General features: G+C 55.1%; 215 protein-coding genes, 7 tRNA genes and 1 pseudogene (2 of these 223 running past the window's edge). 142 read left to right on the top strand and 81 right to left on the bottom strand.

What is annotated here, in order from left to right; translation table 11 throughout:
• On the top strand, window positions 1–254 hold the 3' portion of the coding sequence (locus tag PAT9B_RS15065) for an RnfH family protein (RefSeq protein WP_013510140.1). 37 nt of this gene lie to the left of the window's left edge; the window shows 254 of its 291 coding nt (coding positions 38–291); its start codon lies beyond the left edge, outside the window; its stop codon occupies window positions 252–254.
• A 53-nt stretch (window positions 255–307) separates the two neighbouring features.
• Here PAT9B_RS15065 and bamE read toward each other — a convergent pair whose 3' ends face one another.
• The 3 genes from bamE to nadK form a co-directional block, all read right to left on the bottom strand.
• Window positions 308–655: an outer membrane protein assembly factor BamE gene (bamE, locus tag PAT9B_RS15060; protein ID WP_013510139.1), complete on the bottom strand. Its 348-nt coding sequence runs from the start codon at window positions 653–655 to the stop codon at window positions 308–310.
• A 188-nt stretch (window positions 656–843) separates the two neighbouring features.
• Window positions 844–2,505 carry a DNA repair protein RecN gene (gene recN, locus PAT9B_RS15055; protein WP_013510138.1) on the bottom strand — a complete coding sequence of 554 codons (1,662 nt, stop codon included), beginning with the start codon at window positions 2,503–2,505 and terminating at the stop codon, window positions 844–846.
• 85 nt (window positions 2,506–2,590) lie between these two features.
• Window positions 2,591–3,469 (bottom strand): NAD(+) kinase, encoded by an 879-nt coding sequence (gene nadK / locus PAT9B_RS15050; RefSeq protein ID WP_013510137.1) that lies wholly within the window; start codon window positions 3,467–3,469, stop codon window positions 2,591–2,593.
• 122 nt (window positions 3,470–3,591) lie between these two features.
• Here nadK and grpE point away from each other — a divergent pair, with 122 nt between their 5' ends.
• Window positions 3,592–4,170, top strand: a complete 579-nt coding sequence (gene grpE, locus PAT9B_RS15045; protein WP_013510136.1) for a nucleotide exchange factor GrpE — start codon at window positions 3,592–3,594, stop codon at window positions 4,168–4,170.
• Between the two features lie 45 nt (window positions 4,171–4,215).
• Here grpE and ung read toward each other — a convergent pair whose 3' ends face one another.
• On the bottom strand, window positions 4,216–4,893 hold the full coding sequence (gene ung, locus PAT9B_RS15040; protein ID WP_013510135.1) for a uracil-DNA glycosylase: 678 nt from the start codon (window positions 4,891–4,893) through the stop codon (window positions 4,216–4,218).
• A gap of 266 nt (window positions 4,894–5,159) precedes the next feature.
• Between ung and grcA the strand changes: the two genes are divergently transcribed.
• Window positions 5,160–5,543 (top strand): autonomous glycyl radical cofactor GrcA, encoded by a 384-nt coding sequence (gene grcA, locus PAT9B_RS15035; RefSeq protein WP_013510134.1) that lies wholly within the window; start codon window positions 5,160–5,162, stop codon window positions 5,541–5,543.
• A 207-nt stretch (window positions 5,544–5,750) separates the two neighbouring features.
• On the opposite strand, the gene srmB is transcribed toward grcA, so the two are convergent.
• The gene (gene srmB / locus PAT9B_RS15030; protein ID WP_013510133.1) at window positions 5,751–7,079 is read right to left on the bottom strand and encodes an ATP-dependent RNA helicase SrmB; all 1,329 of its coding nucleotides are present in this window, start codon (window positions 7,077–7,079) and stop codon (window positions 5,751–5,753) included.
• Window positions 7,080–7,236: 157 nt separating this feature from the next.
• Between srmB and PAT9B_RS15025 the strand changes: the two genes are divergently transcribed.
• A complete protein-coding gene (locus PAT9B_RS15025) occupies window positions 7,237–7,986 on the top strand; it encodes a tRNA1(Val) (adenine(37)-N6)-methyltransferase (protein ID WP_013510132.1) in 750 nt (249 codons plus the stop codon).
• Here the strand turns inward: PAT9B_RS15025 and nadB are convergent.
• Window positions 7,971–9,590, bottom strand: coding sequence for an L-aspartate oxidase (nadB, locus tag PAT9B_RS15020; RefSeq protein ID WP_013510131.1), 1,620 nt, complete (start codon window positions 9,588–9,590; stop codon window positions 7,971–7,973). The genes PAT9B_RS15025 and nadB overlap by 16 nt on opposite strands.
• A gap of 244 nt (window positions 9,591–9,834) precedes the next feature.
• Here nadB and PAT9B_RS30960 point away from each other — a divergent pair, with 244 nt between their 5' ends.
• The 12 genes from PAT9B_RS30960 to acpS all read left to right on the top strand — a co-directional run bounded on the left by PAT9B_RS30960 (window position 9,835) and on the right by acpS (window position 19,356).
• Window positions 9,835–10,005: a hypothetical protein gene (locus PAT9B_RS30960; protein WP_190274637.1), complete on the top strand. Its 171-nt coding sequence runs from the start codon at window positions 9,835–9,837 to the stop codon at window positions 10,003–10,005.
• Between the two features lie 29 nt (window positions 10,006–10,034).
• Window positions 10,035–10,613 (top strand): RNA polymerase sigma factor RpoE, encoded by a 579-nt coding sequence (gene rpoE / locus PAT9B_RS15015; RefSeq protein WP_013510130.1) that lies wholly within the window; start codon window positions 10,035–10,037, stop codon window positions 10,611–10,613.
• A gap of 27 nt (window positions 10,614–10,640) precedes the next feature.
• Window positions 10,641–11,297, top strand: coding sequence for an anti-sigma-E factor RseA (gene rseA, locus PAT9B_RS15010; protein WP_013510129.1), 657 nt, complete (start codon window positions 10,641–10,643; stop codon window positions 11,295–11,297).
• Window positions 11,297–12,253 (top strand): sigma-E factor regulatory protein RseB, encoded by a 957-nt coding sequence (gene rseB / locus PAT9B_RS15005; protein WP_013510128.1) that lies wholly within the window; start codon window positions 11,297–11,299, stop codon window positions 12,251–12,253. Before rseA ends, rseB begins: the two co-directional genes overlap by 1 nt.
• Entirely contained in the window at window positions 12,250–12,714 is a 465-nt protein-coding gene (gene rseC / locus PAT9B_RS15000; RefSeq protein WP_013510127.1) for a SoxR-reducing system protein RseC, read from the top strand. The genes rseB and rseC overlap by 4 nt, the downstream gene beginning before the upstream one ends.
• A gap of 217 nt (window positions 12,715–12,931) precedes the next feature.
• Window positions 12,932–14,731 (top strand): translation elongation factor 4, encoded by a 1,800-nt coding sequence (gene lepA, locus PAT9B_RS14995; RefSeq protein ID WP_013510126.1) that lies wholly within the window; start codon window positions 12,932–12,934, stop codon window positions 14,729–14,731.
• A 9-nt stretch (window positions 14,732–14,740) separates the two neighbouring features.
• On the top strand, window positions 14,741–15,712 hold the full coding sequence (lepB, locus tag PAT9B_RS14990) for a signal peptidase I (protein WP_013510125.1): 972 nt from the start codon (window positions 14,741–14,743) through the stop codon (window positions 15,710–15,712).
• 109 nt (window positions 15,713–15,821) lie between these two features.
• Window positions 15,822–16,502, top strand: a complete 681-nt coding sequence (gene rnc, locus PAT9B_RS14985) for a ribonuclease III (protein ID WP_013510124.1) — start codon at window positions 15,822–15,824, stop codon at window positions 16,500–16,502.
• 45 nt (window positions 16,503–16,547) lie between these two features.
• Complete coding sequence (gene era / locus PAT9B_RS14980) at window positions 16,548–17,453, top strand: GTPase Era (RefSeq protein WP_013510123.1); 906 nt, start codon at window positions 16,548–16,550, stop codon at window positions 17,451–17,453.
• A gap of 3 nt (window positions 17,454–17,456) precedes the next feature.
• Window positions 17,457–18,185 (top strand): DNA repair protein RecO, encoded by a 729-nt coding sequence (gene recO / locus PAT9B_RS14975; RefSeq protein ID WP_013510122.1) that lies wholly within the window; start codon window positions 17,457–17,459, stop codon window positions 18,183–18,185.
• 59 nt (window positions 18,186–18,244) lie between these two features.
• Window positions 18,245–18,976 (top strand): pyridoxine 5'-phosphate synthase, encoded by a 732-nt coding sequence (pdxJ, locus tag PAT9B_RS14970; protein WP_013510121.1) that lies wholly within the window; start codon window positions 18,245–18,247, stop codon window positions 18,974–18,976.
• Window positions 18,976–19,356: a holo-ACP synthase gene (acpS, locus tag PAT9B_RS14965; RefSeq protein ID WP_013510120.1), complete on the top strand. Its 381-nt coding sequence runs from the start codon at window positions 18,976–18,978 to the stop codon at window positions 19,354–19,356. Before pdxJ ends, acpS begins: the two co-directional genes overlap by 1 nt.
• Here the strand turns inward: acpS and PAT9B_RS14960 are convergent.
• Window positions 19,353–19,601, bottom strand: coding sequence for a YfhL family 4Fe-4S dicluster ferredoxin (locus PAT9B_RS14960; protein WP_013510119.1), 249 nt, complete (start codon window positions 19,599–19,601; stop codon window positions 19,353–19,355). The genes acpS and PAT9B_RS14960 overlap by 4 nt on opposite strands.
• Window positions 19,602–19,882: 281 nt before the next feature.
• Here PAT9B_RS14960 and PAT9B_RS14955 point away from each other — a divergent pair, with 281 nt between their 5' ends.
• A complete protein-coding gene (locus PAT9B_RS14955) occupies window positions 19,883–20,743 on the top strand; it encodes a glycosyltransferase family A protein (RefSeq protein ID WP_013510118.1) in 861 nt (286 codons plus the stop codon).
• A gap of 63 nt (window positions 20,744–20,806) precedes the next feature.
• On the opposite strand, the gene PAT9B_RS14950 is transcribed toward PAT9B_RS14955, so the two are convergent.
• Window positions 20,807–21,646: a MurR/RpiR family transcriptional regulator gene (locus PAT9B_RS14950; protein ID WP_013510117.1), complete on the bottom strand. Its 840-nt coding sequence runs from the start codon at window positions 21,644–21,646 to the stop codon at window positions 20,807–20,809.
• Between the two features lie 199 nt (window positions 21,647–21,845).
• On the opposite strand from PAT9B_RS14950, the gene yfhb reads away from it, so the two are divergent.
• Window positions 21,846–22,484, top strand: a complete 639-nt coding sequence (gene yfhb, locus PAT9B_RS14945) for a phosphatidylglycerophosphatase C (RefSeq protein WP_013510116.1) — start codon at window positions 21,846–21,848, stop codon at window positions 22,482–22,484.
• A gap of 52 nt (window positions 22,485–22,536) precedes the next feature.
• A complete protein-coding gene (gene tadA / locus PAT9B_RS14940; protein ID WP_013510115.1) occupies window positions 22,537–23,034 on the top strand; it encodes a tRNA adenosine(34) deaminase TadA in 498 nt (165 codons plus the stop codon).
• Here tadA and mltF read toward each other — a convergent pair.
• Window positions 23,031–24,491 carry a membrane-bound lytic murein transglycosylase MltF gene (gene mltF, locus PAT9B_RS14935; protein ID WP_013510114.1) on the bottom strand — a complete coding sequence of 487 codons (1,461 nt, stop codon included), beginning with the start codon at window positions 24,489–24,491 and terminating at the stop codon, window positions 23,031–23,033. The genes tadA and mltF overlap by 4 nt on opposite strands.
• A gap of 269 nt (window positions 24,492–24,760) precedes the next feature.
• Between mltF and purL the strand changes: the two genes are divergently transcribed.
• The gene (purL, locus tag PAT9B_RS14930; protein ID WP_013510113.1) at window positions 24,761–28,651 is read left to right on the top strand and encodes a phosphoribosylformylglycinamidine synthase; all 3,891 of its coding nucleotides are present in this window, start codon (window positions 24,761–24,763) and stop codon (window positions 28,649–28,651) included.
• 181 nt (window positions 28,652–28,832) lie between these two features.
• Here purL and PAT9B_RS14925 read toward each other — a convergent pair whose 3' ends face one another.
• Window positions 28,833–29,093: a hypothetical protein gene (locus PAT9B_RS14925; protein WP_150105792.1), complete on the bottom strand. Its 261-nt coding sequence runs from the start codon at window positions 29,091–29,093 to the stop codon at window positions 28,833–28,835.
• A gap of 133 nt (window positions 29,094–29,226) precedes the next feature.
• On the opposite strand from PAT9B_RS14925, the gene PAT9B_RS14920 reads away from it, so the two are divergent.
• The 4 genes from PAT9B_RS14920 (at window position 29,227) to glnB (ending at window position 33,074) form a co-directional block, all read left to right on the top strand.
• The gene (locus tag PAT9B_RS14920) at window positions 29,227–30,654 is read left to right on the top strand and encodes a HAMP domain-containing sensor histidine kinase (RefSeq protein ID WP_013510110.1); all 1,428 of its coding nucleotides are present in this window, start codon (window positions 29,227–29,229) and stop codon (window positions 30,652–30,654) included.
• A 3-nt stretch (window positions 30,655–30,657) separates the two neighbouring features.
• Window positions 30,658–31,326, top strand: a complete 669-nt coding sequence (gene qseG / locus PAT9B_RS14915; RefSeq protein WP_013510109.1) for a two-component system QseEF-associated lipoprotein QseG — start codon at window positions 30,658–30,660, stop codon at window positions 31,324–31,326.
• Window positions 31,323–32,657 (top strand): two-component system response regulator GlrR, encoded by a 1,335-nt coding sequence (gene glrR / locus PAT9B_RS14910; protein WP_013510108.1) that lies wholly within the window; start codon window positions 31,323–31,325, stop codon window positions 32,655–32,657. The genes qseG and glrR overlap by 4 nt, the downstream gene beginning before the upstream one ends.
• A gap of 78 nt (window positions 32,658–32,735) precedes the next feature.
• Window positions 32,736–33,074: a nitrogen regulatory protein P-II gene (gene glnB, locus PAT9B_RS14905; RefSeq protein WP_007886217.1), complete on the top strand. Its 339-nt coding sequence runs from the start codon at window positions 32,736–32,738 to the stop codon at window positions 33,072–33,074.
• 97 nt (window positions 33,075–33,171) lie between these two features.
• Here glnB and hmpA read toward each other — a convergent pair whose 3' ends face one another.
• The gene (hmpA, locus tag PAT9B_RS14900; protein ID WP_013510107.1) at window positions 33,172–34,356 is read right to left on the bottom strand and encodes an NO-inducible flavohemoprotein; all 1,185 of its coding nucleotides are present in this window, start codon (window positions 34,354–34,356) and stop codon (window positions 33,172–33,174) included.
• Window positions 34,357–34,693: 337 nt separating this feature from the next.
• Between hmpA and glyA the strand changes: the two genes are divergently transcribed.
• Window positions 34,694–35,947, top strand: coding sequence for a serine hydroxymethyltransferase (gene glyA, locus PAT9B_RS14895; RefSeq protein ID WP_013510106.1), 1,254 nt, complete (start codon window positions 34,694–34,696; stop codon window positions 35,945–35,947).
• 51 nt (window positions 35,948–35,998) lie between these two features.
• On the opposite strand, the gene PAT9B_RS14890 is transcribed toward glyA, so the two are convergent.
• The 5 genes from PAT9B_RS14890 to PAT9B_RS14870 form a co-directional block, all read right to left on the bottom strand.
• The gene (locus PAT9B_RS14890) at window positions 35,999–37,015 is read right to left on the bottom strand and encodes an ABC transporter ATP-binding protein (protein WP_013510105.1); all 1,017 of its coding nucleotides are present in this window, start codon (window positions 37,013–37,015) and stop codon (window positions 35,999–36,001) included.
• A 1-nt stretch (window position 37,016) separates the two neighbouring features.
• Window positions 37,017–38,012: an ABC transporter ATP-binding protein gene (locus PAT9B_RS14885; protein WP_013510104.1), complete on the bottom strand. Its 996-nt coding sequence runs from the start codon at window positions 38,010–38,012 to the stop codon at window positions 37,017–37,019.
• Window positions 38,013–38,030: 18 nt separating this feature from the next.
• Window positions 38,031–38,882, bottom strand: a complete 852-nt coding sequence (locus tag PAT9B_RS14880; protein ID WP_013510103.1) for an ABC transporter permease — start codon at window positions 38,880–38,882, stop codon at window positions 38,031–38,033.
• Window positions 38,879–39,817, bottom strand: coding sequence for an ABC transporter permease (locus PAT9B_RS14875; RefSeq protein WP_013510102.1), 939 nt, complete (start codon window positions 39,815–39,817; stop codon window positions 38,879–38,881). The genes PAT9B_RS14880 and PAT9B_RS14875 overlap by 4 nt, the downstream gene beginning before the upstream one ends.
• Window positions 39,818–39,908: 91 nt before the next feature.
• Complete coding sequence (locus PAT9B_RS14870; RefSeq protein WP_013510101.1) at window positions 39,909–41,501, bottom strand: ABC transporter substrate-binding protein; 1,593 nt, start codon at window positions 41,499–41,501, stop codon at window positions 39,909–39,911.
• 297 nt (window positions 41,502–41,798) lie between these two features.
• Between PAT9B_RS14870 and PAT9B_RS14865 the strand changes: the two genes are divergently transcribed.
• The 5 genes from PAT9B_RS14865 to PAT9B_RS14845 all read left to right on the top strand — a co-directional run bounded on the left by PAT9B_RS14865 (window position 41,799) and on the right by PAT9B_RS14845 (window position 46,574).
• Window positions 41,799–42,794 (top strand): GntR family transcriptional regulator, encoded by a 996-nt coding sequence (locus tag PAT9B_RS14865; RefSeq protein ID WP_013510100.1) that lies wholly within the window; start codon window positions 41,799–41,801, stop codon window positions 42,792–42,794.
• Window positions 42,781–43,476 (top strand): creatininase family protein, encoded by a 696-nt coding sequence (locus tag PAT9B_RS14860; RefSeq protein WP_013510099.1) that lies wholly within the window; start codon window positions 42,781–42,783, stop codon window positions 43,474–43,476. Before PAT9B_RS14865 ends, PAT9B_RS14860 begins: the two co-directional genes overlap by 14 nt.
• 32 nt (window positions 43,477–43,508) lie before the next feature.
• Window positions 43,509–44,588, top strand: coding sequence for a ketopantoate reductase family protein (locus PAT9B_RS14855; RefSeq protein ID WP_013510098.1), 1,080 nt, complete (start codon window positions 43,509–43,511; stop codon window positions 44,586–44,588).
• Window positions 44,588–45,352 carry an SDR family NAD(P)-dependent oxidoreductase gene (locus PAT9B_RS14850; RefSeq protein ID WP_013510097.1) on the top strand — a complete coding sequence of 255 codons (765 nt, stop codon included), beginning with the start codon at window positions 44,588–44,590 and terminating at the stop codon, window positions 45,350–45,352. The genes PAT9B_RS14855 and PAT9B_RS14850 overlap by 1 nt, the downstream gene beginning before the upstream one ends.
• 85 nt (window positions 45,353–45,437) lie before the next feature.
• On the top strand, window positions 45,438–46,574 hold the full coding sequence (locus tag PAT9B_RS14845; protein WP_013510096.1) for a 3-phenylpropionate MFS transporter: 1,137 nt from the start codon (window positions 45,438–45,440) through the stop codon (window positions 46,572–46,574).
• Here PAT9B_RS14845 and csiE read toward each other — a convergent pair.
• The gene (gene csiE, locus PAT9B_RS14840; protein ID WP_013510095.1) at window positions 46,571–47,839 is read right to left on the bottom strand and encodes a stationary phase inducible protein CsiE; all 1,269 of its coding nucleotides are present in this window, start codon (window positions 47,837–47,839) and stop codon (window positions 46,571–46,573) included. The two genes, PAT9B_RS14845 and csiE, sit on opposite strands and share 4 nt — an antisense overlap.
• Window positions 47,840–47,996: 157 nt before the next feature.
• Here csiE and PAT9B_RS14835 point away from each other — a divergent pair, with 157 nt between their 5' ends.
• Both PAT9B_RS14835 and PAT9B_RS14830 read left to right on the top strand, forming a co-directional pair.
• Entirely contained in the window at window positions 47,997–48,623 is a 627-nt protein-coding gene (locus tag PAT9B_RS14835) for a DUF1007 family protein (RefSeq protein ID WP_013510094.1), read from the top strand.
• Window positions 48,614–49,594: a nickel/cobalt transporter gene (locus tag PAT9B_RS14830; protein WP_013510093.1), complete on the top strand. Its 981-nt coding sequence runs from the start codon at window positions 48,614–48,616 to the stop codon at window positions 49,592–49,594. Before PAT9B_RS14835 ends, PAT9B_RS14830 begins: the two co-directional genes overlap by 10 nt.
• Before the next feature lie 36 nt (window positions 49,595–49,630).
• On the opposite strand, the gene suhB is transcribed toward PAT9B_RS14830, so the two are convergent.
• Window positions 49,631–50,434, bottom strand: coding sequence for an inositol-1-monophosphatase (gene suhB, locus PAT9B_RS14825; protein ID WP_013510092.1), 804 nt, complete (start codon window positions 50,432–50,434; stop codon window positions 49,631–49,633).
• A gap of 119 nt (window positions 50,435–50,553) precedes the next feature.
• On the opposite strand from suhB, the gene trmJ reads away from it, so the two are divergent.
• The 5 genes from trmJ (at window position 50,554) to sseB (ending at window position 55,369) form a co-directional block, all read left to right on the top strand.
• Complete coding sequence (gene trmJ / locus PAT9B_RS14820; RefSeq protein WP_013510091.1) at window positions 50,554–51,297, top strand: tRNA (cytosine(32)/uridine(32)-2'-O)-methyltransferase TrmJ; 744 nt, start codon at window positions 50,554–50,556, stop codon at window positions 51,295–51,297.
• Window positions 51,298–51,430: 133 nt separating this feature from the next.
• A complete protein-coding gene (gene iscR, locus PAT9B_RS14815; RefSeq protein ID WP_013510090.1) occupies window positions 51,431–51,928 on the top strand; it encodes a Fe-S cluster assembly transcriptional regulator IscR in 498 nt (165 codons plus the stop codon).
• An 89-nt stretch (window positions 51,929–52,017) separates the two neighbouring features.
• On the top strand, window positions 52,018–53,190 hold the full coding sequence (locus tag PAT9B_RS14810) for an IscS subfamily cysteine desulfurase (protein WP_013510089.1): 1,173 nt from the start codon (window positions 52,018–52,020) through the stop codon (window positions 53,188–53,190).
• Between the two features lie 69 nt (window positions 53,191–53,259).
• Complete coding sequence (gene pepB, locus PAT9B_RS14805; RefSeq protein WP_013510088.1) at window positions 53,260–54,546, top strand: aminopeptidase PepB; 1,287 nt, start codon at window positions 53,260–53,262, stop codon at window positions 54,544–54,546.
• Window positions 54,547–54,601: 55 nt separating this feature from the next.
• Window positions 54,602–55,369 carry an enhanced serine sensitivity protein SseB gene (sseB, locus tag PAT9B_RS14800; protein ID WP_013510087.1) on the top strand — a complete coding sequence of 256 codons (768 nt, stop codon included), beginning with the start codon at window positions 54,602–54,604 and terminating at the stop codon, window positions 55,367–55,369.
• 30 nt (window positions 55,370–55,399) lie between these two features.
• Here sseB and sseA read toward each other — a convergent pair whose 3' ends face one another.
• Complete coding sequence (gene sseA / locus PAT9B_RS14795; RefSeq protein WP_013510086.1) at window positions 55,400–56,242, bottom strand: 3-mercaptopyruvate sulfurtransferase; 843 nt, start codon at window positions 56,240–56,242, stop codon at window positions 55,400–55,402.
• A gap of 266 nt (window positions 56,243–56,508) precedes the next feature.
• Here sseA and ndk point away from each other — a divergent pair, with 266 nt between their 5' ends.
• The 11 genes from ndk to PAT9B_RS14740 all read left to right on the top strand — a co-directional run bounded on the left by ndk (window position 56,509) and on the right by PAT9B_RS14740 (window position 69,269).
• A complete protein-coding gene (gene ndk, locus PAT9B_RS14790) occupies window positions 56,509–56,940 on the top strand; it encodes a nucleoside-diphosphate kinase (RefSeq protein ID WP_013510085.1) in 432 nt (143 codons plus the stop codon).
• A gap of 169 nt (window positions 56,941–57,109) precedes the next feature.
• A complete protein-coding gene (locus PAT9B_RS14785) occupies window positions 57,110–58,279 on the top strand; it encodes a bifunctional tRNA (adenosine(37)-C2)-methyltransferase TrmG/ribosomal RNA large subunit methyltransferase RlmN (protein ID WP_013510084.1) in 1,170 nt (389 codons plus the stop codon).
• A 78-nt stretch (window positions 58,280–58,357) separates the two neighbouring features.
• Window positions 58,358–59,092: a type IV pilus biogenesis/stability protein PilW gene (gene pilW / locus PAT9B_RS14780; RefSeq protein WP_013510083.1), complete on the top strand. Its 735-nt coding sequence runs from the start codon at window positions 58,358–58,360 to the stop codon at window positions 59,090–59,092.
• On the top strand, window positions 59,082–60,122 hold the full coding sequence (gene rodZ / locus PAT9B_RS14775; RefSeq protein WP_013510082.1) for a cytoskeleton protein RodZ: 1,041 nt from the start codon (window positions 59,082–59,084) through the stop codon (window positions 60,120–60,122). The genes pilW and rodZ overlap by 11 nt, the downstream gene beginning before the upstream one ends.
• A gap of 38 nt (window positions 60,123–60,160) precedes the next feature.
• Window positions 60,161–61,282: a flavodoxin-dependent (E)-4-hydroxy-3-methylbut-2-enyl-diphosphate synthase gene (gene ispG / locus PAT9B_RS14770; RefSeq protein WP_013510081.1), complete on the top strand. Its 1,122-nt coding sequence runs from the start codon at window positions 60,161–60,163 to the stop codon at window positions 61,280–61,282.
• A gap of 103 nt (window positions 61,283–61,385) precedes the next feature.
• Window positions 61,386–62,660, top strand: a complete 1,275-nt coding sequence (gene hisS, locus PAT9B_RS14765; RefSeq protein WP_013510080.1) for a histidine--tRNA ligase — start codon at window positions 61,386–61,388, stop codon at window positions 62,658–62,660.
• 38 nt (window positions 62,661–62,698) lie between these two features.
• Window positions 62,699–63,316 (top strand): YfgM family protein, encoded by a 618-nt coding sequence (locus PAT9B_RS14760; protein ID WP_013510079.1) that lies wholly within the window; start codon window positions 62,699–62,701, stop codon window positions 63,314–63,316.
• 19 nt (window positions 63,317–63,335) lie between these two features.
• The gene (bamB, locus tag PAT9B_RS14755; RefSeq protein ID WP_013510078.1) at window positions 63,336–64,517 is read left to right on the top strand and encodes an outer membrane protein assembly factor BamB; all 1,182 of its coding nucleotides are present in this window, start codon (window positions 63,336–63,338) and stop codon (window positions 64,515–64,517) included.
• 155 nt (window positions 64,518–64,672) lie between these two features.
• Window positions 64,673–66,163 carry a ribosome biogenesis GTPase Der gene (gene der, locus PAT9B_RS14750; RefSeq protein ID WP_013510077.1) on the top strand — a complete coding sequence of 497 codons (1,491 nt, stop codon included), beginning with the start codon at window positions 64,673–64,675 and terminating at the stop codon, window positions 66,161–66,163.
• A 52-nt stretch (window positions 66,164–66,215) separates the two neighbouring features.
• On the top strand, window positions 66,216–66,443 hold the full coding sequence (locus PAT9B_RS14745) for a zinc ribbon domain-containing protein (protein WP_013510076.1): 228 nt from the start codon (window positions 66,216–66,218) through the stop codon (window positions 66,441–66,443).
• 396 nt (window positions 66,444–66,839) lie between these two features.
• Window positions 66,840–69,269 (top strand): glucose/quinate/shikimate family membrane-bound PQQ-dependent dehydrogenase, encoded by a 2,430-nt coding sequence (locus PAT9B_RS14740; protein ID WP_013510075.1) that lies wholly within the window; start codon window positions 66,840–66,842, stop codon window positions 69,267–69,269.
• 70 nt (window positions 69,270–69,339) lie between these two features.
• Here the strand turns inward: PAT9B_RS14740 and PAT9B_RS14735 are convergent, their stop codons facing one another.
• From PAT9B_RS14735 to xseA, 3 genes are read right to left on the bottom strand one after another with little or no spacing between them, the layout of a single operon-like run.
• Window positions 69,340–69,675, bottom strand: coding sequence for a protealysin inhibitor emfourin (locus PAT9B_RS14735; RefSeq protein WP_013510074.1), 336 nt, complete (start codon window positions 69,673–69,675; stop codon window positions 69,340–69,342).
• Window positions 69,672–70,685: a M4 family metallopeptidase gene (locus PAT9B_RS14730; protein ID WP_013510073.1), complete on the bottom strand. Its 1,014-nt coding sequence runs from the start codon at window positions 70,683–70,685 to the stop codon at window positions 69,672–69,674. Before PAT9B_RS14730 ends, PAT9B_RS14735 begins: the two co-directional genes overlap by 4 nt.
• Window positions 70,686–70,745: 60 nt before the next feature.
• Window positions 70,746–72,104 (bottom strand): exodeoxyribonuclease VII large subunit, encoded by a 1,359-nt coding sequence (gene xseA / locus PAT9B_RS14725; RefSeq protein ID WP_013510072.1) that lies wholly within the window; start codon window positions 72,102–72,104, stop codon window positions 70,746–70,748.
• Window positions 72,105–72,274: 170 nt separating this feature from the next.
• On the opposite strand from xseA, the gene guaB reads away from it, so the two are divergent.
• Window positions 72,275–73,741, top strand: coding sequence for an IMP dehydrogenase (gene guaB, locus PAT9B_RS14720; RefSeq protein ID WP_013510071.1), 1,467 nt, complete (start codon window positions 72,275–72,277; stop codon window positions 73,739–73,741).
• Window positions 73,742–73,813: 72 nt separating this feature from the next.
• The gene (guaA, locus tag PAT9B_RS14715) at window positions 73,814–75,394 is read left to right on the top strand and encodes a glutamine-hydrolyzing GMP synthase (protein ID WP_013510070.1); all 1,581 of its coding nucleotides are present in this window, start codon (window positions 73,814–73,816) and stop codon (window positions 75,392–75,394) included.
• 59 nt (window positions 75,395–75,453) lie between these two features.
• Here the strand turns inward: guaA and PAT9B_RS14710 are convergent, their stop codons facing one another.
• Both PAT9B_RS14710 and PAT9B_RS14705 read right to left on the bottom strand, forming a co-directional pair.
• Window positions 75,454–76,350: an oxidoreductase gene (locus tag PAT9B_RS14710; RefSeq protein ID WP_013510069.1), complete on the bottom strand. Its 897-nt coding sequence runs from the start codon at window positions 76,348–76,350 to the stop codon at window positions 75,454–75,456.
• Between the two features lie 71 nt (window positions 76,351–76,421).
• Window positions 76,422–77,321 carry a DMT family transporter gene (locus tag PAT9B_RS14705; protein WP_013510068.1) on the bottom strand — a complete coding sequence of 300 codons (900 nt, stop codon included), beginning with the start codon at window positions 77,319–77,321 and terminating at the stop codon, window positions 76,422–76,424.
• 112 nt (window positions 77,322–77,433) lie between these two features.
• Here PAT9B_RS14705 and gcvA point away from each other — a divergent pair, with 112 nt between their 5' ends.
• Both gcvA and PAT9B_RS14695 read left to right on the top strand, forming a co-directional pair.
• Complete coding sequence (gcvA, locus tag PAT9B_RS14700) at window positions 77,434–78,324, top strand: transcriptional regulator GcvA (protein WP_013510067.1); 891 nt, start codon at window positions 77,434–77,436, stop codon at window positions 78,322–78,324.
• A 178-nt stretch (window positions 78,325–78,502) separates the two neighbouring features.
• Window positions 78,503–79,285, top strand: a complete 783-nt coding sequence (locus PAT9B_RS14695) for a DUF3750 domain-containing protein (protein ID WP_013510065.1) — start codon at window positions 78,503–78,505, stop codon at window positions 79,283–79,285.
• A gap of 17 nt (window positions 79,286–79,302) precedes the next feature.
• Here PAT9B_RS14695 and PAT9B_RS14690 read toward each other — a convergent pair whose 3' ends face one another.
• From PAT9B_RS14690 to ppk1, 6 genes are all read right to left on the bottom strand, one after another.
• Window positions 79,303–79,482 carry a hypothetical protein gene (locus PAT9B_RS14690; protein ID WP_013510064.1) on the bottom strand — a complete coding sequence of 60 codons (180 nt, stop codon included), beginning with the start codon at window positions 79,480–79,482 and terminating at the stop codon, window positions 79,303–79,305.
• Window positions 79,483–79,559: 77 nt separating this feature from the next.
• Window positions 79,560–80,993, bottom strand: coding sequence for a magnesium transporter (gene mgtE / locus PAT9B_RS14685; protein WP_013510063.1), 1,434 nt, complete (start codon window positions 80,991–80,993; stop codon window positions 79,560–79,562).
• A 119-nt stretch (window positions 80,994–81,112) separates the two neighbouring features.
• Window positions 81,113–81,298 (bottom strand): YfgG family protein, encoded by a 186-nt coding sequence (locus PAT9B_RS14680; RefSeq protein ID WP_013510062.1) that lies wholly within the window; start codon window positions 81,296–81,298, stop codon window positions 81,113–81,115.
• Between the two features lie 155 nt (window positions 81,299–81,453).
• The gene (tehB, locus tag PAT9B_RS14675; protein WP_013510061.1) at window positions 81,454–82,053 is read right to left on the bottom strand and encodes a tellurite resistance methyltransferase TehB; all 600 of its coding nucleotides are present in this window, start codon (window positions 82,051–82,053) and stop codon (window positions 81,454–81,456) included.
• Window positions 82,054–82,065: 12 nt separating this feature from the next.
• The gene (ppx, locus tag PAT9B_RS14670) at window positions 82,066–83,589 is read right to left on the bottom strand and encodes an exopolyphosphatase (RefSeq protein WP_013510060.1); all 1,524 of its coding nucleotides are present in this window, start codon (window positions 83,587–83,589) and stop codon (window positions 82,066–82,068) included.
• Between the two features lie 5 nt (window positions 83,590–83,594).
• Window positions 83,595–85,655, bottom strand: coding sequence for a polyphosphate kinase 1 (gene ppk1 / locus PAT9B_RS14665; protein ID WP_013510059.1), 2,061 nt, complete (start codon window positions 85,653–85,655; stop codon window positions 83,595–83,597).
• A gap of 182 nt (window positions 85,656–85,837) precedes the next feature.
• Here ppk1 and PAT9B_RS14660 point away from each other — a divergent pair, with 182 nt between their 5' ends.
• The 7 genes and pseudogenes from PAT9B_RS14660 to PAT9B_RS14630 all read left to right on the top strand — a co-directional run bounded on the left by PAT9B_RS14660 (window position 85,838) and on the right by PAT9B_RS14630 (window position 94,938).
• Window positions 85,838–87,919 (top strand): ABC transporter permease subunit, encoded by a 2,082-nt coding sequence (locus PAT9B_RS14660; protein ID WP_013510058.1) that lies wholly within the window; start codon window positions 85,838–85,840, stop codon window positions 87,917–87,919.
• Window positions 87,916–89,514 (top strand): phosphate ABC transporter permease PstA, encoded by a 1,599-nt coding sequence (gene pstA, locus PAT9B_RS14655; protein WP_013510057.1) that lies wholly within the window; start codon window positions 87,916–87,918, stop codon window positions 89,512–89,514. The genes PAT9B_RS14660 and pstA overlap by 4 nt, the downstream gene beginning before the upstream one ends.
• A gap of 13 nt (window positions 89,515–89,527) precedes the next feature.
• The gene (gene pstB / locus PAT9B_RS14650; protein ID WP_013510056.1) at window positions 89,528–90,295 is read left to right on the top strand and encodes a phosphate ABC transporter ATP-binding protein PstB; all 768 of its coding nucleotides are present in this window, start codon (window positions 89,528–89,530) and stop codon (window positions 90,293–90,295) included.
• A gap of 127 nt (window positions 90,296–90,422) precedes the next feature.
• Complete coding sequence (locus tag PAT9B_RS14645; protein ID WP_013510055.1) at window positions 90,423–92,567, top strand: DUF3274 domain-containing protein; 2,145 nt, start codon at window positions 90,423–90,425, stop codon at window positions 92,565–92,567.
• Between the two features lie 2 nt (window positions 92,568–92,569).
• A complete protein-coding gene (locus PAT9B_RS14640; RefSeq protein ID WP_150105824.1) occupies window positions 92,570–93,316 on the top strand; it encodes a hypothetical protein in 747 nt (248 codons plus the stop codon).
• Between the two features lie 48 nt (window positions 93,317–93,364).
• Window positions 93,365–94,129 carry a hypothetical protein gene (locus tag PAT9B_RS14635; protein WP_013510053.1) on the top strand — a complete coding sequence of 255 codons (765 nt, stop codon included), beginning with the start codon at window positions 93,365–93,367 and terminating at the stop codon, window positions 94,127–94,129.
• Between the two features lie 48 nt (window positions 94,130–94,177).
• Window positions 94,178–94,938 (top strand): annotated as a pseudogene (locus PAT9B_RS14630) (hypothetical protein).
• Window positions 94,939–95,027: 89 nt separating this feature from the next.
• Here the strand turns inward: PAT9B_RS14630 and purN are convergent.
• Together purN and purM are read right to left on the bottom strand one after the other, a co-directional pair.
• Entirely contained in the window at window positions 95,028–95,666 is a 639-nt protein-coding gene (purN, locus tag PAT9B_RS14625; RefSeq protein WP_013510052.1) for a phosphoribosylglycinamide formyltransferase, read from the bottom strand.
• Complete coding sequence (purM, locus tag PAT9B_RS14620) at window positions 95,663–96,703, bottom strand: phosphoribosylformylglycinamidine cyclo-ligase (RefSeq protein WP_013510051.1); 1,041 nt, start codon at window positions 96,701–96,703, stop codon at window positions 95,663–95,665. The genes purN and purM overlap by 4 nt, the downstream gene beginning before the upstream one ends.
• A 241-nt stretch (window positions 96,704–96,944) precedes the next feature.
• Here purM and upp point away from each other — a divergent pair, with 241 nt between their 5' ends.
• The 3 genes from upp (at window position 96,945) to hda (ending at window position 99,721) form a co-directional block, all read left to right on the top strand.
• A complete protein-coding gene (gene upp / locus PAT9B_RS14615; protein WP_013510050.1) occupies window positions 96,945–97,571 on the top strand; it encodes a uracil phosphoribosyltransferase in 627 nt (208 codons plus the stop codon).
• Between the two features lie 71 nt (window positions 97,572–97,642).
• A complete protein-coding gene (gene uraA, locus PAT9B_RS14610; RefSeq protein WP_013510049.1) occupies window positions 97,643–98,926 on the top strand; it encodes a uracil permease in 1,284 nt (427 codons plus the stop codon).
• 87 nt (window positions 98,927–99,013) lie between these two features.
• Complete coding sequence (gene hda / locus PAT9B_RS14605; RefSeq protein WP_013510048.1) at window positions 99,014–99,721, top strand: DnaA inactivator Hda; 708 nt, start codon at window positions 99,014–99,016, stop codon at window positions 99,719–99,721.
• Here the strand turns inward: hda and arsC are convergent.
• On the bottom strand, window positions 99,718–100,065 hold the full coding sequence (gene arsC / locus PAT9B_RS14600; protein WP_013510047.1) for an arsenate reductase (glutaredoxin): 348 nt from the start codon (window positions 100,063–100,065) through the stop codon (window positions 99,718–99,720). The two genes, hda and arsC, sit on opposite strands and share 4 nt — an antisense overlap.
• A 2-nt stretch (window positions 100,066–100,067) precedes the next feature.
• Window positions 100,068–101,534 (bottom strand): M48 family metallopeptidase, encoded by a 1,467-nt coding sequence (locus tag PAT9B_RS14595; protein WP_013510046.1) that lies wholly within the window; start codon window positions 101,532–101,534, stop codon window positions 100,068–100,070.
• Between the two features lie 654 nt (window positions 101,535–102,188).
• Between PAT9B_RS14595 and PAT9B_RS14590 the strand changes: the two genes are divergently transcribed.
• The 10 genes from PAT9B_RS14590 (at window position 102,189) to PAT9B_RS14545 (ending at window position 112,017) form a co-directional block, all read left to right on the top strand.
• Window positions 102,189–102,794, top strand: coding sequence for a DsrE family protein (locus tag PAT9B_RS14590; RefSeq protein ID WP_013510045.1), 606 nt, complete (start codon window positions 102,189–102,191; stop codon window positions 102,792–102,794).
• Between the two features lie 33 nt (window positions 102,795–102,827).
• Window positions 102,828–103,436, top strand: a complete 609-nt coding sequence (locus PAT9B_RS14585) for a DsrE family protein (RefSeq protein ID WP_013510044.1) — start codon at window positions 102,828–102,830, stop codon at window positions 103,434–103,436.
• Between the two features lie 126 nt (window positions 103,437–103,562).
• Window positions 103,563–104,573 carry a LacI family DNA-binding transcriptional regulator gene (locus tag PAT9B_RS14580; RefSeq protein ID WP_013510043.1) on the top strand — a complete coding sequence of 337 codons (1,011 nt, stop codon included), beginning with the start codon at window positions 103,563–103,565 and terminating at the stop codon, window positions 104,571–104,573.
• The gene (locus tag PAT9B_RS14575; protein ID WP_013510042.1) at window positions 104,570–105,592 is read left to right on the top strand and encodes an ABC transporter substrate-binding protein; all 1,023 of its coding nucleotides are present in this window, start codon (window positions 104,570–104,572) and stop codon (window positions 105,590–105,592) included. Before PAT9B_RS14580 ends, PAT9B_RS14575 begins: the two co-directional genes overlap by 4 nt.
• Entirely contained in the window at window positions 105,592–106,458 is an 867-nt protein-coding gene (locus PAT9B_RS14570) for an ABC transporter permease (RefSeq protein WP_013510041.1), read from the top strand. Before PAT9B_RS14575 ends, PAT9B_RS14570 begins: the two co-directional genes overlap by 1 nt.
• Window positions 106,455–107,267 (top strand): ABC transporter permease, encoded by an 813-nt coding sequence (locus PAT9B_RS14565; RefSeq protein WP_013510040.1) that lies wholly within the window; start codon window positions 106,455–106,457, stop codon window positions 107,265–107,267. The genes PAT9B_RS14570 and PAT9B_RS14565 overlap by 4 nt, the downstream gene beginning before the upstream one ends.
• The gene (locus PAT9B_RS14560) at window positions 107,264–108,253 is read left to right on the top strand and encodes an ABC transporter ATP-binding protein (RefSeq protein WP_013510039.1); all 990 of its coding nucleotides are present in this window, start codon (window positions 107,264–107,266) and stop codon (window positions 108,251–108,253) included. Before PAT9B_RS14565 ends, PAT9B_RS14560 begins: the two co-directional genes overlap by 4 nt.
• Before the next feature lie 22 nt (window positions 108,254–108,275).
• Entirely contained in the window at window positions 108,276–109,094 is an 819-nt protein-coding gene (locus PAT9B_RS14555; RefSeq protein ID WP_083810330.1) for a phosphodiesterase, read from the top strand.
• Between the two features lie 168 nt (window positions 109,095–109,262).
• Entirely contained in the window at window positions 109,263–110,855 is a 1,593-nt protein-coding gene (locus PAT9B_RS14550) for a sensor domain-containing diguanylate cyclase (RefSeq protein WP_041525832.1), read from the top strand.
• A gap of 103 nt (window positions 110,856–110,958) precedes the next feature.
• Window positions 110,959–112,017 carry an AI-2E family transporter gene (locus PAT9B_RS14545; RefSeq protein WP_013510036.1) on the top strand — a complete coding sequence of 353 codons (1,059 nt, stop codon included), beginning with the start codon at window positions 110,959–110,961 and terminating at the stop codon, window positions 112,015–112,017.
• Window positions 112,018–112,048: 31 nt separating this feature from the next.
• On the opposite strand, the gene bcp is transcribed toward PAT9B_RS14545, so the two are convergent.
• Window positions 112,049–112,516 (bottom strand): thioredoxin-dependent thiol peroxidase, encoded by a 468-nt coding sequence (gene bcp, locus PAT9B_RS14540; protein ID WP_013510035.1) that lies wholly within the window; start codon window positions 112,514–112,516, stop codon window positions 112,049–112,051.
• Between the two features lie 145 nt (window positions 112,517–112,661).
• Window positions 112,662–113,216, bottom strand: coding sequence for a glycine cleavage system transcriptional repressor (locus PAT9B_RS14535; RefSeq protein ID WP_013510034.1), 555 nt, complete (start codon window positions 113,214–113,216; stop codon window positions 112,662–112,664).
• A gap of 143 nt (window positions 113,217–113,359) precedes the next feature.
• Between PAT9B_RS14535 and dapA the strand changes: the two genes are divergently transcribed.
• The 6 genes from dapA (at window position 113,360) to ypfH (ending at window position 119,925) form a co-directional block, all read left to right on the top strand.
• The gene (gene dapA, locus PAT9B_RS14530; RefSeq protein ID WP_013510033.1) at window positions 113,360–114,238 is read left to right on the top strand and encodes a 4-hydroxy-tetrahydrodipicolinate synthase; all 879 of its coding nucleotides are present in this window, start codon (window positions 113,360–113,362) and stop codon (window positions 114,236–114,238) included.
• Window positions 114,239–114,252: 14 nt separating this feature from the next.
• The gene (bamC, locus tag PAT9B_RS14525) at window positions 114,253–115,284 is read left to right on the top strand and encodes an outer membrane protein assembly factor BamC (RefSeq protein ID WP_013510032.1); all 1,032 of its coding nucleotides are present in this window, start codon (window positions 114,253–114,255) and stop codon (window positions 115,282–115,284) included.
• Between the two features lie 143 nt (window positions 115,285–115,427).
• A complete protein-coding gene (gene purC / locus PAT9B_RS14520; RefSeq protein WP_013510031.1) occupies window positions 115,428–116,141 on the top strand; it encodes a phosphoribosylaminoimidazolesuccinocarboxamide synthase in 714 nt (237 codons plus the stop codon).
• Window positions 116,142–116,328: 187 nt separating this feature from the next.
• Window positions 116,329–117,195, top strand: a complete 867-nt coding sequence (locus tag PAT9B_RS14515) for a neutral zinc metallopeptidase (protein WP_013510030.1) — start codon at window positions 116,329–116,331, stop codon at window positions 117,193–117,195.
• Window positions 117,192–119,153, top strand: coding sequence for a tRNA(Met) cytidine acetyltransferase TmcA (locus PAT9B_RS14510; RefSeq protein WP_013510029.1), 1,962 nt, complete (start codon window positions 117,192–117,194; stop codon window positions 119,151–119,153). The genes PAT9B_RS14515 and PAT9B_RS14510 overlap by 4 nt, the downstream gene beginning before the upstream one ends.
• Before the next feature lie 73 nt (window positions 119,154–119,226).
• Complete coding sequence (ypfH, locus tag PAT9B_RS14505; protein ID WP_013510028.1) at window positions 119,227–119,925, top strand: esterase; 699 nt, start codon at window positions 119,227–119,229, stop codon at window positions 119,923–119,925.
• A 96-nt stretch (window positions 119,926–120,021) separates the two neighbouring features.
• Here the strand turns inward: ypfH and PAT9B_RS14500 are convergent, their stop codons facing one another.
• From PAT9B_RS14500 to PAT9B_RS14490, 3 genes are read right to left on the bottom strand one after another with little or no spacing between them, the layout of a single operon-like run.
• On the bottom strand, window positions 120,022–120,210 hold the full coding sequence (locus PAT9B_RS14500) for a YpfN family protein (RefSeq protein ID WP_013510027.1): 189 nt from the start codon (window positions 120,208–120,210) through the stop codon (window positions 120,022–120,024).
• Window positions 120,211–120,233: 23 nt separating this feature from the next.
• The gene (gene dapE / locus PAT9B_RS14495) at window positions 120,234–121,361 is read right to left on the bottom strand and encodes a succinyl-diaminopimelate desuccinylase (protein ID WP_013510026.1); all 1,128 of its coding nucleotides are present in this window, start codon (window positions 121,359–121,361) and stop codon (window positions 120,234–120,236) included.
• Window position 121,362: 1 nt separating this feature from the next.
• Window positions 121,363–121,722 carry an ArsC family reductase gene (locus tag PAT9B_RS14490; protein WP_013510025.1) on the bottom strand — a complete coding sequence of 120 codons (360 nt, stop codon included), beginning with the start codon at window positions 121,720–121,722 and terminating at the stop codon, window positions 121,363–121,365.
• A 225-nt stretch (window positions 121,723–121,947) separates the two neighbouring features.
• Between PAT9B_RS14490 and katG the strand changes: the two genes are divergently transcribed.
• Both katG and ypfM read left to right on the top strand, forming a co-directional pair.
• Complete coding sequence (gene katG / locus PAT9B_RS14485; RefSeq protein ID WP_013510024.1) at window positions 121,948–124,113, top strand: catalase/peroxidase HPI; 2,166 nt, start codon at window positions 121,948–121,950, stop codon at window positions 124,111–124,113.
• A 377-nt stretch (window positions 124,114–124,490) separates the two neighbouring features.
• Window positions 124,491–124,550: a protein YpfM gene (gene ypfM, locus PAT9B_RS31460; RefSeq protein ID WP_139810981.1), complete on the top strand. Its 60-nt coding sequence runs from the start codon at window positions 124,491–124,493 to the stop codon at window positions 124,548–124,550.
• Window positions 124,551–124,650: 100 nt separating this feature from the next.
• Here ypfM and acrD read toward each other — a convergent pair whose 3' ends face one another.
• The 3 genes from acrD to narQ all read right to left on the bottom strand — a co-directional run bounded on the left by acrD (window position 124,651) and on the right by narQ (window position 130,315).
• Window positions 124,651–127,767: a multidrug efflux RND transporter permease AcrD gene (gene acrD, locus PAT9B_RS14480; RefSeq protein ID WP_013510023.1), complete on the bottom strand. Its 3,117-nt coding sequence runs from the start codon at window positions 127,765–127,767 to the stop codon at window positions 124,651–124,653.
• A gap of 195 nt (window positions 127,768–127,962) precedes the next feature.
• Window positions 127,963–128,595 carry a response regulator gene (locus PAT9B_RS14475; protein WP_013510022.1) on the bottom strand — a complete coding sequence of 211 codons (633 nt, stop codon included), beginning with the start codon at window positions 128,593–128,595 and terminating at the stop codon, window positions 127,963–127,965.
• 31 nt (window positions 128,596–128,626) lie between these two features.
• Window positions 128,627–130,315: a nitrate/nitrite two-component system sensor histidine kinase NarQ gene (narQ, locus tag PAT9B_RS14470; RefSeq protein ID WP_041525831.1), complete on the bottom strand. Its 1,689-nt coding sequence runs from the start codon at window positions 130,313–130,315 to the stop codon at window positions 128,627–128,629.
• A gap of 244 nt (window positions 130,316–130,559) precedes the next feature.
• Between narQ and PAT9B_RS14465 the strand changes: the two genes are divergently transcribed.
• The 8 genes from PAT9B_RS14465 (at window position 130,560) to nudK (ending at window position 137,808) form a co-directional block, all read left to right on the top strand.
• Entirely contained in the window at window positions 130,560–130,832 is a 273-nt protein-coding gene (locus PAT9B_RS14465; protein WP_013510020.1) for a YdgH/BhsA/McbA-like domain containing protein, read from the top strand.
• A gap of 273 nt (window positions 130,833–131,105) precedes the next feature.
• Window positions 131,106–132,608, top strand: a complete 1,503-nt coding sequence (gene ansP, locus PAT9B_RS14460) for an L-asparagine permease (protein ID WP_013510019.1) — start codon at window positions 131,106–131,108, stop codon at window positions 132,606–132,608.
• A gap of 219 nt (window positions 132,609–132,827) precedes the next feature.
• The gene (gene napF / locus PAT9B_RS29720; protein ID WP_013510018.1) at window positions 132,828–133,301 is read left to right on the top strand and encodes a ferredoxin-type protein NapF; all 474 of its coding nucleotides are present in this window, start codon (window positions 132,828–132,830) and stop codon (window positions 133,299–133,301) included.
• Window positions 133,288–133,572, top strand: coding sequence for a chaperone NapD (locus PAT9B_RS14450; protein ID WP_013510017.1), 285 nt, complete (start codon window positions 133,288–133,290; stop codon window positions 133,570–133,572). The genes napF and PAT9B_RS14450 overlap by 14 nt, the downstream gene beginning before the upstream one ends.
• Window positions 133,563–136,049 carry a nitrate reductase catalytic subunit NapA gene (gene napA / locus PAT9B_RS14445; RefSeq protein ID WP_013510016.1) on the top strand — a complete coding sequence of 829 codons (2,487 nt, stop codon included), beginning with the start codon at window positions 133,563–133,565 and terminating at the stop codon, window positions 136,047–136,049. The genes PAT9B_RS14450 and napA overlap by 10 nt, the downstream gene beginning before the upstream one ends.
• Before the next feature lie 11 nt (window positions 136,050–136,060).
• Window positions 136,061–136,492 carry a nitrate reductase cytochrome c-type subunit gene (gene napB, locus PAT9B_RS14440; protein ID WP_013510015.1) on the top strand — a complete coding sequence of 144 codons (432 nt, stop codon included), beginning with the start codon at window positions 136,061–136,063 and terminating at the stop codon, window positions 136,490–136,492.
• Window positions 136,489–137,073, top strand: a complete 585-nt coding sequence (gene napC / locus PAT9B_RS14435; RefSeq protein ID WP_013510014.1) for a cytochrome c-type protein NapC — start codon at window positions 136,489–136,491, stop codon at window positions 137,071–137,073. Before napB ends, napC begins: the two co-directional genes overlap by 4 nt.
• Window positions 137,074–137,229: 156 nt before the next feature.
• Window positions 137,230–137,808: a GDP-mannose pyrophosphatase NudK gene (gene nudK / locus PAT9B_RS14430; RefSeq protein WP_013510013.1), complete on the top strand. Its 579-nt coding sequence runs from the start codon at window positions 137,230–137,232 to the stop codon at window positions 137,806–137,808.
• Between the two features lie 68 nt (window positions 137,809–137,876).
• On the opposite strand, the gene PAT9B_RS14425 is transcribed toward nudK, so the two are convergent.
• Entirely contained in the window at window positions 137,877–142,730 is a 4,854-nt protein-coding gene (locus PAT9B_RS14425) for a hypothetical protein (protein ID WP_013510012.1), read from the bottom strand.
• A gap of 387 nt (window positions 142,731–143,117) precedes the next feature.
• Between PAT9B_RS14425 and PAT9B_RS14420 the strand changes: the two genes are divergently transcribed.
• Complete coding sequence (locus PAT9B_RS14420; protein WP_013510011.1) at window positions 143,118–144,191, top strand: DUF1176 domain-containing protein; 1,074 nt, start codon at window positions 143,118–143,120, stop codon at window positions 144,189–144,191.
• Here PAT9B_RS14420 and ampH read toward each other — a convergent pair.
• The 3 genes from ampH to tal all read right to left on the bottom strand — a co-directional run bounded on the left by ampH (window position 144,188) and on the right by tal (window position 148,523).
• A complete protein-coding gene (ampH, locus tag PAT9B_RS14415) occupies window positions 144,188–145,357 on the bottom strand; it encodes a D-alanyl-D-alanine-carboxypeptidase/endopeptidase AmpH (protein WP_013510010.1) in 1,170 nt (389 codons plus the stop codon). The two genes, PAT9B_RS14420 and ampH, sit on opposite strands and share 4 nt — an antisense overlap.
• 146 nt (window positions 145,358–145,503) lie before the next feature.
• A complete protein-coding gene (tkt, locus tag PAT9B_RS14410) occupies window positions 145,504–147,504 on the bottom strand; it encodes a transketolase (protein WP_013510009.1) in 2,001 nt (666 codons plus the stop codon).
• A gap of 68 nt (window positions 147,505–147,572) precedes the next feature.
• Window positions 147,573–148,523, bottom strand: coding sequence for a transaldolase (gene tal / locus PAT9B_RS14405; protein ID WP_013510008.1), 951 nt, complete (start codon window positions 148,521–148,523; stop codon window positions 147,573–147,575).
• 363 nt (window positions 148,524–148,886) lie between these two features.
• On the opposite strand from tal, the gene maeB reads away from it, so the two are divergent.
• Window positions 148,887–151,166, top strand: a complete 2,280-nt coding sequence (gene maeB, locus PAT9B_RS14400) for an NADP-dependent oxaloacetate-decarboxylating malate dehydrogenase (RefSeq protein WP_013510007.1) — start codon at window positions 148,887–148,889, stop codon at window positions 151,164–151,166.
• A 42-nt stretch (window positions 151,167–151,208) separates the two neighbouring features.
• Here maeB and hemF read toward each other — a convergent pair whose 3' ends face one another.
• Both hemF and amiA read right to left on the bottom strand, forming a co-directional pair.
• The gene (gene hemF / locus PAT9B_RS14395) at window positions 151,209–152,132 is read right to left on the bottom strand and encodes an oxygen-dependent coproporphyrinogen oxidase (protein WP_013510006.1); all 924 of its coding nucleotides are present in this window, start codon (window positions 152,130–152,132) and stop codon (window positions 151,209–151,211) included.
• A gap of 35 nt (window positions 152,133–152,167) precedes the next feature.
• Window positions 152,168–153,028, bottom strand: coding sequence for an N-acetylmuramoyl-L-alanine amidase AmiA (gene amiA / locus PAT9B_RS14390; RefSeq protein WP_013510005.1), 861 nt, complete (start codon window positions 153,026–153,028; stop codon window positions 152,168–152,170).
• Window positions 153,029–153,238: 210 nt separating this feature from the next.
• Between amiA and PAT9B_RS14385 the strand changes: the two genes are divergently transcribed.
• The 11 genes from PAT9B_RS14385 to PAT9B_RS14335 all read left to right on the top strand — a co-directional run bounded on the left by PAT9B_RS14385 (window position 153,239) and on the right by PAT9B_RS14335 (window position 162,980).
• Window positions 153,239–153,664, top strand: coding sequence for a GNAT family acetyltransferase (locus tag PAT9B_RS14385; RefSeq protein ID WP_013510004.1), 426 nt, complete (start codon window positions 153,239–153,241; stop codon window positions 153,662–153,664).
• Window positions 153,665–154,126, top strand: a complete 462-nt coding sequence (locus tag PAT9B_RS14380) for a DUF2919 domain-containing protein (RefSeq protein WP_013510003.1) — start codon at window positions 153,665–153,667, stop codon at window positions 154,124–154,126.
• Window positions 154,127–154,189: 63 nt separating this feature from the next.
• Complete coding sequence (locus PAT9B_RS14375; RefSeq protein WP_013510002.1) at window positions 154,190–154,804, top strand: RpoE-regulated lipoprotein; 615 nt, start codon at window positions 154,190–154,192, stop codon at window positions 154,802–154,804.
• A 100-nt stretch (window positions 154,805–154,904) separates the two neighbouring features.
• Complete coding sequence (locus tag PAT9B_RS14370) at window positions 154,905–155,801, top strand: Dyp-type peroxidase (protein ID WP_013510001.1); 897 nt, start codon at window positions 154,905–154,907, stop codon at window positions 155,799–155,801.
• 193 nt (window positions 155,802–155,994) lie between these two features.
• Window positions 155,995–157,011, top strand: a complete 1,017-nt coding sequence (locus PAT9B_RS14365) for a sulfate ABC transporter substrate-binding protein (protein ID WP_013510000.1) — start codon at window positions 155,995–155,997, stop codon at window positions 157,009–157,011.
• A complete protein-coding gene (gene cysT, locus PAT9B_RS14360) occupies window positions 157,011–157,844 on the top strand; it encodes a sulfate/thiosulfate ABC transporter permease CysT (RefSeq protein WP_013509999.1) in 834 nt (277 codons plus the stop codon). Before PAT9B_RS14365 ends, cysT begins: the two co-directional genes overlap by 1 nt.
• Window positions 157,844–158,716: a sulfate/thiosulfate ABC transporter permease CysW gene (cysW, locus tag PAT9B_RS14355; RefSeq protein ID WP_013509998.1), complete on the top strand. Its 873-nt coding sequence runs from the start codon at window positions 157,844–157,846 to the stop codon at window positions 158,714–158,716. Before cysT ends, cysW begins: the two co-directional genes overlap by 1 nt.
• Complete coding sequence (gene cysA / locus PAT9B_RS14350) at window positions 158,706–159,794, top strand: sulfate/thiosulfate ABC transporter ATP-binding protein CysA (protein ID WP_013509997.1); 1,089 nt, start codon at window positions 158,706–158,708, stop codon at window positions 159,792–159,794. The genes cysW and cysA overlap by 11 nt, the downstream gene beginning before the upstream one ends.
• Before the next feature lie 75 nt (window positions 159,795–159,869).
• The gene (gene cysM / locus PAT9B_RS14345) at window positions 159,870–160,751 is read left to right on the top strand and encodes a cysteine synthase CysM (protein ID WP_013509996.1); all 882 of its coding nucleotides are present in this window, start codon (window positions 159,870–159,872) and stop codon (window positions 160,749–160,751) included.
• Between the two features lie 178 nt (window positions 160,752–160,929).
• Window positions 160,930–161,610, top strand: coding sequence for a response regulator transcription factor (locus PAT9B_RS14340; RefSeq protein WP_013509995.1), 681 nt, complete (start codon window positions 160,930–160,932; stop codon window positions 161,608–161,610).
• Complete coding sequence (locus PAT9B_RS14335; protein WP_013509994.1) at window positions 161,607–162,980, top strand: ATP-binding protein; 1,374 nt, start codon at window positions 161,607–161,609, stop codon at window positions 162,978–162,980. The genes PAT9B_RS14340 and PAT9B_RS14335 overlap by 4 nt, the downstream gene beginning before the upstream one ends.
• A 59-nt stretch (window positions 162,981–163,039) precedes the next feature.
• Here PAT9B_RS14335 and crr read toward each other — a convergent pair whose 3' ends face one another.
• The 5 genes from crr to cysZ form a co-directional block, all read right to left on the bottom strand.
• Window positions 163,040–163,543: a PTS glucose transporter subunit IIA gene (crr, locus tag PAT9B_RS14330; protein WP_013509993.1), complete on the bottom strand. Its 504-nt coding sequence runs from the start codon at window positions 163,541–163,543 to the stop codon at window positions 163,040–163,042.
• A gap of 42 nt (window positions 163,544–163,585) precedes the next feature.
• Window positions 163,586–165,313 (bottom strand): phosphoenolpyruvate-protein phosphotransferase PtsI, encoded by a 1,728-nt coding sequence (gene ptsI / locus PAT9B_RS14325; RefSeq protein WP_013509992.1) that lies wholly within the window; start codon window positions 165,311–165,313, stop codon window positions 163,586–163,588.
• A gap of 157 nt (window positions 165,314–165,470) precedes the next feature.
• Complete coding sequence (ptsH, locus tag PAT9B_RS14320; protein ID WP_007889063.1) at window positions 165,471–165,728, bottom strand: phosphocarrier protein Hpr; 258 nt, start codon at window positions 165,726–165,728, stop codon at window positions 165,471–165,473.
• A gap of 390 nt (window positions 165,729–166,118) precedes the next feature.
• A complete protein-coding gene (gene cysK / locus PAT9B_RS14310) occupies window positions 166,119–167,090 on the bottom strand; it encodes a cysteine synthase A (protein ID WP_013509991.1) in 972 nt (323 codons plus the stop codon).
• 140 nt (window positions 167,091–167,230) lie between these two features.
• Complete coding sequence (cysZ, locus tag PAT9B_RS14305) at window positions 167,231–167,989, bottom strand: sulfate transporter CysZ (RefSeq protein ID WP_013509990.1); 759 nt, start codon at window positions 167,987–167,989, stop codon at window positions 167,231–167,233.
• 217 nt (window positions 167,990–168,206) lie between these two features.
• Between cysZ and zipA the strand changes: the two genes are divergently transcribed.
• The 3 genes from zipA to PAT9B_RS14290 all read left to right on the top strand — a co-directional run bounded on the left by zipA (window position 168,207) and on the right by PAT9B_RS14290 (window position 171,463).
• Window positions 168,207–169,154: a cell division protein ZipA gene (gene zipA / locus PAT9B_RS14300; protein WP_013509989.1), complete on the top strand. Its 948-nt coding sequence runs from the start codon at window positions 168,207–168,209 to the stop codon at window positions 169,152–169,154.
• A gap of 73 nt (window positions 169,155–169,227) precedes the next feature.
• Entirely contained in the window at window positions 169,228–171,246 is a 2,019-nt protein-coding gene (gene ligA / locus PAT9B_RS14295; protein WP_013509988.1) for an NAD-dependent DNA ligase LigA, read from the top strand.
• A 1-nt stretch (window position 171,247) separates the two neighbouring features.
• Complete coding sequence (locus PAT9B_RS14290) at window positions 171,248–171,463, top strand: DUF3820 family protein (protein ID WP_013509987.1); 216 nt, start codon at window positions 171,248–171,250, stop codon at window positions 171,461–171,463.
• A 59-nt stretch (window positions 171,464–171,522) separates the two neighbouring features.
• On the opposite strand, the gene PAT9B_RS14285 is transcribed toward PAT9B_RS14290, so the two are convergent.
• Complete coding sequence (locus PAT9B_RS14285; RefSeq protein WP_013509986.1) at window positions 171,523–172,515, bottom strand: bile acid:sodium symporter family protein; 993 nt, start codon at window positions 172,513–172,515, stop codon at window positions 171,523–171,525.
• Window positions 172,516–172,614: 99 nt separating this feature from the next.
• On the opposite strand from PAT9B_RS14285, the gene PAT9B_RS14280 reads away from it, so the two are divergent.
• Window positions 172,615–173,535, top strand: coding sequence for a LysR family transcriptional regulator (locus PAT9B_RS14280; RefSeq protein WP_013509985.1), 921 nt, complete (start codon window positions 172,615–172,617; stop codon window positions 173,533–173,535).
• Here the strand turns inward: PAT9B_RS14280 and PAT9B_RS14275 are convergent.
• The 5 genes from PAT9B_RS14275 to PAT9B_RS14255 form a co-directional block, all read right to left on the bottom strand.
• Window positions 173,532–173,885, bottom strand: a complete 354-nt coding sequence (locus PAT9B_RS14275; protein WP_013509984.1) for a FlxA-like family protein — start codon at window positions 173,883–173,885, stop codon at window positions 173,532–173,534. The genes PAT9B_RS14280 and PAT9B_RS14275 overlap by 4 nt on opposite strands.
• A gap of 137 nt (window positions 173,886–174,022) precedes the next feature.
• Window positions 174,023–174,098 (bottom strand) — tRNA-Lys (locus PAT9B_RS14270).
• Window positions 174,099–174,102: 4 nt separating this feature from the next.
• Window positions 174,103–174,178 (bottom strand) — tRNA-Val (locus PAT9B_RS14265).
• 41 nt (window positions 174,179–174,219) lie between these two features.
• A tRNA-Val gene (locus tag PAT9B_RS14260) sits at window positions 174,220–174,295 on the bottom strand.
• Window positions 174,296–174,333: 38 nt separating this feature from the next.
• Window positions 174,334–174,409: transfer RNA gene (locus PAT9B_RS14255), tRNA-Val, on the bottom strand.
• 273 nt (window positions 174,410–174,682) lie between these two features.
• Between PAT9B_RS14255 and gltX the strand changes: the two genes are divergently transcribed.
• Window positions 174,683–176,104, top strand: a complete 1,422-nt coding sequence (gene gltX / locus PAT9B_RS14250; protein ID WP_013509983.1) for a glutamate--tRNA ligase — start codon at window positions 174,683–174,685, stop codon at window positions 176,102–176,104.
• A gap of 47 nt (window positions 176,105–176,151) precedes the next feature.
• Here gltX and PAT9B_RS14245 read toward each other — a convergent pair whose 3' ends face one another.
• A complete protein-coding gene (locus PAT9B_RS14245) occupies window positions 176,152–176,505 on the bottom strand; it encodes a YfeC-like transcriptional regulator (protein WP_013509982.1) in 354 nt (117 codons plus the stop codon).
• A gap of 111 nt (window positions 176,506–176,616) precedes the next feature.
• Complete coding sequence (locus PAT9B_RS14240) at window positions 176,617–177,405, bottom strand: formate/nitrite transporter family protein (protein ID WP_013509981.1); 789 nt, start codon at window positions 177,403–177,405, stop codon at window positions 176,617–176,619.
• Window positions 177,406–177,735: 330 nt separating this feature from the next.
• Here PAT9B_RS14240 and PAT9B_RS14235 point away from each other — a divergent pair.
• A tRNA-Ala gene (locus PAT9B_RS14235) sits at window positions 177,736–177,811 on the top strand.
• A gap of 45 nt (window positions 177,812–177,856) precedes the next feature.
• A tRNA-Ala gene (locus PAT9B_RS14230) sits at window positions 177,857–177,932 on the top strand.
• 143 nt (window positions 177,933–178,075) lie between these two features.
• Here the strand turns inward: PAT9B_RS14230 and PAT9B_RS14225 are convergent.
• From PAT9B_RS14225 to PAT9B_RS14205, 5 genes are all read right to left on the bottom strand, one after another.
• Window positions 178,076–179,692 carry a rhodanese homology domain-containing protein gene (locus PAT9B_RS14225; RefSeq protein WP_013509980.1) on the bottom strand — a complete coding sequence of 539 codons (1,617 nt, stop codon included), beginning with the start codon at window positions 179,690–179,692 and terminating at the stop codon, window positions 178,076–178,078.
• Entirely contained in the window at window positions 179,685–180,275 is a 591-nt protein-coding gene (locus tag PAT9B_RS14220) for a cysteine dioxygenase (protein ID WP_013509979.1), read from the bottom strand. The genes PAT9B_RS14225 and PAT9B_RS14220 overlap by 8 nt, the downstream gene beginning before the upstream one ends.
• Window positions 180,272–181,252, bottom strand: a complete 981-nt coding sequence (locus tag PAT9B_RS14215; RefSeq protein WP_013509978.1) for an ABC transporter substrate-binding protein — start codon at window positions 181,250–181,252, stop codon at window positions 180,272–180,274. The genes PAT9B_RS14220 and PAT9B_RS14215 overlap by 4 nt, the downstream gene beginning before the upstream one ends.
• Window positions 181,252–182,340, bottom strand: a complete 1,089-nt coding sequence (locus PAT9B_RS14210) for an LLM class flavin-dependent oxidoreductase (protein WP_013509977.1) — start codon at window positions 182,338–182,340, stop codon at window positions 181,252–181,254. Before PAT9B_RS14210 ends, PAT9B_RS14215 begins: the two co-directional genes overlap by 1 nt.
• 192 nt (window positions 182,341–182,532) lie before the next feature.
• Window positions 182,533–183,723, bottom strand: a complete 1,191-nt coding sequence (locus PAT9B_RS14205; protein ID WP_013509976.1) for a NupC/NupG family nucleoside CNT transporter — start codon at window positions 183,721–183,723, stop codon at window positions 182,533–182,535.
• 372 nt (window positions 183,724–184,095) lie between these two features.
• Here PAT9B_RS14205 and PAT9B_RS14200 point away from each other — a divergent pair, with 372 nt between their 5' ends.
• Complete coding sequence (locus tag PAT9B_RS14200) at window positions 184,096–185,337, top strand: Nramp family divalent metal transporter (protein ID WP_013509975.1); 1,242 nt, start codon at window positions 184,096–184,098, stop codon at window positions 185,335–185,337.
• 34 nt (window positions 185,338–185,371) lie between these two features.
• Here the strand turns inward: PAT9B_RS14200 and PAT9B_RS14195 are convergent, their stop codons facing one another.
• Entirely contained in the window at window positions 185,372–185,707 is a 336-nt protein-coding gene (locus PAT9B_RS14195) for a DUF2502 domain-containing protein (protein WP_013509974.1), read from the bottom strand.
• A gap of 159 nt (window positions 185,708–185,866) precedes the next feature.
• Window positions 185,867–186,856 (bottom strand): L-glyceraldehyde 3-phosphate reductase, encoded by a 990-nt coding sequence (mgrA, locus tag PAT9B_RS14190; protein WP_013509973.1) that lies wholly within the window; start codon window positions 186,854–186,856, stop codon window positions 185,867–185,869.
• Between the two features lie 215 nt (window positions 186,857–187,071).
• Between mgrA and PAT9B_RS14185 the strand changes: the two genes are divergently transcribed.
• Together PAT9B_RS14185 and glk are read left to right on the top strand one after the other, a co-directional pair.
• Window positions 187,072–188,721: an alpha-keto acid decarboxylase family protein gene (locus PAT9B_RS14185; RefSeq protein WP_013509972.1), complete on the top strand. Its 1,650-nt coding sequence runs from the start codon at window positions 187,072–187,074 to the stop codon at window positions 188,719–188,721.
• A gap of 161 nt (window positions 188,722–188,882) precedes the next feature.
• Window positions 188,883–189,848, top strand: a complete 966-nt coding sequence (glk, locus tag PAT9B_RS14180) for a glucokinase (RefSeq protein ID WP_013509971.1) — start codon at window positions 188,883–188,885, stop codon at window positions 189,846–189,848.
• Window positions 189,849–189,883: 35 nt separating this feature from the next.
• Here glk and PAT9B_RS14175 read toward each other — a convergent pair whose 3' ends face one another.
• The gene (locus PAT9B_RS14175) at window positions 189,884–190,612 is read right to left on the bottom strand and encodes a LytTR family DNA-binding domain-containing protein (protein WP_013509970.1); all 729 of its coding nucleotides are present in this window, start codon (window positions 190,610–190,612) and stop codon (window positions 189,884–189,886) included.
• Window positions 190,609–192,300 carry a sensor histidine kinase gene (locus PAT9B_RS14170; RefSeq protein WP_041525827.1) on the bottom strand — a complete coding sequence of 564 codons (1,692 nt, stop codon included), beginning with the start codon at window positions 192,298–192,300 and terminating at the stop codon, window positions 190,609–190,611. Before PAT9B_RS14170 ends, PAT9B_RS14175 begins: the two co-directional genes overlap by 4 nt.
• Window positions 192,301–192,552: 252 nt before the next feature.
• Between PAT9B_RS14170 and PAT9B_RS14165 the strand changes: the two genes are divergently transcribed.
• Both PAT9B_RS14165 and alaC read left to right on the top strand, forming a co-directional pair.
• Window positions 192,553–193,077, top strand: a complete 525-nt coding sequence (locus PAT9B_RS14165; RefSeq protein WP_013509968.1) for a GNAT family N-acetyltransferase — start codon at window positions 192,553–192,555, stop codon at window positions 193,075–193,077.
• A gap of 118 nt (window positions 193,078–193,195) precedes the next feature.
• Window positions 193,196–194,428, top strand: a complete 1,233-nt coding sequence (alaC, locus tag PAT9B_RS14160; protein WP_013509967.1) for an alanine transaminase — start codon at window positions 193,196–193,198, stop codon at window positions 194,426–194,428.
• 45 nt (window positions 194,429–194,473) lie between these two features.
• On the opposite strand, the gene ypdK is transcribed toward alaC, so the two are convergent.
• The 3 genes from ypdK to PAT9B_RS14150 all read right to left on the bottom strand — a co-directional run bounded on the left by ypdK (window position 194,474) and on the right by PAT9B_RS14150 (window position 197,382).
• The gene (gene ypdK, locus PAT9B_RS30630) at window positions 194,474–194,545 is read right to left on the bottom strand and encodes a membrane protein YpdK (RefSeq protein WP_150105822.1); all 72 of its coding nucleotides are present in this window, start codon (window positions 194,543–194,545) and stop codon (window positions 194,474–194,476) included.
• A 201-nt stretch (window positions 194,546–194,746) separates the two neighbouring features.
• Window positions 194,747–195,775: an HlyD family secretion protein gene (locus tag PAT9B_RS14155; protein WP_013509966.1), complete on the bottom strand. Its 1,029-nt coding sequence runs from the start codon at window positions 195,773–195,775 to the stop codon at window positions 194,747–194,749.
• 5 nt (window positions 195,776–195,780) lie between these two features.
• Complete coding sequence (locus PAT9B_RS14150) at window positions 195,781–197,382, bottom strand: MFS transporter (protein ID WP_013509965.1); 1,602 nt, start codon at window positions 197,380–197,382, stop codon at window positions 195,781–195,783.
• Between the two features lie 147 nt (window positions 197,383–197,529).
• Here PAT9B_RS14150 and PAT9B_RS14145 point away from each other — a divergent pair, with 147 nt between their 5' ends.
• The 4 genes from PAT9B_RS14145 (at window position 197,530) to PAT9B_RS14130 (ending at window position 200,123) form a co-directional block, all read left to right on the top strand.
• The gene (locus PAT9B_RS14145; RefSeq protein ID WP_013509964.1) at window positions 197,530–198,315 is read left to right on the top strand and encodes an IclR family transcriptional regulator; all 786 of its coding nucleotides are present in this window, start codon (window positions 197,530–197,532) and stop codon (window positions 198,313–198,315) included.
• 6 nt (window positions 198,316–198,321) lie between these two features.
• Window positions 198,322–198,774, top strand: a complete 453-nt coding sequence (locus PAT9B_RS14140; protein ID WP_013509963.1) for a universal stress protein — start codon at window positions 198,322–198,324, stop codon at window positions 198,772–198,774.
• A gap of 10 nt (window positions 198,775–198,784) precedes the next feature.
• Window positions 198,785–199,588: a hypothetical protein gene (locus PAT9B_RS14135; protein ID WP_013509962.1), complete on the top strand. Its 804-nt coding sequence runs from the start codon at window positions 198,785–198,787 to the stop codon at window positions 199,586–199,588.
• A 253-nt stretch (window positions 199,589–199,841) separates the two neighbouring features.
• Window positions 199,842–200,123: a hypothetical protein gene (locus tag PAT9B_RS14130; protein ID WP_013509961.1), complete on the top strand. Its 282-nt coding sequence runs from the start codon at window positions 199,842–199,844 to the stop codon at window positions 200,121–200,123.
• A 69-nt stretch (window positions 200,124–200,192) separates the two neighbouring features.
• Here PAT9B_RS14130 and PAT9B_RS30955 read toward each other — a convergent pair whose 3' ends face one another.
• Window positions 200,193–200,360: a hypothetical protein gene (locus PAT9B_RS30955; RefSeq protein ID WP_013509960.1), complete on the bottom strand. Its 168-nt coding sequence runs from the start codon at window positions 200,358–200,360 to the stop codon at window positions 200,193–200,195.
• Between the two features lie 305 nt (window positions 200,361–200,665).
• Here PAT9B_RS30955 and PAT9B_RS14125 point away from each other — a divergent pair, with 305 nt between their 5' ends.
• Window positions 200,666–201,544, top strand: a complete 879-nt coding sequence (locus tag PAT9B_RS14125; protein ID WP_013509959.1) for an SMP-30/gluconolactonase/LRE family protein — start codon at window positions 200,666–200,668, stop codon at window positions 201,542–201,544.
• Between the two features lie 38 nt (window positions 201,545–201,582).
• Here the strand turns inward: PAT9B_RS14125 and PAT9B_RS14120 are convergent, their stop codons facing one another.
• Window positions 201,583–202,800, bottom strand: a complete 1,218-nt coding sequence (locus PAT9B_RS14120; protein WP_013509958.1) for an MFS transporter — start codon at window positions 202,798–202,800, stop codon at window positions 201,583–201,585.
• Between the two features lie 279 nt (window positions 202,801–203,079).
• On the opposite strand from PAT9B_RS14120, the gene PAT9B_RS14115 reads away from it, so the two are divergent.
• Window positions 203,080–203,319, top strand: coding sequence for a hypothetical protein (locus PAT9B_RS14115; protein ID WP_013509957.1), 240 nt, complete (start codon window positions 203,080–203,082; stop codon window positions 203,317–203,319).
• A 38-nt stretch (window positions 203,320–203,357) separates the two neighbouring features.
• Here the strand turns inward: PAT9B_RS14115 and PAT9B_RS14110 are convergent, their stop codons facing one another.
• Window positions 203,358–204,257, bottom strand: coding sequence for a DMT family transporter (locus tag PAT9B_RS14110; RefSeq protein WP_013509956.1), 900 nt, complete (start codon window positions 204,255–204,257; stop codon window positions 203,358–203,360).
• 180 nt (window positions 204,258–204,437) lie between these two features.
• Here PAT9B_RS14110 and PAT9B_RS14105 point away from each other — a divergent pair, with 180 nt between their 5' ends.
• Window positions 204,438–205,307 carry an AraC family transcriptional regulator gene (locus PAT9B_RS14105; protein ID WP_041525976.1) on the top strand — a complete coding sequence of 290 codons (870 nt, stop codon included), beginning with the start codon at window positions 204,438–204,440 and terminating at the stop codon, window positions 205,305–205,307.
• A 78-nt stretch (window positions 205,308–205,385) separates the two neighbouring features.
• Here PAT9B_RS14105 and PAT9B_RS14100 read toward each other — a convergent pair.
• Both PAT9B_RS14100 and PAT9B_RS14095 read right to left on the bottom strand, forming a co-directional pair.
• A tRNA-Arg gene (locus PAT9B_RS14100) sits at window positions 205,386–205,460 on the bottom strand.
• A gap of 74 nt (window positions 205,461–205,534) precedes the next feature.
• The gene (locus PAT9B_RS14095) at window positions 205,535–206,452 is read right to left on the bottom strand and encodes a formate/nitrite transporter family protein (RefSeq protein ID WP_013509954.1); all 918 of its coding nucleotides are present in this window, start codon (window positions 206,450–206,452) and stop codon (window positions 205,535–205,537) included.
• Window positions 206,453–206,696: 244 nt separating this feature from the next.
• On the opposite strand from PAT9B_RS14095, the gene ccmA reads away from it, so the two are divergent.
• From ccmA to mlaA, 10 genes are read left to right on the top strand one after another with little or no spacing between them, the layout of a single operon-like run.
• Window positions 206,697–207,311 (top strand): cytochrome c biogenesis heme-transporting ATPase CcmA, encoded by a 615-nt coding sequence (gene ccmA / locus PAT9B_RS14090; RefSeq protein ID WP_013509953.1) that lies wholly within the window; start codon window positions 206,697–206,699, stop codon window positions 207,309–207,311.
• Window positions 207,311–207,970 (top strand): heme exporter protein CcmB, encoded by a 660-nt coding sequence (gene ccmB, locus PAT9B_RS14085; RefSeq protein ID WP_036626878.1) that lies wholly within the window; start codon window positions 207,311–207,313, stop codon window positions 207,968–207,970. Before ccmA ends, ccmB begins: the two co-directional genes overlap by 1 nt.
• Before the next feature lie 55 nt (window positions 207,971–208,025).
• Window positions 208,026–208,766, top strand: a complete 741-nt coding sequence (locus PAT9B_RS14080; RefSeq protein ID WP_013509951.1) for a heme ABC transporter permease — start codon at window positions 208,026–208,028, stop codon at window positions 208,764–208,766.
• On the top strand, window positions 208,763–208,996 hold the full coding sequence (gene ccmD, locus PAT9B_RS14075; protein WP_013509950.1) for a heme exporter protein CcmD: 234 nt from the start codon (window positions 208,763–208,765) through the stop codon (window positions 208,994–208,996). The genes PAT9B_RS14080 and ccmD overlap by 4 nt, the downstream gene beginning before the upstream one ends.
• Complete coding sequence (gene ccmE / locus PAT9B_RS14070) at window positions 208,993–209,478, top strand: cytochrome c maturation protein CcmE (protein ID WP_013509949.1); 486 nt, start codon at window positions 208,993–208,995, stop codon at window positions 209,476–209,478. The genes ccmD and ccmE overlap by 4 nt, the downstream gene beginning before the upstream one ends.
• Window positions 209,475–211,433: a heme lyase CcmF/NrfE family subunit gene (locus tag PAT9B_RS14065; protein ID WP_013509948.1), complete on the top strand. Its 1,959-nt coding sequence runs from the start codon at window positions 209,475–209,477 to the stop codon at window positions 211,431–211,433. The genes ccmE and PAT9B_RS14065 overlap by 4 nt, the downstream gene beginning before the upstream one ends.
• On the top strand, window positions 211,430–211,987 hold the full coding sequence (locus PAT9B_RS14060) for a DsbE family thiol:disulfide interchange protein (RefSeq protein WP_013509947.1): 558 nt from the start codon (window positions 211,430–211,432) through the stop codon (window positions 211,985–211,987). Before PAT9B_RS14065 ends, PAT9B_RS14060 begins: the two co-directional genes overlap by 4 nt.
• Window positions 211,984–212,439: a cytochrome c-type biogenesis protein gene (locus PAT9B_RS14055; RefSeq protein WP_013509946.1), complete on the top strand. Its 456-nt coding sequence runs from the start codon at window positions 211,984–211,986 to the stop codon at window positions 212,437–212,439. Before PAT9B_RS14060 ends, PAT9B_RS14055 begins: the two co-directional genes overlap by 4 nt.
• On the top strand, window positions 212,439–213,650 hold the full coding sequence (gene ccmI / locus PAT9B_RS14050; RefSeq protein ID WP_013509945.1) for a c-type cytochrome biogenesis protein CcmI: 1,212 nt from the start codon (window positions 212,439–212,441) through the stop codon (window positions 213,648–213,650). The genes PAT9B_RS14055 and ccmI overlap by 1 nt, the downstream gene beginning before the upstream one ends.
• Window positions 213,651–213,690: 40 nt before the next feature.
• Complete coding sequence (gene mlaA / locus PAT9B_RS14045; protein ID WP_013509944.1) at window positions 213,691–214,458, top strand: phospholipid-binding lipoprotein MlaA; 768 nt, start codon at window positions 213,691–213,693, stop codon at window positions 214,456–214,458.
• A gap of 50 nt (window positions 214,459–214,508) precedes the next feature.
• Here mlaA and fadL read toward each other — a convergent pair whose 3' ends face one another.
• Window positions 214,509–215,789: a long-chain fatty acid transporter FadL gene (gene fadL, locus PAT9B_RS14040; protein WP_013509943.1), complete on the bottom strand. Its 1,281-nt coding sequence runs from the start codon at window positions 215,787–215,789 to the stop codon at window positions 214,509–214,511.
• A 356-nt stretch (window positions 215,790–216,145) separates the two neighbouring features.
• On the opposite strand from fadL, the gene PAT9B_RS14035 reads away from it, so the two are divergent.
• The 4 genes from PAT9B_RS14035 to sixA all read left to right on the top strand — a co-directional run bounded on the left by PAT9B_RS14035 (window position 216,146) and on the right by sixA (window position 220,729).
• Window positions 216,146–216,442 carry a YfcZ/YiiS family protein gene (locus PAT9B_RS14035; protein ID WP_013509942.1) on the top strand — a complete coding sequence of 99 codons (297 nt, stop codon included), beginning with the start codon at window positions 216,146–216,148 and terminating at the stop codon, window positions 216,440–216,442.
• Between the two features lie 169 nt (window positions 216,443–216,611).
• Window positions 216,612–217,922, top strand: a complete 1,311-nt coding sequence (fadI, locus tag PAT9B_RS14030) for an acetyl-CoA C-acyltransferase FadI (RefSeq protein WP_013509941.1) — start codon at window positions 216,612–216,614, stop codon at window positions 217,920–217,922.
• Window positions 217,922–220,051: a fatty acid oxidation complex subunit alpha FadJ gene (gene fadJ, locus PAT9B_RS14025; RefSeq protein ID WP_013509940.1), complete on the top strand. Its 2,130-nt coding sequence runs from the start codon at window positions 217,922–217,924 to the stop codon at window positions 220,049–220,051. Before fadI ends, fadJ begins: the two co-directional genes overlap by 1 nt.
• Window positions 220,052–220,246: 195 nt before the next feature.
• Complete coding sequence (gene sixA / locus PAT9B_RS14020; RefSeq protein ID WP_013509939.1) at window positions 220,247–220,729, top strand: phosphohistidine phosphatase SixA; 483 nt, start codon at window positions 220,247–220,249, stop codon at window positions 220,727–220,729.
• A 35-nt stretch (window positions 220,730–220,764) separates the two neighbouring features.
• Here the strand turns inward: sixA and smrB are convergent, their stop codons facing one another.
• Window positions 220,765–221,313, bottom strand: coding sequence for an endonuclease SmrB (gene smrB, locus PAT9B_RS14015; protein WP_013509938.1), 549 nt, complete (start codon window positions 221,311–221,313; stop codon window positions 220,765–220,767).
• Between the two features lie 159 nt (window positions 221,314–221,472).
• Between smrB and prmB the strand changes: the two genes are divergently transcribed.
• From prmB to PAT9B_RS13985, 6 genes are all read left to right on the top strand, one after another.
• Window positions 221,473–222,405 (top strand): 50S ribosomal protein L3 N(5)-glutamine methyltransferase, encoded by a 933-nt coding sequence (gene prmB, locus PAT9B_RS14010; protein WP_013509937.1) that lies wholly within the window; start codon window positions 221,473–221,475, stop codon window positions 222,403–222,405.
• Between the two features lie 27 nt (window positions 222,406–222,432).
• Window positions 222,433–223,518 (top strand): chorismate synthase, encoded by a 1,086-nt coding sequence (aroC, locus tag PAT9B_RS14005; RefSeq protein WP_013509936.1) that lies wholly within the window; start codon window positions 222,433–222,435, stop codon window positions 223,516–223,518.
• A 4-nt stretch (window positions 223,519–223,522) separates the two neighbouring features.
• Window positions 223,523–224,347: a penicillin-insensitive murein endopeptidase gene (mepA, locus tag PAT9B_RS14000; protein ID WP_013509935.1), complete on the top strand. Its 825-nt coding sequence runs from the start codon at window positions 223,523–223,525 to the stop codon at window positions 224,345–224,347.
• Between the two features lie 18 nt (window positions 224,348–224,365).
• Window positions 224,366–225,163, top strand: coding sequence for a sulfite exporter TauE/SafE family protein (locus PAT9B_RS13995; protein ID WP_013509934.1), 798 nt, complete (start codon window positions 224,366–224,368; stop codon window positions 225,161–225,163).
• Window positions 225,164–225,230: 67 nt separating this feature from the next.
• A complete protein-coding gene (locus PAT9B_RS13990) occupies window positions 225,231–225,776 on the top strand; it encodes an elongation factor P hydroxylase (RefSeq protein WP_013509933.1) in 546 nt (181 codons plus the stop codon).
• Window positions 225,777–225,798: 22 nt separating this feature from the next.
• Window positions 225,799–226,080: a YfcL family protein gene (locus PAT9B_RS13985; RefSeq protein ID WP_013509932.1), complete on the top strand. Its 282-nt coding sequence runs from the start codon at window positions 225,799–225,801 to the stop codon at window positions 226,078–226,080.
• A 14-nt stretch (window positions 226,081–226,094) separates the two neighbouring features.
• On the opposite strand, the gene mnmC is transcribed toward PAT9B_RS13985, so the two are convergent.
• A complete protein-coding gene (mnmC, locus tag PAT9B_RS13980; RefSeq protein ID WP_013509931.1) occupies window positions 226,095–228,107 on the bottom strand; it encodes a bifunctional tRNA (5-methylaminomethyl-2-thiouridine)(34)-methyltransferase MnmD/FAD-dependent 5-carboxymethylaminomethyl-2-thiouridine(34) oxidoreductase MnmC in 2,013 nt (670 codons plus the stop codon).
• A gap of 156 nt (window positions 228,108–228,263) precedes the next feature.
• Between mnmC and fabB the strand changes: the two genes are divergently transcribed.
• Together fabB and PAT9B_RS13970 are read left to right on the top strand one after the other, a co-directional pair.
• A complete protein-coding gene (fabB, locus tag PAT9B_RS13975) occupies window positions 228,264–229,484 on the top strand; it encodes a beta-ketoacyl-ACP synthase I (RefSeq protein WP_013509930.1) in 1,221 nt (406 codons plus the stop codon).
• A gap of 210 nt (window positions 229,485–229,694) precedes the next feature.
• Window positions 229,695–230,686: the 5' portion of an MFS transporter gene (locus PAT9B_RS13970; RefSeq protein WP_013509929.1), read on the top strand. Its footprint extends 190 nt past the window's final position; only the first 992 of its 1,182 coding nucleotides appear in the window; the start codon lies at window positions 229,695–229,697; its stop codon lies beyond the right edge, outside the window.

Raw genomic sequence — 230,686 nt, 5'->3', positions numbered from 1 at the left:
CTGAAAAACAGTATCTGCGCACCGTGACCCTTGAAGAAGGGGCAACGGTAGAGCAGGCGATTAAAGCCTCGGGGCTGTTGTCGCTGCGCAAAGATATCGATTTGAACACGAATAAAGTCGGCGTCTACAGTCGCCCGGTCAAGCTGGACGATGTATTACAGGATGGCGATCGGGTAGAAATCTATCGTCCGTTGATTGCCGACCCGAAAGAGATGCGACGCCAGCGGGCGGAACGCGCCGCTGAGAAGAAATAGCGGAAGCTCAGAAACAAAAAAGGCGCTCAGGCGCCTTTTTTGTTGCGGCTCACTCAGCCTTCATCGACCGTGAGACGCGGTTTATTATCAATGTTGGTCAGCACGCCATTGCTGTCGAATGTCAGCGTCAGCGTTTGCTGTCTCACGCGTTCATGGCCCGGCTCTTCACGGAAGATGTAATACCAGACATTGCTGCCAAAGGGATCACGCATCATCGGGGTCCCGAGGGTATACGCGACCTGCTGCTGCGTCATGCCAGTATGAATTTTAGCCACATCGTTGGCGACCAGATAATTCCCCTGATTGATATCCGGGCGGTACACAACGCGCTCAAGGGTGGAACATCCGGCGGTCATCATCAACATTACTACTGCCGCGGCAGTCAGCATTTTACAGCGCATCTATACATTCCTTTTCTGGGGCCAAACGCCTTTCACCAGGCTGTTTTTTTGCCATCAAATTCTGAACTCTGCCTGCGGCAGGCTTTATTACTCTGGCGACATAAGTTGCCGATGATAATAAACCTTTTCGCTATTTGAAACCTCTACAGAGCAAGCATATGACCACCGGGCCGGAAAAAAGTGCGGTATCAGGCTGCTAAAAGTTCTTTCGCGTTCGCCAGGGTATTGCGCGTGACTTCACTCCCCCCCAGCAGACGCGCCAGTTCTTGTAGACGCGCGCGCTTATCCAGAGGTTGCATATGCGTTTCGGTCATGGCGCCATCCGTTTCTTTGCTGACGAAGAAATGCTGATGACCGCAACCTGCAACCTGTGGCAGATGCGTGACACACATTACCTGGGTTGATTCACCCAATTGACGCAGCATCTGACCGACCACTGCGGCGGTAGGGCCGCTGATACCGACATCCACTTCGTCGAAAATCATCGCCGGGGTTTCCATTTTCTGTGCGGTAATCACCTGAATCGCCAGGGCGATACGCGACAATTCGCCCCCGGAGGCGACTTTACCCAGCGGTTGCAACGGCTGCCCGGGGTTAGTGGTAACGCGGAAATCAATACGGCTGGCACCCTCGGCAGTCAGTTGATCCGGGTTGAACTCCAGCACAATGGCAAATTCACCATGCGGCATCGCCAGTGTGCGCATACTTTGGGTAATTAAATGCGTCAACTCCCGGGCCGCACGCTCACGTTGTTGATGAAGCATCTCGGCACTCGCCAGCGCTTCCTGATGATGTACGCTGACGGCAGCCTGTAATGTTTCCTGGTCGCTTTCCTGCTGCGAGAGCAGCTCTGCTTCATCCAGCAGTTGCTGGTACAATACTGGCAGCGTTTCAGGCGTAACGTGGTGCTTTCGTGCCAGAGCAATCTGACGCGACAGGCGTTGCTCCAGCTCATGCAGGCGATTGGGATCGAGGTCAAGGCGGTCACAATAGTGGCGCAGTTCATCACTGGCTTCACTTAACTGAATCGCCGCTTCTTCCAACAGATTAAAGACGCCGCCGACCTTATCATCCAGCGCGACCAATTCACTCAGCATCTGACGTGCGCTGTACAACAGGCTTTGCATGTTGGTGTCATCGCTGTCGGCGAGGATTTGTAATGCCTGCTGACTGGTGGAGAGTAACTGTCCACTGTTGGCCAGACGTTTGTACTCTTCATCAATCTGCTCGTACTCCCCGGGTTGAGGGGCAAACTCATTCAGTTCTTTCAACTGGTACTGCAACAGCTCACGTCGTGCTTCACGCTCCTGCGATAACTGCTGATGCTGCGCCAGAGCACGACAGCTTTGGTGCCAGCGCTGATAATGGATACGCATCTGCGCCAGGACATCGTCATGTGCGGCGTAAGCGTCCAGCAGGTGCTTTTGGTGATCGGGTTTGAGCAACAACTGATGGGCATGCTGGCCGTGAATCTGGATCAGGAGCTGACCCAGCTCACGCAGTTGAGAAAGAGGAACTGATGTGCCATTGATAAAGCCACGTGACCGGCCATCGGCACTGATCACCCGGCGTAATAAACATTCGTTGCCGTCGTCGAGCTGGTTCTCAGTCAACCAGCGCTGAGCGGAAGGGGAGGCTTTCAGTTGAAAACGCGCGCAAATATCCGCGCGACTCGCCCCCTGGCGCACCATATCTGCTTCCGCGCGGCCCCCCAGACACAGGCCCAGAGCATCAATAGCAATGGATTTTCCTGCGCCGGTTTCCCCGGTGATCGCCGTCATACCACGATGAAAATCGATTTCCAGTTCACGAACGATAGCAAAATTACTGATGGTCAGTTGTGCCAGCATACATTCACCTGTATAGAAAAACAGATATGGTTTTTCATACAGTATAAACTGGTTTTTTATCCAGTAAAGTGGTGATGAATGATTTTCAGAACAATTTTTTTGACCAACCGAGTTTTGAGCTTAACGTATTAAAATAATTGTAATTTTTCGGATGAATAAGATTGAGATGATTAGCGCTACGGCGAATCAGCACGTCTTCGCCTTCCTGAATGGGTAGCGCAATTTGGCTGTCGCAACTGATCTCCAAATCACTGCGTAGTGAAGAGAAACGCAGACGAATAGTACTGCTGCTGTTGATCACCAAAGGGCGCGCCGACAAGGTATGCGGGAACATCGGCACCAGCACAATGGCTTCCAGTGACGGAGTAAGGATGGGGCCACCCGCAGAGAGCGAATAGGCTGTTGAACCCGTCGGGGTAGAAATGATCAAACCATCTGAACGCTGTGAAAAGGCAAAAACTTCATCGATATAAACCTCAAATTCAATCATATGTGCCACTTTTCCCGGATGCAGCACCACTTCATTGATGGCGCTGCCAATACGCGGGGAGCAATCTTCTTTGCATACCTGCGCTTCCAGTAAAAAACGACTTTCGATGAAGTAGTCACCCTGCAGGACATCATCCAGCTGTTGCTGCGCGTTATCGGGGTCGAGATCGGTCAGAAATCCGAGATTGCCACGGTTGATGCCAATCACTTTAATATCGTAACGCGCCAGCACGCGTGCGGCACCGAGCATATTGCCATCACCGCCCACCACAACGGCCAGATCGGCGCGTTGACCAATTTCCGCCAGTGAACCGGTCTGCACATCTTTCAGCGAAAGTTCACGCGCAATTTGCTGCTCGACAATCACGTCATAGCCTTTTGCTGTTAGCCAGCGCCAGAGCATTTCATGGGTGGTTAACGCAGTTGGATGGCGTGGATGGCCGACAATTCCAATGCAGTTAAAGTGTTTGTTCATTTGGGCTGGTGTTCCTCATAAGCCAAAACGGCCAGGCAATGTGAAGGGTTCCCTTGAAACCGTCAAACTGATCCCCATAATAAGCGAACAGCGAGATGAATGTGCAAAACGCGGAGAAATTCATGAGTAGTAAAGAACAGAACACCCCAAACGAGCAAGTCTCAGACGAAATTCAACAGGATCAACAGCACGTGGACGCAGAGACGGCAACTGAGGTGGATCCGCGTGATGAGCGTATCGCGCAACTGGAGGCTGAGTTAGCCCAGTCACAGTCAGGCGTGCGTGATGCACAGCTGCGTGCGCAGGCGGAAATTGAGAACATCCGCCGTCGTACTGAAATGGATGTGGAAAAGGCGCATAAGTTTGCGCTGGAAAAATTTGCCAACGAGCTGCTGCCGGTGATTGATAGCCTGGAGCGTGCGCTGGAAGTGGCTGACAAAGAGAATTCTGAGCTGGCCTCGATGATTGAAGGCATCGAACTGACACTGAAATCCCTGCTGGGTGCGGTGCGTAAGTTTGGTGTTGAGGTGGTGGGCGAGACCAATGTCCCGTTCAACCCGGATGTGCATCAGGCAATGTCGATGATGGAGTCCGAAGACGTTGCACCGAATCACGTGATGATGGTGATGCAGCGTGGTTACACGCTGAATGGTCGCCTGCTGCGCCCGGCCATGGTTGCTGTGGCAAAAGCGAAAAGCTGATTCGTCGCATAATAAAAACGGCCGCCTGATGCGGCCGTTTTTATTTCACGGTAGCACCGGCGTCCAGTCGATAGGCGCTTGCCCGGCCTGGCCCAGCAAGGCGTTGGCCTGTGAAAAATGTTTGCTACCGAAAAAGCCGCGGTGCGCGGAAAGCGGCGAAGGATGTGGTGCTTTCAACACGTGATGGCGCTGGCGATCGATGATGCTGCCTTTCTTCTGCGCATGGGATCCCCACAGCAGAAAAATCACCCCTTCACGATGCTGATTGATCGCACTGATCACGTTGTCGGTAAAGGTTTCCCAGCCAAAACGCGCATGCGAATGGGCCTGGCCCGCCTGCACCGTTAATACGGTGTTCAACAGCATTACCCCCTGCTTTGCCCAGCTCTCCAAAAATCCATGCTGTGGCCGCACAAACCCGGGAATATCCTGTTCCAGCTCCTTATACATATTCAGCAGCGAGGGCGGGATAGCGACGCCAGGCAGCACGGAAAAAGCCAGTCCATGAGCCTGGTTTGGGCCGTGATAAGGGTCCTGACCCAGGATCACCACTTTAATATCGCCCAGTTCGGTCAGACGAAAGGCATTGAAGACATCTTTTTGCGGCGGATAGACCGTGACGCCCGCCGCGCGCTCGTTGGCGACCGCTTTCAGCGTCTCCACAAAGTAAGGTTTCTCTTTCTCTTCAGCCAGCACATCGTGCCAGGTCAGCTTCTCGGTCATCATTGACTCCCTGCCAAAAAATTGCGCCTAGCTTAACGCGTCCTGGCGGCGAGCTGAAGGTCAAAAAAATTTGAGAATTTACAAAATAAATTTAATTGGGAAAATTATTTTAAATCAATTTATTAGAGTGGGTGGTCGCCAGTGTGCCCGGCTGAAATTGATGCAGGTCAAAACGGCTGGTTTGTTGCAGTGATATACCTGAGCATCACAAAATTTCGCTAACTACGCTGTTCGCCTGCGGCAGCGCCAGGCTCAGGAGGCCATCTATGATTACCGGTATTCAAATTACTAAAACCAACAATCCGCAGTTACTGAATTCATTCTGGCTGCTGGACGATGAGAAATCGGAAGCACGTTGTCTGTGTGCAAAAGGTGATTTTGCTGAAGATCAGGTCGTTGCCATCAGCGATCTCGGCGAAATTGCTTACCGCGAAATCCCGCTGGAGCAGAAACCTGAGGTGCGTATTGAAGGCGGCCAGCATCTGAACGTTAACGTGTTGCGTCGTGAAACGCTGGAAGATGCCGTGAAGCATCCGGAAAATTACCCACAGCTGACCATTCGCGTCTCCGGTTATGCGGTGCGTTTCAACGCACTGACCCCGGAACAACAACGTGACGTGATCACCCGTACTTTCACTGAAAGCCTGTAATTCGGCTTTTTGTATTACTGACGAAAAGACACACAGCAATTCAGGCCGCACCGGTGTATGCCGGGGCGGCCTTTTTGTGTTCATCAATGATCAAGATGGCTGGCTTTATCTCAGCTGACGGCAGAAAAGATCTGGAATGGCTTTTTTGGGCGGTAAGGGATAAAAAAATCGCCTCAAATGAGGCGACTTTATCGTCAGGGCGCTGATTTATTCCGCATTCTGTTCCGGTGTGCCGGAACCGCTTGCTTTGCGGCGTTTGCCAATGTTTTTGGTATCGCGGTGACGTTTCTTCACACGCGGTTTCTCAGCTTCTTTCTCTTTCTGCTCTTTACGCTTCGCAAGCACCTTTTTCGACGGTTTGCCTGTCACTTTAGCGCTGGGTGCGCGTGACTCCGGGCGCAACTCATCAATAGTGCGTGATTTCAACGGCTCATTAATGTAGCGGCTGATTTTGCCCAGCAGCACATGATCATGCGCTTCAACCAGTGACAGTGCGATGCCTTTGCGTCCGGCACGCGCGGTACGTCCGATACGGTGCAGATAGATATCCGCGGTACGCGGCATGTCGTAGTTGAACACGTGGCTGACATCTTCGATATCGATGCCGCGAGCCGCAACATCGGTTGCGACTAATACGTTAACGCGGCCATCATTCAGGCGTTTCAGAGCCTCGTTACGTTTGGCCTGCACCATTTCGCCTTCAAGATAGCTACAACGGATTCCGGCTTCGTGCAGCCAGGTGACCAGCTCATGCAGGCGCTCACGTTTGCGGACAAACACAATCGAGCGGGTGACTTCCGGCTGTTTCAGCAAATGTACCAACAGCTTGGTTTTATGCTCAAGATCGTCGGCACGGTAATACCACTGCTGGATTTTCTTACGCTCGCGCTGGCTGGGATCCGCTTCGACGGCAACCGGGTCGTTCAGCAGGCGCTCAGCGAAGTCTTTAATGTTGTCGCCTTCCAGCGTGGCAGAGAACAGCAGAGTCTGCTTACGCCAGCGGGTTTCGCCTGCGATGGTCTCGATATCCTGGGCAAATCCCATGTCGAGCATACGGTCGGCTTCATCGAGGATCAGGGTTTCAACCGCACGGCAATCAAAGTTTTCTTCTTTGATGTATTGCAGCAGGCGGCCAGTGGTCGCTACCACGATATCCTGATTTTCGCTGAATACCTCAGCGTGGTTCATGTAGGCAACGCCGCCAGTGATGGTGGCGATATCCAGATGCGTATGTTTCGCTAACTCACGCGCATGATCGGCAACCTGCATCGCCAGTTCACGCGTGGGTGTTAAAATTAAAATGCGCGGCGGGCCTGATTTTTTACGAGGAAAATCGATCAGGTGCTGCATAGCCGGCAGCAGATAGGCTGCGGTTTTCCCCGTTCCGGTCGGTGCTGAACCCAGTACGTCACGGCCCTCCAGCGCGGCAGGGATGGCCTCAGCCTGGATGGCTGTCGGGCGCGTGAAGCCTTTTTCCTGCAGGGCATCCAGCAGGCTTTCGTCGAGTTCGAGTTCGGAGAATGTGGTTACGGTCATGGTCTACCTCAGTTTGGGGCGCTGATTATAGACAGAACAAACATAATCTTCATCTGTTTGTGTGCCAATGTCGCCATGCCAGGAGATGTTTTCCCTGCTATGTCACGTTACACTGAAGCTCTGCCATTGGGCAGATTTTGTTGAGTGGTTGCAGAGAATGACAGAAACGACGCCGCATCCGCGGCCTCAGTTACAAAAAAATGGTTTTACCTTTAAGCGATTTTTTATTGCCCACGATCGCTGTGCCATGAAAGTCGGCACCGATGGTATTTTGTTGGGTGCGTGGGCACCGGTGGCGGGGGTGCGACGCGTACTGGATATCGGTAGCGGCAGCGGTTTGATTGCCCTGATGATTGCCCAGCGTACCGCGGATGAGGTGCAAATTGATGCGGTGGAGCTGGATGCTGACGCTGCACAGCAGGCGCAGGAGAATGTGCAGGCCTCCCCCTGGGCCGCGCGGGTAACCCTCCATCAGGCCGATATTGCCCAATGGGCGGATGCCTGCGAACAACGTTACTCATTGATTGTCAGCAATCCCCCTTATTTTGCCCCAGGCGTAGCATGCGCCACGCCGCAACGGGCTACCGCGCGATCTACGGATACGCTCGATCATCAGACCTTGCTGCGCTGTGCTGCGCAGTTAATTGAAGAAGAAGGCTTTTTTTGCGTGGTGCTGCCGGAGTCACTCGGCCAAAGCATGATTGAACAGGCACAGCAGGACGGCTGGCATCTGCGTTTTCGCTATGACGTTGCTGAATATGCCCACCGACCGCCCCATCGGGTGTTGTTGGGCTTCTCCCCCTCGGCCGGGGAACAACTGATGGAGCGGTTGGCCATCCGCGATGAAAGCACACAATACTCGGAGGATTGGTGCAGTCTGACGCGGGATTTCTACTTGTTCATGTAGTGGGGCGGTGCCAGAACGGTAGGTAGCGCTTCTGCCAGCAAGTTCGGGTAGTCCGGTGTGTAATGTAAACCGCGGCTCTCTTTGCGATCCAGTGCACAGCGCACCATCAGTTCAGCGACCTGCACCAGGTTGCGCAGTTCCAACAGATTGTTGGACAGGCGGAAATGCGCGTAGTACTCATCAATTTCCTGTTGCAGCAGGTTGATGCGGCGCAACGCGCGTTCCAGCCGTTTCGTGGTGCGCACAATGCCCATGTAATCCCACATAAACAGCCGCAGCTCATGCCAGTTATGTTGAATCACTACGCGTTCATCGGCATCGTCAACGCGGCTTTCATCCCACGCCGGCAACTGATCAACCTGTTGTATCGTCGGCAGACGACGCATCACATCTTCGGCGGCAGACCAGCCATACACCAGACACTCTAACAGGGAATTCGAAGCCATACGGTTAGCGCCGTGCAGGCCGGTATAGCTCACTTCACCAATGGCATACAGGCCATCGACATCGGTGCGCCCCTGTTGATCAACCATCACGCCGCCGCAGGTGTAGTGGGCAGCCGGAACGATCGGGATCGGCTCTTTGGTCAGATCAAGGCCAAACGTCAGCAACTTTTCATAGATCATCGGGAAGTGAGCGCGAACGAAACTGGCCGGTTGATGGCTGATGTCGAGATACATGCAATCGACGCCCAGACGTTTCATTTCGTGGTCAATGGCACGCGCGACGATATCGCGCGGTGCCAGTTCGGCGCGCGGATCAAAGTCCGGCATAAAGCGCGTCCCGTCTGGGCGCAGCAGCCATGCGCCTTCGCCGCGTAACGCTTCGGTGAGCAGGAAATTTTGTGCCTGCGGATGGAAAAGGCAGGTAGGGTGGAATTGATTGAACTCCAGATTCGCCACCCGGCAACCGGCACGCCATGCCATGGCAATGCCGTCCCCGGACGCGACATCCGGGTTAGTGGTATATTGATACACTTTGGCCGCGCCACCTGTGGCGAGGATCACCGCCCGTGCCCGACAGGTTTCAACCTGCTCGCGGTTACGGTTCCAGATCCATGCGCCCACCACGCGCCGTGGCCCCGGCACGCCAATTTTATCGGATAGAATCAGATCAACGGCGTTGGTACGCTCAAGAATGCGGATGTTGGGATGGCTAAGGGCCTGGCTGACCAGCGTGGTTTCCACCGCGCGGCCGGTTGCATCGGCGCTGTGCAAAATACGGCGATGGCTGTGGCCGCCTTCACGTGTCAGGTGGTAGCGGGTTTCGCCATCACCCTGCGGCTCTTTGTCGAACGCCACGCCATTATCAATCAGCCATTGCACGCAGTCGCGCGCATTGCTGGCGATGAAACGGACGGTGTCGCGATCGCATAACCCCGCTCCGGCAATCAGCGTATCCTCCACATGCGATTCAATGCTGTCGGTTTCATCAAACACCGCCGCAATGCCGCCTTGGGCATAAAACGTTGAACCTTCATTCACCTGGGCTTTGCTCAGGACCGTAACCTGAAAATGCGGTGCCAGGCGTAACGCCAGCGACAGGCCAGCAGCGCCGCTGCCGACGATAAGGACATCGCACTGATAATCGGGTAGGGAAGTCATAATGTTTAATTTACTAAACAAAAGGTCCCCCGAGCATAAGCCCGGATGCGGCAGCTGTGAAGTATTTTAAACAGATTTCGTCGATGAATTCAGCGATTCACGGCGATAATAGCGCGATTTCAGTAAGTTATGTCTGAAAATAACCTTTACGTGTTTTTTATACCAAACTTACTGAAAATTCAGGTAATAAAGATGAAAATCATGGCGTCATGGGTTACTCTGCCAGCGATTATCGGTGCCGAATATGACGCTGCCAGCGCGGCAAGTCGCTACACTGAAAGACAATCAACAACAAAAACGTCTGGGTTCCGGTACGGAAAATTTTCAGGTCGTGGTGAACTTCATGCCAGAATATGACTCTAAGCGCATGCTTGCTCAGAACAATGAGATGTGCTGGCAGTTCATTTACGCATAAAAAAAGAGTTTGGGGAGACATTACCTCGGATGAGCGAGCAGTTAACGGATCAGGTTCTCGTTGAACGGGTTCAGAAGGGAGATCAAAAGTCATTTAACTTACTGGTGGTTCGATACCAGCATAAAGTGGCGAGCCTGGTTTCACGGTATGTCCCATCGGGCGATGTGCCAGATGTGGTACAGGAGTCTTTTATCAAAGCGTATCGCGCACTGGAATCGTTCCGTGGCGACAGCGCGTTTTACACATGGCTGTACCGTATTGCGGTAAATACAGCAAAAAATTATCTGGTGGCTCAGGGGCGCCGTCCGCCGACCAGCGATGTTGACGCAATTGATGCGGAAAACTTCGAAAGTGCGGGGGCATTAAAAGAAATTTCGAACCCTGAGAACTTAATGTTGTCTGACGAACTGAAACAAATTGTTTTTCGTACCATTGAGGCGCTACCTGAGGATCTTCGTATGGCAATCACCCTCAGAGAACTTGATGGGTTAAGTTACGAAGAGATTGCCGCCATCATGGATTGCCCGGTCGGTACGGTACGTTCTCGTATCTTCCGTGCACGAGAGGCTATTGATAATAAAGTTCAACCGCTTATCCAACGTCAGTGATAACGGCTACTGGAAGGGTACCAAAGCATGCAGAAAGAAAAACTTTCCGCTTTAATGGATGGTGAAACTTTAGATAACGAGCTTTTGGCGTCGTTATCCAGGGATGCAAATCTGCAAAAAAGCTGGGAAAGCTACCATCTGATCCGCGACACCCTGCGGGGCGATGTGGGTGAAGTGCTGCATTTTGATATCTCCGCGCGCGTGGCGGCAGCCATCGAAAATGAGCCGGTACGTAAAGTGACTTCGCTGATCCCTGAAGCACAGCCCGAACCGGTGCGCTGGAAGAAAATGCCGTTCTGGCGCAAGTCCGGTTCCTGGACAGCGCAACTGGCGCAGGTTGGCGTAGCGGCCTGTGTCTCGCTGGCGGTGATTGTCGGTGTTCAACATTACAACCAGCCAGCAGGTAGCAGCGCAACAGAAGCGTCCGATTCGCCCGTGTTCAATACGCTGCCGATGATGGGCAAGGCTTCGCCGGTAAGTCTCGGTGTGCCGTCTGATGCGTTTGATACCAACAGTTCAAACCAGCAGGTGCAGGAACAGCGTCGTCGCATCAATGCGATGCTGCAAGATTATGAGCTGCAACGTCGTCTGCATGCTGATCAGGTTCAGTTTGAGAAGAACGATCCGCAACAGGCGCAAGCGAATGTTCCCGGTAATCAGTCGTTAGGAATTCAGCAGCAGTAATGAAGCAGCTTTGGTGTGCCGTTAGCCTGCTGGCAGGCAGCCTGCTTTATACATCTACCGCCCCGGCGCAGACCTCTGCGTCCGGGGCGTTGTTACAGCAGATGGAGCAGGCAAGCCAGTCCCTCAATTACGAATTCGCTTACATCAATGTCTCACGTCTGGGCATTGAATCTTTGCGTTATCGTCATGCGGTGATCGATAACCGTATCTTTGCTCAGTTATTGCAGATGGACGGTCCGCGTCGTGAAGTGATTCAGCGTGGCAACGATATCAGCTACTTCGAACCGGGTCTTGATCCGTTCTCGCTGCCCGGCAACCACATTATCGATGCGTTGCCGCCGCTGATGTTTGCCGACTTCACCCGCCTGAGCAATGCCTATGATTTCATTCCGGTGGGGCGTTCACGTATTGCCGATCAGCTGTGTGAAGTGGTTCGTATCGTCTCCCGTGACGGCTCGCGTTACAGCTATGTGGTGTGGCTGGATGTCGATACTAAATTGCCACTACGTATCGACTTGCTGGATCGCGACGGCGAAACGCTGGAGCAGTTCCGTGTCATCAGTTTTGCTGTTGATGAAGGCGTGCGTAATCTGATGCAGGGGCTGGAGAAAGCCAATCTGCCACCCACCCTGTCGTTACCGGCTGGCGATAAAGTTCAGCTCAACTGGCAGCCGACATGGCTTCCGGCGGGGATGACGTTGATCTCGCAGAGTCGCCGTGATATCCCGGCAATGAGCAAAACCGTTGAATCCCGTCTCTATAGCGATGGTCTGTTCAGTTTTGCGATAAATGTAACGCCCGCAGATAAAAGCAGTGTTGCGCAGACATTGCGCACTGGGCGTCGCACGGTGCAGACTGAAGTGCGCAATAATAACGAGATTACCGTGGTGGGTGAGATTCCACCGACCACAGCAAAACGTATTGCGGACAGCATTGATTCGGGATCAGCAAAATGATGAGAGAATGGGCCACCGTGGTGGCGTGGAAAGAGGGTATCGCGACGCTGCATACAGAAGCGAAAACCTCCTGTAACAGTTGCTCGGCGCGTAAAGGTTGCGGCAGCCATATGCTGAATAAGCTGGGGCCAAAAAATGCGCATGTGATGCAAATCGCCAGCCCGGAACCGTTGCAGCCTGGTCAGCGTATCGAGCTGGGCATTCGTGAAAGCAGTTTGTTGGGTTCAGCGTTGTTGGTTTATATGACGCCACTGTTTGGCCTGTTTCTGGTCGCGGGCCTGTTTCAAATGCTGTTCCACAGCGATCTGGCTTCCGCCTGTGGTGCGTTACTGGGCGGCGTGGGTGGCTTCATTGTGGCGAAGGGCGTTTCTGCGGTGTTCGGTGAACGCGAGGCTTTTCAGCCAGTGATTCTCAACGTTGCTTTGCCGCCTGATGCGATGCGGGTGGAAACTGAAGTTTGATTCTTGCCGGGCCGCGTCGAACGCGGTCTTTATCACGGCGTTTAGCCGCTGAAATCTGTTGCGATTCCCCGCAGTTCCATTCTTTAACGCAAGGCGTTAACAGTGTAATATGCGTCGTCATTAATGAGGCTGACAGGGTTCCAGGTAAAACTCCATTTCCTGAATGTGTCTGTGCTCAAGTATTCAACTGATATTATAAGTGAAGATATTCATATAAATGAAGCACATACGAAATTTCTCTATCATCGCTCATATCGACCACGGCAAATCGACGCTGTCAGACCGTTTGATCCAAATTTGTGGTGGCCTGAGCGATCGTGAGATGGCGGCGCAGGTTCTGGATTCGATGGATCTGGAGCGTGAACGCGGCATTACTATTAAAGCGCAGAGCGTAACGCTCGATTACAAAGCGCTGAACGGTGAAACTTACCAGCTCAATTTTATCGACACTCCCGGACACGTGGACTTCTCCTATGAAGTATCGCGCTCTCTGGCGGCCTGTGAAGGGGCGTTGCTGGTGGTCGATGCAGGTCAGGGCGTAGAAGCACAGACGCTGGCGAACTGCTATACCGCCATGGAAATGGATCTGGAAGTCGTACCGGTACTGAACAAGATCGACCTGCCTGCGGCTGATCCGGAACGTGTCGCGGAAGAGATTGAAGACATCGTCGGTATTGATGCGGTCGATGCCGTTCGTTGCTCCGCCAAGACCGGTGTCGGTGTCCCGGATGTGCTGGAGCGTCTGGTGCGTGACATTCCGCCGCCGGAAGGTGATCCGGAAGGGCCATTGCAGGCGCTGATCATCGACTCGTGGTTTGATAACTATCTCGGCGTGGTGTCGCTGATCCGTATTAAAAACGGTACGTTGCGCAAAGGCGATAAAGTTAAAGTGATGAGCACCGGTCAGGTGTACAACGCCGATCGCCTGGGGATTTTCACCCCTAAACAAGTTGATCGTACTGAGCTGAAATGCGGCGAGGTAGGCTGGCTGGTGTGCGCCATTAAAGATATTCTCGGCGCGCCCGTGGGCGATACCCTGACGCTGCAACGCAACCCGGCAGATAAAGCGCTGCCAGGCTTTAAAAAAGTGAAGCCGCAGGTGTATGCCGGTCTGTTCCCGGTCAGCTCTGATGATTATGAAGCCTTCCGCGATGCGCTGGGCAAACTGAGCCTGAACGATGCATCGTTGTTTTACGAGCCGGAAAGCTCCACTGCGCTGGGCTTCGGCTTCCGCTGTGGCTTCCTCGGCCTGCTGCATATGGAGATCATCCAGGAACGTCTGGAACGTGAATACGATCTCGATCTGATCACCACCGCACCGACCGTGGTGTATGAAGTGGAAACCACAGATGGCGAAGTAGTGTACGTTGACAGCCCGTCTAAGCTGCCGCCGCTGAATAATATTGAAGAACTGCGCGAACCGATCGCCGAGTGTCATATGCTGCTGCCGCAGGAGTTTCTCGGCAACGTCATTACGCTCTGTATTGAGAAGCGTGGTGTTCAGACAAATATGGTTTACCACGGCAACCAGGTTGCGCTGACTTACGAAATTCCGATGGCGGAAGTGGTTCTCGACTTCTTTGACCGTCTGAAATCGACGTCGCGTGGCTATGCTTCATTGGATTATAACTTCAAACGTTTCCAGGCCTCTGACATGGTGCGTGTCGACGTGCTGATCAACGCAGAACGTGTCGATGCGCTGGCGCTGATTACTCACCGTGATAACTCGCAATATCGTGGCCGCGAGCTGGTGGAAAAGATGAAAGATCTGATCCCCCGCCAGCAGTTCGATATCGCGATTCAGGCAGCAATTGGCAACCACATTATCGCTCGCTCAACGGTCAAACAGCTGCGTAAAAACGTTCTGGCGAAATGCTATGGCGGTGACGTTAGCCGTAAGAAAAAACTGTTGCAGAAGCAGAAGGAAGGTAAGAAGCGAATGAAGCAGGTCGGTAACGTTGAGCTGCCGCAGGAAGCATTCCTTGCCATTCTGCATGTCGGTAAAGACAGCAAATAAGGAACCTCAATGGCTAATATGTTCGCCCTGATTCTGGCGATCGCCACCCTGGTAACGGGTGTTATCTGGTGTATTGATCGTTTTAAATGGGCACCGGCGCGTCGCGCGAAACAGGCTGCTGCACAAGCGCAGGCTGGCAATACGCTGGACAGCAAAACGCTGGCGAAAGTCTCTGCACAACCGGGTTGGGTGGAAACCGCCGCCTCGGTTTTCCCGGTGCTGGCGGTGGTCTTTATCGTGCGTTCATTCGTTTACGAGCCGTTCCAGATCCCGTCGGGTTCGATGATGCCCACCTTGTTGATTGGTGATTTCATCCTCGTGGAAAAATTTGCCTACGGCCTGAAAGACCCGATTACGCAAACGACGCTGATCCCCACGGGGCATCCGCAGCGTGGCGATATCGCGGTATTCAAATACCCGAAAGATCCCAGCATGGATTACATCAAGCGGGTTATTGGTTTGCCGGGTGACAAAGTGGTTTATGATCCCTATAGCAAAACCCTGACGGTCAATCCGGGTTGTGGTAATGGCAAATGCGACACCGCGCTGCCGATCACCTATACCAATATTGAGCCAAGCAGCTTTATTCAGACCTTCAGCGGCTTTGATGGTAATGAAACCGGCAATGGTTTCTTCCAGGTCCCTCAGGGTGAAACCATGCGTGGTGGCTTACGCCTCGGTACACGTAAAGAAACGCTGGGCAGCGTGACGCACGATATTCTGCTGGTTAACGAAGCGCAGAGTCAGGCGAGCATGTACTACCAGCAGCCAGGCCAGCCTCAGTCGAGCTGGATTGTGCCGCAGGGGCAGTATTTCATGATGGGTGATAACCGTGATAACAGTGCCGACAGTCGCTACTGGGGCTTTGTGCCCGAGAGAAATCTGGTCGGTAAAGCGGTTGCTATCTGGATGAGCTTTGAGAAACAAGAAGGACAGTGGCCAACTGGCGTGCGCTTAAGTCGCATTGGCGGTATTCACTGATAAACGGTTGGCTCCCTGCGGGGAGCCACTGCACACGAAACGGAACGTGTTGGAACCTCAGCCCTGTTTCGTATGCAGAGTGACAGACGCACAGAAGAACTGGAATCGCATGAACCCCATCCTCATTAACAAGCTGCAGCGCAAACTGGGCTACACTTTTACTCATCCGGAATTGCTGCAACAGGCTCTGACTCACCGCAGTGCCAGCAGTAAACACAACGAGCGTCTCGAATTTCTTGGCGATTCAATTCTCAGCTATGTGATTGCCAATGCGCTTTATCACCGCTTTCCGCGGGTTGATGAAGGCGACATGAGTCGCATGCGTGCTACGCTAGTACGTGGTAACACGCTGGCTGAAATGGCGCGTGAATTCGACCTTGGCGAATGCTTACGTCTGGGGCCGGGTGAACTGAAAAGCGGCGGTTTCCGCCGCGAATCGATTCTTGCTGATACCGTGGAAGCGCTGATTGGCGGCATCTTCCTCGACAGCAATATTCAAAACGTCGAAAAGCTGATTCTCGACTGGTATCAAACGCGACTGGAACAAATCAGTCCGGGTGATAAACAAAAAGATCCGAAAACGCGCCTGCAGGAGTTTTTGCAGGGACGTCATCTGCCGCTGCCCTCGTATCTGGTGGTGCAGGTGCGTGGGGAAGCCCACGATCAGGAATTTACCATTCACTGTCAGGTGAGTGGCATGGCTGAACCGGTGGTGGGCGTAGGCTCCAGCCGCCGTAAAGCAGAACAGGCCGCCGCCGAACAGGCGCTGATTAAACTCGGCCTCGAATAGTCACATCGCAGCACCCTGACCGGTGCTGATTAAGTCAGGACTCGAATGAGCGAACACGAAACTTATTGCGGCTTTGTCGCGATTGTTGGCCGACCGAACGTCGGCAAATCCACCTTGCTGAACCAGTTACTGGGGCAGAAGGTGTCGATCACCTCACGCAAGCCGCAAACCACGCGTCACCGCATTATGGGTATCCATACTGAAGGGCCATATCAGGCTATCTACGTGGACACACCCGGACTGCACATGGAAGAGAAACGGGCGATTAACCGCCTGATGAACCGTGCTGCCAGCAGTTCCATCGGTGACGTTGAACTGGTTATTTTCGTGGTTGACGGCACGCGCTGGACGCCAGATGACGAAATGGTGCTGAACAAGCTGCGTGACGGCAAAGTGCCGGTGGTGCTGGCGGTAAACAAGGTGGATAACATCCAGGATAAAAGCATCCTGCTGCCGCATCTCCAGTTCCTTGGTCAGCAGATGAACTTCACGGATATCGTGCCGATCTCTGCGGAAACGGGTAAAAACGTCGATACTATCGCCGCGATCGTGCGTAAGCGCCTGCCTAAAGCGGAGCACCACTTCCCGGAAGAGTACATCACCGACCGTTCACAGCGCTTTATGGCTTCCGAGATCATCCGTGAAAAACTGATGCGTTTCCTCGGTGCCGAACTGCCGTATTCCGTCACCGTTGAGATTGAAAAGTTCGAGACTAATGAACGCGGTGGCTATGATATCAGTGGCCTGATTCTGGTCGAACGTGAAGGTCAGAAGAAAATGGTGATTGGCAACAAAGGTGCCAAAATCAAAACCATCGGTATCGAAGCGCGCAGAGATATGGAAGAGATGTTCGAGGCCAAAGTCCACCTTGAGCTGTGGGTGAAGGTCAAATCTGGCTGGGCGGATGACGAACGTGCGCTGCGCAGCTTGGGTTATGTAGACGACCTCTAATCGATGGAAGGCTGGCAACGCGCCTTTGTGCTGCATAGTCGCCCTTACAGCGAAACCAGCCTGCTGCTCGATCTGTTTAGCGAAAGCGAAGGGCGGGTGCGTGTCCTTGCCAAAGGTGCACGTTCGCGTCGTTCGCAACTCAAAGGTGCGTTACAACCTTTCACCCCCTTGCTGGTGCGCTGGGGCGGGCGTGGCGAAGTCAAAACGCTGCGCAACGCTGAAGCGGTCTCGCTGGCGCTCCCTCTGAGTGGTATCACGCTCTACTGCGGCCTGTACGTGAACGAATTGCTGTCACGGGTGCTGGAGCAGGAAATTCCGTTCTCTGATCTTTTCTTTGATTACCTGAATTGTATCCAGGCACTGGCCGCTGCTAGCGGGACACCGGAGCCAGCCTTGCGCCGTTTCGAACTGGCGTTACTTGGCCATCTGGGATACGGCGTCGATTTCCTGCACTGTGCAGGCAGCGGCGAAGAAGTGGATGACGGTATGACCTACAGCTATCGTGAAGAGAAAGGATTTATTGCCAGCCTGGTGGTGAATCAGCGGAGTTTTACCGGCCGCCAACTGCGGGCGCTTTGGGAACGTGATTTCCCTGATGCCGATAGCCTGCGTGCGGCCAAACGCTTTACCAGGATGGCGCTGAAGCCGTATCTGGGTGGCAAACCGCTCAAGAGTCAGGAACTCTTTCGCCAGTTCGTGCCGAAAAAGAAGCCGGATGCGACGCGCGAATGATGCCAGTCCTGCCGCCGCGCGGTACACTGCAAACACACTAAACCTAGTTAAGGATTGTCATGGCTGAGTTGCTGTTAGGGGTCAACATTGACCACATCGCCACTGTTCGTAACGCACGTGGCACGAATTATCCCGATCCGGTGCAGGCCGCATTTATTTCTGAACAAGCTGGCGCGGATGGCATTACCGTGCACCTGCGTGAAGACCGCCGCCATATCACCGATCGTGACGTGCGTATTCTGCGCGATACCATCCAGACGCGCATGAACCTGGAAATGGCGGTGACCGATGAGATGGTTGGCATTGCCTGTGACATCAAACCGCACTTTTGCTGTCTGGTGCCGGAAAAGCGCCAGGAAGTGACCACCGAAGGCGGCCTCGATGTGGCGGGTCAGCAGGATAAAATCAATGCTGCGGTGAAGCTGCTGAGCGAGGCGGGTATTCTGGTGTCATTGTTTATCGATGCCGATCATCGCCAGATCGAAGCGGCCGTGGCGAGCGGTGCACCTTACATTGAAATTCACACCGGTGCCTACGCAGAAGCGCCTGAAGGCCTGGCACGCGATGCGGAGCTGGAGCGTATTCGTAAAGCGGCAACCTTTGCGGCCAGCCTTGGCCTTAAAGTGAATGCGGGCCACGGTCTTACCTACCATAACGTGCTGCCGATTGCAGCGCTGCCGGAAATGCATGAGCTGAATATCGGCCACGCGATTATTGGTCGTGCGGTGATGAGTGGTCTGGCTGAAGCGGTAAAAGAGATGAAGCTGCTGCTGCGGGAAGCGCGCCGTTAATGGCTATTCTCGGGCTGGGCACCGATATTGTTGAGATCGAGCGTATTGCCGGGGTGATTGAGCGTTCCGGCGATCGCCTGGCGCGCCGTGTGTTAAGCGAAGCTGAGTGGCAACAATATCAGACGCACCAGCAGCCGGTGCGTTTTCTGGCGAAGCGCTTTGCGGTGAAAGAAGCGGCGGCAAAAGCGTTTGGCACCGGCATCCGTGGCGGGCTGGCGTTCAACCAGTTTGAAGTCTATAACGATGCGCTGGGCAAACCGGGGCTGCGTTTCTTCCAGCATGCCGCCGATATTGCCAGCCAGCTCGGGGTGCAACATGTGCATGTCACGCTGGCGGATGAACGTCATTACGCCTGTGCCACGGTGATTATCGAAAATTAGTGGTGTAGCACCACAAATTTCTCCCACAGCGCCTCGCGGCTTTCGGGGTGCTGAGGGTCGGGAATGATAGTGTTATCGATCGGGCACACGCTCAGACACGTCGGCACATCATAATGGCCGACACATTCGGTGCAGCGGTCACTATCAATCTGGTAGATGGCATCCCCGAGACTGATGGCCTGATTAGGGCACTCCGGTTCGCACATGTCACAGTTGATGCAACGCTGGGTAATCAGTAAAGCCATGATCGGTTCGGTGTCTGAGGCAAGGTGATTAAAATAAGGCGCGCACCTTACCACAATTCAGTTGCTACCCCAATCTGAAGTCCGGTTTTTCTTCATCCATCTTGCGCTAGCGCAAGACTCTGGCGTGAGGTGATTGAGTAGATTTCCGTGATGGCATCATGAGTTTTTTGGTTTTTCTTTCAGATTAATAATCTCAATTTTTTTTCAGCGTTACTCACGGGGAAACAGAACGGTGTTGAGTTAGTATTTGCGCTATCAAGGATGAGATAGATGGATTGAACATGGATGTTCCGGCTGAATTAATCAGGCAGCGTCATGCTGCTGATAAGTCCCATATTGATTTAAGTTATATTACCCACTTTTATTGTAATCAAGAATCGATTGATTCCGTTGTGTCGCTATTAACAGAGTATGCAACCTATCCCGATGAGTTGTTAGATCGGATTGAGTTTATTATTGTCGATGACGGTTCGCCCATAACTTACGCTATTCCTGAGCTAAATATTAATTTTACCTGGTTGCGTATTACGACGGATATTAAATGGAATCAGGGTGGGGCGCGTAATCTGGGAGTGACCTATGCCAAATCTGATAAAATCTTAATGTCGGATCTCGACCACGCATTTCCGGCTGCCACACTTACCTCGCTGGCGAACGCGGCAAGCCCCGGGCGGTGTTTCTACAAGCTGTACCGCAAGCGTGCCAATGGGCGCTACTATAAAGGCCATGCTAATCTTTTTTTTATGAGTCGCGCGCGTTTCCTGCGTTTTTATGGTTACGACGAAGAGTATTGTGGTCATTACGGCGCAGAAGATTATCGTTTTGTGAAATACCAAAAATATCAGGGTTCACAGCAGCGTTATATGCCAAAAAATGTTTGGTGTTATGAACGCGATCTGGATAGAGATAAAACCTACCACAGTTTAGAACGCGATTTATCAGTGAATACGCCCATTGACTTGCGTAAAAAACAGGAGTGTAGTTATTTCGGTAAGGAGTCTGGCCATAGTCGGCTATTTCTTAATTTTGACTGGATTAAAGTAAAAAGCCATAACCGACAGTCAATCCCGGCACCAAAAATAAGAAAATATTGGCGTCCCTTGTGGTGGTGGCGTTGGTTATGCGCGTATGCCGCACGATAGGAATAATTAAACACCCTACTTGCAGTGACGCGATTAATCGCGCCACTGCATATCCGGTAAGAACTACACCAGTTTTTTCACCAGTTCTTCGCTATGGCGAATATGGCTGGAGGCACGTTCCGGATCGTTCTGTACCAGTGCCATAAACAGCAGATCGGTCAACGCCAGCTGGGCGCTGGTCGAGGAAATCGCCGCACTGCGCGTACTTTGTTCCTCTGCAACGGTATACAGGCAATGGGTAGCGCACTGCTGCAAGGTATTGGGGGTGAACCCGGTAAATGCCAGCACATCAGCACCGGTCTGGGCTGCTTCCTGTGCGGCGAGATTGATTTCGCGCCGTTCGCCGGTATAAGAGATGGCGAGCAATACATCACCCGCGGCCATTGCCTGCACGCTGGCGAGTAGCGCATGCATATCCTGCTCGGCCACCGCGTTGATGCCAATCTTCATCAGTTTCCACGAGAAATCTTTTGCCACCAGACCGGATGCCCCAATGCCGACCAGCAGAATGCGGTTAGCATTTTTCAGTAACTGCAACGTCTGTAACAACATCTCTTCGCTGTTAATATCAAGCGTGGCGCGAATCGCCGATATTTTCTCGGCCAACAGTTTTTCACCCACCACCTTGAGGGGATCATCGCTGAGAATATGGTTGTGCACGGTGATGGCATCGCGATCGGCCAGCGACTCGCTCAGTGCCAGCTTCAATGCTGGAAAGCCTTTATAGCCCAACTTCTGGGCAAATTTGACCACGCTGGACTGGCTGACACCGGATTCTTCCGCCAGTTTTTGCGAACTCAGATGTCGCGCCCGGTCTGGCTGCGACAACAAAAAATCCGCCAGCCGACGCTCGTTAAGCGCCAGGCGCGGATAAAGCTGGCGAATCCGCAGCAATGAACTCATGTCCGATCCTTAATTCAGAACGTAATGCGTTTTTAGTCTGTTGTATGCGGCAGGGAATGTCGCATGACAGACTACCGACCAAGAGAATAAACTATTCAGCAGGCATTGTAGTCATTGGAATTAAAAATGACACTTTTCACCCCATCGCGGATGCTGGCTACACTGTAGGGCATCAACGGCAGAATCTCAGGAGAGTGGTTTGACAAAGGGTACGCAACGACGCGTGGTGTTTTTTGATCTCGACGGCACGCTGCATCAGCAGGATATGTTTGGTACGTTCATGCGCTATCTGCTGAAACATCAGCCGCTGAATCTGCTACTGGTGCTGCCATTGTTGCCGGTGATCGGCGTGGGATTGCTGTGGAAAGGTCGCGCCGCACGCTGGCCGATGAGTTTATTGCTGTGGGCGATCACCTTTGGTCACAGCGAAAAACGCCTGTTGCAGCGTGAAGCGGAGTTTGCCCAGTGGTTTCGTCAACGCGTCACTGCGTTTCCTGTGGTTCAGCAACGATTAAGCGACTATCTCAGCAGCGATGATGCGGATGTCTGGTTAATCACCGGTTCGCCGCAGTCACTGGTGGAGCAGGTCTATTTCGACTCCTCTTTTCTGCCGCGCGTGCAGTTAATCGCCAGCCAGATGAAGCCGGGCCGGGGAGGACGGGTGCTGGCGATGCGCTGCCTGGGGCATGAAAAAGTGGCGCAGCTGGAGGAAAAGATTGGCACGCCGCTGCAGCTGTATAGTGGCTACAGCGACAGCAAGCAGGACAACCCACTGTTGTTCTTTTGTCAGCATCGCTGGCGCGTCACCCCGCGCGGTGATTTGCAACAACTGGAATAACCTTTCGATTCCGTTATAATGCGCCGCCTTGACAGCCCGCAGGAGTAACCTGGTGAACCCACAGACAGATGAATACTGGATGCGTCACGCATTGCGTCTCGCACGGCTGGCGTGGGAGCAGGGTGAAGTGCCGGTCGGTGCGGTGCTGGTGCAGGGCGATACGGTGATTGGGGAAGGCTGGAACCGCCCAATTGGTCAACACGACCCCACGGCTCACGCGGAAATCATGGCACTACGCCAGGGCGGCAAAGTACTGGAAAACTATCGCCTGCTGGATACCACCCTGTATGTCACGCTGGAACCCTGTGTGATGTGCGCCGGGGCGATGGTGCACAGCCGCATTACGCGGCTGGTCTACGGGGCAAAAGATGAAAAAACCGGTGCAGCCGGTTCATTGCTGGATGTGATTGGTCATCCGGGAATGAATCACCAGATTCAGATCGATTCGGGGGTGCTGGCGGAGGAGTGCGCAGCGATGCTGAGTGATTTTTTCCGCATGCGCCGCGAGCAAAAGCGAGCGCTGCGCCAGGCGCAGCGTGATGCCGGTTAATTCATGGCAATTTTAGGTTCGACCGCCGGGTAACCGGCACCCAGTTCTGCTTCCAGCGCGGATTGCTGCGCCAGCCGCTTCTCCTGCTCCTGCAGGTAACCCTCCAGGCTAATCTGATACTTACGAATATTCTCGACGTAATTATAGGCTTCATGACCGCGTGCATAGCCATAGGTGGTCTGCGCGTAATAGCGTTTCTGGCTCAGCATCGGCAAGCGTAACTTTACATCGGCCCAACTGTCGGGATTGCCACCTTGTTTGGCGGTCAGCTTACGCGCATCGAGCATATGGGCGTAGCCCATGTTGTAAGCCGCCAGAGCAAACCAGATACGTTCATCATCCGGGATAGTGTCGGGGACTTTTTCTATCATCCGTTGCAGGTACTCGCTGCCACCACGAATGCTTTGCTCAGGGTCAAGGCGGTCGCCAACGTTGAGACTGTCGGCAGTGTTACGCGTCAGCATCATCATACCGCGTACCCCGGTGGGGGATGTTGCCTGTGGATTCCAGTGTGATTCCTGATAGGAGATGGCTGCCAGCAATCGCCAGTCGATGCTGGACGCATATTTTTCAAATAACGGCTTAATGTCCGGCAAGGTGTTGTCTATCGCGCGCAAGAAAGTGCGGGTATCGACATAATCAAAGGTGCCAACATGGCCGAGGTACTTCTCCTCCAGTCGCGCCATCGTGCCTTCTTCGCCCATCTGACTATAGAAGTCGAGCATCGCCGCGTTCAGGCTGTCATCCTGTTCATTGTGTGGCAGATACCAGGTCACCGGTTCTTCGTCGGTGATATCAAAGGCGACCGCCAGCTGTGGATGGATGCGTTGCAGCAGGCCGATGGTGACCGAATCCCCTACGGTGTAATCCAGCTTGCCATCCGCCACGGCTTCCAGCAGCGCTTTTTGTCCCTGATCGGCGGCAATGGACCAGTCGAGATCGGGATAGTGATCGGCTTTGGCGGAACGTAAAGTTGACAGGTACGCCGATCCGGACTGCACGACCAGCCGACCCTTCAGGTCACCGAGGTTCTTTGGCCGCGGCTTATCAATACGGTACACCAACTGCTGTGACACCGAGTAGTAACTCGGTCCGGTCTGATAACGGGCGATGCGATCGTTGTTGTAGATCAGGCCTGCCGCCAGCAAATCCGCTTTACCATCATCAAGATCGTCAAACAGGTCGCCGAGGTTCGGACGCACCGTCACCTCAAGTTTGACACCCAGATAATCGGCGAAGCGCTTCGCCAGCTCGTAGTCCATACCCGCTGGTGCATTATTGACGGTGTAGTAAGTCAGCGGGGAGTTAACGGTACTGATGCGCAGTACTCCCCGTGATTTGATCTGCGATATCGCGTCTTTGCCACCCCCGTACCAGGGGATCGACGGCCACAGTGCCAGCGCAAGTAGCACGGTGATCAGACCGATGAACAGATAGTTTAATTTCAGGCGTTTCAAATAGTTGTCTCTCGCTGGCTCTCAGGCCTCTGTCTTTATTAGGCAGTATTGATCTTCTTGGCACTCCCAGAGCGAAGGGCATTTTGCGCAACAAAGCGAGCTGGAGCAACTTATATAGCAAGATTTGCGCAATTTTCAGGCAAATACTAAGACTCATAAATTCTGCGCAAACGGTTTCGTAACCGGTGCTGTTTCTCTATAATACGCCCCGTTTTCCCTGTTGCGCCCAATGAAGCGTCGCCCGGCGCTTCGAAGACGAGAGATCTTTAATGATGGAAATTCTGCGTGGTTCGCCCGCCCTGTCGGCATTTCGTGTAAACAAACTGCTGACCCGCTTTCAGGACGCTCATCTGCCGGTGAGTGATATTTACGCCGAGTACGTCCATTTTGCCGATGTCAGCGCGCCGCTGAGTGCGGATGAAAAAGCCCGCCTGCAACGTCTGCTGAAATACGGTCCGTCTCTCGCCGAGCATGCGCCACAAGGGCGTCTGTTGCTGGTGACGCCGCGTCCTGGCACTATTTCTCCCTGGTCTTCCAAAGCGACCGACATCGCCCACAATTGTGATCTGCCGCAGGTACGTCGTCTGGAGCGCGGTATGGCGTTCTATGTACAGGCACCTGAACTGAACGATGCGCAGTGGCAAACCCTCGCCAGCCTGCTGCATGACCGCATGATGGAAACCGTGTTTGCCGACCTCAACGACGCGCAGCAGCTGTTTGCTCATCATGAGCCGCAACCGCTGAAAAGCGTTGATGTCCTCACTGGCGGCCGTCAGGCACTGGATCAGGCCAACCGCACGCTGGGGCTGGCACTGGCCGATGACGAAATCGACTACCTGCTGGATGCCTTCACCAAACTGGGCCGCAACCCGAACGACATTGAACTCTATATGTTCGCGCAGGCGAACTCTGAGCATTGCCGTCACAAAATTTTCAACGCCGACTGGATTATCGACGGCGAAAAACAGCCGAAATCGCTGTTTAAAATGATCAAAAACACCTTCGAACAAACGCCGGATCACGTGTTGTCTGCCTATAAAGACAACGCGGCGGTGATGGAAGGGTCTGAAGTTGGCCGCTACTACGCGGATGCGGAAAAAGGCGAATACGACTTCCATCAGGAACAAGCCCATATCCTGATGAAGGTGGAAACCCACAACCACCCGACGGCGATTTCACCGTGGCCGGGTGCTGCGACCGGTTCCGGTGGCGAAATTCGTGACGAAGGGGCAACCGGACGTGGTGCTAAACCCAAAGCGGGTCTGGTGGGCTTCTCGGTGTCCAACCTGCGTATTCCCGGCTTTGAACAGCCCTGGGAAGAAGATTTCGGTAAACCCGATCGTATCGTCACCGCGCTGGATATCATGACCGAAGGCCCGTTGGGCGGCGCAGCCTTTAACAACGAATTTGGTCGTCCGGCCCTGAACGGCTACTTCCGTACTTATGAAGAGCGCGTTAACAGCCACAACGGTGAAGAGCTGCGTGGTTACCACAAGCCGATCATGCTGGCGGGCGGCATTGGTAACATCCGTGCCGACCACGTACAGAAAGGTGAGATCGTTGTAGGTGCCAAGCTGATCGTGCTGGGTGGCCCGGCGATGAATATCGGTCTGGGTGGTGGCGCGGCATCGTCCATGGCTTCCGGTCAGTCTGATGCTGACCTCGACTTCGCTTCCGTTCAGCGTGATAACCCGGAAATGGAACGCCGTTGTCAGGAAGTGATCGACCGTTGCTGGCAGTTGGGTGAAGCTAACCCGATTCTGTTTATCCACGACGTCGGTGCGGGCGGACTGTCTAACGCCATGCCGGAACTGGTGAGCGACGGTGGCCGTGGTGGTCGCTTCAATCTGCGTGATGTGCTGAGCGACGAGCCGGGCATGAGCCCGCTGGAAGTGTGGTGTAACGAATCGCAGGAACGTTATGTACTGGCGGTTGCGCCGGACAAACTGCCGCTGTTTGACGAGTTGTGCAAACGCGAGCGCGCCCCTTATGCGGTCATTGGTGAAGCCACAGAAGAGCAGCATCTGAGCCTTGCCGACAGCCATTTTGACAATAAACCGATCGACATGCCGCTGGACGTACTGCTGGGCAAAACGCCGAAGATGACGCGTGACGTGGTACGTCAACAGGCGCAAGGTGAAGCGTTGCAGCGCGACGGCATCACCATTGCCGATGCGGTAAACCGGGTGCTGCACCTGCCGACCGTGGCAGAAAAAACCTTCCTGGTGACCATTGGCGACCGTACCGTGACCGGTATGGTGGCGCGTGACCAGATGGTTGGCCCGTGGCAGATCCCGGTTGCCAACTGCGCGGTGACCACCGCCAGCCTCGACAGCTATTACGGTGAAGCCTTCGCTATGGGCGAACGTGCACCGGTGGCGTTACTCGACTTTGCTGCTTCAGGCCGTCTGGCCGTCGGTGAAGCCCTGACCAACCTGGCGGCTACGGCGATTGGTTCGCTCAAGCGCGTGAAGCTGTCTGCCAACTGGATGTCAGCAGCCGGTCACCCGGGTGAAGATGCCGGTTTGTATGAAGCGGTGAAAGCGGTTGGCGAAGAACTTTGCCCGGCGCTGGGTATCACCATCCCGGTGGGTAAAGACTCCATGTCGATGAAAACCCGCTGGCAGCAGGGCAATGAGCAACGTGAGATGACTTCTCCGCTGTCGCTGGTGATCACGGCGTTTGCCCGTGTTGAAGATGTACGCCGTACCGTCACCCCGCAGCTCCAGGCGGGCCAGGACAACCTGCTGTTGCTGGTGGACCTGGGCAACGGTGCCAACACCCTCGGCGCAACCGCGCTGTCGCAGGTGTATCGTCAACTGGGTGATAAACCGGCCGATGTGCGTGATGCTCAGCAACTGGCTGGTTTCTTCAACGCCATTCAGGCGCTGGTGGCTGAGCAGAAACTGTTGGCCTACCATGACCGTTCCGACGGCGGTTTACTGGTGACGCTGGCTGAGATGGCGTTCACCGGCCACTGCGGTATCGAGGCGGATATCGCCGCACTGGGTAGCGATGCGCTGGCCGCACTGTTTACCGAAGAATTGGGTGCTGTGCTGCAAATCAACGCTGCCGATCGCGATGCGGTGCTGAAGACCTTCGCCGATCACGGTCTGGCGACCAACGTGCATGTGATTGGTCAGGCGTTGCCGGGCGACCGTTTTGTTATCCGTTCTGGCGAGCACGCGGTGTACAGCGAAAGCCGTACTACTCTGCGCACCTGGTGGGCAGAAACCACCTGGCAGATGCAGCGCCTGCGTGATAACCCGGCCTGTGCTGACCAGGAACACGAAGCGAAGAAAAACGACAACGATCCGGGCCTGAATGTCCATCTGACCTTCAAACCGGAAGAAGATGTCGCCGCGCCGATGATCGCCACAGGTGCGCGTCCACGCGTTGCCGTGCTGCGTGAGCAGGGCGTTAACTCACACGTTGAAATGGCTGCGGCGTTCCATCGTGCCGGTTTCACTGCGGTCGACGTACACATGAGCGACCTGCTGGCGGGGCGTCGCGGTCTGGAAGAGTTCCACGCGCTGGTCGCCTGTGGCGGCTTCTCATACGGTGACGTACTGGGCGCGGGTGAAGGCTGGGCGAAATCGATTCTGTTCAACAGCCGCGTGCGTGATGAGTTCGAAAACTTCTTCCACCGTCCGCAGACACTGGCGCTGGGCGTATGTAACGGCTGCCAGATGATGTCCAACCTGCGTGAGCTGGTGCCGGGCAGCGAACTGTGGCCACGCTTTGTCCGCAACCAGTCAGAACGTTTTGAAGCGCGTTTCAGCCTGGTGGAAGTGGCCGCCAGCCCGTCGTTGCTGCTGGACGGTATGGCCGGTTCGCGGATGCCAATCGCCGTGTCGCACGGTGAAGGTTTTGTTGAAGTGCGTGACGGTGCACATCTCGCCGCGCTGGAAAGCAAAGGTCTGGTGGCACTGCGCTTCGTCGACAACTTCGGTAAAGTGACGGAAACCTATCCGGCCAACCCGAACGGCTCGCCGAACGGTATCACTGCCGTGACCAACGAAAGCGGCCGCGTCACCATTATGATGCCGCACCCGGAACGTGTCTTCCGTACCGTCAGCAACTCCTGGCACCCGGCTGAGTGGGGCGAGGACAGCCCGTGGATGCGTATTTTCCGCAACGCGCGTAAGCAGTTGGGTTAATCGTTGTAGCGGCGCGAGATATCGCACCATGAAGGGCGTCCAGCAGGACGCCCTTTTTTATGGGGTGTCGGAAAACAGCGACACCGCTACGGTTAAATTGTCGCTAAAAGGTGACACGTAACCTGTTGATATTTCATGAAGTAATTTTCGCCTCTGAAACGCGTTGCTAATCAGCGACACTTTAATGGACCGGACGGTAAAAAATGTCCAGCAGAGTGCGCCGTTCATCGGGCATTCCTCTGATAATAAACGTTATTTTATTTTTGGCACGATACTTGCTATAATAATCACGTTGCTCATTCTCCTGCTTATGATTGCCCCGCATTGCGGTTGAGCTCATAAAAACTGAATGACGCACCAAACGGTGCCTGCCGTCCACCCAACCGATAATCGCTTGCTTTGCAACGTTATCAAGCATCGGACGTAACGTTGAGTTAGGCACCACCTTATTCCCGCGCGAGGCATTTCGCGTCGCGCATAACGGCAGGCATCGCGCCTGCCGTTTTCTTTTCTGTACTTTCTTCCGCTGTCAGACTCCGCTAGCATTCCTCAGTCAAATTTTAAGGAAATCTGTTGTGAAGAGATGGCGTCTGTTTCCCCGATCGTTGCGTCAGCTGGTGCTGATGGCGTTCCTGCTGGTGCTGCTGCCTTTGTTGGTGCTGGCATGGCAGGCCTGGGAAAGCCTGTCGGCGCTGAGTAATCAGGCGGCGGATACCAATCGCAACACCTTTACGGATGTGCGCCGCAGCGAAGCGATGGCACGGACGGCTATCGAACTGGAGCGTAGCTATCGCCAATATTGTGTATTGGGGGATGAGACGCTGGCTCATTTGTATCAGTCGCAACGCGTGCGCTACGACCAAATGCTCAGCAGTCACGCAGCCAGCCTGCCGGAGTTACCGGCGTTCAAAATCTTATCCGCGACGCTACCGCAACTGGAAACGCTGCAATGTTCCAATGGAAACCCGGCAACCGCGGCGGCGGCGGCGCTGGAGCGGTTCTCTGATACCAACGCCCAGATGGTCCAGGCCACGCGCGAAGTGGTATTTTCACGCGGACTTCAATTGCAGCGAGAAATTGCCGATCGCGGTCAGTTTTTTGGCTGGCAGGCGCTGATATTGTTCCTGATCAGTCTGGCATTGGTATTGCTGTTTACCGGAATGATCATCGGCCCGGTGAAACGTGTCGAACGCATGATTAACCGGCTGGGCGAAGGTAAAGCGCTGGGCGATAGCGTCAGCTTCCGTGGGCCGCGCGAAATCCGCTCCCTCGGGCAGCGCATTGTCTGGCTGAGTGAACGCCTGAGCTGGCTGGAGACCCAGCGACATGAATTTTTACGGCATCTTTCCCATGAGTTGAAAACGCCACTTGCCAGCCTGCGTGAGGGCACGGAGCTGCTGGCCGATCAGGTAGCAGGTCCACTCAATAGCGAGCAGCAGGAAGTGGTGGCGATTCTCGATACCAGCAGCCGCCATCTGCAACGGCTGATTGAGCAACTGCTGGATTACAACCGCAAGCTGGCGGATGGCCCGATGGCGCTCGATAGCGTCGCGTTGGATGCTATCGTCGATACGGTGGTGAAGTCGCATTCGCTGCCCGCGCATGCCCGGCACATGAAGACCCATGTTGATTTGCAGGTGAACCATTGCCTGGCGGAGGCCACCTTGTTGCAACGGGTGATCGATAACCTTTATTCGAACGCCGTGAACTACGGTAGCGAATCCGGTAACATCTGGCTGCAAAGCCAACAGAAGGGCAATGAGGTGTGGATTGAGGTGGCAAACACCGGCACACCGATTCCGGCTGAGGAGCAGGCGATGATTTTTGAGCCTTTTTATCAGGGCAGCCAGCAGCGTAAAGGGCCAGTTAAAGGCAGCGGGCTGGGTTTAAGCATCGCTAAAGATTGCCTGCGCAGGATGCAGGGTGATTTGCAATTGGTGACCCGCAAGGATGCGGATGTCTGTTTTCGTATTATTTTGACTACCACCGCCGGGAATGCCTGATCAATGAAATTATCCCTCAAAGATTTTCTTGCCGCTGGCCTGATGGTCTTCGGCCTGGCGGGTTGCCATGCACCCACCACCGACAGCGCCTTGCGTGATGACAGCACGCTGCCGGAACCACAGGTACGCTTACCGGACTATCTGGCCACCGATTGTGGCAATATCTGGCAAATCGATTATCTTGCCGCAATGAATAACCCGCTGTACTGGCAACGTGCAATTGATTGCGCCGAACGCCTCTCCCCGGCGGAAGCCAGAGTGGAAGCGCGCCGTTGGCCGGTACAAAGCTGGTCACGCGCCTTTAAACAAGGCATCTTGCTGGCGAACGGCAACGTCACGCCGCAGGAGCGTCGTGATTACGTCGAGGCGCTGGATAGTTACAGCACGGCGTTTCCGGCGGCGGTACGTCCGCTGATTCAACTGTGGCGTAGCAATCAGGCGGCTCAACTTGAACTGAGCGAGGCACGCGGACGCTATACGCGGCTACAAGAAAGCAGTGATGCCGAACTGGATAGCCTGCGTCAGCAGCAACGCACTTTGCGTAATTCGCTGAATGATACGCAGCACAAGCTGGAGCGTCTGACCGATATTGAACGCCAGCTCTCCTCGCGTAAGGCACCCGATAGCAGCGACAATGCGCACAGCAGCAGTACCAATGAGGAGCAGCCATGATGAAACAGGCGGCACGTTTATTGCTGGTGGATGATGATCCTGGCTTGCTAAAGCTGCTGGGGATGCGTTTAAGCAGTGAAGGCTATCAGGTGGCAACCGCGGCCAGTGGCCCGGAGGCGTTACGTCATCTGCAAAAAGAGAAGGTCGATCTGGTGATCAGCGACCTGCGGATGGATGAGATGGATGGTCTGGCGCTGTTCGGCGAAATTCAGAAGCGTCATACGGGCCTGCCGGTGATCATCCTGACAGCACACGGATCGATCCCGGAAGCGGTTTCTGCTACCCAGCAGGGGGTATTCAGCTTTCTCACCAAGCCGGTGGATCGCGATGCGCTGTATAAAGCGATTGACGAGGCACTGGCGCAACGTGCCCCGGCCAGTGATGACAGCTGGCGTGAAGCGGTCGTCACACGTAATCCACTGATGCTGCGGCTGCTGGAACAGGCACATATGGTGGCGCAATCGGATGTCAGCATTTTGATCAACGGTCAAAGCGGTACCGGTAAAGAGGTATTGGCGCAAGCCATCCATGCCGCCAGCCCGCGCGCCAGCAAACCCTTTATCGCCATTAACTGCGGTGCGCTACCGGAACAATTGCTGGAGTCAGAGCTATTCGGTCACGCCAAAGGCGCGTTTACCGGTGCGGTGAGTGCGCGTGAAGGGCTGTTTCAGGCGGCGGAAGGCGGTACGCTGTTCCTTGATGAAATCGGTGATATGCCGCAGGCGTTGCAGGTGAAACTGCTCCGGGTGTTGCAGGAACGCAAAGTGCGTCCGCTCGGCAGCAACAACGATATCAACATCAATGTGCGCATCATTTCGGCCACCCATCGTGATTTACCTAAAGCGATGGAGAAGAAGAGTTTTCGTGAAGATCTCTACTATCGCCTTAATGTGGTGAATCTGAAGATCCCGGCGCTGCACGAACGCGCGGAAGATATTCCGTTGCTGGCGAATCATCTGTTACGCCAGGCGGCCGATCGGCATAAACCCTTTGTGCGCAGTTTCTCCGTCGATGCCATGAAACGGTTGGTGGGCGCCAGCTGGCCGGGTAATGTGCGTCAGTTGGTCAACGTGATCGAGCAATGCGTGGCGTTAAGTACTTCGCCGGTGATTGGTGACGCGCTGGTGGAGCAGGCGCTGGCGGGGGAGAACACGGCGCTGCCGACCTTTGTCGAAGCGCGTAACCAGTTTGAGCTGAATTATCTGCGCAAGCTGTTACAAATGACCAAAGGAAATGTCACCAATGCGGCGCGTCTGGCTGGACGCAACCGCACAGAATTCTATAAGCTGCTGTCGCGCCATGAACTGGACGCCAGCGATTTTAAAGAGTAGCTTGCTGCGGCTGCGGCAGAAACACTTATACTATCTGTTATCCGTCCGGCCACGGAGGGAGTGAAAAAAGGATCTGTCATGAAAAAGATCGATGCAATTATCAAACCATTTAAACTCGATGATGTACGCGAGGCGTTAGCCGAAGTCGGCATCACCGGGATGACGGTCAGCGAAGTGAAAGGATTTGGTCGTCAGAAAGGCCATACCGAACTGTATCGCGGTGCCGAGTATATGGTCGACTTTCTGCCGAAAGTAAAAATTGAGATGGTGGTGGGTGACGATATCGTTGATACCTGCGTTGAGACCATCATGAAAACCGCGCAGACCGGCAAAATTGGCGACGGTAAAATCTTTGTCTTTGATGTCGCCCGTGTTGTACGTATCCGTACTGGCGAAGAGGATGAAGAGGCGATCTAATCGCCCTTTGAATGGCTGAAAAGCCCGCAACGTTCCGCGCTGCGGGCTTTTTTATTGTACCTGGCGTAGCGGCGCGATTTATCGCGCAATCCCTGATTTACAGCACCTTATGCGGACCAAATACTTCGTAATGAATGCGGTCAGCATCGATGCCAGCATCCAGCAACTGGCGAGCGACAAACTGCATAAACGCCAGTGGGCCGCACAGCCAGAACTGACGCTCAGCCTCGCCCAACGCGGCGGAAGCGCTGCCTAAATCCATCAACCCCTGCGCATCGTAGTGCCCTGCATCTGCGGCCGTGGGTTGGCGATACCAGACATGGCGGGTGAAATTCGGCAGGCGGCGACCCAGTGCGGTCACTTCTTCAGCAAACGCATGTTGTGTGCCATCTTCCGCCGCATGCAGCCAGTTAACCGCCGCCGGATGGGCCTGTGCGGCCAGCGAGGCTAACATCGCCAGCATCGGCGTCTGGCCGACCCCCGCCGAAATCAGCGTAACCGGTGTCGTTGGTGTTACTTGCAGGAAGAAGTCCCCAGCCGGTGCTGCGCACTGCACCACATCCCCCACTTTTGCCTGATCATGCAACCAACCGGAGACGCTGCCGCGGTCTTCACGTTTTACGGCTATGCGGTAGCACTGACCATTCGGCTGGTGCGTCAGCGAGTATTGACGATGTTGCAGATGCCCCGCGCTGTCCGGGCGCAGGCTGATCGCCAAATACTGGCCTGGCAGGAAATCTGCCACGGCCTCGCCATCAACGGGGGCCAGCTCGAAACTTTTGATCACGCTGCTTTGCTGGTGAATGGCACGGATGCGGAAATCGCGCGCGCCGCGCCACCCGCCAACCTTCGTCGCTGAAGCGCGATAAAGGGTTTCCTCGCGCTGGATAAACACCTCGGCCAACACCCCATAGGCTTTACCCCAGGCTTGTAATACTTCTTCGCCCGGGTCCAGCAACGCCTGCATGGTCGCCAGCAGATTTTCACCAACGATAGCGTACTGCTCCGGCTGAATATTCAGGCTGACATGTTTCTGGGCGATTTTTTCTACCGCTGGCAGTAGCACAGCAAGGTTCTCCAGATTGGCACCGTAAGCGCAGATCGCGTTGAACAACGCTTCACGCTGATTACCGCTGCGCTGGTTGTTCATGTTGAACACGTCTTTGAGTTCCGGGTGTTGCGTCAGCATACGCTGATAGAAATGCCCCGTGAGTTGCGGGCCAAGTTGAGCGATGGCGGGCAGGGTCGATTTAACCGTGGCGATGGTTTGCGCGTCGAGCATGGTGAATCCTCATAGCGATTTAAAAGATGTATTTTAAATGCATCTTATAATCGCGACGCAGCGGTTGTAAATCCCCCCGATCGTTGCGGGATCATTCACCTGCACTGGAATCTGTCTCGCAAACCTGAAATTTTTTCCGCTTCATGCTGAGGAAATATCCTGATTATCCGGCTTGCAAAAATGCGTAAAAAACCCGTTCCAGCGCCGTGCCAATCGTTTGCGTAAAAAGAAAGGATTGCGGCTACCGTCACCTGCCAAAACGGTTTACACTGTGGGCCTTCGCCCCTTCGCGGGGCTTAAACTGCCGTTAAAAAGTTAGCTGAGTCAGGAGATGCGGATGTTAAAGCGTGATATGAACATTGCCGATTATGATGCCGAGTTGTGGCAGGCGATGGAGCAAGAGAAAGTGCGTCAGGAAGAGCACATTGAACTGATTGCTTCTGAAAACTACACCAGCCCACGCGTTATGCAGGCGCAAGGTTCACAGCTCACCAATAAATACGCGGAAGGGTATCCGGGCAAGCGCTACTACGGCGGATGTGAATACGTTGATATCGTTGAGCAACTGGCGATCGACCGCGCGAAAGCGCTGTTTGGTGCAGATTACGCCAACGTGCAACCGCACTCTGGTTCTCAGGCTAACTTTGCGGTGTACACCGCGCTGCTGCAACCAGGCGATACCATTCTGGGTATGAACCTGGCGCACGGTGGTCACCTGACTCACGGTTCACCGGTTAACCTGTCCGGTAAACTGTATAACGTCGTGCCATACGGCATCGATGAAACCGGTAAAATTGACTACAACGAACTGGCTGAACTGGCGAAAACCCACAAGCCGAAAATGATCGTTGGTGGCTTCTCTGCCTACTCAGGCGTGGTTGACTGGGCAAAAATGCGTGAAATCGCTGACAGCGTTGACGCCTGGCTGTTCGTTGACATGGCACACGTTGCCGGTCTGATCGCCGCTGACGTCTACCCGAACCCGGTTCCGCATGCGCACATCGTGACCTCTACCACCCATAAAACCCTGGCGGGTCCGCGTGGCGGCCTGATCCTGGCGAAAAACGGTGACGAAGAGCTGTACAAAAAACTGAACTCCGCGGTATTCCCGGGTGGTCAGGGTGGCCCGCTGATGCACGTTATCGCCGGTAAAGCGGTCGCGTTCAAAGAAGCGATGGAGCCTGAGTTCAAAACTTACCAGCAACAAGTGGCTAAAAACGCCAAAGCGATGGTAGAAGTGCTGCTGGAACGCGGTTACAACATCGTTTCAGGTGGCACCTATAACCACCTGTTCCTGATTGACCTGGTGAGCAAGAACCTGACCGGTAAAGAAGCGGATGCCGCGCTTGGCCGTGCCAACATCACCGTCAACAAAAACAGCGTGCCGAACGATCCGAAAAGCCCGTTCGTGACCTCTGGTATCCGCATCGGTACCCCGGCGGTAACCCGTCGTGGCTTTAAAGAAGCGGAAGTCCGTGAACTGGCTGGCTGGATCGCTGATGTGTTGGACAACATCAACGACGAAGCAACCATCGAACGTACCAAACAGAAAGTGTTGGATATCTGTGCACGTCTGCCGGTTTATGCCTGATAAGGCCTGAGTTCGCAGCGTAAAAAAGGATGGCGTAAAGCCATCCTTTTTTTATGCCCCGGATTCAACCGGCACCAGATGGCAGGCCACACGTTGCCCCTCGGCTTTCAACGCCAGTACCGGCCGTTCTGCACGGCAGCGATCGGTGACATACGGGCAGCGGGTGTGAAAGCGGCAGCCCGTCGGGGGAGACAGCGGGCTGGGCAGTTCCCCCGTCAGGCTGACATTTTTCCCGCGATCGCGCGGATTCATACTTGGTGCGGCGCGCAGCAGGGCCTGGGTATAAGGATGCAATGGCGAAGTAAACAACCTTTCTGTCTCGGCAATTTCGACCACTTCACCCAGGTACATCACCGCCACACGGTGCGAAATATGCCTGACCAGTCGCAGATCATGGGCGACGAACAGCACGGTCAGGTTGAGTTTCTGCTGCAAATCCAGCAGCAGGTTAACGACCTGCGCCTGCACCGAGACATCCAGCGCTGACACCAACTCATCGGCAATCAGCACCGTTGGCTCTACCGCCAGGGCGCGGCTGATGCCAATACGTTGACGTTGGCCGCCAGAAAACTCATGCGGCAACTTATCGATAGCGTCGAGCGGGAGACGTACCAACGTCATCAGTTCTCGAATGCGTGCGGGAATCGCCTGTTTCGGGCACATGTTGTGCACCGAGAGTGCCTCGGTCAGCACCTGCCCGACGGTCATGCGTGGGTTCAGTGAGCTGTAGGGGTCCTGAAAAATCATCTGCACCTGGCGGTTAAAACTGCGTCGTGCTTTGCCATGCAGGGTGGCGATGTCTTTGCCATTGAAATAGATTTTTCCCTCATTGGTGGGCAGCAGCCCAACCATGGCGCGGGCCAGTGTCGATTTACCGCAGCCCGATTCACCCACCACGCCCAGCGTCTCGCCGGGCATCAGTTCCAGCCGGACCCCGTTCAGCGCCTGGACCACCTTGCGTGGCTTGCCCTGAATTTTATCGAAAATCGACTGGGCCACCGGAAAGTGCACCATGGCTTCCTCGACGCTGACAATCGGCAAACCTCGTTGCAGAGTGACTTCACTCATCTTAAACCCCCTCCGGCAACGTCAGGTTGGCGTGATGATGGCAGGCCACCTGGTGATGTGGATTCAGTGCCTCAGACACAGGCAGTTGCCTGAGACACACGTCAGTTTTATAACGACAGCGTGGGCTGAAACTACAGCCTGCTGGCAGATCGAGCAGGGAAGGGGGCGTCCCTTCGATTGACAACAGCGGCTGGCGTTCGCCGCCTGTCTGCGGCACCGAAGCGATCAACCCTTGTGTATAAGGGTGGCGCGGTTGACTGAAGATCTCTTCCACCGGCGCGGTTTCGACGATCCGTCCCGCATACATCACGGCGACGCGATCGCAGAGTTGAGCGACAACCCCCAGATCGTGGGTGACAAAGATAATCCCCATGTCGAGCTGATCGCGCAGGCTGAACAGCAGTTGCAGGATCTGCTCCTGAATGGTGACATCCAGCGCGGTGGTGGGTTCGTCGGCCAGCAACAGACGTGGATTGCCCGCCAGAGCAATGGCGATCATCACGCGCTGACGCATCCCGCCGGAAAACTGATGTGGATAATCGTCAAGGCGCAGCTCCGGGGCCGGAATCCCGACTTGATTTAATAGCTCAATGGCGCGCTGACGGCACTGTTTGCGGTTCAGATCGGTATGCGCGCGCAGGCTTTCCTCGATTTGCCGCCAGACAGTTAATACCGGGTTCAGCGCGATCATCGGTTCCTGAAAAATCATCGCAATTTCACCGCCACGGATGCTGCGCAGTTCAGCAGGGCGCAGGCTCGCAATCTCACGCCCCTGCCATTTGACCGAGCCGGAAATTTCCGCGCTCGACGGCATCAAATGCAGTAACGAGCGCAGCGTGACACTTTTGCCGGAACCGGATTCGCCAACCAACCCGAGAATTTCGCCCGGCTTCAGGCTGAAATTGACGTCCTGGATCGCCCGCAAGCTACCACGTGAGGTATGAATCAGGGTGTTGAGCTGATTCACCTCCAGCAAAGGGGATGTATCACTGGGCATAATTCGTTCTCATGTTTGCTAACGGCTGCCGGGGCGGAGCCAGTCGGCCAGCAGATCGCCAAACAGGCTAAATCCCAGTCCGGTCAGGACGATGGCGAGGCCAGGAAAAATAGTGATCCACCAGGCGGTGTCCATGAAATTCTTGCCGGAGGCAATCAGTACCCCCCATTCCGCCGTCGGGGGCTGCGCGCCCAGGCCGAGATAACCGAGGCTGGAGCCGAGCAGAATGGCGAGTGCCATATCTGTCATCCAGTACACCAGCGTGGTGGTGATAACGTTCGGCAGCACATGGCGAAAGATGATCCTTGGCGTGCTGTAACCCATGACTTTACCTGCGGCAACGTACTCAAGGCGCTTTTGAATACTGACTTCCCCGGCGATCAGCTTGGCGTAGAACACCCAATAAATAATGCCGACGGCGATGTACATGCTGTTCAGGCCCGGGCCGAGGATCGCGACAATGGCAATCACCAACACCAGCAGCGGAAAGGTGACCACCGCATCCACAATGCGCTGAAACAACATTTCGGCAACGCCACCAAAATACCCCACCAACAGTCCGACCAGGGTGCCAAACACCATCGGAAACAGCGTGGTGAAGAAAGCGATTTGCAGGTCGATACGGTACGCGAAGACCACACGTGAAAAGATGTCACGGCCAAAGTTATCGGTGCCAAAAAAGTGTTGCAGGCTCGGCCCTTTCAGGATGGCGCGATAATCAAATTTTAGCGGATCGGCGGTGGCGATCAGATGCGGGAAAAACGCCATCAACAGGCTGAGAATCAGGATGGTGCACCCCAGCAGCGACGGCCAGGGCAGATGCCTGCGCCATTTGCGCGTGAGGGAGCGCCGGGCAATCAATTCACTCATCGCGCTCTCCTCGGATCAATCATCACCTGCACGATATCGGTGAGCAGGAAAATCAGCGACACCAGCACCGATAGCACGATGACCAGACCCTGAATCATCGGGTAGTCGCGGCTGAAAATGCTATCCACCATCAGTCGCGCAATACCGGGCACGGCGAAAACGGTTTCGGTGATCACGGCGCTGCCGATGGTGGTGCCGATATTCAGGGCAAACAGGCTCAGCATCGGGATCAGTGAATTGCGTAATACATGTCGCAGTAACACCACGCGATGGCTCAGACCTTTAGCACGCGCAAAGGTGACATATTCCGCGTCCAGCACCGCGATGATGGAGTTGCGCAGGCTACCAATCAACACCGAGGTAATGCTCACCGCCAGCGTCATGGCCGGAAGAAACAGATGCCAGAGACGCTGTCCCCAGCTGTCGCCGTAACCTCCCACCGGGAACCAGTGCAACTGGGCAGCGAATACCGTCAGTAACACCAGTCCGATATAAAACGAAGGCATCGACAACGTGACCTGCGATGCGCCACGAATGGTGATATCAGTGGTGCTATTACGTTTGAGTGCCGAGATAAAGGCCAGCGGGATCGCCATCAGCAGCGAAAACAGCGCGGCCATCCCGGTCAGCAATAACGTGACGGGTAAACGTTCGGCAATCACCGTGGTGACCGGGGCATGCATCGCATAGGAGTTGCCGAGATTGCCGCTGGCCACCTGGCGCACAAAGTACAAAAACTGCACCGGCAGCGGTTGGCTCAATCCCAGCTCGTTATTGATGCGCGTCACGTCGGCGTCGGTTGCGCGATCGCCAATCATTGCGCTGGCAGGATCACCAGGCAGCAGACGCACGATGGTAAAAGTGACTATCAGGATCACCAGCAGCGTCGGGATAATCAGCAGAATGCGTTTAAAAATATAATTCAGCTCAGTCAACGCGTGCTCCCAAATCCAGCGTACTGGCGCTGTAGCCCACAGGGGTACAGCGCCAGATGCCTGGATTTCACTCGATGTTATGGACGGTGAATTACTTCTTCAGCCAGGTTTCGGTGAAGATGTTATTCCCCAGCGGGATCTGAACAAATCCTTCGACACTTTTCTTCAGCGCGACCGGATAGGAGCTTTCATACAGCGGAATCGTCGGGCCGGTGCTGTTGTAAATATCCTGGATGCGTTTGTATTGCTCGGCACGTTTCGCGGCATTGGTTTCCTGCTGCGAGGCTTCAAACAGCGTGTCTAACTCGTCACTCTTCCAGCCGGAATGCAGCGCCTGAATGTTCTTCGAATAGGCGTAGTAGGAGGTGATCTCGTTCGGGTCGGCGATGTCATCGGTCCACGGACCGATGCGGGTGCTGAAATTCCCCTTACGATAGTTGGCGTTCAGCGTGGCGTTATCCATCTGGTTAATGGTCAGCTTGACGCCAATCTGCGCCCACATCTGTTGCAGGCCAGTGGCGATACTCAGGCTGTCTTCATTGCCTGCCAGGATATTCATGCTGGTGCTAAATCCATCCGGGTAACCGGCTTCCTTCATCAGCGACTGCGCTTTCTCAACGTCTACCGGCCACAACGGCTTGGTGCCGGAGTTGAGCGGGGTGGAGGTTGACATAAACGAGGTCATCGGCTTGCCGAGTCCAAAGGTCACCAGTTGAATAATACCCTCTTTGTCGGTGGCGTAATTGAGCGCTGCACGCACTTTTGGATTCGCCAGTGGGTTCGGTTTGCCGTCGATCTCCGGGCGTGCGTTCACGCTGGCGACTTCCACGCGGGTGGAGGGGAACAGCGCCATATTCAACGCCGCATTGCCCTGCAACTCTTTAACGCGTGAGTAAGGGATAAACTCAGCACCGTCCAGCTCACCCGATTGCAGTTTCAGAATACGGGTCGCATCGTCGGGGATGATTTCAAATTTGATGCTGTCAAGGTAAGGCAGCGCTTTGCCGTCTGCGCCTTTCGCCCAGTAGTACGGGTTGCGTACCAACGTCATGGTGGCGTTATGCTGCCACGACTTAAGGATAAACGGACCGGAACCCACCGGATGCTCGGCAAACGCTGCGGCTTTATCGTGATCGGTCGCGCCGGGTTCCGCTTCAAACAGTTTCTCCGGCATGATCGCGGTGTTGAACACCGTCAGCGCGGTGAGAATGGCGGGATCGGTATGCGACAGATGAATGACGACCGTGTGCGGATCGCTGATGGTGACATTGGCGATAGCACTCACCAGAAATTGCCACACGCCATTGCCGGGCTTGGCGGCACGTTCCAGCGACCATTTCACGTCTTCGGCGGTGATCGGTGATCCATCGGAGAATTTGGTGTCGGGACGCAGAGTCAGCGTCAGGCTTTTCCCATCCTCTGACAGCTTCCAGGCGGTCGCCAGACCGGGTCGGATTCCTTTGCCGTCGTTAGTCGGCAGCAGCAGGGTGTCGTAGAGGTTAGAGAGGATCCAGATATCGTTATTGCTTTCGTTCAGGATAGGTTCGAGGAAATTACTGTCAGCATAGCGCCCATAAACCAGGGTTCCACCGCGCTGTACTACCTCTGCTGCCTGAGCCGCCAGGGCGTTAAGCGCACCGGCTGCCAGTAAGGCGATTAACGTTAATTTAGGCATAACTTTCATGACCTTGCCCCTCTGTTTGTAAGTCAGAAAAATGTTTGTCAGGCCCTCTTATGCCCCCCGAAAACGTGGGCGGACGGAGCCGGCAAAAATGGCGGTAATGATTGTGTTCTAGTTAACTGGTACGATAATTGATGTATTGCTCACAAACTGTCAATAATCAGCGCAAAAAAAATGCAAAAAATAAGAATTGGTTATAACAGTAAGTTATTTCTTCATGATTTTTTTGCCTGATGGCTTGAATTGATGTAAAAAACAGCATAATTGTATTATCAGACCAGTACACTGACCAGGCAGGTTATGGAATTCCACCTCGACCGTGACTCTTCAATCCCGCTGGGAGCGCAGTTGCGCGGGATTATCGAATACGCCATCACCTTTGGCGCGTTAAAACCCGGCGAGCAGCTACCCTCGGTGCGCGACATGGCCGAACAGGTCGGTGTCGCGCCGATGACTGTCGCGCAGGTGTATCGCGAACTTAAAGCGGCTGAGCTGGTGTACAGCAAGCCGGGCGCAGGCACCTTTATTGCCGATGCGGCGCTGGCGCTGGGATCTTCCGACGTGGCTCTTGACGAGCTGCATCAACATCTTGATGCGTTTATCAACAGCGGAATGTTGCTGGGCTTAACCGCAACGGATCTCGGTGCGTTGGTCAGCAGCCGTTTTGCTGAGCGGCAGCGAGAGTTGAAGAAGAAGACGGTGTTTTTTATTGGCAACTTTATCGATGCGGCACGCGATTATGCGCATTGCATCGCAGAAGCGTTGGGTGACATCGCCCGTGTCGAGGCGACAACCCTCACTGATATCAAAAACGACCTGTTACTCCGTCAGCGAGTTGCCAGCGCTGATCTGTTGTTGACCTTTGCCCATCGTCGGCGTGAGGTCAGCCAACTGATTCCGGGGCTACCGTTACTGAATATCAGTTTTATTCCGTCTGAAGCCACCCGCCGTGCGTTGGCTTCGCTCGATCCACTGACGCGCACGCTGGTGGTGTCGATTTTCCCGGAATTTACCGCCTTGATGGCCTCTGGCGTGGCGCGCTTTGCGCCCCATGTCACTCAGGTCACCGTGGTGCAAAGTGATGACCCGCAACTGGGTGAACGATTAAAAGAGACCGATGCGCTGGTGTACGCCACCGGCGTTCAGGAACTCACCGCCCAGTTGGCAGAACACCAGCGTTCTTTTGAGTACCGCCATGTTCCTGATGCAGGGGAGATTCAACGGGTGGTTGTGCCGTTGCTGCAACAGGATATTTTACACGCGTCCAACACCGGGGACCGTAATGAAAATCAGTGAAATGAACTGGCAACAGTTAGCCCACTATCTCACCACCGACGACCGGGTGATTGTGCCGCTCGGCAGCACCGAACAGCATGCGCTGCTCAGTCTGTCAGTGGACTCGATTCTGGCCGAGAGAGTCGCCACTGAGGCCGCAGAGCCTTATGGCATTCCGGTCTTCCCGGTGCTGCCGTTTGGTATGACGCCAGCGTTTAGCGACTATCCCGGCACCATCAGCCTGAGCATGCACACCTATGTATGCCTGCTAAATGACATACTTAATAACCTGAAACGCCAGGGTTTTCGCCGCATTTTGTTTATCAACGGCCACGGTGGTAATGCACCGGCGCAGAACATCATCAGTGAATGGATGGTGAATAATCCGGGGCTGACGGTCCAGTTGCATAACTGGTGGAATGCGCCGCAGACCTGGGAAAAAGTGATGTCTATCGATCCGGTCGCGTCACACGCGTCGTGGATGGAAAACTTCCCGTGGACACGTTTGCCCGGCGTGACCCAACCGGAGCAGCAAAAACCGCTGGTGGATTTGGTGGCGTTACGCAAACTGGACCCGACGCGTGCGAAAGCGTATCTCGGGGACGGTAACTACGGCGGCTATTATCAGCGCGCTGATGAGGAAATGCTCGCCATCTGGCAAACCGCGCTGGCGGAAATTCGCGAGATTATTGACGCGCTTTAGCCCGGTGATGCGCGACTTGCCCGGAGGTACGGATGTCAGTTGTCACTCAGCCAGAAGCCGATCTTTCCCTCGCAGCGCTGCCTCGACAGGAACCCCTGGTGATTTGGGGGGCAGGGGCGATTGGCGGCGCGATCGGTGCGGCATTTATCGCCGCCGGTCAGCCGGTCATTTTTGTCGATAACGTGGCGGAACATGTTGCCGCGATTAACCTTCAGGGGCTGCGTATTACTGGCCCCCTCGGTGAAACTGTGGTGCAGGCACCGGCGTTTTTACCTGAACAGCTTAGCGGCCACTATCGTTGTGTGCTGCTGGCGGTGAAGTCCCACCATACCGCGGGGGCGATCCAGCAGATTGCGCCACACCTCGCAGCCACCGGCTTTGTCGTGTCATTGCAAAACGGCCTCAACGAGCGGGTTATCGCCGAGGTCGTTGGCGTTGAACGTACCGTCGGCGCTTTCCTCAATTTTGGCGCAGACTTCCTTGAACCCGGTGTGATCCACCATGGTGGTCGCGGTGCGGTCGTGATTGGCGAGCTGGACGGTATCACCCGCCCACGCACTGAAACGCTTTATCAGTTGCTGTTGCACTTCGATCCTGCGGCGATCCTCACGCCCAACATTTGGGGATTTCTGTGGGCCAAGATGATCTATGGTGCGCTGTTGTTTGCCACCGCATTGACCAACGACAGCATTGCCGATGTCCTCGCGATGCCGCGTTACCGCCCGGTGCTGACGGCACTGGCACGAGAAATCGGCAGCGTGGCACAGGCACAAAACATCGTGCTGGAAGGGTTTGATGGTTTTGACCCATCGGCGTTTCTCCCCGACGCCAGCCCTGACCATACCCGCCAATCCTTTGATGATATGGTGGCGCATAACCGCCGTTCGGCGAAATCGCACTCCGGCATCTGGCGCGATCTGGCGGTGCGTAAGCGTCAGACTGAGATCGACGCGCAGATTGCCCCGGCTATCGCGATCGGTCTTGGCGTTAATGTAGCGATGCCATTGACCTCGCGGCTGGTGCAACTGATTCACCAGGTGGAGCAGGGCGAACTGCCGCAAAGCCTGACTACCCTGGCCTTACTCGAAGGTCACGAAACGGGAACCTCCTGATGCACAACCCTTTTGACTATGCACAACGAACGGTGTTGGTGACCGGTGCCGCGCAGGGATTTGGCCGCGCGATTTGTCTGGCCTTCGCCGCACGCGGCGCGCAGGTTATCGCTTGTGATATCCAGCAAACGCAGGTGGAGGAGACAGCCGCGTTATGTGGTGAGGGCGCACTGGCGTTTACCGTCGACATCAGTTCGCCCGAGGCGATAAATGCCTTATTTAGCACCCTGGCGTCGCGTCAGCTTCAGGTCGATACGCTGGTCAACAACGCGGGCGGCGTGGTCAGGCAGGTGGGGCAGCCGCTGGAAGATGTCACCTTCGCGCAGTGGCAGGCGATTGTCGATGTTAACCTCAACGGGGTGTTTTTAATGTCGCAGGCGGCGGTGGCCGGGATGAAAGCGCGGCAATTTGGTCGCATTATCAATATCTCCAGCCGTGCCGGGCTGGATGTCAGTCTTACCGGTATCCAGGCTTACGCCAGTGCCAAGGCCGGACAAATTGGCCTGACACGTCAATTGGCCCATGAGTTGGGACCGTGGAACATCACCGTCAATAACGTGGCCCCCGGATTTATTCGCAGCAATCCCTCTACCGAAAAACAGTGGGAGGCGATGGGCAGTGCTGGCCAGCAGCGCTTGATTGACAATATTGCATTGCGACGACTTGGCGTGGCCGAGGACATTGCCCACGCGGTACTGTATTTCGCGTCGGACTGGGCGAACTGGGTGACAGGACAAACCCTCAGCGTTGACGGCGGCAGATAATCCTTTTTTCTATTCCCTTTTACTCATGGCTCTGACAAAGTACCGCGCAAAATAATAACATGGATAATTACCCTGCGGAGTTTGTATGACCCTCGGATCGGCTAAATGGCTGGGCCTCAGTTACTTCACCTACTTTTTCTGTTACGGCATCTACTTACCCTTCTGGAGTGTGTGGCTCAAAGGCTTGGGGTTAGATGCGGAAAAAATCGGTCTGATGATCGGTTGCGGCATGGTGGCACGCTTTGTCGGCAGCCTGTTGATTGCTTCGCAAGTAAAAACCCCCTCCCATTTGATTCGCGCACTACGTCTGTTGGCGCTGCTGACCTGTCTGTTCGCGCTCGGCTTCTGGCTGGGCGGCCAGTGGCTGTGGCTGCTGTTGGTGATGATTGGTTTTAACCTGTTCTTTTCGCCGCTGGTGCCGCTGAGCGATGCGCTGGCGGCCACCTGGACGCAGCAAATCGGTCTTGCCTATGGTCCGGTGCGCTTATGGGGATCGCTGGCGTTTGTGATCAGCTCGGCGCTGACCGGGATGCTGGTGAGCGAGTTTTCGTCGCAGGCGATTCTGGTGCTGCTGTCGGTCGGGGTGCTGTCGATGTTGTCCGGCATGATGTTGCCGCCGAAAACGCAACCGCAGGGCGATGCACGTCAGGGGGCGAGTGGCGGCTGGTCTGTCTGGCGTAATCTGCTGCGCGAAAACGCCGTCTGGCGCTTTATGTTGTGCGTGACCCTGATGCAGGGCGCACATGCTGCCTATTACAGCTTCAGTGCTATCTGGTGGCAGGAATCCGGCTATTCAGCCCGCACCGTAGGCTATCTTTGGTCGCTCGGGGTGGTGGCGGAAATCATCGTGTTCGCGCTCAGCAACTGGCTATTCCGCCGCTGGACGGCACGCGACCTGTTGCTGCTTTCCTGCGTGTGCGCGCTGGTGCGCTGGACGCTACTCGGAGCCAGCACCGCATTACCGCTGCTGATTGTCGGGCAGATTCTGCACTGCGGCAGCTTCACCGTTTGCCATCTGGCGGCGATGCGCTTTATCGCGGCCCGTCAAGGCGCGGAGGTGATCCGTCTGCAATCGCTGTATTCGGCGCTGGCGATGGGCGGCGGGATCGCGGTGATGACCATGATTTGTGGCGTGCTGTTTACCCCTTTGCAGGGGCATCTGTTCTGGGTGATGGCGCTGGTGGCGCTGCCTGCCTTGTTCCTGCGCCCCCGGGCGGTTTAGGACTCCAGCAATTGCCGGATACGCTGCTGCTGATGTTCGCTCAGCGGCAGCTCCGCATGAATCATCGGCGGTGAGAAGAGCGGCAGCGAAGTCGCATAAGGGGTAATCACCAGCGCAATATCTCGCGGTGCGCCATCCTGACGAAATTGCACGATATCCTGATAGGTGATGTTAATGGGCAGCAACGTCAGTTCCCGGATCTGCTGCTCCAGCCGTTGCTCAAGGCCGGCATCGTCACCGGTCAGCAGCAGCACCTGTTTTTCCTGCAAGGCACTCTCCTGCATCAGCCAGGCACCGAACAGCACCGCCACCAGACTCACTTCCTCAGCACTAAAACGGGTCGCAAATTGCACGGCAAAGTCATCGAGCGCGGCGCGGGTCGTGCGCAGCAGGCGTGGATAGAGGCGTGCCACATCCAGCGCCACGCTGTTATCGATGCCGATGGCAAAATGACTGCGATCCAGCGCCTGCGCCAAGTGGGTGAACAGCTGCTGCTTCAACTCTTCCTGATTACTGATTTGGGTCAGCGCCAGCTTTTCAAAGCGGATGATTAACGCCTCCACCGCCTGCATCAGCACTTGCGCCTGAGGATGCTGCAATTGCGAGCCATCTGGTGCATGAATCAGGCTAAACAGCAGCGTCCAGAAATCCGTTTCGCTGGCATCAGGCACCAAGTGGCAACGCTTTTGCCAGTGATGAATCACATCATCGGCGGCGTCGCGCTCTGCCTTCTCTGCCAGCCAGGCACGCTGCGTATCATTGAACAGCGCCATCTGCCGTTGGCACAGGGCATATTTCATATAGATTTGCAGAAATAGCCGATCGCGCGGGCTAAAGTTCCGATTGAGGCGCAGGCTACAATGTTGAATCAGCGCCTGTAAGTTGGTTTCATCCCACAACGCTTTTTCGATTTTCAACACTTTCAGGCGCTGGCGTAGCACCGGGGCAAAGTGTTCGCAGACGAAATCCTGCGACAGGCGCAAAGCGCGTCGCAGCCAGTGGAGCAGGCATAAACGCCTGTCCAGCTCCGTTCCATGTACGCGAAAGCTGCCATCAACCATCTGGTGTAGTTCCAGTTGATGATAACGCTGTATCTCGTCACTGACATCCGCGATATCCTGTCGGGCGACAACAGGGTCCACGCCATTTAACTGGCAGAGCTTGTCAAGCGTCAGCGCGGGAGCGGGCAGAAACAGCAGCAACAGCAGATGGCAGCGACGTTGGGAACGGCTGAAGAGTGGTGCAGAGGAAGTTGCAGAACTCATCAATGGTCATTCCAGCAGGTCATTTTTGAGCTAAGAATAGCCAACTCCGTGTGGTAACCCTGCACTTTGTCGTGACTTTTATTCAGAGCTTTAAAGCGGGTCACAGTTTTTCTGGACCACTGGAATCTGCACCTTTTAATTGTTACTTTATAACGTTATGAAAATTGCGCTTTTTACCCTGATGCTGTTGGTCAGTCACGTGGCCTGGTCACATCCGCATAGTTTTATTGATATGAGAACTGAGCTTCTGACCGACAATGATCATCTCACCGGCTTTAAAATGGTGTGGACCATGGATGAAATCACTTCCGCCGACCTGCTGTACGATGCCGGTAAAGCCGCGCCGGGGAGTGTGGTGTGGAAAAAACTGGCCGCACAGGTGATGGCTAATGTGCTGGGTCAGCATTACTTCACCGAAGTGTGGCAGGGGAAAAATCGGGTGAAATTCCTCAATTTGCCGAAGGAATACCAGCTATCGCGCAACGGCAACAAAGCGGTGCTGGAGTTCATTCTGCCGTTGGGTGAACCGCAATCCCTGAGTCATACGCAGTACCGCATTCTCACCTTTGATCCGAGCTACTTTGTCGATATGTATTACGACAACGCGCAGGCATTGACCCTGCCGGACACGCTGAAAGCGCGTTGCCAGCTCGATTTACACACGCCAAAACCGGACGACTCGCTAAAACAGTACGCGTTGTCACTGGATAAAGCCGATGCGCCACCGGAAGATATGGATCTTGGGCAGCAATTCGCACAGACGGTAACGTTGACATGTCATTAATCTCCCTGCCTGCCGGTTCCCGCCGTTTATGGCCGCTCTGGTTGCTGGCGCTGATTTTGCTGCTGGCGGCGGGCATGTTGTGGCAATACTGGCCGCAAATCTTGCTACAAAGCGTGTTGTGGCAAAAGGTGTTGAATCGTGAGATGACGCAGTTGTTGCAGCAGGTCGCGCAACAGCCACAACAGGCGGGGGTGACCCTGATGCTATTCAGCCTCGCCTACGGCGTACTGCACGCCCTTGGCCCCGGTCATGGCAAAGTGGTGATCAGCACCTTCCTCGCGACCCATCCGGCGCGTTTAAAAACCAGTATGAAGCTGACACTGCTGGCGGCGTTGTTGCAGGGGGGTGTGGCGATCGGCCTGGTGACGGTGATGCTGGTGGTGTTACAAACCTCATCACGCACGATGCATCTGGGCAGCTACTGGCTGGAGAAGGGCAGTTACCTGCTGGTGATGGCGTTGGGGGTGTGGGTGGGATGGCGTGCAGTCCGCGCGCTGCGGGCGGCGTTAAAGCCCGTGGCAAAAATGCAGATCCATGCGATCCGCCCTCACCATCAGCATGATGAGCACTGCGGCTGCGGCCACGCCCATTTGCCAAGTGCTGCGCAGATGGAGCAGGCTGTCAGTGGCAAAACTCAGGCGCTGGTGGTGTTCTCGATGGGGCTGCGTCCCTGTTCGGGTGCCATTATGATGCTGCTGTTTGCGAAAGTGATTGATGTGTATGTCTGGGGCGTCGCCTCCGCCATTGCCATGGCGATGGGCACGGCGGTGACCGTGTCAGCGATGGGGTTGCTGGTGCAGCGTTCGCGTAAACTGGCGGAGAAACTGGGCAGCGCCAGCCCGACAACGCAAGGCGCGCAAGTGCTGATGCCATTGCTGGCAATCGTCGGTAGCGTGGTGTTAGTGGTGGTGGGGGCGTTGCTGTGGCAAAGCGCTCAACCCATGATGAGCAGTGGTCTGCGGCCATTTTAACATCGTGGCGCGCGAATCCGCGCCGCGACAGAAAAATTAGCGCTTCAGCGCTTCGCTCAGTTCGTCACGCATGGTGGACAGCAGAGCTTTAACAACGCGCGGGTTACCGGCAACGATGTTACCTGACATCAGGTAGCCATGGCCGCCGGTGAAGTCAGTCACCAGACCGCCCGCTTCGCGCACCAGCAGTTCACCGGCAGCGAAATCCCACGGTTTCAGACCGATTTCGAAGTAGCCATCCACACGACCCGCCGCCACATAAGCCAGATCCAGCGCCGCTGAACCGGTACGACGGAAGTCAGCGCACTGGGTAAACAGTTTGCCAACCACATTGATATAGGTCTGAGCATGCTGCTTCAGTTTGAACGGGAAGCCAGTTGCCAGAATGGTGCCATCCAGATCGCGAGCGGTGCTGCCACGCAGACGGTAGCCGTTCAGCTGCGCGCCCTGGCCGCGTACTGCGGTGAACAGTTCATTGCGCATTGGATCGTAAACCACCGCAACTTCAGTGCGGCCTTTAATGCGCACAGCGATAGAAACGGAGAAATGAGGGAGGCGTTTGATAAAGTTGGTGGTGCCATCCAGCGGATCGATTACCCATTGAATGTCCTGATCGTCGCCCGCCAGTTCACCGCTTTCTTCGGTGATGATGGTGTGTTGCGGGTATGACTTGCGAATCACTTCGACAATCAGACGTTCTGCGTCGCGGTCAACATTGGTGACGAAATCGTTGCTGCCTTTCTGGCTGGCTTCGACAGCGTCCGGGGTTTCATAATTTTTTGCAATTAAATTTCCGGCCTTGCGCGCAGCGCGCACGGCGATGTTGAGCATCGGATGCATCGGTATCTCTCGCTGGATGTTAAAGAACAGGGAAAACGGCGCGGAGTATAGCAGCGCATTCGGTAAATGTCCTGCTTTTATGTTAGCATCGCGCCATCATTTTCTTACCTGCTTCTATTATGCTGCAAAATATCCGAATTGTACTGGTGGAAACCTCCCACACCGGCAACATGGGCTCCGTCGCCCGTGCCATGAAAACCATGGGTTTAAGTAATCTCTATCTGGTTAATCCGTTGGTGAAACCCGACTCTCAGGCGATCTCCCTTGCCGCTGGAGCCAGCGATGTGATTGGCAATGCGCAGATCGTCGATACCCTCGATGAGGCGATTGCCGGCTGTAGCCTGGTGGTCGGCACCAGTGCGCGTTCACGTTCGCTGCCGTGGCCGATGTTGGATTCACGTGAATGCGGCATCAAAAGCGTGGAAGAGGGGCAGCAGGCACCGGTTGCGCTGGTGTTTGGCCGTGAGCGTGTGGGCCTGACCAACGAAGAGCTACAGAAGTGTCATTATCATGTCGCGATTCAGGCCAACCCGGAATACAGCTCGCTGAATCTGGCGATGGCGGTACAAATCATTGCTTACGAAGTGCGGATGGCCTGGCTGGATGCGCAGGAAAAGGCCACTCCACAACCGCAATTTGCTGAGTCGCCGTATCCGCTGGTTGATGATCTGGAACGTTTTTATCAGCACATGGAACAGATGATGCTGAACAGCGGCTTTATCCGCGAAGGCAATCCCGGCCAGGTGATGAGCAAGCTGCGTCGTCTGTACACCCGCGCGCGCCCGGAACGCGATGAGCTGAACATTCTGCGCGGTATGCTGGCGTCGTTTGAAAAACGTAAGGGCAGTGAGGGTAATAGTTGAGTAAATCGCTTGGTTAAATAGTTGAGCAAATTACTCGGTTAAATAGTTGACCAATTTACTCAGGAATGTCAGACTAGCGGCCATTCATCAGATACCCGCCGATAACCGACGGACGCTTACGAGGTTGTATGCTATGAGACTGACATCCAAAGGACGTTATGCCGTTACCGCTATGCTGGACGTTGCCCTGCACTCGCACGAGGGGCCGGTGCCGCTGGCTGACATTTCTGAGCGTCAGGGCATTTCGCTCTCCTATCTGGAGCAGTTATTCTCGCGTCTGCGTAAGCACGGTCTGGTTGCCAGCGTTCGTGGTCCGGGCGGCGGTTATCTGTTAGGTAAAGATGCTGGCGCGATTGCCGTTGGTGCGGTGATCACCGCCGTTGACGAATCCGTTGATGCCACCAAATGCCAGGGCAAAGAAGGTTGCCAGGGCGGCGAACGTTGCCTGACTCACGTCCTGTGGCGTGATCTGAGCGTGCGTATCAGCGAATTCCTCAACAACATCACGCTGGCGGAACTGGTCAACAATCAGGAAATTCTGGATGTCGCTGACCGTCAGAATGCCATCGACAATCGCCGCTTCCAGACTCACCGCGTGCAGGAAACCATCAACGTTAACCTGCGTGCCTGATCCGCTCTCTTTCGGCCTTTCCTGCTAAGGCAGGGAAGGCTGAATCATGCTATAACGTCGTATGATTTTTTATACGGAGCTTTAGCGCAATGAAATTACCGATCTACCTGGATTACGCAGCCACTACGCCTGCGGATCCGCGTGTTGCCACCAGAATGATGCAGTTTCTCACCCTGGATGGCACGTTCGGTAACCCCGCTTCCCGTTCTCACCGTTTTGGCTGGCAGGCTGAAGAAGCTGTTGATGTGGCACGCAATCAGGTTGCGGAGCTGGTCAATGCCGATCCGCGTGAAATCGTGTTTACGTCCGGTGCCACCGAGGCCGATAACCTCGCCATCAAAGGCGCGGCGCAGTGCCATCAGGCGCGCGGCAAACACATCATTACCAGCCAGACCGAACACAAAGCGGTGCTCGATAGCTGCCAGCAGCTGGAGCGCGAAGGCTTCGAGGTCACCTATCTGCAACCCGGTCCTGACGGTATCGTTACCCGCGAGATGTTGGCGGCGGCAGTGCGTGAAGACACGGTGCTGGTTTCGCAGATGCACGTCAACAACGAAACGGGCGTGATTCAGGATATCGCCGCACTCGGTGCCTTGTGCCGTGAACGTGACATTCTGTTCCATGTCGATGCGACGCAGAGTGTCGGTAAGCTGCCGATTGACGTCAGTGTGCTGCCGGTGGATTTGATGTCGTTCTCGGCACACAAAATTTATGGCCCGAAAGGCATTGGTGCGCTCTGGGTACGATGCAAACCGCGTTTGCAGATTGATGCGCAGATGCACGGTGGCGGTCATGAGCGCGGCATGCGCTCCGGCACTTTGCCGGTGCATCAGATCGTCGGCATGGGCGAAGCCTACCGCATTGCCCGTGAAGAGATGAGCAGTGAAGTTGCCCGTCTCGCTGCCCTGCGCCAGCGTCTGTGGCAGGGCATCAGCGCCTTGAGCGATGTCACGCTGAATGGTTCGCTGGAGCAGGGTGCGCCCAATATCCTCAATATCAGTTTTGCCCACGTTGAAGGTGAATCGTTGATTATGGCGCTGAAAGATCTGGCGCTCTCTTCCGGTTCCGCCTGTACTTCAGCCAGTCTCGAACCCTCTTACGTGCTACGCGCGATGGGCGTTGAGCAGGAGCTGGCACACAGCTCGCTGCGTTTTTCGCTCGGACGTTTTACCACCGCAGAGGAAATTGATTACGCCATCGAGCTGGTCAACAAAGCGGTAACCCGTCTGCGGGCGCTGATGCCTGCGGCAAATTCTCGCTAATTACTGGTTTAACAGCATCATTCCGCTGGTCTGGCGGAAGGTGATAACTCACGCATACGGAGCCACGCGATGACAACACAACCGATGACAATTACGCTCAGCTCCCAGGCCGCCGATGCGCGCTGGGGTGAAAAAGCGTTGCTGAGCAGCAATGACAGTGGCATGACGATTCATCTCACCGGTGCGGATGCGCTGCTGAGCATTCAACGCGCCGCACGCAAACTCGACGGTCAGGGCATTCGCCATGTTGCGTTAAGCGGCGAAGGCTGGGATCTGGAGAAAAGCTGGGCGTTCTGGCAGGGCTACCGTGGCCCGAAAGGATCGCGTCAGGTGGACTGGCCGACCCTGAGCGAACAGGATCAGCGCGAATTTGATCGCCGGCTGAAGATCGTTGACTGGGTACGCAACACCATCAACCTGCCGGCTGAAGATCTCAGCCCGGAACAGCTGGCACACGGCGCGATTGATCTGATTTCTGAAGTTGGCGGTGATGCCGTGAGTTATCGCATCACCAAGGGTGAAGATCTGCGCGAGCAGGGCTATCTCGGCATTCATACCGTTGGCCGTGGTTCTACCCGCGCACCGGTGCTGTTGGCGCTGGATTTCAATCCGGGCGGTGACGAGAACACCCCGGTGTACGCTTGCCTGGTAGGTAAAGGCATCACCTTTGATACCGGTGGCTACAGCCTGAAGCAAAGCAGCTTTATGGACTCGATGAAGTCCGATATGGGCGGTGCCGCCACCCTGACGGGGGCACTGGCGCTGGCGATCTCTCGTGGTCTGAATAAACGTGTGAAACTCTACCTGTGCTGCGCTGACAACATGGTGAGCGGCAACGCGTTCCGTCTTGGCGATATCATTCGCTATCGCAACGGCAAAACTGTTGAAGTGATGAACACCGATGCCGAAGGGCGTCTGGTGCTGGCCGATGGCCTGATCGATGCCAGCGAGCAGAACCCGGAATTGCTGATTGATGCCGCTACGCTGACCGGTGCTGCGAAAACCGCACTCGGCAACGATTACCACGCGCTGTTCACCTTTGATGATGTGCTGGCACAATCGCTGCTGGGTAGTGCAGCCAGTGAGAACGAAGCGTTCTGGCGTCTGCCGCTGGCAGAATTCCATCGCAGCCATCTGCCGTCAAACTTTGCCGATCTGAACAACATTGCCAGCCCGGCACACTCCGCCGGTGCCAGCAGCGCGGCGGCGTTCCTGTCACACTTCGTCAGCAAGTACCAGCAAGGCTGGCTGCATATCGACTGTTCAGCGACCTACCGTAAAAGCGCGGTGGATCAGTGGTCAGCAGGCGCAACCGGCCTTGGGGTTCGCACCATCGCCAATTTGCTGCTGAAATAATCCCGCTGACGGCAGGTATAATCCTGCCGTCTTTTTTTTTTGGAAAAACCAAACCATGAGTAACCGTCTTGAAGAGGTGCTGAAGCTGGCGGCCACTGAGCCTGCGCACCGCCCGGAGTTTTTTCAGCTGTTGCTGGACGCGGATGTCTGGGTGCCGGGCGAAAGTAGCGCGCAGCAATTTGACGCCACCACACCGGTTGATCTTCAGCACTGGGAAAAAGAAGGGGGCGGCAGCGTCATCCCTTTTTTCACATCTGAACAGGCGATGAGTGAAGCCATCAAAGATGAGCAGCCGTACCTGCGCCTGCCGGTACGCACCTTGTTCGAAATGACGCTGGGCGAAACCCTGTTCCTCAACCCCAAGCTGCCGACCGGGAAAGAGTTTTCACCGGGTGAAATTGCCCATTTGCTGGGCGAAGAGGGCAGTGCGCTGAGTCAGCAAACGGTGCTGGAGGGCGGCCAGTCATTGCTGCTCTCAGAAGTGGCTGCACCCCCGGCGCAGATGGTTGATTCGCTCACCCAGCTGTTTGCCAAATATAAGCAGGTACGTCGCGCGTATATTGCCAGCATTCGTGAGCAGGCCGGTGCGGAACCGAATCTGTTGATTGGTATCGAGGCGGACAGTGATATTGAAGCGATCATTCAGGCGGCGGGTAGTGTAGCGACCGATACGCTTACCGACGATGCGCCGATTGATCTGTGTGAAGTGGTGAGCGGCGAACATGGCGTCAGCCATTTCTTCACTGCCCACATTACGCCGTTTTACGAGCGTCGCTGGGGCAGTTTCCTGCGTGACTTTAAAGGCAGTCAGCGCATTATCTAAAAAAGCGCGGTCCGACGACCGCGCTTTTTATCATTTCTCAATCGGCAAATCGTCGCGGCTACCCCATTCTCCCCAGGAACCGTCGTACAGCGTGACATCCCGCACGCCAAGCGCTGTCAGCGCCAGAATCACCACGACTGCGGTCACACCTGAGCCGCAGCTGGCAATGATCGGCTGATCCAACTGCACGCCAGCCCGATCAAATTCCTCGCGTAGTTGCGCTGCCGGTTTCAGTGCGCCGTTCACCACCAGATTGTTCCACGGCACGTTGCGGCTGTTGGGGATATGTCCGCGCAACAGGCCGGGACGCGGTTCGTCCACTTCGGCATTGAAGCGATTGGCGGCACGGGCATCGATAATCTGCGCACCACCTTCATGGCTGATCAGCAACACATCGGTCAGACGTTTCACCTGGGTGCTGTCATATTTGGCGTCAAATTCCCCTTCCGCTAACACCACCGGACCGGTTGCCAGCGGGTAACCGGCTGCTTTCCAGCCCGCCAGTCCTCCTGCCAGGATCGAGACGTTGACGCAACCAAAAGCGCGTAACATCCACCAGGCGCGCGGTGCGGAGAACAGGTTGCCTTCATCGTAGACCACCAGGTGCTTATCCTGGCTGACGCCCAATTCTCGCATTGCCACCGCAAAGGCTTCGGCACGCGGCATCATGTGCGGGTAGGGGCTGGTGTGATCGGATAAGGCTTCGATATTGAAGAAAGGGGCGTCGGGCAGATGGCCCGCCAGATACTCCGCCTGGATATCACGCACCGCTTCCTGGCCGGGTGGCAGCATGCGCGCATCCAGCACCTGTAGAGTTTCCTCGGTGTAATGTTCTTTTAACCAGTCAGCAGACACAAACAGGGGAGCTGTCATAGCAACCTCTTCTCATCAATCGGGAAAGACTCAGTGTCCGGGAATGTGGACGCTATCTCAAGGGTTAGTAAGGAGAAAGTTGGGGATGAACATCCCGGTATGGCACATTTTTCAGCGGTCTGCCCCGACTAAAATCAATTATTTTCAATAATTCCTACGATCGGCAATAGGCAACGCCCGATGATGTCCCTATAATCGCCCCGTTTTCTTACCGGGCCGGTTCCCGGTTTCTTCAGAATGGCTATGCCGTAAAAACAGAGGTCAACATGGCAATCGAACGTACTTTCTCAATCGTTAAACCAAACGCTGTCGCTAAGAACGTAATTGGTGCTATCTACAACCGTTTTGAAAGCGCGGGCTTCAAAATCGTTGGCGCAAAAATGCTGCACCTGACCAAAGAACAGGCTGAAGGTTTCTACGCGGAGCACAAAGGCCGTCCGTTCTTCGACGGTCTGGTTGAATTCATGACCTCTGGTCCGGTTGTGGTTTCTGTACTGGAAGGTGAAAACGCCGTTCAGCGTCACCGTGACCTGATGGGTGCAACCAACCCGGACAACGCACTGGCTGGCACCCTGCGTGCTGACTACGCGGACAGCTTCACCGAGAACGCCACTCACGGTTCAGACTCTACCGAATCTGCTGCGCGTGAAATCGCCTACTTCTTCGCTGAAAACGAAGTCTGCCCGCGCACTCGCTAAGGTGGCATAAGATTTACACCTTTTAATCAGGTGTAAATCTGTTCCCCTGGCATCATGCCGCAGATGTAGTACAATTATGCGCCCTTGTTGAGCCTGCTCAGCAAGGGCGCTGTTTTTTTCCTATTCTTAACCAGAGCCATAACGTGTAACAACGAGGCCAGAGAACATTATGTCCGAACAGATTGTGACGCCGTCGTCCGCTTCCCCCGTGGTTGTTTCCCCGAAAAACGAAAAAATTAACCTGCTGGATCTCAATCGTCAGCAGATGCGCGAATTCTTTGTCTCGCTGGGTGAAAAACCGTTTCGCGCCGATCAGGTGATGAAGTGGATGTATCACTACTGCTGCGATGATTTCGAGCAGATGACCGATATCAACAAAGTGCTGCGCGGCAAGCTGATGCAGCTCACTGAGATCCGCGCCCCGGAAGTGGCGGAAGAGAAACGTTCCAGCGATGGCACCATTAAATGGGCGATTCGCGTGGGTGACCAACTGGTGGAAACCGTGTACATCCCGGAAGATGACCGCGCCACGCTGTGCGTCTCTTCACAGGTGGGTTGTGCACTGGAGTGCAAATTCTGTTCGACGGCGCAGCAAGGCTTTAACCGTAACCTGCGTGTATCAGAAATTATCGGTCAGGTGTGGCGTGCGGCGAAAATTATCGGTGCCGCGAAAGTGACCGGTCAGCGTCCTATCACCAACGTGGTAATGATGGGAATGGGCGAGCCGTTGCTGAACCTCAACAACGTGGTACCGGCGATGGAAATCATGCTGGATGACTTCGGTTTTGGCCTGTCCAAACGCCGCGTCACCCTGTCAACCTCGGGTGTGGTTCCGGCACTGGACAAGCTGGGCGATATGATTGACGTCGCGCTGGCTATTTCTCTGCACGCACCGAACGACAAGCTGCGCGATGACATCGTGCCGATTAACAAGAAATACAACATCGAAACGTTCCTCGCCGCCGTGAAACGTTACCTGGCGAAGTCAAATGCGAACCAGGGGCGCGTCACCATCGAGTACGTTCTGCTGGATCACGTCAATGACAGCACGGACGATGCTCATCAGTTGGCTGAGCTGCTGAAAGATACGCCGAGCAAAATCAACCTGATTCCGTGGAACCCCTTCCCGGGCGCGCCCTATGGCCGCAGCTCCAACAGCCGTGTCGATCGTTTCTCTAAGGTGTTGATGGAATACGGTTTCACCACCATCGTGCGTAAAACCCGTGGTGATGATATTGATGCCGCCTGTGGTCAGTTAGCCGGTGATGTGATCGACCGTACCAAACGTACTATGCGTAAAAAGATGGCGGGTGAAGCCATCTCTGTGAAGGCGCTCTGAAACTCAGCGCCTGGTAATTTGCACCAGGCGCAACTCATGTCAGTCTCTCCCGCCTGAATCACTCAGGGAGAAGCGACAATGAGTAAGGGATTACCGGCAGTGTTATTAGCAGGCTTTGTTGTAACCGGTTGTGTCAGTGAACCTGCGCGTCAGAACGCGGCAGATATCCGCCTGCAGTTGGGATTGCACTATCTGGCCGCGCAGGATTTTTCATCCGCGCAGCGTAATTTGCTGCGAGCACAACAAGCTGCACCACATGACTATCGTGTGCCTCTGGCGCTTGCACGTGTGGCTCAGGCGCAGCAAAATATCGCGCAAACGCGTTGGTACTACCAGCGTGCGCAGCAACTGGCTCCTGCCAACGGCTACGTCGCTAACAATTACGGTGCGTTTCTTTGCGGTTTGAGGCAGTATGACGAATCGCATCAACAGTTTAAGTTAGCGGCTGATGCGCAGGAACCCGACGCTCGTCACGATGCATTATTATTTTCGGGCTATTGTTACCTGCAAGCTGAAGATGATGCCGCCGCGCGAAAGCAATTAACGCTCGCGCTGGATGAAGCGCCGGAGCAGGGCAGTCAACTGCTGGCGGAGGCGGAAAAGCAATTTGATCGGCAAGCGTGGAACAAGGTTTCACTGCTCTTAGAGGTTTACCACCACAGGCTGCCTGCCAGTGCAGACAGTTTATGGTTACAGATACGTTTCGCCGCGCAACAGGGAAACGCTGCTGACGTTACACGTTATGGCGACCGGTTGGCGCGAAGTTTTCCACAATCGATACAGTACCAGCGTTATTTAGCTAATGAATACTGAAGCCACTCAAGAGAAATCTGCAGTACATTCCACAGGTGAACGCCTGCGACTGGCCCGTGAGCAGATGGGGCTGACCCAGCAAAACGTCGCGGAACGCCTGTGCCTGAAACTTTCCACCGTGCGTGATATTGAAGAGGACAAGTCGCCAGCCGATTTAGCCTCGACGTTCCTGCGCGGTTACATTCGATCCTATGCACGTCTGGTGCATGTGCCGGAAGACGATCTGCTGCCGATGATGGCGAAGCAGGCACCGGTACGTGCGGCCAAAATCGAGCCGATGCAGAGCTTCTCCTTGGGTAAACGCCGTAAGAAACGCGATGGCTGGCTGATGATCTTCACCTGGCTGGTGATCTTCGTCGTTATCGGGTTGACCGGTGCCTGGTGGTGGCAGAACCATAAAGCCTCCCAGGATGAGTTGGTCTCCATGGCTGACCAGAACGGCAGCAACAGTAGCGATAACAGCCAATCGATCCCGCTGGGCGATAACAGCAGCGACGCCAGCGCCGATGCCGACAGCAACGGTGCAGGTACGCCAGTGGATAATGGCGCGGGTGCCGTGGCGACGCCGGACAGTGCGACCAACACGCCAGCACAGGCCAGCAATGCGCCAGCGGCCACGTCTGCACCGGCTACAGCCACGCAAGGTAATGATAATGCAGTGGTTTCTCCCAGTCAGGCTCCGGTAGATACCACCCCGCCGCCCGCCACCTCTCCGGCACCGGCCAATAGCGTGGCTGGTCAGCTGCCAACCGGTGGCGCAGGCGTAAGCCAGGCTTCGAGCGATCCGAACGCACTGGTCATGAACTTCAGCGCCGACTGCTGGCTGGAAGTGACCGACGCGAGCGGTAAAAAACTGTTCAGCGGCCTGCAACGTAGCGGCGGTAAACTCAGCCTCGCCGGTCAGCCTCCGTATCGTCTGAAAATTGGGGCTCCTGCCGCTGTACAGGTGCAATATCAGAATCAGCCCGTTGATTTAAGTCGTTTTATCCGTAATAACCAGGTTGCTCGTCTGACTGTGGGTGCGCAATAACGCGCACCTCGCCTGCCGGGCAATTGTGGAGAGAGAATATGCATAACGAAGCACCCATTATCCGTCGCAAATCAACGCGGATTTACGTCGGCAAGGTGCCAGTCGGCGATGGTGCGCCTATTGCCGTTCAGTCGATGACCAACACCCGCACCACGGATGTTGAAGCGACGGTCAATCAGATCAAGGCGCTGGAGCGCGTGGGCGTTGATATCGTCCGTGTCTCGGTGCCCACGATGGATGCGGCGGAAGCCTTCAAACTGATTAAGCAACAGGTCAATGTGCCGCTGGTGGCGGATATTCACTTTGACTACCGTATTGCACTGAAAGTCGCCGAATACGGTGTCGATTGTCTGCGTATTAACCCCGGCAATATCGGCAACAACGAGCGTATTCGTCAGGTGGTGGACTGCGCGCGTCACTACAATATCCCGATCCGTATCGGGGTGAACGCCGGTTCTCTGGAAAAAGATTTGCAGGAAAAGTACGGCGAGCCAACGCCGCAGGCGCTGCTCGAATCGGCGATGCGTCATGTGGATCACCTCGATCGTCTCAACTTTGATCAGTTCAAGGTCAGCGTCAAAGCCTCGGATGTCTTCCTCGCGGTGGAATCTTATCGCCTGCTGGCGAAAGCCATCGACCAGCCGCTGCATCTCGGTATTACCGAAGCGGGCGGCGCACGTGCCGGGGCGGTGAAATCCGCCATTGGTTTAGGATTGCTGCTGTCTGAAGGTATCGGCGATACCCTGCGTATTTCGCTGGCGGCCGATCCGGTAGAAGAGGTTAAGGTCGGTTACGACATCCTCAAATCACTGCGTATTCGTTCGCGTGGCATTAACTTTATTGCCTGCCCGACCTGCTCACGTCAGGAATTTGACGTGATCGGCACGGTGAATGCGCTGGAAGAGCGTCTTGAGGACATCATCACGCCGATGGATGTATCGATCATTGGTTGTGTGGTGAATGGCCCTGGTGAAGCGACGGTCTCGACGTTGGGCGTGACCGGTGGCAACAAGAAAAGTGGTTTCTACGAAGATGGCGTGCGTCAGCGCGATCGTCTCGATAATCAGGACATGATCGACCAGCTGGAGGCGCGCATCCGCGCCAAAGCATCGATGCTGGACGAAAGCCGTCGCATCAACGTGCAGCAGCTGGAAAAATAAGGGAAGGTGCGCATCTGCGCACCGGTTTGTGATTGAACCTGTGCGGTTTCATCCTCATAAGGTATGATGCCGGACAGGTTTTTTTGTCTTAAGAGATTCTAACGTGGCGAAGAATATTCAAGCGATTCGCGGGATGAACGATTACCTGCCAGCTGACACAGCAATCTGGCAACGTATCGAAGGCACGCTCAAGCAGGTGCTGGCCAGCTATGGTTACAGTGAAATCCGCCTGCCGATCGTTGAGCAGACCCCGTTGTTCAGCCGCGCGATTGGTGAAGTCACCGACGTGGTTGAAAAAGAGATGTACACCTTTGAGGACCGCAATGGTGAAAGCCTGACGCTGCGTCCGGAAGGTACGGCGGGCTGTGTGCGCGCCGGTATTGAACACGGCTTGCTGTATAACCAAGAGCAGCGTCTGTGGTACATGGGACCGATGTTCCGTTACGAGCGTCCACAGAAAGGCCGTTATCGCCAGTTCCACCAGATGGGTGCAGAAGTGTTTGGTCTGCAAGGGCCGGACGTTGATGCAGAGCTGATTATGATGACCGCGCGCTGGTGGAAAGCGCTGGGTATCGCCGATCATGTCGAGCTGGAGCTGAACTCTATCGGTTCACTGGAAGCGCGTGCTAACTATCGTGACGCCCTGGTGGCCTTCCTTGAACAGCACAAAGACGTGCTGGACGAAGATTGCAAACGCCGCATGTACACCAATCCGCTGCGTGTACTCGACAGCAAGAACCCGGATGTCCAGCAGCTGTTGAATGATGCGCCGACGCTGGGTGACTTCCTCGATGAAGACTCACGCGCGCATTTCAGCGGCTTGTGTGCGTTGCTCGACGATGCCGGTATCCAATACCGCATCAATCAACGTCTGGTGCGTGGCCTCGACTATTACAACCGTACCGTGTTTGAGTGGGTAACCAGTGCACTGGGCTCACAAGGCACGGTATGCGGTGGTGGTCGCTATGATGGCCTGGTGGAGCAACTGGGCGGACGCCCGACGCCAGCCGTTGGTTTTGCCATGGGCATGGAGCGTTTGGTGTTGCTGGTTCAGGCAGTTAACCCAGAATTTGAACCGACGCGCATTGTTGATGTCTATGTTATCGCTTCGGGGCAGGGCGTGCAGTCCGCCGCGATGCAGCTGGCGGAAAAACTGCGTGATGCTGACCCACAATTGAAGCTGATGACTAACTTCGGTGGTGGTAACTTCAAGAAGCAGTTTGCCCGTGCAGATAAGTGGGGCGCGCGCATTGCGCTGGTGCTGGGTGAAGATGAAGTGGCAACCGGGCAGGTGGTGATTAAAGACCTGCGTACCGGTGATCAGCAGACGCTGGCCCAGAGTGAAGCCGCCGCGACGTTGCGCACGCTGTTGCAGTAAGCGTGCATCGCAACAGCCATTTTTAGGAGAAAGATTGCGTGGAAGTTTACAGCAACGAAAACGAACAGGTTGATGCGCTGCGTCGCTTTTTTGCCAACAATGGCAAGGCACTGGCGGTAGGCGTTATCATCGGTATCGCGGCATTAGGTGGCTGGCGTTTTTGGGCCAGTCATGAAGCCGGAAACGACAAAGCAGCCTCTGCGGAGTATCAGAAGCTGACCAGCGCCATGCAGGCTGATAAGCCGCAAACGCTGGAAGCGGTTGCCAGTTTTGCCAGTGAAAACAACAACACCTACGGTGCTCTGGCGTCTCTGGACCTGGCGAAGCAGTACGTTGAGACCAATCAGCTGGACAAAGCCATTGCTCTGTTACAGAGCGGGCTGAAAGATACTAAAGATGCCAATCTGCAGGCGGTCATTAACCTGCGTCTGGCACGCATTCAATTGCAACAAAATCAGGCCGATGCCGCACTTTCGACCCTCAACAATGTTAAGGGTGATGGCTGGACAGCTATCGTAGCGGACATTCGTGGTGAAGCGCTGCTGAGCAAAGGCGACAAGCAGGGCGCGCGTGATGCCTGGAGCAAAGGTGCGGAGTCGCAAGCTTCTCCGGCACTGAAGCAAATGTTGCAGATGAAGATGAATAACTTAAGTTAAGCCAGTCAAGAGAGCGCACATGGAATTACGTAAATACCTGCTGCCAGGGCTGATTTCAGTCACCCTGCTCAGCGGTTGCTCGCTGTTCAGCGGCGAAGAAGATGTAGTGAAAATGGCCCCGCTGCCGAAGGTAGAAAACCAGTTTACGCCGCAGACCGCGTGGAGCACCTCGGTGGGCGACGGTGTGGGTGATTTCTACTCTAATCTGCATCCGGCCTGGCAGGATGGCACTGTCTACGCGGCTGACCGCTTTGGCATTGTGAAAGCGCTCGATGCCAGCAACGGCAAAGAAAAATGGAAAGTGAATCTCTCTGAGAAGACCGGCTTCTTCTCGAAAAACATCTCTGCACTGCTGTCCGGTGGCGTGACTGCTAACGGCGATCACATCTTTATTGGTAGTGAACGCGGTCAGGTTTATGCGCTGAATACCAGCGATGGCAGCATTGCCTGGCAGACCAAGGTTGCGGGTGAAGCGTTATCGCGTCCGGTGGTCAGCGATGGTCTGGTACTGATTCATACCAGCAACGGTCAGTTGCAGGGGCTGGATCAGGCCACCGGTGCCATCAAGTGGAGCGTCAACCTTGATATGCCAGCCCTGTCGCTGCGTGGTGAATCTGCACCCGCGGTCGCCTTTGGCGGTGCGATTGTTGGCGGTGACAATGGTCGCGTCAGTGCAGTGATCATGAATCAGGGGCAGCTGATTTGGCAGCAGCGCATTTCGCAGCCAAGCGGGGCGACCGAGATTGATCGTCTGAACGACGTTGATACCACCCCGGTGATCGTCAATGGCGTGGTTTATGCACTGGCGTACAACGGTAACCTGACGGCGCTGGATCTGCGTTCTGGTCAGATTATCTGGAAACGCGAAATCGGTGGCGTGAAAGACCTGATTGTTGATGGTGGCCGTATTTACCTGGTTGACCAGAATGATCGCGTCGATGCCCTGAATGCGGATGGCGGTGTCGCGATCTGGCGTCAAAGTGAGTTGCTGCATCGCAACCTGACTTCTCCGGTGCTGTTTGACGGCTACCTGGTGGTCGGTGACAGCGAAGGCTACGTGCACTGGATCAACACGCTGGATGGTCGCTTTGTGGCCCAGCAGAAACTTGACAGCTCCGGCTTCCAGACCGAACCGGTAGTGGCAGGCGACAAGCTGCTGATCCAGTCGAAAGACGGTGAGGTTTACGCCATTTCCCGTTAAGGGCTTAGTCTGGTTGTAGGTTAAGACGGCTCCTGATTGTTCAGGGGCCGTTTCGTTTTATGGTATTCTTAGCGCCTTCAGCCTGAACCTGACGGCAAATGCCGTTATAATCACGCCATTCGGGCGATTAAATTTTAAAAACTGAGGCAAGTGTTATGGTACCTGTGGTCGCGCTGGTTGGGCGTCCCAATGTGGGAAAATCTACGCTGTTTAACCGCTTAACGCGCACCCGTGATGCGCTGGTGGCGGATTTTCCTGGACTGACTCGCGATCGCAAATATGGTCGCGCCGAAGTGGAAGGGCGCGAATTTATTGTTATTGATACCGGTGGTATCGATGGCACTGAAGAAGGCGTTGAAAACCGCATGGCGGAGCAATCGCTGCTGGCGATTGAAGAAGCGGATGTGGTGCTGTTCCTGGTGGATGCCCGCGCGGGTGTGATGCCAGCCGATCAGCAGATCGCCAATCATCTGCGTTCACGTCAGAAAGCGACTTTCCTGGTGGCGAACAAAACTGACGGTCTCGATCCCGAAGCGGCAGTGCTGGATTTCTACGCACTCGGCTTGGGGGAAATTCACGCTATTGCGGCTTCCCATGGTCGTGGTGTGACTTCGCTGCTGGAGACGGCATTGCTGCCGTGGATGGACGAAGTGGCCCCGCTGGAAGTCAGCGAAGAAGATGAGAACGAAGCCTATTGGGCGGCGTTAGCGGCAGAAGAAAACGGCGAGGAGCTGGAGGAAGAGGAAGAAGATGATTTCGACCCGACCACGCTGCCGATCAAACTGGCGATTGTTGGCCGTCCTAACGTAGGTAAGTCAACGCTTACTAACCGTATTCTGGGTGAAGACCGTGTGGTGGTGTATGACATGCCAGGCACCACGCGTGACAGCATCTACATCCCGATGGAACGTGACGATCGTGAATATATTCTGATCGACACCGCCGGTGTGCGTAAACGAGGCAAAATCACCGACACCGTAGAGAAATTCTCGGTGATCAAAACCTTGCAGGCGATTGAAGACGCCAACGTCGTGATGCTGGTGATTGATGCGCGTGCCGGGATTTCTGACCAGGATCTGTCGCTGTTGGGCTTTATCCTGAATAGTGGGCGCTCACTGGTGATTGTGGTCAACAAATGGGATGGCCTGTCGCAGGAAGTGAAAGATGAAGTGAAAGAGACGCTGGATTTCCGTCTCGGCTTTATCGACTTCGCGCGTGTGCACTTTATCTCGGCGCTGCACGGCAGCGGCGTGGGTAACCTGTTTGAGTCAGTGACGGAAGCTTACGATTGTTCCACCAAGCGTGTGAATACCTCGATGCTGACGCGCATCATGAACATGGCTGCTGAAGACCATCAGCCACCGTTGGTGCGTGGTCGCCGCGTGAAGCTCAAATATGCGCATGCCGGTGGTTATAACCCGCCGATTGTGGTGATTCACGGCAACCAGGTGAAAGACCTGCCGGATTCCTACAAGCGCTATCTGATGAACTATTTCCGTCGCTCATTGAACGTAATGGGTACGCCAATTCGTATCCAGTTCAAAGAGGGGGATAACCCTTATGCAGGCAAACGTAACCTGCTGACGCCAACGCAGCAGCGTAAACGTAAGCGTCTGATGGCGCACCTGAAAAAGAACAAGAAATAAGATGATGAGGGCCAAAGTGGCCCTCATTTTTTTTGTGTATCAGGAGAAGAAGATGAATGCTCATTGTCCCAACTGTCAGCAAGCCCTGACGCATGTAACAGAAGGTTTTGACTGCCCGCATTGTGGCAGCCATTTTGACCAGATCGCCATCTGCCCGGATTGCCATCAACCGTTGCAGGTGCTGAAAGCCTGTGGCGCAGTGGATTATTTTTGCCAGCACGGTGACGGATTGATTTCGAAAACGCGGGTGACGTTTATCCCCGATGTTGTCAAATCGTAGCGGCGCGATTTATTGCGCATTTTTTTCTGCGCAACGCACGAAATTGCGCGATAAATCGCGCCGCTACAAAAAGATGTTCGTTTCAGATTCATAAATTTTAATAAGTTACGACTGGATTTGTAGCAAAAATGCTATTGCCCAGTAACTCCTGCGTTATGGATGTTCACTTTTTAATGTACCAGGTGGTACAATCCTGCCGCCTTGTGGCGAGTCTCAATAGCGCTTCGCTGTGTCCTTCCTCACAAGACTGCATCTCGGGCGTCTCACCCGTACCAATAGTTCTAAAATAAAGACGTAAACGAAACGATTCCTGTCACAGGCAGGGCAGGGGATCTGTGACCGGACAACACCCAATATCCGGCACCTGCGCTTTATTTTTTCAGGAGAGTTTGTGTTATGGCAGAAAATTCCGCTCGCCCCTGTAAAGGGTTGAGCATCTGGTCTGTATTGTTAGGACTGGTCCTGTTGGCCGTTGGCCTGTTCTTCGTCATCGGTGGTGGTAAGCTGGTCTCCCTTGGCGGCAGCTGGTACTTCCTGATCAGCGGTATTGTTATGCTGCTGTCGGCGATTCAGTTCTTCCGTCGTAAATCCTCAGCAGTCACCCTGTTTATCCTGGTCTTTGTCGGCACCCTGATTTGGGCGCTGGTAGACGCGGGTTGGGTATTCTGGCCGCTGGTTTCTCGTCTGATGGTGCCTGCGGGCCTGATGTTCCTGGCCTTCGTAACCTGGCCTGCCCTGCGTAAAGCAGAAGGCAAAACCTCTCTGGCAAAACTGTCTTACGTCCTCTCTGCGGTGCTTGCCGTCGGTATGGTGGCGACGTTTGTCCAGATGTTCCAGCCGCACCCAACCGTGGCGTTTGAAGGCAAAGAGTTGCCGTTGATTCCGGTCGATAAAGCGAAGCAGCAGAAAGACTGGGACAACTACGGCAACACCCCGGGCGGTAACCGCTTTGTGGCGCTGGACCAGATCACCCGTGACAACGTGAAAGACCTGCAAGTGGCCTGGACGTTCCACACTGGTGATACCCCAATCAGCCCCGGCGGAAACGGTGCGGAAGATCAGGAAACTCCGTTGCAGGTGGGTAACACCCTGTACCTGTGTACGCCGCATAACAACGTGATCGCTGTTGCCGCCGATACCGGTAAGCAGATCTGGAAACGTGAAGTTAACGCCCAGTCTCAGGTATGGAACCGCTGCCGTGGTCTGGCGTACTTTGACGCGACCAAACCTCTGACGCAACCAACTCAGCCTGGCTCTACCCCGGTGACCCCGGTCACGCTGGCTGCCGGTGATACCTGTCAGCGTCGTATTCTGATGAACACCATCGATGCGCGCCTGATCGCTATCAACGCTGACAATGGCGAATTCTGTGAAGACTTTGGCAACCACGGTGTGGTGGATCTGAAAACCGGTCTCGGTAATGCGCCAGACCCGCAATATCAGCTGACCTCTGCGCCTGCTCTGGCAGGTACCACCGTCGTGGTGGGTGGCCGTGTTGCGGATAACGTGCAGACCGACATGCCGGGCGGCGTACTGCGTGGCTTCGACGTCATCACGGGCCAGATGCGCTGGGCGTTTGACCCAGGCAACGTGGACCCGAATGCTGTGCTGATGCCGGGCAAAGACTACACCCGTAGTACCCCGAACTCCTGGGCACCGATGTCCTACGATCCGGACATGAACACGGTGTTCCTGCCGATGGGTAGCTCGTCTGTTGACCTGTATGGTGCTGATCGTACCAAACTGGATCACACCTACGGAGCATCAATCCTCGCGCTGGATGCCACCACCGGTAAACAGAAGTGGGTTTATCAGACCGTGCATAACGATCTGTGGGACTTCGACCTGCCGATGCAGCCGAGCCTGGTTGACTTCCCGATGAAGGATGGTACCACTAAGCCTGCGGTCGTTATCGGTGCGAAAACCGGTATGATCTGGGTGCTGGACCGTCTGACCGGTAAGCCTTTGACCAAAGTTGAAGAGCTGCCGATGCCGCAGGGCCACATCCCGAACGAGCAGTACACCAAAACGCAGCCGCATTCGGTGGAAATGCCGAACATCGGCAACCAGACCCTGAAAGAGTCTGATATGTGGGGTGCTACGCCGTTCGACCAACTGATGTGCCGTATCAGCTTCAAATCGATGCGTTACAACGGTCTGTTCACTGTGCCGGATACGGATGTTTCCCTCAGCTTCCCGGGTTCACTGGGTGGTATGAACTGGGGCAGCATCTCGTTTGACCCGAACAACCAATACATGTTCGTCAACGATATGCGTCTGGGTCTGTGGGTGCAGATGATCCCGCAAGACACCAGCAAATCAGCCGCCAGCAATGGTGGTGAATCGGTGAACACCGGTATGGGCGCGGTGCCGCTGAAAGGCACGCCGTATGCTGTCAACAAAAACCGCTTTATGTCGCCGCTGGGTATCCCGTGCCAGGCTCCGCCGTTCGGTACCATGTCCGCGATTGATATGAAGACCCGTAAAATCGTCTGGCAGGTACCGGTAGGTACGGTGCAGGATACCGGTCCGTTCGGTATTAAGATGCACGCACAGATGCCAATTGGCATGCCGACGCTGGGTGGCTCTCTGGCAACGCAGGGTGGCCTGGTATTCTTCGCCGGTACTCAGGATTACTACCTGCGTGCGTTTGACAGCTCAACCGGTAAAGAAGTGTGGAAAGCCCGTCTGCCAGTGGGTAGCCAGGGTGGCCCGATCAGCTACGTGTCGCCGAAAACGGGCAAACAGTACATCCTGATCTCCGCAGGCGGTGCTCGTCAGTCTCCGGACCGTGGTGATTACGTGATCGCCTACGCTCTGCCGTAACCGTCACTGCCTCGGCCAGTGCCTGCTGGCCGGGTAAACGAAAAAAGGACCGACATCGCCGGTCCTTTTTTTATGCCTGCTCGCCATCGCGCCACAGGGCTTCCAGCTCAGGGGGCGCAACCTGTTCCGGAATCAGTATCACAATCGTTCCTGACTGCTGATGCGTGGCATAGCTGATTTGCAGGCGGAAGTAGCGCTGATCGCCGCGCCCGAGATTGGCGGCCTGATCTTCCGGTTCACCCAGCGGCATGGCCTGTTCAAGTACGGTACATACCCGCTGTTTTTGCGGTTCTGGCAACTGCGCCAGCGCAAAACGTCGCTCGCCACGCAAACGTGGCATAAATGCCAGCCCGCCCTCACGTGCCAGCTCAATAATCGCATCATCGGTGAGCGGAGGAATGTTCACGATACACCTACTTGCTGCCAGGCAGATTGAATCGCATCCGCCACGGAGCGATTAAAACGCTTGCTGGCATGCTGGATGGTGAAGCCGGCAAAGGTGCTGAAATTGGCATCCTGCGGCAGGCTGTGATCGCACAGCGTGTCGTACCATGCCTGACCTGCCAGTTCCCAGGCAAAGCCGCCCAGCGTTTTGGCTGCGAGATAAAATGCGCGGTTGGGGATGCCGGAATTGAGGTGCACGCCACCGTTATCATCGCGGGTTTCGATGTAATGGGCCATATCCGCGGGTTGCGGATCTTTACCCAGCATCGGATCGTTGTAGGCGGTGCCGGGCGCTGACATGGAGCGCAAGCCACGCCCGTTGATCCCTTTTGCCAGCAGCCCTTCGCCAATGATCCAGTCGGCCTGATCGGCAGTTTGTTGCCGGTTAAATTGTTTCACCAGCGATCCAAACACATCCGACATCGACTCATTCAGCGCGCCCGACTGTGAAAAGTAAACCAGCCCGGCTTCGCTCTCGGTTACGCCATGGGTCAGTTCATGCGCCACCACATCGATGGCGATGGTGAAGCGATTAAAGATCTCACCATCACCGTCGCCAAATACCATTTGCTGGCCGTTCCAGAAGGCGTTCTGGTAAGCCTTGCCGTAATGCACGGTACCGTCCAGCTTCAACCCTTTATTATCCAGTGAGTTGCGCTGATAGACTTGCCAGTAGAAATCGTAAGTGACGCCAAGGTAGTTCCAGGCTTCTTCTGCGGCCACATCACCGTTGCCGGGCTGGCCTTCCTGACGAATCAAGGTGCCGGGTAGATTCTGCGTCTGTTCGGCATCGTAAATGGCACGCACCACCTGACCTGGGGTAGCGGCGCTGTTGGGAGATGCGGTGTGCTGATGTTCGGCCATCAGATGCTGCACATGGGTCAGGGTACGGCGGGCATAATCCTGCTGAGGGCCGGAGCCATGCGCAATGATGTTGCGCAGGATGTAAGGAGGAATCACGCTGTAAGGCATACCAGACTCCCTGGCAGATGAATGTGCCAGAAAGTATAGGCCAACTGACAGCAGCGCGATTTATCGTGCGGATTTACGCGGGGTGAGAGCGGTCACTTCACTTTCCACCCAACCATCATCCAGCCGGGTGCGTAGCAGGTCGCCCTTACTCACTTGCTGCATTTTTTTCACCACATGGCCCTGAGTATCGGTGGTGACGCTAAAACCGCGCGCCAGCGTCGCCAACGGGCTGACCCCTTCCAGTTGGGCTGCCAGGGTACCAAAGCGCTGACGATGTTGATTCAGCTGATTCTGCATGCCTTGTTGCAACCGATATTGCCACTGCTGTAGCTGCTGCTGGGCACGCAAAATACGCGGCTGTGGCTGCTGCACGTTAAGGCGCTGTAGCAGGCGATCCTGCTGACGATTGGCGCTACGCAGACGTTGATCCATTGCCTCGTGCAATTTCTGCTGCAATTGCAGCAGAGCGGTGTGCTGACGCGCCAGCCGCAGTTGCGGGTGTTGCTGCTGTAGACGATGCAGGATGCGCGTGTAGCGACGTTGCTGTTGTGCCAGATAGTAATCCATCGCCATTTCCAGCCGCTGCTGCTGGGATTGCAGACGACGCAGCAACTCCAACTGATTACGGCTTACCAACTCGGCGGCAGCGGAGGGGGTGGGGGCGCGCAGGTCAGCGACAAAATCGGCGATGGTGACATCAGTTTCATGCCCGACCGCGCTGACAATCGGCAGGCGGCTGGCAAAAATGGCGCGAGCTACCCGTTCGTCGTTAAAACTCCATAAATCTTCCAGTGAACCGCCACCGCGTCCGACAATCAGCACATCACATTCATCACGCAAGTTGGCCAGTTCAATGGCGCGCACGATGGCGGCAGGCGCATCCACGCCCTGTACCGCCGTGGGGTAGATCACCACCGGCAGGGAAGGATCGCGACGATGCAATACGCGCAACACGTCGTGCAACGCTGCGCCAGTTGCCGAGGTAATGACCCCCACCTGGCGCGCCGGATCTGGCAAGGGTTGTTTAAATTGTTGGTCAAACAAGCCCTCTGCCGCCAGCCGGGTTTTCAGCTGCTCAAACTGCTGTTGCAACAGGCCTTCTCCGGCCGGGTGCATGCTTTCGATAATCAGCTGATAGTCGCCACGCGGTTCGTACAGCGTGATGCTGGCCCGTACCAACACCTGTTGTCCGTGCTGAGGCCGGAAGGCCACCCGGCGGTTGCTGTTGCGGAACATGGCACAACGTACCTGTGCTCCGTCATCCTTCAGGGTGAAGTACCAGTGACCGGATGCAGGTTGGGTAAAGTTGGAGATTTCAGCACTGAGCCACACCAGGCCCATTTCATTTTCCAGCAGTTGACGCACCGTGGTATTCAGGCGGCTGACAGTAAAAATATTGGCGGTTGGCGGTAGCGACATGTGATGGAGATCAAATATCAAATCAGAGGGTTAATTAACCGATACTACATGGCTGGTACAGGGGATCAAGAGTTTTTCTAAAAAAACACTGGAGGCAACCGATTTCGGCCTGTATAATGCCGCGGCAATATTTTATCTGTTCTCATTCACCCCCAGGTTGAGATATTGCCATGCTACGAATCGCTAAAGAAGCACTCACATTTGACGACGTTCTGCTCGTTCCTGCTCATTCTACCGTTCTGCCTAACACGGCCGATCTCAGCACCCAACTGACGAAAAACATTCGTCTTAACATTCCAATGCTTTCTGCTGCTATGGACACTGTGACCGAAGCCGGTTTGGCGATCGCGCTGGCACAGGAAGGTGGTCTGGGCTTTATCCACAAAAACATGTCAATTGAGCGCCAGGCGGATGAAGTTCGCAAGGTGAAGAAACATGAAAGCGGCGTGGTTACCGAGCCACAAACCGTGCTGCCGACCACCACCCTGGCGGAAGTGAAAGAACTGACCGAGCGTAACGGTTTTGCCGGTTACCCGGTGGTCAACGCCGACAACGAGCTGGTGGGCATCATCACCGGTCGTGACGTGCGTTTCGTGACCGACTTGAGCCAGCCGGTTTCTGCGGTGATGACACCGAAAGAGCGTCTGGTTACGGTGAAAGAGGGTGAAGCCCGTGACATCGTGTTGCAGAAAATGCACGAAAAACGCGTTGAGAAAGCACTGGTGGTTGACGATAGTTTCCACCTGCTGGGCATGATCACCGTTAAAGATTTCCAGAAAGCCGAACGTAAACCGAACGCCTGTAAAGATGCGCAGGGCCGTCTGCGTGTTGGTGCAGCAGTAGGTGCCGGTGCCGGTAACGAAGAGCGTGTTGACGCGCTGGTTGCGGCAGGCGTGGACGTACTGCTGATCGACTCCTCACACGGTCATTCTGAAGGCGTACTGCAACGTATCCGTGAAACCCGTGCGAAATACCCAGACCTCGAGATCATCGGCGGTAACGTCGCGACCGGTGCCGGTGCGCTGGCGCTGGCACAAGCGGGTGTGAGTGCGGTGAAAGTGGGTATCGGTCCTGGCTCTATCTGTACTACCCGTATCGTGACCGGCGTTGGTGTACCGCAGATCACAGCGGTTTCTGACGCAGTGGAAGCGCTGGAAGGCACTGGCATTCCGGTGATCGCCGATGGCGGTATCCGCTTCTCAGGTGACATCGCTAAAGCCATCGCGGCGGGTGCAGCAGCCGTAATGGTCGGTTCTATGCTGGCTGGTACCGAAGAATCGCCGGGTGAAATCGAGCTGTACCAGGGCCGTTCATTCAAATCTTACCGCGGTATGGGTTCACTGGGCGCGATGTCCAAAGGTTCTTCTGACCGTTACTTCCAGACCGATAACGCCGCCGACAAACTGGTGCCGGAAGGTATTGAAGGTCGCGTCGCCTACAAAGGCCGCCTGAAAGAGATCGTACATCAGCAGATGGGTGGCCTGCGCTCTTGTATGGGTCTGACCGGTTGCCCAACCATCGATGATCTGCGCACCAAGGCAGAATTTGTGCGCATCAGCGGCGCGGGCATTCAGGAAAGCCACGTCCATGACGTGACCATCACCAAAGAGTCGCCGAACTACCGCTTGGGTTCATAATCCCGTAAGATTTACCGCCCGGCTTTCGCCGGGCGCTTTTATTATTAAGTCCATCCCAATGGAAACGCCGCAATGACGACTGAAAATATTCATAAACATCGCATTTTGATCCTCGATTTTGGTTCTCAGTATACGCAACTGGTCGCGCGCCGCGTGCGTGAGCTGGGCGTCTACTGCGAACTCTGGGCGTGGGATGTCACCGAAGAGCAAATTCGTCAGTTCAACCCGAACGGCATCATTCTTTCTGGCGGCCCGGAAAGTACCACTGAACTGAACAGCCCGCGCGCGCCGGAATACGTCTTCAACGCGGGTGTGCCGGTGCTGGGCGTGTGCTACGGCATGCAGACCATGGCGATGCAACTCGGTGGTAAAGTTGAAGGCTCCACCGAACGTGAGTTTGGTTATGCGCAGGTTGAAGTGAAAACCCCGAGCGCGCTGATTCGTGACATCGAAGATGCCATCAGCGATGCCGGCAAACCGCTGCTGGACGTGTGGATGAGCCACGGTGACAAAGTGACCGCCATCCCGGCTGATTTCGTCACCGTCGCCAGCACCGAAACCTGTCCGTTTGCCATCATGGCGAACGAAGAGAAGCGTTTCTACGGCGTGCAGTTCCACCCGGAAGTGACGCACACCCGTCAGGGCCTGCGTATGCTGGAGCGCTTTGTGCGCGATATCTGCGGCTGTGAAGCGCTGTGGACCCCGGCAAAAATCATCGAGGATGCGGTTGAGCGTATTCGCGAGCAGGTTGGCGAAGACAAAGTGATCCTCGGCCTGTCTGGCGGCGTGGATTCTTCTGTTACCGCAATGCTGCTGCACCGCGCCATTGGCGACCGTCTGACCTGTGTGTTCGTCGACAACGGCCTGCTGCGTCTGAACGAAGCCGAGCAGGTGCTGGAGATGTTTGGTGACCATTTCGGTCTGAACATTGTCCACGTTGCGGCGGAAGCACGCTTCCTTGAAGCGCTGGCAGGTGAAAACGATCCAGAAGCCAAACGTAAAATCATCGGTCGCGTCTTTGTTGAAGTCTTCGACGAAGAAGCGGGCAAACTGACTGACGTGAAATGGCTGGCACAGGGCACCATCTATCCGGACGTGATCGAGTCTGCGGCTTCTGCCACCGGCAAAGCGCACGTGATCAAGTCGCACCATAACGTGGGTGGCCTGCCGAAAGAGATGAAGCTGGGCTTGGTTGAGCCGCTGAAAGAGCTGTTCAAAGACGAAGTGCGCAAAATCGGTCTGGAACTGGGCTTGCCATACGCCATGCTATACCGTCATCCGTTCCCGGGTCCGGGTCTTGGCGTGCGTGTGCTGGGCGAAGTGAAGAAAGAGTATTGTGACCTGCTGCGTCGCGCCGATGCCATCTTCATCGAAGAACTGCATAAAGCTGACCTGTACAACAAGGTCAGCCAGGCGTTCACCGTATTCCTGCCGGTTCGTTCGGTTGGCGTGATGGGCGATGGTCGTAAATACGATTGGGTGGTATCACTGCGTGCCGTCGAAACTATCGACTTTATGACCGCACATTGGGCGCACCTGCCGTATGACTTCCTGGGCCGTGTTTCCAACCGCATCATCAACGAAGTGAACGGTATTTCACGCGTGGTTTACGATATTTCTGGTAAGCCGCCGGCCACCATTGAGTGGGAATAATTCCTGCTTCAGTGGAATAAATACATTAAGCCCGCATCCGTGCGGGCTTTTTTGTTTTTTCAGCCCGGCCCATCACTGCCCGCTGCCAGCAGCGGCACCACAACATCGCTAATCGGGGTTGCAATACCGTGGGTACGGCCATAACGCTGTACCACGCCGTTGCGGATATCCCATTCCAGCGGGCGATCGGCCTGGCGATCGGCCAGAATCGAGGTGCCTAAATCCGCAGGGGCACGATGGAAGCCATCAACAATTTCCTGTGGCACGGCATCGCTCAGATTAGCCCCTTCGGCGCGAGCGACCGTCAGGCATTCGCGCAAATAGGCCAGTGCCAGTCCGGTAATATCAGGGCGTGAAAACATGCCCGCACGACGATTTGCCAGTACCATCAATCCGGCGACGGCGTTCTGGAGCAGCTTACGCCAGGCAATCGTTTTAAAATCGTCCGAGACATCCACCTGGCAACGCGTATCGCGTAACGCCGTCAGCACCAGGTCGGTTTGCGGCGTATCCGGTAGGGTCAGGCGCGGTTTGGCGCGCAGCCACACCGAGGCGTCCGGTTCACGTTGTGCAGGGAACCACACCACCGAAGGGAGAACCGTGGCACCTGAGACAAAGGGTGCCAGTTGGGCTTGCTGTTCAACACCGTTTTGTAGTGCGCAGACCACCGTCTGTTTATCGCACAGCGCAGTCAGCCAGGGGGCGGTGTCTGTAATCTGGGTGGTTTTGACTGCAACAAAAACCAAATCGAAAGGGGCGGGTACTTCCGCAGGGTTGGTGTACACGGGGCCGGGCACAATAATCTTGCCCTCGTCGTGACGCAGTTCCAGCCTGGCATGTGCCGTGCGACCAAAAATCATCGGTGTGCGGCCCACTTCATGCAGCGCAGCCGCAATGGTGGTGCCAATAGCGCCGGGGCCAATCAGCGCAACAGTGGGATTTGCGTTTTTCATCATGATTACCTTTTTATGAATTTTATGGTCGCCCATACTGCATGGTAATGATGACAGAATAACGTAGCAGGCTATTAATTCTCCAGCGTCTGCTTCTTGCCCGGTCCCACCACCATCCACACCGCGACACAAACCATCACCGCGCCCAGCACAAAGCCACTGGACAGCGTCTCATCCAGCACCAGATAACCCCACAGCACGGCAAAAGGCGGGATCAAAAAAGTGACGGTTAGCGAACGTAGCGGACCGATATCGGCGATCAGGCGGAAATACAGAATGTAAGCCAGCGCGGTACAGATCAGACCGACAGCAAGCACGCTGGCCCATACGGTCGGCTGCTGCCAGTTAATGTCTGGTTCATGCGCGACAGAAAAGGCAAAAAACGGCAGCAGAAATAACGTCGCGCCGATCTGGCTACCAAAGGCGACGGTCTTGGCATCCAGGCCACCGCGCTGGGAAATCCAGCGTCGCGTCAGGAAGCCAGCCAGTCCATAACAGCCGGTTGCCACCAGACAGGCTGCGACGCCCGCCAGCACGTTGCTGTCAGCATGGCTTTCGCCAAGCGTGGTGATAACGGTGATGCCAATCAGTCCCAGTATCACGCCGATCCATTTACGTACCGTCAGTTTTTCACTGAAAAACGTCACCCCAATGACTGCCCCCATTAATGGCGTCGTCGCATTCAGGATGGCGGAGTAACCCGCCGGGAGCCATTTCGCCGCCAGACAATACATAAAAAATGGCAGGCCGGAATTGATCACGCCGAGGATGAGGGCGGCGCGTAGTTTACCGGCGAAATCAAACGAGGAACGCAGAACCAGCAGTATCACCGCCAGTCCGATAAAACCAAACAGGACACGCAGGAAGGCGGTATTTATCGCCCCAAACTGCGGCGCGGCAATACGCATAAACAGAAAACTCGCCCCCCAGATTGCGGCCAGAAGAATCAGTCTTGTATAGTCCTGGATACGCATGTGATCACTCCATTAGCTGAACTTAATCGTAAATGTCACACTGCGACACTAATAAAGAGTTTTCAAACAACGATTTCTTCACGAATTTAGATTTTCTAATTTATGGAGACCTATGAAACTCCCACCACTTTACGCACTGATGTGCTTTGAATCGGCTGCCCGGCTGCTCAGTATGAAGAAAGCGGCAGAAGAGTTGTGTGTCACCCCCAGCGCGGTCAGCCAGCAGATTGCCAAACTGGAGGAAAGTATAAATGTCCGGCTGTTTCTTCGTGTGCCGCGCCGCCTGGAGCTGACCACCGAGGGACGGATTTATCTGCGTGCGATTCGTCCAGCCTTCAGCCAAATCAGTGAAGCAACGCAACGGCTGATGGATGAAGGCAAACGCAATAAAATTACGGTCAGCTGTACCAGCGGCTTTGCTATGCAGTGGCTGCTGCCGCGCCTGCCTGCTTTTGAACAGGCCAATCCCGGCGTGGAGGTCCAGATCAGCACCACCAATCGTAAGGTGGATCTGCTGGCTGAGGGGATTGATTTTGCGGTGCGCCACGGCACCGGCGACTATCCAGGGCTGGAGGTTGAGTGTCTGCTGCATGATCGACTGATACCGGTATGCAGTCCGCAGCTACTGGCAACGCCTCTGACACCGCCTGATATCCTGCGCTACACCCTGCTGCATGACGAACATCGTCTGGACTGGGGACTATGGTTCCACGCCCTGGGCTTCCACGATGCCGACACCGCTAAAGGGCCGGTATTTATTGATTCGAATGGTGCCGTTGAAGCGGCTCTGGCAGGAAGGGGTATCGCGCTTATCCGCCAATCGCTGGTCAGTGAGGAACTCGCTCAGAATTTGTTAATGAATCCGCTCAAGGTGGCGGTGACATCTCCCATCGCCTATTACCTGGTCTGGGACGAGTCAGCCGTGTTGCAGCGCATCAGCCGTCGCTTCCGTGACTGGTTGGTGGCGACCGCTGCGGCTGAAAAAAACCGCTACCCGGTCTGAACATCTCACATCTGTCGGAATTAAGAGATATGACCGATGATAATCGTCTGTTATTTACCTCTGAACGCCGCCCGTGCATGATGCGTTTTTTGAAACGCACCCCGAAAGTCACACCACGTTAAGCAGGCGCGCGCGCGACAGGTTATGGTAGATGCCTGTTTTCTCGCCGGATGTTGCCATGCTGACTGTCAAAGCGTTTTCCATTGGTGTTTTTATCATCGTTTTGTTGTCGCTATTTGCCAGTCTGGCGCAGGCCACGCATGGCGGCTCACTCTCCAACGAACGCGGTGGCTGGTGGTCAGCGCGGCGTGATTCCGCTGGCATTGCGCCCGATCCGCGTGTCTACGCTGCGCAAGCTATTGTACAGGTCTATGCCGCCCCCACTTATGGCTGGAAAGGGGCGGTGGCGGTACATCCGTGGATCATCTTTAAACGTGCCGGGGAGACGCATTACAACCGCTATGAGGTGATTAGCTGGGGCAGCGACGACAAAGTGCGGCACAACGCCAATCTGCCGGATGGTTACTGGTATGGTGCGCGTCCGAGATTGCTGGTTGATCATCGCGGGGCGGCGGCGCAGGCGATGATTCCGCAGATCGAAGCGGCAATTAAATCCTATCCCTGGCCGCAGACTTACCACGCCTGGCCCGGGCCGAACAGTAACACCTTTCTCGCCCATATTGGCCGTGAAGTCCCTGCGCTGGAACTGGATCTACCCGCCAACGCGGTGGGTAAAGATTATCGGCCGTTGTGGCGTCCAATCGGCTTGCCGCCATCCGGACGCGGCATTCAGGTGTCGGTGCTGGGGATTGCGGGTGTCACCCTTGGTGCAGAAGAGGGATTTGAACTCAATATTCTGGGGTTGAATATGGGGCTGGATTTCACCCCATTGCGTCTACGCTTACCCTTTATTGGCGGCATTGGCAGCGACAACGTGCAGCAGGATAATCCGCCGGGTTAATCGCCCGGCGCGTCCGCTCAACACACGCCGAAGTCACCGTCTTCGTGATAGAGATTGACGGTGTCGGCTTTAACCTCGATTTCCTGTTGGCTGGCATCATCGACCCGGGCGCACCACAAGGTATCGCCATCAACGCGCAGCACTAACATTTTCGGACCACCGGTTTTCGACTGCACAAAATCATCCACGTTAAACATCTTATTCTCCAGCGAGGTTAAGGTATCGGCTGATTCTAGCTGGCAGACAGCGGTCTTGCGCATTAGGTTGTGCGAAATTACGTGTGCAGCAAAAACAGGGTGGCGAGGCCAAGGAAAATAAAAAAACCGCCGGTATCGGTAATGGCGGTAATCAGCACGCTGGAACCGACTGCCGGGTCGCGCTTCAACTTGGTCATGACCAGCGGGATCAACACCCCCATCAACGCGGCCAGCAGCAGGTTCAACACCATTGCTAACATCATCACACCGCCCAGCGCCAAATTGTCGTACATCATCCAGGTCACTGCGCCCATGATGCCGCCCCAGAACACGCCGTTAAGCAGCGCAACACCTAACTCACGCAGAATCAGAAAGGAAAAGTTGCCCGGCTCCACCTGATGCAGGGCCAGCGCACGCACAATCATGGTGATGGTTTGATTACCGGTGTTGCCGCCAATGCCAGCGACAATCGGCATCAGGGTAGCCAACGCCACCAGCTGCGAAATGGTCGCTTCAAACAGGCCGATAACGCGGGAGGCGACGAATGCGGTACACAGGTTAATCGCCAGCCAGGCCCAACGTTTGCTCACCGCTTTGCGTACCGGTGCGAACACATCCTCTTCCTGGCTGATACCGCCCATTTTACGGATATTGCTCTCATTCTCTTCATTGACGAGGTCAATGACGTCTTCGACGATGACGCGGCCAATCAGTTTGCCTTTGGCATCAGTAACGGCAGCGGAAATCAGGTTATAACGTTCGAACGCGCCAGCGGCGTCTTCGGCTTTATCATTGAGCTGGAAGGTGGTCGGATGCGCATTCATCACTGCGTCTACCCGTGTTTCTGGCGGGTTGAGCAGAATGGTGGTGAGCGGCAGTTCCCCCAGCAACTGATTACGTTTATCGGTGATAAACAGCTTATCGGTGCCGTCTGGCATGGTCTGACGGCGGCGCAGAAAGCGCTGTACGGTGCCGAGTGTGACGTCGGCGCGTACCGTCAGAATGTTGAAATCCATAATGCGACCAACCCGATCGCGATCGAACTCCACCACGCTGAGTACGTGGGCGCGCTGGCTGGGATCAAGCGTGGTCAGCAGACGCCCCGTCAGATCACGTGGCAGGTAACGCGCCAGATAAGCCTGATCGTCAATATCCAGCGGCTGAATAGCGCGCAGGATTTCTCGGTCGGTCATGCTTTCCGTCAGACTGGCCCAGACCGTTTCAGACGCTTCTACCAATACCCGACCACGTTGTTCACAGGGAACTAAGCGCCACAGTGCCTGGCGTTCCTCCTGCGGCAATGCCTCAAGGATATCGGCCAAATCGGCGGCGTGCAGCATCTGCAAATCGCTTTCCAGCTGATGACGCCATGCGCTGACTTCCTTCAGTTTGCTGGCCGGCAGATCAACCGATTTATCCAGCAAGACGTCGACGAGGTCGTGTTGCGTAAGCAGCAGGTTAAGAATGCGATGGCGGGTTTCAGTCAGTTGTTGCGCGGGCGTGGCAGACATAACGCGTCCTTTGTGTCTGTAGATATCAGGTCGAAGTGTAGCGCGTTACGGGTAAACAGGACGTAACAGGCATCATCGTCACAAGGGACAATGTGCAGGCGCAGTGACTCGCTACTTCCTTAACGCGTGTCGTTACTGCTTTGTGTCACCGGGTCGGACGTAACTTTCTTCTGCTGATGATGCTCAATGGCACCCGGGATGGTGAAAATCAGACGGCCAACCAAAATAAAAAAACTGATCAGCAAAACAATGCGTGTCATCGAACCGGTTTTGGGACGTCTTCGTGCGGGGAAAGCGTTATTCACGCGGGGAGTTTCCTGTCGATACCCGTCTGGGCGATTGCAACATTTAGTCATACTTAGATCGGTAAATCAATCGCTGTGTGAAAAATGAGCAGAAAAGGTTAAACATCGGCGCTATGCGTAGCGGCGCGATTAATCGCGTCGCTACGCAGGGGAAGTTAGTAACTGGCTTTCTGCGCCAGCAGCGTGGCGAAACGGCAGCGGATGCGCTGGCCCTGTTCATCACGGCGATGCAGCTCACCGACATGCTCGTTGTATTTCACGATATGCCAGTTGCGATAGTAATGGCTCAGTTCCCCGGATTTGAAGGTGAAGGGGAAATCCAGCGGATTGGGATAATCGTCGGTGCTCATGGCCGCGACGATCAGGTTATAGCCATATTTCACTGTGCTGGCCTGCATATCCGCAATCAACTGCGGGATCGTCTGCGGTTGCAGGAACATCATCACCACCGTGGACAGCACCAGCTGATATTCGCCGTTGAAGCGTACCTGATTCAGGTCGCAGGCTTCCGCGCGAATATTTTGCAGCTGCTCCTCATGGATAATCTGCTGGAGTCGCGCCAGGCTTTGCGGATTGCTGTCCCAGCCGGTCACATCAAAACCGTGCTGATTGAGAAACAGGCTGTTGCGGCCTTGGCCGCAACCCAGATCCAGCGCGTTGCCCGGTGTTAATTTGGGCAACGCTTCCAGCACTTCTGAATGCGGCGGCGTCAGGCCATATTTTTCCGCGAAGTAATTGTCAGGACGAATGGTCATAGTAAACCGCGTTTACTCCTCTTGCAGAATCAGATTCCAGCCGGTCACTTCATTCCAGTAGCTCTGCTCGCGCTCCAGATCCAACTGCACCAAGGTGTTCTGGCTGAAGTATCCGGCCGGGAAGGTCAGCGTCCAGTGACCGTCATCGGTGGACAGCTTGAGCGAATCCGGACGCGTCGTGGCCTGGCGCTGATTATTCAGCAAGGTGCCGAGGCGCAGCAGGAAGACCAGCGGTAAGAATTGCTTCTTCTTAAACAACGTGAAGCGCGGCATCTCATCCATCTTCACCGCTTTACGGTGGAAGCGTACCAGCATTGCCAGCAGCATCTGTTGATCCTGGTTAAAACCCGGCATGTTGGTGTTTTGCAGGATATAGGCGGAGTGACGTTGCATGCCGCTATGGTTGATGGTCAGCCCGACCTCGTGCAGCATCGCCGCCCATTTCAGTAAGGCTGAAAGCTGCGGGTTAGCCAGTTTGGGGTTCTGATCCAGCCATTGCAGATAGAGCTGTTCGGTGGTTTCCAGCACGCGACGGGCCTGGTCGCTATCGATGGCGTAGTGATTTGCCAGGCTCTGGGCGGTGCGGCTGCGAATATCCTGGTGGCGGAAACGGCCTTCCATTTCGTACAGCACGCCTTCGCGTAGCGCACCATCAGACAGGCGCAACTCGCGAATCGCCAGCGCATCGAACACGCCACACAAAATGGCGAGACCCGGAACAAACACCACTTTGCGCTCTTCCGAAAGACCCGGCAGGCTTAGTGCGGCAAAAGATTTATGCTTGATCACCTCGCTGTACAGCTGGTCCAGCCGTTCCGGGGTAATCAGTTTCTCTTTCTCGCCCATCGCCAGCAGGACTTCACAGGCGGCCTTGATGGTGCCCGACGCGCCCAGCGCATACTGCCAGCCATGCAGGCGATATTGCCATGACAGCGTTTCCAGCTTCTGTGCTGCCGCCAGACGCGCGCGCCGGAAGTTTTCCGGCGAGATTTCACCTTTCGGGAAGTAAAGCTGCGCAAAACTGACGCAACCCATACGACGGCTTTCGACCAGCTGTGGTTCGAAATCTTCACCAATCACCAGCTCGGTCGATCCACCGCCAATATCGATCACCAGCTTGCGGCCTTTTTCCGGTTGAGTATGTTCCACGCCCATAAAAATCAGACGTGCTTCCTCATTACCGGAGATGACCTCTATCGGGTAGGGGATGACATCGGCCGCCCGTTGCAAAAACTCTTCCGCATTGATGGCCTGACGCAGCGTATGCGTCCCGACGATGGTCACATTGGCCGGACTGAATCCCTGTAGGCGCTCAGCAAACAACGCCAGGCAACTCAGCCCACGCTGGATTGCCTCTTCGCTCAGGCGATTCTGCGCGTCCAGCCCATCGGCCAGATGCACGCGTTGTTTGAGGCGTCCCAGCACCTGCATGGCACCATCGACCACGCGGGCAATCACCATATGGAAACTGTTGGAGCCAAGGTCGATGGCCGCAAACTCCTGAGGCTTCGGCGTACTCTTATGGGATATTGGCATAGGAATTATTCAGGTTGTTCCAGTTGCTTGATGTAATCGTAAATCGCCAGCTGCGAGCGCACTTTTCTGCGGTTGCCGCGCGGTACGTAACGGTTACTCAGTTCTTTGTCGACGATACGGGCTTTAACTGTATCGCTAAACAGGATGGCGATGATATCCAGTACGCGCTGTTTCAGACGCGGGTCCAGGATCGACACGGCCACTTCAATGCGGTAATCGATATTGCGTGTCATCCAGTCCGCTGAGGAAAGGAACACTTTTTTATCGCCGCCGTTTTCGAAAATATAGACGCGGTCGTGCTCAAGGTAGCGGTCAACGATGCTGATCACGCGAATATTTTCGCTGATACCGGGTAAATCGGGGATCAGCGAGCACATGCCGCGCACCAGCAGGTTCACTTTCACCCCCGCCGCTGAAGCAGCATACAACCGATCCACCAATCCGTTATCCACCAGGTTATTAATTTTCAGCGTAATGCTCGCTGCAATTCCCTGCTGCACATTGGCAATTTCGTTATCAATCAATTGATAAAGCATGCTGCGCGAATTTTGCGGCGAGACCATTAAATGGTCGAAACTCACCGGACGATAGGGGTTTTCAATAAAGTTAAACACCCGGCGTACTTCGTTGGTGATGCGAGCATCCGCTGTTAATAAAGAATAGTCGGTATAAATGCGCGCGGTCTTCTCGTTAAAGTTACCGGTGCCGATATGGGCGTAGCGCACAATCTCTTCCCCTTCGCGGCGCGAGATCAGGAACAGCTTGGCGTGAATTTTCAGACCGGGCGCAGAGAAGATAACGTGAACTCCGGCTTCGGTCAGACGCTTCGCCCAGTGGATGTTGGCTTCTTCATCGAAGCGTGCCTGCAACTCCACCACCACCGTGACTTTTTTGCCGTTGTAGGCCGCGTGGATCATCGCATCCATGATGCGTGAATTCTTGGCGACGCGGTAGATGTTGATTTTGATCGCCACCACGCTCGGGTCGAAGGACGCCTGGCGCAGCAATTCCAGCACGTGCTCAAACGTATGATAGGGATAGTAGAGCAGCACATCGCGGTTGCGAATCGCATCAAATCCATTGCGGAAGCCATCAAAACCGATATGGCGGATCTGGGGCAACGGGCGGTTTTCCAGGTTGCTTTTGCCCTCATTCGGGAAACCGATAAAATCTTTAAAGTTGTGGTAACGGCCACCCGGCACCACCGAATCATAGTTGGTGATGGAAAGCTTATGGCGCAGCATCTCCACCATCTCATCCGGCATATCACGCTGATAGACAAAACGCACCGGCTCGGCGTTCAGGCGCTGTTTCAGGCTGGAGGACATCAGTTCCAGCAGGCTGGATTCCATCTCCGTGACCAGATCGTACTCAGCATCACGCGTCATCTTCATTGAATAAGCGTTGAGCGCATCATAGTCGTAGAAGCCTTTAAAGATGTCATCGAGGCAATAACGCAGGATATTGTCGAGCAGGATCATCGGCTTGCGGCGACGCGGCGATTCAGCGGGCAGGTTGACGAAGCGTGGCACTTTATCGGATGGGATCTCCAGCAGTGCGTAGCGTTTATCGTCGCCACGAATAATTTCTACCGCCAGGTAGGTGTAATCGTCTTTCAGAAATTCGATTAAGTCGGTGTCGTGATTGACCAGAATTGGCGTGATGTGCTGACGCAACTGATGTTTAAAGTAATAACGCAGCCATACCTGCTGGTTGGGCGACAGTTGGCGTTCGTTGATCAGGAAGATCTGATTACGTGCCATTTCCAACAGCAGATCGTTGTACAGTGCATCAAATTCCTGGTCGGATTTCAGCACCCGTTGCTGGATCTTCTTCAACAGATGACGTGGTGTGCTGGGCGATCCTTGTTCTTCCCCAATTAGAATGCGGCGTTTTAAATCGGCAAAGCGAACTTTATAAAATTCATCAAGGTTGTTCGAATAGATCCCGAGGAAGCGCATACGTTCAATCAGCGGATTACTTTTGTCCGCTGCTTCCTGTAATACGCGTTCGTTGAACGATAACCAGCTTAATTCTTTTTCTATATACAGCTTTTCCTGACCCATTCTGACTCCGTGATGCTGTTGCTGGACGGGATGTCCGGCGAAAAGGCGCCATCGCGCTGTTTCGCTCAGTGTCCGTCACCATTATGGCGAGAGTATGGCAGGCTTGTCCAACGCCAACAGTTGTCTTATCAATCAGCTACGGGCAACATAGCGGCTTGTCTACGATCGTAACCCAGAGCTGCATGAGCATAACAAGCATTCCCGTCCATTTTAGCGATAGCCGCCGCCGTGCCGTTGACCGGTGGGTGAAGCGTATTGTCACCGCCTGTGGCGTGGGGATTCTGCTACTGATGTTACTGCTGTTCTTCTGGTTAATCTGGGTGGTACTACCTCTTTTTAGCACGCCAGGGATACAAACGGGGGCCAGCCAACAGCTGTGGGACAAAGCCCCGGTGCTGGCATTGGGCAGCGATGGGCAGCTCGGTTGGCGTATCAGCCGTAACGAAGCGCGTTTTATTCCGCTGGATGGACAACCTGCCGGGCCAGCACTGGCGTTGCAGGGGAAACCGGATGCGGTGGTGCCAAGCGCCGACCAGCACAGCCTGTTGCTGAATATGCAGGGTGATCTGTTGCTGATGCAGCCGGTGAACGGCGAATGGCGCTTGCCACTCGGCGACCGTCCATTGCATCTCCCCCAGGGAGCCGTGTCGCAGATGGCGCTGGCGACGCTGGCAGAAAACCAATGGCGAATTGCCGCGCAAACCGCTGCCGGGATCATCCTGCTCACGCTGGATAAATCAAACAGCGTGGGGCAGATTACCCTGCCGCAGCAGCAGGCAGATCAGTTACTTCTCTCGCCCGACGGCAGCCTGCTGTATACCAGCGAAGGCCGCTTGCTGCGCGTCTGGCAAATCACGGCTGACGGTGCGCAACTGCGCGAAACACAAACCCTGACGGAGAAACCGCAAAGCCTGCATCTGCTGGCTGGTGGCCGTACCTTATTGATTCAGGATACGCGCGGCGTCAACCAGTGGTTCGCCATTGCCGGGCCGCAGGGGCCGCGGTTACACGAAATACAGACCTTTAACAGCAGCGCGGGTGCCAGCCTGATTGTCACCGAGCCACAGCGCCGCGTATTTGCCACCCTGAATACCGCTGGCGAGGTCAGCCTGTTCGCCAGCAAACAGCAGGGACCGATTGTCACGCGCAAGCTGGCACCGGGCATTCAGGCGGCCGCTTTCTCCCCACGCGGCGATACGCTGCTGGTGGAGCGGGCGGGACAATGGCAACGCTTGCATCTTGACGATCCCTGGCCGGATTTCAGTTGGCGCAACCTGTGGCAAAAAATTTGGTACGAAAACTATCCGCAACCCGGCTGGGTGTGGCAATCCACGGCTGCCGGGGATAGTTATCAGGCGAAGTTTAGCCTGATGCCGCTGGTGATCGGCACATTGAAAGCGGCCAGTCTGGCGCTGCTGTTTGCCACACCGCTGGCACTGGCGGCGGCCATGTATACCGCGTGGTTTATGACGCCGGGTCTGCGCCGCTGGGTCAAACCGGGCATTGAGATGATGGGGGCGCTACCGAGTGTGGTCATCGGTTTGATTGCCGGGGTATGGCTGGCACCCCACATCAGCAATGCGTTGATTGGCGTGCTGTTGCTGCCACTGGTGCTGGCAGTAACCTTACTGTTGTGCGGCCTGTTCAGCCCGGGTTTGCCCGCACGCTGGCGTCAACCGGGTTATGAAGTTTTGCTATTGCTGCCGATATTACTGGTCGTCACCTTGTTGACGTTATGGCTGCCAACCCACTTCTGGCCGAATATCGGTGAACGTCTCGCCCATTATGAACAACGCAACCTGCTGGTGGCCGCGCTGGCGATGGGGTTTGCGCTGGTGCCGTTGATTTTTACCTTATCGGAGGACGCCCTGTTCAGCGTACCGGTTTCGCTGGGGCAAGGTTCGCTGGCATTGGGCGCGACGCCGTGGCAAACCCTGACACGCGTCGTGTTGCCGGGGGCATCAGCAGGTATTTTCGCCGCATTGATGATCGGTTTTGGCCGCGCGCTGGGCGAAACCATGATTGTCCTGATGGCGACGGGTAACACGCCGGTCAGCGAAGGTGGGTTATTTGCCGGGCTGCGCGCGCTGTCCGCCAATATCGCCATTGAGATGCCAGAGGCGGCAGCAGGCAGCGCCCATTATCGCATTCTGTTCCTGAGCGCGCTGATCCTGCTGATTTTCACCTTGATTATCAATACGGTGGCGGAGGTGATTCGTCAACGTCTGCGCCAGCGCTACAGCCAGCATGAGGGGCAGGGATGAGGGTCATGCGCCAAAATGATCGCTGGCGCTGGCTGACGGCCGGTGCCGTGGCTGTCTGCCTGTTGGCTTTTACCTTGCTGATTGGCCTGCTGGCCTGGCAGGGAATGCGCGCCTTCTGGCCCCAGCCAGTCGATCAATACCAGTTCCAGCCGCCTGAGGGGGAATCGGTTATGCTGCTGGGCGAAACCGTGCAACGCCAGCAACACGGCAGCGGCTGGCGTTATGTGGTGAAAACCGGCAACCGCGATTTTGCCCCTCCCGATTTCCGCGTGATTGATAGCCAGACACCCGCTAAAACCCGTCAGCCAGCGGATGTGATGGTATTGCAACGGCGCAGTGGCGGGAATGCTTACGGCTGGTTTATCGAGCTGCGTGAAGATAATGAAGTGCTGACAGCGCGCGATCGTGATGCGCTGCTGCAACAGCGGCTTGAAGCGGTGCATGACCAATTACGTCAGGCGAGTCGGATTCGCCGTATTGATATGGCGCGCCTCAATGCCCAGCTGGAAAACCTGCAACAACAGGCGGAAGAACAGCAACGAAAAGGGGAATTCAGCGCACTGCGCCAGTCCGAATTCGATGCCAATAGCGCCGCATTGCAACGGCGCTTTAACGCCCTGGCGAATCAACTGAGCCAGCTGCAAACCGCAAGCCAGCGCGATGTGCTGGTGTTGCGTGATGTTCAGGGGCAGGACCATGTGATTCCGCTGGCACAGGTTGTCGCGGCCTGGTATCCGAATAGCATGAGTGTCGGCCAGAAAGCGCAGCACTTCCTCAGCCAGCTGTGGCAATTTGTCAGCAATAATCCGGCGGCAGGCGAGAGTGAAAGTGGTGCACTCCCGGCGATTTTTGGCACCGTGCTGATGGTGCTGCTGATGTCGGTGATCGTCATGCCGCTCGGTGTGGTGGCTGCTCTCTGGTTACATGAATACGCCGGGCGCAACGCGCTTACCCGATTGGTGCGTATTGCGGTGGTCAATTTGGCGGGGGTGCCATCGATTGTCTATGGCGTGTTTGGCCTTGGCTTTTTTGTCTGGTTGATTGGCGGCACTATCGACCAATTGTTTTATTCACGTGCACTGCCCAATCCAACCTTTGGCACGCCGGGATTGTTATGGGCGTCGTTAACGCTGGCGTTGTTGACGCTGCCGGTGGTCATTGTCGCTACCGAAGAAGGATTATCGCGCATCCCGGATAGTCTGCGACAGGGGTCGCTGGCACTGGGGGCAACCCAGGCCGAAACCCTGTGGCGCGTGGTGTTGCCACTGGCGGTTCCGGCGATGCTCACGGGCTTGATCCTGGCGGTGGCGCGTGCTGCCGGGGAAACGGCCCCATTGATGCTGGTGGGGGTGGTGAAAATGGTACCGGAACTGCCGGTAGACGCGGTGTTCCCGTATCTGCATCTTGACCGCAAATTTATGCACCTCGGTTTTCAGATTTACGATCTGGCGTTTCAAAGCCCGAATATCGACGCCGACCGCCCGCTGGTTTATGCCACTGCCTTGTTGCTGGTGGCAATTATCCTGTCGCTCAATCTGCTGGCAATGGCGCTGCGCCACCGTCTGCGTGAGCGTTACCGGCTTATGACGCATTAAAAAGGTTCTTCACATGACGCCCGATTACGACATCGCCCTCAAGGTTAATCAGCTTTCGCTGTGGTATGGCGAACGCCAGGCGCTGAATAATATCGATCTGCAACTGCCAAAGAATCATATCACGGCGCTGATCGGCCCCTCTGGCTGTGGCAAATCGACGCTGCTGCGCTGTTTTAATCGCATGAACGATGTGATTGATCGTTGCCGCATGGAAGGGGAGATTTGGCTGGGGCAGCATGCCATTATGCAGCCGGAACAGGATCTGGCGGCACTGCGTCGGCGAGTGGGCATGGTGTTTCAGCGACCGAATCCGTTTCCCAAATCGATTTATGAAAACGTGGTGTATGGCTTGCGCCTGCAAGGGGTACGCGACCGCCGGATCCTGAACGAAGCTTGTGAGCGTGCGCTACGCGCGGCGGCATTGTGGAGTGAAGTCAAAGACCAACTGGGACAAAACGCGTTAACCCTGTCTACCGGTCAACAACAACGGTTGGTGATTGCGCGTGCGATCGCCATCGAACCGGAAGTGTTGCTGCTGGACGAACCCACCTCCGCACTTGATCCCATCTCCACGCTGGTGATTGAAGAGTTGATGACCACGCTAAAGCAGCATTTCACGCTGGTGCTGGTGACGCACAACATGCAGCAGGCGGCGCGCGTGTCGGATTACACCGCGTTTATGCATAACGGGCAGTTGGTAGAGTTTGACGAAACCGATCGTATCTTCACTTCACCGCAGGCGCGACGCACCGAAGATTACATCACCGGACGATTTGGCTAACCGGGTAATTTTGTGTGCTGTCGTCCAGATTGACAAAGATTTCCTCGCTTAATCACCGTTGTTGACTATCCTATCCCGCAACTAAATGGATATCACGCCTGACAGCGTGAGTTAGGGAAGCAGCACGATGAGCAAGGAAACTTACGCGAACAGTGCGTTTAACAACCCGGTACTCGGGACTTGTATTGGTGTGGATCGTGAGACCGGGGGGGCGATGATCACCCAGGATTTTGCGGCTGGCAGCCCGCTACCCTGCATCGTGATTCTGGTGCATGGCGTCAACGATATTGGTGAAGCCTACGAGACCCAGGAGCAGGGGATTGTCGCCGGGCTGAATACCCGGCTGGCCCGCACCGATATGTATATCAATGAGTGGGGGGAGATGTGCGGCTTAACCGACCTGAGCGGTGCCGCGCGGCGTATCACCCGCAGCGGTCGCTCGCCGGTGATCCCGTTTTACTGGGGATATCGGCCGGTGGATCGGGAAACCTATGACGCTGACCAGCAGCGTTATCGTGACGAGGTCAAAAAACTCGGGCTGGAAGCGGTGCTGCCGTATGACGCTTTTCAGGAGAATGATCCAAAACGCCTGAAAAAACTTAATCCGGAAATGCGCGGTTTCTGCAACGATAACTACGGTAACGTACTGAATCTCGCGGCGGCTAAAAATGGTGGCACCTTTGCCAATGCCACCACCTGTATCCCGGATATGTTCGGGCCGGGAGCCAACGGCGGCGCAATCTGGATGGCGGGAGTCTACAGCCGCAAGTTCAACGGCGGTGACTTTACCCACCCGATTTACGGCAATCCGCACCGGATTTATCAGTTCTTTGCGGCGCAGCGGCTGGCGGATTTGATTTTTGCGATCAGAGATAACCCTGATACCCGTTACGATACCATCAATATCGTGGCGCACAGTCAGGGCACCCTTATCACCATGCTGGCGAACATGATTCTCAGGCAGAAGGCACCTGACTATCCCGTTGCTGACTGCACCATCCTCTGCCACTCCCCGTATTCGCTGGAACCGCGTTTTCTGGAAAACCTGCTGCCGGGCCGTCAGCAGACCGCTAAAGCCCGTCAGGAAACGCTGCGCAACTTTTGCCGCCTGATGGCCACCAACCCCAAATATGATCCTGCCGGTCGCTACCAGCCAGATTTTGTGCAGGCGATGGTGAACGACGGCACCCTGGCGCGCAAACACCAGTGGTACAGCGACCCGCGCTACAGCCGCAACAATTATGGCCGGGTATATAACTATTTCTGCCCGGACGATGGCATTGTGTCGCTACAGAACGTGCAGGGGGTTGGCTGGCGCGGCATTCCCGATCAGGTTGCATCGGGGATGGAGAATCTTTACCAGCGGGCGTTTTGCCAGCACTACACCACCGGCGGCAACCCAACGCACCGGCCCTTTGAGAAGCCCGCCTGGCGGGAAGGGGACTTCCGTTATGACGGCCGGGCAACCAACGCCGCCTATCCGTACCACAGTGGCGTGACCCTCAATGCTGAAGCGCTGCCGCAGGTGTTTGAGCTGACCCTGATGGGCAGTAGTCATGACGGGGAGATGAAGTTTAAGACCGGGGTAGCAGGGGAAGATCGCTATATCGACTACTCCGCCCGTGCCCATGAGGGCGTGTGGCAGGTGAAGGAAACCCGGCCGCTGCTCCCGCTGTACGCTTATGGCATGCAGCCGGGGCATATTCTGACCGAAGCCGAACTGAGTGCGGTGAATGTTCATTACAAAACCCAATTCACCGGTGGCCGTATTATCGGTTCGCAGCAGCGGATGGAATATCTGCTGTTACGGAATAAAACCGACCAGGAAATTGATGAGATGGCGAAATATGGCGACCCGGTAAAACTCAGCCAGCATTCGGCCATTGTGATGGACCCGAACGTGCAGGAAAAAGCGGTGGCCTATGACCTGGCGATTGGTAACTGTATGGCGTTTGAAGATCCGGAGTTCTGGCTGCGGCTGCGGAAACTGGCCGACTGGCGGCATATGTATAATCCGGATGAGGATACAAATAGATATTATCAAACGGGTGAATTAAACGAAAAGAAGACCAAGGACTTCATGAACAAACCCGATGGCATCCTACCTAAAGGAGAGTTCGGTGTGGTAAACGAATACCACCCGGCTGTAAAAATTAAACCTGCCCGTCCACCAGAGTTTCATCATAAGGAAATCCCGTTACCGCAGTGGGATATGCCGGAACCTATGAATTATTTGGATCTCCCCTCAACGGGTCACAAAATGGTGTTTTAATGATGCTGAAATATGTAAACGGAATTACATCAATGGTGCTGATTATTGCTCTTTTTATGTTGAGTGGATGCCAGGGGTTCTCGTTAAAAACACGCCAGAAGCCGGTGCAGGTGGTATACCGTTTTGACGATCACCGCTGGCTGGAACTGAAAGGTTATAATTGTCAGGGAGAACTCTGGTTTGTGGACCGGGAAAGGGGAATTCGCAGTCAGCTCTGGTTTCAGTTTTACAGGATTTTTACTAAGCCCTATATCAATGCCTCAGAACGCTATATTGCAGTACCCAGTTGGGGTATGACAGGAGTAATGAGTATTTCAAAAGATTACGGGAGGACCTGGCAAACATCTTCCATAAATGGCGAAGAAGATAACGGTTTTAATGCACCAAACTACGACAATATTGAGTCCCTGACTGTGGTCAATGACCAGGGTTTTCTGCTAACCAAACAGGGCCGTATTTATATGTCTTCCCTGCCTTTCGATGATCCGCGTCTGCAACCTGGCGGGACAGGCATTGATTATGTTGTGGAGTTCAGGGGAAGGAAAATACCGCATCATATCGATGCTATACGTCCGGCTGAAGGCCTGGATACGTCATTGTGGGGGCGGGACTATATCGACCCACGCATTTTACATCGCTCGGTAAAACAGTATTACACCAACTTCCAGAACCTACCCGACCGTATTCCTGAAGTTAAAAATTATCAGGGCTGGACGCATATGAAGTGCGATCTGAATGCCGGACTCTGAATAGCATGAAGAGGAAAGCTCGTTACAGGAAATTAAAGGAATAAAAATATGACCAGGGATGTTTTCAGCCTGAAACGTTGGCGAGGATTTACTGCAGCGCTCACCTTATCTGTGGTTTTTATCATCACCGGATGTCACGGCCTGTTCGCTAAGCCACGACAGAAGCCGGTACAGGTGGTATACCGTTTTGACGATCACCGCTGGCTGGAACTGAAAGGTTATAATTGTCAGGGAGAACTCTGGTTTGTGGACCGGGAAAGGGGAATTCGCAGTCAGCTCTGGTTTCAGTTTTACAGGATTTTTACTAAGCCCTATATCAATGCCTCAGAACGCTATATTGCAGTACCCAGCTGGGGTATGACAGGAGTAATGAGTATTTCAAAAGATTATGGCAGGACTTGGCAAACCTCTTCCATAAAAGGTGAAGAAGACAATGGTTCAAATGCACCTGGCTATGAAAATATCCAGTCCCTGACCGTGGTTAATGACCAGGGCTTTCTGCTGACCAAACAGGGACGCATTTACATGTCCTCCCTGCCTTTCGATGATCCGCGTTTGCAACCTGGCGGGACAGGCATTGATTATGTTGTGGAGTTCAGGGGAAGGAAAATACCGCATCATATCGATGCTATACGTCCGGCTGCAGGCCTCGATACGTCATTGTGGGGGCGGGACTATATCGACCCACGCATTTTACATCGCTCGGTAAAACAGTATTACACCAACTTCCAGAACCTGCCCGACCGTATTCCTGAAGTTAAAAATTATCAGGGCTGGACGCATATGAAGTGCGATCTGAATGCCGGACTCTGAATAGCATGAAGAGGAAAGCTCGTTACAGGAAATTAAAGGAATAAAAATATGACCAGGGATGTTTTCAGCCTGAAACGTTGGCGAGGATTTACTGCAGCGCTCACCTTATCTGTGGTTTTTATCATCACCGGATGTCACGGCCTGTTCTCTAAGTCACGCCAGAAGCCGGTACAGGTGGTATACCGTTTTGACGATCACCGCTGGCTGGAATTAAAGGGATTTAATTGTGAGGGCGCATTGTGGTTCGTTGATCAGAAACGGGGTATTCGCAGTGAAATATGGTCTCAGTTTTACCGGATATTCACCAAACCCTATATCAATGCATCAGAGCGATATATAGCCGTTCCCAACTGGGGGGAATCGGGATTTGTTGTATCCAAAGACTACGGAAAAACCTGGCAAAATGCGTCAATTGAAGGCGAAGAAGATAATGGATCTAATTCTCCTAATTATGATGACATCGTTTCTGCAACGATTGTCAATGACCAGGGTTTTCTGCTGACCAAACAAGGTCGCATTTATATGTCGTCGCTGCCCTTTGATGATCCGCGTCTGCAACCTGGCGGGACAGGCATTGATTATGTTGTGGAGTTCAGGGGAAGGAAAATACCGCATCATATCGATGCTATACGTCCGGCTGAAGGCTGGATACGTCATTGTGGGGGCGGGACTATATCGACCCACGCATTTTACATCGCTCGGTAAAACAGCATTACACCAACTTCCAGAACCTACCCGACCGCGTACCCGAAGTAAAAAACTATCAAGGCTGGACGCATATGAAATGCGACCTGAATGCCGGGCTCTGAAAGTAGCGGCGCGATTTATCGCGCGGTTTTCACCGTACAAAAAAACAGCGCGATAAATCGCGCTGCTCCGGGATCGTGCAAGTATCACATCAATCGTGGGCATAGCCCTGCGGTGGCAGCGGTTGACCATCCAGCCAGGCTGAATTCTCGCGCATCTGCAAACGTCCTTCTACAAACCAGCTAATCACCAGCGGATAGATGGCATGTTCCTGATGCTGCACACGGGCAGTAATCTCTTCTTCCGTATCATCGGCAAACACCGGTACGCGCGCCTGCAAAATAATCGGTCCGCCATCCAGCTCATCGGTGACGAAATGCACCGAGGTGCCATGCTCTTCGTCGCCATTTTCCAATGCCTGACGATGAGTATGCAGGCCGGGATATTTCGGCAGCAGGGAAGGGTGGATGTTGACCAGACGATCGTGATAATGCGCGACAAATCCCTGGCTGAGGATACGCATATATCCCGCCAGTACTACCAGATCCGGGGCGTAAGCATCGATCTCCTGCATCAGCTGGCGATCAAAGGCTTCACGGTCAGCAAACTGACTGGCGGCCAGCGCATGCGTCGGAACACCGGCTTCCTGCGCACGGGTCAAACCCAGCGCTGCGGCTTTATTACTGAAAACGGCAGCGACGCTGCCGTTAATACGCCCGCTTGCGCAGGCGTCGAGGATGGACTGAAGATTGCTACCGTTACCGGAGATCAGTACAACCAGTTTTTTCATGGGTTGATGACCACACGCTCTTCAGAGTCAGAGGCTTTGATCACACCGATTTTCCACGCCTGCTCGCCTGCGTCGGTCATCAGCTGTACTGCTTTATCAGCTTCAGCGGCACTCAGCGCGATCACCATGCCCACACCACAGTTAAAGGTGCGATACATTTCGTGACGGCTGACATTACCGGCCTGCTGCAACCAGTTGAACACGGCCGGCCACTGCCAGCTGCTCTCTTCCAGCACCGCCTGGGTGTTGTCCGGCAGTACGCGCGGAATATTTTCCCAGAAGCCGCCACCGGTCAGGTGCGCAATCGCGTGCACATCGACCTGTTCGATCAGGCTAAGGATGTTTTTCACGTAAATGCGGGTCGGGGCCAGCAGGTGGTCAGCCAGCGGCTTACCTTCCAGCTGTTTGGTTTCCGGGTTGGTCTGGCTGACTTCGAGGATCTTACGTACCAGCGAGTAGCCGTTGGAGTGCGGGCCGCTGGAACCCAGCGCGATCAGCACATCGCCATCCTGCACTTTCGAGCCGTCGATGATCTCGGATTTTTCCACCACGCCAACGCAAAAGCCGGCCACGTCGTAATCTTCACCGTGATACATACCTGGCATCTCTGCGGTTTCACCGCCAACCAGCGCACAGCCTGATTGCAGACAGCCTTCAGCGATACCGGTGATCACCGAGGAAGCGGTGTCGACATCCAGTTTGCCCGTCGCATAGTAGTCGAGGAAGAACAGCGGCTCCGCGCCTTGTACCACCAGATCGTTCACGCACATCGCCACCAGATCGATACCGATGCTGTCATGGCGCTTCAGATCCATCGCCAGACGCAGCTTGGTGCCGACGCCGTCGGTGCCGGAGACCAGCACTGGCTCGCGGTATTTCTGCGGCAGCGCACAAAGCGCGCCAAAGCCGCCCAATCCACCCATCACTTCCGGGCGGCGGGTCTTTTTCACTACGCCTTTGATGCGGTCAACCAGAGCGTTACCAGCGTCAATATCAACACCGGCGTCTTTGTAGCTGAGAGAGGTCTTGTCGGTCACTGCGGAATCCCCACGCGAGTTGCGGTTGGTGGTTAAAATAAAGCGGCGTAATTCTACCAGCGCAGGCAAACGTTTGCGAGTCCCATCTCACGCCACCTTTGCACGGCACCGCTTTTTCGCTAATCCTTAATCTCAGATCGTGGAAGGCGTTGTATTGACCAATGACATATGGCGCAGCGGGAAAAAGGCGGTATAATCCCGCGATTTTTTTTTAGCTCAACTCAATTCCGGGAGAACAATCATGAAGATCGTGGAAGTCAAACACCCGCTGGTCAAACATAAACTGGGCCTGATGCGTGAGCATGATGTCAGCACTAAGCGCTTCCGCGAACTGGCGTCAGAAGTCGGCAGCCTGCTGACCTATGAAGCCACTGCCGACCTGGAAACCGAGCGCGTTACGATTGAAGGCTGGAATGGCCCGGTTGAAATCGAACAAATTAAAGGCAAAAAAATTACCGTCGTACCGATTCTGCGTGCGGGTCTGGGCATGATGGAAGGGGTGCTGGAGCACGTACCCAGCGCGCGTATCAGCGTAGTCGGCGTCTACCGTGATGAAGAGACGCTGGAGCCGGTACCGTACTTCCAGAAACTGGTCTCCAACATTGAAGAGCGCATGGCGCTGGTGGTTGACCCGATGCTGGCGACCGGTGGCTCGATGATCGCGACCATTGACCTGCTGAAAAAGGCCGGTTGTAACAGCATCAAGGTGCTGGTGTTGGTGGCGGCACCGGAAGGGATTGCCGCGCTGGAGAAAGCGCATCCGGATGTTGAACTCTATACCGCTTCAATCGACAAGGGCCTGAATGAGAAGGGATACATTATTCCTGGCCTCGGCGATGCCGGTGACAAGATTTTCGGAACCAAATAAATAAAGCAGCCGGCCAGAGAGTCGGCTTTTTTTTGGCAAAAATGCACTACACAACTCAAGGGGATCACTGAATGACTCGTCGCGCCATCGGCGTTAGCGAACGACCGCCGCTACTTAAAACCATTCCACTCAGTCTGCAACATCTGTTCGCCATGTTTGGCGCAACCGTGCTGGTGCCGATTCTGTTCCATATCAACCCGGCCACAGTGCTGCTGTTCAACGGTGTCGGTACACTGCTGTATCTCTTTATCTGTAAAGGGAAAATCCCGGCCTATCTCGGCTCCAGCTTCGCCTTTATTTCTCCGGTATTGCTGTTGCTGCCGCTGGGCTATGAAGTGGCGCTCGGTGGCTTTATCCTCTGCGGCTTCCTGTTTTGTGTCGTCGCGCTGATTGTGAAAAAAGCAGGCACCGGCTGGCTGGACGTGATGTTCCCCCCTGCGGCAATGGGGGCGATTGTTGCGGTGATCGGCCTTGAGCTGGCGGGCGTGGCGGCCAACATGGCTGGTCTGCTGCCTGCTGAAGGGACTGCACCTGATAGCACCACCATCTTTATTTCGATGGTAACGCTGGGTGTTACCGTGTTTGGTTCGGTGCTGTTCCGTGGCTTCTTCGCCATTATCCCGATCCTGATCGGTGTGCTGGTGGGTTACGCACTCTCTTCCTTTATGGGAATCGTTAACTGGTCGTCGGTTGCGAATGCGCCCTGGTTTGCCCTGCCGACTTTCTATACTCCGCGTTTTGAGTGGGCGGCGATGTTGACCATTCTGCCTGCGGCGCTGGTGGTGATTGCTGAGCACGTCGGCCACTTGGTAGTGACGGCGAATATCGTGAAAAAAGATCTGATCCGCGATCCGGGTCTGCATCGTTCTATGTTCGCCAACGGCCTTTCCACCATGATCTCCGGTTTCTTTGGGTCAACGCCAAACACCACTTACGGTGAAAACATCGGTGTTATGGCGATCACCCGCGTCTACAGTACCTGGGTGATCGGCGGGGCGGCAATCCTGGCGATTTTGCTCTCCTGCGTGGGCAAACTGGCCGCCGCGATTCAGGCCATTCCGGTGCCGGTCATGGGCGGTGTGTCGCTGCTGCTGTACGGGGTGATCGGGGCTTCCGGTATTCGTGTACTGATTGAATCCAAAGTGGATTACAACAAAGCGCAGAACCTGATCCTTACCTCAGTGATCCTGATCATCGGTGTGAGCGGTGCCAAGGTGCATATCGGTGCCGCCGAGCTGAAAGGCATGGCACTGGCAACCATCGTTGGTGTGGCGCTTAGCCTGATCTTCCGCGTAATCAGCCTGTTACGTCCTGAAGAAGTGGTGCTGGATGCTGAAGAACAGCGCCATTCCTAAGCGCGTTTGCCGGGCAGGGAAGCCCGGTTCATCTCTGGCAAGGATCGTGATAGACTTGCCGCGTTTTCTGCCCGTTCATACGCTGAGGTGCTTCTGAACACGCCGGCACAGCTTTCATTGCCACTTTACTTACCTGATGACGAAACCTTTGCCAGCTTTTGGCCAGGGGAAAACCCGTCCCTGTTAGCCGCACTTCAGGGTGCGTTGGTGCAGCAACACGGCAGCTATCTCTACTTCTGGTCCCGCGAAGGCGGTGGTCGCAGCCATCTGTTGCACGCGGCGTGCGCCGAGATGTCGGCTCGGGGTGAGGCGGTTGGCTATGTCCCGCTGGATAAACGCACTTGGTTCGTGCCGGAAGTGCTGGAAGGTATGGAACATCTGGCGCTGGTCTGCATCGATAATATCGAGTGTATCGCCGGGGAGGCGGAGTGGGAGATGGCGATTTTCGATCTCTACAATCGCATCCTGGAAATCGGTAAAACGCGTTTGCTGATCACTGGCGATCGTCCACCGCGTCAGCTCAATCTCGGACTGCCGGATCTGGCATCGCGCCTCGACTGGGGGCAGATCTACCGTTTACAGCCGTTGTCGGATGATGACAAATTGCAGGCGATGCAGCTGCGAGCCGGGATCCGTGGCTTTGAATTGCCGGAGGATGTCGGGCGCTTCCTGCTGAAACGCCTCGACCGCGAAATGCGGACTCTGTTTGACACGCTGGACCGGCTGGATCGCGCCTCCATCAGCGCACAACGCAAACTCACCATTCCTTTTGTCAAAGAAGCGCTGGGGCTTTAAATAATCTCCAGTACCGCTTCCGGCGGGCGGCCAAGACGCGCCTGTTCACCTTTAATCACAATCGGGCGTTCAATCAATTTGGGATGCTCGACCAGCGCCTGTATCAGCTGATCCTCGCTGAGACCGGGTTCGGCTAACTCCAGCGATTTATACAGATCCTCTTTGCGACGCATCAGTTCGCGTGCGCTCGTCATACCCAGTTTTTTCAACAACGCTTTGAGCGTGGGCGCGTCTGGTGGTGTTTCCAGATACAGCACCACTTCCGGCTGCACGCCTTGCTGTTGCAGCAGCGCCAGAGTTTCGCGGCTCTTGCTGCAACGTGGATTATGATAAATGGTCACCATGATTAAGATCCTTTTTGATACTGTTGGAAGCGTTTTTGCAGCTCACGGAATTGGTCGATGCGTGCATCATAACGAGCCTGTTTCAGGCTGCCGAGCGGCACCTGGGCGCTGGCGCTGCTCAGTGCTCTGATCGCCTGATCCATCTGACCATTCAGCGCCAGCCCTTCTGCGCGTGCCGATAATTCTTCATCTTGCAAGCCCTGGGCCGCCGATGCCTGTGCCAACAGATCCCAACCGTTCGGATCGTTCGGGTTTGACCAAGTGTAACGATGGAGAATGCGGCTGGCGTTGGCCGGTTGTTTGGCCTCAACGTAGGCATTGGCGAGGTTAATCTGGATCACCGGATTGCTGTTGCTGCCTTTGGCGCTGCTCAACAGATTGATGGCCTGCTGCGGCTGATTCAGGCCAATATCGATGTCGCTCATGATATCGAGAAACCAGAGGTTATCCGGCTGTTTGGCCAGCATCGGCGCGATAATTTTCTTCGCGTTTTCAAAGCTTTTTGCCTGCAAAAACTGCACGGCTTTGCCATATTGCGACGCCTGTTGCTCGCGGGCATTACCTTTAGCGTATTGATCGAGCAAGTCATCGGTCAGCTGATTTTGACCGGTGGAATACATGCCAAGGGCACGCACTTTTGCCATATAGAAATCCTGCGAAGACTGCACCACTACCGGGCGCATCTGGTTGGCGCGGTTACGCGCATCCGCCAGGCGGCTATCGGGCAGGGGGTGGGTCAGCAGAATTTCCGGGGGTTTGGATGAGAAGCGGCTCTGATCAGCCAGTTTTTGCAGGAAATTCGGCATCGCCTGGGGATCAAAGCCGGCGCGTTGCAACACCTGAATGCCGATGCGATCCGCTTCCTGTTCATTGCTTTGTGTAAAGCTGATCATGCCCTGCTGCGTACCGGCGAGGGTGCCCATCAAACCGGCCATACCCGCCTGCGGGTTCGCGATCGCCAACAGAATCGAACCGAGAGCGCCGACCCAGGTGAGCGGGGCATTGCGTTTCTGTTCTTCCATCGCACGTGCCAGGTGGCGCTGCGTCACGTGGGAAATTTCGTGCGCCATTACCGATGCCAGCTGGCTTTCGTTGTCGGTAAAACGGAACAGCGCCGAATGCAGCACCACATTGCCGCCAAAGAAAGCAAAGGCGTTCAGTTCATCATTCTGGATCAGGTAAAAATGAAACGGCGTCCGGACTGAATCGGCGTGGGCCACCAGTCGCTGTCCGAGTTGATTGATATATTGATTCAACAGCGGATCGTTGATCAGTGGTGCGCTGGCACGTAATTGCCGCACATAGAAATCGCCAATCTGCAATTCCTGATTAATCGACAGCGTGGCACCAGCGGTGGTGCCCATATCGGGTAGCGAGTCGCTCACGTCAGCTCTGGCACTCAGCGCAGGCGTGAGAAGCAGCGCAGGAATAAGGGCCGCCAGCGCTGATTTCTTCAACCGGTTAAACATGCCTTGATCCTGTAAAAAGTGTCCGAAAATTGGACCGTTAAGTGATGCAAATGTTCTGTCATCGCGTTCAGTTAACGCACATTCCGTCGCGGCGCGACACTGACCCTTTATCTTAACCACGCGCAGCTGACAAGCAAGCAGCGTAAGGGAAGGTGATGAATGCAAAATGTTGCTGTGACAGGTGGATAACAGTAGCAAAAATTTGAATAAGGCAACCTGAATATCTACAGGTTGTTTTCGGTTGGCTTAGATTAAAGATGCGTAAAGTTACTCAAAATAATTGAATGTGGCATGATTTTTTCCAGGTTTACTCTGAAAAACATCTGATGAAACGCCATACTGGCCCGATTTATCCATCGACGTTGTTTATCATGACGCAAAAGGTTAAACGCGGCACTGCATATTAAGATGGTCATATTTTAAGTCGGTGATTGTCATGACAATCGCGGTGCCTGGCAAAACTTCCGACCAGCCATTTTTCAACTCCTCGCGCTGACTCCATCAAGGTTGTTATTCAATTAGCGTTACTCATTATTTTTCCTGCAACTAAACCGCGCGTGGTCAGCGAATCCGCCTGCTTTAGGCGTTGTCCTGGTGTGGTATAGATAACGTACTTTGTTCAAACGGACTGTGAATGCTTGCCGGAGAGTCTCTATGCGTACTGTTGTCTCCTGGACCCTGATAGCGATTGTTGGGGGCTTTGTCGGAGCTGTCGTCAGTCGAAGCGATGATATCTATCAACGGGTGATGAACCACTTTTCTGCGCCCCCCGTCGACCCGGAAGGCTTCTGGAGCACCCCGGGTATTGAAGGGTACGGCAAGATCCATTACGAACCCGATGCGGCCTTTAAACCGGTGCCCGGATTGAGCAATAAAATCGTCTTTCAGCTCACCAAAAACGAAGGGGATATTGCCCGTCCTAACCTCGGCCTGGAGCGTGTGGCAAGGGTGGTGAACTTGTATATCGCCTCTGGCGTACCGGCCGATCAGCTGCACTTCGTGGTGTCGGTCACCGGGGATGCCACTCCGGCAATGCTGGATAACACGCATTTCAAACAATTTTATGGCACCGATAACCCCAATCTGCCGCTGATTGCGGAACTGAATAAACAGGGAATAAAGGTGTCGGTGTGCGATCAGTCGGTGGCGTTTCATCACTATCCCAATGACTGGATCGATAAATCGGTAATTCACGCGCTCTCCAGCCCGACGACGGTGTCGACGCTGCAAAATCAGGGTTATGCGTGGTTGCAAATGTAACAGGCATTTTGGTGATGGTTGAGGAGAAGTGAAATGCGTCCAGCGACATACATTGTTGTAGCAGCACTGGCCGGTTTTGTGGGCGGCAACGTGCTCCAGCTTCCCGAACTTGTCGATAAATTCAGCGACAAGTTTGCGGACAAGAAAACCGAACCGGCTGATTTCTGGAGCACGCCAGCGATCGCGGGTTACGGTAAGATCCACTTCGTCAACACGCCTGCATACAATCCAGGCAGCACGCCTGGATTGAGCAATAAAATCGTGTTCCAGATTAACCGCAGTGAAGGGGATATTCGCCAGCCGAACCTCGGACTGGAACGTGTCGCGCGTGTGACCAATCTTTATTACGCCGCCGGTGTGCCGCTGGAACAGCTGAACTTTGTTGTGTCGATCAATAGCGATGCGGTGCCTGCGGCACTGAACAACGAACAGTTCCGCAAAGCCTATGGCGTGGATAACCCCAACCTGAAGTTGATCAGTGAGTTGGAAAAAGCCGGGGTGAAGGTATCGATTTGCGATCAGTCGGTGGCTTTCCATCAGCTGGAGCGCGAATGGATTGACCCGATGGTGACACATACCCTCTCCAGCGGCACCACGGTGGCAACGCTGCAAAACGAAGGTTATGCCTTCCTGATGCTGTAAGGGTTCCCGGACGGCAGCTTCGGCTGCTGTCATGTTGTTGTCATCTCCCCGCGATGTGGCTGTCACAGTTCGCCGTTAAGTTAAGCGCCAATGAGATCGATCTCATTAGCAACCAACGAGGCGAACATGTCCGATTTAGTGAGTGTGGCAAAGCTGGCTGGCGTTTCGCGCGCAACAGCGGCACGTGCCTTCTCTGATCCCCATCTGCTGCGCCCGGATACCTTAAACAAGGTACTGGCCGCATCAGAACAATTGGGTTTTCGCCCGAACCATATTGCTCGTCAGCTTCGCACGCAAAACTCCACCACACTCGGCGTGTTACTGCCCTCGTTGTTGAACCCGATCTTTTCACAGCAGTTGCAGGCCATGGAACGCCAGGCGCGCCAGGCGGGATTTGGGCTGCTGGTGGCGACCAGTGATTATCAACCGGAGCGCGAAGCGGCGATTGTCGAACATATGCTGCGTCAGCGGGTGGCCGGGTTGGTATTAACCGTGGCGGATGCCGATAACAGCGCGGTGCTGCATACCTTGCATGAGGCGCAGATGCCGTTTGTGCTGGCGCATAATGTACCGCAACAGCACGACTGGCCAGCCGTGTGTGTCGATAACCGTGTCGCGATGCGTGAAGCGACCGATTACCTGCGCCGACTCGGGCATCAACACATCGGCATGATTGCCGGACCGATGTTGCAGTCCGATCGCGCCCGCCTGCGTTATCAGGGCTACTGCGATGCGCTGCAACAGGCCGCCCTGCCGGTAATTGAAATGCCCAGTCACACCCATTCTGATTTTGCCCTGCTGCAACCTTGGTTGCAGGGGCCATCCGCCTTGACTGCCGTCATCTGCACCAACGATTTGCTGGCCATCAGCCTGATTGGCGCAGCCCAGCGTGCCGGAGTACCCATCCCGCAACAGCTTTCGGTGATGGGTTTTGATGGCATCGATATCGGTGAACAGCTCGCGCCCTCGCTGGCGAGTGTCGCGCAACCCGGTGAAGGGCTGGGAACCTGCGCCATCGACATGCTTTTACAACAGGCCAGCCGCGGTACGCGCGTACTGGCTCACCAACTGCGGCCCGGCGAAAGCGTGGCCGCACCTTTTGCTTCTGACATTGCCAACACCAGGGAACCATCATGAAATTAAAGAAAAAAGTTAAAATCGTGGCCGGAGCACTGGCCCTGACGATCGGTTCGTTATTCAGCGGGCTGACCCAGGCGGCGGAGACGGCGATTTGCTACAACTGCCCGCCAGAATGGGCTGATTGGGGCACTCAGTTAAAGGCCATCGCGCAAGACACCGGCATTCAGGTGCCGCAGGACAACAAAAACTCGGGCCAGGCGCTGGCGCAAATGGTGGCGGAGCAGGGCAATCCGGTGGCAGATGTGGTTTATTACGGCGTCAGTTTTGGCATCCAGGCGGACAGCGCCGGGGTCATCACCGGCTACAAACCGCAGCACTGGGATGAAATCCCGGCCGGGATGAAAGATCCCAACGGGAAATGGGTGGCGCTGCATTCGGGCACCATGGGCTTTATGGTCAACGTTGATGCTCTGGGCGGCGCGCCAATTCCGCACTCCTGGAATGATCTGTTGAAGCCGGAATACAAAGGGATGATCGGCTATCTTGATCCCGCCAGCGCCTTCGTTGGCTATGTCGCGGCAGTGGCGGTTAACCAGGCGCTGGGCGGCAATATGCACGACTTCACGCCGGGTCTGAACTGGTTCAAGAAATTGCAGGCCAACCAACCGATTGTACCGAAGCAAACCGCGTATGCCCGTCTGATCTCCGGCGAGATCCCCATCCTGCTCGACTACGACTTCAACGCCTATCGCGCCAAATACAAAGATCACGCCAACGTGGCCTTTGTGATCCCGCAAGAGGGAACGGTGACGGTGCCTTACGTTATCAGCCTGGTGAAGAACGCGCCGCATGAGGCCAACGGCAAAAAAGTGATCGATTATGTGTTGTCCGACAAAGGGCAGGCGATCTGGGCCAATGCGTTCCTGCGTCCGGTTCGCACCTCCGCGATGTCGGCAGAAGCGAAAAAATACTTCCTGCCAGATAGTGATTACGCGCGCGCTAAAACCGTTGATTACCAGCAGATGGCCGATGCGCAGAAAGCGTTCTCTGCCCGTTACCTGAGCGAGATCCATTAATGTCGCTGTCCGACACCCTGGCGGCCTCGCGCCGCCAGACGCGCCAACTGCCGGGCAGCCGTTGGCTGTGGCTGACGCTGCCCGCGCTGTTGTTCTTCTGCGCCTTCTGGCTGCTGCCGTTTGCCCGGTTGCTGCAAATCGGTATGCAGGCGGATCGTACCACGCAACACAGTGGTTACTGGACGGTGATCAGTCAACCGCAGTACCTGCTGAGTTTGCTCAATACCGTGCTGTTGTCGCTGGCGGTGACGTTCGCCACGCTGCTCATTGCTGCGACTGTCGGTTGTTTTCTGGCACGCCAGCGTTTTACCGGGCGCGGCACTTTGCTGGCGCTGCTGACCTTTCCGCTGGCATTTCCCGGCGTGGTGGTCGGTTTTCTGGTGGTGATGCTGGCCGGACGACAAGGGTTACTGGCGCAGATCAGTATGAGTCTGGTGCACGAACGCTGGACGCTGGCCTATTCGCTGATCGGGCTGTTTATCGGCTACCTCTACTTCTCTCTGCCGCGCGCCATTGTCACCCTGGTGGCGGCCAGTGAAAAACTCGACCACTCACTGGAAGAGGCGGCCCGTTCGCTCGGTGCCAGTCAGTGGCGCATCACCTGGGATGTGATTGTTCCGGGGCTGCAACCGGCGCTGCTCTCCACGGGGGCGTTATGTTTCGCCACCAGCATGGGCGCGTTTGGCACCGCGTTTACCCTTGGCACCGATTTGGCGGTGCTACCGCTGACCATCTACGGCGAGTTCACCAACTATGCCAACTTCGCGACGGCGGCGGCCCTGTCCGTGGTGATGGGGGGCGTTGCCTGGCTGGCACTGATGCTTGCACGCCGTCTGGCGCAGCGCACTGAGAAGGAGGCGGCATGAATCGTCGTGGACTTTTTACCCTGCAACTGCTGATTACTGCTCTCACCGCGCTGTTTATGATCGTGCCGGTGGTGCTGTCGATGCTGGCCGGGGTGACCAACAACTATTTTATCGGCCTGCGCAGCGGTCTGACGCTGAAGTGGGTGGAGCAGGTGTGGCAGATGTATGCCGACACCTTTTGGCTGTCGTTGCTGATTGCCTTGTGCTGTCTGCTGGTGACGCTGGTGATCGGCGTACCGGCCGCATGGGGCTTGCTGAAAGCGCCAGGCCGCTGGGCGGCGCGTATTGAAGAGTGTCTGATGTTGCCGGTGGCGCTGCCGGGATTAGCCACGGCGCTGGGTATCATCCTGTTATATGGCCAGTTCTCCGGCCTGCGCGATAGCTGGTTATTTATCCTGATTGGCCATGTGCTGTTTACCCTGCCATTTATGATGCGTCCGGTGCTGGCGGTGATGCAGGCGGTGGATATGCCGCGTCTGGAAGAAGCCTCCGCCAGTCTCGGTGCCAGCCTTTGGCAGCGTTTCTTTAGCGTGGTGGTGCCCAACTGCCGTAACGGCATTCTTGCCGGTGCTTTTATGGTTATCACCCTGTCGGTGGGGGAGTTCAACATCACCTGGATGCTGCACACGCCGCTGACCAAAACGCTGCCGGTCGGTCTTGCTGACAGCTATGCCTCGATGCGGCTGGAAGTGGGTTCTGCCTACACCCTGATTTTTATCCTGATGATTCTGCCGCTGTTGCTGCTGCTGAACGCGCTCAACCAATGGCTCAACCGCGCAGTTGCGCGCCAACACAAGGCATCGACATGAATAACGCCCCAGTCACTGTTCGGCTTCACAATTGCTCGCGTCGTTTTCATCATCACCTGGCGCTGCACCCGCTGGACCTGACGGTTAATGCCGGGGAAACCCTGGTGCTGCTCGGCCCCTCGGGCTGCGGTAAAACCACCACGTTGCGTATCATCAGTGGGCTGGAACGCTGTGATGCCGGTGGTGAAGTGTGGTTTGACGGGCGCAACGTCACCGAGTTACCGATTGAGAAACGTAATGTTGGCATGGTGTTCCAGAACTACGCGCTGTTTCCCAATCTCAACGTGGCTGACAACGTCGCCTATGGCCTGAAAGTGCAGGGCGTACCGCGTGCCGAACGTGAGGCGCGGGTACAGGAGATGCTGGCGCTGGTGGATCTCAGCGCGTTGGCGCAGCGTAGCATCGACAAACTCTCCGGTGGACAGAAACAGCGTGTGGCCCTGGCGCGCGCGCTGGCAGCACGCCCTAAAGTCTTGTTGTTTGATGAGCCGCTGGCGGCACTGGATGCGCGCCTGCGCGACCGTTTACGGCTGGAGATTGGCGCATTGCTAAAACAGCTGGCGATCACTGCGGTGTACGTGACGCACGACCAGCAAGAAGCGATGGCACTCGGTGACCGCATTGCTGTGATGGAGCACGGGCGGTTGGTGCAAATCGATACGCCACAACGCATTTATCAACATCCGGCCTCAAAATTTGTCGCCGATTTTGTTGGTGCGATTAACTGCGTTGATGTGGATGCCCGCGGCAACCCGCAACGTTTCTGTCGCCCGGAAGATGTGCTGCTCGCCAGTGATCAACGCTATTCCCGACAGGGGTTTGTTGTTGCCAGTACCTTTCTCGGCGCGTCTCAGCGGCTGATGATTGATATCGGCCTTGCCGCACCGATCCAGGTGGATCGTCATGCGCGTGAAGCCTGGCATGCCGGACAACCGGTGAGCTGGTCGCTGGCGCAGGATGCCGCCCTCCATTTTTCTGCTTCCTGAGGAACGAAGATTGTCTGAAGCCATGACGCTGATTGCGCAAATCAGCGATTTACATATTAAGGCGCAGGGTCGCCTCTCCTATAAAAAAGTCGACACCCAGGCCGCGCTGTTGCGGGTGATTGAGACGCTCAACCGGTTGCAGCCGCGCCCGGATGTGGTGGTGATCACCGGTGATTTGGTCGATTTCGGCCTGGCGGAAGAGTATCAAACTCTGCGTCAGGCGCTGGCAGAGTTACAGCTGCCATACCTGCTCATGCCGGGTAACCATGATGATCGCCAGGCGTTGCGTGACGCGTTTCCTGAGCATCGCTATCTGCAACAGGGCGAAACCCTCCACTGGCAGCAGCACGTCAAAGGAGTAAATTTGCTGGCGTTGGATTCCAGCGTGCCGCAGCAGCCGTGGGGTTATGTCGATGAAGCGCAATTGCAGTGGCTGGATGAAAAACTTAAGCAGGCACCGCATACGCCCGCGTTGGTGATGCTGCATCATCCACCTTTTATGACCGGCATCGGCCATATGGACCGGCAGCCGCTGCGCAATCCTGAGGCGCTGGCAGCGGTGATCAGCCAGTATCCGCAGGTGGAACGGGTATTGAGTGGCCATTTGCATCGCTCCATTCAGGCGCGTTTTGCCGGTACGCTGGCCTGTACGGCACCGGGGGTGTCACATCAGGTCGCGTTTGATTTGTCGCAACATGGCCCGGCCAATTTTGTCCTCGAACCCCCCGGTTTTTTACTGCATCGCTGGCATCCGCAGCAGGGGATGACGACCCATTTGTGCGCGATTGGTGATTATCCCGGTCCGTTTCCTTTTTACGACATAAACGGATTAATTGACTAATTAGCACCAGATAAAAGCAAAAGAATGGCTGTGTCGGCAGGATGCTTAGTGCTCAAATTGGGTTGTGGGTGTACAATCTTCCGTTACCTCACCAGGGTAAGTACGTCCAACAATAACAAGACTGCCAGGCACACCAATGATGAACAGACTCCTGATGGCGGGTGCGCCATGTTAACGCGCATCTGGCCTAAAACTGATCTGCGCACGCTAATCATGCTGCTGGCGATCACCAGTATTGTTATCACGCTTGCTAATGCCCTGTATGCAACATGGCGCGTGCAACGCATGGTCCTGATCGAAAGCACCCTCGAAGCCAATCGCGCCTATGCCACCAAGCTGGCCTCCACCACCGAAGTCTTCTTTCAACTGGCTGAATCGCAGCTGCACTACAGCGCGACCCAACTGGGCAAAGATTTCGATAATAACGATCTGGCGCAGGAAGAGGTGAACCGCCTGCGCGAGCAGACCAGCAGCTTCAACTCGGTGGCGGTGGTGAATAGCGACGGTATTGTGAAAGCCATTTCACCGGAATCCCTGATGCTGAAGGGCATGCAGCTGACCAGCCAGGCATCCCGTGAAGCGCTGGCAAGGCGCCAGCCGATGGTGAGCAAACCGACGCTTTCGGCGGCCAATAACCTGATCGTCTTCGTCTCCTGGCCGATCTGGAGCAAAGAAGGACGTTATCTTGGCTATGTTGGCGGCACTATCTATCTGAAAAAGAAAAGTATTTTAAATGCCTTGTTGGGTGAGCAGTACTACCGCGATGGTACCCATGTTTACGTACTGGATCGCAACAACCAGGTGCTGTATCACCAGAACAGTCAGTTGATTGGCAAAAGCGTGCCAGGCATTATCAGCGATCGTCAGCGCGGGGAGCAGACCAATGGCTCCCTTGAAACTCGCGAAGAAGGGGTAGAGAAGCTGGCGGGTTACGCGATTGTCCCCACTACCGGTTGGATGGTGGTGGCACTGAAACCGACGGATGTGACGCTGGCACCGCTCTCCGGTTTGTTGCTGAAGGTGCTGAAAAATTCGGTGCCCTTTGCGCTGTTAACCTTGCTGGCCGCAATCATCCTTTCGCGTCTGATTGCTTTACCCTTGTGGCAGTTGGCGCGTAAGGCCAGCCAGATGGATACCCAAAGTGTCTCGGGTGAAATCAATGGTATCCGCGCCTGGTACTTTGAAGCCGCACAGGTTAAACGCGCGATGCTGACAGGCATCGGTCTGGTCCAGGATAAAATTGGCCGACTGAAATCCGAAGTCCAGACCGACCCCATGACGAATTTGCTCAACCGACGCGGTCTCGGCGCGGTGCTGGATTATTTCCACGCCATGCGCCAACCCTTTGCGGTGCTGGCGCTGGATATCGATCACTTCAAGCGGGTCAATGACAACTTTGGTCATGATGTGGGTGACGAGGTGATCAAAAAGGTGGCGCAGGCGCTGCGTAACAGTGCCCGCCAGACCGACGTGGTCTGCCGTAATGGCGGTGAAGAGTTTCTGATGTTGTTGCCAGGCACCCCCGCCGAAGAGGCCCGGCACCTTGCTGAGCGCTTGCGGAAAAATATTGCTGACAACTGGATCGATAAGGTGGGCAATATCACCATTTCGGTGGGCATCGCTTTGTGGCAGCCGGAAAAGGGCACGCAGGAGCAGAGCCTGAAGCAGGCCGATGCGGCCTTGTATCAGGCAAAAAATGCCGGACGAAATTGTGTGATGCAGGCCGGGCAGGATGCCCTGGTCAGCAGTATCACACGTTAAACAGATATTAAGGATTCGTAGCGGCGCGATTTATCGCGCAGATTTTTCCCGTATAGTGCACGGGTTTGCGCGATAAATCGCGCCGCTACGGGAAAGGAAAGGTATGCTGGCTCTGCTCATTCAATGGTACAGGCGTCGTTTTAGCGATCCCCAGGCAATTGGCCTGGTGGCGATTTTGCTGGCGGCGTTTCTTATCCTCTTCTTCTTTAGTGGCTTGCTGGCCCCGCTGCTGGTGGCGGTGGTGCTGGCCTACCTGCTGGAGTGGCCCACTGTCCGCTTAGAACGGGTGGGATGTAGCCGCACTTGGGCCTCCAGCATCGTGCTGGTGCTGTTCGGCGGTATTGTGCTGGTGATGGTGCTGATTGTCGCACCGGTGGCGTGGCAGCAGGGTATCAACCTCACCCGCGATCTCCCCAACATGCTCAACAAACTTTACCTGTTTGCCGCCGGGCTGCCGAAACGTTACCCGGCACTGGTGGATGCGGGCATCATTGATATCGTGGTCGAAAACCTGCGTAGCCGCCTGACCGGACTGGGCGAATCGCTGGTGAAATATTCACTGGCGTCGCTGGTCGGACTGATGACGTTGATGATTTATCTGGTGCTGGTGCCGCTAATGGTGTTTTTCCTGCTGAAGGATAAAGAGCAGATGCTGAATGCGGTGCGTCGCGTCTTGCCGCGCAACCGTGGCCTGGCGGGCGTGGTGTGGCAGGAGATGAACCAGCAAATCACCAACTATATTCGCGGCAAAGTGCTGGAAATGGTGGCGGTGGGCGTGGTGAGTTGGCTGGCGTTTCTGCTGCTCGGCCTGAACTACGCGCTGCTGCTGGCGGTGCTGGTTGGGGTATCGGTGCTGATCCCTTACATCGGCGCGATGCTGGTGACCATCCCGGTGATCGGTGTCGGTCTGTTCCAGTGGGGACTGGGCAGCGATTTCTGGACCATGTTTGTGGTGTATCTGGTGGTGCAGGGGCTGGATGGTAACATACTGGTGCCTATTCTGTTCTCGGAAGCCGTCAACCTGCATCCGCTGGTGATCATTCTGTCGGTGGTGATTTTCGGTGGGTTATGGGGCTTCTGGGGGGTGTTTTTCGCCATCCCGCTTGCCACCTTAATAAAAGCGGTGGTACGCGCTTGGCCGGAAGAGACCATCGTGAACTAAAAAAAACGGGTGCGTAACGCACCCGTTGCTATCAGGCTGACTGGAGATAGTCCAGCACGATGTCATGGTGGTTAGACGTCTTGAAGTCGTCGAACACCTTTTCCACCTTGCCATCACCATCAATCAGGAAACTGATACGGTGAATGCCGTCGTAGGTTTTGCCCATAAAGGATTTCTCCCCCCAGACACCAAACTGTTCGCATACCTGATGGTCTTCATCAGACAGCAGCGTAAAGTTAAGCAGCTCTTTTTCGGCAAAACGCGATAGTTTTTCCGGTTTGTCAGTGCTGATGCCCAGCACCTCCACGCCGACTTTTTTCAATTCATCCATGTTGTCGCGCAGGCCGCAGGCCTGTACGGTGCAGCCCGGCGTCATGGCTTTCGGGTAGAAATAGACCAGAACGCGCTGTCCCTGGAAGTCGGCCAAATTTACTTGTTCGCCATCCTGATCGGGCAAGCTAAATTTCGGTGCGGTATCACCGGCTTTCAGTGGATTCATCACAACTCTCCATTTTTTTCTTCATGCTGTGGGTAATACACCATCAGGACCAAAAGTGCCAGGTGGAGTTTACCGTCAGGGTTATTTCCGCACACTGTTTGCCCAATCTGGACAGAGTGTGTGACGAAATAACCCGGAGGTCGCATCAGTGTGGTACGGCATCATCCGCCACGCTATATAAACGAATCGTACCCTGGGCGTGCAGTTCCTGACACAGTTGATTAAACGCCGGTTCGATACGGGTATCTTCTGCGCTGTGCGCCGTCATCTGAATATACAGCGTAGGCGGTACGCCATCCTGCGCCGGTTGAATGCGCGAAACCAGCTCGGCGATATTCATTTGATGTTTGTCGAACAAATCGGTGAACCGCTCGATGATATGGGGAGAATCCGGGACTTCAACCTGAACCCAGACGGTAGCGGGCATCGGCGGCGTGACGCGTGCGTTGGTACGCTTCATCACGATCAACAACTCCAGCTCGGCCCCTTTCATCGGCAGGGTAGATTCAATCAGGGTAATGGCATTCCAGCTTCCGGAGAGCAGCATAATAAAGGTGAATTCATCACCCAACATCGCCAGACGGCTGTCTTCAATGTTGCAGCCGCAGCTGCTGACATGGCGGGTGATGGTATTCACGATACCCGGACGATCAACGCCCAATGCGGTGATCACCAGATGGTGAGGCTGTGGCTGCGACAAAATGACATTTCCTGTGTGTTCGCTAATAACCATAAGGTAAACATAAAAAAAACTGCTGACAAGCGCGGGAATGGCTTGGCTCGCTTGCTTTTCCCTCGGCGTAAAACGTACCATGAAGCACTTGTTTGTCGAGGGGATCGCCCATGTTCACCGGAAGTATTGTTGCGCTCGTTACGCCAATGAATGACAAAGGCAATGTCTGCCGCGCGAGTTTGAAAAAACTGATTGATTATCATGTCGCCAGCGGCACCGCGGCGATTGTTTCTGTTGGCACCACCGGCGAATCTGCCACCCTCAGCCATGAAGAGCATGGCGATGTGGTGATGATGACCCTCGAACTGGCCGATGGCCGTATTCCGGTGATTGCCGGAACCGGCGCGAATGCCACCGCTGAAGGGATCTCCCTCACCAAACGCTTTACCGGCACCGGTGTGGTGGGTTGCCTGACCGTGACCCCGTATTACAACCGTCCGACGCAGGAAGGGTTGTTCCAGCACTTCAAAGCGATTGCTGAAAGCACCGATCTGCCACAGATGCTGTATAACGTGCCTTCACGTACCGGCTGCGACATGCTGCCGGAAACCGTTGCTCGTCTGGCCGAAATCAAAAATATTATCGGAATCAAAGAGGCAACCGGGAACTTATCGCGGGTTAGTCAGATCCAAGAGCTGGTTGATGATGAATTCATTCTGGTGAGTGGCGATGACGGCACGGCGCTGGACTTCATGCAACTGGGCGGTAAAGGCGTTATTTCGGTCACGGCCAACATTGCGGCTCGTGAGATGGTTGAACTGTGCGCACTGGCGCAGCAGGGCAACTTCGCCGAAGCGCGTCGCCTGAATCAGCGTCTGATGCATCTGCACCAGACGCTTTTCTGTGAACCCAATCCTATCCCGGTGAAATGGGCCGCGAAACAGCTAGGATTAATCGCGGATGACACGCTGCGTTTGCCAATGACGCCGCTGACCGAAGCCGGTCAGAGCAAAACGGCGCAGGCATTGATCAAAGCGGGTCTGCGATAATTTAGGGAGAATCAATGAGTTATTCAGTTAAGCGCTCGACGCTGGCCACAGTGGTGGGTCTTTCCACCCTGATGCTGCTGTCAGCTTGTTCCAGCGATCAGCGTTATAAGCGCCAGGTCAGCGGTGATGAATCTTACCTGCAGGCGCCTGAACTGCATGATTTAAACGCCCCGGCGGGGATGATTCTGCCTTTGCAGAATGGTGATTACGATGTACCGCATGCCGTTGCCAAAGGCGCGGTGGGTAAAGAGCTGGATATCCGTCCTCCTGCCCAGCCGCTGGCTTTGATGAACGGGACGCGCGCGCAGTTCACCGGCAATACCGGCGTACTGGCGGTAGAAAGCAGCCGTGGTTCCATCTGGTCTCAGGTGGTCAACGTGGTGCAGTCGTACAAATTCCCGATCGCCCAGCGTGATGATGCTGCACAGCAGCTGACCACCGATTGGGTGCAGTGGAACCGTGCGGATGAAGACAATCAGTATCGTGGCCGTTACCAGATCAGCGTGCAGAACCAGGGCTATCAGCAGGTGTTGACGGTTCGTCTGTTGGAACTGCAACAACAAGGCAAAACGGTGACTTCTCCGGTCCAGACTCAGCGCTATACCGCGCAGATGCTGAACGACATCAGTACCGGTATGGATAAAATCGATACCGCTGCTCAGGATGCCGCAGCCGGACGTGGCGTGGGACAGATTGCCGTCCAGAGCGGCGCTGATGACACGGGCCTGCCGCTGTTGATTCTGCGTTCACCGTTCAACCTGACCTGGCAGCGTCTGCCAGCGGCGCTGAAACGTGCGGGCATGGAAGTGACCGACAGCAACCGCTCGCAGGGTAGCCTGAATGTGACCTACAAGCAGCCGGGTAGCGGCGCGTGGGATGACATTGGTGCCAAAGATCCGGGCTTACCGAACGGCGATTACAAATTGCAGGTCGGCGATCTCGATAACCGCAGCAGTCTGCAGTTCATTGATCCTAAAGGTCACGTGCTGACCCAGTCGCAGAATGATGCGCTGGTGGCGGTGATGCAGGGCGCACTGAACAAATAAATTGCCTCAGGCCGGAGAATATCCGGCCTTTTTTTTGAGATTTTGGCATAATAGCGCCCGGCGAGGTAAACGATTGCGTATTGCCGCCGTGCAGCGGGTAACCGCTGTTGAACACGGGTTCTTTCATGTTTGGAGTTAACAAGATGCAAAAGCGAGCTGAGTTGTATCGCGGTAAAGCGAAAACCGTATACAGCACCGACAATCCGGATCTGCTGGTACTTGAATTCCGCAACGATACGTCAGCAGGAGACGGTGCACGAATCGAGCAGTTTGATCGCAAAGGGATGGTGAACAACAAGTTCAACCATTTCATCATGACCAAATTGCAGGAAGCGGGCATTCCGACCCAGATGGAAGCGCTGCTGTCGGATAACGAAGCGCTGGTGAAAAAGCTGGAGATGGTGCCGGTGGAGTGCGTCGTGCGCAACCGCGCGGCAGGATCACTGGTAAAACGTCTGGGTGTGGAAGAGGGCATGCTGCTCAATCCACCGCTGTTTGATCTCTTCCTGAAAGATGACGCCAAACACGACCCGATGGTGAACGAATCTTACTGCGAAACCTTTGGTTGGGTGAGCAAAGAGAATCTGGCGCGCATGCGTGAGCTGACCTACAAAGCCAACGACGTGCTGAGCAAAATGTTTGATGATGCTGGTCTGATCCTGGTCGACTTCAAGCTGGAGTTTGGTCTGTTCAAAGGCGAAGTGGTGCTCGGCGATGAGTTCTCACCGGACGGCGCACGCCTGTGGGACAAAGAGACAATGGACAAAATGGACAAAGACCGTTTCCGCCAGAGTCTGGGTGGCCTGATCGAAGCCTATGAAGAAGTGGCACATCGCCTGGGTGTGAAACTGGATTAATCTGCACCATTCTGCCACATGTTGCACGCCTCCCTCTCCCATCTTGTGGGAGAGGGCTGGGGTGAGGGCATCCATCGACATCTATTCCCCCCACAGCATGATAAATCGCGCCGCTACGCGCTGGTGCTTCCTCCTGCCGCCATCTAAAATCATGCAAAGCCAATTTTGATCACATCAGGAGCATGCCATGCGCTGGCAGGGACGTCGCGAAAGCGACAATGTAGAAGACCGACGCGACCAGTCGCCAGGCTATGGCGGTGGCCGCCAGATCCGTCTGCCGCGGGGTAAAGGCGGCATCATCTTATTAATTATCGTCGCGGTAGCCGGTTATTACGGCTATGACCTGACGGCCTTACTCGAAGGGGGTGGCAACCTGACACCCACCACGCAGCAACAGCGCCAGGCCAAACCTGCACAGGATGAGGCGGCTAAATTTACCTCGGTGATCCTCGCCACCACCGAAGACACCTGGGACAAACTGTTTCAGCAGATGGGCAAACAATATGTGCCGCCCAAATTGGTGATGTATCGCGGTGCCACGCGCACCGGCTGCGGCACCGGTCAGTCGGTGATGGGGCCGTTCTACTGCCCGGCCGATCAAACCGTGTATATCGACTTATCATTTTACGATGACATGAAAACCAAACTCGGTGCAGGCGGTGATTTTGCCCAAGGCTACGTGATCGCGCATGAAGTCGGCCATCACGTGCAGAAATTGTTGGGTATCGAACCTAAAGTACGCCAGATGCAGCAGGGTGCCAGCCAGGCGCAGATCAATCAGCTATCGGTGAAGATGGAACTGCAAGCCGACTGTTTTGCCGGTGTCTGGGGCCATTACATGCAGCAGCAAAACATCCTCGAAGTGGGGGATTTGCAGGAAGCGCTGAATGCCGCTGAGGCGATCGGTGATGATCGCCTGCAACAAAAAAGCCAGGGGCGGGTGGTGCCAGATAGCTTTACCCATGGCACATCACAGCAACGTTATAGCTGGTTCAAACAGGGTTTCGATAGCGGCAACCCGGGGCAATGCAACACCTTTGCCAGCAAAGGATGAACCTGGTCGAAATCAGTACGGCGATGCAGCGGGCAGGCATTCGCCGTTTATGTGTGATCAGCGGCAGCCGCGCGTGGACGAGCCAGCAGGCTGCCGTATGGCGCAACACCTTAGTGGGTGACTGGCTCACCGTCAGCCAACAAACCGATCTCAGTGCCATGCCACACGCGCCCACCGCGTTACGCACCTTGTTGGGGCGGGAATTCCAGCATGCGATTTTTGATGCACGCGACGGGTTCCATGCCGAAGCCTTTGCCGCGTTGGCCGGCACCCTCAAAGCCGGTAGCTGGCTGTTATTGTTGACGCCTGCGTGGCAGCGCTGGGCCAACCAGCCTGATGCTGACAGCCTGCGCTGGGCGGATGTCGCCCAACCGATTGCCACGCCGCATTTCACCCGCCAACTGCAACAGGGATTACTGGATGATCCCCATGTGATGTTGCTGCGTGAAGATCATCCGGTGCGTGAACCGGTGGCGATCGCCTGGCCCGAGTGGCATTGCCAGGCACCGCAACAGCAGCAGCGTATCCTGCAACAATTGCTGACCATGCCCGCCGGGGTGGCGGTGATCACCGCCGCACGCGGGCGTGGTAAATCGGCGCTGGCGGGGATGCTGGCGCGGGAAAATCGTCACTGCCTTGTGACAGCCCCCGCGAAAGTCGCCACGGACGTACTGGCCCAGTTTGCCGGGGAACATTTGCAGTTTATCGCCCCGGATGCGTTACTGGCGTGCGATCCTCCCCCGCAGGCGGAGTGGCTGATTATCGATGAAGCGGCGGCAATTCCCGCGCCGCTGTTGGCACAACTGGTGGCGCGTTTTCCCCGTGTCTTACTGACGACCACGGTCCAGGGCTACGAAGGCACCGGACGCGGTTTTATGCTGCGCTTCTGCGCGGCGTTACCGAAAGTACACTATTTCGCGCTCGACGAGCCGCTGCGTTGGTCGCCACGCGACCCGTTAGAAGCCTGGCTGAGTCACGCCCTGTTATTTGAAGATGCTCAAGAGAGTGCGCCACCGCCGGAAATCGCTTTGTTTCCGGCCTCACCGTTACGCCATCCCGACGCTCTGGCCGCAGGCTACCGCCTGTTAGCCAGTGCCCACTATCGTACTTCGCCACTCGATCTGCGACGGATGCTGGATGCGCCAGGCCAGCATTTCTGGCTGGCGGGCGCGCAGGACAACGTCCAGGGGGCATTGTGGTTGGTAGAGGAGGGCGGGCTGGATCCTGCGCTGGCCTGGTCGGTATGGGCGGGGCGGCGTCGCCCACGCGGCAACCTGGTGGCACAATCGCTGGCTGCTCATGCCGGTTTCGTCGCGGCGGCGACCTTACGCTCCCTGCGTATCAGCCGTATCGCGGTGATGGCGGCGCAGCGACAGCGTGGTATTGGGACGGCATTGGTCGCAATGGCGCGCCAGCAAGCCAGCGGCTGCGACTATCTCTCGGTGAGTTTTGGCTATACCGCGCCATTGTGGCATTTCTGGCAGCGCTGCGGCTTCACCCTGGTACGTATCGGTTCGCAGCGTGAAGCCAGCAGTGGATGCTATGCGGCGATGGCGATGCTGGCCCTGACACCAGCCGGTGAGGCGTTGCAACAGCAGGCAGCCCGGCGGCTGGAGCGTGACTGGCCGTGGCTGCAACAGTTAATCGAACTGGATCTGCCGCTGGAGGGGGATGCCACATCGCCGCTTGATGATGAAGATCTGGCGCTGCTGGCCGGGTTTGCCTGGGCACAGCGTCCGTGGGAAGCCAGCTATGCCGCTTTACAGCGTCTGGTGCGGCAACATCCGCAGCCAATGTTGTCCGCCATACTTGTTCAAAAACAACCGCTGAGCCAGGCGGGAAGAGGGGGGCGCAAAGCGGTGCTGGCGCAGCTCCGTGCTGAAGTGGCTCAGGCGTTACGAGAACGGGATGCCACGCTGGCAGAGCACTGGCAACCACGGCTCGCGTCGTTGCAATAAATCCATTATCTCATTCAAATTTTCCCGATATCACTGTCCCGTCAGCGGCGTATAGTGATGGCAGGAGGATATTATGGCACTTCATTATGTGATTGTTCAGCAACCAGACACCGATCCCGCACAGCTTTTTCTGTTGTACCACGGTGTTAACGACAACCCGGACTCGATGGCGCAGATCGGTAGCTGGTTTGCGCGTGCCTTCCCGCAGGCGCAGGTAGTGGCGGTAGGCGCTCCCTTGCCCGGCAGCATTGCGCACGGGCGCAAATGGTTTGCCGAAATCCCGGCGCACGATCGTTCTGAACAGCAGGGCGTGAATGCGGCGATGCCGGAGTTTGTTGAATCGGTGCGCCACTGGCAGCAACAAACTGGTGTACGACCGGAGGCCACGGCGCTGATTGGTTTCTCGCAGGGCAGCACCATGGTGCTGGAGGGCGTGAAGGCGCAGCCGGATCTGGCCGGACGCGTGGTGGCGTTCAGTGGGCGTTACGCCACGTTACCGGAACGCGCCAGCACGCGCACCACTATCCATCTGATCCACGGTGAATACGATGATCAGATCCCGATGCACCATGCCGAGGAAGCGGCGCAGCGTTTAACCGCGCTGGGCGGTGACGTCACTCTGGATATTGTCGAGGATTTGCCGCATGCCATTGACGATCGCAGCATGGAACTGGCGTTGAATCATTTACGCTATACCGTGCCGCGTCGCTACTTTGACGAAGCGTTGAGCGGTGCGAAACCCGGCGATGATGATGTGGTGATGATGGTGTAACCAATAGCCCCGTAGCGGCGCGATTTATCGCGCGGTTTGGTGCGTGATGCGGGAAAAACTGCGCGATAAATCGCGCCGCTACGATAGTGCTTTATGTTATTTCTTTTTGGGCCAGTCGTCGTCATCGTCCCACTTATCGTTGAAGTCACGATGTGGTGGCAGATCCGGTTTGTTGTCCAGAAATTTTTTATGATCGATACGTTTCAGGTCTTTGTAAACGTTCATCAAAATACCGACCATCAGCAGGATCACCAGGATCCACCAATACTCTTTCAACCATTCCATTTGCCCACTCCTTATGCGTATTCTCAGGCGATCAGTTGTTCCATGATGCGCTGATACATGCGGCTCAGCATCTGCAAATCTGACGCCTTCACGCATTCATTGATTTTATGAATGGTGGCGTTCACCGGGCCGAGTTCTACCACCTGCGCGCCCATACGAGCGATAAAGCGTCCGTCGGAGGTACCGCCGGTGGTCAGCAACTGCGGCTTGATCTCATTATAGTGTGCTACCGCGTTCACCACGGCATCCACCAGCTTGCCACGTGAAGTCAGGAACGGCTGGCCGGAAAGATTCCACTCCAGCGTGTAGCGCAGTTGGTGGCGATCCAGCAGGGCGGCCACGCGCTCGCGGATCATCTGATCGGTCAGTTCGGTGCTGAAGCGGAAGTTGAACTGGACAAAAAATTCGCCGGGAATCACGTTGTTGCTGCCGGTGCCCGCTTTGACGTTGGCAATCTGCATGCTGGTGGGCGGGAAGAATTCATTGCCCTGATCCCACTCGGTAGCCACCAGTTCATTCAGCGCGGGCATGGCGCGATGCACCGGGTTGTCTGCGAGGTGTGGGTAAGCCACGTGACCCTGCACGCCGTGAATGGTCAGGTTAGCGGTGATGGAGCCGCGACGGCCATTTTTCACCACATCGCCGACCACTTCGGTACTGGATGGCTCACCCACCAGGCAGTAGTCCATGCGTTCATTACGCGCCATCAGGCGTTCGACCACCTTCACCGTGCCGTTGACGGCGCTGGCTTCTTCATCAGAAGTGATCAAAAAGGCCAACCGCCCTTGATGATTGGGATGGGCCGCGACAAAGCGTTCCGCCGCCACCACCATTGCCGCCAGTGAGCCTTTCATATCCGCAGCACCACGACCAAACAACATGCCATCACGGATGGTTGGCTCGAACGGTGGGTTAATCCAACGGTTGGCATCACCAGGTGGCACCACGTCGGTATGACCGGCAAATGCCAGGGTCTCACCCTGACCACGCGTTGCCCAGAAGTTAAGGGTATCGCCAATGTGCATCGGCTCCACCTGGAAGCCAATCGCCTCCAATCGGGCAATCAGCAGCGCCTGGCAACCCGCATCATCCGGACTGAGGGAAGGGCGGCGAATCAGCTGCTGAGCCAGCTCAATAACCGGACAGAACATGTTATGACTTCTCCTGGATAAACGCGTGATAAAGGGATTCATTAAAGCCAACCAGCAGATCGCCATTGGCTGCTGCCAGCACCGGGCGCTTGATGACGGCAGGTTGTGCCAGCATGATGGCTTTGGCGCTGTCAGCATTTTGCACTGCTGCGCGCTCTGCCTCGGGCAACTTACGCCAGGTGGTGCCGCGCGTATTGAGCAGCGGCTCATAGCCAAGCTTGTCAATAAACGACTGCAACAACGCATCGTCCACGCCATCTACCCGGTAATCATGGAAGCGATAATCAATGCCAGATGCCTCTAAATATCGGCGGGCTTTTTTAATGGTGTCACAATTTTTAATGCCGTAGAGCTGGAACATAGTATTTGACTACTCTTTTAGCGTGAAGATAGATTGCGTGCCAGGCCAGGGATTGTAACAAGGTTGCCAGACGGGATAACAGCGATCTCGTATCCTCGCTGGCAATTAAGCCCAGGCCCGCTATTGTATAAAGATAATAACTATCAAATCGTTTGATCTAAACGAGTATTACCTATCAATTGAGGTGTTTTAATCTAGTCGCAAATTAAAAAAGCGGAGAGCAACATGAGCAATTCAAACGAAACAAACCCGACAGCAGCTAAATGCCCCTTTCATCAGGGTGCAGACTTGCCTGCGGCGGGCGGTGGAACTAACAACCGTGACTGGTGGCCCAAGCAGTTACGTGTCGATTTACTGAATCAGCATTCCAATCGTTCGAATCCCCTCGGTGAAGACTTCAATTACCGCGAAGCCTTTAGCCAGCTTGACTATTTTGCCCTGAAAGCCGATCTGAAAGCGCTGCTCACCGACTCTCAGCCCTGGTGGCCTGCCGACTGGGGCAACTATGCCGGTTTGTTTATTCGTATGGCCTGGCATAGCGCGGGGACTTACCGCATGACTGATGGACGTGGCGGTTCTGGCCGCGGTCAGCAGCGCTTTTCGCCGCTGAACTCCTGGCCGGATAACGTCAGCCTGGATAAAGCCCGTCGCCTGTTGTGGCCGGTGAAACAGAAATACGGTCAGAAAATTTCCTGGGCAGACCTGTATATCCTTGCGGGTAACGTGGCGCTGGAAAACGCCGGGTTCCGCACCTTCGGTTTTGGTGCCGGACGTGAAGATGTGTGGGAACCGGATCTGGATGTGAACTGGGGTGATGAGAAAGCCTGGCTGGCCCACCGTGACCCGGAAGCGCTGGCAAAAAATCCGCTCTCTGCCACCGAAATGGGTCTGATTTACGTCAACCCGGAAGGTCCGAACGCCAGTGGCGATCCGGCCTCGGCGGCCCCGGCTATCCGTGCCACTTTTGGCAATATGGGCATGGACGATGAAGAAACCGTGGCGCTGATTGCCGGTGGTCATACGCTGGGTAAAACCCACGGTGCCGGTGCGGCCAGCCACGTTGGTGCAGAACCGGAAGCGGCTCCGCTGGAATCTCAGGGCTTTGGCTGGCAAAGCAGCTACAACAGCGGTGTTGGCGCGGACGCCATCACCTCGGGCCTCGAAGTGGTATGGACGCAAACCCCGACGCAGTGGAGCAACTACTTCTTTGAGAACCTGTTCAAATATGAATGGGTGAAAACTCACAGCCCGGCCGGGGCGATTCAGTACGAAGCGGTAGACGGACCGGAGATCATCCCTGACCCGTTTGATCCGGCGAAAAAACGTAAGCCGACCATGCTGGTAACCGACCTGACGCTGCGTTTTGATCCGGAATTCGAGAAGATCTCGCGCCGTTTCCTTAACAATCCGCAGGCGTTTAATGAAGCCTTTGCCCGCGCGTGGTTCAAACTGACCCACCGTGATATGGGGCCGATTGCACGTTACTTAGGCCCGGAAGTGCCGAAAGAAGCGCTGATTTGGCAAGATCCGCTGCCGAATCCGTCACACAATCCGACCGCAGCCGATATTGATCACCTGAAAACGGCGATTGCCGAAGCCGGTCTGACCGTAGGTGAGTTGGTTGCGGTGGCCTGGGCTTCTGCCTCGACCTTCCGTGGTGGCGATAAACGTGGTGGTGCCAATGGTGCACGCGTGGCCTTAGCGCCGCAAAATAGCTGGGAAGTGAATGCGGGTATCCAGCCTGCCTTGGCAAAACTGAAAGCCATTCAGCAGGCATCCGGTAAAGCTTCGCTGGCCGATGTGATTGTGCTGGCCGGTGTGGTTGGTGTTGAGCAGGCCGCGCAGGCAGCTAATGTGGCGGTTAAAGTGCCGTTCACCGCCGGGCGTGTCGATGCGACACAGGAACAGACGGATGTTGAGGCATTTGCACTGCTGGAACCTGGCTACGATGGTTTCCGTAACTATCAGCGTGCGGGTACCAGCCAGGAAGCGGAAACGCAGCTGATCGACAAAGCACAGCAACTGACCCTGACCGCACCGGAGATGACGGCGCTGGTAGGGGGCTTGCGTGTGCTGGGTGCCAACTTTGATGGCAGTGAACACGGCGTGTTTACCGCGAGTAAAGGCGTGTTGAGCAATGACTTCTTTGTCAATCTGCTCGACATGGGGACCGAATGGAAAGCGGTCGATCAGGCGAAAGGTCTGTATGAAGGGCGTGACCGCAGCAGCGGTGTCGCTAAATATAGCGCCACCCGCGCTGACCTGGTGTTCGGTTCAAACGCTATCCTGCGCGCGCTGGCGGAAGTGTATGGCAGCAGCGATGGTCGCGAGAAGTTTGTGCACGACTTCGTGGCCGCCTGGACCAAAGTGATGAACCTTGATCGTTTCTAAAGCATCCAGCGGACTTCCGGGGCTGCCCGGAAGTCTAATGTCGATTGGTTTTGCCACAGCGCGATTTATCGCGCTGTTTTTATTTACTCTTCCGCACACCCTGAATCAGGACCAGTAACCGCTTTCATTAACGTCCTGAATAATTCCCTTCTGCACCATAAGCATGATCAGAATTATCCTAACCAGAAAAATGTGCTACGCCTTGTCATCAGGAAATTTCTCCCGTTACGTTAGGGGTTTGCTGAAATGTGCGTCAGTACGCATTTTGAGCAAATTAACGCTTTTGTGTGCTTTTGCCGATACAGATAACAGGTGGAAACGTATTCACCTGTAGAAAAAAACGGCGTATTATCGCCAGCACAATAAGAGAGGGTATTATGGTTGACACTGAACTGGGGAACTGGAAAGAATTTATTGACGCGATGTTACGTAAGTAATACGTGAAGAGAAAAGCAGGGCAAATCCCCAACTTGCTGTAATTCTTACCAATACGTAAATAAGGCAGCCACAGGCTGCCTTATTTATTTCTGCTACATGCTAGTCATGCGGCTTCTCTTTTAGCGGGAAGCGGCGGCGTACCAGCACGAAGAACAACGGCACAAAGAAGATTGCCAGCACCGTCGCTGAGATCATCCCCCCCATCACGCCAGTCCCCACCGCATGCTGGCTCCCGGAACCGGCTCCGGCACTGATCGCCATCGGCAACACACCGAAGATAAACGCCAGCGATGTCATCAGGATCGGACGCAGACGCTGGCGTGAAGCTTCCAGCGTCGATTCAATCAACTCGCGTCCTTTGCTGTTGATCTCATTGGCAAATTCAACAATCAGAATGGCGTTCTTGGCCGACAGGCCAATTACCGTCAGTAGCCCGACCTGGAAATAGACGTCATTTTCCAGTCCACGTAACCAGGTGGCGAGCAACGCCCCCACCACGCCAAGCGGCACCACCAGCATCACCGAGAACGGGATCGACCAACTTTCATACAGCGCTGCCAAACTCAGGAACACCACCAGCAATGAGATGGCATACAGCGCCGGGGCCTGTGAACCGGAGAGACGTTCCTGATAAGAGGCGCCGGTCCACTGGAAGCCTATGCCCATAGGCAACTGACTGACCAGTTTCTCCATCGCATCCATGGCTGTCCCGCTGCTGACGCCATTTGCCGCTTCACCGACAATTTCCAGTGAGGAATAGCCGTTGTAACGCTCCAGTCGCGGTGAGCCAACTTCCCAGCGGCTGGTGGCGAAAGCGGAGAAGGGCACCATGGTACCGCTGGAATTACGCACGTACCATTTGTTGATGTCGTCGGGCAGCATGCGGTATTCCGGTGCGGCCTGCACATAGACTTTCTTCACGCGACCACGATCGATAAAGTCATTCACATAGGTCGAACCCCAGGCGGTGGTCAGGGTGTCATTGATGGTGTCCACCGAAACGCCCAAGGCCTGCGCTTTCCGCTGGTCAACGTCAATTTGCAACTGTGGGCTGTCATCCAGACCATTATGCCGCACGCGAGACAGCGCCGGATCGCGCGCTGCAGCATCCAGTAACTTATCGCGCATCGCCATCAATGCCGTATGGCCAATGCCACCATGGTCCTGGATTTCCAGGTCAAAACCGGATGAACTGCCGAGGCCGGTAATCGCCGGTGGACTGCTGGCGATGACCCGCGCTTCTCTGATTTTGTTGAAGGCTTTGGTTGCGCGATCGATGATGGCAAACGAGGTACGGTCGGAGCCGGGGCGATCCTCCCAATCCTTCAGGCGGATAAACATACGCGCCACGTTTTGCCCGTTACCGCCAGGACCTGCACCGATGGTGGAAAACACCGACAGGACGTTATCTTTCTCGGCGGTCATATAATACTCTTCCACCTTAGCCACCACGTTGGACGTTTGTTGCAGCGTGGCACCCGCCGGGAGTTGGACCTGCGTCAGAAACACACCGCGGTCTTCCTGCGGAAGAAACGATGTCGGCAGATGGATAAACATAAACGCCATCACGCCAATAATCGCCAGATAGAGCAACATCCAGCGACCACTTTTGACCAGAATACGCGCCACGCCGCGTTCATATCGTGCAGCATTGGCGTTGAAATGACGGTTGAACCAGCCGAAGAAGCCACGTCGGCCATGATGCTGGCCTTTTTCGAGCGGTTTTAGCAGGGTGGCACAGAGCGCAGGGGTCAGGATCAACGCCACCAGCACCGACAAAATCATCGCGGAGACGATGGTGATGGAGAACTGACGGTAGATCGCCCCGACGGTGCCGCCGAAGAATGCCATCGGCACAAACACCGCCGAAAGCACCAGCGCGATTCCGACCAGCGCCCCCTGAATCTGCCCCATGGATTTGCGGGTGGCGGCGCGGGGTGAAAGCCCTTCCTCGCTCATCAGACGTTCGACGTTTTCCACCACCACAATGGCGTCATCCACCAGCAAACCGATCGCCAGCACTGTGGCAAACATGGTCAGGGTGTTGATGCTGTAGCCACAGGCATAGAGCACGGCAAAGGTGCCAAGCAATACCACCGGCACCGCAATGGTGGGGATCAGCGTGGCGCGGAAGTTCTGCATGAACAGATACATTACCAGGAATACCAGCAGGATGGCTTCCAGCAACGTTTTCACCACGTCGGTAATGGAGGCTTTCACAAACGGCGTGGTTTCGTAGGCGACTTTGGCTTCCAGCCCGTGGGGAAAGTATTGCGACAACTCGGCAATACGGGCGCGCACCAGTTTATCGGTGTTCATCTCGTTGGCACCGGAGGCCAGTTTGATGCCAAGGCCGGATGCCGCCTGGCCATTGTAGCGGCTGAGATAGTCATATTTCTCTGCGCCCATCGCCACATCGGCGACATCGCCCACGGTCACAACCGAGCCATCGCTATTGGTTTTCAGCGTGATGGCCTTGAACTGCTCCGGAGTTTGCAGCATTGATTGGGCATTGACCGTCGCGTTCAGCGCCTGTTTCTCTACGGAGGGGAGTCCTCCCAATTGGCCGACGGCCACCTGGGCGTTCTGCGACTCAATGGCGCTGACGACATCATCGGTCGTCAGCGCATAGGCGTTCAGTTTGTTGGGATCGAGCCAGATACGCATGGAATATTGCGAACCGTAGGCATCGACTTCACCTACACCATCAATACGGCTGAGCGGATCTTCAATGTTACTGGCGACATAATCTGAAATATCCTGTTTGTCCATACTTCCGTCGGTAGAAACAAACGCAATCATCAGGATATTACTGTCACCGGTTTTATTGACGGTTACCCCCTGGGACTGTACCGCTGACGGCAGTTGGCGTAATGCGGTCTGTAACTGATTCTGGACCTGCTGGCGCGCTTCGTCCGGATCGGTGCCTGCGGTGAAGGTGAGGGTGATTTGTGCCTGACCGGTATTGCTGCTGTTCGAGGACATGTACATCAGGTTATCGATGCCGGTCATGTTCTGCTCGATCACCTGGGTAACGGTATTTTCCAGCGTTTCTGCTGAGGCACCGGGATAGTTAGCGGTAATGCGCACGTTGGGCGGCGCGAGGTCGGGGTATTGCTCAATCGGCAGCGAGATAATCGCCAGCGTGCCGCACAGGCAAAGCAAAATCGCCAGAACCCAGGCAAAAATGGGGCGGTCGATAAAAAAATTCGACATGGAACCGACACTCCTCAGCTGCGTGTTTTTTACTTTTATTATCAGAAGCGTGAACCCTGTTGGGTTCACGCTGGCGGAGGGGATGCGCTATCTCGGGGAATCTCCTGCCGCTGCCTACTCTACGCGGCGCAAATTAGATAATCGTGGAGAAATTATGGAGAAAGTGTAAATGTCCCGACGGTTTTATGTGATGTGCTAGACATTGCGGCTCTCCAGCCACAGTACCGTCGCGGCCACGCGCGAGCGGACATCCAATTTTCGTAGCAGATTGCGAATGTGCACTTTTACCGTCTCTTCAGAGATATGCAGCGTGGTGGCGATCTCTTTATTCGACAGGCCGCGCGCGACTTCCTGTAACACATCCAGTTCACGTTCGGTTAACTCGCGGAACGGATTGGCGCTGTGTGGTCGATTGGCGAGATACTCTTCGACCACTTCACTGAACACGGTTTCCCCCTGTGCTCCCGACAAGATCTGTTGCAGCAGCAGCTCCGGTTCACTGTCCTTCAGTAAATAGCCATCGGCCCCGGCATCGATCATGGCATAGATGTCATTACGTGCGTCAGAAACGGTCAACACCAGGATGCGGGCGGAGATCTCCTCATGACGCAACGCTTTTAGCGTATCCAACCCGGACATGCCTTTCATATTCAGGTCGAGCAGAATGACATCCGGCGACAAGCGACGGGCCTCGGCCAGCGCTTCCGTCCCATTATTGGCCTCGGCCACCACCTGAAGTCTGGGTTCCAGCGCCAGCAACTGGCGAATGCCACGGCGCATTAAGGGATGGTCATCTACTATCATGATGGTCAGTTTTGGCTGGTCCATATTCTCTCCAATTAACAGTCCATGTATCGCGTTATTCCAGCAGGTAAGCCGGGCGAGGCGGAAAACGTAAGGTTACACGCGTGCCGCGCTCCTGCGGGGTAATCAGCAGCGTGCCGGAAAGGCGCGTTGCGCGTTCTGCCATAATCGTCAGGCCATAATGGCCCGGCGGTTCTTCGGTGCTGCGAATGCCAATTCCATCATCTTCAATGGTTAAAAGATGATCCTCCTCCGCGACGCGCTGATAGCAAATAATGATTTGCTGCGCGTCGGCATGGCGGATGGCGTTGAGTAAGGCCTCGCGCGCAATCTGCAACACATGTACCTGCTGCTGCGCATCAAGGCTTTGCAGCCCCGGTTGATAGTTAAACTGGATTGCCGCCCTGGATTGCTCCTGTAAGGGAACAATCATTGCCTGCATCGCTGCCACCAAATCGGCCTGTTCAATGGTCAGGCGGAAGGTGGTCAGCAACTCACGGAGCTGCTGATAGGCGTCCGCCAGTGCCCGGTCAAACTCACTGATAATACTCTGCGCTTCCAGTTGGCTGCCATCTACTGTGCGTCGTAACAGAGTAAGCTGAATGCGTAAAAAGGAGAGTGACTGAGCCAGCGAATCGTGAAGTTCGCGGGCGATGGTTGCGCGTTCTTCAATCAACATCATTTGCTGGTATTGCTTTTGTGTCTGCCACACCCACAGAGCGCGAGCCAGCATATTGGCCAGACTTTGCATCATCTCGCCGGAATTGGTGGGCTGAGGCGATTGCCAACGCAACTCGCCGAAGGGTTGCTCATCCTGGCGCAATGTCAGGCGTTGCCAGGGACGGGTGGCATCACTGTTGCCCGCGCAGAAGGTCTGGTTCTCACTCTCCAGCACCACCACGTTAAACCCCTCGCGCTGCTTGAGTTGCTCGATCAAACCCTGAAAAACATCCGGGTTGAGCGCGCTGCTGGTCAGCATTTGTGAGCTTTCATACAGCAACGACAGCGTGCGGTTCGCCTGCGTCAGGCTTTCGGTCTTCTCCTGCACGGCATCTTCCAGCAGGCGATAGTGTGATTGTAGTCTGGCGGCCATCGCGGTGAAGGCATGGGCCAGCACGCCGAGTTCGTTGGGCTGTTCCACCGGCAGTGGTGGAAAGCTGAATCGGGTTTGCTCGATGTATTGGCTGGCGGTGACCAGCGAGTTGAGGGGGCCCAGCACGTTGCGGCGCAGAAAGCGGATGGTCCACAAAGCCAGCCCGACAATCGCCAGAAACCCAAACAGGCTGCTGGCAACCACCAGATGCATTTTTAGCTCGGCATAATGCTGTACGGCCAACACAAATCGATTAATTTCACTAACGTAACTGGCGACTTGCTGTTGATAAACCTGAGTATTTTCCGTGTGTAACCGCTGCTCTAATTCTGGCCAGTTATCCCGGAGATAGTGATAGCGATTTTGCACTTCAACAGGCACCCACGGCCGCTCCAGATTGCTTAATGCCGGGGAGTCCAGGGTGAGCTCATATAACCGAATATGATGCGCCAGTTGTTGTGGATCGCGCGTGCTATCCCAGGCGAGGCGATAAATCTGCATACGCAGTGAACCGGCAACATTGACCGTCTCGGCATCGCGTAAGCTACTGGAAAGCGTCATCAACGCCAGACCAGAGGTGAGCAGCGACAGCAGAACAATCGCGCTCAGCGCGCGGGCGATAGTGCGAATTACGGGACGTTTAACCATCACGATAAAAACCCTGTTATGAGCGCGGAATTATAGAGCAGCGCTGTCATGGCGGCGATGTAATCTCGCTACATCAAGTTACTCTTCGCACATAAAGTAACCGCAATTTACATTTCCCAGGATAAATCTGACACCGTTGTCGAAAAATTGAACAGCTTTACCGCTTGCGTCATTCCGCTTTCTGCTGGCTGGCTAATACTTTTTGCGTAGGCCGTCGGTTTCCCCCGCAAGACAACAGGAGCATCCCATGAAGACTCGATATGCTGTTCTGGCTGGTGCACTGCTAGCCGTCGCAAGTTTTAGCTCGCTGGCCGCGACAGCCGTAAACGCGGATCAAACACAAAATATGCAAAGTATGGGCAGCGTCTCGGTGAGCGGTGTCAGCGGCTCGCTGGATGATGCTACCCGTCAGTTGTCACTTAAAGCGCAAGAGCAGGGTGCCAGCCATTACCGGGTTATCGGTGTACAAAATCCGGGTGACTCCAGCATGTGGAGTGGCACTGCCGAGATTTATCGCTAATTCCCCGCTTTTTTCTGTCGCAATCTTAACCGGCCAGCATCCGCTGGCCGGTTTTTTTGTGCACTGAGAAGGATTATCTCAATTCATTCTGTGCAATCTGGCGGTATATTTTGCTTCGTTCTTGCAGAACGGGTAGGATTCATCGCCGTAATTTCCCGGATTGCCGCGCGACATCGTTCCGCCGCCTGCAACCGGGGTTTTACCCCATTTCGCACCGTGCTACGCAAACGTTTGGTAAGCCGGTGATTGATGGTCAGGATAAACAGGAAAGCTATGAAACCTACTAAAAAAACCGCAGCCGAACAACGCGCTGCGAAACGACGCTGGCTTAATTCCCACGACACCGGTTACCAGAAAGCCATGGGTAACCGTCAGGTTCAAATGATCGCTATCGGTGGTGCTATTGGTACGGGGCTGTTTTTAGGCGCAGGTGCGCGCCTGCAGATGGCGGGCCCGGCTCTGGCACTGGTGTATCTGGTGTGCGGTATCTTCTCTTTCTTCATTCTGCGTGCGTTGGGCGAGCTGGTGTTACACCGTCCTTCCAGCGGCAGCTTTGTTTCCTATGCGCGTGAATTCCTTGGGGAAAAAGCGTCATATGTGGCGGGCTGGATGTACTTTGTTAACTGGGCAATGACCGGTATCGTCGATATCACTGCCGTTGCGCTGTACATGCATTACTGGGGTGCGTTTGGTGATGTACCCCAGTGGGTGTTTGCCCTTGGCGCGCTGGCCATTGTTGGCACCATGAACATGATCGGTGTGAAGTGGTTCGCCGAGATGGAGTTCTGGTTTGCGCTGATTAAGGTGCTGGCGATTGTGGTATTTCTGGTGGTCGGTGTGGTGTTCCTCGGCAGCGGCAAGCCGCTGGACGGCAACGCCACCGGTTTCCACCTGATAACCGATAACGGCGGCTTGTTCCCGCATGGCCTGTTACCGGCGCTGGTACTGGTACAAGGGGTGGTGTTTGCCTTTGCCTCTATCGAGTTAGTCGGGACGGCGGCGGGTGAGTGTAAAGACCCGAAAACCATGCTGCCAAAAGCCATCAACAGCGTGATCTGGCGTATCGGCCTGTTCTATGTCGGTTCGGTGGTGTTGCTGGTACTGCTGCTGCCGTGGAATGCGTATCAGGCAGGACAGAGTCCGTTCGTGACCTTCTTCTCTAAATTGGGTGTGCCTTACATCGGCAGCGTCATGAATATCGTGGTGCTGAGCGCGGCGTTATCCAGCCTGAACTCAGGTCTGTATTCCACCGGTCGTATTCTGCGTTCAATGTCGATGGGCGGTTCTGCGCCGAAGTTTATGTCGAAGATGAGCGGCCAGCAGGTGCCCTTTGCCGGTATCCTGGTCACCATCGCGGTTTATGTGGTAGGTGTAGTGCTGAACTACTACGTACCCTCGCAGGTGTTTGAGATCGTCCTCAACGTGGCATCGCTGGGCATCATCTCTTCGTGGGGCTTTATCGTGGTTTGCCAGATGCGTCTGCGCAAAGCGATCAAAGAAGGCAAAGCGGAAGATGTCAGCTTCAAACTGCCGTGGGCACCGGTCACTTCATGGCTGACGCTGCTGTTCCTGGCGAGCGTACTGGTGCTGATGGCGTTTGACTATCCGAATGGTACTTACACTATTGCTTCCATTCCGCTGATTGCCGTGGTGCTGATTCTGGGCTGGTTCGGTGTGCGTAAGCGTGTACACGAGGAAGCCATGAAAGAGCATGATCATCATGTTGATGATCAGGATGACGCACCGCGCACACTGGCGGAAGAGTCTTCCCGCTAAACGTCGAGAATGTGTGAATAAAAGGCTGCCGGTTTGGCGGCCTTTTTTTGTTTTTTAGCTCAGGTAAACTCCCGATTTTTCTCGCTTCAAGACCGGTCTGATCGCCATCTGCTCCCCCCTTGATCCTGTCCCGGGAATTACTCCTTTCGGGTGATATAGCCCTTAATACTATCAGGTTATTTTACGCCCTAATTTTCTAACCCGAATTAAGGTATTCCGATGGTGTTGTCACGACGCGCATTCTTTACCGGGCAGCGTAACGCTGTCACCGGGGCGATCGCTTTGCCGTGGTGGCGTCACCAGGCGGGATGTGACGGTTGTGGTCACTGCGTAACTGCCTGTGAAACGCAGATTGTGCAACTGCGCGCCGGGGCGTTTCCACAGCTCGATTTTCAACGGGGTGAATGTACCTTCTGCGCCGCCTGTGTCGATGCATGCCCACAGCCGTTGTTTCATCCGCGTGAGCAACGCCCCTGGCAGCAGCGTATCCGCATCAGTCACCATTGCCTCAGCTTTCAGGGCGTGGATTGCCGCAGTTGCCAGGAGAGCTGCGCGCAGCAGGCGATCGTGTTTCGCCTCACCGCCCACGGCATTGCACAGCCCGAAACTACACCACAGCACTGTACCGGTTGTGGCGCATGTATCGCGCCATGTCCGGTATCCGCCACAGGATTACATCATGAACCCGAATAACAGCTGGCACGTCTGTGGCCTGGTGATTCAGGCGCGACCCAGCGCACTGGCTGCGGTCACGCAAGAGCTACTGAGCTGGGCCGACAGCGATATTGCGGCGCAGGATGCTGCGCGCGGCACTCTGGCCGTCACGCTGGCTGCCTCCGACAGTGCCGCGCTACTCAACAATATTGAAGCCACCCGCAATATACCCGGCGTGTTGGCGGTATCGCTGGTGTATCACCAGCAGGATGAATCGCAAGAACTTGCCAGGGAAATCGTATGCAACTGAGTCGTCGTGATTTTATGAAAGCCAATGCAGCGGCTGCTGCGGCGGCTGCTGCCGGATTAGTGATTCCTTCCGTGACCAAAGCCGCCACATCGCTGGCTGCTCCCATCCGCTGGGAAAAAGCACCTTGCCGTTTTTGCGGCACCGGTTGCGGCGTGCTGGTGGGCACCCAGGAGGGTCGCGTCGTGGCGTCGCAGGGGGATCCGCAGGCCGAGGTGAACCGTGGCCTTAACTGCATCAAAGGATACTTCCTGCCAAAGATTATGTATGGCAAGGATCGTCTTACCCAGCCGTTACTGCGTATGACCGATGGCCGTTTCGATAAAAACGGTGAATTCACGCCTGTCAGTTGGGACCAGGCGTTCGACATCATGGAAGAGAAGTTCAAGGCGGCGCTCAAGGCCAATGGGCCGGAATCTATCGGCATGTTCGGTTCGGGTCAATGGACGCTGTGGGAAGGCTATGCCGCCTCAAAGCTGATGAAAGCCGGTTTCCGCAGCAATAACCTCGATCCGAATGCGCGTCACTGTATGGCGTCGGCCGTCGTCGGCTTTATGCGCACCTTTGGCATGGATGAGCCGATGGGCTGCTATGACGATATTGAGCAGGCCGATGCGTTCGTGTTGTGGGGATCGAACATGGCTGAGATGCACCCGATCCTCTGGTCACGTGTCACGGCGCGCCGGTTGAGCAATGAAAACGTCAAGGTTGCGGTGTTGTCGACCTATCGCCACCGCAGCTTTGAACTGGCGGATAACGGCATGGTGTTTGTCCCGCAGACCGATCTGGTGATCCTCAACTTTATCGCCAACTACATCATTCAGAACGGCAAGGTGGATAAAACCTTCCTGGCAAACCACGTCACGCTGCGTCAGGGGGCAACCGACATCGGCTATGGTCTGCGTCCGTCCGACCCACGTCAGGCCAGAGCGAAGAACCCGGACAGCGATGCCTCTACCCCGATTAACTTCGACGAATACGCGAAGTTTGTCGCGGAATACACGCTGGAAAAAGCCAGTGCGATGAGTGGCGTCGAGCAGGATCAGCTGGTGAAGCTGGCCGAGTTGTATGCCGATCCAAAGATTAACGTTGTCTCGTACTGGACGATGGGGTTCAACCAGCATACACGTGGCGTGTGGGCCAACAACCTGGTCTACAACCTGCATCTGTTGACCGGAAAAATCTCGCGCCCGGGCACCGGGCCTTTCTCGCTCACCGGCCAGCCTTCAGCCTGTGGGACCGCACGTGAAGTGGGTACTTTCTCCCATCGACTGCCTGCCGATATGGTGGTGACCAATGACAAGCATCGCGCGCTGGCAGAAAAGCTGTGGAAACTGCCGTCAGGCACTATTCCGGCCAAACCCGGCTATCACGCGGTGGCGCAGGACCGGGCGTTAAAGGACGGCAAAATCAACGTCTATTGGTCGATGTGCAACAACAACATGCAGGCCGGACCCAACCTGACGCAGGAACGTATGCCGGGCTGGCGTGACGAGCGCAACTTTGTGGTGGTGTCGGACCCGTATCCGACCGTCAGCGCACTGTCGGCTGATTTGATTTTGCCTACCGCCATGTGGGTAGAAAAAGAGGGTGCTTATGGCAACGCTGAACGCCGCACCCAATTCTGGCATCAGCAGGTGAAAGCGCCGGGCGAGGCGAAATCGGATCTCTGGCAATTGGTTAACTTCTCGAAGCGCTTTCGTGTGGCGGACGTCTGGCCAGAAGCGCTGCTGGCGCAGGAACCCGCGTTGCGTGATAAGACCCTGTATGACGTGCTGTTCGCCAACGGCCAGGTCAACCAGTTCCCGCTAAGTGAGGTTGCAGACGACCAACTGAACGACGACGCGCGCGCTTTCGGTTTCTATCTGCAAAAAGGGTTATTTGAAGAGTATGCCAGCTTTGGCCGAGGTCACGGTCACGATCTGGCCCCCTTTGATGCCTATCATCAGGCGCGTGGCCTGCGCTGGCCGGTGGTCGACGGTAAAGAGACACGCTGGCGTTATCGCGAAGGTCATGACAGCTACGTTAAAGCCGGCGAAGGCGTGCGTTTTTACGGCAAACCAGACGGTAAAGCCACGATTTTTGCCCTGCCTTACGAGCCGCCCGCAGAATCCCCGGATGCGGAATATGATCTGTGGTTCTGTACCGGCCGCGTGCTGGAGCACTGGCATACCGGCACCATGACGCGCCGCGTGCCGGAACTGCACCGCGCGGTGCCGCAGGCGCTGCTGTATATCCATCCGCTTGATGCCAAAGCGCGCGGTCTGCGCCGGGGCGAGAAGGTTCGTGTGGTGTCGAGACGTGGTGAAGCGATGGCCACCGTCGAGACGCGTGGTCGCAATCAGCCGCCCCAGGGACTGGTGTTTACACCGTTTTTTGATGCCGGAGTGCTGGTCAACAATATCACGCTGGACGCCACTGACCCGCTCTCGAAGCAGACCGATTACAAAAAATGCGCCGTCAAGCTGGTGAAAATTTAAGGCAGGATGCAATGAAACCTCTTATCACACTTCTTACATGCGCCGCCCTGATGCTGGGTGGCGCGGTCTGGGCCGATAATGGCGTAGATCTGCAACGGTCACCGGAGGTGACGGCGACGCAGCAGGGCACCATCCATCAGCCCAAAGAGCAGGGGCGCAAACCGCTGAACTACGTCAATCAGCCGCCCGTGATCCCACACAGCGTGGATGGCTACCAGGTGACGAAGAACGTTAACCGCTGCCTGCAATGCCACGGCACGCAAAGTTATCTCACTACCGGTGCGCCACGCGTCAGCCCGACCCACTTTACCGATCGTGATGGGCTGGTTAGCAGTTCGGTGTCACCGCGTCGCTACTTTTGTCTGCAATGTCATGTGCCGCAGACCGATGCCAAACCGGTGGTAGAAAACACCTTCCGTCCGGCAGAGGGCTTTGGTCAATGAAACAGATGATCATGCGTATTTGGCGCTGGTGGCGGCGTCCCAGCCGTCTGGCGCTGGGCACTCTGCTGTTGATTGGTTTTGCGGGTGGTATCATCTTCTGGGGCGGCTTTAACACCGGCCTGGAGATGACCAACCGCGAGCAATTCTGCATTGGTTGCCATGAAATGCGTAACAACGTCTATCAGGAATATATGCAGACGGTGCACTACAACAACCGCAGCGGCGTGCGTGCCACCTGCCCGGATTGCCACGTACCGCATGAGTGGGGACCGAAGATGTGGCGTAAACTCGAAGCCAGTAAAGAGGTTTACGCCAAGCTGTTTGGCATTGTCGATACGCCAGAGAAGTTTGAGGAAAAGCGGCTCGAACTGGCACAGAACGAATGGCGCAGGATGCGGAACAACAATTCGCAGGCCTGTCGCAACTGCCATAACTTTGAGTATATGGATTTCACGGCGCAGAAGACCGTGGCGGCGAAAATGCATACCAAAGCGGTGGAGGAAGGTAAAACCTGTATCGACTGCCATAAAGGGATTGCGCATCACCTGCCCGACATGAAAGAGGAAAAAAACGGGTTTTGATGTTTATAGCGCGGTAAACCGCGCCGCTACGAGAAAGGTGCGTAGCGGCGCAATTTATTGCGCTCTTTTGTTCTCTGTGACAAACAATTCAGATAGTTTTCCCCACCATATCGTTTTACTATTTCAGGCTCCCTCAAAATTTGCAGTGGAGTGATCATGCCGTTAAAGATCAACATCATTAAAGACAAGTTGCTGTCAGAAAACTGGTTTGTGCTGCGCAACTTTACCTACGAAATCACCCGCAACAATGGCGAAGTGCTGCGTCACCGACGTGAAGTCTACGACCGTGGTAACGGTGCCACTATTCTGTTGTATAACCGTGAAAAAAACAGCGTGGTGCTGACGCGTCAGTTTCGTATCGCGACTTACCTGAACGGCAATGAGAGCGGAGAGCTGATTGAAACCTGCGCTGGCTTGCTGGACGACGATACCCCGGAAGACTGCATCCGTAAGGAAGCCATCGAGGAGACCGGTTACCAGGTCGGGAAAGTGGAAAAACTCTGGGAAGCCTATATGTCACCCGGTGGCGTTACCGAAATTCTGCACTTTTTCGCCGCTGAATACAGCGAAGCGCAGCGCGCCAATAAAGGTGGCGGGGTGGAAGATGAAGAGATTACCGTGTTGGAACTGAGTTTTCCCGAAGCGCTGGCGATGGTGAAAAATGGCCGTATCCGCGATGGTAAAACCATTATGTTGCTGCAACATGCGCAACTGGCGGGATGGTTACGCGCCTGATGTCTGCCCATTAATTAATCCCTGAAGTGGTGCGATAATTGAAGCCACTTCAGGGAGGGTGTCACGGCTTAATGAGCGCCGTAACCGGAAGGGCCAGGCAAATTCTCATCATTGGCTTGTTCATCCGTTTTATTCAATTGTTCCAGAAATGCCCGTTGCAAGGTGTAAGATGAAATAGCATGTTCCGGTTTGGCGTCAAATATGGCGCTGTAACCAGCATTCATGACTGCGGGAAATATTGTTTGCACGGCAGGAATCAGCGATTTTGGTAAGTCATTTAATTTACTGTTAATAACAGCGTCACGCAATTCAGGGCTGTGCGGAATCATGCTCGATATATAGCCTGCATCCGTTAGCTGAACCTGAATTGCATTGAATTGGTGGTGTTGATCTTCGCGTAACAAGACTGTTTTCCCTTCAAGGACATCTTTCATTATATGGTCCGCCAACACTGACGAATAATTTCCTTGCTTCGCATCCCTGTCAGAAATATCAAGTTTTTGGTCAAATAAAACATGTCTTCCATCCGGGTAAAAGCAGGTGATTTGGTTATCACTGTTTATCGTCATGATATCTCTTTGAATGGTCTGTGAGAGATGCACCTGTATCTGTTCCATGGCAGAGTCAGAAAAATGTAAGTTTGGGTCGCGCCATTGCGTAAAAATACTGACCGATTCTCTCAAACCATCAACAATGGGGCCGGATGGCCTGGTTTCTCTGGATGTTGATGCTACCGCAGTGGGGGAAGCATCATGGGATAATGACGCAGGGAGAGTAGCCTCTGATGGTAACCAGGTCTGCTTTTCTTCATTGATTTTTGCCATTACCGGGGGTGAGAGTACCGGTGACGTTGCCGGCTGAAAGAAGATTTCTTTATACACGTACTGGGGTTCGTTTGGGCTGGGGTAATATTCAGGGTGGCCAAAGGTATAATTAGCACCTAGCGTGTTTACCACGACTTTTGTGCTGACTGTTTGTGTTTTTGTGATAGCGGCAGCTTGCTGCTGCTGGCAATCCTTATCATTCTCGATTTCCACCATGATTTTGTGGTCCACTTCCGTGCGTGTCCTTTCGGTATTTTCAAATTTAAAGCCAGGAACATATTTCTTAATGAGGTTGGTGATTTTATCCTGAACCAGCTCCCTTTTATCATTTCTGATATCGACATTCTTCACCCGCAGCATGGTAATAGCACCATCATATGTCTGGGAATGTTCGCTTTGGAAAAGCTGTCCGTTGGAAAAAATAATGACTGATTTATGCGTATCGGTCACGTTTGTTTTAAAGACGATATACACTGGCTGCCACCAGTAGGCAAATTCATCGGAAAACTCTTTGATCCGGGCAAGAAATGCATTTGACGCTATCTTCATATCATGGTTCCAGACATCTCGTGCATTTCTGTCGTCTACACGTCGTTGCTCTTTTTTGGAATCTTCCCGCTCACAATTAGCCCGGTATTTTGCCATATCGATCTCAGCTTGAGAAAAGTAGGCGCCTTGTTGCATCAATGCATGCCTCTCGCTTGCAGCCTGAGAAAAGGCGATATCTTTAATTCTTTTATTTTGGTAGGTGATTTCATCCTCACGGATTTCAGTCGCAACTAACAGTCCGGCTTTAAGACGAATAAACTGAAAGTATAATGAAGTGGAAAGCTGGTGCATATCGTTTAATTTTTTCAGGAAGTCAGCGTGGCTTGCGGCATTCATTTTTCCTAAGATAAAGGTTTCTTTAGCCTGCCTGGCCGTCTTGACCTTTTTTACATCTCTATGATCCCGCCTAATAAGAGCCGGAATGCCTTTCTCCAGATCAAGGTTGATGATTTCATTGTAAATTTCATTTTCCTTTTTGGCTTGTTGGTTATCGTATGTTTGCTTTAGGTTTAGATAGGCGTTATAGACATATCGGGTGTAATTTTCGCCAGTTGCTATCGCGGATGCTTTCATGCTTTCAAATAATTTATCTCTGTCCGCATCGAAGTTGTCACTGCCCAGCTTAAAGAGATCATACAATCCGTTTTTAAGCGTTTGATAGTGTTCTGGTGTCAAGCGCGTCTTCTTTTCACGGGTGTCTTTTATATTGGGTTTAATAATAAATTCGTTCAGCGAGGCTTCGATAGCCTCAGGGTCATCAATTATTCTGCAAATTGCTTGCAGGTTACGATCAACTTGTTTGCTGTCGGGGCTAAAGGGGGCCAGGTTTTTTTCTATTATCTGCTGCAATATATTGTCTATGTTGTCTAAATATTGTTTGGTAAGATTATCGAGTTGCTCAGCCGATTGCAGGCTTTGTGGGGTGTTGTGCAATTCTGACAGAAGCGGAGAAGAAAATAATTCCCGTAGGATAACGGACATGGCTTTACTACAATAGCTTTCATCTGTTTGCCCTTGACCTAATATTTCAGTCAGATATTGTGTGACGTTTTCCTGACTGCTGTGATGAAGAGGAAGCCCCATCTCCTCCATCAAATCATAGAAGTGGCGAATATCGCGTGTGCGGAAAGAGGCAAAATAATTTTGCAGGTGGGTTATTTTGTTCAACGACCTTTCATTACCTGCGGAGCATAATCTTTTCAGGTTCACGGCCTCAAGGATAGTCTCCGCTTTCTCTTTAAGCTGGTTTTTTAGCTGGCCATCATAAGGTTGTTCATATAAACGATCTGTTAGCTCGGCGAATTCCTTTTTTAACGCTTTCTGTTCTGTGGTGCTGAATTCGGTGAGGTCAGAAAATGTGACTTCTTCTAATAATTCATCGGCAAAGTAAAGCGTCTTATTCGTTTCAGAAACCGTCTCGTGGAGATGCTGAAAAATTACGACCAAATGATCAATAGCACTCATTTGCTTTGACGTGAGGAGGTTATCTACTTTTTTTTCATGATGCGCAAAATGATGTGATGGCGAATAGTTAATTTTATCCAGGTCTCTGAGGAATTTTTGTGGTGTCAGCTTAAACAAACGGGCAAGGTTTGTGCGAAAAACAATCGGCTTGATATCGGCATCAGCATAATCACCGTCACTCAGCAGAAAATTCACCATATTGGTGGCTATTTCCTGTCGCACCTCGGGCGTGATATTGTTATTTAACAGTTTAATAAGATGGCGGTCATGTTCAATGCTTTGTTGAAATCGGATTTTTAAGGTTTTCTTATTTATTTTTTCTGAAATTACCCGTTTGATATGATCGAAATGATCAAGTTTAACCAAAAGATTGGCTTCATAGTTATCGTAAAGGTTGAATGTTTGTGCGCTGGCATCAATACCTGTGACGTGTTGAGGGTCGGCAAACCCCAGTAAAATGTTCCTCTGTGCAATCCAGTCCATTTCAGGAACAGCTGAACACTGATGTAAAGCAGCCAGCATTAACGGTTTTATAATGACGTGACCCTGATGGTCGGTACGGCTAAAAGTGAGTTTGTCGATGACGTCGGGATGCAGGAATTTTTTTCTCATGACCCGATATAACTGTTCCAGATCATGGAGATTATCTGCCACCTGACGCGCGTGATACAGTGCATTGGCCACGCAAATTGCCTCAGATATCTGTAAGTCTTCAGTCATAAATTCAGGGGTGACTCTGGTCGCTTCCCTGGATAGACCGATTGCACTTATCACATTATCGCAGGTCTCTTTATTTGGCTTTAACTCATTAAATGTATGTTCGATGCGTGAACGAGAGATGTCATGTAAACTTTTAAATCCAGCATCTTTAGCGATTGAAATTTCAAGACTTAAGGTTTCGGATGCTTTTAGCTCACTTTTTAAGTCTTGTATGCTCAGTGATGAGCTAAATGCTTGTTTAATAGACCTGCAAAGTTTTATTAAATTTCCTGATTTTTTCGCTGCTTCCTGTTTCTGATGTTTTGCTGCTATTTCGGTTTTGAGATAAGTGTTTGTTTTTTTTCTTGTTTCCAAATCAATTAATAAGGTGTAATTGTTAAGTTTTTTTAGTAATTTTTTTCCGTGTTCTGTACATTTTAATACCTCGGTTAATCCTTCGTTTTTCTGTAGTGATGTTATCGCTGCGGTGACGCTATGTTCCATGAAGCACAGATGGCAAAGTTGGTGAAAAAAAACATTAGCATTTTCCTGTGCGTGAGTCTGTGGGCTGCATAGTGTCATTAATTCATCATATAACTCGCGATGTCGTGCCATGAAGCTATCATCAATTTTATCGAGCATATGTTTAACGTTAGCTTCAAAGTCATTCCATAAGTCAAATTTGGTTAAGAATTCTCTTATGGGATTCTCTTTTTCATCAATAATTCCGAGCCATAAATATTTAAGGCCATCTGTGTTATTTGGCTGTTTTTCACACATGTCCACATAGATATCTATGGCTGCTATCCTTTCTTTGAATATCTTGCTGGTTTTTGCTTCATGAATGGCGAGTATTGAGTTAAAGAATTGCCTGAGGTCATAGTTATTGATAGTTCCAAGTAGTTTTTTGACTGTGTTGATATTTATTTCGTATGTTTTACGTGCTTTATCACGTATATTTCTTTTCACTTCTGTATTTTGTCTTTCCAAATCCAGAATGGAATTGCGGTATTGGGATACCATCGGGTTGGACGAGTCTGCCATGGTTTTTACTACAGTCGTGATGCCCCCGACAAAGTCAGAGAGTTTGGTTATTCGTCCTATGATTCTTTCGCCGTTGAGCGCTCGGCTACCATCAACCGCGGGCTGGAGAGTAAAGCCTCCTGGGCTGGTTGACGAAATAACATTATCATAGGATGAAGAGGGGGCCACCCATGTTGGCCTTGATGTTGATGCTAATGATTGCACACTGCATTGACTGTAAGGCAAGGTGCTATTGGGATTAACAGTGGTTATTCTGTCCATTACCGCAGACGTTGTAGTCGATATTTCTGGTGAGGCAGTGATCGATGTATTAAATGGTTTGCAAACCGTATTGTTTGGCATAATTCATCCTCTTCCCTGATGATAACGCATTTAATTGCCATGCTTGCTTCGCCAGTCGCGTGAAGCCGGGCAATAACACTTTTCCAGTGATAAAAATACCTGACCCGCTACGGCGATAATGTGACGATTTGTCAAATCCGCACAATCTCTCTGGTAATTATTGGCCACATGCTGAACGGCCTGCTTAATTGTGCGACAAATCCGATTGAGCGTTCCGCGTTCGACAAGGATGATGACCCCTCGCATCATCCGCACAGATCGCTCCTAAGCGACGCCTTTTTCGGCAGTTAGTACCGCTTTTAGGGCCAGCTCACAGATTAGGCCCGGTGTCAGCGTTGCCATTGCGCTATCATCTTCTCTCTAAGAATTTGGGGACCGGTTTTCTTAATGTCGTATTGGATGAAATCGCTGCTTTTATTGCTTTTTCTGTTTGCTGCGGGAGTGCAGGCGGATCCACTGCAAAAGTCATTTTCTGACTGGCAGCTGACCTGCAACAATGCGGCTTTTTGCGTAGCACGCAGTTTTCCGGGCGACAATGGCCTGGTAATGACCCTCTCCCGGCATGCGGGGAGTGATGACCGGCCGCTGCTGCGGATTGATTATGGCAGCGCTTACAGTGGTGAGCTTCCCGGCGCGCCTTTGCAGGATAATCTGTTGCTCGATCAGCGCCTGCTGAAACCCGATCTCAAACACTGGAGTGTGGAACCTCATCATCTTGCGACCAGTAATCCCATCGCCATTGATGAGTTTCTGGCCCAAACGCTGGATGCGGATACCCTCCAGCTCACGTATCAGGCTAAAGCGGCAGTTTCACTGCACGGTATGAAAGCGGCGTTGTTGCTGATGGATGAGGTGCAGGGCAGGGTGAATGGCCTGAGTGCCTGGATAAAGCGTGGCGACCGTGTGGTGTGGGATGTCCCGCCGCCACCCGCGTTACCCCGTTTACCTGCACCATTGCCACAGCCCGCGCCGCTCACCCACGAAGAAACCAGTGGTTTAATTGATTACGGCACCTGGCGTATTAATACTGACAGCTGCTCCCTTGACCCGATGCGGCGCGAGGTCAGCGTCGCGCCCTTGACCGATAACAAAGCGTTGCTGCTGGTAAGCTGTGAAACCGGGGCGTACAACGTGATTGATCTGGCTTTTGAGGTCACGCGCAGCCAGCCTTATGTCGCGCGTGGTCTGACACTGACACTGCCCTTTACGCCGCCGTCGCGCACGGATAATCAACTGGATGTGGTAAACGCCGAATATGATGCCAACAGCGGCTTCCTGTACACCTTTAGTAAGGGACGCGGGCTGGGAGATTGCGGTATTGCCACGCGTTGGCAGTTTGATGGCAACGAATTTGTGCTGGCGGAGTATGCGGAAGAGAAAACCTGCGACGCCTGGCACAGTAGCGACGACTGGCCAACCTTGTGGGTTAGCCAGCCGGAAACCGCGCCATCCTCGCCTTAACGGATCGCCTGCACCATCATCGGTGAGCCGTTCTGGTTGCCCACCAGTTCGGCCAGCAGATCGTTAACCCCATCGCTCATCGGCGTAAAGCGTGTCAGCGGCGAGCGTGTCACCACCACAAACACCCCGACATTTTGCTGGGGCACCATTGCCATATAGGTAATGAAACCGCCCGCACCGCCGGTTTTCTGAATAATGCCCGGACGGCCATTTTTTGGCCCCATATACACCCAACCCATGCCCAGTGCATCGGCGCGTCCGGGAACATCCATCCCTTCCACTTTATTCAACTGGTCACGGCGATAAATCAACGTTTGCATCCGATCGATCTGCGGCGTGCGTTTGTTGACGGCGGAGTTGAGGAACTGTTGCATCCAGCGCCCCATATCATCCGGCGTTGAATAGACACCACCGCTGCCAATGGCTGCGAGGGTGTTATTACATGGACTGGCACCTTTTTCAGCAATCATCAGACGCTTACATTGATCCGGCGACGGCGTATAGGTGGTGTCCTTCATCCCCAACGGACGGGTGATAAGCTGCTGGAACAGCGCCGGATAGGGCTGACCGCCTGCTTTCGCCAGCGCGTCGCCCAACAGGTCATAACCGAGGTTGGAATACGCCGCATTGGCACCCGGAGCTGCTTTCAGCGCAGCACGCGAAAGCCATTGCCAGCGGTCACTGCGGGTCGGCCAGACAAATACCGGACGATGCGGTTTACCACCTGGCTGCTCACGTGGCAGGCCGCTGGTATGGGTAGACAGGTTAATCAGCCGAATCGGTTGGCCGTTGAAGTTCGGCACACGCACGCCAGACGGCGCATATTTGCTTAAGGGATCGTCGAGGCGAATCTGACCACGCTCAGCCATTTTTACCATCACTTCGCTGGTCATCAGTTTGCTGAGTGAAGCGATACGAATCAGCGAATCCTGTTGTGGCCGGGTGTTGTTGCCCGGGCTGGTTTCACCAAAGCTGGCGAACACGCGCTGGTTGCCATCAATCGCCACCAATGCCATGCCCACGGCACCGCTGCCGTAAAAGATATGTTCTGCGTAACGATCAACGATCTGCGAAGCAAGCAGGGGGTCCGGTGACACCTGCGCCATGCTTTTTAACGGAAGCAGCGAAACCAGTAAGCTCAGTAAAAAAGGTGTACGTTTTTTCAACGGGAAAGCGTCCGCCAGGCTAATTAAAGGAACGTCTTATAGTAATCAGTTTGCCAGGGGCTTAAAGAGGTCAAGTAAGATTTTTTTCTGTTTCAGGCTGTGACCGAAAGTGGCCCCGTCGCCAGAATGACGCGGGGCCATATCGATTAGTGAGGCTTGAGTAACGCTGCAGTATGGCTAACGATGTTCTCCACCGTAAAGCCAAATTCCGGGAACAACTTACTGGCCGGGGCCGACTCACCAAAGGTGGTCATCCCAACGATAGCACCGTCAAGGCCGACATATTTGAACCAGTAATCGGCGATTCCGGCTTCTACCGCCACCCGTGCTTTGACTGCGGCGGGCAGCACCGACTCACGATAAGCCGCATCCTGCTTATCAAATACATCGGTCGAAGGCAGCGACACCACGCGGATCTGATGACCATCAGCAGTCAGTTTATCTGCCGCGCCGAGAGCGATTTCTATCTCCGAACCGGTCGCAATGATGATGGCTTCCGGCGTACCGCTGCAATCCTGCAACACATAACCGCCTCGGGCGATGTCGGCGACCTGCGCTTTACTGCGTTCCGGTTGTAACAGGTTTTGGCGCGACAGGATCAGCGCCGTCGGGCCGTGGTGACGTTCCACTGCCGCCTTCCAGGCGATCGCGGTTTCCACCTGATCGCAGGGACGCCACACGCTCATATTGGGCGTCAGTCGCAGGCTGGCCAGCTGCTCCACCGGCTGATGCGTTGGACCATCTTCCCCCAGCCCAATCGAGTCATGGGTATAAACCAGCACCTGACGCGCTTTCATCAACGCGGCCATACGTGCCGCGTTGCGGGCGTATTCGACAAACATCAGGAAGGTGGCGGTATAAGGCAAAAAGCCGCCGTGATGGGCGATACCGTTGCCGATCGCCGTCATACCAAACTCACGCACGCCGTAGTGAATATAGTTACCGGCGATGTCCTCTTTGATCGACTTAGAACCTGACCAAATCGTGAGATTACTGGGCGCGAGGTCGGCAGAACCACCGAGAAATTCCGGCAGCAGCTTGCCAAACACTTCAAGGGTATTTTGCGACGCTTTACGGCTGGCAATTTTTTGCGGATTCGCCTGGAGCTGTTCGACAAATGCCTGGACCTCGCTCTCCCAGTTGGTCGGCATTTCACCGTTCATACGGCGGGTAAATTCTTGCGCCAGCTCAGGATGCGCCGCTCGATAGTCGGCAAATTTGCTGTCCCAGGCTTTTTCCCGCGCGGCACCGGCTTCTTTCGCATCCCATTGTTGATAGATGTCTTTTGGGATCTCAAAGGGCGGATAATTCCAGCCCAGTTGCTTACGCGCCAGTGCTACTTCGGCTTCGCCCAGCGCGGCACCGTGTGATTCCTCTTTACCGGCTTTATTCGGTGAACCAAAGCCGATGATGGTGCGACAGATGATCAACGACGGTTTATCGGTGACGCTCTGTGCCTCCTTGATGGCACTGGCGACGGCGGCCGGATCGTGACCATCGATATCGCCAATCACATGCCAGTTGTAGGCTTCAAAGCGTTTGTGGGTATCGTCGGTAAACCAGCCTTCGGTTTCCCCGTCGATAGAGATGCCGTTGTGGTCGTAAAAACCGATCAGCTTACCAAGCCCGAGCGTCCCCGCCAGTGAGCAGGCTTCGTGCGAAATCCCCTCCATCAGGCAGCCGTCGCCCATAAACACATAAGTGTAATGGTCGACGATGTCATGCCCCGGCTGGTTAAACTGTGCCGCCAGCGTGCGCTCGGAAATGGCCATCCCTACGGCATTCGCCAGCCCCTGGCCCAGTGGCCCGGTGGTGGTTTCCACGCCGGGGGTATATCCCAGCTCCGGGTGTCCCGGCGTTTTCGAATGCAACTGACGGAAGTTTTTCAATTCTTCCATTGGCAGGTCATAACCGGTGAGATGCAGCAGGCTATACAGCAGCATCGAGGCATGGCCGTTGGAGAGAATAAAGCGGTCACGATCGGGCCAGTGGGGGTTGGTCGGGTTGTGTTTGAGGAAATCGCGCCACAGCACTTCGGCAATATCCGCCATGCCCATCGGGGCACCTGGGTGGCCGGAATTCGCTTTTTGTACCGCGTCCATGCTCAGGGCACGAATCGCGTTAGCCAACTCTCTGCGTGAAGACATAGGGTTCTCCCTTGTGATTTGGCAAAAAAGACGGGCAAGACGCCCGTCTGGCATGAGGTGATGAACGGTTAGAGGCGAGCGGCCAGCACGTCCTCCAGTTTTTGCTGGTCAATGGCGAACTGGCGAATGCCATCGGACAATTTTTCTACCGCCATTGGGTCCTGATTATGCTCCCAGCGGAACTCCGCTTCGGACAGCGGTGCCGGCTGATGGAAGCCTTCGGTTGACGGCTCCAGTTTACGTTCTACCGGCGCATCGCTGTTGGCCAACTCCTCCAGCAGATTGGGCGAGATCGTCAGTCGGTCACAACCCGCCAGTGCCAGGATCTGTTCCACTTTACGGAAGCTGGCACCCATGATGACGGTGTTGTAGCGATGCTTTTTGTAGTAATCGTAGATGCGACGCACGGATTTCACGCCCGGGTCTTCATCTGCCACATACGGGTCGAGGGGTTTACGGCTGTTGTACCAGTCGTAAATACGGCCAACGAAGGGTGAAATCAGGAACACGCCCGCTTCGGCGCAGGCCCGCGCCTGAGCGAAGGAGAACAGCAGCGTCAGGTTACAGTTGATGCCGTTTTTCTCCAGCTCCTCGGCAGCACGGATGCCTTCCCAGGTTGACGCCAGTTTGATCAGAATGCGGGAACGATCGATGCCGTACTCTTCATATAAACGCACCAGTTTTTCGGCTTTGGTGACACACATGCCCCGATCGAAAGAGAGTCGCGCATCCACTTCGGTCGAGACACGGCCTGGTACGCTTTTCAGAATTTCCATACCGAGGTTGATCGCCACTTTGTCGCTGGCGTTGATGATTTGGGTTTCTTTGCTGCCACCCTGTTTTTTCGCGTAGTCGATGGCGTCATCAATCAGGTGTTTGTAGGCGTCGAGTCCGGCGGCTTTGAGGATTAATGAAGGGTTGGTGGTGGCGTCTTCCGGGTGGTAGTTGCGAATGGATTCAATATCGCCACTGTCCGCCACCACGGTGGTGAACTGTTTTAATGCATCTAGCTGGTTCATCGCTTAACTCCTTGATTAGCAATCATTATGGCAAATAAAAAACCTCAGGCAGCTTTGGCCTTATTACGCCATTTCCAGGTGAGTACCGGTCCAACACATTGCTACAGACGTCAGGTTAAGAAAATGCGTTTTCTCTGATTGTGACGCTGGGGTGCCCACTGCGCGCGGTTGTGATAGGGGGCCAGCCTGAGATATCAGCTGCGCGTTTTACCACCACTAAGCATAGCAGTCTGTGACCGGGGCGTTGATCCGGCTGTGGCAATCTGTGCCCTTGTAAGCCGCGTATTCTTTGAGCGCCTTCACCGTCTTTTGAGCGGTTGATTTCTATACTGAACGCTCTTTCTCCGCGCAACAGGATGCCCAATGGACGATCAACTGAAGCAAAGCGCTCTCGATTTTCACCAGTATCCCACCCCCGGAAAAATTCAGGTGTCACCCACCAAACCGCTGGCGACTCAGCGTGATTTGGCGCTGGCCTATTCACCGGGCGTGGCGGCCCCCTGCCTTGAGATTGCCGTGGACCCACTGGCGGCGCATAAATACACCGCGCGCGGTAACCTGGTCGCCGTGATCTCGAACGGTACGGCGGTACTGGGCCTCGGCAATATCGGCGCACTGGCGGGTAAACCGGTGATGGAAGGCAAGGGCGTGCTGTTTAAGAAGTTTGCCGGTATCGACGTGTTTGATATCGAAATCGACGAGCACGACCCGGATAAATTGATTGAGGTGATCGCCGCACTGGAACCGACCTTTGGCGGTATCAACCTTGAAGATATTAAAGCGCCGGAGTGCTTCTATATTGAGCAGAAGCTGCGTGAACGCATGAAAATCCCGGTGTTCCATGATGATCAGCACGGTACTGCCATCATCTGTACCGCCGCGGTGCTGAATGGGTTGCAGATTGTGAAAAAAGCCATCTCCGATGTACGGCTGGTGGTGTCGGGGGCGGGCGCTTCAGCAATCGCCTGTCTCAACCTGCTGGTGGCATTGGGTATGCAGCGCCACAACATTGTGGCGTGTGATTCGAAGGGGGTGATTTGGCGGGGCCGGGATGCTGAGATGGCTGAAACCAAAGCGCTGTATGCCGTTGAGGATACGGGTAAACGCACGCTGGAAGAGGTGATAGCCGGGGCGGATATTTTCCTCGGTTGCTCCGGGCCGCAGGTGCTGACGCCAGAGATGGTCAGGCAGATGGCAAAAGATCCGTTGATTTTGGCGCTGGCTAACCCGGAACCGGAAATCATGCCGCCGTTAGCCAAAGCGGTGCGGCCCGATGCCATCATCTGTACCGGACGTTCGGATTTCCCCAATCAGGTCAATAACGTGCTGTGTTTCCCGTTTATCTTCCGTGGTGCGCTGGATGTCGGGGCGACGGCCATCAACGAACAGATGAAACTGGCGGCGGTGCACGCCATTGCGGCACTGGCGCAGGCAGAGCAGAGCGATGTGGTGGCTTCGGCCTATGACGATCAGGATCTGAGTTTTGGACCGGATTATCTGATCCCCAAACCCTTTGACCCGCGCCTGATTGTGCAGATTGCGCCAGCGGTGGCTCAAGCCGCAATGGAATCTGGCGTCGCCACGCGACCGATTGAGGACTTCGACGCCTACCGCGAAAAGCTCACCGAATTTGTTTATAAAACCAATCTGTTTATGAAACCGATTTTCTCGCAGGCGCGCAAAGAGCCGAAGCGGGTGGTGCTGGCAGAAGGGGAGGAGGCGCGGGTGCTGCATGCGACTCAGGAACTGGTCACGCTCGGGCTGGCGAAACCGATTCTGATTGGTCGTCCCAACGTGATCGCCATGCGTCTGCAAAAGCAGGGACTGAAAATCGAAGCCGGTAAAGATTTCGAGGTGGTCAATAACGAATCGGACCCACGCTTCAAAGCCTACTGGAGCGAATATTACCAGATGATGAAACGCCGTGGCGTCACACCGGAGATGGCGCAGCGCGCGGTGATCGGTAATCCCACCCTGATCGGGGCGATCATGGTTCATCGTGGTGAAGCCGATGCGATGATTTGCGGCACCGTTGGCGATTATCACGAACATTACGAGGTGATTGAGAAGGTGTTTGGTTTCCGTCCTGATGTGCGTGTCGCCGGGGCGATGAATGCCCTGCTGCTGCCGAGTGGCAACACCTTTATCACCGATACCTATGTTAATGAAGATCCGACACCAGAGCAGTTAGCGGATATCACGTTAATGGCTGCCGAGACGGTACGACGCTTTGGTATCGAGCCACGCGTGGCGCTGCTGTCGCACTCCAGTTTTGGTACCTCGAATGCACCGGGCGCGCGTAAGATGCGCGAAGCGTTGGCGCTGATTCAGCAGCGTGCACCGGATCTGGAGATTGACGGTGAAATGCACGGTGATGCGGCACTGGTGGAAAACATTCGGCGGGAATTGATGCCGGACAGCCCGTTAAAAGGCACCGCCAATTTGTTGATCATGCCAAATGTTGAAGCGGCGCGTATCAGCTATAACCTGCTGCGCGTCTCCTGTTCGGAAGGGGTGACGGTCGGGCCGGTGTTGATGGGCATCAGCAAACCAGTGCATGTGTTAACCCGCATCGCCTCAGTGCGACGGATCGTCAATATGGTGGCGCTGGCGGTGGTCGAGGCGCAGACCGAACCGTTGTAAGATCGTAGCGGCGCGATGTATCGCGCCGCTACGAAATGGTCATTATCTTGACGCGGTACTCAGCCAATCCTTCACGGGCAGGAAGTCGCGATATAACGCGGCTTCTGGCGAGTCGGCTTCCGGCTGATAATCATATTCCCAGCGCACCAGCGGCGGCATCGACATCAGAATCGATTCGGTTCGGCCACCGGTTTGCAGACCAAACAAGGTACCGCGATCCCACACCAGGTTGAACTCGACATAGCGGCCACGGCGATACAGCTGGAACTGACGTTCACGTTCACCCCACGGCAGCGCTTTGCGTTTCGCCACAATCGGGCGATAGGCGTGCAGAAAACCGTTGCCCACCGCCTGAGTAAAGGCAAAGCAATGGTCAAAATCGGGGGTGTTGAGATCATCAAAGAACAGGCCGCCAATGCCGCGCTGCTCGTCACGATGTTTGATGTAAAAGTAATCGTCGCACCACTTTTTAAAGCGCGGATAGACCTCGTCACCAAACGGCTGGCATAACTCAAACGCCGTCTGATGCCAGTGCAGCGCATCTTCCTCGAAACCGTAATAAGGCGTGAGATCGAAACCACCACCAAACCACCACACCGGATCGGCTCCCGGCTTCTCGGCAATAAAGAACCGCACGTTGGCGTGGCTGGTGGGCACGTAAGGGTTTTCCGGGTGGATCACCAGTGACACACCCATGGCTTCGAAACTGCGACCCGCTAACTCTGGACGGTGTGCGGTGGCGGAGGCAGGCATCTGGTCGCCATGGACATGGGAGAAGTTAACGCCTGCCTGTTCAAACACCGCACCATTGCGCAGGACGCGGCTGCGTCCGCCGCCGCCGCCCGGGCGCTGCCAGCTATCTTCAGTGAAGTCCGCTGTACCATCTTCCGCCGCCAGCTGGGCGCAAATATCATCCTGGAGCGCCAGCAAAAAGGCTTTAACGCGGGAAATATCGGGATTGCTCATGAGTCACTCGTTCCGGAAATTTGCCGCGATTATACCTAAGCCTGACGACGATCGTACTCATCAAAGTAATTGACGATGCCATCGGCAATCGCGCTGGCAATTTTATGGCGAAACGCCTGAGTGCCGAGTAACTGCTCCTCGTGCGGATTGGTGATAAACGAGGTTTCCACCAGCACCGAAGGAATTGAAGGCGATTTCAGTACCGCAAACGCCGCCTGTTCGGTGTGCTGGCTGTGCAGGTGGTGCACCGGGCGGATCTGGTCCAGCACATGTTTACCCAACGTCAGGCTGTTGCGAATGGTGTCGGTCTGCACCAGATCGAACAAGATTTGGTTCAGATACTGGTCCTTCGCCGCTACTTCTGCGCCGCCGACTTTGTCAGCATCGTTCTCTTTTTGCGACATATAACGTGCCATCGCGCTGCTGGCACCGCGGTTCGATAAGGCAAACACGGAAGCGCCGTTGGCATCCGGGCTGGTGTAGCCATCCGCATGGATTGACATAAACAGATTCGCGCCGTGCTGGTGGGCGATCTCAACCCGCTGGTACAGCGGAATAAAGTAGTCAGTGTCACGCGTCAGGCGGACTTCGACCTTCGGATGATCCTGCAACAACTGCCGCACGTTGTTGGCGATATCCAGCACGATATGCTTTTCTTCCGAGCCTTGTTCACCGACGGCACCGGAATCGATGCCGCCGTGGCCGGGATCGATCATTACAATGCGTTTGCCGTTGCGGGCAGGCGGTGCGGGTTTGCTGTGGCGTGGCAGCATACGCAAATCCGCGCTCTCTTCTTTGGCCTGGACCAGACGCGGTGACAGCACCGCCAGCGCCAGCCCGGACAGCAGCAGCTGACGGCGATTGGTTAAGCGTTTGAGCAGTGAAATCTTTTTCATCAATGAATCCCTGACAGGTATACCTGCGAAGTGTTATAGCGTAACACCCTGTCAGGCGCGACCTCACAACTATTTCAGGGCTTTACTTTGTATTTCAGGTCGCTAACAGGAATTTTGCCGCTTTTTTCCGCCACTGAGCGGTGCAAGGTTTGCACCTGGCAAAGAATGCGTGATAATCAGCGAATTGTGCCTAACAGCAGGGTAACGCCGATGGAAATCCGTTCTTTCCGCCAGGAAGATTTTGAAGAAGTGATCACGCTCTGGGAGCGTTGCGATCTGTTGCGCCCGTGGAATGATCCGGAGCTGGACATCGAACGCAAAATGAACCATGACCCGGATCTCTTCCTGGTAGCCGAAGTCGGTGGCGAGGTCGTGGGCACGCTGATGGGCGGCTACGATGGCCATCGTGGCGCGGCTTACTATCTGGCGGTGCATCCGGATTATCAGGGGCGCGGCTTTGCTAATGCACTGATGAACCGTCTGGAAAAGAAACTGATCGCGCGGGGATGCCCGAAAATTCATCTGATGGTGCGTGAAGAGAACGATCAGGTGGTGGCGTTCTATGAAAAGCTCGATTACGAACCGGTGGACTCGCTGCTGTTTGGTAAACGGTTGATTGAAGATCGCGAGTATTAAGTGGTCACGCTGAAATATTCCCCCGAAGAGTACGATGCGAAAGGGCAGCTACGGCTGCCATTTCTTTTCTGGTTGATTCTGTTATTGCAGGCGCGCACCTGGCTGCTGCTGGTGATGGCCGGCGCTTCGCGCCAACAGGGCAATGACCTGCTGGCGCTGTTTTATCCCGACAGACAAAGTTTCTGGCTCGGCCTGGCGCTGGGCATTCCAGCGGCCATCGGTTTACTGCTCACCGGCTATCGCCAGCGTTGGCCGCGCCTGTGGCAGAGCTGGCGCTGGGTGCTGAGCCTTTCGCTGCTGATTAACCTGCTGTGGCAGGGCGGTAACCTGTGGCAAGGCGACATGCCCGATTCCCCTTTCCCGCTGCTGTTGACGTTGTTTGACCTGCTGGCGCTGTACTGGCTGCAAACCCATCGTCGTCTGCGTGACTGTTTTTTGCCTGAACATCAGCATCACGAATAAACTTTTTGTCGCTTTGCGACTCCAACAGGCACGCCAACCGGCAAAGAAGATCAAGGAGTTTTCATGAAAGTTGTTCGTCCCGCGCTGCTGGCGTCGGCCCTGGTACTGGCAGGTTGTGCCAGCTCGGGTAGCTCTTCCCCGGCGGATGAAAGCCACTGGTATAATCCGCTCAGTTATCATTGGTCAGCACTGAATCCGCTGCACTGGTTTGGCGGTTCGCTCACCGTGACGGAGCAGGGGGTTGCCGGGCTTTCCAGCAGCACCGCGATGACGCAAACTGCCATCGACAAAGCCCTCAGCGGTGATTACACCCTGCGGCAGGGCATGCGCACCCAGAACGGCCAGGTGGTAGAGTTCTGGCAGGCGCTGGATGATGGCAAGGTCAAAATGGTGATTCACGGCCAAAGCAGCGTTGAGCGTATCGAAGTGTTGGATAGCAACGCGAAAAGCGCCGATGGCAGCAAAATCGGTGACCTGTTCAGTGCGAAATTCAGCAAAGCCTTCGACAACTGCAAAATGGTGCCCGGCCTCGATAGCCGTGATGTTGAGTGTCGTGCGCCGAATAGCCAGCACATCGCTTATATCTACAGCGGTGAATGGCACGGGCCTGAAGGTCTGATGCCGTCTGATGATACGCTGAAAAGCTGGAAAATCAGCAAGATCGTCTGGCAACGGTAACCCTGAAAAAAGTGCGGTGATACGGGCTATCACCGCCGCTTTCCGGTATGATATGGGCGAAAAAAACGTCGTTTAACCCCCATTGCCGGAGAGCATGTCGATGTCTCAATTTCAGAGCGGAATCCTGCTGGAACACCGCCGTTTCGCCATTTGGCTGGAAGCCCGTGTCACGGGCGACCTCGATGCGCTGCGCCTGGGCAGCAAAACCTTTCTGCAACACCTCGCATTGCTCCAACAACAATTTGCCGATGCCGGTCTGGGCGCGGTGGTCGCGTTTGGCGATACGCTGTGGCGTGATTTGCAGGGTGCCGATAGCGCACCGGAGCTGAAAGCCTTTAGCGCGCTGGGTAAAGGTATTGCGCCCGCCACTCAGCATGATTTGCTGATCCACATCCAGTCGCTGCGTCATGACGTTAACTTCTCACTGGCACAGGCAGCGCTGGTAGCGTTTGCTGATGCCGTGAGCGTCGAAGAAGAGACGCACGGTTTCCGCTGGGTGGAAGAGCGCGATCTCTCCGGTTTTGTCGATGGCACGGAGAATCCCCAGGGTGAACAGCGTCAGCAGGTGGCGATCATCGCCGATGGCCCGGATGCCGGGGGCAGTTACGTGTTCACGCAGCGTTGGGAGCATAACCTGAAGCTGTGGAATCGCATGGCGGTTGAGAAACAGGAAGCGGTGATGGGACGCACCAAAGTGGAGAACGAAGAGATACCCGGCGAGGAGCGTCCGGCGACGTCGCATCTCAGCCGTGTCGATCTGAAAGAAGAGGGGAAAGGGCTGAAGATTTTGCGTCAAAGCCTGCCTTACGGTACTGCCAGCGGCACCCACGGCCTGTTCTTTATCGCTTACTGCAACCGTCTGTATAACATCGAGCAGCAACTGCTGAGTATGTTTGGCGAGCGCGATGGCAAGATGGACGCGATGCTGCGCTTCACCAAACCGGTGACCGGCAGCTACTATTTTGCTCCCTCGCTCGACGCCTTACAGGCGCTGTAAACTTGCGTCGGACGGCGTCGCTGCCGTCCGTCTTCTATCCCGCCTGCTGCATATTCTTCCCCGCTGTCTTATGCCTTTTTAGACTTTGAAATCATCAAACGATATATAAAACCGTTACTGGTTTGCCCTGAGTTATAAATACACTGACAACATCTAATGGCATCGGCCTGAACTCCACATCTCTGGGTGCAGCATGACACTTCCCGTTTTGAAAAAGTTGGTTGGCGGTATCGCGCTTTCGCTGGCAATGGCGGGTGCTGTGCAGGCGACTGAACTGCTTAATAGCTCTTATGACGTCTCGCGCGAGTTGTTTGTGGCGCTGAATGCGCCTTTTGAGCAGCAGTGGGATGCCAGCCATCCGGGTGACAAGCTGACCATTAAGCAGTCCCATGCCGGTTCCTCAAAACAGGCGCTGGCGATCCTGCAAGGTTTGCGTGCCGATGTGGTGACCTATAACCAGGTGACGGATGTGCAGGTGCTGCATGACAAAGGCGATCTGATCCCGGCCAACTGGCAAACCCGTCTGCCCAATAACAGCTCGCCGTTTTACTCCACCATGGCGTTCCTGGTGCGCAAAGGCAATCCAAAGCACATTCACGACTGGGCCGATCTGGCGCGTGATGATGTGAAGTTGGTGTTCCCGAATCCCAAAACCTCCGGTAATGGCCGTTATACCTATCTGGCGGCCTGGGGCGCGGCGGATCAGGCTGATGGTAAAGATAAAGCCAAAACCGAAGCCTTTATGACCCAATTCCTGAAGAACGTCGAAGTGTTTGATACCGGCGGTCGCGGTGCCACCACCACCTTCGCCGAGCGTGGTCTGGGGGATGTGCTGATCAGCTTTGAATCTGAAGTGAACAACATTCGCAACCAGTACGCGAAAGACGGTTATGAAGTGATTGTGCCCAAAACCAATATCCTCGCTGAGTTTCCGGTGGCCTGGGTGGACAAAAATGTTGAGCACAATGGCACCGCCGATGCGGCCAAGGCTTACCTGAATTTCCTCTACAGCCCGGAAGCGCAGAAAATTATCACCGGTTTCTACTATCGCGTAAACAACCCGCAGCTGATGGCGGAGCAGAAAGATCGCTTCCCACAGACGGCATTATTTAACGTGGATCAGGCGTTTGGCGGCTGGGACAACGTGATGAAAACCCATTTCGCTTCCGGCGCTGAGCTGGACAAACTGCTGGCAGCGGGGCGCGGCTGATGTTTGCCTCAACGCAAAAACGGGTGCTGCCCGGATTCGGTCTCAGCCTCGGCACCAGCCTGCTGTTTACCTGCCTGATCCTGCTGCTGCCGATCAGCGCGCTGCTGATGCAGCTGTCCAAAATGACGCTGGCGCAGTACTGGGAAGTGATCACCAGCCCGCAACTGGTGGCCGCCTATAAGGTCACGCTGTTGTCTGCCGGGGTCGCTTCGATCTTCAACGCGGTGTTTGGCATGTTGATGGCGTGGATCCTGACCCGTTATCGCTTCCCGGGTCGTACTTTGCTTGATGGTCTGATGGATTTGCCGTTTGCGCTGCCCACCGCCGTTGCCGGTCTGACGCTGGCCGGGCTGTTCTCAGTCAACGGTTGGTATGGGCAGTGGCTGGCGCAGTTTGATATCAAAGTCTCTTACACCTGGCTCGGTATTGCCGTGGCGATGGCCTTCACCAGCATTCCATTTGTGGTGCGTACCGTGCAGCCAGTGCTGGAAGAGTTAGGCCCGGAATATGAAGAAGCGGCGGAAACGCTGGGTGCCACGCCGTGGCAAAGCTTCCGTCGTGTGGTGCTGCCGGAAGTGGCTCCCGCCCTGCTGGCAGGCACTGCGCTGTCGTTTACCCGTAGCCTTGGTGAGTTTGGCGCGGTGATTTTTATCGCGGGCAATATCGCGTGGAAGACCGAAGTCACCTCACTGATGATTTTTGTGCGTTTGCAGGAGTTTGATTACCCGGCGGCCAGTGCCATTGCGTCGGTGATCCTTGCGGCGTCGTTGCTGCTGCTATTCGGCATTAACACCCTGCAAAGCCGCTTTGGCCGTCGTTTAGGAGGTCACTGATGGCCGAGATTTCGCAAATCAATCGTGTGGACCGTTCACCGATCAACTGGGCTAAGTGGCTGCTGATTGGTATTGGCGCGCTGGTTTCCTTGTTGTTACTGGTGGTGCCGATGATCTCGATTTTCTGGGAGGCATTGGGGCAGGGGCTGGGGGGTGTCATCAGCAATCTGAAAGATGGCGACATGCTGCATGCCATCTGGCTGACGGTGATGGTGGCGCTGATCACCGTGCCGGTCAACCTGGTGTTCGGGACGCTGTTGGCATGGCTGGTGACGCGGTTTAACTTTCCTGGTCGTCAGCTGCTGTTGACGCTGTTTGATATTCCGTTTGCCGTGTCGCCGGTGGTGGCAGGCTTGATGTATCTGCTGTTTTGGGGCGTCAACGGCCCGGCCGGTGGTTGGCTGGATGCGCACAATATCCAGATTATGTTTGCCTGGCCGGGTATGGTGCTGGCGACCGTTTTCGTCACCTGTCCGTTTGTGGTGCGTGAACTGGTGCCGGTGATGCTGAGCCAGGGCAGCAATGAAGATGAAGCCGCGGTGCTGCTTGGCGCATCCGGCTGGCAGATGTTTCGCCGCGTGACGCTGCCGAACATTCGCTGGGCGCTGCTGTACGGCGTGGTGCTGACCAACGCGCGTACCATCGGCGAATTTGGTGCGGTCTCGGTGGTATCGGGATCGATTCGCGGCGAAACCTATACGTTGCCGCTTCAGGTTGAATTACTGCATCAGGATTACAACACTGTCGGGGCTTTCACCGCCGCCGCGCTGTTGACCTTGATGGCGATAGTGACACTGTTTCTGAAAAGCGTGCTGCAGTGGCGTTTAGAGCATCAGCAGAAACGCCAACAGGAGGAAAATCATGAGCATTGAGATTAAACAAATTAACAAAGCGTTTGGCCGTACCCCGGTGCTGAACGATATCTCTCTGGATATTCCTTCCGGCCAGATGGTGGCGCTGCTGGGGCCGTCCGGTTCCGGTAAAACCACGCTGCTGCGAATTATCGCCGGGCTTGAACATCAGAACAGTGGGCAGATTCAGTTCCACGGCAAAGATGTCAGTCGCTTGCATGCCCGCGATCGTCAGGTTGGATTTGTGTTCCAGCATTACGCGCTGTTCCGCCATATGACGGTGTTTGACAACATCGCCTTTGGCCTGACGGTGCTGCCACGTCGTGAGCGTCCTTCCAGCGTTGAAATCAAACAACGTGTAACCCGTTTGCTGGAAATGGTGCAACTGGCGCATCTTGCCAACCGCTTCCCGGCGCAGCTGTCAGGCGGCCAGAAGCAGCGTGTGGCGCTGGCGCGTGCGCTGGCAGTGGAACCACAGATTTTGCTGCTGGATGAACCCTTCGGTGCGCTGGATGCGCAGGTGCGTAAAGAGCTGCGCCGCTGGCTGCGTCAGTTGCATGAAGAGTTAAAATTCACCAGCGTATTCGTCACCCATGACCAGGAAGAGGCGATGGAAGTCGCTGACCGCGTGGTGGTGATGAGCCAGGGCAATATCGAACAGGTGGGCACGCCAGATGAAGTATGGCGCGACCCGGCCACCCGCTTTGTGCTGGAGTTCCTCGGTGAAGTGAACCGCTTTGACGGTGAAGTCCACGGATCGCAGTTCCATGTCGCTGCGCATCGCTGGCCGCTGGGTTATACCCCTGCCCACCAGGGCAAGGTCGAGTTGTTCCTGCGCCCGTGGGAGATTGATGTCTCGCGCCAGAGCAGCCTGGAAAGCCCGTTGCCGGTGCAGGTGCTGGAAGTCAGCCCGCGTGGCCACTTCTGGCAGTTGGTGGTGCAGCCAACTGGCTGGCAAAGCGAACCCTTCACCCTGGTGTTTGATGGTGAGCAAACCGCGCCGATTCGTGGCGAACGTCTGTTTGTTGGCCTGCAACAGGCACGACTTTACCAGGGGACGACACCGCTGCGCGCGGTTGCCTTTGCCGAGAGCGCCTGATATTTTTGACACTCCTTCGGGCGGGATTTTCCCGCCCGATTTCTTTGCCCCTCTTTCTACGCCGGGAATCTGACCGTGACCACACTGGAAAATACCATCGGTAACACGCCGTTGATTAAGTTGCAGCGCCTGACGCCTGACAACGGCAGCGAAATCTGGTTAAAACTGGAAGGGAACAATCCGGCTGGCTCGGTCAAAGATCGCGCCGCCTGGTCGATGATTCATCAGGCGGAGTTGCGCGGCGAGATCAAACCGGGCGATACCCTGATTGAAGCCACCAGCGGCAATACCGGCATCGCGCTGGCAATGATTGCGGCGATGAAAGGCTATTGTCTGCGTTTGCTGATGCCAGAAAACATGAGCCAGGAGCGACAGGATGCGATGCGTGCCTACGGCGCTGAACTGGTGCTGGTGACCCGTGAGCAGGGCATGGAAGGGGCGCGTGATTTGGCGCAGGAGATGGCCGCACGCGGTGAGGGCAGGGTACTGGATCAGTTTAACAACCCGGATAATCCCCTCGGCCACTACCTGACCACCGGTCCAGAAATTTGGCAGCAGAGCCAGCAACGCATGACGCATTTCGTCTCCAGCATGGGCACCACCGGCACCATTACCGGGGTGGGGCGCTACCTGCGTGAGTATGCGCCTGCGGTGAAAATCATCGGCCTGCAACCCGAGGAAGGCAGCAGCATTCCCGGTATCCGCCGTTGGCCAAGCGCCTATCTGCCGGGGATTTTTCGCCCGGAGTTGGTGGATGACGTGATGGATATGACTCAACAGGAAGCGGAAGCAACCATGCGTGCCCTGGCGCAGCGTGAAGGCATTTTCTGCGGCGTCAGCTCCGGCGGTGCGGTGGCGGGTGCGTTACGCATCGCGGCGGCCCAGCCGGGCAGCGTTGTGGTCGCAATTATTTGCGATCGCGGCGATCGTTATCTCTCCACGGGTGTTTTCCACTAAACTATCCTCTTGTAAAAATGCGTAGCGGCGCGATTTATCGCGCTGTTTTCCTGTGTTTTAAATTCGCGCGATAAATCGCGTCGCTACGGAGTATCGTCACTGTAAGGATCGAGTAAAACCGGCTGCGCTCAGGACGAACTCAGGACAAAATAGCGGCAATTTTGTACGAGAGATAAAGATGAAAATTCTGCTTGTTGATGACGATTTAGAGCTTGGTACTATGCTGAGCCAATACCTGATTGCTGAAGGCTTTGATGCACAACTGGTTTTGACCGGAAGTGCCGGGGTTGAAGGTGCGCTTTCAGGTAATTACACCGCCATGATCCTCGATATCATGCTGCCGGATATGAGCGGAATTGATGTGCTGCGTCAGGTACGCCAGAACAGCCGTCTGCCGGTGATCATGTTGACCGCCAAAGGCGACAATATCGATCGCGTTATCGGTCTGGAAATGGGGGCGGACGATTATGTGCCAAAACCCTGTTATCCACGTGAACTGGTGGCGCGACTGCGTGCCGTGCTGCGTCGCTTTGAAGATCAGGCTCCGTTACCCGATAAGAAAGAAGTGCTGCGTTGGGGCGATTTGAGTCTCAATCCTGCGACCCGTATTACCGAATGGCAGGGCAAGGCGTTTGACCTTACCGCCTCGGAATTCAACCTACTCGACCTGTTGATGCGTGCGCCCGATCGCGTGGTATCAAAAGATGAGCTGTCAGAAAAAGGGCTGGGGCGTCCGCGTGAAGCCTACGATCGCAGCGTTGATGTACATATCAGCAATATTCGCCAGAAACTGGCAGCGTTGACCGCTGACAGCGTCAATATCGAAACCGTGCGCAGTATTGGTTATCGCATTCGATGAAGCACAGCTACCGTGGCCGGATGTTCTGGAAGATCCTGCTGGGCTTCTGGATTGTATTTGTCATTATCAGCCAGCTGCTGTGGCTTGGTTTTTCGCTTTCCGGTAATCGCCACGAGCCACCAGAAATCGTGGCGATTCGTCGTATCGTGAATTTGCAGATGGCCTCGGCGGTGTCGGTGTTGGAGCGCGGTGGGCCAGGCGCGCTGGATGATATGATGGCCGACTGGGAACCGAACGATCGTCAGTTTTTTTCGGTGATCCAGCACAGTAAACCCAACACCACGGTGAATACACCACCGGAAGGATTGCCACCTTCAGGCTTTAATGAGCCGTTCCACGGTCCCTTCCCGGATGTGATTGTCCGCTGGGTGAAAGGGGCGGACGGTAAAGAGTATGAGCTGCGTTACGACGTCAAAGCGTTGCGGGAAGATAGCTCTATGGGGGTCGGCGGCCCTCGCCGCATTCTGAATATCCCTGAGCCGATGTTTACCTTTGCCGGTGCGCTCGGTTTGCTGTTCAGCCTGCTGCTGGCGTGGAACCTGACACGTCCGATGCGCCAGTTACGTGAAGGTTTTGCCCGCGTGAGCAGCGGTGACCTGAGTGTGCGGCTCTATCCGGTGATGCGCAAACGCCATGACGAGCTTTCCAGTGTGGCGCAGGATTTCGATGCGATGGTGGAGCGACTGGATACGCTGGTGAAAGCACGTGAGGAGCTGCTGCATGATATCTCCCACGAGCTGCGTTCGCCGCTGGCTCGTTTACAGCTGGCGACCGGTCTGGCGCGTCAGACGCCGGAAAGTGTTGAATCTTCCCTGAACCGCATCGACGAAGAAGCGCGTCGCCTGGATAAGATGATCGGGGAACTGCTGACGCTCTCGCGTGCCGAGCACGAGAGTATGCCGGGTGAGCAGTATTTCGACCTGACCGGCCTGCTGCATGCGATAGTGACCGATGTTCGTTACGAGGCACAGATTCCAGGGGTGAAGGTCGATTTTCAGGTCGATGAAAACGCAGATTACACCGTGCATGGCAATGCTGAGCTGATTCGGCGTGGGGTAGAGAATGTGCTGCGCAACGCCCTGCGTTTCTCCCACAAGGGGCAGCATATTCAGGTGCGCTTGCAGGCGGAAAATCAGTGGCTGGCGATTCGTGTGCGCGATCAAGGGCCAGGTGTCGATGATGAAAAGCTTTCCAGCATTTTCGACCCCTTTGTCCGCGTCAATTCACCGTTGATGGGCAAGGGCTATGGCCTGGGGCTGTCGATTGTGCGCAAGGTGGTGCTGGCGCACCATGGCGAAGTTCAGGCGGTTAACCGCCCGGAAGGGGGGCTGGAGCTAACGCTCAGGCTGCCACGCTGGAAACAGGACTAACTTCCCTGAGAAACAAAAACGGCACCCAGTGGGTGCCGTTTTACTATCCAGACTGCGAATTACTTCTTGATACGAATCACCGGGGTTTCGCCCACGGTTACCGGACCAGAGAGTTTGATCAGGTCTTTGATCTCGTCCATGTTCGAGATCACCACCGGCGTCAGCGTGGATTTTGCTTTCTCTTCCAGCAGCGGCAGATCAAACTCGATCACCACATCGCCTTTTTTCACTTTCTGGCCTTCTTCAGCGATACGTTTGAAGCCTTCACCTTTCAGTTCAACCGTGTCGATACCGAAGTGGACGAACAGCTCGATGCCGTTGTCAGACTCGATTGAAAATGCGTGGTTGGTTTCGAAAATTTTACCGATGGTGCCATCAACCGGCGCAACCATTTTGTTGCCGGTCGGTTTGATCGCAATACCGTCACCGACAATTTTCTCCGCGAATACCACATCTGGTACGTCTTCAATATTCACGATTTCGCCTGACAGAGGCGCTACAATTTCAATAGTCCCTGATGCGCTCTCTGTTTTATCGCCAAAAAGTTTAGAAAACAAACCCATGATCTTCTCCTAAGCAGTAATTTGGGGCCAGCGTCTCGCGGATCAGCAGAGTGTTTTTTCTTTGATGAACTTGTTAACCAGGTTCATCAAATCGTCTGCTGTGGGTTGAGCCAGAGCCTGCTCCGCCAATGCCTTCGCATCTTCAAAATTGGTATTACGAATAATTTTCTTGATGCTTGGGATTGAAATGGCACTCATGCTGAATTCGTCCAGCCCCATTCCCAGTAACAGTAGTGTAGCACGTTCATCACCAGCCAGCTCACCACACATGCCGGTCCATTTCCCTTCGGCATGTGATGCATCGATCACTTGCTTGATGAGGCCCAGAACGGAAGGCGACATTGGGTTATAGAGGTGAGAAATCAAATCATTACCACGATCGACCGCCAGAGTATACTGTGTCAGGTCGTTTGTCCCAATACTGAAGAAGTCGACTTCTTTCGCCAGATGACGAGCAATAACCGCTGAAGCCGGTGTTTCCACCATAATGCCCACTTCAATGGTCTCATCAAAGGCTTTGCCTTCTTCACGCAGTTGCGCTTTCAGGGTTTCCAGTTCGGCTTTCAGGAAGCGAACTTCTTCCACTGAAATGATCATCGGGAACATGATACGCAGTTTGCCGAATTTCGAGGCACGCAGAATGGCACGCAGCTGGGCATGCAGAATTTCTTTGCGGTCCATCGCGATACGGATAGCGCGCCAGCCGAGGAACGGGTTCTCTTCTTTCGGCAGGTTCATGTACGGCAGATCTTTGTCACCGCCGATGTCCATAGTACGGACGATAACCGCCTGTGAACCCATCGCTTCAGCAACGGCTTTGTACGCCTGGAACTGCTCTTCTTCCGTTGGCAGCGAATCGCGGTCCATAAACAGGAACTCGGTACGATACAGGCCAACGCCTTCCGCACCGTTGCGCTCTGCACCGGCTACATCACGTACCGTACCGATGTTGGCGCAGACTTCAACCTGATGACCATCCAGCGTGATAGCCGGCAGATCTTTCAGTTTTGCCAGTTCATGTTTTTCAGACAGATATTGCGTCTGGATGGCTTTCAGCTCTTCCAGTACATCTGCCGTCGGGTTGACATAAACTTTGTTGTTTACGCCATCCAGAATCAGAAAATCACCGTTGTTAACGGTCGCGGTCACGTTACCTGTACCGACAATCGCTGGCAGCTCAAGCGAACGCGCCATGATGGAGGTATGTGAGGTACGGCCACCGAGATCGGTGATAAAGCCCAGCACCTTTTTCAGGTTGAGCTGTGCGGTTTCTGACGGCGTTAAATCTTTTGCCACCAGAATGGATTCGTCTTCGATAGCACTGAGATCGACGATGTGCAGGCCGAGGATGTTTTGCAGCAGGCGTTTACCGATATCACGCACGTCAGCGGCGCGTTCTTTCAGGTATTCGTCATCCAGCTCTTCCAGGGCTTTCGCCTGGCCATCAATGACCGAGTGGGCAGCAGCGTCAGCCGTCGCGTGATCTTTTTTGATCAGGTCGATGATTTCCTGCTCCAGCTCTTCGTCTTCCAGCAGCATGATGTGACCTTCAAAGATCGCCGCTTTCTCTTCACCGAAGGTTTCACCGGCTTTAACTTTGATGGCTTCGAGCTGGATAGCAGCTTTGCTGCGTCCGTCGAGGAAGCGCTGTACTTCCTGCTCAACCTGATCGTCAGAAATTTTTTTACGGTTGATGACGATCTCATCTTCCTTCAGCAGCAATGCTTTGCCGAAGGCGATACCCGGTGATGCTAAAATGCCTGAAATCATAACCCTACCTTTTAATCACGATGGCTCGTTGACCCAATGCATTGCCATTGTCGCGGACGTGTAATCTACGGAAGCAATAACGCGGACAAGTTGTCCGCGATCAAGATGTTTGCACTCAATGGGGCAAAGGAGTCGGTTTAGTCACAAACTGAGTGGATTACTCCAGCTCAGCCATCAGTTTCACCAGGTGTTCAACCGCTTGCTGCTCATCTTCACCTTCGGCAGACAGCGTAACAACCGTACCCTGAGTCAGACCCAGTGTCTGCAGTTTGAACAGGCTTTTCGCGCTGGCAGATTTGCCATTCGAGGTCACAGTGATTTCTGACTGGAAAGCCTTAGCTTCTTTAACGAACTGAGCTGCAGGACGAGTGTGGAGGCCGTTAGGTGCGGTAATGGTAACTTCTTGCTGGAACATTCTATTTCCCCAACTTTATCAGGTTTGGTGTTATGGATCTAAAGTCTAGCCTGGAGCCGTAACTTTAGCCTGTGTAGGTGCACTGGATGGCATCACGCTAACCAAAAAAATGCGCATGCGATGTGAGCATCATATCCAGCGGAAGGATCAAAAGCAGAGATGATCGCTCCATCTGCTCATTATGCCGTGATTCGCCGTATCGCCAAATCAGTAAATCGATTCAGCTTGATCCACTTCAAAGCCTGATTAATTTCAGGCATCGAAATAATTGGTTGCTTAAATACCAGACCCACGTCACTGAAAGCAATCTGCCAGGTGGTAAAAGTGAGATCTAAGCCACAAAAAAGCACCCATTTGGGTGCTTTTTTCGTCATTTCAGACTTTGACCGCTCACTGTTGCAGCTCTTTTTCGGTGAACAGATCAGCAAACAACGCGGTACTCAGATAACGTTCGCCAGAGGAAGGCAGGATCACCACGATGTTCTTATTGGCGAAGGCTTCATCTTCCTGCAACTTCAGCGCAGCGGCGACCGCAGCCCCTGAAGAGATACCGGCGAGAATACCTTCTTCTTCCATCAGACGACGTGCGGTGCTGATGGCTTCGTCGTTAGTGATGGCAACGACGCGGTCAATCAACTTCAGGTCAAGGTTGCCCGGAATGAAACCTGCGCCGATGCCCTGAATTTTGTGTGGGCCGGGTTTGATTTCTTCACCCGCCAGCGCCTGCGCGATAACCGGTGAGTCGGTCGGCTCAACCGCGACCGAAATCAGATCTTTCTTGCCTTTGGTATTCTTAATGTAACGGCTCACACCGGTCAGCGTACCACCGGTGCCGACACCGGCGATGAACACGTCCACAGCACCATCGGTATCTTCCCAGATTTCCGGGCCGGTGGTTTTTTCGTGGATTTCCGGGTTAGCCGGGTTACTGAACTGCTGGAGCAGTACATATTTGTCCGGGTCGCTGGCCACAATCTCTTCTGCTTTGGCAATGGCACCTTTCATGCCTTTCGCGCCTTCGGTCAGGACCAGATTCGCACCCAGTGCCTTCAGCAGCTTGCGACGTTCGATCGACATTGTTTCTGGCATGGTCAGCGTCAGCTTGTAACCACGGGCCGCAGCCACATAGGCCAGAGCGATACCGGTGTTACCACTGGTCGGTTCCACCAGCTCTACGCCAGGTTTCAGAATGCCGCGTTTTTCTGCGTCCCAAATCATATTGGCACCGATACGGCATTTTACGCTGAAGCTCGGGTTACGGGACTCGACCTTCGCCAGAATGCGGCCGTTACCGATGCGGTTCAGTCGAACCAGCGGCGTATGACCAATTGTCAGCGAGTTGTCTTCATAGATCTTACTCATAGCTCGTCCTTAACTGTATGAAATATTGGGAACCCTCAGAGCATACCTTTTCTGCCCGTGTGCGGAAGGAAAGAAATCGTATATCTATATAGCCCACGACCATAAGCCCCATGCAAAAATGCATAAGGCTTGTTGATGGATTAATGGCGGCCATTTTGCTGGCGATAGCGGTCTACCCACATGGCGGTGGCACCGCAAACGGCCACCGGCATAATTGCCAGATTGAGAATCGGAATCATGGTAAACAGGCTGACCAACGCGCCAAATTGCATGTTGGCGCTTTTATGGCGACGTAACGCATTGCGCATCTGTTGAAAACTCACTTTGTGGTTATCAAACGGGTAGTCGCAATATTGGATGGAGAGCATCCAGGCGCTAAACAAAAACCATAAAACCGGTGCCACGGTCTGACCAAAACCTGGAATAAAGTAGAGCAGCAATAAACCGAGTGCGCGCGGCAAATAGTAGCCCAGCTTCTGCATTTCTCGTTTCATGATACGCGGAATGTCTTTCATCATGGCAAGCCAGCCGCTATCGGGCAGCGGTTTGCCAGTCAAACGTCCCTCAAGTTGTTCCGCCAGCAGTCCGCAAAAGGGGGCCGCAATCAGGTTGGCAATGGTCGAAAAAAAGTAGCTGAACACCAGCACTATCGAGATGACCGACAGCGGCCACAGCAGATAACTCAACCATTGCAGCCAGTCGGGGATATGCGCCATTAATTGCGGAATCCACTGCCCCAGACGATGGAATAGCCAAATAAAGGCACCACCCAACAACAGGATATTGACCAACAACGGGATGATGACATAGCGGCGAATGCCGGGCAGGCGCACCAGCTTCCAGCCCTCGGCAAAGTAATGAATACCATTCAAAGATGAGACTGAATTCTCAGCGGGCATAACAAGCCTTTCTCCAATGTGTAGGGGCGCGAACATCATAACCTGCCTTTTTATCGGCAACAGGGTCGCTTTGCACGAAAAAACAGCAAAAAAGCGTGGGGGAGCTATCTTATTTGTCAGAAAATACTGCACAGACTTGCACTTGTGTAGCTGGGCAAATACAGTTAGAGGGTAAAGTTTGCCGTGGTGGCAAGGTATTGGAACAACAGAGAATACAATGATGCAGGATTTGCGTCTGATATTAATCGTTGTTGGCGCGATCGCCATAATAGCGCTGCTACTTCACGGACTGTGGACCAGCCGTAAAGAGCGCTCTTCCGTGTTTCGCGATCGCCCGCACAAACGTCTGAAACAACGCGAAGAAGCGGATGATGATCTGCTGAGCGACGATGATGAAGGCGTCGGCGAAGTACGTGTTCGTCGCGATACGCATGATGAACCGGATCTGAGTGGCTACGCAGAAAAGCCTGTCCGCGCGCCTGAACCTGTTCGTCAGCCTGCACCGCGTCAGGAACCTTCCGTTGCGCGCGATCCGCTGTTTGATGCGGAGCCAGAAGTGCGCCAGCAACCCGTTCCGCCTGCGCCTCCGGTTGTGAAACCGGTGGTTCAGCCGCAGCCGATTCAGGCTGATCCGCTACTGGATCAGGAGCCGCTGGTTGCCGCAGCACCGGTCGTGGCACCACAGCCTGAGCCGGAAGAAGAGACGCCTGTTGCCCATCAAGAACAGCCGCAACCCGCCGCTGCGGGCAGCAAGAAAGAAGCGGTGCTGGTGCTGCATGTCGCTGCCCATGCGGGTGGCGTGCTGAATGGCGAGGCCCTGTTGCAGGGGATCTTGCAGGCAGGCTTCCAGTTCGGCGAAATGAATATTTTCCATCGTCATCTGAGTCCGGCCGGCAGTGGCCCGGTGCTGTTCAGCCTGGCGAATATGGTGAAGCCCGGTTCGTTCAACCCGGATGAAATGGGTGATTTCAGCACGCCTGGCGTGTCCATCTTTATGATGGTGCCGTCCTACGGTGATGCGAACCAGAACTTTAAACTGATGCTGCAATCCGCACAGCGTATCGCTGATGATGTCGGTGGCGTGGTGTTGGATGATGAGCGTCGTATGATGACGCCGCAAAAGCTGGAAACTTATAAAGCACGTATTCGCGAGGTTATCGGTTGATAACCTACGCAGGCGTCAACAATCTCTACTTCTAACCCCCGCCTGTCGGGGGTTTTTTATCGGATGAGGCACTATGAAATCGGTTCAGGAGCAGATCACCGCGCTGCGCACCACGTTACGTCACCACGAATATCTCTATCATGTGATGGATACGCCGGAAGTCCCGGATGCAGAGTATGACCGACTCATGGCGCAACTGCGTGAATTAGAAAGTGCGCACCCTGAGCTGGTCACCCCGGATTCACCAACACAACGGGTCGGGGCCGCACCGCTGGCCGCTTTTGAGCAGGTTCGCCACGAAGTTCCGATGTTGTCGCTGGATAACACCTTTGATGAAGCCGGTTTCCTTGCCTTTAACAAACGCGTTCAGGATCGTCTGAAAAGTAGCGATGACCTGACGTACTGTTGTGAACTCAAACTGGATGGTCTCGCGGTCAGCCTGTTGTATGAAGATGGCCTGCTGGTCAGCGCCGCGACGCGTGGCGACGGCACCACCGGGGAAAACATCACCGCCAACGTGCGCACCATTCACGCCATTCCGCTGCGTTTGCATGGCGACAATATCCCGGCCCGCGTCGAAGTGCGTGGCGAAGTGTTTATGACCGAAAGCGGCTTTGAAAAGTTGAATGAAGACGCGCGTCGTACCGGTGCGAAAGTCTTCGCCAACCCACGTAATGCCGCCGCCGGTTCGCTGCGCCAGCTCGATCCGCGTATCACGGCGAAACGTCCACTGACTTTCTTCTGCTACGGCCTTGGCCTGCTGGAAGGCGGTGAGATGCCTGCCAGCCACCTCGGGCGTCTGCAACAATTTAAGGCCTGGGGTTTACCGGTTAGCGACCGCATCCGTCTGGCCAATAATGCCGACGACGTGTTGGCGTTTTATCGCGAGGTTGAAGAGGCGCGCCCAACGCTGGGGTTTGATATCGATGGCGTGGTGATCAAGGTCGATTCGCTGGCGTTGCAGGAGCAGTTAGGCTTTGTCGCTCGCGCACCGCGCTGGGCGGTCGCCTTTAAATTTCCGGCGCAAGAGCAGATGACGGTGGTGCGCGATGTGGAGTTCCAGGTCGGTCGTACCGGTGCTATCACGCCGGTTGCTCGTCTGGAGCCGGTGCAGGTTGCCGGAGTCGTGGTGAGCAATGCCACACTGCATAACGCGGATGAAATTGCCCGCCTCGGACTGCGTATTGGTGACAAAGTGGTGATTCGCCGTGCAGGCGATGTGATCCCGCAAGTGGTGAACGTGGTGGAATCAGAGCGTCCGGAAGACACGCGTGAAATCGTGTTCCCCAGCCACTGCCCGGTGTGCGGTTCTGATGTCGAGCGGGTAGAAGGCGAAGCGGTGACGCGCTGCACCGGCGGTCTGATTTGTGGCGCGCAACGCAAAGAGGCACTCAAGCATTTTGTGTCGCGCCGCGCACTGGATGTCGACGGCATGGGCGACAAAATCATCGATCAACTGGTGGAAAAAGAGTACGTCAAAACCCCCGCCGATCTGTTCCGTCTCACCGCCGGTAAGCTGACCGGACTGGACCGTATGGGGCCGAAGTCGGCGCAGAATGTGGTCGACGCGCTGGAGAAAGCCAAATTCACCACGCTACCGCGTTTTCTCTATGCGCTGGGCATTCGCGAAGTGGGAGAGGCCACGGCGGCTAACCTTGCCAATCATTTTGGTGAGTTGGAAAAAGTGATGGATGCCGATCTTGACGCGCTGATTGCGGTGCAGGATGTCGGTCAGGTGGTCGCCAGCCACGTGCGCAACTTTATGGACGAAGAGAGCAACCGCGAGGTGATCCGCGAGCTGACGCAGGAGATGGGGGTGCATTGGCCGCAGGTTGAGGTGGTGAATGCGGCAGAAATCGATAGCCCGTTTGCCGGTAAAACCGTGGTATTGACGGGGTCGCTGTCGCAGATGAACCGTGATGATGCCAAAGCCCGTCTGACGGCTCTCGGGGCGAAAGTCAGCGGCAGCGTATCGAAGAAAACCGATTTGTTAATTGCCGGTGAGGCCGCAGGTTCCAAGTTGGCGAAAGCGCAGGAGCTGGGCATTGCGGTGATTGACGAAGCAGAGATGATTCGCCTGCTTGGAGCCTGATATGGATAAGCAGCAACTGGTTGAGATTGCCAACACGCCAATGCCGTTTGGGAAATATCAGGGCAGGGTGTTGATTGATTTACCGGAGGAGTATCTGCTGTGGTTTGCCCGCAGCGGTGAGTTTCCCGCCGGTAAGCTGGGTGAGCTGATGCAGCTCACCCTGGCGATCAAGATTGAAGGGTTACAAGGCCTGGTAAAACCGCTGAAACGGACTTGATGTAACGCGGCGCGGCTTATCGCGCCGTTTTTTTACAACCCGCGCGATAAATCGCGCCGCTACGACACCTGTTGCTGCTGCGCCAGCCGTTTCGCATTGCTGGTTTTGTAGCGTTGAGCAATGAAAGAACACACCATCAACTGCACCTGATGGAAGATCATCAGCGGCAGCACAATAATCCCCACGCTGCTGGCCGGGAACAGGATATTCGCCATCGGCACACCGTTTGCCAGGCTCTTTTTCGAACCGCAGAACAACACCGTAATCTCATCGGCGCGGCTAAAGCCAAACAAACGCGATGCACCAAGGTTGATCAGCAGTACCACCACCAGTAGCAGCAGGCTACCGGCCAGAATCCACAGCAGCGTATCCACACCGACGCGATGCCAGATGCCGTTCACTACCGCTTCACTGAAGGCGGAGTACACCACCAGCAGAATCGAGGTCTGGTCCGTTTTACCAATCAGGCTACGGTGTTTCTCCACCCAGCCGCCAATCCAGCGACGCGAGATGTGGCCCAGTACAAACGGCACCAACAGTTGCAGCATGATCTTACCAATCTGCTCCAGCCCGTTACTCGGGGCATCGCTGTGCACATTCATCACCAGATTGACCAGCAACGGTGAAACAAACACGCCAAGCAGGCTGGAGGCGGACGCGCTACACACCGCTGCCGCGACGTTGCCACCGGCCATTGAGGTAAAGGCAATCGCCGACTGCACGGTGGCAGGCAGAATGCACAGGTAAATAAACCCGGTATAGATTTCCGTGCCCACGTTCACCGGATGCCACCACACCAGCAGCAGACCCAGGATCGGGAACAGCACAAAGGTGCTGCACATAATCCACAAATGCAGTCGCCAGTGGCTGCTGCCGGCGATGATTTTCTCACGCGACAGCTTGGCACCGTGCATAAAGAACAGCAGGGCGATGGCGGCGGTGGTCAGCCATTCAAAGAAATCGACGAACCCGCCTTTGGCCGGTAAGAAGCTGGCCAGCAGCACGGTGATGATGAGTTTGACCATCATCGGGTCGAGGCGTAAAAATCCCATTGTTACAATCCGGTTAATTAAAATTTGATGTTGCTGATTGTGCGCCAAACGGGTTTAGAAATAAAATTGATTTATTGCATTAATCTATGAGTGATATCGATGAATTATACGCTCCGACAATTGCGCACTTTTGTTGCCGTGGCTAAGCACGGTAGCTTCAGCCTGGCCGGGCAAGTGATTGGCCTGAGCCAATCGGCGGTCAGTCATAGTATTAAAGAGTTGGAAGCGGAAATGGGGGTGCGCTTGCTGGATCGCACCACGCGCGAAGTGTTGCTGACCGGGGCTGGACAGCAACTGGCAACCCGGCTGGAGCATTTGCTGGAAGAGCTGAACAGCACGGTACTGGATGTGCGGAGCTACGGGGAGCAGCGCAGCGGTACGGTACGGGTGGCCGCCAGCCAGACGCCCTCTGCGCACCTGATGCCGCAATGTCTCGCCAGTAGTCAACAACGTTACCCTGATATTCGTGTGATTTTGCATGATCGCGCGCAGCAGTGGGTGCTGCAAAGCGTGCGTAACGCGGAGGTGGACTTCGGTATCATTATCGGGCCATTACGGGATAGCGATTTTGATTATCAGACCATCATGGATGAACCCTTTTTACTGTTGTGTCGGGAAGATGATGCGTTGGCGCAGGCGACTCAGCCGCAGTGGTCAATGCTGAATGGTCGCACCATGGTGCTTCAGGATTATGCGTCGGGCAGCCGTTTGTTGATTGATGCCGCACTGCACCAGCAGGGGGTTTCGGTCAATGTGGTGCAGGAGATTGGTCATCCGGCCACGCTCTATCCGATGGTTGAGGCGGGGATTGGCATTAGCATTCTGCCGGCGCTGGCGTTGCCATTGCCTGCGGGGCGCAAACTGACGGTGCGACGCCTTTACCCGGAAATCAACCGCAGTCTGATGTTAATTAAACGCCGAAACCGGTCATTGACGCCCGCCGCGGAGGCGATTTGGCAGGAAGTGCGCCAGCAGGCAGCGCTGCTGACGCAACAACGTTCCCTCAAACCAGCGTTTTAAACGTAAACGTTGATCTGATTGGTATCAGTAGGGCGGTTGATACCATCGGCTTTGGTCGCGCTGGTGGTGGTGGCGCTTTCTTGCTTTTGCTGCTGTTCTTGCTGCTGTTGCGCTTTCTCCGCTGCTTGCTGCTCGATTTGCGCGATCTGCGATTCAATCATCTGAATCTGTGACTCCAGCAACTGCTCCTGTTCAGATTTTTGTTCATCTGTAAGGGTGTCATCGCTGGACAGATCTTTGAGTTCTTTGGTCAGGCTCTGGATTTGTTTATTCAGGCTGGCAATTTGCGACGTGTTGCCGCTACTGCTGGCACTGCTGGTGCTACTGGACACACTGGAAATGGTACTCATGGTTTTCTCCTTGCAATAGTTCACAGTCGTTATCGGCAAGGGGATAAAATTACATGAGGGCGCAAAGCGTTAAGGTTTTGAAAGGAATTTGCAAATGGCGCATAGCAAAAAGGCGCCTTTAGGGCGCCTTTCTACATTGGTGGGTCGTGCAGGATTCGAACCTGCGACCAATTGATTAAAAGTCAACTGCTCTACCAACTGAGCTAACGACCCGAAGTGGTGGGTGATGACGGGCTCGAACCGCCGACCCCCTCCTTGTAAGGGAGATGCTCTACCAACTGAGCTAATCACCCACTTCGGTACTACTTAACAAGCGTGTCATCTGACTAAGATATGGTGGGTGATGACGGGCTCGAACCGCCGACCCCCTCCTTGTAAGGGAGATGCTCTACCAACTGAGCTAATCACCCATATCTTATCTCTTGTTCACTGCGGGCCACCTGAAGAGTGGTGGGTGATGACGGGCTCGAACCGCCGACCCCCTCCTTGTAAGGGAGATGCTCTACCAACTGAGCTAATCACCCCCGCTGTGTGGAGTCGCATTATAGGGATCCTTCGAAGTGAGTCAACGCTTTTTAAAACATAAATGTGCGTTCGCTTTAAAATTAAACATCTCGCGGCGCTTTTAGCCAATGTGCTGGTTTTATTAGCAGAAAAACCACGATCAATCGTGACCCACGCCGCGACAATCATTGAGGAATCATGGTCAGCTGCTAGAATATGCGCACTGTTTTTTCGCGTTAACCTGTTTTTTGTCATCCAGACAACGAACCTCCGCGCATTTAAGGCAATGCTGAATGAAAATCAAAACTCGCTTCGCACCCAGCCCCACTGGCTATCTGCATGTGGGCGGTGCTCGTACTGCTCTTTACTCCTGGCTTTATGCTCGTCATAACAAGGGCGAATTTGTTCTGCGTATCGAAGATACCGATCTGGAGCGATCCACACCGGAAGCCATCGAAGCCATTATGGATGGCATGAACTGGCTGAGCCTCGACTGGAACGAAGGCCCGTACTACCAGACTAAACGTTTTGATCGCTATAACGCGGTGATCGACGAAATGCTGGAAGCGGGCACCGCCTATAAATGCTACTGCTCGAAAGAGCGTCTGGAAGCGTTGCGTGAAGAGCAGATGGCGAAGGGTGAAAAGCCGCGTTATGACGGTCGTTGCCGTGACAGCCATGAACATCATGCTGCTGATGAACCTTGCGTGGTGCGTTTCCGCAACCCGCAGGAAGGCTCGGTAATTTTTGACGATCAGATTCGTGGTCCGATTGAGTTCAGCAACCAGGAGCTGGATGACCTGATCATTCGCCGTACCGATGGTTCGCCGACCTACAACTTCTGTGTCGTGGTGGACGACTGGGATATGGGCATCACCCACGTGATTCGTGGTGAAGACCATATCAACAACACGCCGCGTCAGATCAACATTCTGCAAGCCATTGGTGCCGAAGTGCCGACCTACGCCCACGTCTCGATGATCCTCGGTGATGACGGCAAAAAACTGTCCAAGCGTCATGGCGCGGTAGGGGTGATGCAGTACCGTGATGACGGCTACTTGCCGGAAGCGCTGCTTAACTACCTGGTACGCTTGGGGTGGTCACATGGCGATCAGGAAATTTTCAGCGTGGCGGAAATGACCGAGTTGTTTACCCTTGATGCGGTCAGCAAATCAGCCAGCGCCTTTAACACGGAAAAATTGCAGTGGTTGAACCATCACTATATTAATACGCTGCCGCCGGAATATGTCGCCACCCATCTGCAATGGCACATTGAACAGCAAAACATTGATACCCGTACCGGTCCGGAACTGGCGAAACTGGTCACACTGTTGGGTGAGCGTTGTAAAACCCTGGTGGAAATTGCGGCATCTTGCCGCTACTTCTATGAAGAGTTCGAGGCCTTTGATGCCGACGCCGCGAAGAAACACCTGCGTCCGGTGGCGCGTCAGCCGCTGGAAGTGGTGCGCGACAAACTGGCCGCCATCAGCGACAACGACTGGACCGCTGAGCATGTGCATCACGCCATTCAAAGCGCTGCCGATGAACTGGAGCTGGGAATGGGCAAAGTGGGTATGCCTCTGCGTGTCGCCGTGACCGGTGCCGGGCAGTCACCCGCACTGGATGTGACGGTACAGGCGATTGGTCGCAGCCGCAGCGTGGCGCGTATCGAAAAAGCGCTGGCATTTATTGCTGAGCGCGAAGCTCAGGCCTAATAATCCTGAGTGATGTAAAAAAGCCGGAAGCTGTGCTCCCGGCTTTTTTATTTTTCCTGAATTCCCAGCCGTAGCAATACGCCTCTGATCCCTTCCCGCAATAGCAGCGCCACCAATTGTTCCTGTTCGGCGACGGTCATTTGCTGGATAGAATTTATTAATAACGCAGGTAACGTATTTTGCTGTGTAGCGTAATGGGCTGCCGGTTCATTCGCGTGGCGAGTGGATTGGATAAAGCTTTTAACGCGTTCATCAATGTGAATCAAACGCGCCTTACCGCCCTGTACACCGGGCTTCGGCGTGGTTGTCCAGTTTTCGCGTTTAATCCATTTGTTAACAGTCTGGCGACTGTATCCGGTTTCCAGCGCGAGTTCTTCGGGTGTTAGCCATTCCTTTTTCACGACGCTTTCCCTGTTAAATACATTAGATCTACATATTACAACAAAACGTTACAGGTGAAAGTAACCACGGTGGAAAATGCCTTCTGCCCGGAGGCAAAAGGCACCATTCGATTAACGTACTTCGCTGGTTGCCGCCATGGCTGGACGGAAGGCGATAAAGTAGGTCAGACCGACGAAAATTGCACCGCCGACACCGTTACCGAGGAACACGGCGACAAAATTCGGCAGGTACTCGGCCCAACCCAGCTGTCCGGCAAAAATCGCCGCCGGGACGATAAACATATTCGCCACCACGTGCTGGAAGCCAATCGCCACAAACGCCATTACCGGGAACCACATACCGAAAATTTTGCCCACCACATCTTTACTGGCGAACGCCAGCCACACCGCCAGGCACACCAGCCAGTTACAGCCAATGCCGGAGATAAAGGCATGCAGGAAATCGGCATTCACCTTCGCCGTGGCGATAGCCACGGTTTTCTTCAGGTAATCCCCTTCGGTCATGCCCAACATATGACCAAAGAACCACGCCACGGCGATACTGCCGAGGAAGTTGGCGATGGTGACCCAGAACCAGTTGCGCAGCAGGCTGAAACCGCTGATGCGACGCGCGAACCAGGCGATGGGCATAACCATCATATTACCGGTCAACAACTCGCCACCGGCCAGCACCGTCAGGATCAGACCGACCGGGAACACAGCCGCGCCGAGAAATCCACCGAAGGAACCCCAATCGGCTGGCAGTTGGTTAATGACATGCAGATCAAGCAGAAAGCCGGTAGCAATAAATGCGCCCGCCATAAAGCCAAGGATCAACAAGGTAGAAACTGACGCCTGGCTTTTAACCACGCCAGACTGAATCGCCAGTTGGGCGATCTCTTTAGGTGTATGCAGCGACATAAACTCACTTATCTTTTTAATAGCAAGGGGAAGGTGCTAACCGGTCAAAAGGCGGAACCCTGGTCGGTGATCGGTTAATTAGCGCGCTAAGTTTACACGTGCGCGTAACGAAAACAAGATTTCTCCTAACATCATTAACGCCGGGTTAACCTTAGCCTGCGTCTGTGGCCAGGGTTTTATGGTCAGATGATGATGAAAAAAAAGCCATTGTGACGCGGGTTTGCCGCCTTTTTCAGCGATCGAACACAGAACGGAAATTTGACGTTGACACCCAGGAAGGGGTTTCATATTATGCCGTCCGTCGAGGTGACTCGGCGGTTTTTTCGGTTCGGGGCTATAGCTCAGCTGGGAGAGCGCTTGCATGGCATGCAAGAGGTCAGCGGTTCGATCCCGCTTAGCTCCACCAAACTTCTTCCCAAAAGTTTGGCACTGAAAAAACGATTCCAGATGTGGGGGTATAGCTCAGCTGGGAGAGCGCTTGCATGGCATGCAAGAGGTCAGCGGTTCGATCCCGCTTATCTCCACCATTTCTCTGTTCGTTCCGAACACATTTTCAAAAAAATCATTACCTTGCATTATCCCGTAGCGGCGCGATTTATCGCGCGGGTTTTAATAACCGCGATTTATTGCACGGGATAAAAAACAGCGCGATAAATCGCGCTGCTACGAATCAGACTGCCGCAACCTGCGACAGCGGCTTCAGTACCCTGAACCCATGCGTCCCATCACGATCCAACTGCGCGACCAGACCGTATTCCCAGTCGAGGTAAGCCTGCATCACCGCAGGTTCAATATCCGTGCCCTCATACGGGCGGCGATAGCGATCAATCGCTGGCGACAGCAACCGTTGTGCGCCTTGCTCGGTTGGCAGACCGGCGGCACGCCAGGCGGCGTTGCCCCCCTCCAGTACGTATACCGGTTTTCCGGTCACTTCTGCCACCTGCTGCACCGCATAACCTGCCAGCAAACTACTGCCGCAGGTCAGGACATAGTGTTGCGCCTCAGGCAATGCGGCGTTGCCCTGCTGTTGCAGGGTGGAGCGCAGCAGCCAGGCTGCACCAGGAATATGACTGTTGAGATGATTGGCGTGGGTGGTGAAATCCAACACCTGCGTATTCCCCTCATTCAGCAGGCTGGCGAGCTGCGCTGGCGAAACAAATTCTGGCGCTGCGGTTGAGGGCACCTGCGCTTGCCAGTTGCCCGTCGCGCTGAAATCATGGGCCTGCAATCCCTCGACTACCGCCACCTGCCAACCGAGTTGTGCCAGCCATGAGGCGGCCATATTGGCACGCACGCCATCGTCGTCAATCAGCACAATGCGCGCGCCACGCACGCTGGCGTAGTGATCGGTTTCCTGCACCAGTTGGCCGCCTGGCACCGGGCGGCTGCCCGGCACATGACCTGCGGCATACTCCTGCGCATCGCGTACATCAAACAGATAAGTGGTGCGATGCTCTTTACGCAAACTGTGGAGTACGTCGAGGGTGATGTGTTCCACACCGGCGCGCTCCGCCAGGGCGCGTGCTTTTAGCGCGGCCTGACGTTGTGCGGTTTCGCTGGTTGCGACATAACGACGCGCCTGCCCTTTATCCAGTGAATAACCTGCCAACGTCCAGCCGATGGTGCCGTTACGCAGTGCAAACACCGGGTTGCGGATTCCGGCATTCACCAGTGACTGTGTACCAATGATGCTGCGAGTACGGCCCGCACAATTGACGATCACCGTGGTTTCCGGTGAGGGGGCGAGATCGCGCACCCGTAACACCAACTCACCGCCAGGCACACTGGTGGCGTGTGGGATGCTCATGGTCTGATATTCATCAAAGCGCCGCGCGTCCAGCACCACCACCTCCTGGTCACTGTTCAGCAAAGCATGCACTTCATCGGCGGAAAGCGATGGCGTCTGGTTATGGTGTTCCACCAGTTCGCCAAAGGCTTTACTGGGTGAGTTAACGTCGATAAACAACTCACCGCCTGCGGCCTGCCAGCCAGGCAGATCGCCTGCCAGTAGCGCGACATGGCGGTAACCCAGCGCACTAATACGTTCCGCCGCCGTTTGTGCCAGTCCTTCCCCGTTATCGTACAGGGTGATGGCAGTGTCGCGTTGTGGGATACGATCCAGCCACTCCAGTTCCAGTTTGGATAACGGGATGTTCACCGCAAATAACGGGTGTCCCGTGGCATACAGCGCTTCATCGCGGACATCGACCAGTGCCACTTCCTGCTGCTGACGCAATGCGGACAAAATATCGGCGGCCTGGCGTAACGGAAAAACCGGTTTAGTCATGTGAAAGATCCCAAATGTTTGGTAAATAACGGTTGCTGTATCCGGAGATAAACACTTTTTCGCTGCCGTCTTCACGATAGACCGCGCGCTTAACTGCGCCGATGTTCGCACCATAGACGTGGATGCTGATGGAGACGCGATCGTCAAAGGCGTTGCTGACACGATGGATATCACCCACCGTCGGTGATACCGCTTCGACGCTGCCAGGCTCAAGGCGGACCGGCGAGCCTGCGGGCTGTAACCCATTTGGACCCGGTTGCCACGACTGGGAAATCTCCGCGCCGCGCAGCATGCCAATTAACCCCCAGACGCGATGATCATGTATCGGCGTCTGCTGTCCGGGACCCCAGACAAAGCTCACTACCGAGAAGCGCTGCTGCGCATCGGCATACAACAAATATTGTTGGTAATGCTCGGGATGGGGTTGGGTAAACGCCTCATCCAGCCAGTCGTCATGGCGAATCAACTCGCTTAACCAGGCACTGCCGTGTTGCAAAACGGTGGATTCAGCGGGCTGGCTGTCGAGCAACTGCGCCAAATTGCCAACAAAGGTGCGTAACCGCTGGTGCTGACGTTCACTCATGATTTATCTCCCTGAACGCTTTTTGCCACCTGATTGGCCCCGGTTGCGAGGCTGAAATCAAAGGCTTGGCTGACATCGACCTGTTTAGGCAGCACCTGGTAGCGGTGGAAGAAATCGGCTGACTGTTGCAGTGTGCCAATCAGGCTGGCATCGAAAACCAACGGGCGGATGCGTGCATCGGCAATCCAGCTGGCGGTAATGGCGGTGGGCATATTGAGGGTTTTCCCCAAGACCGCCGCAAACTCGCTCGGATGCTGTTGTGCCCAGATCTGCGCTTTGGCTAAACGCACCAGCAAATCGGCGATGGCTTTGCGTTTTTCCGGGTTACTCAGGGCTTCATCACGCGCCAGCGCATAGGAGTAGCCCGACATAATTCCTTTGCCACCGCCCTGTGGCACGCGCACCGTGCCATCGACGGCGGTAGAGGTGGCGATATAAGGTTCCCACGGGGCCCAGGCGGCTACGGCTCCAGACGTTAACGCGGCACGACCATCCACCGGGCCGAGAAAACGCAGCGTCACATCACTGGGCTTAAGGCCCGCGCGCTCCAGCAGGCCAAGGATCAGATAGTGGCCCCAGCCACCGCGATTCACTGCAATTTGCTTGCCTTTCAAATCCTGTAAGCTGTGAATCCCGGCATTGGGGCGGGTGAGCAGGGCGATGCTATCAGGGTTATTCTGCCATGCGCCGACCGCTTTAACCGGAGCCCCTGCGGCATAGACAAACAGGAACGGCAAATCGCCGGTAAAACCGACATCCAGCGCCCCGGCGTTCAGCGCTTCCTGCACCGGCGCACCGGAATCAAATGCCGTGAGTTTGAGGTCATAAGGCAGATTGTTCAGCTCGCCAGACGCCTTCAGCGCCGCAAAGCGATCCCCCTTCACATCACCAAGACGCAGAGTGACTTTCTCGGCAGCGAACAGTGGGTTAAGTGATAGTGCCAGTGTCAGACCGGCAAATAACGCAGCCAGCCGCATCAGGCGCTCCTTTTTTGTTGGCGATCAACGGCCGCCACTTTTTCACGCGTCAGTGGCAGCAACTCGCGGCCATATTCCACCGCATCATTAAGCGGATCGAAGCCGCGAATCAGCACGTTATGGATGCCGAGGCGGTAATAATCCAGCAGCGCATCCGCCACCTGCTCAGGCGTACCCACCAGCGCGGTGGAGTTGTAGCCGCCCTGTACCAGTTTGGCGACACCGGTCCACAGCACTTTATCGTGGCGATCCCCGGCATTAGCGGCCGCCAGCAGACGCTGTGCTCCAACGCTCTGTGGTTTGGGCAAGCCGAAGGTATAACCGCTTTCCGCCAGCTGTTTCCCGGCGGTTTCGCGGATATATTCAGCGCGTTCCCAGGCCTCTTTTTCGGTTTTCCCGAGGATGGGTCGGAAGGAGATATTGAAATCAATCTCCCGTCCCTGTTTTGCGGCGGCGGCACGGACAGTGCGCACGGTTTCTTCTGCGCCTTGCAGCGGTTCGCCCCACAGGGCAAACACATCGGCATGGCGTGCGGCGACATCGATCGCTTCTGCGGAAGAACCACCAAAATAGATCGGCAGCTTTTTCTGCAACGGCTTAATGGCGGAGAACGCCTGCTCGGCTTGATAGAAGGTTCCCTTATGATCATAGGGCTGCGTGGATTCCAGACTCTGCTTCAGCACCGTGAGAAATTCATCGGTGCGGGCATAACGTTCGGCTTTAGGGTGGAAATCGCCATCGCGCCGTTGTTCGCTGTCGCTGCCGCCACTGATGATATGCACGGCCAGACGACCATCGGTCAGGTGATCAAGCGAAGCCAGTTTGCGCGCGGCCAGGGTTGGCGCGACAAAGCCCGGACGGTGTGCCAGCAGGAATTTCAGCGTCGAGGTATGGGCGGCGGCATGGGCGGTGACCAGAAAACCGTCCGGTTGATCAGACCAGTAGCCAACCAGAATGCGATCAAAACCGGCCTCTTCATGCGCGCGGGCGAAACGGGCAATGTAATCTTTATCAAACAGCGGGCCGCTGGCGGGGATGATTTCCGAGGCGAGACGGTGGCCAATCATGCCAAGAAACTGAATGCTCATACTGTTCTCCTGAAGTGAGGTAATGGAGAAAAGCTACGGGCGCAGGCGGTGGCAACGGAAATTCAATATTGTGCAAAGGTTTTGCGTTTGACGGTGAAGCAGGGAAGGGCGCGGAAAGCGGTGTGAAAAAAGAGGATATAACTGATAGGAATATTAAAGAAGAGAAGGGCGAGCCGTCGCTCGCCCTGTGCATCAGAAGGCCAGCACCAGACCGGCAATCGCGGCGGAAAGCACGCTGACCAGGGTGGAGCCATACAGCAGTTTCAGACCGAAGCGGGAAACAACGTTACCCTGTTCTTCGTTCAGACCTTTAATCGCACCCGCCACAATCCCGATAGAAGAGAAGTTAGCAAAGGAAACGAGGAATACCGACAGAATACCTTCCGCATGCGGTGACAGCTGACCGGCAATTTTTTGCAGATCCATCATCGCCACGAATTCGTTAGAGACCAGTTTGGTCGCCATGATGCTACCCACCTGCAACGCTTCGTTGGAAGGCACGCCCATCACCCAGGCAAAGGGATAGAAGACATAACCCAGCACACCCTGGAAGCTGATGCCGAAGATCACATCAAACAGCGCATTCAGGCCGGAAATCAGGGCGATAAAGCCGATCAGCATAGCGGCAACAATAATCGCCACGCGGAAACCGGCAAGGATGTATTCGCCCAGCATTTCGAAGAAGCTCTGACCTTTGTGCAGATCCTGCAACTGCAAATCTTCTTCGCTATCGACGCGGTACGGGTTGATCAGCGACAGCACGATAAAGGTACTGAACATGTTCAACACCAGCGCGGCAACGACATATTTCGGTTGCAGCATGGTCATATACGCACCCACGATCGACATAGACACCGTCGACATCGCGGTAGCCGCCATGGTGTACATGCGGCGCTGTGACATTTTGCCGAGGATATCCTTATAGGCGATAAAGTTTTCTGATTGTCCCAGAATCAGAGAGCTGACGGCGTTAAAGGATTCCAGTTTGCCCATGCCATTGATTTTTGACAGCACGGTCCCGATGCCACGAATCACCCATGGCAGGATGCGGAAATGTTGCAGAATACCGATCAGTGCGGAGATGAACACAATCGGGCACAGCACGTTCAGGAAGAAGAAGGCGAGGCCTTTTTCATTCATATTGCCGAACACGAAGTTGGTCCCTTCTGCGGCATACTTCAGCAGATGGTCAAACAGACCGGCGAAACCTTTCACAAAGCCGAGACCGGCTTCAGAATTAAGGAAGAACCAGGCTAACAGAACTTCAATCACCAGAAGCTGAACGATATAGCGGATACGGATGCTTTTACGATCGTGACTGACCAATAAGGCCAGCACGGCTACCACCACCAATGCCAAAAGAAAGTGCAAAATATGGGACATGTCGGCTCCAAATTTGAGGAGGGTTGTATTTTGCTGCGTATTCTATGTAACGCGTTACTTAAAAACGAGATCTAAACCACATTATAAGTATTAACTATCGACATATTTTTAAGATTAGTCTCAACCATCACAACTTCTTCACACACTTCTAACAAGAAAAATAACCACAAAATGATTGTCTATAAAATGAGCCGAGGGTAGATTGAAACCTGTTGCACACATTTTGGCAAAACCTGACTTTACCGCAAGGTATAGCAAAGGCTATACTTTATAGCACTATCTATTAAAGCGATAACTATAACCATATTTCACTTGCCGCGCCTGCCCCGTAACCTGTACGGGTAAACAAGCGTTAAGACAGGGTCCTAAACTATGTCAGAAAGCCGCACCGCAGAGCGCGCCGCTCGTGGAGCCAGAAAGATCAAACTTGCCCTGCTGGGACCGGCCTTCATCGCGGCTATCGGTTATATCGATCCCGGCAATTTCGCCACCAATATTCAGGCGGGGGCCGCTTACGGCTATAAACTGCTGTGGGTCGTGGTCTGGGCGAACATTATGGCGATGCTGATCCAGTTGATGTCCGCCAAGCTCGGGATTGCGACCGGCAAAAACCTCGCGGAACACATTCGCGATCGCTTCCCGCGCCCGGCGGTGTGGTTCTACTGGGTACAGGCCGAAATTATCGCCATGGCGACCGACCTGGCGGAATTTATCGGTGCTGCCCTGGGCTTTAAGCTGTTGCTGGGCATCTCGCTTTTTCAGGGCGCAGTGCTGACCGGCATCGCGACTTTCCTGATTCTAATGCTGCAAAACCGCGGACAAAAGCCCCTCGAATTGGTTATAGGTGGGCTGCTGCTGTTTGTGGCGGCGGCCTATATTGTTGAGCTGTTCTTCTCCCAGCCGAAAGTCAGTGAGCTGATTACCGGCATGGCGCTGCCATCACTGCCCTCGGCGGATGCGGTATTCCTCGCCGCCGGGGTGCTGGGTGCCACCATTATGCCGCACGTGATCTATCTGCATTCGGCGCTGACGCAGTACGGCAATCAGGGCACCAAAGGGCAGCGTTACTCCTCTACCAAACTGGATGTGGCGATTGCCATGACCATTGCCGGGTTTGTTAATCTGGCGATGATGGCGACCGCGGCGGCGGCTTTTCACTTTAGCGGTCATACCGGTATTGCCGATCTTGATCAGGCCTACCTGACGTTACAGCCACTGTTAAGCCACGCGGCGGCGACGGTATTTGGTCTTAGCCTGGTGGCGGCAGGGCTCTCTTCCACGGTGGTGGGAACCCTGGCCGGTCAGGTGGTGATGCAGGGCTTTATCCGTTTCCAGATTCCGCTGTGGTTACGCCGCGCCGTTACCATGCTGCCGTCATTTATCGTGATCTGGGCTGGCTGGGATCCCACGCGCATTTTGGTGTTTAGCCAGGTACTGTTGAGTTTTGGTATCGCGCTGGCTCTGGTGCCGCTGCTGTTTTTTACCGGCAACCGCGCGCTGATGGGGGACGAGATGGTTAATTCACGTCTGATGCAAACCATTGGCTGGGTGATTGTTGGCTTGGTTGTCGCGCTGAATATTTATCTGCTGGTGGGGCAGGCGTTGGGATTATAAAAAAGGTGCGCCTTGGCGCACCTTTTATCGCTATTTACCAGCGGTCCGGGCCACGACCATGATGATCATGGCGATGTTCATGACGCCAGCGCTCATGACGGCGACGTTCCTGTTCGCGTTTCCACGCCTCATGGCGACGCCACTCTTCATGACGCCACCAGCGATGGTCGTGGTAACGATAGCGATCATTCCACCAACGCGGTTCGCGCCAGCGGCCACCATCCCAGTAATAACCACGATGATCGCGATCGCCTAAATGCAGGGTGATGCCGGGGGCAATATTCAGGGTGGCACTACTGGCATGGGCTGTGTGCAGTGCCAGTGGGGACAGCGTTGCCAGCAAAGCGGCAAACAAGATTCCACGTTTCATAATTCTCCTTTTCGGCAGCTTATGTGTTGCCACCGTTGCGCTAGTCTGCCAGATCGGACCAAAAAGTCCTTAAGACGTAGTCTGAATGCGTTGAGGAAAATCTGAAATAAGAGTTTTCTGCTGAAGAAGAGGCCCGGCGCTGGCCGGGCGGTAAAGCGGTTACACTAAAATTGCCTCAATGGCCTGTAACTCTTCCTGACTCAGTGCAGGCTGGCTCAGCATGGCAACGGCATCATCAATTTGTGACGTTTTGCTGGCACCAATCAGTACTGAGGTGACGCGGGTATCACGTAGCACCCAGCTCAGCGCCATCTGCGCCAGCTTCTGATCACGCTGCTGTGCGATGTTTTGCAGTGCACGCACCCTGGCCATTTTTTCTTGCGTCAGCTGATCTTCGCGCAGGAATTTGCTGCCGCTGGCAACGCGTGAATCCTCGGGAATCCCTTGCAGATAGCGGTCGGTCAGGACGCCGCCCGCCAGCGGGGAGAAGGCAATGCAGCCGACGCCATTATCGCCTAACACATCCAGCAGCCCTTGTTCCGGCCCACGTTCAAACATCGAATAGCGTGGCTGGTGGATCAGGCAGGGCGTACCGAGGTCGCGTAAAATGGCAATCGCTTCAGCGGCGCGTTCGGCCGGATAGTTAGAGATGGCGGCATACAGCGCTTTGCCCTGACGTACCACCTGATCTAACGCGCGCATGGTCTCTTCCAGCGGCGTTTCCGGGTCTGGGCGGTGATGATAAAAGATATCCACGTACTCCAGCCCCATACGTTTCAGGCTTTGATCGAGGCTGGAGATCAGATACTTGCGCGATCCCCAGTCACCGTAGGGGCCATCCCACATGGTGTAACCCGCTTTGGTGGAGATCAGCAGCTCATCACGATAACCACGAAAATCCTCGCGCAGAATGCGGCCAAAATTCTCTTCAGCCGATCCCGGCGGCGGCCCGTAGTTATTTGCCAGGTCAAAATGCGTAATGCCGCAATCAAAGGCGTGGCGCAGCAGCTCGCGGCTGTTATCAACCCGGGTGCTGTCACCAAAGTTGTGCCACAAGCCCAGCGAAATGGCGGGAAGTTTCAGGCCACTACGGCCACTGCGACGGTATTGCATCTGTTGATAACGTTCGGGATGGGGAAAAACACTCATGCAGCGTTCCTGTCTCAAAGGGGAGAAAGTGTCATCAGCATAGCAGTGTATGCGTTTACACTAATGGCAAACGCGTCGCCGATCGCAACTTACAGATTTTTCCGTCCTCGTAACGATCTATTGCCAGATCATTCTGAGAAATGATGATGAAAATCCAACCAATTCAGCCGCATCGCTAATACTCCTCATATAACCCACATAAGGAGTCGCGGTGCATGAAAACTCTCAAAGTTGGCGAATATTTGTTGATGCGTTTACAGCAGGCGGGCGTCCGGCACCTGTTCGGTGTGCCGGGCGATTACAATTTACAGTTTCTCGACAGTGTTATTGCCCATCCGGATATCACCTGGGTTGGCTGTGCCAACGAACTGAACGCGGCCTATGCAGCAGATGGCTATGGCCGTTGCAACGGCGCAGCCGCCTTGCTGACCACTTTTGGGGTCGGCGAACTGAGCGCGATTAACGGTATCGCCGGCAGCTATGCCGAATATGTACCGGTGATTCATATCGTTGGCGCACCGGCCAGCGAGGTACAACGGCAGGGCGATTGCGTCCATCATTCGCTGGGCGATGGCGATTTTCGCCATTTCAGCCGCATGGCGGAGGAAGTTAGCGTGGCGAGTGCGGTGCTTACCGCAGCGAATGCGGCGCAGGAAATTGATCGCGTGATTGGCGAAGCTCTGCATCAGCGCCGTCCCGGCTATTTGTTGCTGGCGGTGGATGTCGCCCAGGCGGAGATCGCGCTTCCTTTGCCCGCCGCCACCACCACCACACCTCCTCCTTCTGCGGTAGCGGCGTTTGCGTTGGCAGCGGAAACCCTGCTGGCATCCGCCCGCCAGGTGGCGCTGCTGGCAGATTTTCTTGCCGCGCGCTGGCAGCTACAGCCGCAGTTAGCCGCCCTGCGCCAGTTGCGCAGTATTCCTGCCGCCACGCTGCTAATGGGCAAAGGGGTGTTGGATGAACAGCAGCCGGGCTTTGTCGGCACCTATGCCGGGGAGGGCAGTACGCCTGCGGTGCGGGCGGCCATCGAAGATACCGACGTCACGATTTGCGTTGGCGTGCGCTTCACCGATACCGTCACCGCCGGTTTTACCCAGCAGTTGCCCGCCGAAAAGCTGATCGATCTGCAACCGTTTCATGCGGTGGTCGCTGGGGCGACCTTCGCGCCATTAACCATGGCAGAAGCGCTGGAGGCGCTGCTACCGCTGTTTCGCCGTTATGGCGAGCATTGGGCCACCGCGAACGCGTTGGAATGGCAACAAACCCCCGATGCTAAGGCGTTTCTCAGTCAGCATACTTTCTGGCAGGCAATGCAGCACTTCCTGCGACCGGGTGATATTATCCTGGCCGATCAAGGTACTGCCGCCTTCGGGGCTGCCGCATTGCGCCTTCCCCATGATGCGCAGTTGCTGGTGCAGCCGTTATGGGGGTCGATTGGCTATACTTTACCTGCCGCCTTTGGTGCGCAAACGGCGCAACCGGATCGACGGGTGATTTTAATCATCGGTGACGGTTCGGCGCAGTTAACCATCCAGGAGTTGGGTTCAATGCAGCGCGATGGTCAGCAGCCGATTATTTTTCTTTTGAATAATGAAGGCTATACCGTCGAACGCGCCATCCACGGTGCGCATCAGCGTTATAACGATATTGCGCAGTGGAACTGGACCGCGCTGCCGCAGGCGCTCAGCCTGACAGGGGAAGCGCAAAGCTGGCGCGTGAGTGAAACGCAGCAACTGGAGGCGGTGATGGCGCGGCTGGCGCAGAATCAGCGCCTGGCGCTGGTGGAGGTGGTGCTGGATAAGGACGACATCCCACCGTTATTGCGTAAAGTGACCGCCTCGCTGCACCAGCGCAACGGTGGCTGAATTCGGACAGTTGCCTCTGTGCAGTCCGCCAGCTGCATGGCAGGATGTGGTCGCACTTGAGTGATTACGCCCATCTGACGCACTGATGGGCGTTGTTGTTTTATTGGCAGGCTTTTATAGTGTCCTGCAATTATTTATGACCCAAGCGGAGCAGCAGAAGAATGACAAAATACGCCCTGGTCGGCGACGTGGGCGGCACCAATGCCCGTCTCGCCCTGTGTGAGGTGGAAACCGGTGCCATCTCCCAGGCCAAAACATTCTCAACAGCAGACTATGACAATCTTGAAGCGGTGATTCGTCACTATCTGGACGAGCAAAAGCAGGATATTAAAGATGGCTGCATCGCCATTGCCTGCCCGATCACCGGCGATTGGGTCGAAATGACCAACCATGACTGGGCCTTCTCCACAAAGCAGATGAAAGAGAGCCTCGGCTTTGCCCATCTTGAAATCATCAATGATTTCACCGCCATCTCAATGGCGGTGCCGATGCTGGCAGAAAACGATGTGATTCAGTTTGGTGGCAAAGCCGCGGTGAAGGATAAACCGATCGCCATTTACGGTGCCGGTACTGGCCTCGGCGTCAGCCATTTGGTGCATGTCGATAAGCGCTGGGTGAGCCTGCCGGGTGAGGGCGGTCATGTGGATTTCGCGCCGAACAGCGAAGAAGAAGCTGAGATTCTGGAAGTGCTGCGCGCGGAGCTGGGCCATGTTTCAGCGGAGCGTGTGCTGTCTGGCTCCGGGCTGGTCAATCTGTATCGCGCCATCGTCAAATCCGACCAGCGCGAGCCGGAAAACCTGAAGCCGAAAGATGTCACCGAACGCGCTCTGCAAGACAGCTGCACCGATTGTCGTCGCGCGCTGTCGCTGTTCTGCGTGATTATGGGCCGTTTTGGCGGCAACCTGGCGTTGAACCTTGGCACCTTTGGTGGCGTGTATATCGCCGGTGGCATTGTGCCGCGTTTCCTCGACTTCTTTAAAGCTTCTGGCTTCCGCGCGGCGTTTGAAGATAAAGGCCGCTTCCGCGACTATCTGCTGGATATTCCGGTGTTTATGATCACCCACGATCAGCCTGGCCTGCTCGGTGCGGGCGCACATCTGCGTCAGACATTAGGTCGCGTGCTGTAATGCCCTTGGGCGAGCGGCCTGCAGCGCCGTTCGCCTTATAACCGCATCAATTGCCGAAAGGCTTTTACCTTGCTACGGCTCACCGGTACCTGCGCATCCAGGTCGCGTAATTTCACCAGATAAGTATTGTTGAACCAGGGTTCGATTTCGCGGATTTTACTCAGGTTGACGCAGTATGAACGGTGACAGCGAAAGAAAACACTTTCCGGCAGACGGCTGCAAAATTCGCTGATGGTCATCGACATCACATAAGCTTCCCGCCGTGTATACACGAACGTCAGTTTCTCGTGTGCTTCCACATAATAGATATCGTTAATATCGGTGACGATAATGCGCTCATCTTTTACCAGGTTCACTGTCTGTGGCGCAAGGGTTTGCGGGCTGCTGGCGGGAGATTGCTGCTGTTGCCAGCTCGCCTCAAGTTTGTTGAGCATGGTGATGATGCGTGATTCATGATACGGCTTCAGAATATAGTCAAAAGCCTCCAGTTCAAACGCCTCCACCGCATGTTCTTTCCACGCCGTAATGAAAACAATCAATGGCTTATGTGCGAATTGATTGATGTTTTGCGCCAGCAACATCCCGTCCAGCGAGGGGATGTTGATGTCGAGGAAAATGACATCGACCCGATGATTTTGCAGATATTTCAGCACTTCCAGCCCGTCATCAAAACACGCTTCGAGGGTGATTTGGCTGTGATGCTGAATCATCCAGCTCAGCTCCTGCTGTGCCAGAAATTCGTCTTCGACAATAATGGCTTTCACGCTGAAGTCTCCGTCACGCTGGTCCGCGCTAGCGGTAATCGGTGGCCATTTTTGCTCAGGGTGAAGGAGATTTCGGTGCCAGGCTGATGACGTACAATGGTCAATCCCTGGCCGGAGAGCAGTTTCACCCGATGATGCACATTCAGCAGGCCAATTTTATTGCCGGGCATTTCGTCTCGCGCCACACGCGCCATCACCTCTTCGCTGATGCCAGCTCCGGTATCGCGCACTGCCACGCGCACCCGGTCGCCGAGATCTTTGACGCTGAGTGTCACCACGCCTTTACCGCGACAGGGTTGGATGCCGTGCACGATGGCATTCTCGACCAGTGGCTGAATCAACAGGCTGGGCAGGGTAAAATGCAGGTCTTCATCAACGTCATAGATCATCGATAGCTTGTCACCAAAACGCGCCTGTTCGATGGCAATGTAATCCTTCACCTGCCACAGCTCTTTTTTGATATCGATCGGTTCGTCGTCATTCAGTTCCAGGTTGTAACGCAGATAACGTGACAGGTTAATCACCAACTGGCGCGCGGTATCCGGGTTCATTCGAATCGATGCCGAGATGGCGTTCAGGGCGTTAAACAGAAAATGCGGGTTAATCTTGCTCTGTAACGCGCGCAATTCCGCTTTGTTGGCCATCTCACGCAGTTGTTCTGCGCGGGACACTTCCAACTGGGTGGAGATGATTTGTGACAGCCCGACAGCCATCTCTTTGAGCGATCCGGTGATACGGTGGGCGCGGCGGTAATAGATTTTTAGCGTGCCAGTGACTTCCCCTTTTTCCCAAAGGGGAATAACCAGCATTGAGTGAATATCTTTGGTGCGGTGTGCCTCATCATTATTCTTGATGATGATTTTGCCGCTGGTGATCGCCTGCGCCGTGGTAGGGCTGAGGCCATCGTCGCCATTTTGATAGTTTTGTGCGCCATAGCCGACGTAGGCGAGAATCTGTTTGGTATTGGTAATCGCCACGGCATCGGCATGGATTTCGTCGCGTATGATATCGCACACCTGATGCAGTGAATGGCTGTTAATCTGGCGGAACAACGGCAGCGTTTTGTTGGCGATTTCCAGTGCCAGCTTGGCCTGGCGTGCCGCAATCGCCTCTTTTTCCCCTTCGACGCTCTGCACCAGCAGCACAATCAAACCGATGCTGGAGGAGCCAAGGATCATCGGCAAGGCAATCTCCGAGACAATATCAAGGCCGAGTGACATCGGTCTGGCCCACAGCACAATCAGCAGCATGGTCAGGCTTTCACATAACATGCCGCCGAGAATACCGGCACGCCAGCGTTGTTCCTTGCTCACCCGGCGATTAATTGCGCCCGAAGCGACCCCGGCAATCACGCTGGTGATCAGGCACGGGACTGAGGTAATGCCATGAATATCAATCAGAAAACGGTGCAGTCCGGCAATGACGCCGGTGGCGATACCGACCCACGGGCCAAACAAAATACCGCCTGACATCACGGCAATCACGCGCACGTTGAGCAATGAACCATCGACATCAATACCTGACCAGGTGCTGAACAGGGCAAACAGCGAAAAGATCGCGGTCACCACCACTTTTTCCTGACGCGAGTGTTCATCTTTCTGCAGTAGCTGGCGAAACGCCCGCGTCCGGGTAAGAAAGAACAGGCAAATCAGCATCAGTGCGGCACGGTCAAACACCGCCAGCAGCATGTCAAAGTGAGAAGGCACAGGCATCTCGTCGGTAACCAGGGGGTAGGGCTATGATAAAAAATGTGATCACGATCCGCCAGCGCCCTGACAGGCCTCAGACACTTCTTATGGCCAGGATCAATTTTTATCGGCTAAAAAACAAAAAGGGGAAAAGTTGATTGCTAAAAAGAGGATTAGTTTTTCCCTGCTGTGAGACTGGTTGTCATTGGCCCGGTTTGTTATGTTGGCCTAAGCCTTTTTCGGAGCGCAGCCATGCAATTAGTCACAGCTCGTTTGATCCTTAACCGCCTCCAGCCTGAAGACTGGCAGATATTTAAAGCGGTACACGAAGATGCCGCCACCATGACCTGGGTGAGTGAAATTCCCGATGAGGAGGATATTCGCCAGCGCTTTACGGAGCGCCTTGTTCCGTGGCAGGTCAGCAGCTTTCATATGCTGTGCATGGTAGCGCGCTTACGTGCAACCGGCGAAGCCATTGGCTTGTTTGGTTGTAACCCGGAATGGGAACCGTATCGACAGGCCGAGGTCGGTTATATGATGTTGCACCGCTTTACCGGTCAGGGGTACGGCAGTGAAGCGTTGGGTGCACTTTGTACATTTTTGCTGCAAGCCGAATTTCATAAGCTGAAAGCGTTAGTGGTGGAGGGGAATTGGCCGTCACGACGCATTCTGGAGAAGAATGATTTCGTGCTGGAGGGGGTTTTGCGAGATAATTATCTGCTAAATGGTCAATGGGTAAACGATTGGGTGCTCGGTCGTCTGAATCAACAGCAATAAAAAAATTATCTTCGGCACTCGACAATCCCGTTATTGCCGCGTTATGTTCTTGATTCGGTCACAGCAGTGACCCACGTCGCTCGGACGGTCCGGGCGCTAACGTACTCCAGAGGACATCATGGCTGATAACAGCACACCCCGTCGTTTTTCTCGTATTGACCGCCTTCCCCCTTACGTTTTTAACATCACCGCTGAATTGAAGATGGCTGCGCGTCGGCGCGGCGAAGACATCATCGATTTCTCGATGGGGAACCCGGATGGCGCGACGCCGCCACATATCGTAGAAAAACTGTGCCAGGTGGCCCAACGCGAGGACACCCACGGCTACTCCACCTCGAAAGGGATTCCGCGTCTGCGCCGGGCCATTTCGCGCTGGTACGCTGACCGTTATCAGGTGGATATCGATCCTGAATCCGAAGCCATTGTCACCATCGGTTCGAAAGAGGGACTGGCGCACCTGATGCTGGCTACCCTCGACCACGGCGACACCGTGCTGGTGCCGAACCCCAGCTACCCGATTCATATTTACGGCGCGGTGATCGCCGGGGCGCAGGTCCGTTCTGTGCCGCTGGTGGCGGGCGTCGATTTCTTTAACGAGTTGGAACGTGCAATTCGTGAAAGCTATCCGAAACCGAAGATGATGATTCTTGGTTTCCCGTCCAACCCGACCGCGCAGTGTGTTGAGCTGGACTTCTTTGAGCGCGTGATTGCCCTGGCGAAGCAGTACAACGTATTGGTGATCCACGATCTCGCCTACGCCGACATTGTCTATGATGGCTGGAAAGCGCCGTCGATCATGCAGGTGCCGGGTGCCCGCGATGTTGCGGTTGAGTTCTTCACCCTATCGAAAAGCTATAACATGGCGGGCTGGCGTATCGGCTTTATGGTCGGTAATAAAGAGTTAGTCTCGGCGCTGGCCCGCATCAAGAGTTACCACGACTACGGAACCTTTACCCCATTGCAGGTGGCGGCAATCGCGGCGCTGGAAGGGGATCAGCAATGCGTGCGTGATATCGCCGAGCAATATAAGCGTCGCCGTGACGTGCTGGTCAAAGGGTTGCACGAAGCGGGGTGGATGGTAGAGATGCCGAAAGCCTCGATGTATGTCTGGGCGAAGATTCCTGACCATTACGCGCATCTTGGTTCGCTGGAGTTTGCCAAACGCTTGTTGCAGGAGGCGAAGGTGTGCGTGTCACCGGGCATCGGGTTTGGTGATTACGGTGATACCCATGTGCGTTTCGCGTTGATTGAAAACAGCGATCGTATTCGTCAGGCGGTGCGGGGGATTAAAGCGATGTTCCGTGCCGACGGGATTTTGCCCGGAACCGTGAAAAACACAGAAGACGAATAGCCTTCGATGTCAGGGGCGACAATCCCGTCGCCCCTCCTGGTGATTCTAGAGCATCAGCATGAAGGTGCCGACCCAGATTAACAGGAAAAAAGAGATTCCCATCAAAGCGTATTTCACACTACAACTCCTCTGAGCGTTTACGACGATGGTGATCCCAGACCAGCGTAACGCGACAGAATAAGAGAAAGGTGGAGTTCATCACCGCTACACGCTTTCATCTCAGGTCGTTCAGAGCGAACTCAGAACAGGATCGAACGCTAATTTACGCGTAATTTTTCCGAAAAGAAATAGATCCATTCTGAGATATTTCTCACGTTTTTATCGCACCTCAATCTCAGGGATCGCCGACATCCCAACGCGTAATTGCGCCAGATCGGCCTGGTTTGCATCCAGCACGATTTTCACCGGCAAACGCTGAACCACCTTGGTGTAGTTGCCGGTGGCGTTATCCGGTGAAATGGCAGAAAAGGTCGCACCCGTGGCCGGTGCAATGCTGTCAACATGGCCGGAAAAGGTCTTGCCTGGCAAGGCATCCACCCGCACCAATACCTTTTGTCCCTCACGCACATCGGTCAACTGGGTTTCCAGATAGTTGGCGGTGATATAGGTTTGCTGCAACGGCACCACCGCCAGCAAACGGGTTCCGGCGGTGACATAGGCACCCAGTCGTACCGAGCGCTGACCGACCATGCCATCGACCGGGGCGACGATACGCGTATAGGAAAGATTGAGCTGCGCCTGATCGACGCTGGCTTGTGCGGCGGTGACATCCGCTTCTGCCTGACGCAGCGCCGCCTGCAACACGCCGACTTCCTTCACGGCGGCAGCCAGCGCTGCTTCGCTCTGACGGACGGTGGCGGCAGCGGAACGCTGCGTTGACGTGGCTTTTTGCTGCTCATCGGCGGCGATGGTGCCGCTTTTATACAGGCTGTCGTAACGTGCTGCGCTCTGTCCAGCGTATTGCGCTGAAGCCTGGCTGGCCGCCAGCGTGGCTTTGGCCTGATCAATAGTGGATTGCTGCTGCTCCAGCTGTGCCTGGCTGCTCAGACGTTTGGCCTCGCTGACCTGTAAATTGGCTTTGGCCGTTTCCAGCGCCACGCGATAATCGCGGTCATCCAGCGTTGCCAGCAGCTCACCGGCTTTGACGCGCTGGTTATCCTGCACATTCACGCTGGCGATATAACCTGAGACTTTCGGTGCCACCAGGGTGTAATCCGCATTGACGTAGGCATCATCCGTTCGATGATCGTTACCGGTCATCGCCGACCAGACAAAAAAGGCCATGATCAGTAACAGCAGCAGTAAGGCGCTCAGCAGCACCGTTCTCTTCAGAGCAAAAGCACGCATATCAGTTATCTCGACGTGTTTGTAACAGGTTGAATCAGGGTTTGTGGCGGCCAGACACGTTTTGGCAGCCAGGCGGTGAGCAGCAGAAGCAGTGCGGCGAAGCCAATCAGCATCAGATAGCTGTCGCTCAGGCTCAGCACCATCGCCTGGTGCTTCAGCAGGCTGGCGAAGCCGCTGAGGTTTTCACTGCTGCTGGCGCTGCCATCCGGCAAGAGCGGGAAGCTGCTGCTGGCTTGCGCGCTGGTGGGTGCGGTCATCAGCCAGGAGCGGCTGGCGGCATTGCCGATCAGAATATTGGAATGAAACTGTTCGCGATGGCTGATAAACCACTCCACCAGCGTGCTGGCGGCGACGCTGGAAAAACCGCGCACGGTATTAAACATCGCCGAGGCGAACGGGCCTTCCGGAGGCGCAACCACGCTGGTGGCACTCATCAACACCGGTAGAATCACCATCGGCTGACCAAAAGCCTGCAAAATTTGTATCAGCCAAAAATTCTGTCGTCCCCAGTCTGTGGTGATCTGCATACCGAGCAAACACGAAGCCACCAGCAATGCCACGCCTGCGGTTAACATCCAGCGGCAATCAATCCAGCGGATATTCAACAACGCGGCAATCAATGGTGCGACTAACAACTGCGGTAAACCTACCGTCAGCGCCAGCGGAGCAAATTGCAGGGTGCGGAAACCTTCGATCTGACCAAAATACGCCGAGGGCAGGGCAGAACCGGAAAGCGACAGAATCAGCACCCCGGCCAGAGCCAGCAGACCGTGCGCGAGGTTGTGGCGTTGCAACATCTGCAACTTAAACAACGGCAACGGGTGAAACCATTCATTAATAAAGAACACAATCAGCAATGCGGCGGCACTGAATAATAGCGCGACGATTAACGGCGAACTGAGCCAGTCCAGCCGTTCGCCCTGCGTTAGCGCCAGGATCAGCAACGCCATACCGCTGCAACCGGTAAGCATGCCGAACAGATCCATCTGCTGAAAACGCTCGAAACGCAGTGGGTCCTGCGGCAGGCCCCAGCCAATCAGTAACATGGCGATCAGCATGGCGGGCACCACCTGCCAGAATACGAACATCCAGCTGACATCATCGGTCCAGAAGGCGGCCAGCGAAGCGGCAAGATTGGGACCGAAGGTTGCCGTCAGCGCATAAGCACCGAGGCCATACAGTTTGATCGGCGGAGGTAAGAAACGCAGCGCGACCGTCATTAATAACGGCGGCAGAGCGCCACCGAACAGGCCCTGGATAACGCGCAAGGTAATAAATAAGGTGGCATTCGGTAGCAGCGGCAGCAGGATGCCGGTAATCATAAAACCCGCCGAGACGGTAAGCGCAAAACGGCGGAGCGAGAAGGTGACGGCAAACCAGGGCGCAATCATCATCGCGGCCACTTCGGCGGCCTGGTAAGCCGAAATGATCCAGCTACCCTGATCGTAACTGATGCCAATCGCCGCACGGATATCCGCCAACGCAATATCGGTGACGCGATCGTTTAAACCGGCGGTCAGTGCAGCAATCAGCACACCCACCAGACCGAGCGCAAGGCGCAGGGTAAAAGGATGGGGTGCCGGGGCCGCTACGGGCTGGGCATTCATAGCAGGTTTCTCGTTATGTTGATGCAGTGTATTGCGATGTGATACAGCTCACATATTACATCCCGGTATGTTGTATTGCAATGTGATACAGGGTGTAAAAGTGCGGTTAATCGCGCTAAAGTAAGGCAGGCCACAAAGGATCGCACTATGGTTGAACTTCCCTCCTGCCGTGAGGATGAAAAAGCGGGCGGCATTCAGGTCATTGCCCGCGCGGCAAAAATTCTAAATGCATTGGGTGAGCACCCCGGCGGTATGAGCCTGGGGGAGATTGCTCAGGCGGTGGATTTGCCACGTTCTACGGTGCAACGTATCGTCGCCGCATTGGATAATGCGCAACTGGTGCGCAGCACTGGCGCGGGCGGTTTACGGCTGGGTCCGGCACTGCTGAAGCTGATCTCCAGCGTGCACAGTGACGTGGTTGAAGTGGTGCGTCCTTTTCTCGAACGACTTTCCGCAGAGACGAATGAAACTGTCTCACTGGCGCGCGCCAGTGGTACGCAACTGGCTATCGTCCATTATGTGGTGGCGTCACGCGAGTTGCGCGTGGTGCCACGCATGGGACTGAACCTGCCGCTGTACAGCACCTCGGGCGGTCGCGCCTTGCTGGCGCTGGAGAGCGATGAGGATGTCAGGGTGATGGTCGGCGAAGCCTATAAAGAGCTGACGGAGATGACCATCAAAACGCTGCCGCAACTGCTGGAGCTGATTGGCGAGGTGCGCAAAACCGGTTTCTCCTACGACCGTGGTGAGACGCTGGAGGGCATCTCAACCATGGCGGTGGCGATCGACACTTTATTTGGCCGCTTCTCTATCTCACTGCTGGTGCCAACAGCGCGTTTTCGTAAACATGAGGCGCGTTATTGTGAGGAAATCCTGAAGTGTAAAGAGGCGTTGACCCGCGAAATTGGCAAAATGACCGCTGTTGAAGGATAAGCACTGATGAAAACCTTGTTAATGGCCATTGATAACTCTCCGGTGGCGGAAAAAGTGATCGCCCTGACGATTGAACAGGCCCTGGCGCACCAGGCGCAGGTGGTGGTGTTGTGCTGCATCGACCCGGCCTATTCCTCCTGTAACCAGCCGATCGAAATCGATGCCGGGGAAGATCCGGATGATTTTCTGGTGGCAAAAGATGAACAAAATACCGCTGAAATGGTGGTGCGCCATGCGCTGGCCCCCATTCTGCGCGCAGGGGTGGCCGCAAAAGGGGTGATTCTGGCCGGAGAAGCGGCGGAAACCATTGTTGCTCAGTCGGCGGCGGTGCAGGCCAGCATGATTATCATGGGACGCCGCCATCTTTCACCGTTTAACCGCCTGCTGAAAGGCTCGGTCAGTGCCGCCGTGATTGAACGTGCCAACTGTCCGGTTCTGATTGACGTTCGCAAGGATTAATAACCGCTCCATGCTCTCGCTTTTCCCTATTACGCTGGCGGCGTTTGTGCTGCTGGCGCTGATCATCGTTGTGTTGTTGCGTACCACCTCATTGCGTCTCTGGCAGGGGGTGTTGTTGTTTCTGTTGCCGGTGCTGCTGGCTAACCTGCTGTGGTTTAGCTGGTTACATCCTCGTCAGCAGCGGCAGGCGCTGGCGACCGAAGTGGCAAACCAGCTCAGCCAGGCTCCGGGTTATCGTCTGTTAAAAACCCAGGAACCGGCGCTTTGGCAGCTATTGAATCATGAGCTGCTGCATAAACGTCTGGCCGGGGTGCCGCCGGATGAAGCGCTGGGTGAGATGCGCGGCTGGCTGCTCGATTTAGTCAACCAACGCCTGGTGCGTGCCAGTGATAGCGCCATCCTCAATTACATCGCGGTTTCCGTCCAGGAGATGCAGGCGCTGCAACAGCAGAACGCGCAAAGCTGCTTCCGTTTTCTCTACCCGCAGGTGAGCGGCGGCGTCAATTTACAGCAATTGCTCCCGCCACAGCTGAATCAGCGTGATGCGCAGGCGTTGGATGAGTTGCTGGCACAAAGTACCGGGGATGAACAGCCGCTGGATAATCAGGCCGCACAGCGTGATTTGCAGAAAGTCGTCGAGACGCTGTACAGCAAATGGGGCGATCGTCTGCAACAGCTCAATATGCCGGCCGATACCACGGTCGATCGTTCGGCGATGTGCGCGATGTCGATTGACCTCTACAGCGGCATTCTCGCATTGCCTGACAAACAAGCGGCCAATCTTCTGCGTAAAATGGTCAGTCTTACCGGTTAGCGGGCAAAAAAAAAGCCCGCTCAGCACGGGCATAAGGTCACAATCAGTCAGTCTCTTAAGTTATTCACCTGGTGTGGCGTGGACTTCGTTTTGTCTGAGAAAAGTATCTCACTGCAGAAGAGATAAGGATAGCCGTTTGGTTTTATCAATTTAATTGGTAAAATCTTCGATCCGCTCAGATATTTCTCTCCCCATTCCTATAGCCAGGCGCAGCGCTGCCTTTTACACTGCGGCGCTAAATGAGGACATCACAATGAAAAATGGGTTAATGGGTGCCATTGCGCTGTTAATGCTATCTGGCTGTAGTGTCAGCCATCCAGGGGGATTTGAACGCGTGGATGAAGATCCCAGTTCAAATACTGTCCAGTATCGTTACGATCCGCAGACATTTAATAAAGATGCGATGGAAGTGGATTTAGCAGAATATTGCAGCAAGCGCGGATTTGATAAAGTTGAAGCGTTGCCCGCCCAGGATAGTCATATTCCAGGACTAAAGAAAGCCTGGTATCAATGCAATTATGCGGTGAAAAGTTAAAAAATAAGGGCGGGATAATTTCCCGCCCTTTTTCTTTTTTATTATTTGCTGTGTGTTAGCTTTGCCCGGTTACCAGTGTCTGCCGGGGCCGGGTCCATGATGCCAGCCGCCACCGCCGTGCCAGCCACCATGCGGCGGTCCCCAGCCAGGTCCACGCCCGTGGCCGCCATCAATAATACAACCGCTCAACATCGCGACAACGGCAACAACGGACGCAACTTTAATTAGTTTTTTCATGGAGAGTCCTCCTCTTTTCCAATGAGGCCAGATTACCGTGGAAAAGTGGAGCGAAGATGCAGCGAATGTAGAGTTATTTCTGGATCTATTTCTGAATATTTCAAATTGCGCGGGTGAGTGTCAGAAAGGAATATAAACCAATCGGAATAAGCTGAATGCCTGATGATAATAACCCGATTAGTCTGAAAATCAAGTCTAAATAATAGTTGTTCTCAATTAAAATAAAATAACGCGAGCGGCGTGATTTATCGCGCCACTCGCCGGGATACAGGTTAAAGTCAGGACAGCATAAATAAGGAGAGATCATGACGCGTGAAGTGAGAAATGTACTGGCCTTGCAGGCGGAACTGGCGGAGTGTCCTTTGTGGTCAACACGCGAACAAGTGCTGTGGTGCGTGGATATTCTGGCACCTGCCATTCATCGTTTCGATCCCGCCAGTGGCGAGCTGCATACTTTTCCGCAACAGGAAGAGGTGGGTTGTATCGGGTTGCGCCAGCAGGGGGGCTTAATTGCGGCGTTGCGCAGTGGCGTCTGGCTGCTGGATGAACAGGGCAAGCCTCAGCGCAAGCTGGCGGATAACCCGGGAATAGCGGCAAAGAGTCGCTTTAACGATGGTCGCGTCGATCCCTGGGGGAATTTCTGGTGTGGCAGCCTGTGGGAGCCGCAGGATAAAAACGGTGGATTACTGTGCCGGGTCACCCCTGACGGCGCATTAACGGTGATGGCGCAGGACGTGAAAATCTCTAATGGTCTGGCATTCGCTCCTGATCGCCAATGGATGTACCACAGCGATACCCCTAATGAGGTGCTGTATCGCTATCCGCTGAATGAATTCACCGGTGAACCGGGCGCACGTCAGGTTTTCCGGCAGTTTGATGCCAAAGGAGGATTACCGGATGGTGCTGCTGTAGACAGCGAAGGTTACTACTGGTCGGCGTTATTTGATGGTGGCCGGGTGGTGCGTATTGATCCGCTGACGGCGGAGATCGTCGATGAGATTAGCTTGCCGGTGCGCTGGCCGACGATGGTGGCGTTTGGCGGTGCCGATCTGCAAACCCTGTATATCACCTCATCGCGTGAGCATCGTACCGCTGAAGAGCTGGCGCGCTATCCGCAATCGGGAGATATTTTTGCTGTGGATGTCAGCGTGGCGGGAATGGCAGAACCGTTATTTAAAGGGTAAAAACATGCCGTGCCCGGAAGCACGGCATACCCGGAGACTTAGCTGCGATGCAACACCGGCTCCTGAACACTGTGGCGTTGCGGCAGGCGGATGCTGAGTGACAGGAATAATGAAATCACCAGCAAGGTCATAATCAGGCTAAAGGTGATGGTGAAACCACCGAACACCGAGGCCACCAGTGAACCCAGCACGCTACCGATACCAAAGCCAAGGTAGATCAGGCCGTAATTTTTGGTCAAATTGTTCAGACCGAAGAAATCACTGACCAGCGACGGGAAGACGGTGATGGTGCCACCGAAGCTGAAGGCCACGCAGGCAAGAGAAATAAAGAAGGTGGATTCATTCATATGGGTGAACAGCAGAATGCTCATCCCGGCCAGTGAAACCACCTGCGCCAGCGAAATCACCCGAATACGTGCCATCTTATCGGACAGCACACCCAGAACCAGACGGCCACTCAGGTTAGCAATAGCAATCACCGTGACGGCATTCGCGGCGGTTTGCGTGCTGAGATGGACCAGACCTTCACCGATATCTTTCGCCACGCCAATCACATACAGACCACTCATACAGGCGGTGAGGAACATCAGCGCCAGCATCCAGTATTGCGGCAAACGGATCGACTGCGCCAGGGTGTAATCTTTGCTTTGCAGGGCCGAGGCGGCATTGCTCTGCTGTACCGGGGCGTCACGCATCAGCAATGCACCCAGAATAATCATCGTCATTGCCATCAGACCCCAGATAATGAAGGTGTTTTCCAACCCCTGCACACTGAGCAAGGCGCCACAGATAAATTTAAAGCCCAGGCTACCTAAACCATAGGCACCAATGGCGCAGGCGGAAATGACACCTTTACGTTCCGGGAACCATTTCACGCAGTTGGATAAGGTCAGCAGATAACCGGCACCGTCAGCCAGGCCAACCAGGATACCTGCGCTGAGGTAGAGCATCATCAGGTTATCCGCATGGGCCGTTAACCAGAATCCCAGCGCCATGAGGACACCAGCCCCGATGGTGACGTTACGCACGCCAAACCGTTCCTGGAGTTTACCGGCCAGCGATGAAGCAATCGCCAGACCGAGGCTCAGTAAGCCAAACGAAAACGCAACCTGGCTGATAGGGGCGTCGAGCTTGTGCGCCAGCTGACCATTAAACAGGCTCCAGGTATAGACCGAACCTAAAGCGAACTGGGTCAAAATGGTACCGGCCAGAGTGAGCCAGCGAGTACGTTGGTAATTTGAGTTGGTGGTTTGCATATTTTTCTCTCCCATCCGGGAATTCGGAAACTGAAGCGATCATAAAGCGCCCGCGCGTGGGCGTGAGAAGAAAGGGCGTGAGAGGCTGTGGCGATGGAATGAAATGCAGCGAAATGGGTATGAATGGCATTGCGTTGGCTGCTAGCACCTCAGGCGTGTCATTGCCTGAAATGTTGTTGCTTATGGTGATTATCTGTAACCAGATACGTCTCAGGCGCAATGCGGGCTGCAAAACATCCAACTTTTGCCAGGCTTAAAATTCACTTAACAGGAGGAAATATGAAAGACCGAGCATATGAATCCGCGTCAAGCGAGGATGAAGTTTGCTGCATCATCGGTCAGGCGGTGATCGAGTTAAGCGATGAACATCAGCCGGTGAATAAATCCACACTGTCGTTGAAACTACTGGCAATGGCCGACCGCGACAGAGATGATGAACGCATATTGCTTTACTGGATTGCCAGAAAAGCCATCAATCAACCTCACCAGCTTAATATCGGCGTGCAGGGCTGGCGATAAGAGGACCAGAGAGCGGGCGCAATGCCCGCTCTCGTGCTTCAGGCCAGTCGCAGGCGTTTTGCCATTGGCCAGCGTACAAACATCACCATATTCCCCGCCAGAATCATCACCAGACCGACAATCGCATTGCTATGCCATTGATAACCTTCATACAGGGTAGATAAAGTGAGCGCTACCAAGGGAAACAGCAGCGTGCTGTAGGCCGCCTGACTGGCACCAATTCGTCCTACCAGCGTGAAATACGCGCCAAATCCCAGCACTGAACCAAAAATCGCTAAATAACTCATTGAACCCAGCCATTGCAGATTCAGCGCCGGGGCCAGTGAATCACCATTCAGCAGTGACAGTGCGGCCATAATCAACGCGCCATACAGCATCGCGTAGCTGTTGGTGGTCAACACATCGCGCTGACGACGCTGGTGGCGTGTCGAAATCATATTGCCGAAAGAGAAGCCGAGCGTACCGAGCGCGCTCAGCCCCACACCCCATAACAACTGCGGTGCCGGATGTGCGGCGCGAATATCGCCCCAGAACAACGCCACGATACCGCCCAGGCCCAGAATAGCAGCCGGGAGTAAACGGAACGGCGGACGTTGACGGAAGAAAATCCAGCTATTCAGGGCATTATAAAGCACGGCCATTGAGAAGATGACGGATTCCAGCCCACTGCTGATCCATGCGGCGGCATGATAGAAGCAGACAAAATTGAAGCCAAACACACAGCATCCCTGTAACAGGCAGAATAGATGATCCTGCGCATCCAGCTTTTTCAGGCGGCGAATCAGTTTCAGCACCACCAGCATGACCAGCGAGGCCAGTAAAAAGCGCCAGAATACCGCCACCAATACCGGCGTATCTGCTGCTTCCTGCTGTAAAAAAATCGCAATCCAGGTGGTTCCCCAGATTAAAACCACCGCCAGATACAACATCAGGTTCATATTGAACTCTCCACAACCTATTTGCGGCGAGTGTGACGCCCCGACTGTCAGTTGGCTTGCATCTGCTTGCGCTGCAATTGCAAATTCTTGCGCTTTTTCTGTCTGCGTCCCAATGTGACCTGTTTTCTGTCCGCCTGAATCCGTAAAATGGACACCATTGCCCAGCGAGTGATTTTGACCATGCCCGACTATCAGACCTTCAACATGCTTCAGCGCCACAAAGCACAACTGCGTGACAGCGTGCAGCTGAATAGCGGCATCAAACTGGCGGCCTGGTTTAATAGCGGCGATCGCGTGACCAACCTGAGCAACCATCATACGCTTAGCCTGTATACCGCGGATGGCTATGATACCTGGCATAAAACCCAGCACGGCTGGCGCAATGGCGGTGGGCCTGATCGTTTTTGCCTGATGCCGTCTGGCACCGAATCGGTGTGGGATATTCGTGATGATTTGTCGTTTGTGCATCTTTACTGCACCGATCAACACCTGCGCCAGATGGCGGAACAAATCTGGGATCGCAGTCCCGCGCGCCTGAATTTGCATGAGAAGGTGTTCTCGGCGGATGATCGCATCACCCAGCTCTATCGTCATTTTCTGCTCAGCACGGACTGGCAACAACCCGCCAACCAGCTGATGCTCAGTAGCGCCTCAACGCTATTAATGACGCACTTGCTACAGCACTACAGCGACGTGCAATGGCAGGCTCCGCAGGTCCGTGGCGGGCTGGCTCCGGGGGTATTGCGTCGCATCCTGGCGTATATCGATGCGCATCTGGATCAACCGCTGACGCTGGCCCATCTCGCGGCCGAGGCAGCACTCAGCGAGTTCCATTTCGCTCGCATGTTCCGCGCCAGCGTCGGTGAGGCCCCACATCAATATGTGATGCGTCGCCGGATGGATGAAGCACTGACGCTGCTCAGACACACGGTGCTACCGCTGACCGAGATTGCGCTGCGCTGTGGTTTTCACTCCTCCAGCCACTTCAGTAATCGGTTTCGTCAACGGCATGGTGTCACGCCTTCGGCGTGGCGGCAGGAGCAGGGGTGAGATCGCGTTTTGCTATCCTGTGAAGTTGGATGATTTTATTTTGGCGCGCTGGCTGTTTTGAATGGGATAATGCTGACATGGCGTTCCCTGCAGGGATCGAACCTGCAACTAGCCCTTAGGAGGGGCTCGTTATATCCATTTAACTAAGGGAACGTCGGCGCGCAGTATACCCCAGCGTCCACGCAAATTTAACCGCAGGTTTCCCGTTTGCTCAATATCTCAACAAATTAGCGCGATTTCTCACATTTCGTCTGGCGTTTTTGCTCGGCGCGGGCTTTGGCTTTTGCCGCTTCGCTCATATCGTTGCGAATCTGTGCGTGACTGATTAAGGCAAAAATCAGCGTTCCCCCCGTGATGTTGCCAAGCAACGTTGGCAGGGCAAATGGCCAGAGGAATTCATGCCAGGGAATGCGGCCGGCAAACACCAGATACAGCACCTCCACAGAACCGACCACGATGTGCGCTAAATCACCGAGCGCCACCAGCCAGGTCATCATCACAATCACCACGATTTTCGCTGCCCCGGCATACGGGAACATCCACACCATGGTGGCGATGATCCAGCCGGAAATCACCGCATTGGCGAACATTTCCCCCGGTGAATTTGCCATAACTTTTTCACTGATCACCGTGAAAGCCTGGCGGGTCGCCTCGTCAAAGATCGGCATGTAATTAAAGGCCAGTGCGCCCAGCGCCGTGCCAATCAAATTACCCGCCAGCACCACGCCCCAAAAGCGTAGCAGCAGCAACACATTGCCCGACGTAGGCTTATGCATGATGGGCAGCACTGCCGTCACCGTATTTTCAGTAAACAGCTGTTGGCGCGCCATAATCACAATAATGAAACCGAAGGTATAGCCCAGGTTTTCCAGCAAAAAGGCACCGGGAACCCCCTCAAGATGCACCTGAAATATCCCCTTCGCCATCAGCGATGCGCCCATGGACATACCGGCGGCAATCGCCGACCACAGCAGCGCCATGCCGTCACGCTCCAGTTCCTTTTCCCCGTCCTGACGTATCTCTTCATGGATGGCTGCAGCACGTGAGGGTAATGCCTCCTCATCGACTTCTATTGCTGTGCCTTGCGTTTTTTCTTCGCTTTCCACGTCATTGCGCTCTGATGAAAACGATGGCGATTGCTTCATGTTTTCCCCCGGTGATAGTGCCCTTGCGTAATAAGCGTAGCCGTTTTGCGCAAGCGCGATTTGTTACGTTGATTCAAATTAAGAGTAACAAGATTTTAACCGTGGTGGTTTTTTGAGCGATTTATTGATCTAAACCACCCGTTTACCCCGTTTGGGGGAGGTGTGACATGGCTCACAGACTACGGCCCACAGATTCATTGTGGTATTATCCTGGCCTAATTTCATTGCCGTGATTCCCTCTTTTATGCTCGAAGTCATTAATCTCTCTTGCGTTCGCGATGAGCGTACCCTGTTCAATGGGTTGAGCTTTGCTGTCGAACCCGGTGATATCGTGCAAATTGAGGGACCAAACGGTGCGGGTAAAACCTCGCTATTACGTTTGTTGGCCGGTTTAAGCCGGGCGGAAGAAGGTGAGGTGCTGTGGCAGGCACAACCGATCCGCCAACAACGCGAAATATGGCACCAAAATCTGCTTTATCTCGGCCATCAGCCTGGCGTGAAGTCGGTACTCTCCCCACTGGAGAATTTGCATTTCTGGCATGGTGAGAGCCACAGTGACGCGATCTTTGCTGCGCTGGAGCAGGTTGATCTGCTGGGGTATGAAGAGGTGCCGGTGGCACAACTTTCTGCTGGTCAACAACGCCGCGTTGCCCTGGCTCGCCTGTGGCTTAGCCCGGCAGTCTTGTGGATTCTGGATGAGCCGCTGACGGCAATTGATAAAGCCGGAGTAGAGAAATTAATGACGCGCTTTGCGCAGCATGCCGATAACGGAGGCGCGGTGATCCTGACCACGCATCAGGATCTTCCTGACGACGCCGGACGGGTCCGTAAAATTCGTTTGGTATCGGAGTGGGCATGATGCTGGGCCGTGTGATTCAGCGTGAGCTGAAAATTGCCTTCCGCAGTGGCGCGGAAGTGATTAACCCGCTGTGGTTTTTCCTGATAGTCATTACGCTGTTCCCGCTGGGTATTGGCCCCGATCCACAGCAACTGGCCCGCATTGCCCCTGGCATTGCCTGGGTGGCTGCGTTACTGGCATCGTTACTGGCGCTGGAGCGTCTGTTCCGGGATGATTTTTTGGATGGTTCGCTGGAACAGCTGCTGCTGCTGCCAACGCCGCTGCCGGTCACGGTTCTGGGCAAAGTGATTGCTCACTGGCTGATTACCGGACTGCCACTGATTTTATTGTCCCCGCTGGCGGCACTGCTGTTGTCGCTGGATTTTGCCGGGTGGCGCGCCATGGCGTTAACCCTGTTGCTGGGGACGCCCACCCTGAGTTTTCTCGGGGCTATCGGCACCGGTCTGACCGTGGGCTTACGGCGCGGCGGGGTGTTATTGAGTTTGCTGGTATTGCCGCTGGCGATACCGGTGTTGATTTTTGCCAGCGCTGCGATTGATGCCGCCGGACAAGGCCTGCCGATTGGCGGCTATCTGGCGATTCTCGGAGCCATGCTGGCAGGCAGCGCCACGTTGTCTCCGTTTGCTACGGCGGCGGCGCTGCGTATAAGCCTGCATTAAATCGTGCATCCACAGAGATGCCGGAATCTCTCTTCTTATATTGTGAGCTATGCAAATGTGGAAATGGTTACACCAGTGGGCAAAGCCTGAAAAGCTGTATCGGCTTTGTGGCCGCTTAATTCCCTGGTTCGCGGTACTGGGGGTTGTCACCCTGTTGCTGGGTTGGGTGTGGGGCTTTGGTTTTGCGCCTGCGGATTATCAGCAGGGCGACAGCTTCCGCATTATGTACATCCATGTCCCTGCGGCGATGTGGTCCATGGGCGTCTATGCCTCGATGGCGATTGCGGCGTTTATCGGCCTGGTGTGGCAGATGAAGATGGCTGACCTGGTCTCGGCAGCAATGGCACCGGTTGGGGCGGTGTTCACCTTTATCGCGCTGGTCACCGGTTCCGCCTGGGGCAAGCCGATGTGGGGCACCTGGTGGATTTGGGATGCCCGTCTGACATCGGAACTGGTATTGCTGTTCCTTTATATGGGGGTCATTGCCCTGTATCACGCCTTTGACGACCGTCGTACTGCCGGTCGTGCTGCCGGAATTTTAATTCTGGTGGGCGTGATTAACCTGCCGATCATTCACTTCTCCGTGCAGTGGTGGAACACCCTGCATCAGGGATCGTCCGGTATTCTGCAACAGGCGATTGCGCCGAGCATGCGCACCCCGTTGCGCTGGGCGATCCTCGGTTATCTGCTGGTGTTTATCTCGCTGACGCTGATGCGTCTGCGCAATATGATTCTGTTTACTGAACGTCATCGTCCGTGGGCGATTGAGGTCGCACAGGGGGGGCGCAAATCATGACGCCAGCTTTCTCTTCTTGGCAGGATTTCTTTGCCATGGGCGGCTATGCCTTTTATGTCTGGCTCGCCGTGGTCTTCACGCTGATTCCGCTGATCGGTCTGGTGCTGCACACCGTGCTGTTCCGCCGTCGCCTGCTGGCTGATATTCGCCAGCGTCAATCCAGGGAGCGCCGCATCCGCGCGGCAAAATCGAAAAAAGCCGCCGGTGAAGCGGCAGGAGAAACCGTGTGAATATCCGTCGTCGTAACCGCCTGTACGTGGTGGTGGCGGTGCTGGTGGGCCTCGGCCTCGCCACTACGCTTGTGATGTATGCGCTGCGTTCCAACATTGACCTGTTCTACACCCCGAGTGAAATCCTGTACGGCAAGGGCGAAGAACACCAGAAACCGGAGCCGGGCCAGCGCCTGCGCGTCGGTGGCATGGTGATGCCAGGCAGCGTCAAGCGCGATCCGCAAACCCTCGCCGTCTCGTTCAAGCTGTATGACGCCAACGGCGTGGTGAGCGTCAGCTACGAAGGTATTCTGCCGGACCTGTTCCGCGAAGGGCAGGGCGTCGTCGCACAGGGCGTGCTGGAAGATGGCAATCTGGTGAATGCCAAAGAAGTGTTGGCGAAGCACGATGAAAAATATACGCCGCCGGAAATTCAGGACGCTATGAAGAAAAATCACACAGGACCTGCGGCAACCTATCAGCAGGCAGGTGCTCAATCATGATGCCAGAAATTGGCAGCTTTCTGCTCTGCCTGGCGCTGGGACTGGCGCTACTGTTAAGTATTTATCCGCTGTGGGGCGCGGTGCGTCAGGACGCGCGTTTGATGGCATTGTCTCGCCCGCTCACGGTCGGCATGTTTGCCTGTATCGCGGCGGCGTTTCTGCTGTTGGTGCACGCGTTTATCGTTAACGATTTTACCGTGGCTTATGTCGCTACCAACTCCAACACCTTGCTGCCGGTTTACTATCGCATCGCTGCAACCTGGGGCGCGCACGAAGGTTCGCTGCTGCTGTGGGTGTTGCTGCTAAGCAGTTGGACACTGGCGGTGGCGATTTTTAGTCGCGGTATGCCGCAGGATGCGCTGGCGCGCGTGCTGTCGGTGATGGGGATGATCAACCTCGGTTTCCTGCTGTTTATCACCCTGACATCCAATCCGTTTACCCGCACGTTACCCAACTTCCCGATTGACGGCAGTGACCTCAACCCGATGTTGCAAGATATCGGTCTGATCTTCCACCCGCCGCTGCTGTATATGGGCTATGTCGGTTTCTCGGTGGCGTTTGCCTTTGCTATCGCTTCGTTGATGGCAGGCCGTCTCGATACCGCCTGGGCGCGCTGGTCACGTCCGTGGACCACCGCCGCATGGGTGTTCCTGACCATTGGCATCGTACTGGGTTCAGCTTGGGCCTACTACGAACTCGGCTGGGGCGGCTGGTGGTTCTGGGACCCGGTTGAAAATGCCTCCTTTATGCCGTGGCTGGCGGGTACGGCGTTGATGCACTCGCTGGCCGTCACGGAAAAACGCGGTAGCTTCAAATCCTGGACGGTGCTGCTGGCGATTACCGCCTTCTCGCTGAGTTTGCTTGGGACTTTCCTCGTGCGTTCTGGCGTGTTGGTGTCGGTCCATTCGTTTGCCTCCGATCCGGCGCGTGGCATGTTTATCCTCGCCTTCCTGGTGATTGTGATTGGCAGCTCGCTGCTGCTGTACGCGATTAAAGGCGGCCAGGTGCGTAGCCGGGTACAAAATGAAGCCTGGTCGCGCGAATCGTTCCTGCTGGGTAACAACGTGCTGCTGATCGCCGCGATGTTAGTGGTACTGCTGGGCACTTTGCTGCCACTGGTGCACAAGCAACTGGGGCTGGGCAGTATTTCGGTCGGTGAGCCGTTCTTTAATACGATGTTCACCTGGTTGATGGCACCGTTTGCGCTGATGCTCGGCATTGGTCCGCTGGTGCGCTGGCGGCGTGATGAGCCGCAGAAACTGTGGAAACGCCTCGGCATTGCCCTGGTGGTGACGCTCATCCTTTCCATTGCGCTGCCGTGGTTGTTGCAGGATCGCATTGAAGCGATGACGGTGATTGGCCTGCTGATGTCGATCTGGGTGATCCTGTTGACGTTAATGGAGCTGCACGAACGCGCCACGCATCGCCACACCTTCTTCAAAGGACTGCGCCATCTGACGCGCAGCCACTGGGGCATGGTGCTCGGTCATCTCGGCGTGGCGGTGACGGTGATTGGTATCGCCTTCAGTACCCAGTACAGCGTTGAGCGTGATGTGCGTATGAAGTCGGGCGATAATATTGATATCCACAACTATCACTTCATCTTCCGTGACGTGCACAACCTGCAAGGGCCGAACTACAGCGGTGGCGTGGCGATTATCGATGTGACCCGCAATGGCAAGCCAGAAGCGGTACTGCACGCGGAGAAACGCTTCTATACCGCGGCACGGACCATGATGACTGAAGCGGCGATCAGCGGTGGCTTTACCCGTGATCTCTATGCGGCGCTGGGTGAAGAGTTAGATGATGGCTCCTGGGCGGTGCGTATTTACTACAAACCTTTCGTGCGCTGGATTTGGTTTGGCGGCGTGTTTATGGCGGTGGGTGGCCTGCTGTGTCTGCTCGATCCGCGTTATCGTTCGCGCAAAAAAGCGCAACGGGAGGAACAGGCATGAACAAGAAAATCCTTTTTATCCCGCTGGTGCTGTTTTTATTGCTGGCGGCCGCGCTGCTGTGGCAGTTGACGCGTAATGCCAATGGCGATGATCCGACGCTGCTGGAATCGGCGCTGATCGGCAAGCCGGTGCCGGTATTCAAACTGGAAGCGCTCGATAAACCGGGAAAAATCTACGACCAACAGGTGCTGACCGATGGCAAACCGATTCTGCTGAACGTCTGGGCCACCTGGTGCCCGACCTGCCGTGCTGAGCATGAATATCTCAACACGCTGGCGGAAAAAGGCATCCGTGTGGTGGGCCTCAACTATAAAGACGATCGTACCAAGGCGGTGACCTGGCTGAACACGCTGGGTAATCCCTACGCGCTGAGTCTGTATGACGGTGATGGCATGCTCGGCCTTGATCTCGGTGTGTACGGCGCGCCGGAAACCTTCCTGATTGATGGTAAAGGCATTATTCGTTATCGCCATGCAGGTGATATGAACGAGCGTGTCTGGCAGCAGGAAGTGAAACCGCTGTGGGATAAATACAGCAAGGGGGCAGGGGCGTGAAACGGCTGCTTCTTTTGCTCGTCGGCGTGCTGCTGAGCACCAGCCTGTGGGCAGCGATTGATACTTACCAGTTCGATTCGGTACAGCAAGAGGAACAGTACCGCGATCTGACGGGTTCACTGCGTTGTCCGAAATGTCAGAACAACAGCATCGCCGACTCCAACGCGATGATTGCTGCGGATATGCGCCTCAAAGTGTATGAACTGATGAAGCAGGGCCAGAGTCGTCAGCAAATCATTGATTACATGGTCGCGCGTTATGGCAACTTCGTGACGTATGAACCACCGGTCACGCCATCAACGCTGATCCTCTGGGTCGGCCCGGCACTGTTTGCGGTGCTCGGCGGGCTGATCATTATCCTGCGCAGTCGCCAGCGTAAAACGCGCAGCGAACTGGATGACAACGAACAACAGCGCCTTGCGGCGATTCTGAAGCGTGACGGGAAGCCGTAATGAGTGGATTCTGGATTACCCTGATAGTTTTACTGGCGGCAGCCACCGCACTGTTCCTTAGCGCGGGCTGGCGTCAACGGGTCGCCAGCAATGGCGATCGTGACCGTCTGAACACCGACTTTTATCAGCAGCGCCTGCGCGAGCTGGAGCGTGATGAAGACGAGGGCGTGGTGGCGGAGCGTCCCGAAATGGTGCGCGAGCTGCAACAAACGTTGCTGACCGATGTGCCGCAACAGGATCAGGCGCGCAGCCATCAAAGCAGCCGTTGGATTCTGTTACCGGGTGTCGGTTTACTGGTGGTGGTTTCGCTGGGCATGTATCTGAAAACTGGCGGGCTGGCACAACTGGCGGGCTGGACTTCGGTGCAGCAGGAGTATCCGGCCCTGCGCGCTCGCGTGATGGACCCGCAGGCCAAGCCGCTGACGATGGAAGAACTGGCGCGTTTGCAACTGGGACTGCGCACCTCCTTACAATCCGATCCGCAGAACCTGAATGACTGGACCATGCTGGGGCGTCTCGGCATGGTGCTGAATAACGCCACTGATGCCAGCCAGGCATTCCAGCGCGCGTTGCAACTGGCTCCGAATAATCTGGAACTGCAACAGGATTACGCGGAAGTACTGACGCGCTCCAGCGATCCGCAGGATAATCGCCAGGCCAGCATGTTGTTGCGTGACCTGCTGAAACGCGATCACAGCAATGTGCGCACCCTGAGTTTGCTGGCGTTTAATGCTTTCGAGCAGCAGCAGTATGACGAGGCGATTGGTGCCTGGCAGATGATGCTGAAATTGTTACCGGCGGGTGATCAGCGTATTGCGATGATCGAGCGCAGCATTGAACAAGCAAAAACGGATGCGGGACAGCAAAATACGCACCTGGCATTAACGGTGAGTCTCACGCCGCAGGCAGAAAAAATGTTACCGCAAGGCGGAGTGTTGTATATTTCTGTGACTGACGGTGTATCACCGGTGCCTGTGGCTGTGAAGCGTTTACCGCTCAGCCACTTTCCGTTATCGCTCACGCTGGATGACAGTAACGCTATGATGCCAGACCGTTTATTGTCGGCGCAGCATCAGGTGCAGGTCCGGGTGCGTGTCTCGCGCGATGGTAGCGCCAATCCGCAGTCTGGAGACTGGTTTGGCTTAAGCGCAGCGACGCCCTGGGACGGTCATCAGCAACTGGCTGTAGAGATTAATCAGCAGCAGCCCTGAGGCGATACACCTTAAAATCTGCACGCACAGGGAGAGAATAATGAATTATCGCCTGACCGGTCTGGCGCTGGCCAGTGTACTGCTGGTGGGATGCGCCAGCTCTAAACCGGCTGACAACGATCAACCTGCGCAGCGCAGCGATCCGTTTGAAGGTTTTAACCGCACGATGTTTAACTTCAACTACAACGTGCTGGATCCGTATGTGGTGCGTCCGGTGGCGGTAGCCTGGCGCGATTATGTGCCGGTGCCTGCGCGCAGTGGTTTAAGTAATTTCCTCGGCAACCTCGATGAACCCGCAGGAATGGTCAACGCCTTCCTGACCGGCGAGCCGCGGCGTGCGATGATTCACTTTACCCGTTTCTTCCTGAATACCACCTTAGGTTTGGGTGGTTTTATCGATGTGGCGAGTAAAGCTAACCCGGAACTGGCGCGTGAACAGCCGCACCGTTTCGGCAGCACCCTGGGGCGTTATGGCGTAGGCTACGGTCCTTATGTGGAACTGCCGGCTTACGGCAGCTTCACCATCCGTGAAGATGGCGGCGATTTTGTTGATACGCTCTATCCGGTACTGAGTTGGCTCACTTGGCCGATGTCGATCGGGAAATGGACGCTGGAAGGGGTGGAAACCCGTGCCCAGTTGCTCGATTCCGATGCCATTCTGCGCCAGCAGCAAGACCCGTATGCCTTCATCCGTAACGCCTACTTCCAGCGCCATGACTTCATTGCCAATGGCGGTAAGCTGAAGCCGGAAGAGAACCCGAATGCCAAAGCGATTCAGGGTGAACTCAACGAGATTGATGCGGAATAAAGAAAAAAGCGGCTGAATCAGCCGCTTTTTTTTATGTATAACCGACGCTATCAGAACTTATAGTTAAAGCCCGCCGCGTACAGCATCGCTTTACCTTCCGATCTAAAGGTGTAATCACCTTCTTTAATCGTCACGTTCTGGCCGTGCATGTAGGACACACCGATATCGACGGAAGCATCCTTGTTAAACGCATAGGAAGCACCGGCGCTCAGCCACAGGCGATCCTGGTCGGGGATAGAGATAGAACGTTTATCCGCCGGTACCGGGCTGTCATCAAAGGCGATACCGCCACGGAAAGTCCAGTTATCGTCGTAGAAATAGGTGGTGCCCAGCGCGATGCGATAAGCATCGTGGAAGCCTTCATCTTTATAGAACAGCGTCTGGCCGTTGTTGGTGGCTTTCAGCTCCTGGAACTGACTCCAGCTGGTGTAGGTCAGGCTGTAGTGCACGGCCCATTGCGGTGCGACTTTGTGCCAGCCAGACACTTCCCATTGTTCCGGCAGATTCAGCGTCAGCGAGCCAGGGATAGTCGAGCCACCGGTGGCATACGGCAAACCTAAGCCCAGCGCCTGGTTGACAGGGTTAAGCGAGGTCGGCAGGTTGCTTTTGTAATCGCCATCGAAGTCAATTTTCACTTCAGAACGATAGGTAAAGCCAAAGCGGTTGTTTTTATCCACTTCATACAGGATACCGGCGTTCCAGCCATAACCCCATTCGTTACCTTTCAGATGCGCGATCTGGGTATCTGCCGGGATGCCGAGCGACGATAACGACTCACCGGCATAACGCTCAATCTTCGCCTTCGCATAGACGGCATCAAAACCGATACCAAAGCTAAAATGCTCATTCAGACGATACGCGGTGCTGAGATTGACGTTGGCGGTGGTTAAATCAGTCGTACCACCGTAAGGGCCTGCGGTATAACCGGTATTAAATTCGGTCGCCAGACCGTAGTTGGAGGTGACAGAGGCACCGACCCACCACTGGTCATTGATGGGCTGCACGAAGTGGATATCGGGGATCCACTGGTTCGGGGCGATGTTTTTGGCATCAAGGCTTTTGCCCGACGGGCTGGTACCCGAGATGTTGACATCAGGATCGATATACACAGCGCCAATGGAGAACTCGGGGCGGTCCATTAACGCCATCGTTGCCGGGTTACGGCTGGCAGAGGCGGCGGTATCACCCATCGCACCTTCACCTGAATAGGCACGGCCTAATCCGATTGCTGAAAATTCATTAAGTTGAAAGCCAGCAGCGTAAACATGAGAAGAGACGAGCGCGACTGCAGCTGCCACAGCTGACTTTGCAAACAGGTTCTTATGGTTCATGACCACAACCTCATCAATTATTATTAAACGTTGTTACATCGCGTAACAAGGGACGGCGGATTGTAGGGACTGACGACAGAGACACATATCAGACCAGTGCGACGAGTATAGGTCGGACCTGTGTATTTGTTGCAATAATGTTTTTAAAATATTTCCAATTTGATCGATAAAATCAGATCTGCTTAACAAAATCCTTGCCGTTACGTTCCAGCATAGCGAGTCAAATTTGTTTTGGATCAATTTTTAGTGTGATATTCGTCACTTAGCAGGTTGAGCGTGGCGATGGTGGGGCTTCAGGCGTACACTTTGGGGCAGAAAAAATCCCTTTTTGTCTGTTTTATCGTCAGGAGAAAGCCATGACTGATGCCATTAAGAACTGTAGTGCTACCGAGACCGCAGCCTGCTGCTGCGTTGATGTTGGCACCGTTGTCGACAACACCGATTGCACTGCCAACTGGTCCGGCTTGTTCGCGGACCGCCATGCGGCGGAAGCGATGCTGAAGCACCTGAGTGAACGGGCGCGGCAGGTGGAATCCGAACCCTGTGATATCCGTTCACGGCTGGAGAATGAAGCGGAAGGCGTGCGCCTGAATATCGACTTTATCTTCGCCTGTCAGGCGGAATCGCTGATCTTCCAACTCGGCCTGCGTTAATTCCCCCCACTGCCGGACACCGTTCCGGCAGTGTTTGTTAATTTCGTGTTTCTCCTCGCACTTTTTCCCTCTGCATATTGGCGACTTACGCGCTCCTGGTTAACACTGATGATCAGGTCAGACCTCTTTGGGCAATGACGCCCCGGTCGATAAGCACAGGTGACAGGCAATGAGCAAAGCGCAGCCGCTGCTGACGCGTCAGGGCGAACGCATCGCCATAACCCACGGACTCCGTACCCCCTTTGCCCGTCAGGCGAGTGATTTTCATGGTATCCCGGCGCTGGAGCTGGGACGGATGGTGGTGAGCGAATTAATGGCACGCAGCGAACTGCCGGTCGAGGTCATCGACCAACTGGTGTTCGGCCAGGTGGTACAGATGCCGGAAGCCCCAAATATCGCCCGTGAAATCGTACTGAGCAGCGGGCTGAGTGTTCACACCGATGCGTATAGCGTCAGCCGCGCCTGTGCCACCAGCTTCCAGGCGGTGGCGAATGTTGCAGAAAGCCTGATGGCGGGCACCATTGATGCCGGTATCGCCGGGGGAGCCGACTCCTCTTCGGTGCTGCCGATTGGTGTCAGTAAAACCCTGGCACGTGCGCTGGTCGATCTTAATAAAGCGCGTCGCTTTAGCCAGAAATTGCAGATTCTGCGTCGTCTGCGCCCGCGTGACCTGCTACCGGTACCACCCGCGGTGGCCGAGTACTCCACCGGCCTGCGCATGGGGGATACCGCCGAGCAGATGGCGAAAACCCATGGCATCACCCGCGAGCAGCAGGATGCGTTAGCCCTGCGTTCGCATCAGCGTGCGGCGCGTGCCTGGCAATCTGGCGTGCTGGCCCAGGAGGTGATGCCCGCCTTTGTGCCACCGTGGAAAGCCCCCATCGAACAAGATAACAACGTCCGTTTTAACGCCACTGCTGCGGATTATGCCCGGCTGCGTCCGGCGTTTGACCGCCACCACGGCACGGTCACCGCCGCCAACAGTACGCCGCTCACCGACGGCGCAGCCGCCGTGATTTTGATGCGTGAAGGGCGTGCGCGTGAGCTGGGCATCACGCCGCTCGGTTATCTGCGCAGCTTCGCGTTTAGCGCCATCGATGTCTGGCAGGATATGCTGCTGGGACCGGCCTATGCCTCGCCGCTGGCGCTGGAGCGTGCCGGTATCGGCCTCAACGACCTGACGTTGATCGATATGCATGAAGCCTTTGCGGCGCAAACCCTGGCAAACCTGAAAATGTTTAATGATGAACGCTTTGCACGCGAGGTGTTAAATCGTCCGCATGCGCTGGGTGAGGTGAATGAAGAGCGTTTTAACGTACTGGGAGGATCGATCGCTTACGGTCATCCCTTTGCCGCCACCGGTGCGCGCATGATCACGCAAACGTTACAGGAATTACGGCGACGCGGTGGCGGGCTGGGACTGGTGACCGCCTGTGCGGCGGGTGGATTAGGCACCGCGATGGTACTGGAGGCCGAATAATGAGTGATTCCGCATTTCACCTGCATATGCGCCTCGATCACATCGGGGTGATCACCATTGATGTGCCGGGCGAGAAAATGAACACCCTGAAGGCTGAATTTGTTCCGCAGATCCAGGCGGTGCTGGCGGAAGCGCGACGCGATCCTGAGCTGGCTGGACTGGTGCTGATCTCCGGTAAGCGTGACAACTTTGTGGCTGGCGCGGATATCAGCATGATCGACCGCTGCCGCAGCGCAGAAGAGGCTGAGGCGTTGGCGCGTCAGGGGCAGGAAGTGATGGCGGCGATTGCCGCCTTGCCGTTTCCGGTGGTGGCGGCGATTCACGGTGCCTGTCTGGGTGGCGGGCTGGAACTGGCGCTGGCCTGCGATGCACGCATTTGCTCGCTGGATGACAAAACCCGTCTGGGTTTACCGGAAGTCCAGTTAGGGCTTTTGCCTGGCTCTGGCGGCACGCAGCGTTTGCCACGGCTGATTGGTGTGCAGCAGGCACTGCCGCTGATCCTGACCGGGAAACAGCTGCGGGCGAAGCAGGCATTAAAGTTGGGGCTGGTTGATGATGCGGTCCCACAATCCATTCTGCTGGAAACCGCGCTTGCGCGGGTGCGGCAGGGGAAAAAGACCCTGCGGACGCTGCCGTGTCGTGATCGGCTGCTACAAGGGCCGATCGCCCGGCAAGTGCTGTTCGCGCTGGCAAAGCGCCAGACCGACAGCAAAACCCACGGCAACTATCCCGCAGCCGATCGGATTTTGCAGGTGGTGCGCACCGGGCTGGAGCAGGGCAGTAGCGCCGGGCATGAGGCAGAAGCGCGCGCGTTTGGTCAACTGGCGATGACGCGCGAATCGCTCGCGCTACGCAGTTTATTCTTCGCCTCTACCGCGATAAAGAAAGAGGCGTTTGCCGATGCCGCACCGCGCGAGCTGCAACATATCGGGATTCTCGGTGGTGGGTTGATGGGCGGCGGTATTGCCAGCGTCACGGCTTTGCAGGCCGGATTGCCGGTGCGTATTCGTGACATTAACCTCAGTGGCATCAATCATGCGTTGCAATACAGTTGGGATCGCCTCACGCAGCGGGTGAAACGCCGCCAGATCAAAACGGCCCAGCGTCAGCAACAGATGGCGTTGATCAGCGGTACTCAGGATTATCAGGGCTTTTCCCGACGCGATCTGGTGATTGAGGCGGTATTTGAAGATCTGGCACTGAAGCAGCAGATGGTGGCGGAAATTGAAAGCCATTGCCAGTCACATACCATTTTTGCCTCCAACACTTCATCGCTGCCGATTGGCGAGATTGCTGCCAATGCACAGCGCCCGGAGAACGTTATCGGCCTGCATTTCTTTAGCCCGGTGGACAAAATGCCGTTGGTGGAGGTGATCCCTCACGCCACAACCTCCGCTGCGACGCTGGCGACCACAGTGCAACTGGCGCGTCAGCAGGGTAAAACCGCTGTAGTGGTGGCAGATAAACCGGGCTTCTACGTCAACCGAATTCTGGCACCCTATATAAATGAAGCGATGCGCTGCCTGCTGGAAGGCGAGCCGATCGAACATATCGATCGGGCGCTGGTGAAGTTTGGTTTTCCGGTCGGCCCGTTGCAACTGTTGGATGAGGTGGGGATCGATGTTGGCAGCAAAATTAGCCCGATCCTGCAACAGGCATATGGCGATCGCTTTAGCGCGCCGGAGGCGGTGGCGGCGATTCTGGCTGACGATCGCAAAGGACGGAAAAACGGCAAGGGCTTCTATTTATATCAACGCGCACGTTTCCCGATGAAACGCCGGGCTGATGCGTCGCTTTACCACCTGCTGGGCATCAAACCGCAGGCCAGGCAAAGCGAGGAACAAATTGCCACGCGCTGCGTCATGATGATGCTGAATGAGGCTGCTCGCTGTCTGGACGAAGCAGTGATTCGCAGCGCACGCGATGGCGACATTGCCGCGGTATTTGGCATCGGTTTTCCGCCGTTCCTCGGCGGGCCTTTCCGCTATATGGATCAGTTGGGTGCTGCTGAAATGGTCAATACATTAAACGTCTTAATGCAGCGACACGGCGATCGTTTCGCACCTTGTGACGCACTGATGACAGCGCTACAAGAACAAACGAAATTTTACACTTCCGCACAAATCTGAATAGGCTTACAGATTCAGCGGGTTAGAAAGGCAGTTCGGATAAGGCTTATGCGGTAGCAATCTGAGATATGCTTATTTAATAAACAACCGGTTGACTATACTGAAGCCATTGCGGTAAAACACAGCGTTCATTCGCAGAATGAAGCGTCTGGTGCTGTGGTACCGGATGATATCGACAAACAACAGCGGTGCTTTATGCAAGTTTTTATCATGCGTCATGGCGATGCGGCTCTGGAAGCAGCAAGTGATTCAGTCAGACCACTCACGCTTTGCGGATGCGACGAATCACGCCAGATGGCGAGCTGGCTCAACGGCCAGGCGCTGGATATCGAACGGGTGCTGGTCAGCCCCTATCTGCGTGCCGGGCAAACCCTGGCAACGGTACGCGAAGCTCTGACGCTGCCGGAAGAGCAGGATGTCTTGCCAGAGCTGACGCCGGGCGGTGATCCGGGGCTGGTCGCCTGCTATTTGCAGACGCTGGCGAACGAAGGCGTGAAATCGGTACTGGTGATTTCGCACCTGCCGTTGGTGGGCTATCTGGTTTCTGAGCTGTGCCCGCAGGAAGCGCCGCCGATGTTCGCGACCTCTGCGATTGCCTGCGTCAATTTTGACCCGGCAAACTGCGAAGGCAAGCTGGAGTGGCAGGTCAGTCCCTCAAAACTGGCCAAAGCGATGTAATCCCGCGATGGGCCGCTGCGGCGGCCCAGGCACCCTCAAGGCAACTCTGGTGGTTGCCACTCTTCCACTTCAATCAGCACCAGCAAGGCGGCGTCACCGCCAAACATTTTCGGTGCCTGATGAAACGCCATGACCCACGGATGTTGTGCCAGCCACAGCGGCGTTTGCTGCTTGAGGATGTGTTTGCCGTGGCCGGTCATCACGCTGGCGCAAAACAGATGCTCACGACGACAGGCAGCAATCAGCGCGCCCAGTTCTTGTTTGGCCTGCATCTGGGTTAAGCCATGCAGATCGAGAAAAATCTCTGGGGTATAATCGCCGCGTCGCAGTTTTTTTAACTCATAATGGCTGACATCGGCGCGCACGTAGCGGACCGGACCGTCGCTCGACAGCAGTGGCTGAAACTCGTCAGAAAAGTAATGGCTGTTATCGGCCTGCTCGGAAAGCAGCCTTTTCAACGGCAGTTCACGCGTTTTCACCACCGGTTTATGCACGATGGTATCCTGTTTCAACTTGCGTGTTCCGGTCATTAATTGGCGAAACAGCGCCTGATCGTCCTGGCTTAGCGGCGTCTTCTTACTCATGTCTCAATTGGTATCTTCAGGAATGGCGGGGGATTCTGAGGTCCTACCTTACCTTTAAGTGTTAACAAATGTCAGCTTTTTCGCCTCGCCGCGCTGAATTCTGCCCGGCTTCGTGGCAAACTATCGGCCGATTGATTTTATGGCCTGCTGGAGGGCTACGTGGACAAAATTTTCGTCGATGAGGCAGTCAACGAACTGCACACCATTCAGGATATGCTGCGCTGGGCCGTCAGCCGTTTTTCTGCGGCCGGTATCTGGTATGGTCACGGCACAGACAACCCCTGGGACGAAGCGGTACAACTGGTCCTGCCTACCCTCTGGCTGCCGCTGGATATCCCGGAAGATATGCGCCATGCGCGTTTGACCGCCAGCGAGCGTCATCGCATCGTTGAACGTGTGATTCGCCGCGTCAACGAGCGCATCCCGGTGGCGTACCTCACCAACAAAGCCTGGTTCTGCGGCCACGAGTTTTATGTCGATGAACGCGTGCTGGTGCCACGTTCACCGATTGGTGAATTGATTGACCACCGTTTTGCCGGGCTGATCGCCGATAACCCGAGCCATATTCTTGATATGTGCACCGGCAGTGGCTGCATCGCCATCGCCTGCGCCTATGCCTTCCCGGAAGCTGAAGTCGACGCTGTCGATATCTCGACCGATGCACTGGCCGTAGCCGAACAGAACATCGAAGAACATGGTTTGCTCAACCACGTTACCCCAATCCGCGCCGATCTGTTCCGGGGCCTGCCGGAGGTGAAATACGATCTGATCGTCACCAACCCTCCTTACGTCGATGCCGAGGATATGGATGATCTGCCGGGTGAATATCGTCACGAGCCGGAGCTGGGACTGGCAGCAGGCAGTGACGGCCTGAAGCTGGTGCGCCGTATTCTTGCCTGTGCGCCGAAGTATCTGAGCGAGCAGGGCGTGCTGATTTGCGAAGTGGGCAACAGCATGGTGCACATGATTGAACAGTATCCCGATGTGCCTTTCACCTGGCTGGAGTTCGACAACGGTGGTGACGGCGTATTTATGCTGACTCGTCAGCAAATCGTTGACGCGCAGCATCATTTCTCATTCTTTAAAGACTAAAAGCGAACATCGCAACAAGGAATCAGTATGGCCGGAAACAGCATCGGACAATTTTTTCGCGTAACCACCTTTGGCGAGTCGCACGGTATTGCGCTGGGCTGCATTGTGGATGGCGTGCCGCCGGGCATTCCATTGACTGAGGCCGATATTCAGCACGATCTCGATCGTCGTCGTCCTGGCACCTCGCGCTATACCACTCAGCGCCGTGAGCCGGATCAGGTGAAAATTTTGTCAGGCGTGTTTGAAGGCGTGACCACCGGAACCTCAATCGGTCTGCTGATTGAGAACACCGACCAGCGTTCCCAGGATTACAGCGCAATTAAAGATCTGTTCCGACCGGGCCATGCGGATTACACCTACGAACAAAAATACGGCCTGCGTGATTATCGTGGCGGCGGTCGTTCGTCGGCGCGTGAAACTGCGATGCGCGTGGCGGCGGGAGCCATCGCCAAAAAATACCTGCAAATGAAACACGGTATTCAGGTGCGTGGCTATCTGGCGCAGATTGGCGATGTCGCCTGTGAGCTGAAGGACTGGAGCATTGTTGAAGAAAACCCGTTCTTCTGCCCGGATGCCGACAAGCTGGACGCGCTGGATGAACTGATGCGGGCGCTGAAAAAAGAGGGCGACTCTATCGGTGCTAAAGTGACGGTGATGGCAGAAAATGTGCCTGCGGGTCTTGGCGAACCGGTGTTTGACCGCCTCGATGCCGATCTGGCCCATGCGCTGATGAGCATCAACGCCGTGAAAGGCGTCGAGATTGGTGACGGTTTTGCGGTGGTTAACCAGCGTGGTAGCCAGCATCGCGATGAAATCCGTGCCAACGGCTTCCAGAGCAACCATGCAGGTGGCATTCTCGGCGGTATCAGCAGCGGCCAGACCATCAGTGCAAATCTGGCGATGAAACCGACGTCCAGCATCACGGTACCGGGTAAAACCATTACCCGTGACGGCGAAGAAGTTGAGATGATCACCAAAGGTCGTCACGATCCCTGCGTCGGTATCCGCGCAGTGCCGATTGCTGAAGCGATGATGGCGATCGTGCTGATGGATCATCTGCTGCGCCAGCGTGCGCAGTGTGCTGACGTTAACTCTACTGTTCCACGCTGGTAAATCGATGCGTCGCCTGCTGCTTACCCTTGCCGCGCTGCTCTGTAGCGCCGCCGTCCATGCTGCCACCCCGTGGCAGCAAATTCACCAACCGATTAGCGGTGCGCCGCAGTCCATTGGCAGCTTTGCTAATGGTTGTATTGTGGGTGCCCAACAACTGCCGCTAAACTCGCCCGATTATCAGGTGATGCGTCAGGATCAGCGCCGCTATTTCGGCCATCCCGACCTGATCGCTTTTATTCAGCGTCTCAGTAACCAGGTCCATCAGTTGCAACTGGGGCAGGTGTTGATTGGCGATATGGGGATGGCGGCAGGTGGCCGTTTTAGCAGCGGTCATGCCAGCCATCAAACCGGGCTGGATGTGGATATCTGGCTGCAACTGCCACGCAACCGCTGGACTGCGCAGCAACTGCTGAAACCACAACCCCTTGATCTGGTCGCGCCGGATGGCAAGCAGGTGGTGGCGCGTCATTGGCAGCCGCAGATCGACAGTCTGATCAAACTGGCGGCGAAAGATGATGAAGTAACGCGTATCTTCGTCAATCCGGCGATTAAAAAGCAGCTTTGTGCCGATGCCGGTAGCGATCGTGCCTGGCTGAATAAAGTGCGTCCATGGTTTGCGCATCGTGCGCATATGCATGTACGACTGCGCTGCCCGCCGGGAAGCCTGGAATGTCAGGATCAGCCCGCACCGCCGCCGGGAGACGGTTGTGGTGCCGAGCTGGAAAGCTGGTTCCTGCCGAAACAACCGGGCAGCACCGCGCCAGTCAAAAAAGAACCGCCACCGTTGCCACCTTCATGCCAGGCATTGTTGGATAACCATCTGTTATAACAGGGACGTAAGAAGATTATGGAATGGTTTGTAGCCAGCCCTCTGGTGCTGGTGGTGTTGTTTGGTGTCTCGGTGCTGGCGGCGTTTATTGATTCTATTGCCGGTGGCGGTGGCTTGTTGACGCTGCCGTCCTTGCTGGCGGCCGGACTTTCTCCGGCCCAGGCGTTAGCCACCAATAAACTGCAATCGGTGGGGGGCTCTTTCTCCGCCAGTCTGTACTTTGTCCGGCGTGGGGTGATCAACCTCCGGGCGCAGCGGTTAAATATCGCTATGACCTTTATCGGCGCGATCTGCGGTGCGGTGCTGATCCAGCATATCAAAGCCGATATCCTGCGCCAGATCCTGCCGCTGCTGCTCATCAGTATTGGCTTGTGGTTCTTGTTGATGCCGCGTATCGGTGAACAGGATCGCGCGCAGCGTCTGCACGGTTTGGCTTATGCGCTGGTGGGCGGGGGCTGTGTCGGCTTTTACGATGGCTTCTTCGGTCCCGGAGCCGGTTCATTCTATGCGTTGGCTTTCGTCACCCTGTGTGGTTTCAATCTGGCCAAAGCCACCGCGCACGCCAAGATCCTCAACTTCACCTCCAACTTTGGCAGCCTGCTGTTCTTTATGTTTGGCGGCAAGGTGGTGTGGGGCACCGGCCTGATTATGCTGCTGGGCGCGTTTTGCGGTGCCAGACTCGGCGCGCGTCTGGTATTGAGCCGTGGTCAGAAACTGATCCGCCCGATGGTGGTGACGGTGTCTGCGGTGATGAGCGCCAAACTGTTATGGGATAGTCACGGCAGCGCGTTGCTGGCATGGATGGCCACCCTGTGATCAAACACTCGTCAATACCGGCAGCCGATGCGACAATGACGCCGGTTTTCAACAGAACAATGACATCATGAGTACAACACATCATTACCAGCAGCTGATTAGCGTGTTCGATAGCTGCTTTCAGGATGAGTTTCAGACGCGTCTAATTAAAGGCGATGACGAACCCATTTATCTTCCCGCTGATGAAACCTCACCGTGGCATCGCATTGTCTTTGCCCACGGTTTTTACGCCAGCGGCATGCATGAAATCTCCCACTGGTGTATCGCCGGTGAGGCGCGGCGCAAACTGGTCGATTTTGGTTACTGGTATTGCCCGGATGGGCGCGATGCGCAGACGCAAAACCAGTTTGAATCGGTGGAGATTAAGCCGCAGGCGCTGGAGTGGATGTTTTGTATGGCGGCGGGCTTTCCCTTCAACGTAAGTTGTGACAATCTCGAAGGAGATTGTGAGCCAGATCGCATTGCGTTTCAGCGTAAGGTGCATGCCCAGGTGATGACCTACCTTGAGCAAGGCATCCCGGCGCGTCCGGCGCGGTTTATTCAGGCATTACGAGATTATTACGGCACCCCTGCGCTGACTGCGGCACAGTTTCCCTGGCCGGAAGATCTGTGACCATTAATGAAGGAAAATTGAGATGATCGTAGAATTTGAGTCACGCATTTTGGCGCTGATTGACGATATGGTGGATCACGCCAGTGACGACGAATTGTTTGCGGGCGGTTATCTGCGCGGACATCTGACGCTGGCGGTGGCCGAAATTGAACAAAGCGGCGAACACACGCCGGAAGCGTTGCAGATTCAGGTCACCAACAGCCTGCAAAAAGCCATTGCTGCCGGTGAGCTGTCACCGCGCGATCAGGCGCTGGTGGTCGGTATGTGGGACAACCTGTTTAACCAGGCGCGTCAATCCGCCTGATGCCTCGGGGCGCATCAGCGTCCCGCCTTCTTGCCTTTCAGTAACTTCCTTACCCAGTAGCGATTCGGATTCAGTGCCGTCAGCGTGGCGGCATCCAGCGGTTGCGGCTCGCCACTCATCTGCGCCGCCAGCACTTCTGCGGCCAGCGGAGCGCTGCACAATCCCCGCGATCCCAAGGCACCCAGCACAAACAATCCCGTATAAAGCGGGGCAGTGGCGATCGCGGCGCCTTGCGCCCGCTGCTCCGCCAGCGTGGCGTATTGCTGCAGGGTTGCGTCGTAGTCCGGCGCGCTACCGACCATCGGTAGATGGTCACGCGTGGCACAACGCACGCCGATACGCGCCTCACTGCCGCTGACATCCACCTGAGCTGGCCAGTCGGCGGCGGGCAGGCAATTGATCAGCCGCTGGCGATTCTCCTGCTGATCATCGGCTCGATAATCGGTTGTGGTATCGCCACGATGATAGCTGGCCCCGATGCAATGGGTTGCGTAGTTTGGGCTGACGGGGGTGAGATAGCCGTCGTAGCACAACACGCTGCGCAATGCACCCAGTGCGGGGTTGGTTGGCACGTGGCTGACCTGGCCCGCAACCGCATATACCGGCAGATCCCGGCTCTGGTCAATATCCAGTAACGCATGACCATTCGCCAGCACCACCTGCTGATGCTGTACGTCGGGTTGTTGCGCAAAACTCAGCGTCCAGCCCTGTTCCTGCGGCGAAAGTCGGGTCACGCGATGCAACCAGTGCACACGTAATCCCAGCGTTTGCGCGTACTCCAGCACATTGCTGGTCAGTTCCGATGGCGACAGCCAGCCACCGTGTGGGTAGTAAATCCCCCCCATCGCCAATGGCACACCTGCCAGCGCTTCCGCTGCTTCTTTATTAACGCCGTAAGCGATGTCATGCGGCAGCCCCATGTTCAGCATCTGGGCGATTTTGTCGGCGCTTTTCTCGTCCCATCCCAGTTGCAGTACACCGCTCCAGTCATGTTCGAACGCGACCGGCAGCGCATCATAGAGACGTCGGGCAAAGCTGAACGCGGCGGGGAAAAAGGTTGCCAGCGCCGGATCATGCTGGTTGAGCAGCGGATAAAGCGCTCCCTGGCGGTTACCCGATGCGCCCAGCGCGGCGGCGGCATCGGCACAATACAGGGTGACGCGCCAGCCACGACGCAGCAGCGCCAGCGCCAGCACCGCACTGGCGACGCCCCCGCCAACCAGTGCTACTTCCTGGCTTTTTGCCTGCGGGCGGGCATACCACGGCTGGCGTTGGGGCAGGGCCGGAGCATCGCTGAGCTGGCCGGTCAGCATCTCGCGTTTATGGCCAAAGCCTTTGCGTTTGCTGATGTGAAAACCCGATGCCTGTAAACCGCGCCGGACAAATCCGGCCGAGGTAAAGGTTGCCAGCGTAGCGCCAGGGCGCGCCATTCGTGCCATCGCGGCAAATAAACCGGCTGTCCACATCTCCGGATTTTTCGCCGGGGCAAAGCCATCAAGGAACCAGGCATCCACCTGGCGATGCAAACTGTCATCAAAGGTATCAATTAGCGCGTTAATATCGCCTAACCACAGGTCAAGGGTGACCTCGCCGCCGCCAAACAGCAGACGCTGGCAGCCCGGCAAGGCTGCGGGCCACTGTTGTTGCAGCTGGGCGGCCCACGGTTGCAGTTCCGGCCAGTGCGCATGTGCTGCCACCAGATCTGCCTGCGTCAGCGGGAATTTTTCACAGCTGATAAAGTGCAGACGCTTCAGGCGGGCGTTGGGATGCTGGCGGCGAAAATGGTCGAAGGCCTGCCACAAGGTGAGAAAGTTAAGCCCGGTGCCGAAGCCACTTTCCGCCACAATAAACAGGTCACGATCGTGTTCAGGGAAACGTTGCGGAATGCCATTACCCGCAAGGAAAACATAGCGCGTCTCCTCCAGACCATTGTCGTTGGAGAAATAAACGTCGTCGAAGGCTTGCGAAACAGGTGTACCCTGTTCGTTCCAGTTCAGTTGTGCGTGTTCAACCGGGGATAACTTCAAGGGAAAGGCTCATATTTCAGGCAGTGGCGTGATTTTAGCGAGTGCCGTCACATGACGCAAATTTACAAAAGGAAATGGCTGATCGGACTTGTTCGGCTTACAACTGTAAGCTAGAGTGCACGTCAATCCAAAAGAAGTGGAATGAGGACTATTTGAATGAAACGTGCAGTGATTACTGGCCTGGGTATCGTTTCCAGCATTGGTAATAACCAGCAAGAGGTGCTGGCATCTCTGCGTGAAGGCCGTTCTGGCATTACTTTCTCCGAAGAGATGAAAGAAGCCGGTATGCGCAGCCACGTATGGGGTAATGTAAAACTGGATACGAACGGGCTTATCGATCGCAAAATCGTGCGTTTTATGAGTGATGCCTCTATTTACGCTTACCTTTCTATGGCGGAAGCCATCAAAGATTCTGGCCTGACCGAAGAACAGTATCAGAGCAACCCACGTGTGGGTCTGATCGCCGGTTCTGGTGGCGGTTCTCCGCGTTTCCAGGTGTTCGGTGCTGACGCCATGCGTAGCCCGCGTGGCCTGAAAGCGGTTGGCCCCTACGTGGTGACCAAAGCGATGGCTTCTGGCGTTTCCGCTTGCCTGGCCACGCCGTTCAAAATCCACGGCGTAAACTACTCGATCAGCTCCGCCTGCGCCACCTCGGCACACTGCATCGGTAACGCAGTTGAGCAGATCCAGTTGGGCAAACAGGATGTGGTATTTGCTGGCGGCGGCGAAGAGCTGAGCTGGGAAATGGCCTGTGAGTTCGATGCCATGGGCGCACTCTCCACCAAATACAACGAAACGCCGGAAAAAGCGTCGCGTACCTATGACGCAAACCGTGATGGCTTCGTCATCGCTGGCGGCGGCGGTATGGTCGTGGTTGAAGAACTGGAACACGCACTGGCGCGTGGCGCGCATATCTATGCGGAAATCGTTGGCTACGGCGCAACCTCTGATGGCGCGGATATGGTCGCACCGTCAGGTGAAGGCGCAGTGCGCTGCATGAAGATGGCGATGCAGGGTCTGGATACGCCGATCGATTACCTGAACAGCCACGGCACGTCTACCCCGGTAGGCGATGTGAAAGAGCTGGGTGCGATTCGTGAAGTGTTCGGTGACAACACACCGTACATCTCTGCCACTAAAGCCATGACCGGCCACTCACTGGGTGCGGCAGGCGTGCAGGAAGCGATCTACACCCTGCTGATGCTGGAGCACAGCTTCATCGCGCCAAGCATCAACGTGGAAGAACTGGATGACGCGGCGAAAGGCATGAATATCGTGACTCAGCCGACAGAAAAAGCGCTGACTACCGTGATGTCTAACAGCTTCGGCTTCGGCGGCACCAACGCCACCCTGACGATGCGTAAATATCCGGCATAACATCCGTTCGCTTGCTTGCACGAGGGTCGGTTAATCCGGCCCTCGCTGTTTTGACATTCTTCGCTTCGCTTGCCACAATCAATTCCCTCATCCCGTAATACGTAAGCGTTCACGTGAATCAACGCACCCGTTTCTGTTAATCACAGGAGACGTGCGTGTGTCTGGTTTTCGCCTGCATGGCACGTCTCAGAACAAGGAGTTACGTCCATTATGTCTACTGCTGCCGATGCGCAGACGCAATCTGTGTTTCCTTTAGCCTGCACCTCCTTTGCGGTATTCCTGACCTATCTGACGGCGGGATTGGCGCTGCCAGTGATCCCATTGTATGTCCACCAGGAGCTGGGCATGAACAACGTCATGGTTGGCGTGGCGGTGGGGATTCAGTTCTTTGCCACGTTGCTGACGCGCAGCTTTGCCGGACGGCGGGCGGATCAGCACGGGGCCAAACTCACGACCCAACATGGCATGATGGCGATTGCGCTGGTGGGCGTGGCTTATCTGGCGGCGGCGCTGTTGCCAGTGTCACCGTGGGGGAAGTTTGGCCTGCTGGCGCTAGGCCGCCTGCTGCTGGGCTTTGGTGAAAGCCTGTTGCTGACCGGTAATCTCACCTGGGGCATGGGGCTGGTGGGGAGTCGGCGTTCCGGGCTGGTGATGTCGTGGAATGGGATGGCGATTTATGGATCGCTGGCCGCTGGGGCACCGCTCGGATTGCTGGTTCATCAGTACGCCGGATTTGCCGCCTTGGGGGGCGTGGCGCTGCTGTTGCCGTTGCTGGCGCTGGCGATGAACAGCTGGATTGCCCCAGTGCCGGTGATGGGCGGTGAACGTCCTTCGCTGTTTAGCGTGGTGAAAACCATCTTTCAGCCGGGTCTGGCTCTGGCGTTGCAGGGCACCGGTTTTGCGGTGATCGGTACCTTCACCTCGTTGTACTTTGCTGCGCAGCAGTGGGGCAATGCCGGTCTGGCGCTCACCGCCTTCGGGTGTGCTTTTGTGCTGGTGCGGGTGTTGTTTGGCGGCCTGCCGGATCGTCACGGTGGGGTGCGGGTCGCGATGGTGTCTCTGCTGGTTGAGGCCATCGGCCTGACGCTGCTGGCGCTGGCCGGGCAGGGCTGGGTCGCCTTGCTGGGGGCGGCGTTGACCGGCAGCGGCTGTTCGTTGATCTTCCCGGCGTTGGGCGTGGAGGTGATCAAACGCGTCTCACC

This window comes from Pantoea sp. At-9b, assembly GCF_000175935.2.
In the GTDB taxonomy this organism is placed as follows: Bacteria; Pseudomonadota; Gammaproteobacteria; order Enterobacterales; family Enterobacteriaceae; genus Pantoea.
The sequence above is the reverse complement of the archived record's forward strand: the minus strand, read 5'-3'. Positions and strand labels throughout refer to the sequence as shown.

Coding starts and splice junctions, on each gene's coding strand:
- PAT9B_RS14730 (WP_013510073.1), bottom strand. CDS start 70,685: ATGCCTTACAGCGTGATTCCTCCTTACATCCTGCGCAACATCATTGCG.
- PAT9B_RS14640 (WP_150105824.1), top strand. CDS start 92,570: ATGCTGAAATATGTAAACGGAATTACATCAATGGTGCTGATTATTGCT.
- rseB (WP_013510128.1), top strand. CDS start 11,297: ATGAAGCAGCTTTGGTGTGCCGTTAGCCTGCTGGCAGGCAGCCTGCTT.
- PAT9B_RS14890 (WP_013510105.1), bottom strand. CDS start 37,015: ATGAGTGAAGTCACTCTGCAACGAGGTTTGCCGATTGTCAGCGTCGAG.
- cysZ (WP_013509990.1), bottom strand. CDS start 167,989: ATGCCCGCTGAGAATTCAGTCTCATCTTTGAATGGTATTCATTACTTT.
- PAT9B_RS14280 (WP_013509985.1), top strand. CDS start 172,615: ATGAATTATACGCTCCGACAATTGCGCACTTTTGTTGCCGTGGCTAAG.
- pepB (WP_013510088.1), top strand. CDS start 53,260: ATGACAACACAACCGATGACAATTACGCTCAGCTCCCAGGCCGCCGAT.
- PAT9B_RS14870 (WP_013510101.1), bottom strand. CDS start 41,501: ATGAAAGTTATGCCTAAATTAACGTTAATCGCCTTACTGGCAGCCGGT.
- PAT9B_RS14950 (WP_013510117.1), bottom strand. CDS start 21,646: ATGAGTTCATTGCTGCGGATTCGCCAGCTTTATCCGCGCCTGGCGCTT.
- PAT9B_RS14185 (WP_013509972.1), top strand. CDS start 187,072: ATGAAAACTCTCAAAGTTGGCGAATATTTGTTGATGCGTTTACAGCAG.
- recN (WP_013510138.1), bottom strand. CDS start 2,505: ATGCTGGCACAACTGACCATCAGTAATTTTGCTATCGTTCGTGAACTG.
- lepA (WP_013510126.1), top strand. CDS start 12,932: ATGAAGCACATACGAAATTTCTCTATCATCGCTCATATCGACCACGGC.
- lepB (WP_013510125.1), top strand. CDS start 14,741: ATGGCTAATATGTTCGCCCTGATTCTGGCGATCGCCACCCTGGTAACG.
- PAT9B_RS14080 (WP_013509951.1), top strand. CDS start 208,026: ATGTGGAAATGGTTACACCAGTGGGCAAAGCCTGAAAAGCTGTATCGG.
- ppk1 (WP_013510059.1), bottom strand. CDS start 85,655: ATGGGTCAGGAAAAGCTGTATATAGAAAAAGAATTAAGCTGGTTATCG.
- PAT9B_RS14560 (WP_013510039.1), top strand. CDS start 107,264: ATGAATAACGCCCCAGTCACTGTTCGGCTTCACAATTGCTCGCGTCGT.
- hmpA (WP_013510107.1), bottom strand. CDS start 34,356: ATGCTCGACGCGCAAACCATCGCCACGGTTAAATCGACCCTGCCCGCC.
- rodZ (WP_013510082.1), top strand. CDS start 59,082: ATGAATACTGAAGCCACTCAAGAGAAATCTGCAGTACATTCCACAGGT.
- arsC (WP_013510047.1), bottom strand. CDS start 100,065: ATGGTGACCATTTATCATAATCCACGTTGCAGCAAGAGCCGCGAAACT.
- PAT9B_RS14200 (WP_013509975.1), top strand. CDS start 184,096: ATGTCAGAAAGCCGCACCGCAGAGCGCGCCGCTCGTGGAGCCAGAAAG.
- PAT9B_RS14365 (WP_013510000.1), top strand. CDS start 155,995: ATGACACTTCCCGTTTTGAAAAAGTTGGTTGGCGGTATCGCGCTTTCG.
- PAT9B_RS14140 (WP_013509963.1), top strand. CDS start 198,322: ATGAAAACCTTGTTAATGGCCATTGATAACTCTCCGGTGGCGGAAAAA.
- PAT9B_RS14740 (WP_013510075.1), top strand. CDS start 66,840: ATGGCAGAAAATTCCGCTCGCCCCTGTAAAGGGTTGAGCATCTGGTCT.
- PAT9B_RS14660 (WP_013510058.1), top strand. CDS start 85,838: ATGAGCATAACAAGCATTCCCGTCCATTTTAGCGATAGCCGCCGCCGT.
- PAT9B_RS13995 (WP_013509934.1), top strand. CDS start 224,366: ATGGAATGGTTTGTAGCCAGCCCTCTGGTGCTGGTGGTGTTGTTTGGT.
- PAT9B_RS14855 (WP_013510098.1), top strand. CDS start 43,509: ATGTCAGTTGTCACTCAGCCAGAAGCCGATCTTTCCCTCGCAGCGCTG.
- PAT9B_RS14745 (WP_013510076.1), top strand. CDS start 66,216: ATGAATGCTCATTGTCCCAACTGTCAGCAAGCCCTGACGCATGTAACA.
- PAT9B_RS14575 (WP_013510042.1), top strand. CDS start 104,570: ATGAAATTAAAGAAAAAAGTTAAAATCGTGGCCGGAGCACTGGCCCTG.
- rpoE (WP_013510130.1), top strand. CDS start 10,035: ATGAGCGAGCAGTTAACGGATCAGGTTCTCGTTGAACGGGTTCAGAAG.
- uraA (WP_013510049.1), top strand. CDS start 97,643: ATGACTCGTCGCGCCATCGGCGTTAGCGAACGACCGCCGCTACTTAAA.
- PAT9B_RS14555 (WP_083810330.1), top strand. CDS start 108,276: ATGACGCTGATTGCGCAAATCAGCGATTTACATATTAAGGCGCAGGGT.
- bamC (WP_013510032.1), top strand. CDS start 114,253: ATGAGTTATTCAGTTAAGCGCTCGACGCTGGCCACAGTGGTGGGTCTT.
- aroC (WP_013509936.1), top strand. CDS start 222,433: ATGGCCGGAAACAGCATCGGACAATTTTTTCGCGTAACCACCTTTGGC.
- PAT9B_RS14785 (WP_013510084.1), top strand. CDS start 57,110: ATGTCCGAACAGATTGTGACGCCGTCGTCCGCTTCCCCCGTGGTTGTT.
- gltX (WP_013509983.1), top strand. CDS start 174,683: ATGAAAATCAAAACTCGCTTCGCACCCAGCCCCACTGGCTATCTGCAT.
- PAT9B_RS14705 (WP_013510068.1), bottom strand. CDS start 77,321: ATGCGTATCCAGGACTATACAAGACTGATTCTTCTGGCCGCAATCTGG.
- qseG (WP_013510109.1), top strand. CDS start 30,658: ATGAAATTATCCCTCAAAGATTTTCTTGCCGCTGGCCTGATGGTCTTC.
- PAT9B_RS14035 (WP_013509942.1), top strand. CDS start 216,146: ATGACTGATGCCATTAAGAACTGTAGTGCTACCGAGACCGCAGCCTGC.
- PAT9B_RS14155 (WP_013509966.1), bottom strand. CDS start 195,775: ATGCGTGCTTTTGCTCTGAAGAGAACGGTGCTGCTGAGCGCCTTACTG.
- mepA (WP_013509935.1), top strand. CDS start 223,523: ATGCGTCGCCTGCTGCTTACCCTTGCCGCGCTGCTCTGTAGCGCCGCC.
- PAT9B_RS14165 (WP_013509968.1), top strand. CDS start 192,553: ATGCAATTAGTCACAGCTCGTTTGATCCTTAACCGCCTCCAGCCTGAA.
- mgtE (WP_013510063.1), bottom strand. CDS start 80,993: ATGTCTGCCACGCCCGCGCAACAACTGACTGAAACCCGCCATCGCATT.
- dapA (WP_013510033.1), top strand. CDS start 113,360: ATGTTCACCGGAAGTATTGTTGCGCTCGTTACGCCAATGAATGACAAA.
- pilW (WP_013510083.1), top strand. CDS start 58,358: ATGAGTAAGGGATTACCGGCAGTGTTATTAGCAGGCTTTGTTGTAACC.
- bcp (WP_013510035.1), bottom strand. CDS start 112,516: ATGAATCCACTGAAAGCCGGTGATACCGCACCGAAATTTAGCTTGCCC.
- ptsH (WP_007889063.1), bottom strand. CDS start 165,728: ATGTTCCAGCAAGAAGTTACCATTACCGCACCTAACGGCCTCCACACT.
- PAT9B_RS14210 (WP_013509977.1), bottom strand. CDS start 182,340: ATGAGCATTCAGTTTCTTGGCATGATTGGCCACCGTCTCGCCTCGGAA.
- cysT (WP_013509999.1), top strand. CDS start 157,011: ATGTTTGCCTCAACGCAAAAACGGGTGCTGCCCGGATTCGGTCTCAGC.
- PAT9B_RS14845 (WP_013510096.1), top strand. CDS start 45,438: ATGACCCTCGGATCGGCTAAATGGCTGGGCCTCAGTTACTTCACCTAC.
- PAT9B_RS14375 (WP_013510002.1), top strand. CDS start 154,190: ATGAAAGTTGTTCGTCCCGCGCTGCTGGCGTCGGCCCTGGTACTGGCA.
- PAT9B_RS14475 (WP_013510022.1), bottom strand. CDS start 128,595: ATGGACCAGCCAAAACTGACCATCATGATAGTAGATGACCATCCCTTA.
- upp (WP_013510050.1), top strand. CDS start 96,945: ATGAAGATCGTGGAAGTCAAACACCCGCTGGTCAAACATAAACTGGGC.
- trmJ (WP_013510091.1), top strand. CDS start 50,554: ATGCTGCAAAATATCCGAATTGTACTGGTGGAAACCTCCCACACCGGC.
- amiA (WP_013510005.1), bottom strand. CDS start 153,028: ATGAAAAAGATTTCACTGCTCAAACGCTTAACCAATCGCCGTCAGCTG.
- rnc (WP_013510124.1), top strand. CDS start 15,822: ATGAACCCCATCCTCATTAACAAGCTGCAGCGCAAACTGGGCTACACT.
- PAT9B_RS14195 (WP_013509974.1), bottom strand. CDS start 185,707: ATGAAACGTGGAATCTTGTTTGCCGCTTTGCTGGCAACGCTGTCCCCA.
- PAT9B_RS14130 (WP_013509961.1), top strand. CDS start 199,842: ATGAAAAATGGGTTAATGGGTGCCATTGCGCTGTTAATGCTATCTGGC.
- napF (WP_013510018.1), top strand. CDS start 132,828: ATGGTGTTGTCACGACGCGCATTCTTTACCGGGCAGCGTAACGCTGTC.
- ypfH (WP_013510028.1), top strand. CDS start 119,227: ATGGCACTTCATTATGTGATTGTTCAGCAACCAGACACCGATCCCGCA.
- PAT9B_RS14060 (WP_013509947.1), top strand. CDS start 211,430: ATGAACAAGAAAATCCTTTTTATCCCGCTGGTGCTGTTTTTATTGCTG.
- PAT9B_RS14145 (WP_013509964.1), top strand. CDS start 197,530: ATGGTTGAACTTCCCTCCTGCCGTGAGGATGAAAAAGCGGGCGGCATT.
- PAT9B_RS14450 (WP_013510017.1), top strand. CDS start 133,288: ATGAACCCGAATAACAGCTGGCACGTCTGTGGCCTGGTGATTCAGGCG.
- maeB (WP_013510007.1), top strand. CDS start 148,887: ATGGACGATCAACTGAAGCAAAGCGCTCTCGATTTTCACCAGTATCCC.
- fadI (WP_013509941.1), top strand. CDS start 216,612: ATGAGCAAAGCGCAGCCGCTGCTGACGCGTCAGGGCGAACGCATCGCC.
- suhB (WP_013510092.1), bottom strand. CDS start 50,434: ATGCATCCGATGCTCAACATCGCCGTGCGCGCTGCGCGCAAGGCCGGA.
- PAT9B_RS13985 (WP_013509932.1), top strand. CDS start 225,799: ATGATCGTAGAATTTGAGTCACGCATTTTGGCGCTGATTGACGATATG.
- PAT9B_RS14095 (WP_013509954.1), bottom strand. CDS start 206,452: ATGAAGCAATCGCCATCGTTTTCATCAGAGCGCAATGACGTGGAAAGC.
- cysK (WP_013509991.1), bottom strand. CDS start 167,090: ATGAGTAAGATCTATGAAGACAACTCGCTGACAATTGGTCATACGCCG.
- PAT9B_RS14125 (WP_013509959.1), top strand. CDS start 200,666: ATGACGCGTGAAGTGAGAAATGTACTGGCCTTGCAGGCGGAACTGGCG.
- PAT9B_RS14580 (WP_013510043.1), top strand. CDS start 103,563: ATGTCCGATTTAGTGAGTGTGGCAAAGCTGGCTGGCGTTTCGCGCGCA.
- PAT9B_RS14710 (WP_013510069.1), bottom strand. CDS start 76,350: ATGATGAAAAACGCAAATCCCACTGTTGCGCTGATTGGCCCCGGCGCT.
- PAT9B_RS14880 (WP_013510103.1), bottom strand. CDS start 38,882: ATGAGTGAATTGATTGCCCGGCGCTCCCTCACGCGCAAATGGCGCAGG.
- PAT9B_RS14695 (WP_013510065.1), top strand. CDS start 78,503: ATGCTGACTGTCAAAGCGTTTTCCATTGGTGTTTTTATCATCGTTTTG.
- PAT9B_RS14120 (WP_013509958.1), bottom strand. CDS start 202,800: ATGCAAACCACCAACTCAAATTACCAACGTACTCGCTGGCTCACTCTG.
- srmB (WP_013510133.1), bottom strand. CDS start 7,079: ATGACCGTAACCACATTCTCCGAACTCGAACTCGACGAAAGCCTGCTG.
- purL (WP_013510113.1), top strand. CDS start 24,761: ATGATGGAAATTCTGCGTGGTTCGCCCGCCCTGTCGGCATTTCGTGTA.
- grpE (WP_013510136.1), top strand. CDS start 3,592: ATGAGTAGTAAAGAACAGAACACCCCAAACGAGCAAGTCTCAGACGAA.
- PAT9B_RS14135 (WP_013509962.1), top strand. CDS start 198,785: ATGCTCTCGCTTTTCCCTATTACGCTGGCGGCGTTTGTGCTGCTGGCG.
- PAT9B_RS14420 (WP_013510011.1), top strand. CDS start 143,118: ATGTCGTATTGGATGAAATCGCTGCTTTTATTGCTTTTTCTGTTTGCT.
- glk (WP_013509971.1), top strand. CDS start 188,883: ATGACAAAATACGCCCTGGTCGGCGACGTGGGCGGCACCAATGCCCGT.
- ccmA (WP_013509953.1), top strand. CDS start 206,697: ATGCTCGAAGTCATTAATCTCTCTTGCGTTCGCGATGAGCGTACCCTG.
- PAT9B_RS14570 (WP_013510041.1), top strand. CDS start 105,592: ATGTCGCTGTCCGACACCCTGGCGGCCTCGCGCCGCCAGACGCGCCAA.
- bamE (WP_013510139.1), bottom strand. CDS start 655: ATGCGCTGTAAAATGCTGACTGCCGCGGCAGTAGTAATGTTGATGATG.
- PAT9B_RS14510 (WP_013510029.1), top strand. CDS start 117,192: ATGAACCTGGTCGAAATCAGTACGGCGATGCAGCGGGCAGGCATTCGC.
- sseA (WP_013510086.1), bottom strand. CDS start 56,242: ATGACAGCTCCCCTGTTTGTGTCTGCTGACTGGTTAAAAGAACATTAC.
- ndk (WP_013510085.1), top strand. CDS start 56,509: ATGGCAATCGAACGTACTTTCTCAATCGTTAAACCAAACGCTGTCGCT.
- pstB (WP_013510056.1), top strand. CDS start 89,528: ATGACGCCCGATTACGACATCGCCCTCAAGGTTAATCAGCTTTCGCTG.
- fabB (WP_013509930.1), top strand. CDS start 228,264: ATGAAACGTGCAGTGATTACTGGCCTGGGTATCGTTTCCAGCATTGGT.
- sseB (WP_013510087.1), top strand. CDS start 54,602: ATGAGTAACCGTCTTGAAGAGGTGCTGAAGCTGGCGGCCACTGAGCCT.
- ligA (WP_013509988.1), top strand. CDS start 169,228: ATGAAATCGGTTCAGGAGCAGATCACCGCGCTGCGCACCACGTTACGT.
- napA (WP_013510016.1), top strand. CDS start 133,563: ATGCAACTGAGTCGTCGTGATTTTATGAAAGCCAATGCAGCGGCTGCT.
- cysA (WP_013509997.1), top strand. CDS start 158,706: ATGAGCATTGAGATTAAACAAATTAACAAAGCGTTTGGCCGTACCCCG.
- napC (WP_013510014.1), top strand. CDS start 136,489: ATGAAACAGATGATCATGCGTATTTGGCGCTGGTGGCGGCGTCCCAGC.
- PAT9B_RS14425 (WP_013510012.1), bottom strand. CDS start 142,730: ATGCCAAACAATACGGTTTGCAAACCATTTAATACATCGATCACTGCC.
- recO (WP_013510122.1), top strand. CDS start 17,457: ATGGAAGGCTGGCAACGCGCCTTTGTGCTGCATAGTCGCCCTTACAGC.
- rseA (WP_013510129.1), top strand. CDS start 10,641: ATGCAGAAAGAAAAACTTTCCGCTTTAATGGATGGTGAAACTTTAGAT.
- PAT9B_RS14285 (WP_013509986.1), bottom strand. CDS start 172,515: ATGGGATTTTTACGCCTCGACCCGATGATGGTCAAACTCATCATCACC.
- PAT9B_RS14865 (WP_013510100.1), top strand. CDS start 41,799: ATGGAATTCCACCTCGACCGTGACTCTTCAATCCCGCTGGGAGCGCAG.
- PAT9B_RS30955 (WP_013509960.1), bottom strand. CDS start 200,360: ATGAAAAAACTAATTAAAGTTGCGTCCGTTGTTGCCGTTGTCGCGATG.
- ppx (WP_013510060.1), bottom strand. CDS start 83,589: ATGCCAATATCCCATAAGAGTACGCCGAAGCCTCAGGAGTTTGCGGCC.
- PAT9B_RS13990 (WP_013509933.1), top strand. CDS start 225,231: ATGAGTACAACACATCATTACCAGCAGCTGATTAGCGTGTTCGATAGC.
- PAT9B_RS14215 (WP_013509978.1), bottom strand. CDS start 181,252: ATGCGGCTGGCTGCGTTATTTGCCGGTCTGACACTGGCACTATCACTT.
- tehB (WP_013510061.1), bottom strand. CDS start 82,053: ATGACCATTCGTCCTGACAATTACTTCGCGGAAAAATATGGCCTGACG.
- tkt (WP_013510009.1), bottom strand. CDS start 147,504: ATGTCTTCACGCAGAGAGTTGGCTAACGCGATTCGTGCCCTGAGCATG.
- acpS (WP_013510120.1), top strand. CDS start 18,976: ATGGCTATTCTCGGGCTGGGCACCGATATTGTTGAGATCGAGCGTATT.
- ccmD (WP_013509950.1), top strand. CDS start 208,763: ATGACGCCAGCTTTCTCTTCTTGGCAGGATTTCTTTGCCATGGGCGGC.
- PAT9B_RS14885 (WP_013510104.1), bottom strand. CDS start 38,012: ATGCCCAGTGATACATCCCCTTTGCTGGAGGTGAATCAGCTCAACACC.
- PAT9B_RS14170 (WP_041525827.1), bottom strand. CDS start 192,300: ATGCTGCTGGCGGTGTTTGACCGTGCCGCACTGATGCTGATTTGCCTG.
- PAT9B_RS14220 (WP_013509979.1), bottom strand. CDS start 180,275: ATGAGTGAACGTCAGCACCAGCGGTTACGCACCTTTGTTGGCAATTTG.
- ptsI (WP_013509992.1), bottom strand. CDS start 165,313: ATGATTTCAGGCATTTTAGCATCACCGGGTATCGCCTTCGGCAAAGCA.
- glnB (WP_007886217.1), top strand. CDS start 32,736: ATGAAAAAGATCGATGCAATTATCAAACCATTTAAACTCGATGATGTA.
- PAT9B_RS15025 (WP_013510132.1), top strand. CDS start 7,237: ATGACAGAAACGACGCCGCATCCGCGGCCTCAGTTACAAAAAAATGGT.
- rseC (WP_013510127.1), top strand. CDS start 12,250: ATGATGAGAGAATGGGCCACCGTGGTGGCGTGGAAAGAGGGTATCGCG.
- PAT9B_RS14565 (WP_013510040.1), top strand. CDS start 106,455: ATGAATCGTCGTGGACTTTTTACCCTGCAACTGCTGATTACTGCTCTC.
- nudK (WP_013510013.1), top strand. CDS start 137,230: ATGCCGTTAAAGATCAACATCATTAAAGACAAGTTGCTGTCAGAAAAC.
- PAT9B_RS30960 (WP_190274637.1), top strand. CDS start 9,835: ATGACGCTGCCAGCGCGGCAAGTCGCTACACTGAAAGACAATCAACAA.
- PAT9B_RS14290 (WP_013509987.1), top strand. CDS start 171,248: ATGGATAAGCAGCAACTGGTTGAGATTGCCAACACGCCAATGCCGTTT.
- PAT9B_RS14500 (WP_013510027.1), bottom strand. CDS start 120,210: ATGGAATGGTTGAAAGAGTATTGGTGGATCCTGGTGATCCTGCTGATG.
- PAT9B_RS14515 (WP_013510030.1), top strand. CDS start 116,329: ATGCGCTGGCAGGGACGTCGCGAAAGCGACAATGTAGAAGACCGACGC.
- purN (WP_013510052.1), bottom strand. CDS start 95,666: ATGAAAAAACTGGTTGTACTGATCTCCGGTAACGGTAGCAATCTTCAG.
- bamB (WP_013510078.1), top strand. CDS start 63,336: ATGGAATTACGTAAATACCTGCTGCCAGGGCTGATTTCAGTCACCCTG.
- purC (WP_013510031.1), top strand. CDS start 115,428: ATGCAAAAGCGAGCTGAGTTGTATCGCGGTAAAGCGAAAACCGTATAC.
- PAT9B_RS14550 (WP_041525832.1), top strand. CDS start 109,263: ATGTTAACGCGCATCTGGCCTAAAACTGATCTGCGCACGCTAATCATG.
- pstA (WP_013510057.1), top strand. CDS start 87,916: ATGAGGGTCATGCGCCAAAATGATCGCTGGCGCTGGCTGACGGCCGGT.
- PAT9B_RS14340 (WP_013509995.1), top strand. CDS start 160,930: ATGAAAATTCTGCTTGTTGATGACGATTTAGAGCTTGGTACTATGCTG.
- der (WP_013510077.1), top strand. CDS start 64,673: ATGGTACCTGTGGTCGCGCTGGTTGGGCGTCCCAATGTGGGAAAATCT.
- hemF (WP_013510006.1), bottom strand. CDS start 152,132: ATGAGCAATCCCGATATTTCCCGCGTTAAAGCCTTTTTGCTGGCGCTC.
- guaB (WP_013510071.1), top strand. CDS start 72,275: ATGCTACGAATCGCTAAAGAAGCACTCACATTTGACGACGTTCTGCTC.
- tal (WP_013510008.1), bottom strand. CDS start 148,523: ATGAACCAGCTAGATGCATTAAAACAGTTCACCACCGTGGTGGCGGAC.
- PAT9B_RS14645 (WP_013510055.1), top strand. CDS start 90,423: ATGAGCAAGGAAACTTACGCGAACAGTGCGTTTAACAACCCGGTACTC.
- grcA (WP_013510134.1), top strand. CDS start 5,160: ATGATTACCGGTATTCAAATTACTAAAACCAACAATCCGCAGTTACTG.
- PAT9B_RS14595 (WP_013510046.1), bottom strand. CDS start 101,534: ATGTTTAACCGGTTGAAGAAATCAGCGCTGGCGGCCCTTATTCCTGCG.
- PAT9B_RS14105 (WP_041525976.1), top strand. CDS start 204,438: ATGCCCGACTATCAGACCTTCAACATGCTTCAGCGCCACAAAGCACAA.
- guaA (WP_013510070.1), top strand. CDS start 73,814: ATGACGACTGAAAATATTCATAAACATCGCATTTTGATCCTCGATTTT.
- glyA (WP_013510106.1), top strand. CDS start 34,694: ATGTTAAAGCGTGATATGAACATTGCCGATTATGATGCCGAGTTGTGG.
- PAT9B_RS14960 (WP_013510119.1), bottom strand. CDS start 19,601: ATGGCTTTACTGATTACCCAGCGTTGCATCAACTGTGACATGTGCGAA.
- glrR (WP_013510108.1), top strand. CDS start 31,323: ATGATGAAACAGGCGGCACGTTTATTGCTGGTGGATGATGATCCTGGC.
- gcvA (WP_013510067.1), top strand. CDS start 77,434: ATGAAACTCCCACCACTTTACGCACTGATGTGCTTTGAATCGGCTGCC.
- PAT9B_RS14690 (WP_013510064.1), bottom strand. CDS start 79,482: ATGTTTAACGTGGATGATTTTGTGCAGTCGAAAACCGGTGGTCCGAAA.
- ansP (WP_013510019.1), top strand. CDS start 131,106: ATGAAACCTACTAAAAAAACCGCAGCCGAACAACGCGCTGCGAAACGA.
- PAT9B_RS14335 (WP_013509994.1), top strand. CDS start 161,607: ATGAAGCACAGCTACCGTGGCCGGATGTTCTGGAAGATCCTGCTGGGC.
- acrD (WP_013510023.1), bottom strand. CDS start 127,767: ATGTCGAATTTTTTTATCGACCGCCCCATTTTTGCCTGGGTTCTGGCG.
- PAT9B_RS14860 (WP_013510099.1), top strand. CDS start 42,781: ATGAAAATCAGTGAAATGAACTGGCAACAGTTAGCCCACTATCTCACC.
- ccmB (WP_036626878.1), top strand. CDS start 207,311: ATGCTGGGCCGTGTGATTCAGCGTGAGCTGAAAATTGCCTTCCGCAGT.
- pdxJ (WP_013510121.1), top strand. CDS start 18,245: ATGGCTGAGTTGCTGTTAGGGGTCAACATTGACCACATCGCCACTGTT.
- alaC (WP_013509967.1), top strand. CDS start 193,196: ATGGCTGATAACAGCACACCCCGTCGTTTTTCTCGTATTGACCGCCTT.
- sixA (WP_013509939.1), top strand. CDS start 220,247: ATGCAAGTTTTTATCATGCGTCATGGCGATGCGGCTCTGGAAGCAGCA.
- PAT9B_RS14385 (WP_013510004.1), top strand. CDS start 153,239: ATGGAAATCCGTTCTTTCCGCCAGGAAGATTTTGAAGAAGTGATCACG.
- fadJ (WP_013509940.1), top strand. CDS start 217,922: ATGAGTGATTCCGCATTTCACCTGCATATGCGCCTCGATCACATCGGG.
- PAT9B_RS14545 (WP_013510036.1), top strand. CDS start 110,959: ATGCTGGCTCTGCTCATTCAATGGTACAGGCGTCGTTTTAGCGATCCC.
- PAT9B_RS14635 (WP_013510053.1), top strand. CDS start 93,365: ATGACCAGGGATGTTTTCAGCCTGAAACGTTGGCGAGGATTTACTGCA.
- PAT9B_RS14370 (WP_013510001.1), top strand. CDS start 154,905: ATGTCTCAATTTCAGAGCGGAATCCTGCTGGAACACCGCCGTTTCGCC.
- smrB (WP_013509938.1), bottom strand. CDS start 221,313: ATGAGTAAGAAGACGCCGCTAAGCCAGGACGATCAGGCGCTGTTTCGC.
- PAT9B_RS14205 (WP_013509976.1), bottom strand. CDS start 183,723: ATGTCCCATATTTTGCACTTTCTTTTGGCATTGGTGGTGGTAGCCGTG.
- PAT9B_RS14490 (WP_013510025.1), bottom strand. CDS start 121,722: ATGTTCCAGCTCTACGGCATTAAAAATTGTGACACCATTAAAAAAGCC.
- PAT9B_RS14590 (WP_013510045.1), top strand. CDS start 102,189: ATGCGTACTGTTGTCTCCTGGACCCTGATAGCGATTGTTGGGGGCTTT.
- PAT9B_RS14465 (WP_013510020.1), top strand. CDS start 130,560: ATGAAGACTCGATATGCTGTTCTGGCTGGTGCACTGCTAGCCGTCGCA.
- PAT9B_RS14830 (WP_013510093.1), top strand. CDS start 48,614: ATGTCATTAATCTCCCTGCCTGCCGGTTCCCGCCGTTTATGGCCGCTC.
- PAT9B_RS14810 (WP_013510089.1), top strand. CDS start 52,018: ATGAAATTACCGATCTACCTGGATTACGCAGCCACTACGCCTGCGGAT.
- napB (WP_013510015.1), top strand. CDS start 136,061: ATGAAACCTCTTATCACACTTCTTACATGCGCCGCCCTGATGCTGGGT.
- mlaA (WP_013509944.1), top strand. CDS start 213,691: ATGAATTATCGCCTGACCGGTCTGGCGCTGGCCAGTGTACTGCTGGTG.
- era (WP_013510123.1), top strand. CDS start 16,548: ATGAGCGAACACGAAACTTATTGCGGCTTTGTCGCGATTGTTGGCCGA.
- nadB (WP_013510131.1), bottom strand. CDS start 9,590: ATGACTTCCCTACCCGATTATCAGTGCGATGTCCTTATCGTCGGCAGC.
- ispG (WP_013510081.1), top strand. CDS start 60,161: ATGCATAACGAAGCACCCATTATCCGTCGCAAATCAACGCGGATTTAC.
- PAT9B_RS14110 (WP_013509956.1), bottom strand. CDS start 204,257: ATGAACCTGATGTTGTATCTGGCGGTGGTTTTAATCTGGGGAACCACC.
- cysW (WP_013509998.1), top strand. CDS start 157,844: ATGGCCGAGATTTCGCAAATCAATCGTGTGGACCGTTCACCGATCAAC.
- nadK (WP_013510137.1), bottom strand. CDS start 3,469: ATGAACAAACACTTTAACTGCATTGGAATTGTCGGCCATCCACGCCAT.
- fadL (WP_013509943.1), bottom strand. CDS start 215,789: ATGAACCATAAGAACCTGTTTGCAAAGTCAGCTGTGGCAGCTGCAGTC.
- PAT9B_RS14835 (WP_013510094.1), top strand. CDS start 47,997: ATGAAAATTGCGCTTTTTACCCTGATGCTGTTGGTCAGTCACGTGGCC.
- crr (WP_013509993.1), bottom strand. CDS start 163,543: ATGGGTTTGTTTTCTAAACTTTTTGGCGATAAAACAGAGAGCGCATCA.
- PAT9B_RS14240 (WP_013509981.1), bottom strand. CDS start 177,405: ATGTCGCTGCATACACCTAAAGAGATCGCCCAACTGGCGATTCAGTCT.
- ung (WP_013510135.1), bottom strand. CDS start 4,893: ATGACCGAGAAGCTGACCTGGCACGATGTGCTGGCTGAAGAGAAAGAG.
- xseA (WP_013510072.1), bottom strand. CDS start 72,104: ATGTCGCTACCGCCAACCGCCAATATTTTTACTGTCAGCCGCCTGAAT.
- PAT9B_RS14065 (WP_013509948.1), top strand. CDS start 209,475: ATGATGCCAGAAATTGGCAGCTTTCTGCTCTGCCTGGCGCTGGGACTG.
- ccmI (WP_013509945.1), top strand. CDS start 212,439: ATGAGTGGATTCTGGATTACCCTGATAGTTTTACTGGCGGCAGCCACC.
- zipA (WP_013509989.1), top strand. CDS start 168,207: ATGATGCAGGATTTGCGTCTGATATTAATCGTTGTTGGCGCGATCGCC.
- dapE (WP_013510026.1), bottom strand. CDS start 121,361: ATGTTCTGTCCGGTTATTGAGCTGGCTCAGCAGCTGATTCGCCGCCCT.
- PAT9B_RS14225 (WP_013509980.1), bottom strand. CDS start 179,692: ATGACTAAACCGGTTTTTCCGTTACGCCAGGCCGCCGATATTTTGTCC.
- PAT9B_RS14955 (WP_013510118.1), top strand. CDS start 19,883: ATGGATGTTCCGGCTGAATTAATCAGGCAGCGTCATGCTGCTGATAAG.
- csiE (WP_013510095.1), bottom strand. CDS start 47,839: ATGAGTTCTGCAACTTCCTCTGCACCACTCTTCAGCCGTTCCCAACGT.
- PAT9B_RS14275 (WP_013509984.1), bottom strand. CDS start 173,885: ATGAGTACCATTTCCAGTGTGTCCAGTAGCACCAGCAGTGCCAGCAGT.
- iscR (WP_013510090.1), top strand. CDS start 51,431: ATGAGACTGACATCCAAAGGACGTTATGCCGTTACCGCTATGCTGGAC.
- mgrA (WP_013509973.1), bottom strand. CDS start 186,856: ATGAGTGTTTTTCCCCATCCCGAACGTTATCAACAGATGCAATACCGT.
- PAT9B_RS14115 (WP_013509957.1), top strand. CDS start 203,080: ATGAAAGACCGAGCATATGAATCCGCGTCAAGCGAGGATGAAGTTTGC.
- katG (WP_013510024.1), top strand. CDS start 121,948: ATGAGCAATTCAAACGAAACAAACCCGACAGCAGCTAAATGCCCCTTT.
- PAT9B_RS14585 (WP_013510044.1), top strand. CDS start 102,828: ATGCGTCCAGCGACATACATTGTTGTAGCAGCACTGGCCGGTTTTGTG.
- PAT9B_RS14150 (WP_013509965.1), bottom strand. CDS start 197,382: ATGAATGCCCAGCCCGTAGCGGCCCCGGCACCCCATCCTTTTACCCTG.
- PAT9B_RS14850 (WP_013510097.1), top strand. CDS start 44,588: ATGCACAACCCTTTTGACTATGCACAACGAACGGTGTTGGTGACCGGT.